Below are 226,401 nucleotides of genomic sequence, written 5' to 3'. Positions count from 1 at the left end.
CTGGCGGCTGGCGGTGCACTCGCCCTACGGCACGGCCGTGCACGCGCCCTGGGCGCTGGCGATCAACGCCCGGCTGCGCGAGCGCTTCGGCATCGACGGCCAGGCGATGGCCTCCGACGACGGCATCGTGATCCGGATCCCCGACACCGACGCCGAGCCGCCCGGCGCCGACCTGATCGCCTTCGAGCCCGACGAGATCGAGGAGGTCGTCACCCGCGAGGTCGGCGGCTCGGCCCTCTTCGCCGCCCGGTTCCGCGAGTGCGCCGCCCGCGCCCTGCTGCTCCCCCGGCGCGACCCCGGCCGCCGCTCCCCGCTGTGGCAGCAGCGCCAGCGGGCCGCGGCCCTGCTCGAGGTCGCGAGTCGCTACCCGTCGTTCCCGATCGTGCTGGAGACGGTCCGCGAGGTGCTCAACGACGTCTACGACCTGCCCGGGCTGACCACCCTGCTGCGCCGCGTGGAGCAGCGCGACGTCACGGTCACCGAGGTCGAGACGACCCAGCCCTCGCCGTACGCCCGGACGCTGATGTTCGGCTACGTCGCCCAGTTCGTCTACGAGGGCGACTCCCCGCTCGCCGAGCGGCGGGCGGCCGCGCTCACCCTCGACCAGGGACTGCTCGCCGAGCTGCTCGGGCGCGCCGAGCTGCGCGAGCTGCTCGACCCCGACGTGCTCGCCGAGGTCGAGGCCGAGCTGCAGCGCACCATCCCCGACCGACGGGCCCGCGACGCCGAGGGCGTGGCCGACCTGCTCCGCCTGCTCGGACCGCTCACCGAGGCCGAGGTCGCGGCGCGCTCCCGCGAGGAGGCGCCGGTCGCCGAGTGGCTGGCCGACCTGGCGAGCGCACGCCGGGTGGTCCCGGTCCGGATGGCCTACGGCGACGCGTGGGCCGCCGTCGAGGACGTCGCCCGGCTGCGGGACGGTCTCGGGGTGCCGGTCCCGCCGGGCACGCCAGCCGCCTTCGCCGAGCCCGTCGACGACCCGCTCTCGGACCTGGTGGGCCGCTACGCCCGCACCCACGGACCCTTCACCCCCGACCAGGTCGCGACCCGGCTGGGGCTGGGCATCGCCGTCGTCCGGCACACCCTCCAGCGGCTGGAGGGGCAGGGCCGGGTGCTGTCGGGCGAGTTCCGGCCGGTCGGTGCCGGCGAGGAGTGGTGCGACGTCGAGGTGCTGCGCCGCCTGCGGCGTCGTTCGCTGGCCAAGCTGCGCCACGAGATCGAGCCGGTGGAGCCGACCACGTTGGCCCGGTTCACCGCGGCCTGGCACGAGATCACCACCGCCCGCGGGCCGCGCGGGGCCGACGGGCTGCTGCGCACCGTCGAGCAGCTGGCGGGCGCGCCGGTGCCGGCCAGCGGCCTGGAGTCGCTGGTGCTGCCGGCACGGGTGCGTGACTACGAGCCGGCGCTGCTCGACGAGCTGACCGCGACGGGTGAGGTGCTCTGGGCCGGCCACGGCGCGCTGCCGGGCAGCGACGGCTGGATCTCGCTGCACCTGGCCGACCAGGCCCACCTGACCCTGCCCGAGCCGGGCCCGGTGGAGGACCCGCTCCAGCAGCGAGTGCTCGACGTGCTCAGCCCCGGCGGCGCCTGGTTCTTCCGGCAGGTCGCCGACCAGGTGGCGCGGGCGAGCCTCGACGCCGGCGACCAGGCTCCGCTCGACGACGCGCTCAGCGCGGCGCTGTGGGGCCTGGTCTGGTCCGGCCACCTCACCAACGACACGCTCACCCCGATCCGGGCGCTGACCCGCGGTGGCCGGGGCACCCACCGCACGCGCCACCGCGCCCCGGCCCGGCCGGGCCGCGTCGCTCGCACCGGTCCCCCGGAGACCGCGGGGCGGTGGGCGTTGCTGCCGGCGATCGATCGCGACCCGACCCGCCGGGCGCACGCCTTCGCCGAGCAGCTGCTGGAGCGTCACGGTGTGGTGACCCGCGGGGCGGTCGTCAACGAGCGCGTGCCGGGCGGCTTCGCCGCGGTCTACAAGGTGCTCAGCGCCTTCGAGGAGTCCGGCCGGTGCCGCCGGGGCTACTTCGTCGAGGGCCTCGGCGCTGCTCAGTTCGGCACGGCCGGCGCCATCGACCGGCTGCGCACCTTCGTGCCGACCGGCCTGGAGGACAAGCCGGTCGCGGTCGCCGTGGCGGCCACCGACCCGGCCAACCCCTACGGCGCCGCCCTGCCCTGGCCCCAGGCCGCCCGCGGGGAGGATGAGAGCGCCGGGCACCGACCAGGGCGCAAGGCCGGGGCGCTGGTCGTCCTGGTCGACGGCGCCCTGGTGCTCTACGTCGAGCGCGGGGGCCGCACCCTGCTCACCTGGACCGACGAGCCGGCCCGGCTGGAGCCGGCGGCCGAGGCGCTGTCGACCGCCGTACGACGCGGCACGCTCGGCCAGCTCACCGTCGAGAAGGCCGACGGCGCGGCCCTGCTCGGCAGCGGCAGCCCGCTGCGCGAGGCCCTGGCCGCGGCCGGGTTCGTCGCGACGCCCCGGGGGCTGCGGATCCGTGCCTGAGGGAGACGCCGTCCGTCGTACCGGCGACCGGCTGGACCACGCCCTGGCCGGGCAGATCCTGGTGCGCTCGGACTTCCGGGTGCCCCAGCTCGCGACGACCGACCTGGCCGGGGCGACGGTCCAGCACACCGCGACCCACGGCAAGCACCTGCTGACGCGGCTGGTCACCGCCGACGGGGCACCGTTGACCCTGCACACCCACCTGAAGATGGAGGGCAGCTGGCGGACCGTGGCGCCCGGCGAGCGCTGGCCGGGTCCGGCGGCGGACGCCCGGGTCGTCCTGACGACCGACCGGGTGGTCGCCGTGGGGCTGCGGCTCGGCCTGGTCGAGCTGTTCCCCACCGCGGAGGAGCCGGCCGTGATCGGCCACCTGGGCCCCGACCTGCTCGGGCCCTGGACCGACGGCGACCGGGACGAGGCGGTCGCGCGACTGGCCGCGCGACCCGACCGGGTGCTCGGCGAGGCGCTGCTCGACCAGACCGTGGTCGCGGGCATCGGCACGATCTGGCTCGCCGAGAGCTGCTTCGTGCACGGCGTGTGCCCGGTCGGGCCGGTGTCCCAGGTCCGCGACCCCGCCCGGTTCCTCAGCCGGGCCCGGCAGATGCTGCAGTCGGCGATGCGGACCGGACGCCCGGTGACCACCGGCGACCGGCGCAACCCGGTGTGGGTCTACCGCAGGCAGCGCCAGCCCTGCCGGCGCTGCGGCACCACGATCCTCGCCGGCGAGGTGGGCGAGGCCGGGAGGGAGCGGACCACCTACTGGTGTCCCCGCTGCCAGCCCGGCCCCACCGCGGCCAGCTAGTCGTCGGCGCGCAGCTCCAGCGTCGTGCCGTGCGGCAGCGCCTGCACCAGCCGCAGCCGCGCGAGCGCTGGATTGTCGGCCAGCAGCTTCGCGCCGTTGGCGAGCGAACGGAGCGCGGCAGTCTCGGCACGCGCCTCCTCCAGCTTCACCTGCGCCCGGTGCCGGCCCACGACCAGCTCCGCGCGCGCCTGGCGCAGCTCGAACGGCAGCAGCACGTCCTTGACGTCCACGGCCAGCACCTCGATGCCGACCCGCGCCGCCTCGGCGCGCACCGCGGCCACCAGCCCGGCCGCTGCCTCGGCCCGCACGGCCGTTGCGACGTCCTCGGCGGCGAGACCGGCCGCCAGCTCGCGCAGGGCGACCTGGACGGAGAGGTAGACCACCGCGAGCGCGTCCGTGGCGACCTCGGCGTAGGCCACCGGGTCGGTGACCCGCCAGCGCACCGCGGCGGAGATCTTCACGGTCAGGCCGTCGTCGGTCGGCACCTCCTGCGGCGAGAGCGCGGTGAGCTGCTCGCGCAGGTCCACGACCTCGTACGACGCCCGCGGGCGCGCGGCGTGCCGGCCCGCCGGGAGCACCACGGTCGGCTGGCCGTCGAGGCGCTCCAGCACGACAGTCCAGGGGTGGACGACCAGGGGGAGTCGGAACAGCTTCATCGGCGGCCTCCTTCCGTTGCGGTGCCGATGGGTGGGTGGGTGGCGCGAGGACGACGGGCGACGACCGCCCGGGCCGCGCGGGGCCGGACCCGTCGTACGGACCGGGACCGCCGCAGGGCGCGGCCCGGGGTGGTGGTCGTCGCCCGCCGCCGTGCGGAGACGGGAGTCGAACCCGGGTGCTTGCAGGCACGGCCAACAGAGCGGGACAACACGCGGGACCGCCGCCGGTACGCCGGGGTGGCCGCTGACCTCGCGCCGAGAACGGTAGACGCCGCTCCCCCGCCGGCGCACCTCATTTTCGTGACCTGGCTCTCGTCCGGCGCCCGGAACGCGCCGGCCCGTCCCGTTCGTTGACGTGGCATGCACCGCCACCACAACGGCCTCAAGACCGCCGGTCTCTTCGGCGTCATCTTCGCCCTGCTGCTCGCCGTCGGCGGGCTGATCGCGGCCTCGACCGGCAGCTCGGCGTTCATCTGGGTCTTCGCCCTGATCGGTGTCGGCACGACGGCGTACGGCTACTGGAACTCCGACAAGCTGGCGATCAAGGCGATGCACGCCTACCCGGTGAGCGAGGCGCAGCAGCCGGCGATGCACCGGATCGTCCGCGAGCTCTCGACCGCCGCGGGCCAGCCGATGCCGGCCCTGTTCGTCTCACCGACCCAGGCACCGAACGCGTTCGCGACCGGTCGCAACCCGCAGCACGCCGCCGTGTGCTGCACCGAGGGCATCCTCGGCCTCCTCGACGAGCGCGAGCTGCGCGGCGTGCTCGGCCACGAGCTCATGCACGTCTACAACCGCGACATCCTCACCGGCTCGATCGCCGCGGCGGTCGCCGGGGTGATCAGCTCGGTGGCGCAGTTCTTGGCGTTCACGTCCTTCTTCGGCGGCGGCAACGACGAGGACCGCCCCAACCCGCTGGCGATGATCGCCACCGCGCTGCTGGCGCCGTTCGCCGCCGCGGTGATCCAGATGGCGATCAGCCGCACCCGGGAGTACGACGCCGACGAGGACGGCGCCCGCCTGACCAACGACCCGCTGGCGCTCGCCTCCGCGCTGCGCAAGCTCGAGTCCGGCACCGCTCGGGCGCCGCTGGCGCCCACGCCCCAGCTGCAGAACGCCAGCCACATGATGATCGCCAACCCGTTCCGGGCCGCGGACGTGCAGAAGATGTTCTCGACGCACCCGCCGATGGCGGAGCGCATCGCCCGCCTGGAGGCGATGGCCGGGCGCCGCTGACTCCCGGTCAGGCGGCGGAGGCGACGACCTCGCCGGTGCGGCGGGTCGTGATCGGCGTCGGTGCGGCGGCCACCAGCGCGGCCTCCTCCAGCGCCACCGCGTCTGCGACCTCGCGGAGCACGTCGGACAGCGGCATCTCCAGGGCGTCGCACAGCGAGGAGAGCAGCTCGGAGGAGGCTTCCTTCTGTCCGCGCTCGATCTCGGAGATGTAGCCGAGGCTCACCCGGGCGGCGCCGGAGACCTCGCGCAGGGTGAGACCGAGCTCGGCGCGGCGGTTGCGCAGGATGTCACCGAGTGAACGGCGGAACAGCACCATCTCGATCTCCTCTCCCTGGACGTCTGCGAGCCCCGGGCGACCGGGTCCTGTGCCCAACGCTACCCGAGGCCTGGATCTTCCGCGGGCTGACTGTCCGAGGCGATCATGTCAGCCAGCGCCGACAACGCGGCGTCGACACTCGCTTCCTGGACGGTCGGGCGGTCGCCGTCGAGGGCCAGCTCGACCGCGCGGACGTCGTGCGGGCCGGCCACCCCGACGAACACCGTGCCCACGGGCTTGCCCTCCTGGCGCTCGGGTCCGGCGACACCGGTGGTGCTGACGGCGTACGTCGTCCCGAGCAGCCGGCGCACGCCGGCGGCCATCTCCTGGGCGCACTGCGCGGAGACCACCCCGTGCTCGTCGACGGTCGCCTGCGCGACCCCGAGCACGTCGACCTTCACCTCGGTGTGGTAGCTCACCACGCCCCCGGCGAAGACCGCGGAGGAGCCGGGCACGCCGGTCAGGCGGGAGGCGAGCCGGCCGCCCGTCAGCGACTCGGCCGTGGCGACGGTGGCGTCCTGCTCGCGCAGGTGGTCAACGAGGTCGGCCGGCGATCCCATGGCACCGATCGTGCCACGGGACCGCCGGCCGGCGTACCTCAGGTCAGGGTCAGCGGACCACCGTGAAGGTGGACGTCACCCGCTTGACCTCGAGGAAGGCGTTGCCGTTGTAGACCAGCGCCAGGGTCTTCGTGCCCGTGGTCGGGAAGACCGGGAGCTTGGCCGAGGCCCGCCCGTCGACGAGGGTGACCGTGACCGATCCGACGCCCGTCGCCGAGACCGTCACGGTCCCGGTGGCCGGGACCCCGTCGGCGTTGGCGACCCGGACGTTGACCACCGCGCGGGTCGACTTCACCTTGACCGGCGAGGTCATCGCCATCTTGGTGACCGTGACCGTGCCCTTGCGGACCACGATCACGCCCGTGTCCGACCCGGCGCCCAGGCTCGCGTTGCCGCTGTAGGTCGCCAGGAAGGTGAACGGGGACAGGCCGGGCACCAGCGAGCGGGCCGCGACGACGACATTGGCCCGGCCGGTGGCGTCGACGGTGGCCGTACCGAGCACCTTGGTGCCGATCCGGAGGGTGACCGTGCCGCCGGCGGTCGAGGCACCGGTCGCGGTCACGAAGACCGGGACGGTGACCGACTTGCCGTAGGTCATGGTCGCGTTGCCGGCCGTGACGACCGGGGTCCCCTTCGCGACCGCCGCGGTGGCCTCCGAGGTCGCGTCCTTCGCCTCGAACCCGGCCGCGGTGGCCGTCGCGACGACGGTGATCGTCGTGCCCAGCTCGGCCGCCGTCAGCGTGTACGACGCGTCGGTGGCGCCGCTGATGGCGACCTCGTCGGCGTACCACTGGTAGGTGACCTCGTCGGGTGCCGGGTCCCAGCCGCCCGAGGACGCGGACAGCTTCTGGCCCACGGCCGGCGTGCCGGAGATGGTCGGCGCGGCGGTGTTGGCGAAGGTGCCCTGGGCGACCTCGGCCGTCGGCTCGGAGGTGGCCGTGCCGTCGTTCCAGCCGTCGAGCGAGGCGGTCACCCGCAGGGTGATCACCTTGCCCTCCTGGTCCGCGCCCGGGGTGAACGTGGACGCGGTGGCGCCGGAGATCTCGGCGCCGTCGGCCAGCCACTGGTAGGCGTAGGACGTCGGGGTGGGCTCCCAGCCGCCGTTGGTGCTGGTCAGCTCCTCGCCCACCTTCGGCGTGCCGCTGATGGTCGGCTTGCCCGTGCTGGCCAGCGTCGCCTTGACCGTCACGGGGACGATCGCGGTGGTGCCGGTCGTGGGTCCGACCAGCGTCAGCTGGATCGCACCGGAGGGCAGTCCGGCCGGCAGGGTGACGTCGACCGACGCCTTGCCGTAGGGGTCGTAGACCTCGGCGCCGATGGTGTTGTCGACCGGGAAGCTGCCGAGCACCTCGTCACCGAGCTTGACCTGCAGCGTGGCGTCCTTCGCGTCCGCGGCGGTGGACATCGCCCACGACCCGACGGAGAAGGTCACGTGGCTGCCGGGCGCGTACGACGCGGGAGCGTCGGCCGGGAAGTCCACCTGGACCGCGTGCTGGGTCTTGTCGACCGGGAGCGGGGTCTGCGCGGCCTTGGCGGCCATGTAGTCGACCATCGCCTGCAGGTCGGCCTTCCCGGTGTCGACCTTGCCGGTCCCGTTGGCGAACTCGCGGAAGTTGTCACCGCCGGTGGCGAGGAACGAGTTGACCGTGACCGAGTAGCTCTTGGTCAGGTCGATCGGCTCGCCGTCGAGCCACATCCCGGTCACCGTGCCCTGGAAGGTCGCGACGCCGCTGATGGTCACCGGCTTCTCGCTGTAGGTGTAGGTGAAGCCGTCGGACACACCGAGCCGCAGGAACGGCCGGGTGGGCACCGTGCCGTTGGCGGCGCGCTGCCACTGCTGCTCCAGCACCGTCTTGAGCTGGGCACCAGTGAGCTTGACGTTGTTCAGCGTGTTGGCGAAGGGCTGGACGACCGCGGCCTGCTTGTAGGTCAGGATCCGGTCGCCGATCTTCGCCGTGGAGTCCGGGTGGGCGTCCAGGTAGGCCTGGTCCACCACGGTGCCGCCCATGTCCTGGCGGAGGCCGCCGGGGTTCATGAAGGCGATCTGGGCGTCCGTCGCCCAGCGCTGCACCTCGGCCACCTTGTTGCCGAGCGTCGACTCGCCACCGCGGTTCTCGGTGGTGCCGCCGCTCAGCTTGGCCCGGTTGAAGACACCCTGCAGCGTGCCGAGCTCCTTCGCACCGAGCACGTCGGCCTGTGCCGAGGCGGCGTTGACGATCGAGGTGACCGCCGGGTCCGTCGGCCAGGTGCCGGTGGTCAGGCTCAGGACCTCCTGGGTCTTGGCGGTGACCTTGCCGTCGCTGCCGACGGTGAAGACCAGCTTGTTGAGGTTGGTGCCGTACTGGCCGGCCGAGACCACCGGGCGCTCGGTCACCGCGCGGCCCTCGGTCTGCCACTGGGCGACCGGGAACGAGCAGTTGTAGGCCAGGTGGGTGTGGCCGGAGACGATCGCGTCCACGTCGGGCGAGACGTTCTGGGTGATGTTGCCCCAGACCGTGGTCGGGTCGGTGAACTGCGACGAGGTGCAGGTCGTCGAGGCCGAGCCCTCGTGCACCAGCAGCACGACGAGGTCCGCGCCCCCGGCCTTGAGCCGAGCGGCCGCCGCGTTCGTCGCGTCGACGATGTCGGTGACCGTCAGGCCCTCGATGCCCGAGGGGCTGACCAGGGTGGGCAGGTCCTCGGTGACCGCGCCGACGAAGCCGACCTTGACGCCGTCGATGTCCTTGACCCAGGTGTCCGCCAGGTCGTCGCGGCCGTCCGGCTCGTTGACGTTGGCGGCGATGTAGGTCCAGTCGGCCCGGTCCTTGACCCGGCCCACGAGGTCTTCGTAGCCCTGGTCGAACTCGTGGTTGCCCGCGGCCGAGACCTCCAGGCCCGCCTCGTTGAGCGCGTCGATCGTCGGCGCGTCCTTCTGGATGAAGGACTCGAAGGTCGAGGCACCGATCAGGTCACCCGCGGCCACGAAGACCGTGTCGGGGTTCTCCGAGCGCAGCTTCTTCACCGCACCCGACAGGACCGAGGCACCGGCGGCGTTGGCGCCGTCGGCGAGCAGCCGGCCGTGGAAGTCGTTCGTGCCGATGATCTGCACGTCGGTGCTCGTGGGCGCGGCCTTCTTGATGCCGATGACCTCCGGGTTGTGGTCGGAGGCGCTGTAGGTGCCGGTGGTGTAGAGGTTCGTGCCGGCGTAGTTGTAGCGGGAGTAGAGGTTGAACACCGTCTCGTTGGCGTTGATCTCCCAGATGTCGACCCCGGTCACGAGCGCCTTGGCGGCGTCGTTGGCGAGCACGTGGTCGAGCGAGCCGGACTGGCCGTCGAAGCTGTAGGAGTGCTTGCCCTCCGCCTCGAGCTGGCTGAAGCCCTTGCCGTAGAGGACCTGCATCGGGTCCTCCTGGGAGTAGGAGTTGAAGTCGCCGGTCAGGAAGACCGCGCTCACTCCCCGCGCCGCGGCGAAGTCGTCGGCGTACTTCGCCAACCGGGTGGCCTGGTTGATCCGGTCCGGGTTGGCGTTGCCCTGGCCGGTGCCGTCGTTGGCGCCGGAGCCCTTGGACTTGAAGTGGTTGACGATGACCGCGAAGCGGCTGGCGTCCGTCGCGCCCTTCGGCTTGAAGACCGAGGCGAAGGGCTCACGGGCGTTGTCGAACTCGGTCGTGCCGAACAGCATGTCGGCGTCACCGACGACCTCCACCGCGGCCGGCTTGTAGATGAAGCCGGTCCGGATCACGTCCTGCAGGGCGACGTTGGTGTCGGTCGACGCGCTCGCCGGCGAGCGGACGTAGTCCCAGGTGCCGGCACCGGCGGCCGCGTTGAGCGCGGTCACCAGGGCAGCCAGCGCCTCGTCGCGGTCCGCACCGGCACCGTCGACGACGCGGCTGTTCTCGATCTCCTCGACCGAGATGATGTCGGCGTCGATCTTGTTGATCGCACCGACGATCTTGGCCTGCTGACGCTGGAAGTTGGTCTCGTCCCAGGCGCCACGCGGGCCCGTTCCGGGGCAGGTGTTGACCGCGATCGGGTTGCCGGCGCGGTCCTTGTACGACGTGCAGCCGGCGTAGTCCTTGCCGAGGGTGGTGAAGTAGTTGAGCACGTTGAAGGTGCCCAGCTTGATGTCACCACCGACCGGCGCGGGCGCGGCCGGACGGTTCTGCTCGAAGGTCAGCTTGCCCGTCGGGGCGCCGACGACCTGGCCGGTCGGCTGCACCTTCCAGCCGAAGCGGTAGTCGAGGATCACCGGCTGGTCGAAGGTCACCTTCGCGCCCACCCGGACCTGGTGGTCCGCGGTGAACCACGGCAGCGGCGAGTCCTTGCCCGCGGCGGTGTTGCCGGTGTTCCAGTACGTCGTGCTGGAGCCGTCGTCGAGGATCACCCGGTGCGCGTCGTTCCAGCGGGTGCGGGCCGCGATCGCCGCGGTGTCCTGCGCGTCGATGATGTCGGTCGGCGTGATGAGCGGCTGGTCGGACTGGGCCGCGAGGCCGATCTCACCGAAGTTGCTGCTCGAGGGCGTGGCGCCGGAGACGAACGCCGAGCCGTCGTAGGCGTCGGTGACGGTGTACGGCGCGGTGGGCTTGAACGCCTCGCCCTCGACCGCCTCACGGGCGGCCTCCAGGGCGGCGCCCTCCAGGCAGTCGGTGCCCGGGAGCGCGCAGTCGGTGCCGGGCAGGACGGTCTTCGGGACCACCGTGCCGAGCGCCGCGATGGTGGTGACCGAGCCGGTGGCGACGTCGATCTCGGTGAGGCCGTTGAACTCCTTCACCGTGCCCGAGACGCGGACCGAGTCGCCGACGGCGAGCCCGGCCGGCACGGAGCCGAAGACGAAGATGCCGTCGGACCTGCCCGGCGTGGTGTCGGGGCCCGGGGTCTGGATGTAGAAGCCGTTGAAGCCACCGGTCGGGTACGCCGCGGTGACGACACCCTGGGTGGTCACGGCGGTGTTCACGACCGGGCTGGTCGCGCCGCTGCCCTGGATGTCGGCGATCGTCGTCGTGGCGGCCGGGTCGTTCACCGTGATGGTGAACTCGGTGGTCGCGGTGACGGCGGTCGGCGAGGTGGCGTCGGTGACGGTCGCGGTGACGGTCGTCGTACCGGTCGCCGAGGGCGTGCCCTCGATGGTGCTGCCGTTGAGGTCCAGCCCCGCCGGCAGTGCCGTCGTCGACCACGTGTAGGGCGCGGTGCCGCCGGTCGCGCTCAGCGTGATCGGGGAGATCGCCGCGTCCTTGACGAAGGTCTTGTCACCGGGGTCGGTCGCGGCCAGGTCGTCGCTGACGACGACGGATGCGTTGGTGGGCGTCGGGTCGGCCAGGACGAAGTCGGCGGCGTTGCTGTCGGAGTCGGCGCCGTTGGTGCGGTTGAGCGACTTCGCCGCGGTCGCGGCCGAGGTGGTCGCGGCGGTCTCGAAGCTGGTGGAGCCGCTGGCGCCGACGAAGTCGACGAAGCTGGCGTTGCCGCTGGTGTTGCCGGAGGTCGCGATGACCGCCGTGCCCTGCTGGAGGGCGACCTGGCCGCCGGCGGCGGCCATGCTGAAGGAGCCCGGAGCGGCGTCCGGCGTCGGCAGCGCCGCGCCGGTGGTGCCGACGGCACCCATCCGGATCAGGTAGTGGCCCTTGGCGGGCACGCTGCCGGACAGGGCCACGGGGGCGCCGCCCGAGCCGCCGGAGGCGGAGCGGTAGTGGATGGCCAGCCCGGAGAGGGACAACGCACCGTTGGTCGGGTTGTAGAGCTCGACGAAGTCGGCGTTGTAGGCGGCGCCACCGTTGCCGCCGGCGCCGTACACCTCCGAGATCACGAGGCCGGTGCCGCCGGTGTTGGCCTGGGCGGACGGGGTCGGAGCGAGCGCGGTCAGGCCCGAGAGTGCGAGGGCGGTACCGAGCGAGCCGAGCATGAGCTGCTTCGCAGATCGCATTGACTACTTCCAGGGGTCGGCAAAAACGGAATGCAGCAGCACACCGAGCCCGAGAAGGAGGCTGCCCTGTGGGGGAGGGAAGAGCCCTGACCCTAGGACGAAAGACCCGGCCCTTGGCAAGGGGTAGGGCAAAACCCGAGCAACGTTTTGATGAAGAAACGGTGTCGCTTGTCAGATCTGGCCGAAAGCAGCACGGCCGGCAGGCTCAGGCCGCGGACGACTTGCGGATCGTGTGCCGCTGCTTCCACACGTCGCGGAAGAACTCGTAGCCCGACCACAGGGTCAGCACGAAGGCGACGAGCAGCAGCGCGATCGCGACGACGTAGGTCGCCTCGCCGGGGACGTCGAGCCAACCGTCGACCTCGAGCAGCGGCAGCGTCAGCAGACCCAGCGCCAGCGCCTGGGCCACGGTCTTCCACTTGCCGCTCTGCGCGGCGGCGATGACCACCGACTTGAGCACCGACAGGCGCAGCAGGGTGACCGCCCACTCGCGGACCAGGACCACGACCGTGATCGCCCACATCCACCAGGTGTCCATGATGATCGACAGCCCGATGAAGGCCATCCCGGTGATCGCCTTGTCGGCGATCGGGTCGGCGATCTTGCCGAAGTCGGTCACCAGGTTGCGGGACCGGGCGATGTCGCCGTCGACCTTGTCGGTGACCATGGCGACGAAGAAGATGGCCCACGCGACGGTGCGCCAGGTGATCGAGTCGCCGCCGTCGTAGAGCAGCGCCCAGCCGTAGAACGGCACCAGCACGATGCGCAGCGTGGTGAGGGCGTTGGGGAGGTTCCAGTTGCTCGGCTTGGCCGGGGCGGTGCTGGTCTCGCTCATGAGTTCCCTCCTGCGGGCTCGGCGATCAGGTCGACACCGTCGGAGGCGACGACGACGGCGCGGACGAGGTCGCCCACCCGCGCGTCCGGAACGCCGAGGACCCGGGTGCTCCCGTCGACCTCGGGGCCCTGCTGGGCCGCGCGGCCCTCGACGGTGCCGTCACCGGTGTCGTCGGGGTCGAGCTCCTCGACGAGCACCTCGACGGTGCTCCCGATCCGCTCCTCGGCGCGCTCGGCGGTCAGCTCCGAGACCAGGTCGTTGAGGTGCTGGACCCGGGCGTGGATCTCGTCCTCGTCGAGCTTGCCGTCGAAGGACTCCGCCTCCGTGCCGTCCTCGTCGGAGTAGCCGAACACGCCGGTCACGTCCATCCGCGCGGCGACCAGGAAGTCGCACAGCGTCTGGAACTCCTCCTCGGTCTCCCCCGGGAAGCCGACGATCACGTTCGAGCGGACGCCGGCCTCCGGCGCGAGCGCGCGGACCTGGTCGAGCAGTCCGAGGAAGCTCTCCGGGTCGCCGAAGCGCCGCATCCGGCGCAGCACCGTGGCGCTGGCGTGCTGGAAGGACAGGTCGAAGTACGGCGCCACGCCGGGCGTGGTCGCGATCGCGCGGACCAGGCCCGGGCGGGTCTCGGCGGGCTGCAGGTAGGACACCCGCACCCGCTCCACGCCCTCGATCGCCGCCAGCTCGGGCAGCAGGGTCTCCAGCAGGCCCAGGTCGCCCAGGTCCTTGCCGTAGGACGTGGAGTTCTCCGAGACCAGGAAGAGCTCCCGCGCGCCCTGCTCGGCGAGCCAGGCCGCCTCCTGGAGCACGTCGGAGGGCCGCCGGCTGATGAAGGATCCGCGGAACATCGGGATCGCGCAGAAGGTGCACCGGCGGTCACAGCCGCTGGCCAGCTTGAGCGGGGCCATCGGGCCGCCGTCGAGGCGCTTGCGCAGCGCGGCGCGGCCGGGGATCGCGACCTCCGGGCCGTCGGCCGGCGCGGCCACGGCCTGGCGCTCGGCCGGGCTGATCGGCAGCAGCAACCGCCGGTCGCGCGGGGTGTGCGGGTGCGGCTTCTCCCCCGCCAGGATCGAGCGCAGCCGACCGGAGATGTCCTGGTAGTCGTCGAAGCCGAGCACCGCGTCCGCCTCGGGCAGCGACGTGGCCAGCTCCTCGCCGTAGCGCTCGGCGAGGCAGCCCACCGCCACGACGGCCTGCGGCCGGCCGGACTCCTTCAGGTCGGCGGCTGCCAGCAGGGTGTCGATCGAGTCCTTCTTGGCCGCGTCGACGAACCCGCAGGTGTTGACCACCACGGTGTCGGCGTCCTCGGGGTCGTCGACCAGGGCGAACCCGTCGGCGGCGAGGCGTCCGGCGAGCTCCTCGGAGTCGACGTCGTTGCGGGCGCAGCCGAGGGTGAGCAGGGCGACCGAGACGGGGGCAGGAGTGCTGGTCATGACCGGTCGAGCCTACCGTTCGGGCAGGCTCGGCCGGGATTCCTCAGGACCCGGCCTTGCGGGCCACGACGGTCTTGTTCGCCTCGACGCCGGTGTCGCCCAGGGGCTGGGCCTTGGCGCCGCCGACGGCGTAGAGCACCGATCCGTCGGTGCTGTAGATCCGGATCGGCGGGACCACCTTGAGCACGGAGGTCTGGCCGAACGCGAGGTTGCCGTCGAAGACGATCTTGCCGCCGCCGTCGCGGATGTTGAGCGTGGCTCCCCCGCCCGCGGCGGTGAGGGTCAGCCGGACCGGGTCGCCCTGGGTGGCCGCGGTGTCGGAGACCCCGCCGCTCATGTTGAGCACCGGGTCCTTGCCGACCGGCTCCGGCCCGCCCATCACCAGCCGGGCGACCGACCAGATCAGGACCGCGCCCATCACGGCGGCGATCATGACCGACCAGTTGCGGCCGCCGCGGGTGCTGCGGATCGCACCACCCGTGCCGGTCGCGAGCTCCGACTGGAAGACCCGGCGCGGGTCGACCGGCTCGTGGGCGTAGCGCTCGTCGTACGACGCCACGAGGGGCCCGGCGTCCACGCCGAGCACCCGCGCGATGGTCCGCAGGTGGCCGCGGGCGTAGAAGTCGCCGCCGCAGGGGCTGAAGTCGTCGACCTCGATGGCCTCGATGACGTGCGGGCGGATCCGGGTGCGCTCGGAGACCTGGTCGATGCTGAGCCGGAGCCGGTCGCGGGCGGCCTGGATCTCCGGGCCGATCACCGGGTCGACGGCCGGGCGCACGGCCAGGTCGTCGAGCACGACGGTGACGGACTCCTCGGCCGCGGCCAGCGGCTCGACCGGGGCGGTGACCTGGACCCGCGCGGTGGCGGGCATCTCGACGCGCGCCGACAGCACGGTGTCGCGGCCGGGCGCCGGCGGCTCCTCCTTCGGCTCGTCGTCCTCGACGACGGCGGCGATCTCGCCGGTCTCGGCCTCGTCGGCCTCGTCCTCGTAGCGCTCGACGTCAGCCAGCACGATCTCGTCGGTGGTCTCGGCGTCGTCCGCCTCGTCGCCCTGGTCCTCGTCGCTCGGCTCGGCGTCGCGGCCGGTCAGGCCGGCGGCCACGCGGGCCGCGATGCCGCGCCGGGCGCCGGGTGCGGGCTCGTCGTCGGTGTACAGGTCGCTGAGGCTCGGCACGGCGGTGCGGGTCGCCGGCTCGTCGTCGAGCCCCGGCACGACCTCCACCACGTCGGCCCGGCCCTCGGCCAGGTCGGCGAGCACGTCGCTGAGCGAGTCCGGCGCCGCACCGACCAGGCGGGTGGCCAGGGTGAGCGGGACGACGAGCTGCTGGTCGTCGTAGCCGTCGACGAGGAGGTGGCCGTCGTGGAGCAGGCCGCGGCGCGGGAGGTGCTCCAGGCAGTCGATGTCGTCCCAGGCGATGCCGCGCCACTGCGCGCCCTGGCGCAGCCGCACACCGTGCTCGTCGGCGACGAGCAGGGGCGCGCGGGCGTCGGCCAGCGAGGCCAGGTGGGCGACGGTGACCACGGCGAGGATGCCGAAGGTCAGCCAGTCCAGGCCGGTGCCGCCGGTGAAGGCGCGCGCCGCGAAGGCCACCATCATCAGGGCCGCGAAGCCGCCGATGCCGGCGGCGAGCGCGACGTTGCGTCGTACCTCGACCTTCGCGGCGACCGGCGCCGGCTGCTCGTCGGGCTCGATGTGCGTCGGGTTCTCGGTCATCTGGGTCACGCCTCCCCCTGGATGGTCATGATCACGGAGTCGAGCTCGTCGGGCTTGACCAGGACGTCACGTGCCTTGGACCCCTCGCTGGGTCCGACGACGCCCCGGCTCTCGAGGATGTCCATCAGGCGGCCGGCCTTGGCGAAGCCGACCCGGAGCTTGCGCTGCAGCATCGACGTCGAGCCGAACTGCGTGGAGACGATCAGCTCGATCGCCTGGACCACGAGGTCCATGTCGTCACCGATGTCGTCATCGAGCACCTTGCTCGACGCCGCCGGCGCGGTGACGTCCTCACGATAGCTCGGCTCCAGCTGCGTCTTGCAGTGCTTGACGACCTGGTGGATCTCCTGCTCGGTGACCCACGAGCCCTGGACTCTTATCGGCTTCGACGCGCCCATGGGCAGGAAGAGGCCGTCACCCTGGCCGACCAGCTTCTCGGCGCCCGGGGTGTCGAGGATGACGCGGGAGTCGGCGAGGCTGGAGGTCGCGAACGCCAGCCGGGACGGCACGTTCGCCTTGATCAGGCCGGTGACGACGTCGACCGAGGGACGCTGGGTGGCGAGCACCAGGTGGATGCCGGCGGCGCGGGCGAGCTGGGTGATCCGGACGATCGAGCTCTCCACGTCGCGCGGGGCGACCATCATCAGGTCGGCGAGCTCGTCGACGATCACCAGCAGGTACGGGTACGGCGTCAGGGTCCGCTCGCTGCCCGGTGGCACCTCGACCTTGCCCTCGCGCACGGCCTTGTTGAAGTCGTTGATGTGACGGAAGCCGAAGTTGGCCAGGTCGTCGTACCGCATGTCCATCTCGCGGCACACCCACTCCAGGGCCTCGGCGGCCTTCTTGGGGTTCGTGATGATCGGCGTGATCAGGTGCGGGACGCCCTCGTAGGCGTTGAGCTCCACCCGCTTCGGGTCGACCATGATCATCCGCACCTCGTCGGGCGTGGAGCGCATGAGCACCGAGGTGATCATCGAGTTGATGAAGCTCGACTTTCCCGATCCGGTGGCGCCGGCGACCAGCAGGTGCGGCATCTTGGCGAGGTTGGCGACGACGAAGCCGCCCTCGACGTCCTTGCCGAGGCCCGAGACCAGCGGGTGGTGGTCGTTGCGCGCGACGTTGGAGCGGAGCACGTCACCGAGGGAGACGATCTCCTTGTCGGTGTTCGGGATCTCCACACCGACCGCGGACTTGCCGGGGATCGGGCTGAGGATGCGGACGTCCTCGGAGCCGACGGCGTAGGAGATGTTGCGCTGGACGCCGAGGATCTTCTCGACCTTGACGCCCGTGCCGAGCTCGATCTCGTAGCGGGTGACCGTCGGGCCGCGGGTGTAGCCGGTGACCTGGGCGTCGACGTTGAACTCGTCGAGCACGGTCTGCAGCCGCGCCACCACGTCGTCGCTGGCCTTGGAGCGGGCCCGGTGCGGGTCGCCCGGCTTCAGCGCGGTCGGGTCGGGCAGCGTGTAGACGATGTCGCCGGACAGCGCGAGCTGCTCCACGCGCTGGGGCAGGTCGGCGTGCGGCGGCGGCTCGAGCTCGCCGGTCTCCTCGGCGGCCGGGGCCGCGGCGGCCTTGAGCTTGCGACCGATCAGCGCGTTCGAGCCCGCCTCGGGGTCGACCGGCTCGTCGTCGGCGAGCGGGATGTCGATCGGCTCGAGGAGCTCCATCGACTCCTCGACCTCCGGCACCGGCTCGCTCTTCTTGCGGCGCTTCTTCTTCGGCTCCGCGAGCACCGGGCTGTCGTAGGCCGGGTCGCCCATCCGCTCGAAGGTGTCGTCGAAGCGGAAGGCCTGGGTCTCGTCGCCCTCCTGCGCCGGGTGACGCCCGAGCAGCAGGTCGCTGACCTCCCGCAGCCGGTCGGGGATGCGGTAGAGCGGCGTCGCGGTGATCACCAGGACGCCGAAGAACGCGAGCAGCCCGAGCAGCAGCACGACGACCGCCTCGGAGCGGAGCAGGTCGACCAGCAGGGCCGACACGACGTACCCGACGGCGCCACCGCCCTCGCGCAGCGGCGTGGTGTCGCCCTGCACCGGCTCCGGGGAGCCGTTGGCGATGTGCACGATGCCGAGCAGGCCGAAGGCGAAGGCCGACCAGCCGATGACCTGGCGTCCGGCCGGGCCGTTGCCGACCGGGTCGCGCATGACCCGGAAGCCCGCGAGCAGCACGAGCAGCGGGACGAACCAGCCGATCTTGCCGACCGTGCCGGACACGGCCGCGCGGGCGAAGTCCATGACACCGCCCGGCACCTCGAACCAGACCGCGGCGGCGACGACGAGGGCGACCCCGCACAGCAGGAGGCCGAAGCCGTCCCGGCGCTGCTCGGGCTCGATCTCGCGAGCGCTGTGCCCGATGCCGCGGGTGACCGCGCCGATCCCGTGGGCGAAGGCCAGCCAGAGCGCGGCCAGGCCGCGGCCGAGCGCGGTGAAGGCGCGCAGGACCGGCCCGGGGCCGCTGCGGACGGCACGGGGTGCCGGCCGCCGGGCCGCCGCGGACTTCTTGGCCGGTGGCTTGCGCTTGGTGGTCGTACTACGGGATCGCGAGCTGGTCGTCTTCTTGGCGCCGGAACGCGTCGAAGGGGTGGTCCTGCTGCGCGACGCCGTCGGGGAAGACGTACGGGTCGCCATGCTCACAACCTACCCACAAGTCCCATTCGTCACAGGGACAACACGCGGTGCCAAGTTTCACCGGTTGCCCGGTGGAACTTGTCGCGTTCCAAGCGGAGATCCTGCGCCCCCGCCGAGACCGCGACGGAGTTCTTCCCGAGTTTTCCTGGACCACCCGTATCGGTGAGGTCTAACGTGCGGTCCACGTGTCCGGAGCGGGCCCCACTCCGACCTCGCCGACGGCGCGTACCCATCTCGAGGAGAACATTCGTGAGAGTCAACCTTTCCGAGCTCGTGAGGAAGGGCATCGGCCTTTCCCTCGTGGGCGCAGCAGTTTCCGTCGTACCCCTGGCGACACCGGCCGTGGCGGCCCCGAAGGATCCTTCGGCCATCCAGGCGATGCGCACCGAGGCGGACGGCGACGTCACCGTCACCACCTCCCCCGCCACCGACGAGGTCAGCTTCATCAGCGCGACCCGCGACCTCTTCCCGTCCGAGCGGACCGGCAAGACCGCCACCGGAGCGGCCGCCAAGGCCGACGGCTACGTCGCCAAGTTCGCCAAGGCGTTCGGCACGACGCCCGGCCAGCTCGGCAAGGGCAAGGTCACCGCGACCCCGGCGGGGCACACCGTCGACTTCGCGCAGACCTACCAGGGCGTGCCGGTCTTCGCCGCCCAGCTGCGGGCCCACGTCGACAACCAGGGTGACCTGACCTCGGTCTCCGGGTACGTCGCCCCCGACCTGGACCTGGACGTGACCCCGCGCCTGGACCGGGCCGCCGCCGAGGCCAAGGCGGTCAAGCTCGCCAGCCAGGCGCCGGCCGGGCACGACGAGGACACCGCCGACAAGCCGAAGGCGAGCAGCCTCTCGGTGACCAAGGCCGAGCTCGTCGTCTACCGGATGGGCGCCATCCAGGGCGTCGAGGGCCGCAACCTGCTGGCCTGGGTCGTCGAGGTGACCGACGGCAAGCAGGTCCGCGAGACCAGCGTCCTGGACGCGCAGACCGGCAAGCCGGTCAACCGCTACTCGATGATCGCCCACGACCTGAGCCGCGAGCTGCACGAGGAGTCGATCGACGGCACCCCGGTGTGGAAGGAGGGCGACCCGTTCCCGGGCGGCCTCGACAGCGACCAGGAGAGCGAGGTCGCCGGCACCGGTGAGGCGTACTGGTTCTTCAAGAACTCCTTCGGCCGTGACTCCTACGACGGCAAGGGCGCCAAGATGATCACGGTCAACAACGACCCGACCATCCAGTGCCCCAACGCCAACTGGAACGGCAAGTCCACCAACTACTGCTCCGGCGTCTCCTCCGACGACACCGTCGCGCACGAGTGGGGCCACGCCTACACCGAGTACACCTCCGGCCTGCTCTACCAGTGGCAGCCCGGCGCGATGAACGAGGCCTACTCCGACATCTGGGGCGAGACGGTCGACATGCTCAACACGCGGTTCAACTCCCCCGACGAGGAGACCCACCGCACCGACGGCCAGTGCTCGAAGGGCACCCGCGGCGACATCGCCGTCGTCGTGAGCGACCCGGTCGGCTCCTGCACCGGCGTCGCGGCCTCCTTCGGCCCGATCATCAGCCACGTCGACGGCGACCTGGTCGTCGGCAAGGACGCCGTCGAGACCGACGGCACCGACACCGACGGCTGCTCCCCCTTCGACAACGCGGCCTCGCTCTCCGGCAAGTTCGTCTACGTCGACCGCGGGCTGTGCGCCTTCACCACCAAGATCGCCAACGCCGAGGCCGCCGGTGCCAAGGGCATCATCTTCGGCAACAACCGGGACGGCGTCTCGTCGGTGGCGGGTGACTCCGAGCTCTACGGGGCGATGGTCAGCCAGGCCGACGGCACCGAGATCAAGGCGGCCACCACGCCGCTGACGATCAGCCTCGACGACGCCACGACCGACCCGCGCGACGACAGCTACCGCTGGCTCTCGGGCGAGGACGACAGCGCCTTCGGCGGTGCGATCCGCGACATGTGGAACCCCAACTGCTACGGCGACCCGGCCAAGGTCTCCGACGAGGAGTACCACTGCGACACCGACGACTCCGGCGGCGTGCACACCAACTCCGGCGTGGTCAACCACACCTACGCGCTGCTCGTCGACGGTGGCACCTACAACGGCGTGACCGTCCCGGGCATCGGCCTGGACAAGGCGGCCAACGTCTTCTGGCACACCCAGACGTCGTACCTCACCTCGACGTCGGGCTTCGCCGAGCTGGCCGACGGCCTGGAGGCGTCCTGCGCCGACCTGACCGGCAACACCACGCTGAAGAAGCTCGCGGTGGGCGTCAGCCCGACCGGTGGCGGCCAGGCCGACGGCGGAGCGCTGAGCCCGATCACGGCCACCGACTGCGCGGCCGTGGCGAAGGCGGCGCAGGCCACCGAGCTGCGGGTCGAGCCGGTGCAGTGCAACTTCCGGCCGATGTTCGACAAGGGCACGGTCGGCTGCGGCGAGGGCACCGTCACCAAGAACCTCTGGTTCGAGGGCTTCGAGTCCGGCCTGCCGGCCACCTGGACCAAGGACGTCGACGCGCCCAACAGCCACTTCGACCCCACGGTCACCACCGCACTGCCGCTGGTGACCGAGGGCGGCACCGTGCACAAGGGCGGCTCGTCGGTGCTCTACTTCAACGACAAGGGCAAGAACGGCAACTTCGGTGTGTGCGACGGCGGTCCGGAGGACTACTCCTCCCGCGTCGGCGTGGCCACCCCGGACCTGACCGTGCCCGCAGGTGAGCTGCCCCGCCTCTCGTTCGACCACTACGTCGCCTCCGAGGTCAACTTCGACGGTGGCAACGTGAAGGTCAGCGTCAACGGCGGCGCCTTCGCCGTCGTACCGGCCGGTGCGTGGCTCTACAACGCGCCGGAGGGTCAGCTCGACACCGCCGCGGCGGGCAACACCAACCCGATGGCCGGCGAGCCCGCCTTCACCGGCAGCGACGGCGGCCAGCCGACCGGCGCGTGGGGCACCTCGGTGATCGACCTGTCCGCGATCGCGAAGCAGGGCGACAAGGTGAAGTTCCGCTTCGACTTCGGCATGGACGGCTGCAACGGCAACAACGGCTGGTACGTCGACAACGTCGCGCTCGCCATCTGCTCCGTCCCGGTCACCCCGCCGGTCCCGCCGAAGCCGAGCCCGGCGACGGTGGCCAAGAAGTCGATCGCCAAGCACGGCGTCGTCAAGGTCGCGATCAAGGTCAAGAGCGGCGCCACCCCGACCGGCCGGGTCACCATCCGGTTCAAGGGACGCGTCTACACCGGCAAGGTGGTGCGCGGCGTGCTGACGGTCAACGCCAAGCGCCAGCTCGTCCGGCTCTGGCGCCACCACGTCCGCTCCGTGGGCGCGTACGTGAGCTACCCGGGTGACAAGCGGGTCGCGCGCTTCGCCGGCCAGACCACCATCCGGCTGGCCGGGCGGCAGTAGCGCCCGTCGTACGGCGACGCCCCGCTCCTCCTCCGGGAGGGGCGGGGCGTTCGCCTTCGTGGATCCACCGGTCGACCGGTGAATCGACAGCCGACGCCGCTCAGGCCTCGACGACCACCGGGATGATCATCGGCCGGCGCTTGTGGGTGTTGCTCACCCAGCGGCCGATCGTGCGGCGCACGACCTGCTGCAGCTGGTAGGTGTCGGTGCTGCCCTCGGTGAGCGCGCGGTTGACGGCGTCGACGATCGGCTGCTTGATCGCGTTGAAGTCGGAGTCGGCCCAGGCGTGCCCGCGGGCGTGGATCTCGGGGCCGGCGGAGACCTTGCCGGCCACCGAGTCGACGACGACGATGACCGAGACGAAGCCCTCCTCGCCGAGGATGCGGCGGTCCTTGAGCTCGGACTCGGTGACGTCGCCGACGGACTGGCCGTCGACGAAGACGTAGCCGCACTCGACCTTGCCGACGACCTTCGCGACACCGTCGACGAGGTCGACGACGACGCCGTCCTCGGCGTAGACGACGTTCTCCACACCGGTCTGCTTGGCCAGGTCGCCGTTGGCGAGCATGTGCCGGACCTCGCCGTGGACCGGCAGCACGTTGCGCGGCTTGACGATGTTGTAGCAGTAGAGCAGCTCGCCGGCGCTGGCGTGGCCGGAGACGTGGACCAACGCGTTGCCCTTGTGGACGACGCGGGCGCCGAGCCGGGCCAGGCCGTTGATCACCCGGTAGACGGCGTTCTCGTTGCCGGGGATCAGGCTGGAGGCGAGGACGACGGTGTCGCCCTCCTCGAGGTGGACGAAGTTGTGCGTGCGGTGGGCGATCCGGGCCAGCGCGCTCAGCGGCTCGCCCTGGGAGCCGGTGGAGATGAGCACCTGGCGCTCGGGCGGGAGGTCGGCGAGCTCCTTGGCCTCGACCATCACGCCGGGCGGGACCTTGAGGTAGCCCAGGTCGCGGGCGATCGCCATGTTGCGGACCATCGAGCGGCCGACGTAGGCGACCTTGCGGTCGTGCAGCACAGCCGCGTCGAGCACTTGCTGGACGCGGTGCACGTGGGAGGCGAAGCAGGCCACGATGATCCGCTGCTTGGACTCCGAGAAGGCCTGGTTGAGCACCGGGGTGATCCGCTTCTCGGCGGTCGTGAAGCCCGGCACCTCGGCGTTCGTGGAGTCGGTGAGGAACAGGTCGACGCCCTCCTCGCCCAGCCGTGCGAAGGCGCGCAGGTCGGTGATCCGGCCGTCCAGCGGCAGCTGGTCCATCTTGAAGTCACCGGTGTGCAGCACCAGGCCGGCGCCGGTGCGGATGGCGACCGCGAGAGCGTCCGGGATGGAGTGGTTGACCGCGACGAACTCCAGCTCGAAGGGCCCGAAGGAGATCTTGTCGCCCTCCTTGACCGTGTAGAACGGCGTCTGGCGCAGGCGGTGCTCGCGCAGCTTCGAGTTGACCAGCGCGAGGGTCAGCTCCGAGCCGACGAGCGGGATGTCCTGCCGCTCCCGGAGCAGGTACGGCGTCGCGCCGATGTGGTCCTCGTGACCGTGGGTCAGGACCAGCGCCTCGACCTTGTCGAGCCGGTCCCGGATGGCCGCGAAGTCCGGCAGGATCAGGTCGACGCCCGGCTGGTGGTCGTCGGGGAACAGCACACCGCAGTCGACGATGAGCAGCCGGCCGTCGTACTCGAAGACGGTCATGTTGCGGCCGACCTCGCCCAGGCCGCCCAGCGGGATGACCCGCAGGCCGTTCTTCGGCAGCTTCGGCGGGGCGGACAGCTCGGGGTGCGGGTGGCTCATCAGAGCAGCCCCGCCGCCGCCAGACCGGACCGGAGGTCGGCGACCTCCGCCTCGTCGAGCGCCAGCAACGGCGGTCGTACGGCACGGTTGTCCAGCACGCCGAGCAGCTCGAGGGCGGCCTTGGCCGTCGTGGCGCCGTAGTTGGGCACGCCCATGATCGCCTCGAACGCCGGCACCAGGGCGGTGTGGATGCGCACCGCCTCGGCGTGGTCGCCGGCCTGGAAGGCCTCGATCATGGTGCGGAGCTGGTCGCCGGCGACGTGGCCGACGACGGAGACGAGGCCGCTCGCGCCGTAGGCGAGGTAGCCCAGGGTGTTGACGTCGTCGCCGGAGTAGACGGCGAAGCCGAGGTCGACGAGCTGCGCGGTGCGGGCCAGGTCGCCGGTGGCGTCCTTGACCGTGGTGACGTTGCCCCACGTCGCCAGCTCGCGGTAGGTCTCCAGCGCGATCTTGGTGGCGGTGCGGCCGGGCACGTCGTAGGCCATGATCGGCAGGTCGGTGGCGTCGGCGACCAGCCGGAAGTGCTGCAGGACGCCGCGCTGGCTGGGCTTGTTGTAGTAGGGCGTGACGAGCAGCAGCGCGTCGGCGCCGACCTTCTCGGCCTGCTGGGCGAGCTCGACGGAGTGGCGGGTGTCGTTGGTGCCGACGCCGGCCACGATCTTGGCGCGGTCGCCCACGGCGTCGCGGACCGCGGCCAGGGTCTCGCCGTCCTCGGCGCCCGTGGTCGTCGGCGACTCACCGGTGGTGCCGGTCACGACGATCCCGTCGTGCCCGTGGTCGACGAGGTGCTTGGCCACCTTCTGCACTCCGTCCAGGTCGACGGAGCCGTCCTCGTGGAACGGCGTGACCATGGCGGTCAGCAGGGTGCCGAAGGGTGCGGAAGTCATGGCGCCCAGCCTATCGTCACAGGTGGGGCGCGACCTCCGCAGCCACGAGGCGCAGGTGGTCGAGGTCACCCAGGTCGAGCGTCTGGAGGTAGATCCGCTCCGCACCCAGCGCCTGGTAGCGCTGGATCTTCTCGACGACCTCGGCCGGCGTGCCGGCCAGGCCGTTGGTGCGCAGCTCGTCCACCTCGCGCCCGATCGCCGCCGCCCGGCGGGCGATCTCCGCCTCGTCCTCGCCCACGCACAGCACCAGCGCGTTGGACCAGGTGATCTCGTCGGGGTCCCGCCCGATCTGCTCGGCCGCCTGGCGCACCCGCCCGAACTGGGCCGCGGTGGTCTCCTCGTCGACGAACGGCAGGTTGAACTCGTCGGCGTACGCCGCCGCGAGGGCCGGCGTCTTCTTCTTGCCCAGCCCCCCGACCAGCACCGGTACGCCGCCGCGGTGGCCGCCGCCCTGCACCGGCTTCGGCAGCGCCGGGCTGTCGGTGAGCTGGTACTGGTCGCCGGCGAAGGAGTAGCGCTCCCCCACCGGCGTGGACCACAGCCCGGTGATCAGCTCGAGCTGCTCGGCATACCTCTCGAAGCGCTCCTTGGTGTCCGGGAACGGGATCCCGTAGGCCTCGTGCTCCTGGGTGAACCAGCCCGCACCGATCCCGAGCTCCACCCGGCCGCCACTCATCTGGTCGACCTGCGCGACCTGGATCGCGAGCACGCCGGGGTGGCGGAAGGTCGCGCTGGTCATCATCGTGCCGAGCCGGATCGTGTTGGTGTCGCGGGCCAGGCCGGCGAGCGTGGTCCAGGCGTCGCTTGGGCCGGGCAGCCCGTCCCCGCTCATGTGCAGGTAGTGGTCGCTGCGGAAGAAGGCGCCGAAGCCGAGACGCTCGGCCTCCAGCGCGACGGCCAGCAGGTCGTCGTACGTCGCACCCTGCTGCGGTTCGGTGAAGACACGGAGCTCCATGGCCCCACCCTCTCAGGCCTCGCCAATCCGCGACTTGGGGCTTCCCACCCGTCAACCAGCGTTGCAGGCGAAGACCCGCTCCCACCACACGATCGTGAAGCCCCCGCGCGGCTCGCGGCGCACCTCCTGCCAGCGCTTGCGGCTGAACTCCGGGTAGTGGGTGTCGCCCTCGGGGGCGAGCGGGATCTCGGAGATGACCTGCTCGTCGGCGTACGGCAGGGCGGCGGCGTAGACCGCCGCTCCCCCGCCGATCATCACCTGCCGGTCGGCGGGCTGCTCGCGCAGCAGCTCGTCGGCCAGCTCCAGGGCATCGGTGATCGAGTGCGCGACGCGGACGCCCTCGGCGGACCAGTCGGTGTCCCGGGTGAGCACGATCGTGGTGCGTCCGGGCAGGGGCCGCCCGATGCCCTCGTGGGTGGTGCGGCCCATGACCAGCACGTGGCCGAGCGTGGTGGCCTTGAAGTGCGCGAAGTCCTCGGAGATCTTCCACGGGATGTCGGCGTCGGCGCCGATCACGCCGTTCTCGGCGACGGCGGCCACCATGGTGACCCGCCGCCCTGAAGGAGTGGTCATCGAGGAACAACCGCCACGATGCGAACGGGGTCCCCGCGGAGTTGTTCGCTGGAGGAGCGAAGCGGGGGAAGCGAAGAACTTCGTGGGGTGTTCATACGGCGATCGGGGCCTTGATGACCGGGTGCGGGTCGTAGCCCTCGACCGTGATGTCCTCCAGGTCGAAGGCGTCGATCTCGGTGATCGCCGGGTTGAGCACCAGGCGCGGCAGCGGGCGCGGCTCGCGGGTCAGCTGGAGGCGGGCCTGGTCGAGGTGGTTGGAGTAGAGGTGGGCGTCGCCCAGGGTGTGCACGAAGTCGCCGACGCCGAGCCCGGTCACCTGGGCCACCATGTGCGTCAGCAGGGCGTACGACGCGATGTTGAACGGCACGCCGAGGAAGACGTCGCCGGAGCGCTGGTAGAGCTGGCAGCTGAGCCGGCCGTCGGCGACGTAGAACTGGAAGAGGCTGTGGCACGGCGGCAGCGCCATGTCGTCGACCTGGGTCGGGTTCCACGCGGACACGATGTGGCGGCGGCTGTCGGGGCTGTCCGCGATCTGCCGGACCACCTGGGCGAGCTGGTCGATGTGCCCGCCGTCGGGGGTCGGCCACGAGCGCCACTGCGCGCCGTAGACGGGCCCGAGGTCGCCGTTCTCGTCGGCCCACTCGTCCCAGATCGAGATGCCACGGTCCTGCAGCCACTTCACGTTGGTGTCGCCGCGCAGGAACCACAACAGCTCGCCGAACACCGAGCGGGTGTGCACCTTCTTCGTGGTGACCAGCGGGAAGCCCTCGCTCAGGTCGAAGCGCATCTGGTGGCCGAAGACGCTCAGCGTGCCGGTGCCGGTGCGGTCGCTCTTCTCGGTGCCCTCGTCGAGGACGCGCTGGACGAGGTCGAGGTACTGGCGCACGGTCCCAGCCTAGTTCGCCGAAGGGCTCACAGGGTGACCCGTCCGGAGATGGTCGACAGCGTGTCCCCGCCCACCCAGATGGTGCCGTCCTCGGCCGTCTCGACGTAGATCCGTCCCCGGCGCCCGATGGCGGTGCCCTGCGCGGCGACGTACGACGCCGGGAGCACGTCGCCCGCCAGCCACTGCGCGAGGGAGGCGTTGAGCGAGCCGGTCACCGGGTCCTCGGTGATGCCCGCGGCGTGCGGCACGAAGGCGCGCACCTCCACGGCGCACTCCGAGCCCTCCGGGTGGGGGCCGACCACACCGACGTCGACCGGCAGCTCGCCGTACGACGGCTCGAGGGCCAGCACCGCGGCCGCCGACTCCATCCGCAGGCCCACCCAGCCGGGACCGTTGTCGGCCCAGGCGATGTCGAGCACGTCGTCGCGCGCGATCCCGAGCGCGGAGACGATCCGCTGGACCAGGCCCTCCTCGACCGGGCCGGAGCGGATCAGGTCGGGCGCGGCGAACGCCAGCCGGCCGCGCTCGCGGCGCAGCTCGACGAGGCCGACGCCGCACTCCTGGACCAGCCGGTCGCCCGCGGGCACGCCGCCCGCCTCCAGCCACGCGTGCGCCGACCCGAGCGTCGGGTGGCCGGCGAAGGGCAGCTCGGTCGTGGGGGTGAAGATCCGCAGCCGGTAGTCCGCCGCGGGGTCCTGCGGGGCGAGCAGGAAGGTGGTCTCGCTGAGGTTGGTCCAGCGCGCGAAGGCCTGCATCTGCTCGTCGTTCAGCCCGTCGGCCTCGTGGACGACCGCGACCGGGTTGCCGAGCAGCGGCTCGGCGGTGAAGACGTCGACCTGCCGGAAGGCGCGGGCCTCCCCGACGCCGCTCATGCGCTGAGCGACATCGGGCCGTAGACCTCGCGGTCGGCCTCGAAGAGGGTCACCTGGGCGACCCCGGCGTCGGCGAGCTCCTGCCAGATCTCACCGACCCACGACTCGGCGTCACCCTGGCTGGGGAAGGTCTGGCCGGCGAGCTCGCCGGTGACCGCCACCTCGGCGCCGGAGGCGTCCTCGAGGCGCCAGCGCCACGGCTGCTCGCTGGGCGCGCGGAAGGGGGTCGGGGTGGGCTGCTCGGGAAGGTTCACGGCTCAAGCCTCCCGCACCGACGGCTGGACGAACGGCGGCTTGGTCACCTGGAACACCTCGGGCCGGCCGCGCACGTCGACGGTCACCTCGCCGTCGTCGGCCACGGTGGCCGCGACGAGCGCGAGCGCGATGCCCTTCTTCAGCGTGGGCGAGAAGGTGCCGGAGGTGACCTCGCCGAGCGGTACGTCGCGCAGCAGCCGCACGCTCATGTGCGGGCGCGGGATCGCTCGACCGGTGGAGACCAGGCCGACCAGCTTGCGCCGGGCCCCGGCCTCCTTCTCGGCGAGCAGCTTGTCGCGGCCCCAGAAGGCGTCCTTCTTCCAGCCGACGGCCCACCCGAGGCGGGCCTCGACCGGGCTGACCTCCGGGCCGATGTCCTGGCCGTGCAGCGGGTAGCCCATCTCGGTGCGCAGCGTGTCGCGCGCCCCCAGGCCGGCCGGCACCAGGCCGTGCGGCTCGCCCGCGGCCATCAGCGCGTCCCACAGCGCCGGAGCCAGGCCGCTCGGCGCGATCAGCTCGTAGCCGCGCTCGCCGGTGTAGCCGGTGCGGCACACGATGATCGTGGCGTCCGGGTCCGGGTCGCCGTCGCCGGCCTCCCAGGGCGCCTCGACGAAGGTGAGGTAGTCGTGGCCGACCGGCAGGCCCACCCCGGCGAGGACCTCGTCCGACCTCGTGCCCTGGACCGCCAGCACGACGTAGTCGCGGTGGTGGTCGACGACCTCGACGCCCGCGGGGGCGGCGGCGACCAGGCGGCGTCGTACCTCCTCGTTGTTGGAGGCGTTCGGGACGACCAGCACGTGCTCGTCGTCGCGGTAGTAGGTGAAGACGTCGTCGACGATCCCACCGGTCGCGTCGTCGACGACGAGGCTGTACTGCGCCTTGCCCGGGCCGATCCGGTGCAGGTCGTTGGTGAGCGTGGCGTTGAGGAAGTCGACCGCGCCGGGGCCACGCACGACCAGCTTGCCGAGGTGGCTGACGTCGAAGATGCCCACGCCCTCACGCACGGCGGTGTGCTCCTTGACCACGCCGGTCGGGTACTCCAGCGGCATCAGCCAGCCGCCGAACTCGGAGAACTTGGCGCCGAGGGCCTCGTGCCGGTCGTGGAGCGGGGACTGCAGTGGGGTCGCGTCGGCCATGGTCGGCAATCTATCCCCCGATATGGTCTCTCCGGTGACGACCTTCGCGCTCCGCACCGCCAGCCCCGCCAAGACCAAGGCCGAGGCCGTCGTCGTGGGTGTGCTGACCGACGGCACGCTCGCCCCGGGCGGCGAGGCGGTGGGCGAGGCCTACGGTCGCAAGCTGTCCGGCCTGCTCGCCACGCTGGGCCTCAAGGGCCGCCCGGGCGAGGTCGCCAAGGTGCCGACCGCCAAGGTGATCGCCTCCCCGCTGCTGGTCCTGGTCGGGCTCGGCGACGAGGCCACCCCGGACGCCGTACGACGCGCCGCCGGCAACGCCGCCCGGGCCGTCACCAACGCCGCCTCCGTCGCGCTCGCCCTGCCCGCCGACTCCCCCGCCCTGGTGCGCGCCGTCGTGGAGGGCTGGCGGCTCGGCGGCTACACGTTCACGTCGTACAAGTCGAAGCCGGGCACGCCCACCACCCCCGCCGAGGTCGTGCTGCTCACCCCGGCCGCGCGCCGGGCGGACGTCGCCGCCGCGGTCGAGCCGGCCCAGGTCGTGGTCGACGGTGTCGTCGGCACGCGTGACTGGGTCAACACCCCGCCCGCCGACCTGACCCCGCCCGCCTTCGCCGACGCCATCGGAGCCGCGGTCAAGGCCGCCAACAAGGACCTGCCCGCCGGCGGCCGGATCAAGGTCGACGTCCTGGACGAGCAGCGTCTCGACGAGCTGGGCTGCGGCGGACTGCTCGCCGTCGGCTCGGGCTCGGCCGCCCCGCCGCGCCTGGTCGAGCTGACCTACGCCCCCAAGGGCGCGGTGGCGCACGTCGCGCTCGTCGGCAAGGGCATCACCTTCGACTCCGGCGGCCTGTGGATCAAGCCCGCCGCCAGCATGGCGACCATGAAGGAGGACATGGCCGGTGCCGCCGCGGTCGTCCAGGCCACGATCGCCGTCGCGCGGCTCGGGCTCCCGGTCCGGGTCTCCGCCTTCGCCGCGCTCGCCGAGAACATGGTCGGCGCGGCCTCGATGCGCCCCGGCGACGTGCTCACGACCTACGCCGGCACCACCGTCGAGGTCACCAACACCGACGCCGAGGGCCGCCTGGTCCTCGCCGACGCGCTGGGCCGCGCGGTCGAGCGCGAGCCCGACGTCCTCGTCGACATCGCCACCCTGACCGGCCACATGGTGCTCGCCCTCGGCGACAAGATGGCCGGCGTGCTCGGGGACGACGACGTCGTCGCCGAGGTGCTCGCCGCCGGCGAGGCCGCCGGGGAGGACGCCTGGCCGATGCCGATCCCGGAGTTCTACGACGAGCGGATCCGCAGCAGCAAGGTGGCCGACCTGGCGCAGTACGACGGCATCCGCTGGGGCGGCGGGATCTTCGCCGCGGCCTTCCTGCGCGAGTTCACCGGCGGGCTGCCGTGGGCGCACCTCGACATCGCGGGGCCGACCTTCAACAAGGGCGGCGCCAACGGGCACGTCGCGCCCGGGGCGACCGGCTACGGGGTCGGCACCCTGGTGGAGCTGGTCAGGGCTCGCGCCGCAGCTGCTCCTTCTGTGCCTTCCTGACCCGGGAGTTGTAGTCGCGCATCCGCTGCGGAACGCCGACCACCGCGGCGTCGTACGACGGGACCTGGTGGCGGTTGCAGAAGTCGTGGGCCCACTTCACCGACGGGACCCGGCGCCGGGTCCACTCGCCGTCGTGGGCGACGAGGAGCAGCGTGATCTCGCTGACCGCCGTCCGCGGCTCGACGAAACCCTCCACCCCACGGCGCTCCTGGACCCACGTGCGCAGGTGCTGCTCGTCGCCCCGGTCCGAGGCGCGCACGCGCGTGGAACCGGTGCGGGCAGCATCCTTCGCGGGGTTACTGGTGCGTACCCTCGAGCCGCCTCGGAACCGGTCGAACAAACCCATGGGAACAGTTTGCCCGATCTCTGGGTGACCTGTTGCGACTTGGTTCACCCGTGGTGCAAGGATGGCTCCCATGGCGACCGAAGTCACTCTTCCCGCCCTCGGTGAATCCGTCACCGAAGGCACTGTCACCCGCTGGCTCAAGCAGGTCGGCGACCAGATCGCGATCGACGAGCCGTTGCTCGAGGTCAGCACCGACAAGGTGGACACGGAGATCCCGTCTCCCGTTGCCGGCACGCTGATCGAGATCCGCGCCAACGAGGACGACACCGTCGAGATCGGCGCCGTGCTCGCCGTCGTCGGCGAGGCCGGCGAGGGCGGCGGCGACGCCCCCGCGCCCGCCGCCGAGGAGGCTCCCACCCAGGAGGCTCCGGCTGCCGAGGAGGCCCCCGCGCAGGAGGCGCCCGCCGCCGAGGCTGAGCCTGCCCCGGCCGCTCCCGAGACCCCGTCCGCCCCCGAGGCGCCGGCCCCCGCCGCCGCGTCCGGCGGCTCCGCCAGCGGCACGGCAGTGACACTGCCCGCGCTGGGCGAGTCCGTCACCGAGGGCACCGTCACCCGCTGGCTCAAGCAGGTCGGTGACGAGGTCGCCGTCGACGAGCCGCTGCTCGAGGTGAGCACCGACAAGGTCGACACCGAGATCCCCTCGCCGGTCGCCGGCACGCTCCTGGAGATCAAGGCCGCCGAGGACGAGACCGTGGAGATCGGCGCCGAGCTCGCCATCGTCGGCTCCGGCAGCCCGGCCGCCGCGGCGCCCGCCGAGCCGGCGGCCCCGGCCCCCGAGCCCGCTCCCGCCGAGCCCGAGCCGGCCGCGGTCGACAACGCCCCGGCCCCCGCGCAGCCCGAGCCGGCCGCGCCGGCCCCGGCCGCCGCCCCTCCGGCGGCCACGACCTCCGCCCCGACCCCGTCGCCGGCCGTCGCCGAGGCCGCCGCTGCCAGCGTCGCCGACGAGGGCCCGGGCTACGTCACTCCCCTGGTCCGCAAGCTCGCCGCCCAGCACGGCGTCGACCTCGGCCAGGTCAAGGGCTCCGGCGTCGGTGGCCGGATCCGCAAGCAGGACGTGCTCGACGCCGCGGCGGCGGCCAAGTCCGCCGCGCCCGCGGCCACCCCTGCCGCCGCGTCCGCGCCGGCCGCCTCGGCTCCCGCCGCCTCCGGTGGCGCGGCCTCCGGTGGCGCCCCGTCGCCGCTGCGCGGCCAGACCGTCAAGGTCACCCGGCTGCGCAAGATCATCGCTGAGCGGATGGTCGAGTCGTTGCACGTCTCGGCCCAGCTCACCCAGGTGGTCGAGGTCGACGTCACGAACATCGCCCGCCTGCGCGAGAGCGTGAAGGAGGAGTTCCTGGCGCGCGAGGGCGTCAAGCTGTCGTACCTGCCCTTCTTCACCAAGGCCGCCATCGACACCCTCAAGCACCACCCGGCGCTCAACGCGACGCTGGACCTCGAGGCCGGCGAGATCACCTACTACGACCGCGAGAACGTCGCGTTCGCCGTCGACACCGAGAAGGGCCTGCTCACGCCGGTCGTCAAGGACGCCGGTGACCTCGCCATCTCCGGCCTCGCCAAGAAGATCGCCGACGTGGCCGAGCGGACCCGGACCAACAAGATCGGGCCCGACGAGCTGTCCGGCGGCACCTTCACGATCACCAACCTGGGCAGCTTCGGTGCGCTCTGGGACACCCCGATCATCAACCAGCCGCAGGTCGCCATCCTCGGTCCCGGTGCGGTGGTCAAGCGGGCCGTGGTGATCGACGACGACGACCTGGGCGAGACCATCGCGGTGCGCCACATGGTCTACCTGGCGCTCACCTACGACCACCGTGTGGTCGACGGTGCCGACGCCGGCCGCTTCCTGCGCGACCTCAAGAAGCGCCTGGAGTCCGGCCAGTTCGAGGTCTGATCCACCCGTCGCCACGCACGAAGGCCCCTGCCGCCCCGGCAGGGGCCTTCGTCGTGCGTGGGTCGTCGGGCTCAGCGGGTGGTGAGGTCCATCCGTGCGCCGAAGGCGGTGCGCACCTTCTGGCCGCCGACCTCGACGACCGACGACCCGTCGACGTCGGAGACCGCCTCGACCGGCATGACGAAGCCGTCGCGCCCGGTGATCGTCCCGGTGCCCGTCGAGGAGCCCTTGACGATGGAGGCACCGCCGGCGACCGCGCCCGGGTGGGTGCGCTGGGCGATCGCGAGCGTCAGGGCGTAGCCGTCGTCGCGCAGCTCCGTGAGCCGGTACGTCGCGCTGACGGTCACCGTCGTCCCGGACAGCCGCACCGTGCTCACGGTGCGCCACCGGGCGCCGACGCCGACCTCCTCGTCCGGGAAGGGCACCGCCAGCCCGTTGGCCTGGCTGGAGAAGCTGTCCATCATCCGCGCCACCACGTCGGGCACGCCGTCGGGGACCTCGACCGTCGAGGACGTCACCGCACCGTTGGGGCCGAACCCGACGTGCATCGAGGTGCCCTCGATCAGGGCGAGGGTCTGCTGGAGCGTGGGCCCCAGACCGCCGGCGATCTTCGCGGCGTCCACGACCGGCTTGCCGACGACCGACGTCACCGCATACCCCTCGTCGCTCGCCTCGGTCACGGTCGTCGCGAGCGGCATCGAGTAGGGCACCTCGACGGACCCGGACGGACCCAGCTCCATCCGCATCACGAGCCGCATCGAGCTGGTCTCGCGGTGGCCCTCCTCCAGGTCCAGCGTGAGCCGTCGCTTCGGCCCGGAGCCGGCACCGAGCAGCTCGATCCGCGGGGCGCCCGTGGCGGACCCGCTCGCGCCCGGCGAGCCCTGCGTCGCGGAGGCCGAGGCTCCTGCCGTGGTGGTGGCGCTCGGGCTGGGCTCGACGGGCCGCGATCCCTGCTGGGGCTCCGCGTCGTCGTTGCAGCCGGCCAGGACCAGGACCGCGACGGCGGCGAGGGCCACCGCGGCGGCGCGGCGCGGGCCGGGACGTGCGTCGTTCATGGATCTCCCTCCAGAGGCTGCGCACAGGGTGCCATGCGCGACCGCCCCAGTGGCAGTCTGTCGGTGTGAGCTCCTCCCCCCGCCTGTCCGTGGTCGTCGCCGGCTCCTCCGGCTTCCTGGGTCGTCACCTGGTCGGCGCGCTGCGCGATCGCGGCCACGAGGTGACCACCCTGGTCCGCCGCGAGGCCGGCCCCGGCGAGTCCCGTTGGAGCCCGCAGGACGGCGAGGTCGACGCCGCCGTCGTGCACGCCGCCGACGTGGTGGTCAACCTCGCCGGTGCCCCCTTGATCGGCAACCCGCACTCCTCGACCTGGGCCCGCGAGGTCCGCACCAGCCGGATCGCCACCACGAGCCTGCTCGCCCGCACGATCGCCGCCGCCGAGCAGCCACCGGCGCTGGTCAACGCCTCCGGCATCAGCTGGTACGGCGACCACGGCTCCGCCCCGCTCACCGAGTCCTCCGACACCCGCGGCCACGCCCTGCTCACCCGGGTGTGCCGGGAGTGGGAGGCGGCGGCTCAGCCCGCGCAGGACGCCGGCGCCCGGGTCGTGCTGCTGCGCACCGCGCCCGTGCAGGACCGCGGCAACCCGCCGCTGCAGGCCCAGCGGCTGCAGTTCCTCGCCGGGCTCGGCGGCCGGATCGGCTCCGGACGGCAGCACGCGCCACTGATCTCGCTGCGCGACTGGGTGGGCGGCGTGACCTTCCTCGTCGAGCACCCGACCGCGGCCGGACCCGCCAACCTGTGCGCGCCGCACACCCCGACCAACGCCGAGTTCACCCGCGCGCTGGCCCGCCGGGTGCACCGGCCCGCGCTGCTGCTCGCACCCTCGCCGGTCATCCGGCTCGCCGCCGGACCGCTCGCCGACGAGCTGCTCGGCTCGCTCAACGTCGCCCCCCGGACGCTGCTCGACCTCGGCTACGCCTTCGCCGACACCGACGTGGACGCCGTCCTCGCCACCGGCCTCAGCTGCGGCTGAGCGGCACCGCACCGGCCAGCAGCCACCGGCCACCGACCCGGCGCAGCTCGAGCCGCCGGGTGGTCGGCTGGTCCCGCGGCAGGGGCAGCGCGCCCGGCACCGCGACCGCGCCGACCAGCCGGTCGGTGACCACCAGCACGACCCGGTCGGGGCCGCGCGCCCGCACCGCGACGGCCAGCACCTGCATCCGCATCCCGCGCACCCGCAGCCCGCGCTCCTGCCAGCGACGCAGCATCGCGACGTCGGCACGCCCGGCCCGCGAGCCCGGGACGTAGAGGGAGCGCAGCGCGACCGGATCACCCCGCTCCCAGGCCGCCGCCCGGGCCCGGTCCCACTCACGCAGGACGGCGAGCGCCGCCGCGGCCGGGGCCTCGCCGACCCGCGCCGCGACAGGCGGCCGGGCCGCGGGTGGAGCGGCGGGCGTCGTACCGCCGGGTGGATGGGGACGCAGCGCTGCCCAGCCCGCGAGCAGGCCGACGGCCAGCACGAGCAGCGCCGTGCCGGCGAGGACGATGCGTGATCCCGAGAGACGCATGCGAGCGATCATGCGCCGATTCCGGAGCCTCCGCGCGGTTCTCCACAGGCGATCACCGTAATCGGGCCCGCAAGTGGACGTTCCGGAGAAATTCGACCGCGCCGGGGGCTCCGGACGCCGCGGAGTACCGTTGCCGACGTGACGCTCGACTTCACCGACGCCGGCCTCGGAGCCGACGCGATCGACTACCTCGCGGCCTGGGACCTGCAGCGCGAGGTGCACGCACAGGTCGTCGAGGGCACCCGCCCGGACACCGTCCTGCTGCTCGAGCACCCGCCCGTCTTCACCGCCGGCAAGCGCACCAAGCCGGCGGACCGCCCGCTCGACCCCGGCGGCGCGGCGGTGATCGACGTCGACCGCGGCGGCCAGATCACCTTCCACGGCCCGGGCCAGCTCGTGGGCTACCCCATCGTGCGCCTGCCCGACCACGTCAAGGTCGTCGACTACGTCCGTCGCGTGGAGGAGGCGCTGATCGCGGTCTGCGCCGACCTCGGCGTCACCACCGCCCGCGTGCCGGGTCGCAGCGGCGTGTGGCTCAAGGCCGACGACCGTGGTCCGGAGCGCAAGATCGCCGCGCTCGGCATCCGGGTCAGCAAGGGCGTGACCATGCACGGCTTCTCGCTCAACTGCGACGTCGACTTGGGGTGGTACGACCGCTTCGTGCCCTGCGGGATCTCCGACGCCGGGGTGACCTCGCTGAGCGCCGAGCTCGGCCGCGACGTACCGGTCACCGAGGTGCTCGACGCGGTGCGCCACCACGTCAGCGACCTGCTCTCCTGGCGTCCGTACGACGCGACCCCCGACTACGAGCCGCGACCCGACCCCGCCAGGTCCGGCGTGGCGCTGCTGACCTACCCCGCGCGCTGACGCATACTCCGTATCCACCGGCCGACCCCCGCGGCCGCGGACACCCAGGGGTGGGGATGAGCGACCTCGTCATCGAGACCAGCGGGCTGCGCAAGGAGTTCCGCACGCTGCGGGGCGACCTGCGCGTCGCCGTGCAGGGCCTGGACCTCGCGGTCCCAGGGGGCGGCGTGCACGGCTTCCTGGGGCCGAACGGATCGGGCAAGACGACCACGATCCGGATGCTGCTCGGCCTCACCCGGCCCACGCGCGGCACGATGCAGCTCTTCGGTGAGCAGGTGCCCGACCGGCTGCCGCAGGTCATCGGACGGGTCGGCGCCGTCGTGGAGTCGCCGAAGTTCTCCCCGGGCTTCAGCGGCGTGCTCAACCTGCGGCTGCTCGCCGACGCGATCGGCGCACCGCGCAGCCGGGTGGACCAGGCGATCGCCACGGTGCAGCTCGACGGGCGGGAGAAGGACCGCTACAAGTCCTACTCCCTCGGCATGAAGCAGCGCCTCGCCATCGCCGCCACCCTGCTCAAGGACCCCGCCCTGCTGATCCTCGACGAGCCGACCAACGGCCTCGACCCGGCCGGCATCCGGGAGATCCGCGAGACCGTCCGCGGGCTCGGCGAGGCCGGGGTGACGGTGCTGCTCAGCTCGCACATCCTGGCCGAGGTCCAGCAGGTCTGCACGGCGGCCACGATCATCGGCAACGGGCGGCTGCTCGCCTCCGGCCGGGTCGAGGACCTGCTCGGCTCCAGCACGCTGCACCGGGTCGTCGTGCCCGACCCGGCACGCGCCGCGGAGGCGCTCGGACGGGCCGGGCTGACGGCAACCGTCGACGGGGACGCCGTCCGGGTGGAGGCGGACGATCCCGCCCGGATCACCCAGGTCCTCGGTGACACCGGCATCTGGCTCAGCGAGCTGACCCCGCTCCGCCCCGACCTGGAGACGGTGTTCCTCGACCTCACCCGCTCCGAGCAGCTGGGAGGCCGGCCGTGAACGCCTTCGCCCGCCTGCTCCGCGTCGAGCTGCACCGCTACCTGCGCCGCCGGGCCGTCCAGGTGCTGATGCTCGCCTGCGTCGCCGTACCCGCCGTGATCGGGCTGATCGTCGTCCTCGACAGCCGGCCGCCGTCCGGCGCCGAGGTCGCGCAGTCGAAGGAGACCGCGGAGGCCAACCGGCAGGAGGAGCTGAGCTACTGCCTCGACAACCCCGACGAGTGGGGCATCGACGGCGCCGACGTCGCGACGGCATGCGCGCAGCAGATCCCGAGCGTGGAGGAGGCCTACCAGGACTACGCCTACTACGACTCCCTGGACCTGGACCGGCAGCAGAGCGACTCCGGCGTCGCGGTCGCCTCCTTCCTGGCGATCCTGCTCCTGCTCGCCGGGACCACCTTCACCGGCCACGACTGGAACAGCGGCTCGGTCAGCAACCAGCTCCTCTTCGAGCCGCGCCGGGCCCGGGTGTGGGGTGCGAAGGCGCTCGTCGTGACGGGGGCCGCGCTGCTCGCGGCGGCGGTCGTGATGACGGCGTACTGGTCCGTGCTCGGCCTCGTCGCCAGCTCTCGAGGCACCCTCGGCGACGGCGACCTGCTCGGCGCCTTCCAGATGGGCTGGCGCTCGGCCGGGGTCGCCGCCGCGGCGTCCCTGCTCGGCTTCGTGCTCACCATGCTGTTCCGCAGCACGGTCGCCACGATCGGCATCCTGCTGGGCGCGGCCGTCGCCGGCAGCCTGCTGCTGGCGGCCATCGGCGTGAGCGAGCGGTGGAACCCCGCCGTCAACCTGCTCGCGCTGATCGACAACGGCACCACCTACTACGCCGGCGACAGCTGCTTCGACGACGGCTCCTACGACGACTCCTACGACGACTGCGAGGACGAGCTCACCTTCGCCGATGCCTCCCTCTACGTCGGCTCGTTCCTGCTGATCAGCGGCGCGGCGTCGTTCGTGTCCTTCCGCCGGCGCGACGTGCCGTAGGAGGCTACTGACGAGTCGTCCCGGGATGCCGGGGGCGCATGGCCCGCGGAGTACGCTGACGGAGTGACTGCAGCACCCGAGGGACGCAAGCTTCTCCGCCTGGAAGTGCGCAACGCGGAGACCCCGATCGAGCGCAAACCCTCGTGGATCAAGACCAAGGCGAAGATGGGCCCGGAGTACACGGCGCTGCAGAAGCTGGTGAAGTCCGAGGGCCTGCACACGGTCTGCCAGGAAGCCGGCTGCCCCAACATCTTCGAGTGCTGGGAGGACCGCGAGGCGACCTTCCTCATCGGCGGCGACCAGTGCACCCGGCGGTGCGACTTCTGCCAGATCGACACCGGCAAGCCGCAGCCGCTCGATCGCGACGAGCCGCGCCGGGTGGCCGAGTCCGTGCAGCAGATGGAGCTGAAGTACGCCACCATCACCGGCGTCGCGCGTGACGACCTGGCCGACGGCGGTGCCTGGCTGTACGCCGAGACGGTGCGCGCCATCCACGAGCTCAACCCCGGCACCGGCGTGGAGAACCTGATCCCCGACTTCAACGGGCGCCCCGAGCTGCTCGCCGAGGTCTTCGAGTCCCGCCCCGAGGTGCTCGCCCACAACGTCGAGACCGTGCCGCGGATCTTCAAGCGGATCCGGCCCGCGTTCCGCTACGACCGCTCGCTCGACGTGCTGACCCAGGCCCGGGCGTTCGGCCTGGTCACCAAGTCGAACCTCATCCTCGGCATGGGCGAGACCCGCGAGGAGGTCTCCCAGGCCCTGCGCGACCTGCACGAGGCGGGTTGCGAGCTGGTCACCATCACCCAGTACCTGCGCCCCTCGCCCCGTCACCACCCCGTGGAGCGGTGGGTGAAGCCGGAGGAGTTCGTCGAGCTCGCGGCCGAGGCGGAGGAGATCGGGTTCGCCGGCGTGCTGTCCGGACCGCTGGTCCGTTCGTCGTACCGGGCCGGTCGTCTGTATCGTCAGGCGATGGCCGCGCGGGAGTCGCGCGCCGAAGTCACCGCTTGATGGCCTGAGGAGAACGCAGCACCCCATGTCGAACACGCCCCTCGACCCGTCGACCATGAGTCGACGCCGCCAGATCCTCGAGACGTACAAGATGACCCGCGAGGTCGACCCGGCCGCGCGCTGGTGGATGCTCGGCGCCTTCCTCCTGTTCGGTGGCCTCGGCTTCGTCCTCTTCGAGTTCGTGCTGCCCGGCGACGGCACCTTCAAGCTGGTGCTCAGCATCATCGGCACCCTGCTGCTCGGCCTGCTCGGCGTGATGATCGTCTTCGGCCGCCGCGCCCAGCGCGCTGCCTTCCGTCGCCTCGACGGCCAGCTCGGTGCCGCCGCGCGGGCGCTCGGCATGCTGCGCCGTGGCTGGGTGGTCGAGGAGGTCGTCGGCTTCACCAAGCAGCAGGACATGGTCCACCGGGTCGTCGGCCCGCCAGGCATCGTCCTGGTCGCCGAGGGCAACGCCGCGCGGGTCAAGCAGCTGCTGATCAGCGAGCACAAGAAGCACGAGCGGGTCGCCGGCGAGTACCCCGTGCACGAGGTCGTCGTCGGCAAGGACGAGGGCCAGGTGCCGCTGACCAAGCTGGTCCGCCACGTGCAGAAGCTCGGCCGCCAGGTGAAGCCCGCCGAGATCACCGAGATCCGCCAGCGGCTGCGGGCCCTCGACGCCCAGCGCCCCAAGGCCCCGATCCCGCGCGGCCCCGTGCCCACCTCGATGAAGGGCCAGCGCGGCAACCTCCGCGGCCGCTGATTGTCAGGACTTTCCACAACTGGTTGTCTGCCTGTAGCCACCTCGCCCGGATCGGGTTAGCGTCCTCGTACGCCCCGGTCCGGGCGGTGTCGTTCTCGGGAGGAACCATGGGGTGGTCGCGGGCTGTTGCCGCGGTGGTCGGCGCCGGCGCGCTGGCCGCCGGAGTCGTCGGGTGCACCGGCGACGATCCCGGGGCGGGGCCCTCGCCCTCCCCCTCGGCGTCGGTCAGTACGTCGGTCTCGCCCACGCCGGAGCCGACGGCAGCGCCGGTCGCGCCGGTGCTGCCGGCCGCGGCGAGGAAGGCGACGGAGGCCGGGGCGCGGGCGTTCATCGCCTACTACTGGGCGTTGATCAACTACGCCCAGGTCACGGGGGATGTGAAGGGGCTGGAGAAGGTCTCGGGGCCGAGTTGCGATGGATGCAAAGCGGGCATCGATGGCATCGTCAAGATCTATCGTGGCGGCGGCCAAGTCTCCGGGAGTCTAGAGAGAATCTCTGTTGACGATCTAAAAAGCTTGACCTCGAAGTCGAGCAACGCGGTCGCGTTTCACGGCGTCGTCACTGCATCGCACGGCAGTCAGACAGTTACGGACGGCGACGGGGCCAAGGAGACACGCGGGCCAGGCTCCGACACCTTCGATGTCTACTTACTTTGGGTAGCTAAGTCGTGGCGACTCGACGTGATGGCTATCCGGTGACCATGCGTACGGCAGCGATCTGTTTGATGGCAGCGGTTCTTACGGGCCCCGCGGTGGCACACGCCGACGATGGCAACGGCGTTCACGGAGGCACGGGCGACAGCTCAATCTGGGCCGGCAGCGTCGAAGACGATCAAGCACGGCACCACCACGGCCAGCAGCCCACGCACCCCGAGCAGGTTGCCGGTGGTCCGCGGATTCTTCTAGGCAGTCAGGCGTGCCAAGGCGCCGAGGAGATGCGAGAGGGTGCGACCCCCACTGGCGTCGCATTCTGCGACCCTCCCGAAGGACAACCCCAGCCCGTCCTCACCCTCGGCCTCATCCGCTCCGCCTTCGCCGAGCTCCGCCTCCCGGCTGGCGCCCTCGTCATCCAGCCACCCGACGGCACCACGCTGGTCAACTTCGACACCAACTTCTACACGTCCGCCACCGCTCCCCTCACCCGCACGGTGACCCTCCTCGGCCAGCGAGTGACCCTGGAGGCGACGCCGAGCCGTTACCGCTGGGAGTTCGGTGACGGGACGGTCCGGACCACGAGCGAGCCCGGCTCGCCGTACCCGCGCCTGGACGTCACGCACAACTACTTGCGCACGGGCACGTACCGACCACGGCTCGCGACGACGTACACCGGCCGCTACCGCGTGGCCGGTGGCGGCTGGCGCCCGATCCCGGGGACGGTGACGGTCCAGGGCGCGCCGCGGCCGCTGCGGGCGATCGAGGCGCGGCCGACGCTGGTGCCCTACGAGTGAGTCACTTCACCAGCGAGCGCAGGGTGGCGAAGGTGACGGTGGAGGTCCCGGCGAAGAGGTCGTGCAGGCCGCGCCCGTCGGGGCGGAAGACGAGCGGCGGGATGACGAGGGCGACGAGGACCTGACGGCCGAGGGCCTTGACCGGGTTGAGCTTGCGCAGCTTCCCGTCCGCCGGTACGACGCACAGCCCGGTCAGCAGCTTGCCGATCGAACCCCCGGCGAGCCAGGTCAGCACACCGGACTCCACGACGAAGACGGGGAGCACCATGAGCGAGGCGACGGAGCCGGTCGTGGTGTAGTCGTCGAGCCCGTAGATCGCGATCACGGCCAGCGTGCAGATCAGCCAGTCGACGACCAGGGCGAGGATCCGGCGACCCCACGAAGCGTTCTCGATCACCCCTCAACGCTACCGGCCGGCCGGACGCCGTCCGCCCGGGCCGGCCCCGGACAACCTGTTACATGCCCGAAACAATCGAGCAACCCTGCGAAACCTGCGCCCCCTAGCGTTCGTCAGCGAGTCGCCCGTGCGACACGTCTGCCACGAACACCAGGAGTTTCCATGACTGCGAACCCGACCCGCCTGGGCGCGATCCGCGACATCGAGGCCAACGAGGCCCCGGCCGCGTTCTTCGACGTCGAGGAGAAGACCGGGGCCATCTTCGGCGAGAACGTCTTCTCCCTCGCGGTGATGCAGAAGCGCCTGCCGAAGTCGGTGTTCAAGTCCGTCGCCGCGACCATCCAGAAGGGCGAGAAGCTCGACCCCGCGGTCGCCGACATCGTCGCCTCGGCGATGAAGGACTGGGCGATGGAGAAGGGCGTGACGCACTACGCGCACGTGTTCTACCCGCTGACCGGCCTCACCGCGGAGAAGCACGACTCCTTCATGGAGCCCGTCGGTGACGGTACGGCGGTGTGGGAGTTCTCCGGCAAGACGCTGGTCCAGGGCGAGCCGGACGCCAGCTCCTTCCCCAACGGCGGGATCCGGGCGACCTTCGAGGCGCGGGGCTACACCGGTTGGGACGTCCAGTCGCCGGCGTACATCCTGGAGAACCCGAACGGCAACACCCTGTGCATCCCGACGATCTTCGTCTCGATGACCGGTGAGGCGCTCGACCACAAGACCCCGCTGCTGCGCTCGCAGAACGCCATGGCGGAGCAGGCGCAGCGGGTGCTGGCGCTGTTCGGGCACAAGGACATCGACAACGTGGTGTCCTACTGCGGTCCCGAGCAGGAGTACTTCCTGGTCGACACCTCCTTCGTGAACTCCCGCCCCGACCTGCTCAACGCCGGCCGCACGCTGTTCGGCGCGAAGCCGCCGAAGGGCCAGGAGTTCGACGACCACTACTTCGGGGCCATCCCCGAGCGGGTGCTCGGCTTCATGCACGACACCGAGCGCGCGCTGTTCAAGCTCGGCGTCCCGGCGAAGACCCGCCACAACGAGGTCGCGCCCGGCCAGTTCGAGATCGCGCCGGTCTTCGAGCGGGCCAACCTGGCCTCCGACCACCAGCAGCTGATCATGTCGACGTTCAAGTCGATCGCGAAGACCCACGGGTTCGAGTGCCTGTTCCACGAGAAGCCGTTCGCCGGCGTCAACGGCTCCGGCAAGCACGTGAACTTCTCCTTCGGCAACGGCAACCAGGGCAACTTCCTCAACCCCGGCGACAACCCGCACGACAACGCGCAGTTCCTGGTGTTCTGCGCCGCGGTCATCCGCGCCGTGCACCTGTACGGCGGCCTGCTGCGTCTGTCCATCGCGAGCGCCGGCAACGACCACCGCCTGGGCGCCAACGAGGCCCCGCCGGCGATCATCTCGATCTTCCTCGGCGACCAGCTGCAGGACGTCTTCGAGCAGATCGCCGCGGGCGGCGCGACCTCTTCGAAGCAGAAGGGCGTGCTGTCCGTGGGCGTCGACACCCTGCCCGACCTGACCAAGGACGCCGGCGACCGCAACCGCACCTCGCCGATGGCCTTCACCGGCAACCGCTTCGAGTTCCGGGCCGCTGGCTCCAACCAGACCGTCGCGGCGCCGATGGTCGTCATCAACACGATCATGGCCGAGGCGCTCGACTACCTCGCGACCGAGCTGGAGGCGGCGGTCTCCGGCGGCGCGGAGTTCAACGACGCCGTCCAGTCGGTGCTCGCGAAGGTCATGGAGCAGCACGGCGCGGTCGTCTTCAACGGCAACGGGTACGCCGAGGAGTGGCACGTCGAGGCGGAGAAGCGCGGCCTGAAGAACCTGCGCACGACCGTCGACGCGCTGCCGGAGTACCTCTCCCCCGAGGCGAAGAAGCTGTTCTCGTCGTACGGCGTGTTCAGCGAGACCGAGCTGGAGTCCCGCTTCGAGGTCGGCGTCGAGCAGTACGTGATGACGATCAACGTCGAGGCCAACCTCACCGAGGAGATCGCCAAGACCACGATCCTGCCGGCCGCGGTGCGCTACCAGACCGAGCTCGCCTCCAACGTGGCCGCGCTCAAGTCCGCTGGCGTCGAGGCCGACACCACCGACCTGCTGGCCGTCACCGAGCTCGTGAAGGCGCTGCGCACCGGGCTCGCCGGCCTGGTCGAGGCGCTCGCCGGTGCCCACGCCCACGAGGGCCTCGCCGAGGCGGCCTACCACCGCGACAGCGTGCTGCCCGCGATGCTCGCCGTGCGTGAGGCGGCCGACGCGCTGGAGGCCGTGGTGGCCGACGACCTGTGGTCGCTGCCGACCTACCAGGAGATGCTCTTCATCCGCTGACCTCAGCCGATCCGTCAGGCCGGGCCGCCCGCATCGCGAGCGCCCGGCCTGGTGGCGTTGGGGATCTTGTTACATGGGCGAAACAAACCGGTGACGGCCGGGAAACTGCCGGTTCGGTAGGTTGCTCGGCAGGAAGTACGGCGCATCGCCGCGTCGTACCCCCAGACCGTCACCGGACTGACCGATGGCTGGCTCCGGAGGCCAGCCAAGGAGGAACGAATGTTCAACAACAGCGAAGAGCTGCTCAAGTTCATCAAGGACGAGGGCGTCGAGATGGTCGACGTCCGCTTCTGCGACCTGCCCGGCGTCATGCAGCACTTCACCGTGCCGGTCTCGTCCTTCGACCAGTCCGTCTTCGACGACGGCCTGGGCTTCGACGGCTCCTCGATCCGGGGCTTCCAGGCCATCAACGAGTCCGACATGCAGCTCTACCCGGACCCGACGACGGCGTACCTCGACCCGTTCCGCAAGGCCAAGACGCTCAACGTCAACTTCTTCATCCACGACCCGATCACCGGTGAGGCGTACTCGCGCGACCCGCGCAACATCGCCAAGAAGGCGCTGGCCTACCTGTCGTCGACGGGCATCGCGGACACCGCGTTCTTCGCCCCCGAGGCCGAGTTCTACATCTTCGACAACGTCCGCTACTCCACCGGCGTCAACGAGGGCTACTACCACATCGACTCCGTCGAGGGCTGGTGGAACTCCGGCAAGGAGGGCGAGGACAACCTCGGCTACAAGACCCGTCTCAAGGGCGGCTACTTCCCCGTCGAGCCCTACGACCACTACTCCGACCTCCGCGCGGACATGGTCAAGAACCTCGAACTGTGCGGCCTCCAGGTCGAGCGCGCGCACCACGAGGTCGGCACCGCCGGCCAGGCCGAGATCAACTACCGCTTCGACACGCTGCTCAAGGCCGCGGACGACGTGATGAAGTTCAAGTACCTCATCAAGAACACCGCCTGGGAGCAGGGCAAGTCGGTCACCTTCATGCCGAAGCCGATCTTCGGCGACAACGGCTCGGGCATGCACGTGCACCAGTCGCTGTGGAAGGACGGCTCGCCGCTGTTCTACGACGAGACCGGCTACGGCGGCCTCTCGGACCTCGCCCGCTGGTACATCGGCGGCATCCTGCAGCACGCCCCCGCGCTGCTCGCCTTCACCAACCCGACGGTGAACTCCTTCCACCGCCTGGTCCCCGGCTACGAGGCCCCGATCTCGCTGGTCTACTCCTCGCGCAACCGCTCCGCCTCGGTCCGGATCCCGATCACCGGCACCAACCCGAAGGCCAAGCGCGTCGAGACCCGCTTCCCCGACCCGTCGGCGAACCCGTACCTCGCGTTCTCGGCCCTGATGCTCGCCGGCCTCGACGGCATCCAGAACAAGACCGAGCCCGCCGCCCCGATCGACAAGGACATCTACGAGCTCCCGCCGGACGAGATGGCCGAGATCGCCCAGGTGCCGACCTCGCTCGGCGCCGTGCTCGACGCGCTGGAGGAGGACCACGACTTCCTCACCGTCGGCAACGTCTTCACGCCCGACCTGATCGAGACGTGGGTGGACTTCAAGCGGACCAACGAGATCGCGCCGGTGCAGCTGCGGCCGCACCCGCACGAGTTCGAGCTCTACTACGACATCTGAGTGGAGCAAGCCTCTCACCTGTTGACTTGTGAGGTGAGAGGGTCAACCCGGGCCCACGCCTGGGCCACATCTCGTCCTGGACGAGCGCTCGACCACCTGCCTACCTCCACCAGCAGGCAGCCGGACGATGTCGGCGAACGGCCCACCACGGTTCGGCGTGCGTGGTCGACAACGGGATGCATCTGGTGCTGAGACCGTGCGACGACGTCAACGGCTGCGGACGACGCCCTTCCGCGCCCTGCGCCTGCTGCCGTTGAGCATGTCGTTGAGGCGGTCGACCGCCCACACCGTGCGCAGGCCGAGCGGCCCGACGAAAGCGAAGGGAGGGAACTTGGGTTCCTTCGCCCAGATGTCGTCGAGGTCCTCGTGCCGGGTTCCGTCGACGATCAGGTCGGCGATGAGCGATCCCACGTACGGCGCCTGCGCCAGTCCATGGCCGTTGCACGCGATCGAGTAGTAGACGTTGTCCCCGAGCTTTCCTGCGATGGAGAGCCAGGACGAGGTGATCGCGATCCAGCCGCCCCACGCGCGTTCGACGGCCACGTCGGCCAGTGATGGGAACCGGCTCCGGAACGCCGCCGCGAGCTCCTCGACCATCGCGGGGTCGGGCGCCTTGTTCGCGAGGGGGTACTTCTTGCCCCGCTCCACTCGGCGGACGCCGAACACCATGGAGTTGCGGGCGGTGAGTCGGTAGTTCTCCATGATCTGGTGCTGAGTGATCAGTCCCGACCGGCTCGTCCATCCCAACGCATCGATGCGCTCCTGGGCGATGGGCTCCGTTTCGACCTCCAGCAGCCACAGCGGCACCGACAGCCGCTTGGGCGTGATGTCCCACTCCCCCGAGTAGGAGTTGGTGGCGAGGACGACCTGCTTCGCCGTCAGGGTGCCGCCCGCCGTCGTGATGACGACCTTGCCGCCGCGCCGGGAGACGTCGGAGACCCGCGTCTTCTCGTACACCTGCGCCGAAGATGCGAGCAGCGCACGACGCACGCCCCGGCACAGCTTTCCAGGATTCAGTGCTCCGCCCACCGCCTCGCGCATGCCACCCACGAACCCGCGCGGCAGGCCGAGCTCCTCGCTCGTACCCACGGTCCCGTGACCACCGGCCCGGTGGAGGATCTTGGCGATCGTTCGCACCCGGAGCATCTGCACCGGTGACACCGCGGCAAAGGCGAGCCCATTGGCCACGTAGTCGCACTCGATGTCGTGGCGCTCCATGAGGTCCTCGACGAAGCGCGCGGAGTTCTCCGCCATGCGCACCATCCCGCGGACCTTCTTCGGGTAGAAAACGCTCAGCAGGCGCAGGTCCCCTCCAGGGACACTCGCGATCTGGCCTCCGTTGCGGGAGCTCGCGCCGTAGCCACAGAACTCGGCCTCGAGGAGCACGACGTCCTGACCCCGTTCGGCGAGCCTGAGGGCCGTGACCATGCCCCCCATGCCACCTCCGACGACCGCCACGTCGCAGCTCAGGTCGCGGTCCAGGGCCGGACGGATGTCGGTCGGCGGCTCGATCCAGCCGGTGAAGGTCGTGTACTCCACGCTTCCGATGGTCATGTCGCCTCACTCGCGCTCCGGAACTCGGCATCTCTCGACGCCTGGACGCGCCACCTACGACGAGATCGAGATTCCTGGGGGCAGGTGACGTGCCGCCCACTCTCGTCCGCACGCAGGTGAGCGACAACGACACGCGGCACCCGCCTCGAGGGCGCTCGGTGCACGGTGCACAGGCTCTCTCGCAGGCCGAGGCCTATCTCGTGACAACGCCCTGGAGCACCTGGAAGGCGACGGCCACGACGAGCGCGTTGTAGAAGAAGGCGACGACCGTGTGGAGCAGGACCAACCGCCGCATCCGCACGCTCACGATCTCGACGTCACTGGTGGCGAAGGACGTGCCCAGGGTGAAGGCGAAGTAGTGATAGCTCAGGACCGACAGCGTTGATCCATCCGGAAAGCGGAGGTCCTCGCCTGCGCCGGTGAGGTCGCGGACCAGGTACATCTGTGCGAAGCCGACCTGCAGGAGCATCCACGAAAGGATCACCCCGAGCGAGGCAGCCACGACGAGGCCGAGGTTGTCCGAGGTTCCCGAGCCGGAGCTTCCCGCGCGGAGCGCTGTGACCGCCGAGACCACACCGATCGACGCGGCCAGGACCGGAGGGACCCACGACCAGGGGGCGACGGACGGCATCGCCGCCACGTCCTCCGGATCGATCGGTCCGCCTCTCCAGACGGCAACGGCACCACCGACGAGGTAGAGCGTGCCGATGACGAGCCATACGGTCAGAGTCCAGGCGTCGACCGCGAACAGGACCGCCACGCTGGCGCGGAAGATGCAGACCTCCGCCGCGGTGGCGACCCATCGAGCTGTCTTCACGCTTCCCCGATCCTGTTGCCGGCCATCCCGTCGCGCCGGAAGACACCGTACGCGTCCGGGCGGCTGGCGACCTCAGGCGCGGTGGAGCGTCTCGGTCGCGCCGGCCTCCGACGGCCCGCCGTTGGCTCCGGACGTCGAGCCGGGTCCAGCCTCCCCGGCCGCGATGCGCCCGCGCAGGACGAGGAGCCACCAGGCGAGCGCCGCAGCGAGCAGGACCGCGAGGGGGCGCAGGTTGGGCCGGAAGTCGGGCAGGAGCACGAGCGCAGCCATGACGACCGCGAAGCTCGCGAGACCGGCGAGGTGGACGGGACGCCGCAACCGGCCGAGGTCGAAGAAGCCCGGATCCGAGCGGGGAAAGGTGCCGCGGACGTCGGCGATCAGCATGCCGGCCGTCGTGAGGATGTAGACGCCGACGTAGCCGATCGTCGCCATCCCGAGGATGTAGGCGAAGGCGGTCTCGCTGAACAGGGCGGTGACGAGGAAGAATGCCGAGATCACCGTCGCGCCCACCACCGCCGCGTTGGGCACCTTGTGCCGAACCGACACGGCGCTGAGGACGCGCGAGAACGGTGTCATCTTGTCGCGCGACATGGCGTAGAGGAGCCGGGTCGCGACCAGCATGTTTGCGAGCACGCACACGAGGATGTTGGTGAGGGCGATCGCGACCACGAGGTCCGAGAACAGCGGCGACACCTGCGAGTCCAGGATCTGCTGGATGGGCGTCGCGCTCGCACTGACCTCTTCGGGGTCGCCCGTCGCCAGCAGGAAGGTGACGTACATGAAGAACTCGATCACCGCGGCCGTTCCCAGGGCCATGAACATCGTGCGCGGGATCACCCGCCGCGCTTCGCGGGTCTCCTCGGCGATGTCCGCCGGCGCCTCTACGCCGAGGAGGCCGAACATCGCACCCAGGCTGGCGACCATCCAGGCGAACACGTAGGGCGACGTAGCGATGTCGCCATGGGAGGACAGGTAGCTGAGCGGTTGGCCGTCGCGGTTGACGAGCACGACGAGGATCAGCACGAACGCCGTGATGCCGACCGTCAGGAAGATCTCGAGGACGACGCCGACGTTGTTCACCGCGGTCGCCAGGCGAACCCCGTAGATGTTGATCAGTGCGCAGACGACGAGCACGACAGCGGTGATGCCGACCAGCTCGGGTGTGCTCGCCTCCCAGCCGAGGAGTCCCGCGAAGTACGCCGAGAAGGTGTACGCGACGCCGGTGAACCCGGAGATGAACCCGATCAGGCCCAGGTAGCCGGTGAACCAGCCGAGGCTGGGATGGACCAGGCGGCTCGTCCACTGGTACGCGTAGCCGGCGAGGGGGAGCTTCACCGCCAGGTCGGCTGCGATCACGGCCCACAGCGCGAACACGACGACGACGACGGGGACGGTCCAGACGAACGCCGGGCCGGCCGTGCTCAGCCCGAAGCCGAAGCCCGCGAAGACCGCGGTGGTCGCGCTGATGACGGCGAAGCCCACGCAGAACGAGGCGAAGGGAGTGACCACGCGGTCCAGCTGTTGCGAGTACCCGAACTGTTCGAGGTCGCAGTCTTCGGAGGTCATCGGAACCTGCCTAACTGGGCCGGCACTACGCACGGCGCCTTCATGTCGCGGAGTGGGTGTACGGCGCGCCGGCGCCGCTGGATGAGCCCGAGACTCGGAAGGGGTCAGCCGCCGCTCAGCACCTGCTCGAGCGCGGCAGCCGTGGCCTCGACGTCGGACAGCGAGTGGGCTGTGCTGAGGAAGACCTTGCCGGACGGCATGAACAGGAACCCCTGGCGGAGCATGCCTTCGAGGATCACGCCCCACTTTCCGCCGGTGCCGTGCAGTCCGGTGGCGCCGCCGGCCGGGACGTACTGGAGGAGCGAGCCCACGCGGTGGAAGCTCCCTCCGTCCGGGACGGTGGCGAGCGCACCCCCGACGAGCTTCTCGAAGGAGGCGGAGCTCTCCTCGAGCGTCTCGTAGACGGCCGGGCTCGCCAGAGCCCGCATCGTCGCCTCGACCGCTGCCAGCGCGATCGGGTTGCCGTTGAACGTTCCGGCGTGGACGACGCCGTCCGTCACCTGGTCGACGAGATCGGCTCGTCCGACGACAGCACTCTGCGTGTAGCCGCCGGCCATCGCCTTCCCGAAGACCGACAGGTCCGGGTGGACGCCGTACCGCTCGGCGGCTCCTCCGCGCGCGATCCGGAAGCCCGCGATGACCTCGTCGAAGATCAGCACGACGCCGTGCCGGTCGCAGGAGGCGCGCAAGGTCGCGAGGAACTCCGGCGTGGGCGCCTCCACCCCCGCGTTGCTCATGATGGGGTCCACGAGGACCGCCGCGATGTCGCGCTCGGCGGCCTCGCCGATGAGGCGCTCGGCGAGGAAGACGTCGTTGAACCGCCCGACGACGAGGTCGTCGAGGACGCTGGTCGACTGACCCCTGCCGCCAGGAGCAGCTTGGCGATCGGACTCCTCGCCCGACATGCCGGCGTACACGGTGTCGTGCCAGCCGTGATAGCTCTTCGCGAGCTTCAGGACACGGCGTCGTCCGGTCGCGGCTCGGGCGAGGCGGAGCGCGACCTGGACCGCCTCGGTGCCGGTGTTGCTCCACAGCAGGCGCTCGCCGTGCGGCACTGCCTCCAGGACCGCCTCAGCAGCCAGGTACTCCAGGGCGTGGCCGGTGCCCACGACCTGCATCGACTCGGCCATCCGCGAGACCGCGGAGAGCACGCGCGGGTCGCCGTGGCCCAGGACGAGGGGACCCCAGGCCATCACGTAGTCGACGTACTTGTCGCCGTCGAGGTCCCACAAGTGTGCCCCATGCGCTTTCCTGACGAAGAGCGGATGAGGGCGCATGGCGGCACGTAGGCCCGATCCCACTCCCCCGCCGACGCTGCGCCGGGCGCGCTCGAAGGCCTGACGTGAAGATTCGAGAGCCATCCGACTGACGCTGCCTCTCAGTACTTGATCACGGAGCGGATGCCGTGGCCCCGCTTCATCTCGTCGAAGCCCTCGTTGATGCCCTCCAGCCGGATCACGTCCGTCACGAGGGAGTCGAGGTCGATCCGGCCCTGCATGTAGTGATCCACCAGCAGCGGGAAGTCGGTGTCGGGCCTGCTCGACCCGTAGTTGGAACCGATGAGCGAGAGCTCCTGGTCCGACATCACGAACGGGTCGATCGAGACCTTGACGCCGTCGGCGACCTGCCCCGCCACGACGGCGGTGCCACCGCGGGCAAGGGCGCCGTACGCCGCCTCGATGGTGCGCGGGAGACCGATCGCCTCGATGGCGATCTCCACGCCGCGCCCGTCCGTCAGCTCCGCGACCCTGTCCTCGAGGCTCTCGCGGCCGCTGTTGACGACGTCCGTCGCCCCGAAGGTCCGGGCTTGCTCGAGCTTGTCGTCGGAGAGGTCGACGGCGATGATCCGGCGGGCCCCCACCAGGCGGGCACCCTGGATCGCGTTGAGTCCCACACCGCCGCAGCCGAGGACGAGGACCGTGTCGCTCGGACGCACCTCGGCGGTGTTGACGGCGGCACCGACACCGGTCGTGACCGCGCAACCGACGAGGGCTGACTGCTCGAAGGGCGCGTCCTTGCGGACGGCGATGGCTGCGGACTCCGGGACCATCGTGAGCTCTCCGAACGTACCCAGGCCCGCGAAGCTGAGCACGTCCTCTCCGGTCGCCGAGATGACGCGGGAGCGTCCGTCGAAGGACAGGTGGTTCGCCGAGTGCTGGCTGACCATGTCGCACAGGACGGGCCGCCCGCTGATGCAGTAGCGACAGCGGCGACACGAAGGGGTCCAGGACAGCACCACGTGGTCGCCCTTCTCGAGGGTCGTCACGCCCTCCCCGACGCTCTCGACGACGCCGGCTCCCTCGTGCCCGAGGATCATCGGCGCGGGTGCTTCCCACTCGCCGACCAGCACGTGGAGGTCGCTGTGGCACAGCCCGCTCGCCTCGAGCCGGACGAGCACGTCGCCCGGTGGCGGGGTCGACGGGAGCGACACCTTCTCGATGCTCAGGGGGGTGTTCGGCGCGCGGAAGACGGCAGCCTCGAATTCGATGGTCATGGAGCTTTCCTCTCGGAGGATCGGGCGTGTTCAGGCGAGCGCGTTGCGGATGAGCTTCTTGTTGGCGAACTCCTCGATGCCGAAGCGGCCCAGCTCGCGGCCGAACCCGGATCGCTTCACCCCGCCGAACGGCAGCTCCACTCCGTCGAGGCCGACCCCGTTGACGAAGACCATGCCGGCGTCGATCCGGTCGGCGACCCGCATCGCCTGCTCGGGGTCCGTCGAGAACACGTAGGAGCCGAGCCCGTACGACGTCGCGTTCGCCAGCGCGATCGCCTCGTCCTCGGTGGAGGCGCGATGGACGATCGCGACCGGCCCGAACAGCTCCTCCGCAGCCGACGGCGCTGTCGGGGAGAGACCGGTCAGCACGCCGGGCGGGAAGTACGCCCCCTCGCGTCGGCCCTCGGACACCAGCGTCGCCCCCTCCTCGATGGCGCGGGCGACCTGTGCCTCCAGTCGCTCGGCGGCTTCGAGCGACGACAGCGGAGCCAGGTCGTCGGCCTGCGCGATGACGCGCTGGGTGAACCTGGCGAGGAAGTCGTCGTACAGCTCGTCTGCCACGATGAACCGCTTGCCGGCGTTGCACGCCTGGCCGGTGTTCTCGAGCCGCGCGTCGACCGCCGCCTGGACGGTGGCGTCGAGATCGTCGGTCGACAGCACGACGAACGGGTCCGAGCCGCCCAGCTCGAGCACCACCTTCTTCAAGCTGCGGCCGGCCTGCTCGGCGACCGCGGCGCCCGCTCGCTCGGAGCCGGTGAAGGAGACTCCCTGGATCCTCGGGTCCGCGATGGCCCGGGCTGCCTGCTCGTTGGTGGCGTACACGTTGACGTAGCAGCCCTCGGGATAGCCCGCATCGACGAACAGCTGCTGCAGCGCGGCGGCGGAATCGGGGCACTGCGGCGCGTGCTTGAGCACGATGGTGTTGCCGAGAGCCAGGTTGGGAGCCGCGAACCGGGCGACCTGGTAGTAGGGATAGTTCCACGGCATGATCCCCAGCAGTGCGCCGATCGCCTGACGACGGATGATGGCCGAACCCTCGCCGGCGAGCAGGCTGATCGGCTCGTCGGCCAGGAACGAGGCGGCGTTGTCGGCGTAGTAGCGGTAGATCGCAGCGCAGAACTCCACCTCGCCGACAGCCTGGTCGAGCGGCTTGCCCATCTCGCGCTGGATGATCGCGGCGAGCTCCTCGCTGCGCGCCTCGTGGAGGTCGGCGACGTTGCGCAGCAGCTCGGCGCGGTGCGCGACCGTGCTGCTCTCCGACCAGGTGGCGAACGCCGCCGCGGCTGCGGCGAGCGCGACGTCGACCTCCTGGTCCGTGGCGGTGGCGTACTCCTTGAAGGGTTCGCCGGTGGCCGGGTCGAGCACCGCGTAGCGCTGGGACATCGTCGTCATGAGTGGGCTCCTGTCGGCCGGGTCGGCTGGGTCGGCTGGGTCGGCTGGTCTCGGGTCGATCCCTGGTGGGCGTCGAGAGCCCGGTAGGCGCGGAAGTAGACGACGCCCTGCGTGCCCCACGTCGCCAGTGCAGCGGTGTAGAAGAAAGTGCGGTCGGCGTCGTCGAAGGAGAAGGGGAAGAAGTCGTAGGTGATCGCGATGACCGAGGCGGCCATCGTGACGAGCGCGGTCCACGCTGCATGCTGTTGGAGACCGGCGTCCCACAGGCGCTTGGCGAAGTACGCCAGGAAGGCCGCGGTGAGGAGATTGATCGCCACGTAGTAGGTCGCGACGGCGAAGGCTCCGCGGTCGGCATCGAGGTCTTCGCCGTGGAATTGCCGCAGGAACAATCCGGCAACGGTCGCGAGGGCGAAGAGGCCGACGTCGACGGGCACGCTCGGCTTGTAGCGATGGGTGACCCGCATCATGCCGAGCACGAGGATCAGCGTGATCCCCACCGAGCGCGAGAACGCATCGAAGAAGTAGGCCAGGTTGTAGAAGGGGCTGTCCTCGCTACCGCTGACCAGCGACCAGACCAGGAAGTTGGTCCCCGAGGTGGCGACGACCATCCACTCGAGGCCGAGGAGATAGTTGCCGTACTGGCGGATGAACCGCCAGCCGTACCGGTAGCCGACGAAGATCATCCACAGGTCTGCGGCGAGGAAGAGGATCACCTTCATCGCGAGGCTCCTTCCGGGGTCCTGATCGGGAGGAGCTCGTTGACGCGCTCGGCGACGCGCTGTCCGGTGAGGACGGCGCCGTTCATGCAGCCGGCCCATTCCCCGGCGGTCTCGGTGCCCGCCCAGTGCACCCGACTGTGCGGCTCGGCCAGTGCCATGCCGTACGTCGTGGTAGCCCGGGGTGCGACGGCGGGGTTGGGACCACCGGGCGCGAACGGCTCGGCTCCCCACCGGTGGTCGACGTAGTCGATGGGGCTGCTCGCCTGCTCGCCGTACAGGTCGACGAGCTGCTTGATCACCTGGCTGCGCCGGGTCTCCTGGTCGAAGTCGTCGAACACCCGGGGATCACAGAACGCCATGAGGATGCCGGGACCGGTGGGCTCCGGGGAGACGTCGAACGTGATGAACACGGTGCCGGTGTCCGTCACCGCCTCGCCGGAGAGGCCGTTGGTCCTCCAGAATGGCTTGTCGTAGGCGACGAACGCCTTGCTCAGGACGCCCATGCGCCACGACCGCGCCAGTCCCGCTGCCGCCTCGGGCAGAGGTGGCTCGAACACGATGTCAGCACGGTGCGCGGGCGCGGCCGTGACGATCGCGTACGACGCGGAGATCACCTCGGTGTCCGTGTGGACGGTGACGCCTTCGTCGTCCTGCGTGACCCGCCGTACCGGTGCGCCGAGGAGCACGCTGTCGCCCAGCTGATCGGCGAGCCGCTTGGCGATCTCCTGCGTCGTCTGCAGGTAGCGCTCCTGCTGCTGGCCACCCTCGACGTCGAGCATGTGATCGACGCCTCCGGCTGCGCGGATGTAGCGCAAGGCGTGCAGCAGGGAGACGTCACCCGGGGTGCACCCCCACTGGACCTTGCTGACCACCGTCATCAGCGCGCGCGTGGCCGACAGCGCGTGCTTCTGGTCCAGCCACTCGCCGAAGGAGATGGTGTCGAGCCGGTCCGCTTCGGGTGACTCCCATGCCTGGTCCACGTCGATGGTCGCGACCAGCTTCTCCAGCGCGAGCTGGACACGTGCCATGTCCACGAGGGCCACAGGAGACACCTTGGGAATGGTGCTGGCGTAGGTGCGACGCTTGCCGGCCATCCACAGGACGTTCCGGCCTTCGGCGAACTGATCGGTCGTGGTGCATCCGACACGCTCCGCGAGCCCGCGGATGGCCGTGTGGCGCGGCGACACCCAGGTCGCCCCGAAGTCGACCTCGACGCCGGCGACCTGACCGGTGAGCGATCGACCGCCGACGCGGTCGCGTCCCTCCACGACACGCACGGACTTGCCGAGGCTGACCAGCCGGTCCGCAGCACTGAGGCCGGCGAAGCCCGCGCCGATGATGACGACGTCGACGGACGTCACCGACAAGGTCGGCTCAAGAGATCTCGACATGGGATCCTCCTTCGCTCACGCGGTCTGCGTGCTGGACGATGTACTCGGTGATGGGAGCGACCAGCGGCTCCGGGATGTGGTGGCCCATACCGGGGATGACCACGTGCTGGGCGGCAGAGATCGCCGCGGCGGTCGCCTCCCCACCGTCGGGCCCGACCAGCAGGTCTCGGTCGCCGTTGATGACGAGGGTGGGCGCGGTGATCCGCCGCACCTGGGCAGTCCGATCCCCGGAGCGCTGGATCGCCTGGATCTGCCGCGCCACGCCGGCCGCCACGTCACCCGAGCTCCGGTCCCAGCCCTGCGCGGCGACAGCGGCTTCCGCCGCGTCGTCGATGGGGTACGCCGTGCCTGCGACGTGCCGGGTCAGCCGGAGGTGGGCGCGCACGGCTGCCGTCCGGTTCCTGGCCGCGGGAGCGACCAGGATCGCCATCGTGGAGAGGGCCGGCTGGCCGACCTTCTTCGCTCCGGTCGTGGAGAAGATCGACGTCAGGGAGAGGACACGCGCGGGCTCGGTCGCGGCGATCGTCTGCGCGATCATGCCGCCCATCGAGCGCCCCACGAGGTGCACACGCTCGAGGCCCAGGTGGTCGAGGACCCCGACGGCGTCGGCCGCCATGTCCGCGAGCGAGTAGGCGTCGCTCCGGGGCCGGGCGAGAACCTGTCGCCACAGGCTCGGCGGTGGGGCGGTCGCGAAGGACGACTGCCCGACGTCGCGGTTGTCGATGACCACGACCCGGAATCCCCGCGCGACCAACGAGATGACGAACGAGTCCGGCCAGAACGTCAGGTCCTCGCCGAGGCCCGCGATCAGCAGGATCGCCGGATCTGCCGGGTTGCCGTGGTCACGGAAGCAGATGGTGGCCCCGGACCGGACGGTCGCGAACAGGTCGTCCTGAGAGAGGGAATGGCTATCGGACACGGGAGGACCGCCTCTCCGCGTCACGGACGTCGGCCGTCCGGCTGTGACCGAGCCGGAGGTGCTCGTCGGCGACCGGCCCACGCAACGCCTTGGCATCCTCGGGATAGGACATCGCCATCTGCCAGGGAGCGCTCTCGCCCTGCTTCGGCACGAAAGGCTGGCCGCGCTTGGCGTAACCGGCCTGCAGGTCCATGACCGGCTTCCGCACCATGCCGGGGACCGCTACCGGGACGGCATGGTCGTACCCGTTCGCGTCCATGTGCTTGACCAGGTCGACGAAGTAGCGACACATCAGGCTGACCTTGAGCGTCCACGAGGAGGTGGTGTAGCCGATCGCCATGGCCCAGTTCGGGATGCCGCTGAGCAGCATGCCGCGGTAGGCGACCGCGTCCGCGACGTCGATCTTCTCGCCGTCGACGACGATCGGCATCCCGTCGAACAGGCGCATGTTCAGGCCCGTGGCCGTGACGATGATGTCGGCGGGGATCTCCTCTCCCGACTCGAGCACGATCCCCCGCCTGCTGAACCGCTTGATCCGGTCCGTGACGACGGAGGCGGTGCCCGCATTGATGGCGTCGAAGAAGTCACCGTCGGGGGCCAGGCAGAGTCGCTGGTCCCACGGGTCGTACGGCGGGTTGAAGTGCTTGTCGACGTCGAAGCCCTTCGGCAACCGCTTGACGTTCTCGTGCCGGATCAACGCCCGGCCGGCCTTCGGGAAGGTGCGGAGGCCCTTGACCACGGCACGGTCGATCCAGATGTTCTTGAACCTCGTCGCGGCGTAGCCGCGCTCTTCCCCCAGCAGCCTGGTGAGGGCGAGTGCGATCTTGTCGGTGCGCGGCAGCGCCATGACATAGGTCGGGGTGCGCTGCAGCATCGTGACGTGGGCGGCGGCACCCGGTCCCTTGGCCATCGACGGGACGAGCGTGATGGCGGTCGCTCCGCTGCCGATCACCACGACCCTCTTGCCGCCGTGGTCGAGCGACTCCGGCCAGTGCTGCGGGTGGACCACGAGACCCTCGAAGTCGTCGCGGCCAGGGAACTCCGGGGAGTACCCCTCGTCGTACCGGTAGTAGCCGGTGGCGGCGAAGACCCATCCGGCGCGGACGGTCTTGGTGGTGACCTTCCCCGTCTCGTCCGCGGCCTCGACGGTGAGGGCCCAGCGGGCGTCGACCGAAGACCACTCGGCGCTCACCACGCGGTGGCGCAGGCGGATCAGCGTGGTCAGCTGGTGCTCGTCGACCGTCTCGTGGAGGTACTCCAGGATGAGCGGCGCGTCCGCGATCGCGGCTTCGTGCCGCCACGGCTTGAACTCGTAGCCGAAGGTGTGCAGGTCGGAGTCCGAGCGGATGCCGGGGTACCGGAAGAGGTCCCAGGTCCCGCCGATGTCGTCACGGCCCTCCAGCACGACCAGCGACTTGCCGGGGAGGTCTCGCCGGAAGGACGCCGCAGCACCGATGCCCGAGATCCCCGCTCCGATGATGACGACGTCGAACTCCTCGACGGCCTCCAGCACTCCCGTTGTCATGATCGGCAACTCCTCGCATCGTGTGGGTGAGGTCTCACTGTCGCCAAGCCATGACGCGGGTCACAACGACAGCGGGCACCGGGATCGGCAACGACCGGTGCACGATGCACTGCCACGAATCGAGCAGTGGAAGGCGAAACAGGGGCAGACTGGGCGGCATGGACGAGCTGTGGCCCGCACCCTCCGCCGAGGTGGCTGACGCGATCAGGTCTCTGTGCCAGCGACTGCTGCTGGAGACCGACGCGCTGGTGGACGCCTTCCACGGAGCCGCGCTCATGGCGCAGAACGAATCGGCCCTCCTCGCCGATGCCTCGCTGGTGGAGGAGGACCGTCATCTGGACCGCTCCGACCTCGTGCAGTGGCTGACGTCGAACGTGCAGCGGCCGGGACGGCGGGTGGAACCCTACGTCGGGCCGCGGATCACGACCTACATCTCCGACCTCGTCTCGCGAGGCATCGCGCCGGACTTCTCGAGCGGGTGGCGAGCAGCCCTGACGATTGGTTGGCGGAACTGGCTGAAGGAGTGCATCGCTCATTGCGACGATCGGGAGCTGCTGGTGGGTGTGCTCGACGTGTCGGGGATGTCGTTGGTGCAGTACGCACTCGACTCCATCGCAGCGTTGCGCGAGGCGAGCCTCGCGGCCGCGATGGGCAATGCCGATGCCGAGGCGATCTCCCTGATCCAGATGATCGCCAACGGAGCACCCCTGGCCGAGGACTTCGCCGAAGGTCGGCTGAACTACAAGATGGCCCGCTGGCACTTGGGCCTCGTGCTCTGGGTGGACGACCCCGGTCAGGTCGACGCCCTCGAGCGCACGACCGCAGCCCTTCGATCAGCTGTCTCCAACCGCAGTGCCCTGGTCGCCCGGGCGAGCGCGACCTCGCGCTGGATCTGGCTCTCCGGGGCCGAGGCACCCGACGTCCACCACGTCGAGAAGCTCCTCGCCCCGGAGAGAGCGGTACGAGCGGCCGCGGGTCGGGCCGGGCACGGACTCGCCGGCTTCCGGTCGAGCCACCTGGACGCCCTCGCCGGGCAGGCGTTGATCGCCCGGATCGGCGCCGAGCGCCGGTTCACGGCGTACGCGGACGTGGAGCTGATCGACAGCCTCACCAAGGACCGTGCCAGCGCCCAGAGATTCGTCCGTCACACGCTGGGGCCGCTGGCCGAAGCCGACGAGGAGCTGCGTCGGACCCTTCTGACGTACGTGCAGTGTGGGTTCAACACCACGCGCGCCGCCGCCAGGCTCTACGCCCACCGCAACACCGTCGAGCGGCGCGTCTCACGCGCCAACGACCTCTCGGTGGTCAAGGTCGAGGACAATCCCACCCATGTCGCAGCCGCACTGCTGGTCCTCGACGTCGCACCCGGCCTCATCGGGGCCTGAGGAGCCTGCTGGCCACGGTGCTCAGGCGGCGGCCCCTGATCGGTCCAGTGCTGCGAACCAGCGCAGTGCGGGCAGCGCCCCGAGGGTCGCGATCGCCAGGGCGACGAACGCGAGGCCCGGTGAAGCGACGAGCAAGCCCACCACGGTCGCGAGGAGGACGCCGCCCAGGTTGCCGGCCAACCAGATCAGTCCCGCCGCGGTGCTCTCCGAGTCGGGAGCGTGCCGCTCGCTCAACGACAACACGATGGGCAGTGCGGGCAGCAGCACGAACCCGATCCCGAGCAGCGTCACGACAGCCATCGGCGTGCTCGGAACGAGCGCCAGGTGCAGGCAGGCCACGGAGGTGAACGCGATCCCGGCACCCATCAGCTGGACCTCTCGACGACGCCGCTCCGCCCAGACCGGGACGATGGCGCAGCCGAGGACACCCGCGATCATCGTGAGCGCAAGGACGATCCCCGCGATGGACTCCCCGACACCGGCCGGTTCGAGCAGTGGCTGGACGAAGGTCGCGAGCGCGATGAAGGTGCCCATCGGGATCGTGACGACGGCGCAGAGCCGCCGCAGGTAGCGGTTGTCGAAGGCGGCGCGGAAAGCCCGGAGACCGCCCACCGGCGGAACCCCGTCCGGGCTTCCGGTCGGTGATGCGAAGTGGAGCGCGGCGACCAGGCACAGTCCCGCGTCCATGGCGATCAGCGCGGTGACCATGGTCAGGGTCTCGATGTGGTCCTCCCCCGGCAGGAACGCGCCGAGTAGGTACCCCACGACCATCCCGGCGAAGGTCGCTGACGACGCAGCGGCGATGCCGGTCGCTCGATGGCGGTCGGCGAGGTAGCGCACCGCCAGCCCTGGAATGGCGTTGAGCACGAACGGCTGGCCGACCGCGGCGACGACCTGGCCGACCAAGGCCCACTGGTAGTCGTCGCCGACCATCCGTAGAAAGGCACCGGAGGCGGTCAGGACCGCGCCAGCGATGAGTGCGACATGGAAGAAGCGGTCGAGCAGCAGACCTGCCGGGATGGCGAGCAGCACGTAGACCAGTGGGAAGACCTGGGACAGCCACCCGATCGCCGTCACCGAGACCCCGAAGTGGCGCGCCGCGTCGTTCGTCACGGGCGCGTAGTTCACGAGGAGTGCCTGCGTTGCAGCTGCCAGGAGGCCGTAGGCGAGAAAGACCGTCCACTGGCTCCGAGCAGGTCGGTGGTCGGTGCCGGCCGTCTCGCTGCACGTCTGGTCGAGCGTGGCCACGCGGAGGCGAGCGGGCGGCGCCGCCGAGGCGGAGAGCCCGAAGGTCTCGTTGCGCCTGTGGGCAGACCTCTTCACGACGATGGTCGCCACGGCACCAGCGGCGAGGGCGCCGCGTGCACGTCTCTGTGTGGGAGTGACGAGCCGTGGCGTCACCGGGCCCTCCCGTCTGACGCGGACAGTCCCAGGCCGCGCACCTCTTGGCGCCGGAGCTTGCCGGTCGCGGTCTTGGGGAGCTCGTCGAGAAGGTGGACCCGACGAGGCCGCTTGTAGGCCGCCAGGCGCTCGCCGGCGAAGGTCATGAGCTCGTCGGTGGTCACGGTGGCCCCAGTCTTCAGGGACACATAGGCGACGACGGTTTCACCTCGGTACTCATCGGGCTCGCCCACCACGGCCGCCTCGAAGACGGCGGAGTGCTCGTAGAGGACGTCCTCGACCTCGCGCGGCCAGACCTTGTAGCCGGAGGTGTTGATCTGGTCCTTGAGGCGGTCGACGAGGTAGATCCATCCGTCGTCGTCGACGACCGCCACGTCCCCTGTGCGCAACCTGCCCCCCGGCAGCGCCGCTGCGGTTGCCTCGGGCTTCTGCCAGTAGCCGGAGATGACCTGCGGCGCAGCGAACTCGAGCTCGCCAGGTGTGTCCGCGGGGACCGCGTTGCCGTCGAGACCGACGACACGGACCACCGCGCCCGGAGTGGGGATGCCGACCGACAGCGTGCCGCTGGCGGCATGCACCCGTGCCTGCTGCCCTGGGGGTACGGCGATGCCGCCGGCCGTGGTCTCGGTCATGCCCCACACGTTGTGGATGTAGTGGCCGAAACGCTCCTGGAAGGCCTCCACCGTGGCGGGCGGAATGGGAGCGCCGCCGGAGTACAGCAACCGGATGCTCTGGAAGTGGTCGGCGCTTGCGTGCGGGAGCGACATGAGCGCGTTGAAGGCAGTGATGGATCCGATGGTGAAGGTGACTCCATGCTCAGCGAATGCCTGCAGCACGAGCTCGGGCTGGTAGCGCCCGACCAGTACGAGGGCGGCGTCGTTGAAGACCGCCGTCGCCGCGTTCAGGATCACCCCCGAGATGTGGAACAGCGGAGCGATGCCGAGGACGACGTCGGCGTCGCCGATATCGGCCCAAGCCCCGAAGTTCACGGCGGAGTGCAGCACGTTGCCGTGGCTGTTCATCGCGCCCTTCGCGGGTCCGGTGGTTCCCGACGTGTAGCAGAGCAGCGCCAGGTCGTCCGGACCGACCGTTGCGCGGCGAGGCCGGCGGCCATCGTACCGGGTGACCAGCTCCGCCAGGTCGGTGAGCACGCTGGCGCTCTCTCCCCAGTCGACACGCGGGTCGTTACGGGTCTGGAAGTCGGCTGCATCGACGCCGATGAGCCACGAGGTGGAGCTGCTCGCCAGGGTCGTCTCGGTCTCGGCGGCGTCGGCGTGCGCGACGAACAGGCCCTTGGGCGCACAGTCGTCGACCAGTCGGCGCAGCTCGGCACCGCGGTACATCGGGTTGAGCGGGACCGCGACCGCGCCCAGCTTCCACAGCGCGAGGAGGATCACGACGTAGTGCGGGACGCTCTGCAGGTACACCCCGATCCGGTCACCCTTGGCAGCTCCCATGTCCTGCAGCGCGCTGGCGAGCGCGTCCGAAGCCATGTCGACCTGGGCCGTGGACAGCTCCCCGTCGAAGTACCGGATGAGAACGCTGTGCGGAAGTCGCGCCACCCGGTCGTCCCAGGCCTCGACGAGGCTTGCGTGCCGCAACACCGGCTCGGGATCGATGCCCTCCGGATAGCTGTCCAGCCAAGGGTGTTCAGCGGGCTTCTGCTGGCTTTGCAACGTCACTCCTCAATGCCTGGCGCCGGCACGCCGGTGCCGGAGCTGTCGAACTGCAGTGAACCGGTGGTGCGGCGATGACTCCCGATGAGATCTGCACCTGATCCGGGCAGCGGTGGTGCCGGTTGTCGTACACGTTGACCGTCCCGGGCCGGCAGCGGCTGACCGCCGAAGCCCGCCCGGGACGATCCGGTGCTCATTCGGGACGGCCTTGGAGGGCAGCAAGCTCGGCCGCGACGCGACGGTCGTGCTCGGCGGCGTGCTTGCGGGCCCTGCGGGGGTCCCAGTAGCCAGCCATCAGGAAGATGAACGGGATGAAGAGCAGCTCGCCGACGACGGCCATCCAGAAGTACTTCCGCCACTGCCCCGGGGCGTCGTCGACGGCCTGCTGCACCGCCGGCCCGCGCTCCTGCAGGTAGGTGAGGTCGTCAGCCGGGACCTCGCCCAACGCCTGCAGCGCAGTGCCCGCGTCCTGGACCGCCCCACCGTTCTCGTCGAGGAAGGCCAGATCGGCTGGCGGGACGGCGGCGAGGCTCATGAGCCGCCCGGTGGCGCGGGCGGCCGAGATGCCGAAGCCCTTCGCGATCTCCTCCACGGCAGTGACCTGAGCCTGCTGGTCGTTCGGGTCTCCCAGGAGCGCCGTCTGCGTCTTCGGGTCGATCGCTGCCAAGGTGGCCAGCTGCGCGTCGTACTTCTGTCCCAACGTGATCACCTTGCCGACCACGTCGACGCTCTTGCCCGAGATCTCGCTGACCGCCTGAGCCTGGGCCATCGGGTCGTCCGGCGAGGCGGTCAACGCAGCCGTCGTCGCGGGCGTCAGGAGGGCGGCCGTCGCGAGCTCGCTGCTGTACGTCGAAGCGAGCCCCTGCACGCGAGGACCGTCGTTGACCAGGGTGTTCACCGTGGTGACGACGGTCGGGCCGAGGATGATCGCGGCCGCTGCGATGGAGCGGATCGTGAGACCCCACAGCGACAGCCCAGTGGCGACGAGTGCTGGGTTACGGTCCTCGACGGTCTCGGTGTAGCTGGCCATCCAGGGTGCGAAGCCCATGCCGAGGGAGATCGCCATCACCGACAGCCAGACAGCGAAGGTCGTGTAGCTGGTGTCGGCGCTCGCGGTGACCCGGATGAACCCGATCGTGCCGATGGCGGCCCCGATGGCGCCCACCAGCATGAAGGGCTTCCGCACGCGGAGCCGGTCGGACAGCACACCGACGACCACGAGGGAGACTGCCTGCGCGGCCCACATCCAGCTCATCAGGGAGTTGGCCCGGGACTCTGTGTACCCGAGCACCACCTGGAAGAACAACGGGAAGAACGACACTGCCACGTAGTAGATGAAGAAGAACAGGCTGATCCCGACGGCCGAGCCGAGGATGTCGAGACGCATCATCTGCCGCAGCGGATTCGTCGTGGCCGCCTCGACATCGATGCCGCGGGCCCGCGCCTCGACGATCGCAAGGTCCTTCTCGCTGACGAGGACCTGGTCGCGAAGCTGGGGGGAGAGCTCACGCAACCACAGCAGCGCGATGACGAACACGACCAGCCCGGCCAGCCCGCAGATCCAGTACTGGTCCTGCCACGCGTCGAGGTGCGGGGTGGAGCTCACGACGACGGTCGAGACCAGCGAGCCGAGCACGGGCCCGAGCGTCCAGAACCCCATGGCCGATGCCCTGCCCAGCTGTGGGCTGAAGTCCCGTACCAGCGCCGGCGTGGCCACGAGCACGACGCCCTCCAGTGCGCCCAGGACCGCGAACCAGAAGCCGACCGCGAAGGTGCTGTGTGCGTTCGTGAGCCCGAAGAGGCACACGAGTGAGCAGCCGAGCACGCCCGCGGTGACCAGGTTGGCACGGCCGTACCGGTCGGTGATGCCCGCGGCTAGCGAGGCCAGTGCGCTCGCCGCGACGGAGATCACGTTGATCCACACGAAGTCCATGAAGGACATGCCCGTGGTGGTCAGGACGTTCTCGCTGACGCTGTTGACCACGTAGTACTGGTAGTAGAAGAGCACCGTGGCGAGCACGACGATCGACAGGCACACGATGCGCGTGCGGACCGCCGGGTAGTGGTGGAGCTCGCGCCTCCAAAGGCGCGTCACCCCCGTCACGGGCGTCGCGGCGACCGCATCCGCGCTCACGGTCGTGCCCCTGGCGCCGCCTCGTCGAACTGCGCGAAGGAGTTGGTCACCTCGGCACCTTCACCCTGGAGGAGGAAGTTCGGGTCGGCCATCACTCCCTGGTGGTCGACGAAGCCGGTTCCGGGCGGACAGACGGACCAGCCCAGGATGCGCTGGATGTCCTCGTCGAGCTCCTTCACCACCTCGATCGGATAGGTAAGGTAAGCGTTCTCCTCCTGCCGGAGGAACCCGAGGTCCAGGCCGATGGTCAACCCGATCCGGTTGCTGTCGGAGGAGTTGGTGCCGCCGCCGTGGAAGGTGCCGCCGAGCCAGATCAGCGCCGAACCCGCGGTCATCTCGGTCGGGACCGCCTCCTCGACCTTCGGCCCGCGGTCGTCGTCCCACAGGTGGCTGCCCGGCACCACCATCGTGCCGCCGTTGTCGGCGGTGAAGTCGGTGACAGCCACCATGATCTGGACCCGTGCCTGGCGATAACCCTCGGGGTGACGCCACTGCCAGACCCCGTCGTCACGGTGGAGCGGCTGCGCCCCCTCGCCGGGATGGATGTCGATGATGGAGGTCACGCCGACCTGGTAGGTCGGAGCAAGCTCCAGCCGGTCCTCGCCGAAGTACCCGCTCTGCGGGATCTCGAGGAAGTGGCTGGCGATGCCGGCGTACAGCGGGTGCCGCACGGTGGTGGCGGCGTGCCGGATGTGCTGGAAGATGCCGTACAGCCGCTTGGTGCGGTGGCCTGAGAAGTCGTCCTGACCCCAGGGAGTGCTCGGCATCGCGCGATCGATCTCCGCGCGGAGCTCAGCGAGAGTGGAGCTGTCGAAGAAGTCCTTGATGACGACCCCGCCGTCCCTCTCGATGACCGCGATGACCTCGTCGAGCGGTGTGTCGGCGACGAGGGTGGTGAGTGCTGCCATGACGCTGCCTTCCTTCACGTTTCCGTGTCCTGATCGTTGGAGTGACCGAGAGCGCGAGGAGTCCGTGGGGCGGCGTCGGCCCACCCCAGGAGTGGCCCTACCTTCGGTGGCGGCAACACCTCGAGCGTGATCACGATCACGCGAGACGCTCACCGGCACTACGACAATGCGCACCGCGATTCAGCCGATGATGTGCACCGTGGCGTTGCCGGGGACGAACGTCCTCAGCAGGCGACGACTGTCGAGGTTCGCCCAGCTCAGATGATGCTTCGGCGTCCGCGCCCGTGCGCAACACCGTCCCAGGACCGCGGTCCCCGTTCCGCATGAGTTGTCGGATCCGAGACTGCTTGTCACGTTCGGTCACGCCGAGGCGGGATCGTCGTTAGTGTCCGCGCCATGATGAACATCCGTCGCCTCGTCGCGACTCTCGGACTCAGCTCCGCACTGGTCCTCTCCTCCGCCGGCATCGCCTCCGCCCAGCGCTGGGTCCACGCCGACCCCAGCGGCGACGCCGTCACGTTCACCGACGACGAGACCGCACCGACGGTGGCGCCCGACCAGAAGCAGGGCGACGTCGTCCAGACCACCATCAGCCACACCCGCACCAAGGTCGTGATCCGGGTCCGGATGCGCGCCATCCCCCGCGACGACTGGATGGCCTTCGGCGTCATCCGGACCCCGCGTGCGTCGTTCGACCTCATCCAGATGAAGCTCGCCGGCGGCCGTCACTTCGGGATCTCGAAGGGCGACAGCGAGCGCGACGTGCGGTGTGCGGCCAAGTCCTCACGGATCGACCGCACCGCGCTGGTGTTCACGGTGGCGCGCAGCTGCCTCGGCAACCCGCGGTGGATCCGCGCCGGTGTCGGCATCGCCACGTTCGACGGGAGCTTCCTGGAGGAGGACGAGGACGACCTCGCCACCTACGCCGACGACGCGCTGCGCCGCTCGATCGGCGAGGACATCCGCCTCTCCCCGCGGCTGCGCCGCGGCTGACCGACCGACCCGTTACCGACGTACCGCCCCGTCCGCCTTCCGGCGGACGGGGCGGTGTCGCGTCCGAGCGATGAATTCCGGCGCCGCGTCGTGTCGTACCTGCGTCGACGTACGAGAGGAGACCTGGTGAGCGAGATCAAGGTGCTGGTGTCGGGGGCGAGCATCGCGGGGCCGGCGCTCGCGCACTGGCTGAGCCGGCGCGGTGCGAGCGTGACCATCGTGGAGCAAGCCCCGGGCCTGCGGCCGGGCGGGCAGGCGGTGGACGCGCGCGGGGTGGCCAAGGAGGTCATCCGGCGGATGGGCCTGGAGGCGGAGGTCCGCGCGGCCTGCACGGACACCCGGGGCGCCTACTCGGTGGACGCGGACGGCAACGTGCTGGAGACCCACCGTGCCGAGGACAACGACGGCGACGGGTACGTCTCCGAGATCGAGATCCTGCGCGGCGACCTCTCCCAGCTCCTGTACGACGCGACCCGGGCCGACGTCGAGTACGTGTTCGGCGACCGGGTCACCGGGCTCGCCCAGGACGCGGACGGCGTCGACGTGGACCTCGCGAGCGGTGGGCGACGGCGCTTCGACCTCGTCGTCGGCGCCGAGGGGCTGCACTCGGCGCTGCGGGCGTCGGTGTTCGGGCCGCGCGAGCAATTCGTGCGCCACCTCGGGCTGGGGCTGGCGTTCTTCACCGTGCCGAACGAGTTCGGCATCGACGGCTGGCTGATCGACCACCAGCACGCGGGACGGTGGGCCGGGCTGCGGCCGAGCGGCGACCCCGCGACGGCGATCGCGATGATGTCCTTCCCGGCGTCCGAGGTCGCCATCGACCACCGCGACGTCGCCGCGCAGAAGCAGCTCCTGCGCGAGCAGATGGCCGGCTTCGGGTGGGAGACGGAGCGGATCCTCACCCACCTCGACGCCAGCCCGGACTTCTATCTCGACCAGGTCGCGCAGGTGGTCATGGAGCGCTGGTCGAACGGACGGGTCGGCCTGCTCGGGGACGCCGCCTTCTGCGCCTCCCCCATGTCGGGCGCCGGGACCGGGATGGCCCTGGTCGGTGCCTACCTGCTCGCCGGGGAGCTGGCGGCGGCCGGCTGGGACCCCGCGGTCGGGTTCGCGCGCTACCAGGAGCGGATGCAGGCCTGCGTCGAGGCGAACCAGGAGCTCGGCCGGATGCACGTGGACATGCTCACCGCGCCTGCTCCCGACCCGGACGCCGGCCCGCCGCCGGAGCCCGACATGGAGGCCATCGGGGCGCTCATCGAGACCGCGATCAACGGACCCGAGCTGCCCGACTACGCCGGCGTGCCGCTCAGTTGATGATCTCGCCGCGCTCCTCGTGCAGGATCGCGGCGAGCCGGTCCCGCCAGCCCTGCAGCGCCTCCGGCGTCAGCCGCTCCCAGTCGGTGACCTCGCCGACCACCCGGATCGGCGCGGTGCTGCGGTAGGAGCGGGTCGGGTTGCCGGGGAACTTCTTGTCGGTGACGTTGGGGTCGTTCTCGAAGTCGCCGGTCGGCTCGACCTCATAGACCCGCGGCTCCCCGTCGCCGGCGGCCAGCTCGGCCGCGAGGCCGGCGCCGTTGACCAGCGCGGTGAAGTAGATGTGGTTCATCACCACCTCGGGCCGGTAGTTCGACCGGAAGCCCGCGGTCAGCAGGTCGCCGACCGCCAGGTCCGCCTTGGTGCCGTGGAAGAACGGTCCGTCGTCGACTACGTCGCTCACGGCGCCAGGCTACTGCGAGCCGGTCTCCCGCAGCCGCGCCGCGACCGGCTCCAGCAGGGCGACCAGCTCGGCGAGCCGAGCCTTCCCCAGCCCGTCGTACGGCGCCTGGGCCAGGTCGTCCGTGCGCGCCTCGATCCGGTCCTTGACCGCCCGTCCGGCCGGGGTGAACCGCCCCTCGGCGTCGACCAGGCCACGCGCGCGCAACCCGGCCATCAGCTCCGCGAGCACGCGCCTCGGCAGGTGGTGGATCCGGCCGAAGGACTCGGCGGGGAAGATGCCGGCGTCGAGCGCGGAGAGCACGTGCGCCTCCAGCCCGCCGACCTGCTCGGTGACGAGGGCGGCGATGTGGCCGTCGCCGCGGTGCTCGCGGAGCATGTTGGCGGCGTGCCAGAGCCGGGCCACCGGGTCGGTGGGCAGCGGGAGGGCGCGCAGGGCGGCGTACATGACCCGGCCCTCGGTGGGCGCGCTCGTCGCGGCGGCGGCCAGCAGGTCGGCGGCCCGGGCGACATCCGCACCGGAGGCCAGCGGGCCCAGGATCCGGCGCAGCGCGGCGACGCACCCGCGCTCGCGCGCCGCGTGGGCGGCCTCCGGAGTCGTGGTCGCCCAGACCTTCGGCAGGTGACGGGCAACCTCGCCGTCGGCGAAGTTGTAGAAGGCGGCGTGCACGACCTCGGCGGGAGCCTGGCCGAGCGGGGCGGACCGGCCGGCGAAGTAGCCGTCCCAGTAGCTCGTGAACCCGAGAGCGGCCATCTCCTCGTTCGGCTCCTCGGAGAAGAAGTTGACCAGGCAGATCGGCTCGGTGAGGTCGTACATCCGGCGGGCGACGGGCTGGGACATCGCGGTGGGCTCCTGTGCTCGTGACGGCGCCCCGGGCGGGGCGCCGTTCACGAACACCACGAACGGCTCACCCGAGACACGACAGCATCACGGCTGGAAGACCACCTTGACCATCCCCTCCTCCTTCTTCTGGAAGTGCTCGTAGGCGTTCGGCGCCTCGTCGAGCCGGAGGTGGTGGGTGGCGAAGGCGTCGACGCCGAAGGGGTCGTCCTCGACCAGCATCGCGAGCAGCTCGTCGGTCCAGCGGCGGACGTTCGCCTGGCCCATCCGCACCTGCACCTGCTTGTCGAAGAGCTGCATCATCGGCATCGGGTCGGCGGCGCCGCCGTAGACGCCGGAGATGGAGATCGTCCCGCCGCGGCGCACGGCGTCGACGGCCGAGTGCAGCGCGGCGAGCCGGTCGATGCCGGCCTTCTTGATCATCGGCTCGGCGACCGCGTCGGGCAGCATCCCGGTGACCTTCTGGACGAGGCTCGCGCCCGGTGAGCCGTGGGCCTCCATGCCGACCGCGTCGATCACCGAGTCCGGGCCACGCCCGCCCGTCAGGTCGCGGACGGCGTCGCCGACTCCCCCGGCCTGCTCGGCCTCGTCGAGGTGCACGGTCTCGGCGCCGAACGCCTCGACCCGGGCCAGCCGCTCGGGGACCCGGTCGACGGAGATCACCCGGTAGCCCTGGCGCACGCCCATCCGGGCGGCCATGTCGCCGATCGGCCCGGCGCCGAGGACGAGCAGCGTCCCGCCGTCGGGTACGTCGGCGTACTGCACTCCCTGCCAGGCGGTCGGGAGCACGTCGGAGAGGAACAGGAAGCGGTCGTCGGCGTGCTCGTGGGGCACCTTCACCGGCAGGAAGTCGGCGAAGGGCACCCGGAGGTACTCCGCCTGCCCGCCCGGCACCTGCCCGTAGAGCTTGCTGTAGCCGAAGAAGCTGGCTCCGGTGCCGTGCTCGTGGTTCTGCGTCGTCTCGCACTGGCTGTAGAGCTGCCGCTCGCACATCCAGCAGGAGCCGCAGGAGACGTTGAACGGTACGACGACGCGGTCGCCCGGCCGCAGCGAGGTGACCGCGGGGCCGACCTCCTCCACGATGCCCATCGGCTCGTGGCCGACGACGTCACCGGCCTCCATGAACGGCGCCAGCGTCTCGTACAGGTGCAGGTCGGAGCCGCACAGCCCGGTCGAGGTGATCTTGATGATCGCGTCGGTGGGCTCCTGGAGCACCGGGTCGGGGACCTCGGTGACCCTCATGTCGTGGACGCCCTGCCAGGTCACTGCCTTCATCGGATGCTCCTCGGGGTGGGGGTTCGGGAGCCTCGCGGTACCCCTGCTCACATCCGGTGATCCGCGCGGGTAGGGGCCACGCCACCGGGTACCGACCCGGACGGCATCCACCGTCAACGAAGGGAACCGCATGAACCCGATCGGCAAGATCAAGGACGTCGCCGTCGAGAAGCTCAAGCTCCCGGCCGCCGTGGCCGGGTCCGCGGTAGGCCTGGCGAAGGAGGCGACCGAGCGCGCCGCCGGCGCGGTGACCTCCCTGGTCGGGCATGGCAACGAGCAGGGAAGGTCGGCGCAGGAGCCCCCCGCTCCGCCGGTGCCCACGGACGTCGAGCCCGCGCCGGAGCCCGAGCCGGAGCCCGAGCAGCCGCACGTCGACATCGACCCCGACGAGCCGGTCAACGTGACCGAGGAGCTCGGTCTCGACCCGTCGCCCGTCGCGAAGCCGAAGCCGCGCAAGAAGGCCGCGCCGAAGCCGGTGACGAAGATCGACGCCGAGGCCGACCCGGGCGATGTCGACGTGACGCCGGCCGACATCGCCGAGCGGGCCGGCGAGAACGGTCCAGCCTAGGAGGCCAGCCGCCCGGCGACCTCGACCACCCGCGTCGCGAGGTGGTCGAGGGCGCTGGTCGCGGTGTCGTCCAGGACCTCGTCGCCCCCGGTGACCACGCCGACGCCGTACGGGTTGCCGTCGTCGAACTTCACCTGGTCGGTGTAGCCCGGCGGCACGATGATCCCGCCGAAGTGGCAGAAGGTCGTGTGCAGCGCCAGGATCGTCGACTCCTGGCCGCCGTGCCGGGTGGAGCTGGAGGTGAAGGCGGCGTACGCCTTGTCGGCGAGGCCGCCCTCCTGCCACAGCGGGCCCAGGGTGTCGATGAAGGCCTGCAGCTGGCTGGTGACGTGGCCGTAGCGGGTGCCCGAGCCCATGATCACCGCGTCCGCCCAGGCCAGGTCGTCCGGCTCGGCGACGGGCTGGTCCGCGACCGAGGCGGCGTGCTCGGCCCAGGCGTCGACGCTCTGCACCACCTCGTCGGGCGCGGTCTCCCGCACCCGTCGCAGCCGTACCTCGGCACCGGCCTTCTCCGCGGTCTCGGCCAGGCGCGAGGCCATGGCGTGGGCGGTGCCGTAGCTGGAGTAGTAGACGATCGCGAGCTTCACCATGTCCTCGACGCTGCTCGATCGCGGCGATTTCATACCGGTCAGCCGCGGCGGACGAGCACCCCGTTCCCCGCCGGTACGACGACGCGCGAACCGACCGCGGCCACCTGCTCGTTCGTGGCGAACAGCAGCTCTCCCGCCGCGACCTCCCACGGCTGGTCCCCCAGGTTGACGTGCACGCTCAACGTCCCGCGGTCGAGGGTCAGCCGCCGGGTGTCCTCCTCGGCGGTGGCCCGGCCGAAGGACGGGTCGGTCAGCTCGGGGTGCTCGCGGCGCAGCTCCGCGAGCCGCCGGTAGCCCGCGAGCACCCGCGCGTGCCGGCCCGAGGCCGGCTCGGACCAGACGAGGCGGCTGCGCTCGAAGGTCGCGGGGTCCTGCGGGTCCAGCACTTCGTCGGGGTCCCAGCCCATCCGCTCGAACTCCGCGAGCCGGCCCTCGGCGGTGGCCTTCGCGAGCTCGGGCTCGGGGTGGGAGGTGAAGAACGCGAACGGCGTGCTCGCTGCCCACTCCTCGCCCTGGAAGAGCATCGGCGTGAACGGCGCGGTCAGCGTCAGCAGGGCGGCGCACAGCAGCCGCTCGTCGTCGAGGTGCTCGGCGGTGCGGTCGCCCCGGGCGCGGTTGCCGACCTGGTCGTGGTTCTGCGCGCACACGACGAGGCGCCAGGCGGGCATGTGCCCGGTGTCGACGGGCCGCCCGTGATCACGCTCGCGGAAGCTCGACCACGTGCCGTCGTGGAAGAAGCCGCGGTCGAGCACCTTCGCCAGCGCACCGAGCGGCGCGAAGTCGGCGTAGTAGCCGGTGGTCTCCCCCGTCAGCGCCACGTGCACCGCGTGGTGGAAGTCGTCGCTCCACTGCGCGTCCAGGCCGCGGCCGCCGCCCTCCCGTGGGGTCACCATGCGGGTGTCGTTGAGGTCGGACTCGGCGATCAGCGTCAACGGCCGGTTCTGGTGGGCCGACAGTGCCGCCACCTCGATCGCCATCTCCTCCAGCAGGTGCACCTCGGAGTCGTCGGCGAGCGCGTGCACGGCGTCCAGGCGCAGCCCGTCGACGTGGAAGTCGCGGAGCCACATCAGCGCGTTGTCGAGGATGTAGCGGCGCACCTGGTCCGCGCCGGGACCGTCGAGGTTGACCAGGTCGCCCCAGGTGTTGCGGCCGTCCTTGAGGTATGGCCCGAAGCGGGGCAGGTAGTTGCCGGAGGGGCCGAGGTGGTTGTAGACGACGTCCTGGATCACGCCGATGCCCGCCTGGTGGCAGGCGTCGACCAGCCGCTGGTACGCCGCCGGGCCGCCGTAGGGCTCGTGGACCGCTGACCACAGGACGCCGTCGTAGCCCCAGTTGTGGACGCCGTTGAAGGCGTTGACGGGCATCAGCTCGACGAAGCCGACGCCGAGGCTCGCCAGGTGGTCGAGCCGGGAGACGACCGCGTCGAGCGTCCCCTCGGGGGTGAAGGTGCCGACGTGCAGCTCGTAGATCGTGGCGCCGGCGAGCTGGCGGCCGGTCCAGGCGGCGTCGCCCCAGGCGTGCGCGGTGGGGTCGAAGGTCGCGGAGAACCCGTGCACGCCGTCGGGCTGGCGGCGCGAACGCGGGTCCGGCAGCGGGGTCTCGTCGTCGTCGAGCAGGTAGCCGTAGCGGGTGCCGTCGGGCACCGCGCCGGTCTCGGCCGCCCACCAGCCGCCGGTGGTCGCGTGCATCGTCAGCACGTCGTCGTCCAGCGCCAGCCGGACCCGCTGGGCGCGCGGCGCCCACACGTCGAAGCTCATGCGTCCTCCCGGACGAGCAGCGCGACCGGCAGGTCGCCGAGCAGGGCGGCCACCTCGGGCGAGGCGGGCCGGTCGGTCAGCAGGTCACGCCACCGCCCCGGCGGCAGGTCCAGCCGGGTGTCGCGCCAACCGCCCGCGCGCTGCAGCCCCACCGGGAGCCGGGTGACGACGGTGACCGCTCCGCCGCGGTCGAAGGCGAGGACGTGCCCGGCAGCCGCGCCGGTGGCACCCACCGGGTCGTAGCGGACGAACAGGTCGGGCCGGTCACGGCGCAGGCGCAGCGCGGTCCGTACGACGTGCAGCTTGGCGCGGCCGTCGTCGGACGGCCCGTCCGGGCGCACCGGCCCGGCCTCGGCGAGCAGCCGCCGGCGCCGCGCGAAGTCGACCGGGCGGCGGTTGTCGGGGTCGACGAGGCTCTGCTCCCACAGCTCGCTGCCCTGGTAGACGTCCGGGACACCGGGCACGGTGAGGCTGAGCAGCTTGGCCGCGAGCGCGTTGCTCCAGCCCGGGCCGGCCAGCCGCGCGGCGGCGTCCTCGACCAGCCCGGCGACCGCCGGGGCGTCGTACGCCGCGTCGACGAGGGCGTGCACCGCCTTCTCGTACGACGCGTCGGGCTCGGTCCACGTGGTCCGGTCGCCGGCCTCGCGCATCGCCTTCTCGGCGTACCCGTGCAGGCGGTCGCGCTCGATCGGCCAAGCGCCGACGGCCGCCTGCCACAGCAGGTTCGCGAAGCCCGGGTCGGGCGCGGGAGCCGCGTCGAGCAGGGCGTCCATCGTCTCGGCCCATCCCGCGGGGTCCTCGGCGAGCACGCTGATCCGCGCCCGGACGTCCTCCCCGCGCTTGGTGTCGTGGGTGCTCAGCGTGGTCATCGCCTCGGGGGCGACGGCCTGTCGCCGGGACATCGCGTCGTGGAAGGCGTCGGCGGTCAGCGAGAACTCCGAGGGGTCGGCGCCGACCTCGTTGAGCGAGGTCAGCCGCGACCAGCGGTAGAAGGCGCGGTCCTCCACGCCCTTGGCCATGATCATCCCGCTGGTCTGCTGGAAGCGCAGCGACGGCAGGCGGACCCGGTCCTCCAGTAGTGGCAGCACCTGGTCGAGCGCCTCGGCGAGGTCGGGCCGGTCCGTGCGGACGAGGTCGGCCGCCTGGTGCAGGTGCTCACGTCCGGTCGGCAAGTAGGAGCGGTAGACGGGGAAGGCGGCGAGCAGCTCGACCAGCACCTCGTCAACCTGGGCGCGCCAGGTGCGGTCCGGCACGAGCTCCAGCTCCGCCGCGAGCTCACGGGCGATCCGTCGTACCTCCGCGTGGAGGATGGTGTCGGCGACGTGCCGCTTGTTGGTGCGGACCAGCTCCGGCCAGGGCGGTACGCCGCCGCGCAGCCGCTCGTCGAGGGCACCGAGCGCGGACTCCCCCGCCGGGTCGACGAGCACCCGGTCGATGGTGGCGAGCACCTCGTAGCCGGTGGTGCCGGCGGTGGCCCACCGCGGCGGCAGGTCCTCGCCGGGCTCGAGGATCTTCTCCACCACGACCCAGGCGCCGCCGGTGAGGTCGGCCAGGTCGTCGAGGTACGCCGCGGGGTGGCGCAGCCCGTCCGGGTGGTCCACGCGCAGTCCGTCGACCAGCCGCTCGCGGAACCAGCGCGCGATCTCGACGTGGCTGGCCTCGAAGACGTCGCGGTCCTCGACGCGCACGCCGGCCAGCGTGTTGACCGCGAAGAAGCGGCGGTAGTCCATGTCGTCGTCCGCTGCCCGCCAGGAGACCAGCCGATAGTGCTGGCGCTCGTGCACCGCCTGCGGGTCGTCGGTGTCGTCGGCGGTGCCGGGGCAGATCGGGAAGCGGTGGTCGTGGTAGCCCAGCATCCCGTCGACCAGGTGCAGGTGGCCGATCGGGCCGCCCGCGTCCGGCTGGTCGTCGTCGCCGACCACGGGCAGCAGCACCTTGCCGCCGCCGGCGGACCAGTCGATGTCGAAGAAGCGGCCGAACCGCGAGTCGCGGCCGTGCTTGAGCACGTCCCACCACCAGCCGTTGGTGGCCGGGCTCTCCACCCCGACGTGGTTCGGCACGACGTCCACGAGCACGCCCATCCCCCGCCGGTGCGCCTCGGCGGACAGTCGGGCCAGGGCGTCCGGCCCGCCCCGGGCCGGGTCGACGCGGGTCGGGTCGACGACGTCGTACCCGTGGTCGCTGCCGGGGTGCGCCTCGAGGATCGGCGAGAGGTAGACCCAGCCGACGCCGAGGTCGTCGAGGTAGTCCAGCAGCGCGCGGGTCGCGTCGAGGTCGAAGGACTCCCGGACCTGGACGCGGTAGGTGCTGCTCGGGACCCGGCTCACTGCTCGCCCGCCATGGAGGCGACCGAGGCGGCCGGGCTGACGTCGGCCTCCGGCTCGGGCTCCTGCCACTGCCTCAGCACCACGACGCAGCGGTGCGGCAGCGCGAACACACCGCCCGCGGCGACCTTCTGGTCCGGGTCACAGCTCCCGCTGGTGTCGAGGACGACCTGCCAGGCAGCGGCGTACTCCTCGTCGGGCAGGGTCACCTCCTGGTCCCCGTCGCCGTTGAGCAGGATCAGGAAGTGGTCGTCGCGGATCGGCTGGCCCTGGCGGTCGCGGCCGGCGATCCCGTCGCCGTTGAGGTACATCCCCAGCGTGCGCAGGCCGTCCCAGTCACCGTCCTCCATCGGGCGGCCCGCGGGGTGCAGCCAGACGATGTCGTTGAGCCGCTCGCCCTCGCCGGTGCGCACCGTCGTACCGGTGAAGAAGCGCTGGCGGCGCAGCGACGGGTGCTCCCGGCGCAGCCGGGTCAGCTCGCTGACGAACTCGCTGAGCGGGCGGTCGGTGCGCTCCCAGTCGATCCAGCTGATCGCCGAGTCCTGGGCGTAGGTGTTGTTGTTGCCGTGCTGGGTGCGGCCGAGCTCGTCGCCGTGCAGGATCATCGGCACGCCCTGGCTGAGCAGCAGGGTGGCGAGCAGGTTGCGCTGGTCGCGGGCACGCGCCTCGTTGACGCCGCCGTCGTCGGTGGGTCCCTCGACACCGTGGTTCCACGAACGGTTGTCGTCGGCGCCGTCGCGGCCGTCCTCGCCGTTGGCCTCGTTGTGCTTGGCCTCGTAGGACACCAGGTCGCGCAGGGTGAACCCGTCGTGCGCGGTGACGAAGTTGATGCTCGCCACCGGACGGCGGCCGGTGTGCTCGTAGAGGTCGGCGGAGCCCGCGAGCCGGCTGGCCAGGGCCCCGAGGTTGTGGTCGCCGCGCCAGAAGTCGCGCACGGTGTCGCGGTAGGCGCCGTTCCACTCCGTCCACTGCGGCGGGAAGTTGCCCACCTGGTAGCCGCCCGGACCGACGTCCCAGGGCTCGGCGATCAGCTTGACCTGGCTGACGACCGGGTCCTGCTGCACGAGCTCGAAGAAGGTCGCGAGCCGGTCGACGTCGTAGAACTCCCGGGCCAGGGCGGAGGCCAGGTCGAAGCGGAAGCCGTCGACGTGCATCTCGGTCACCCAGTAGCGCAGCGAGTCCATGATCAGCTGCAGCGAGTGCGGGTTGCCGGCGTTGAGGGAGTTCCCGGTTCCGGTGTAGTCCATGTAGTACTGCTTGTCGTCGTCGACGAGGCGGTAGTAGGCCGGGTTGTCGATGCCCTTGAGGCTGAGCGTCGGGCCGAGGTGGTTGCCCTCCGCGGTGTGGTTGTAGACCACGTCGAGGATCACCTCGATCCCCGCGTCGTGCAGCTCCTTGACCATCGCCTTGAACTCCTGGACCTGCCCGCCGGGGACCGACCCGGCGGCGTACCCGGCGTGCGGCGCGAAGAAGCCGAGGGTGTTGTAGCCCCAGTAGTTGCGCAGGCCGCGCTGGACCAGCACGTCGTCGTGGACGAACTGGTGCACCGGCATCAGCTCGATCGCGGTGACGCCCAGGCCCTGCAGGTGCTCGACCACGGAGCGGTGGGCCAGGCCGGCGTAGGTGCCGCGCAGGCTCTCCGGCACGTCGGGGTGGGTCGCTGTGAGGCCCTTCACGTGCGCCTCGTAGATCACCGTCTCGGCGTACGGCGTGCGCGGGTGGCGGTCGCCCTCCCAGTCGAACCACGGGTTGGTGACGACGCCGAGCGTCATCCGGTCGAGCGAGTCCTCGTCGTTGCGGGTATCGGGGTCGTCGAAGTCGTAGCCGAACAGGCTCTGTCCCCAGTCGATGTCGCCGACCGTGGCCTTGGCGTAGGGGTCGAGCAGCAGCTTCGAGGGGTTGCAGCGCAGCCCGTTCGCGGGGTCCCACGGACCGTGCACGCGATAGCCGTAGCACTGGCCGGGCTGGATCGCGGGCAGGTAGGCGTGCCAGACGTAGCCGTCGACCTCGGTCAGCTCGACCCTGGTCTCCGTGCGGCTCCCGTCGTCGGCGACGTCGACCAGGCACAGCTCCACCCGCTCGGCCACCTCGCTGAACAACGCGAAATTCGTCCCGCTGCCGTCGAACGTCGCGCCCAGCGGGTACGCCGCTCCAGGCCAGGTCTCCACCACGTGCACTCCCTCTCCGTCGGACTCCTCCGAGGACAGGTGTACCCGTCGACCGGTGCTTCACCCAGGCCGTGCGGCGACCGTCACAGTCGGGAGTTGGGCACGAAGCGCGGCTCCGGGTCGGGGTCCTCGCCGCCCGGCCGGACGAACTCGAAGCCGCCGGTGCGCACCAGCACCAGGTCCGGCTCCCGCTCGTGCAGCTCGACCGCGCAGGACGCGTGCAGCGGTGGACGGTGGAAGGCGTTGCGGGCGTCCTCCTCGGCGTCGCCGAGGAAGACGATCGGCCGGCCCAGGCTCTGCCCGCAGTGCCCGCACACGCGCGCCAGCGCGCACCGCACGACGGTACGACGGTCCGGAGCCCCCACGCTCACGCGCTGGCCTGGTCCGAGCGGGACCACCCACCCAGCTCGCGACGGCGCTGCTGACGCGCCTCCTGCTGGCGCCGCCCGTGCTCCACGGTGACGTTCACGCCCGTCGGCGGCTTGTCGTCGGTGGTGAACCGGTTGGGCAGGGAGAGCTTCATGATCACGCGCAGCACCTGGCCGTACTGACGGTGCAGCGGACCGGTCGTGTAGGGGATGTCGTACTTCTCGCACAGCGCGCGCACGCGGGGCGCGATCTCGGCGTACCTGTTGCTGGGGAGGTCGGGGTAGAGGTGGTGCTCGATCTGGTAGCCCAGGTTGCCGCTCATCACGTGCAGCAGCTTGCTGCCCTCGAAGTTCGCCGTGCCGAGGACCTGTCGCAGGTACCACTGCGCGCGGGTCTCGTCGTCGAGCTCGTCCTCGGTGAAGTGCAGCGCACCGTCGGGGAAGTGGCCGCAGAAGATGATCAGGTAGGCCCACACGTTGCGCATCAGGTTGGCGCTCGCGTTGGCCTTGAGCGTCTCCTTCCAGCGCTTGCCGGTGAGCGCCGGGTAGAGGACGTAGTCCTTGATGATCTGGTTGCGGCCCTTCTTGGCGATCTGGCGCAGCTGGCGCTTCATCTCCTTGGGGTTCTTCTCCCCCTTGCGGATCGCCTCCAGGTCGAGGTCGTGCAGCGCGACGCCCCACTGGAAGAGCCCCGCCAGCAGCGCGTTGTAGACCGGCTGGCCGAGGTTGGCCGGGTGCCACTTCTGCTCCCGGGCCATCCGCAGGATGCCGTAGCCGATGTCGTTGTCGTAGCCCAGCACGTTGGTGAACTGGTGGTGGATGTAGTTGTGGCTGTGCTTCCACTGCTCGGCCGGCTGGCCGGTGTCCCACTCCCACGTGGAGGAGTGGATCTCGGGGTCGTTCATCCAGTCCCACTGGCCGTGCATGACGTTGTGGCCGATCTCCATGTTCTCCAGGATCTTGGCCAGGCCGAGGCTGACCGCGCTGGCGGCGACGACCGGTCGTCGTACCTTGGCGGGCAGGGGGGCGCTGGCGATCATCCCGATCCGCGCGGCGGCCGCCATCCAGCGCTGGATGGTGATGACGCGGTTGATGTACGCCGCGTCGCTCGCCCCGCGTGACTCCTCGATCTCGGCGCGGATGGCGTCCAGCTCGCGGCCGATCTGCTCCACCTCCTCGGGGGTGAGGTGGGCGTACTCGGCGACGTCGGCGATGGCCATGGGAGCTCCTTGGTTGTCGTCTGGGGTCGGTGGGTCAGATGTCGAGCACGCAGGCGCCGACCGGGACGGTGACGCAGGTCTGCACCTGCTCGTTGGGCTGGTCGAAGTCGTGGCCGTTGCGCAGGTCGCGCACGGTCCCGGAGATCTTGGTGACGGTGCAGGTGTGGCAGATGCCGACGCGGCAGCCGTACGGCATGCCCACGCCGGCCTGCTCCCCCGCGTCGAGCACCGTGGTGGCGCCGTCGACCTCGGCGGTCTTGCCGGAGTTCTGGAAGGTGATCTCCCCGCCCTCGCCGCCGTCACCGGAGACCTGCAGCGAGAACCGCTCCAGGTGCAGCAGGTCCTCCAGGTCCGCCTTCGCCCAGTGCTCCTCGACCGCGTCGAGCATCGGCGCCGGGCCACAGGCCCAGGTCTCCCGCTCGCGCCAGTCGGGGGCGATCTCGCCGAGGGTGGCGAGGTCGAGCATCCCCTCGGTGTCGGTGTGCCGCTGGACCACTGTCAGGCTCGGGTGCTTCTCGTGCAGGGCCTCCAGCTCCTCGCGGAAGATCATCCGCTCCGGCGAGGTCGAGGAGTAGTGCAGGACGACGTCCGACATCGTGCCGCGCCGGTCCAGCGTGCGCAGCATCGACATCACCGGCGTGATCCCGCTGCCGCCCACCAGGAACAGCGAACGGGCCGGCGGCGGGTCGGGCAGCACGAAGTCGCCGCTCGGCGTCGCCAGCCGCACGATCGTCCCCGGCTCCAGGCCGTTGACGAGGTGCTCGGACAGGAATCCCTCCGGCATCGCGCGGACCGTGATCGCCAGGGTGCGTCCCTCGCGCACGGGCGGCGAGCTCACGGAGTACGAGCGCCAGTGGTACTTCCCGCCCACCTGGACGCCGATCCCGACGAACTGCCCGGGCCGGTGCAGGTAGCGCCAGCCCCAACCCGGCCGGATGACGAGCGTCGCCGCGTCGTCCGTCTCCGGGATCACCCGCTCCACCCGTCCGCGCAGCTCACGCGAGCTCCACAGCGGGTTGATCAGGGTCAGGTAGTCGTCCGGCAGGAGCGGCGTGGTGAGCTTGTCCGCGGCCTTGCGGACCCGCTCCCAGGACGGGCCGGGACGATCGGCGGTGGTCTCCGTCATGAGTTTCAGTGAACCGTTGTGCACTGAATCCCGTCAAGACGTCTGTTGCGCGGGTGGACGGGTATCGCGCGATGGCATGCTCGGCGCATGAAGCTGCCGTCCCAGCGCGACCTCTTCCTCGCCACGCTCCGCGCCCACCAGCGCCTCTACCAGGCCTCGGGCGGGCTCGTCGGGCGCCGGTTGCTGCTCGGCATGCCCACCCTGCTGCTTCGTACGACGGGCCGGAAGTCCGGGCAGACCCGCACCGCCGCCCTCGTCTACGCCGACGACGGCGACACCCGCCTCGTCGTGGGCTCCAACGGCGGCGCGCGCCGTGATCCCGCGTGGATCCTCAACCTCGAGGCCGACCCGGCCGTGGAGTACCAGGTCGGGCGGCGCACGGTGCCGGCGACCGCGCGCGTCGTACGGACCGACGACGCGGACTACGAGCGGCTCTTCGCGCTGTGCAACAAGGCCAACCGGGGCACCTACGCGAAGTACCGCGAGCGGACCACCCGGCCGCTGCCGATCGTGGTGCTCAGCCGGCGCTGAGTGCCGTCAGCGCGACCGGCGCACCGAGGAACCGGCGCGCCCGCGCGGCCAGGTCCACGGGTCCGAGCGCGGCGAGCTCCTCGGCGAGCACCGCCCCGACAGCGCGGCAGAACGTGGCCGGGTCGGTGTCCTCGGGCACGATCCGGTCGACGATGCCGGCGTCGCGCAACGCGAAGACGCCCACCCGCTGGGCGCGGGCCATCGCGGCGGCGTACGACGTGTCGCCGTGGCGGATCACGCTGGCGCCCTCGGGCGGCAGCGGGGAGAGCCAGGCGTGCTCGGTGGCGAGGACGCGGTCGGCGGGCAGAAGGGCCAGTGCTCCCCCACCGGTGCCCTCGCCGAGCAGCAGGCACAGGGTGGGCGTGGGCAGGGTGACCAGGTCGGTGATCGAGCGGGCGATGTGGCCGGCGAGGGCACCCTCCTCGGCCTCGACCGACAACGCGGCGCCGCGGGTGTCGACCACGGTGACCAGCGGGAGCCGGAGCTCGGCCGCCAGGCGCATCCCCCGGGCGGCGACCCGCAGCGCCTCGGGGCCCGAAGCCTCGGCGTACGACCGGTCGTGGCCCACCACGACGCAGGGCGCGCCCGCGAGCACCGTCAGGGCGAGCACCAGGCCGGGCGCGGTCTCCCCGACGCCGCTGCCGTGCAGGGCGACGACCTCGCTCGCGGCGTGCTCCAGGAGCTCGCGTACGCCGGGCCGGCCGGCCTGCCGGGTGCGGGTGATCGCGTCCCAGGCGTCCGGCGCGACCGGCTCCGGCAGGGCGGGACCGGCCCCGGGCCGGGGCGCGGCGCGCAGCACCCCCAGCACCCGTCGTACGACGTCGCGGAAGTCATCGACCGTCCCGACCGCGTCCACGATCCCGTGCCGGTGCAGGTTCTCCGAGGTCTGTACGTCCGCCGGGAAGTCCTCCCCCTCCAGCGCCCGGTAGACCTTCGGCCCGAGGAAGCCCACCAGGGCGCCGGGCTCGGCGATCGTGACGTGGCCGAGCGAGGCCCACGACGCCATCACCCCGCCCGTGGTGGGGTGACGCAGGAACACCAGGTAGGGCAGGCCGGCCGCCCGGTGCGCGGCGGCTGCGGCGGCGATGCCGGCCATCCGGACGAAGGCGGGCGTGCCCTCCTGCATGCGGGTGCCGCCCGAGGCGGGCAGGCCCAGCAGCGGCAGGCCAGCGGCGGTGGCACGCTCGACGGCGGCCACGATCCGGTCCGCGGTGGCGCGACCGATGGAGCCGGCGAGGAAGCCGAACTCGGAGACGACGAGCGCGACCCGGTGCCCACCGACGGTGGCCTCGCCCGTGAGCACGGCCTCGTCGGCACCGGACTTCTCGGCGGCGGCGGTCAGCTCGGCGGCGTACGGCTCCTCGATCGGACCGTGCTTCGGCACCGCGTCCCAGGACACGAAGGAGCCGGGGTCGGTGAGCCGCTCGATGAGCTGCCGGGCAGAGGGCCGGGAGGTGGTCATGGGCCCGGACACTAGGTCCAATCCGGCGCGGCCCGCGTTGGCAATTGCTGCCATGGCCCGGGCGCCGGACCGTCAATAGCGTCCAGGTCATGGTTGCCCCGCTCGACGATGTCCTGGTCCTCGACCTGACCCGCGCGCTCGCCGGTCCGCACGCCGCGATGATGCTCGGCGACCTCGGCGCCCGGGTGATCAAGGTCGAGAGCCCGAGCGGCGACGACACCCGCACCTGGGGACCGCCGTTCGTGGACCCCGAGGAGGGTGAGCGGGAGTCGACGTACTTCCTCTCCGCCAACCGCAACAAGGAGTCGATCACCCTCGACCTCAAGGACCCTGCCGACCAGGACGTGCTCGCGCGCCTCGTCGAGCGGGCCGACGTGCTGATGGAGAACTTCCGGGTCGGCGTCCTCGACCGCCTCGGCTTCCCCGTCGAGCGGCTGCACCAGCTCAACCCGCGCCTCGTCGTCCTGCAGATCACCGGCTTCGGCCACGACGGCCCCGAGGCGAAGCGCTCCGGCTTCGACCAGATCGCGCAGGGCGAGGGCGGGCTGATGTCGCTGACCGGGCTGAGCGAGCCGACCAAGGTCGGCGTACCGATCGCGGACCTGCTGGCCGGCATGAACGGCGCGTACGGCGTGGTGGCCGCCCTCTTCGAGCGCGAGCGCACCGGCAAGGGCCGGGTCGTGCACACCTCGCTGCTCGCCGGCATGGTCGGCGTGCACGCCTTCCAGGGCACCAAGTGGACGGTGGCCGGCGAGGTCCCGGGGCTCGCCGGAGGCCACCACCCCTCGATCGCGCCGTACGGCATGTTCCGCACGGCCGACGGCCCCGTGCAGATCGCCTGTGGCTCCGAGCGGCTGTGGCAGGACTTCTGCCGTGAGTTCGGGGTGGACCCCGCCCGCGAGGGCATGGCCACCAACCCCGAGCGGGTCGCGCACCGCGACGACGTCATCGAGCTCGTCGAGAGCCTGCTCGCCGACATCCCCGCAGCGGAGGCGCTGGACCGGCTGGACCGGGCCGGCGTACCGGCCGGGAAGGTGCGCACCCTCGACGAGGTCTACGACTGGGAGCAGACCCGCTCCCAAGGCCTGCTCATCGACGTCGACCACGCCACCCTCGGCAACGTCCAGCTGCCCGGCCCGGCGCTGCGCTTCGACGACAACGCCTACGCCGGGGGACGGGCCACCCACGTCGCTCCCCCGACCCTGGGCCAGCACAACGCCGCGATCCGGGAGTGGCTCGACTCCGACGCCTGAGCACGCTTGTAACTACGTGTTCAGGCCTCTACCAGGGCGGTAGACCACCCTGGTAGAGGCCACAACACCCGGGTAGATGTCCCCGCGCGGGCTTAGCCTGCGGGAGTGAACCGGACCGACCGCCTCTACGCGCTCGTCGAGGAGCTGCGCGCGGCGGGTCCGCGCGGGTTGAGCGCCAGCCGGCTCGCCCAGCGCTTCGAGGTGAGCGTGCGCACGATCGAGCGCGACCTGAGCGCGCTCGGGCAGGCCGGCGTGCCGCTGGCGACGAAGCAGGGCCGCACCGGCGGCTACAGCCTCGACCCGTCGATGAGCCTGCCGCCGCTGAACTTCACCCCCCGCGAGGCGACCGCGGTCGCGATCGCACTGAGCAGCGGGACCGGCGACGCCGTCTTCGCCCGCGACGCCCGCAGCGCGCTGCAGAAGATCGCGGCGGCCATGCCGGCACGCGCCCTCGCCGAGGCGTACGCCGCCGCGGCCAAGGTCCGCGTCATCGTCCGACCCGGCGCCGTCCCCGATGCCGAGGTCGCCGAGACGATCTGGCGGGCCGTGCACGGTGGCCACGTGCTGCGGATCGGGTACGTCGACGTCGCCGGCGTCGAGAGCGACCGGGACGTCGAGCCGCAGCACGTCGTGGTCGCGCCCGGCGGCTCCTACCTGACCGCCTGGTGCCGGCTGCGCGAGGACGACCGGATCTTCCGGATGGACCGGATCTCGCGGGCCGAGCGCCTCGCCGACGTACCACGGGGGCCGCACCGCGTGATCGAGCCGGAGGCCGTCGGCCACGAGGTGCGCACCCCGGAGAGCGCGTTCGGGAAGGTCACCGGAACTCCGACATAAGGCTGTCGCCAACCACTGCGACGGTGGGCTCCGACCCACTGATCCGCACGAAGGAGCACCCCATGAGCGAGACCGCAGCACCCACGCCCGGCACCGTCCCCTGGTTCGAGGTCGCCACCGACGACCCTGCCGCGGCCGAGCACTTCTACGGCGGCCTGTTCGCCTGGACGTTCAGCACCGACGAGGCCTCGCAGGCCGGCGGCCTGGATTACCGGCTCGTGACCGGCCCCGGAGGAGGCGCCCCGATCGGAGGCCTGTTCGGCACCGGCGGACGGTTCCCGTCGCACGCGGTCTTCAGCGTGATGGTCGCCGACGTCGCGGCCGCCTGCCGCCGGGCGGAGGAGCTCGGCGGGACGGTGGTCAGCCAGCACCTCGACGTGGGCCCGGGCGTCCCCGCGTTCGCCTACCTGCGCGACCCGGCTGGGCAGCAGATCAGCGTCTTCTCCCCGGCCGCTCCCTGAGGACGGCGAAGGGCCCGGCCGCAGTCGCGGCCGGGCCCTTCGTGTCCCCGATCAGCTCACCGGTCAGCCCAGGTCGACGATGGCGGCCACCGGGCCACCACCCTCCGGGCCCTGGTGAGCGGCCGAGACCGACACGAAGACGGCCGGGTCACCGGTGACGGCGGCGGTCACGCCACCGACGCAGGACTTGATCTGGCGGTGCCAGTGCACGTCGGAGTCGTCGAGCATCGCGTTGCGGCGTCCGCGGACCTCGCCGTTCTGCGAGGCCTCGCACTTGAGGAAGACGTTGACGAGCTTGCCGTCGAGGTCGGCGGTGCGCGGGCGCTCGGGCAGGTCCAGACCGGCCGAGGCGATGGCCTCCCAGATGCCGTCCTGGTCGAGCGCGTCCTTCATCACCGAGTGGCCGATCCGGTAGCGGCCGCCGACGCCCTTGGCGTTGCCGACCACGACGATCTGCGCCACGTCGAGCTCGACGCCCGAGGAGCAGGAGGCCACCGAGGAGTAGAGGTCGCGGTTGTTCATCACGTCCGCGTCGGTGGGCATCTCGATCTCACCGAGGGCCACGGCGATGCCGAGCCCGGTGACGCCGTTGGAGAGGTCCATCGACTCGTGGGTGTGCTCGGTCCAGACCTCCTTGCCGCGGCTGTGCGCGTCGCGGATGGTGTGGATGGTGAGCAGGGGGGTCTTGGTCTGCACGTAGTGCACGTCTGCGACGTCGGTGATGCCGGCGCGCTCCATGGCGACCTTCACGCCCGCGGCGACCTTCTCGATCATCGCGGTGTAGCCGATCTCCTCGGGCAGGATCGGCTCGCTCATCGCGAAGCCGACGGTGAGCCGCTGCTCCTCGCGGCTCGGGTCGTCCTCTGGTACGTCGACCGTGGCGAAGATCGTGGCGTGGGGGCTGATCACGCCGTCGGTGCCGCCGGACCACACGATCGGGACCTGCTTGACCTGGTCCTCGGGGGCGCCCTTGGCGACCAGCACCTCGCGGAAGGCACGGTCGGCGATGATCCGCGTGTAGTCGTTCACCCCGCCGTTGCCCTCGGTCTTGCCGATGATCGCGATCACGCGGTCGGCGGCGAAGACGCCCTCGTCGATGAGCTTGGCCAGCTCGGATGCGTCGGCCACGGAGTGGATCGGCACCTTGCGGACCTCGATGGCTGCGGGCATGTCAGGCTTCCTTTCGGTTGGGCTGTCAGTTGGGGTGGACGATCGTTCCGGCTCGTCCGGAGACGGCCGCGACGATGCTGCTGAGGTCGGTGATCACGCCGGTCCGGCCGGACTGCTCGACGAAGCGGCAGATGGCGTCCACCTTGGGGCCCATCGAGCCGCCGGCGAAGTGGCCCTCCTCGGCGTACCCGTGCATCTCGGCGAGGCTCACCTCGCCGATGTCGCGGGCCTCCGGCGTACCGAAGCCGAGCACGGCGTGCGTCACGTCGGTGGCGATGACGAGCTGGTCCACCTCGATGCTGCGGGCCAGGAGGGCCGCGCCGAGGTCCTTGTCGATGACCGCCTCGACGCCCGCGAGCGTGGCGTCGGCACGACGGACGGTCGGGATGCCGCCACCGCCGTTGGCGATGACCACGAAGCCGGCCTCGACGAGGGCGACGACCGCGGGGGCGTCGAGCACCTCGAGCGGCTCGGGCGAGGCGACGACCCGCCGCCAGCCCCGCTCGCCGCGGTCCTCCCACGTCTCGCCGTGGTCGATCATGGTGGCGGCCTCGTCGGCGGAGAGATAGCGCCCGACCGGCTTGCTGGGCTTGGCGAACGCCGGGTCGGCCGCGTCCACGCGGGTCCGGGTGACCAGCGCCGCGGTGGGCCGGCTGAGACCGCGGGCGGCGAGCGCGCCGTCGAGGGCGTTCATCAAGATGTCGCCGAGCGTGCCCTGGGTCTGGGCACCGCACCAGTCGAGCGGGACGGGCGGGACGACCGCGGCGGCGATCTCGTTCTTGACGAGCAGGTTGCCGACCTGGGGGCCGTTGCCGTGGGTGATGACGACGTCGACGCCTTCGGCCACCAGGTCCGCGACCGCCTCCATGGCGGCCGTGGCGGCGGCGATCTGGTCCTCGGGACGCGCCTTGCCGTCGGGTGACGTCATCGCGTTGCCACCCAGGGCCAGAAGGATCCTCATGCAGCGAACGTAGTGAGCCGGGTCACCCGCGTTCATCGTGAGGATCAGCCAATGCCGGGCCTCAACGCTGGCAACTCCTGCCAGCCGAGCTCACGCCCCAGCACCTCGGCCACGTCGGTGGGCGTCCGGCCGAGCAGAGCGGCCAGCGGGAGCGGCCCGGTGGGCAGCCCGTGGTCGTCGTAGTAGTCGAACATCGCCCGCAGCCACGGGTGCGTGTCCGGCTCGGCATCGACCCGGCGCGCGGGCACGCCCGCGGCCCTCGCCACGTCGGCCGTGGTGACGAGCGCCGGTCCCCCGAGCTCGTACGTCGCGCCGACGTGCCCCGGCGTCGTCAGCACCACGGCGGTCGCCTCGCCGACGTCGTCGAGGTCGACCAGGCCGAACGGCTTGTCGATCGCGTAGGGCACCGCCAGCTCGCCGGAGCGCAGTGCGGGCAGCAGGTTCTGCACGTAGGCGCAGGGCTGGAGGATCGTCCAGTCCAGGCCGGAACGGCGGACCAGGTCCTCCGAGACCGCCTTGCCCAGGTGGTGCGGCATCGACGGCACGTACGGCGAGGCGACCGAGTGGTAGACCACCCGCCCGATCCCCGCTGCTCCCGCGGCGTCCAGCACCGTGCGCACGTACGACGGCTCGTCGGGGTGCAGGTTCGGTGCCACCAGGTGCACCGCGTCCGAGCCCTCCAGGGCGTCGGCCAGAGCGGCGAAGGCCGCCCTGCCGAGCGAGCGTGTCTCCACGCCCGCCGCGGTCAGGGCGGCCTCCACGGCACGGCCGGTCTTGCCGGTTCCACCGACGAGCGCGACCTCCATCACCGGCCTCCTCAGAGGGTGTCCACGGCGGCGTACGCGGCGCCGTCGGCGAGCCGCCCGTAGCCCGGACCCCGGTCGAAGAACGCGTCGTCCTCGGCCGGCACCGGACGGGAGGCGCGCTCGGCGGCGGTCGCCTCCGCGTCGTAGCCGAGGGTGTCGTCGTCGAGCGAGCCGGTCAGCACCACGCCGTAGTCGGCGAGCGCGGCCTCCTCGGACACCTTCTGCCACACCACGTCGCGCACGACCGTCGCCGGGTCGCGCTCGAGCGGGTTGCCCCAGCCGCCGCCACCGGTGGTGCGGATCCGGATGGTCTCCCCGGCCTTGACGGGCTCGGCGTCGGCGAGGGCGTCGACCTCGCGCTCGTTCGGGCCGCCCGGGTCGATGACGACCTCGAACGGCTTGCCCGCCTTGCCGCCCTTCACGCCCCAGCAGGCGAGGATCGAGCGGTCCGCGATGGACATGAAGTGCGCGTCCTTGAGCATCCGGATGTGCTTCTCGTAGCCCAGCCCGCCGCGGTACTGCCCGGCACCGCCGGAGTCCTTGGCCAGCGCCAGCGACTCCACGACGAACGGGAAGCGCGACTCGGTGAACTCGGTCGGCAGGTTCCGCGAGTCCGGGACGACGTGGATGGTGTCCTCGCCGTCGGCGTAGTAGCGACCGCCGGAGCCACCGCCGAGCACCTCGCGCATGAGGTACGAGCGGCCGTCGAGGTCCTCGCCGTAGACGCCGGTGTAGCGGATCGTCTCCTGGTCCGCGGGCATCCGGCCCTCGACCGCCTTGGCGAGCACGCCCGCCAGCACGCCGAGCAGCCGCAGGATCACGAAGGTGCGGGCGTTGGTCGGCGCCGGGAAGACCGGCGTGAGCAGCGTGCCCGGCGGCGGGAACCGCATGTCGATGAGCGGGACGACGCCCTCGTTGACGTCGAGCTCGGCCATCCGCTCGGGGGTGTCGGCGAGGTTGCGCAGGATCGGCGCGAGCCACTTCTTGAGGAAGACCCCGTCGGAGTAGTCACCGCAGTGGTTGATCGGCCCCTTGGCCTGCGGGCTGGTGCCGCCGAAGTCGAGCACCAGGCGCTCGCCCTCGGGGTCGTCGGCCGGCGTACGGGTCAGGGTGATCCGCTGGGTGTGCAGCTGCGGCTCGTCGACGCCGTCGTGCTCGGCGTAGTCCTCCCAGGTCCAGGTGCCGACCGGGATCTTGGCGAGGATCTCGCGCCGGTAGGTCTCCGTGGACCGGTCGATGATGGCGTCGAAGCAGGCCTCCACGGTCTCGATGCCGTAGCGGTCGAACAGCTCGCCCAGGCGCCGCGCGCCCATCAGGCAGGCCGAGCACTCGGCGTCGAGGTCGGCGGCCAGCGACTCGGGCATCCGCGAGTTGCGGGTCATGATCGTCAGCGCCGCGCGGTTGGGCGTGCCGGCGTCCCACAGCTTGATGGGCGGTACGGCGAGGCCCTCCTCGAACACCGAGGTGGCGTGCGAGGGCATCGAGCCCGGCACCGCGCCGCCGATGTCGTCGTGGTGGCCGAAGGCCTGGATGAAGGCGACCACGCGTCGCTCCCCCTCCGGCCCCGCGAACACCGGGACGGTGACGCACAGGTCGGGCAGGTGGCCGATGCCGCCCTCGGAGAGGTAGACGTCGTTGTGGAAGAAGACGTCGCCCTCCTGCATCTCCTCGATCGGGAAGTCCCGGGCGACCGGGTGCACGAGCGCGGAGTACGAGCGACCGGTCAGCTTGCGCAGCAGGCGGTCGTGGATGCCGGCGCGGAAGTCGTGCGCGTCGCGGATCATCGGGCTGCGCGAGGTGCGCGCGATCGCGGTCTCCACCTCGTGCTCGACGGCGGCGAGCGAGCCCTGGACGATCTCGACGAGCACCGGGTCGGCGCTCTTGCCGGCGTCGGCGGTCAGCGTCCCGAACGGGAACTGGGTGGGGGCACGGCGCGAGGTGGTGTCACCCTCGTGGTGGTGCAGTGCGGGGGCACCCTGGACGGCGGCGGTCTGGCAGCTCAGGCACATGTCAGCTCTCCTCCGAGCGCGTCACGATGATGTTGGCGAAGTCGTCGACCCGGGCGGTGAAGCCGGGGTGGATGGGCACGGTGGAGCCGAACTCCTCGATGATCACCGGACCGGTGAGCACCTGCCCGGCGGGCAGGTCGGTGCGCCAGAAGACCGGCGTCTCGACGTACCCGTCCTCGGCGTCGAAGCAGATCGAGCGCGAGCCCGTCTGCTGCGGCTCGGGCTTGGCGGCGTCGGCGCGCAGGATCTCGGGACGCTTGATCGGGCCGACCCCGGAGACCCGGAGGTTGACCAGCTCGACCTGCTGCGAGGGGTCGCCGGAGAAGTCGTAGCCGTAGAGCACCCGGTGCTCGGCGTGGAACCGGTCGGCGACCGCGTTCATCGTCTCGGCCGTGACCGGCCCGTCGGGGACGCCGACGCGCACCTCGAACGCCTGCCCGAAGTAGCGCACGTCGGCGGTCCGGACGAAGACGTGGTCGGCCTCGGCGAAGCCCTCCTTGGCCAGGGCCGCGGCGGCGCGCTCGCTCAGCACGTCGTACTCGTGCTGGAGGACGGCGGGGTCGAGGTTCTCCTGCAGGGCGACGTGGGTCTGCACGTAGTCGTTCTTCACGTCCACGGTGAGCAGGCCGAAGGCCGAGACGTTGCCCGGGTTCGGCGGGACCAGCACGGTCGGGATCCCGAGGATGTCCATCAGCCGGCACAGCAGCAGCGAGCCGGAGCCGCCGAAGGTGGTCAGCGTGAAGTCGCGGACGTCGAGGCCCCGCTTGACGGTGACCTGTCGCAGCGCGTTCGCCTGGTTCCACGCCGAGATCTCCAGGATGCCGTTGGCGCACGCCTCCGGGGAGATGCCGAGCTTGCCGGCGAGCTGCTGGATCGCGGCGGTCGCGGCGTCCACGTCGAGCGGGATCTCACCACCGAGCAGGTGCGGGGGGATCCGCCCCAGGAAGACGTGGGCGTCGGTGATGGTGACGTCCACGCCACCCTTGCGGTAGCAGATCGGGCCCGGGTCCGCGCCTGCCGAGTGCGGGCCGACCTTGAGCGTGCCCTCGGGCGAGAGCCAGGCGATCGAGCCGCCGCCCGCGCCGACCGTGACGACGTCGATCATCGGGATCTTCGAGGGATACACCCCGACGCTGCCCTCGGTGGTCAGCGTGGGCTCGCCGTCGATGACGACCGAGACGTCGGTCGACGTACCGCCGCCGTCGGAGGTGAGCACCTTGTCGAAGCCGGCGACCTTGGCGATCAGCGCGGCACCGAGGGCGCCCGCGGCCGGGCCGGACAGCACGGTGGTGATCGGCTGGTGGACGACCTCGTCGGCCGACAGCACGCCGCCGTTGGACTTCATGACGTAGAACGGGACGGCGCGACCGCCCTGCGCGGCGAGCCGGTCCTTGATGTTGTTGACGTAGCGGCTGAGCTTGGGCTTCACCGCGGCGTCGACGAGGGTGGTCATCGAGCGCTCGTACTCGCGGTACTCGCGCAGCACCTCGCTGGAGATGGAGACGACCGCGTCGGGGTGCTCCTCGGCGATGATCTCCCGCATCCGCTCCTCGTGAGCCGGGTTGGCGTAGGCGTGCAGGAAGCACACGCCGAGGGTGTCGATGCCCTTGGCCTTGAACCAGCGGGCGGTCTCGCGGGCCTGCTCCTCGTCGAAGGGGCGGATCTCCGCGCCGGTGAAGTCGAGCCGGCCGCCGACACCCTTGACGAGGTCGCGCGGGACGATCCGGTCCGGCTTCACCCAGAAGTAGGAGTTGCCGTAGCCGTCGGGCACCGACTGGCGGGCGATCTCCAGCATCGCCTCGTAGCCCGCGGTGGTGACGAACCCCAGCGCGTCCACCTTGCCCTCGAGGAGCTGGTTGGTCGCGACCGTGGTGCCGTGGCTGACCGCCACCACGTCGCCGAACTCCGCCCCCGCGATCCCGAGCACCTTGTCGATGCCCGCGAGGAACCCGTCGGCCGGGTTCGCCGGCGTGCTCGGGGTCTTCGTGGTGACCACGGTGCCGCTGTCCTCGTCGAAGGCCACGACGTCGGTGAACGTGCCGCCGGTGTCGATGCCGATCCTGATCCGCCTCGCTGTCATGGCCCTTATTCAAGTGACCTGCGTCGCGCGGGACGACGGCATCTTCTGCCGACTGATCGGCCGATCGCGGGCAGATCTTGCCCGCTGTGGTCCGCTCGAGTTTCACCACCTAGGTGGTGAAACCCACGGACGGGCCGAGTCGATCAGGAGCTGCGCAGCCACTCGAAGGCGCGGGCGACCTGCAGGAGGCGGAGGTCGGCGCCGTGGGGGGCGACGATCTGGACGCCGACGGGGAGCCCGTCGGGCGTCGTACCGGCGGGGACGGAGATGGCCGGGCAGCCGGTGACGGTGATGAAGTACGCCGAGCGCATCCAGTCCAGGTACGACGCCATCGGCTCGCCGTTGATCTCGGTCGGGAACTCCTGCTCCACCGGGAACGGCGGCACCTGGGAGACCGGCAGCACGAGCACGTCGTGCTCGGTGAAGAACTGCCGCATCGTCTCGGCGAGCGCGGTGCGCTGGGTGTAGGCGCGGGCGACGTCGGCACCGGTGAGCGGTGCACCGGCCCGGATGTTGTCCGCGAGCGAGGCCTTGAACGCGTCCGGGTGCTGATCGAAGAGGCCGCCGAGCTTGGCGTGCAGGTGCCAAGCGCGCAGGGTGCGGAAGGTGTCGTCCGCCAACCCCAGGTCCGGGTGCGACGACGCGACCCGCGCACCCGCTGCGGCGAAGGTGCGTCCCGCCTCGGACACCACCGCGGCCACGTCGTGGTCGACCGCGAAGGCGCCACCGAGGTCGGTGCTGACCGCGACCCGCAGCGCGCGCAGGTCGGCGGGTGCCGGGCCCGCGAAGGTCGCGCCCGGGTCCCCGAGGGCAAGCGGCACCCGGGGGTCGGGGCCGGCGAGCACGGAGAGCAGCAGCGCCAGGTCGCCGACGTTGCGTGCCATCGGGCCGCCGACCGACGTGGTCTCCCACTGGTTGTAGAGCGGCCACTCGGGGACCCGGCCCAGGCTGGGCCGCATCCCGACGACGCCGCAGAAGGACGCGGGGTTGCGCAGCGAGCCGCCCATGTCGGAGCCGTCGGCCAGCGGCACCATGCCCGAGGCGAGGGCGCAGGCCGCTCCCCCGCTGGACCCGCCCGCGGAACGGGACGGGTCGACCGGGTTGCGGGTGGTGCCGAAGACCTTGTTGAAGGTGTGCGAGCCGGCCGCGAACTCCGGCACGTTGGTCTTGCCGATGGTCACCGCACCGGCGGCGCGGACCCGCTCGACGAGCAGCTCGTCGCGCTCGGGCACGTGGTCGGCGAACAACGTCGAGCCGAAGGTGGTCCGCCAGCCGCCCACGGTGTGGGTGTCCTTGAACGCGAACGGCAGCCCGTGCAGCGGACCCACCGGGCGGCCCGACGCGAGCGCCTCGTCGGCGGCCAGGGCGCCGGCCCGGGCGCGCTCCTCGTCGAGGGAGACGATCGCGTTGAGCTCGGGGTTGCGCTCGGCGATCCGGTCCAGGTGCAGCTCCAGCAGCTCGCGGGCGGAGATCTCCCGCTCCCGGATCGCGCGGGCCTGCTCCCGGGCGGTCGCCTCGACGGTGAGGCCGCTCATCGGCGACGGCCCAGCAGCCCGCCCACGATGACGCCGGCCAGGGCCAGCGCACCACCGACGGCGACGCCGGTGAGGAAGGACTGGCTGTCGCCACCGACGCCGCCGGCGGCGACGGCCTTGGGTGCGGCGGCGGTGAAGACCGGCGCCTCGCCCGGGGCGCTCGGCTCGACGGCGGTGACCGCGGCGGGCAGGCCGTTGGCGATGACCTTCTCCACGTTGCCGAAGAACTCCGCCGCCATCCGGCGCGAGACGCTGGTGAGCATCCGCTGGCCGACGCCGCCGATCATGCCGCCGACGACCGCGTCGGCGTCGTACGTCAGCTCGGTCTGGTCACCGGTGCCGGAGAAGCCGACGAGCACGGTGGCGTCGATGGTGCCGGGCGCACCGGCGCCCTTCAGCTTCATCGTCAGGCCCTCGCCCGGGCGCAGGTCCTGCAGCGTGCAGGAGCCGGAGTAGGTGCCACGGATCGCGGCGACCCCGGCGCTGACGGTCATCGCGTAGGCGTTCTCGCCGGTCGCCTCCAGCTGCTCGCAGCCCGGGATCGTCGCCACCAGCACGCGCGGGTCGAGGATCGCCTCCCAGACCTTGTCGACGGGGGCGGCGAGCGTGTTCTGACCGGTGATCTTCATCGGGTCTCCTCGGACCTGGCGGCCGCCCGGAGCGCGAAGAGCTCCGACGGCGAGATGGGCATGGCGGTGATGGTGATCCCCTCGGCGTCCTCGATCGCCGCGGCGAGCGCGGCCGATCCGGGGATGACCCCCGCCTCGCCGGCACCCTTGATGCCGAGCGGGTTGAGCGGGGACGGGGTCTCCAGGTGGTCGATGTCGATGTGCTCGGGGACCTCGGTGACATAGGGCATCAGGAAGTCCATGAACGAGGCGTTGAGCAGCTGGCCGGACTCGTCGTAGGCCATCCGCTCGTAGAGCGCTCCCCCGACGCCCTGCGCGACGCCGCCGTGGATCTGGCCCTCGACGATCATCGGGTTCACCACGTTGCCGCAGTCGTGGACGACGGCGTACTTCACGATCCGGATCTCCGCGGTGTCCGGGTCGGTCTCCACGATGACGGCGTGCATGCCGGAGGCGAAGGTCGCCCGCGGCGGGGAGTAGAAGTCCTTGCCCTCCAGGCCCGGCTCGTCGCCCTCGGCGACCGGCGGCTTGCCGGGGTCGCCGACGCTGAACTGGGTGGCGGCCTTGGACGCCTCGTCGAAGGCGTAGCGCAGCGGGTTGGAGAGCACCGCGACCGTGCCGAGCGCGATGCTCGACTCCGGGGCGCCCTTGACGCTGACGACGCCGTCGACGATCTCCAGGTCCTCGACCGCGGCCTCCAGCGCGTCCGCGGCGATCCGCAGCGCCTTCTCCCGCGCACGCAGCGCGGCGAGGTGGATCGCGGAGCCGCTCATCACGGCCGCGCGCGAGGCGAAGGTGCCCACGCCGTAGCCCATCCGGCGGGTGTCGCCGGTGGTGATCTCCACGTCCTCGAAAGGTACGCCGAGCGCGTCGGCCACGATCTGCGCGAAGGCCGTCTGGTGACCCTGGCCCTGCGAGGTCAGGCCGGTCGCGACCTTCACCTTGCCGGACGTCTCGATGTGCACGTGCGCACCCTCGTAGGGGCCCACGCCCGTGCCCTCGACGTAGCACGCCAGGCCGATGCCCAGCGTGCGGCCGGCAGCGGCGGCCTCCTCACGCAGCGCGGGGAACTCGTCCCAGCCGACCAGCGCCTTCACCTTCTCCAGCATCTGCGGGTAGTCGCCGGAGTCGTACTCCAGCGCGCGCCCGTCCTGGAAGATCAGGCCGTGGTCGTAGGGGAACTCGTCGGGCTGGATGAAGTTCGCCGCCCGCACCTCCGCGCGGTCCTTGCCGAGCGCCGCCGCGATCGCGTCCATCGTCCGCTCCATGACGAAACAGCCCTGCGGACGGCCCGCGCCGCGGTAGGGCGTGACGATGACGGTGTTGGTGTAGAGCGAGTCGAACCGCACCCGGTAGGCACCCGGCTTGTAGGGGCCGAGCAGCTGGGTGGAGGTGATGATCGGGACGATCAGGCCGTACGGGGTGTACGCACCGTGGTCGTGCCAGAAGCGCACGTCCAGGCCGAGGATCCGGCCCTCGTCGTCGTAGCCGACGTCGACGTGGTGCACCTGCGCGCGCTCGTGCGCGGAGGAGATGAAGTGCTCACGGCGGTCCTCGGTGAACTTCACCGGCCGACCCAGGGTCTTGGCGGCCAGCGGCACCAACAGCTCCTCGGGCCACGGGTGCACGATCTTGACACCGAAGCCGCCGCCCACGTCCGGCGTGATCACGTCGACCTGGCCCAGGTCCAGACCGAGCTTCGCGGCGATCGCCGCGCGCACGCCGGTCGAGGTCTGCGTGGAGGTCCACACCTGCAGGCGGTTCTGGTCGGGGTCCCACCGCGCGGCGGTGCCGCGGCCCTCCATCGGCATGCAGGCGCTGCGCTCGATGTCGAGGTCCAGTCTCAGCGTGTGCGGGGCCGCGGCGATGGCCGCGGGCGCGTCGCCGTTGGACTGCTCGGTGGTCGCCGCCACGTTGCCCGGCACGTCGTCGTGGACCAGGTGCTCGGCGGTGCGAGCGGCCTCGATGCCGACGACGGCGGGCAGCAGCTCGTAGTCGACGACGATCCGCGCGAGGGCGTCCTCCGCGACGTACCGGTCCTCGGCGACGACCACGGCGACCGCCTCGCCGACGTAGTTGACCTCGTCCTTGGCCAGCGCGTACTGCGTGCGGCCCTCGGTCAGCGTCGGGTGCGGGATGAGCAGCGGCAGCGGCTCTGCCATCGCGCCGGTGAGGTCCTCGTGGGTCCAGACCAGGTGCACGCCCTCGACGTCGAGCACGGCGTCGACGTCGATGGACAGGATGCGGGCGTGCGCGTGCGGGCTGCGCAGGACGGCGACGTGAAGGGCGTCGAGGGCGACGTCGTCGACGTAGCGGCCGGTGCCGCGCACCAGCCGGTCGTCCTCGACCCGCTGGACCTTCGCGCCGAACATCTTGGTGGTCATGCGGACTCCTCGTCGCGGGCCAGCTCGGCGGCGCGGCCGACGGCCTTGACGATGTTCTGGTAGCCGGTGCACCGGCAGAGGTTGCCGGCGACCATGTCGCGCGCCTCGTCCTCGGTGGGGTCGGGATTCGCGGCGATGCCGGCGGTGATCGTGGTGAGGAAGCCCGGTGTGCAGAAGCCGCACTGCAGGCCGTGGCACTCGCGGAAGGCCTGCTGGACCGGGCCGAGCGTGCCGTCGGGACGGGCCAGGCCCTCCACGGTGGTGATCTCGTGCCCCTGCGCGGAGACCGCGAACATCAGGCAGGCCCGGGTCGGGGCGCCGTCGACGAGGATCGTGCACGCGCCGCAGACGCCGTGCTCGCAGCCGACGTGGGTGCCGGTGAGCCCGAGGTCGTGGCGCAGCGCGTCGGACAGCAGCCGGCGGGCCGGGACGGCCACGTCGTGGCGCACCCCGTTGACGGTCAGCTGGATCTCGTGGACCTGTTCGGTGCTCACGCCTGGCGCTCCTTCGCGTTCTCGTGGGCCGCGGTCACGACCCGCGCGGTCAGCACCCTCGCGAGGTGCGCGCGGTAGTCGGCCGTGGCGTGGATGTCGGTCTCCGGCTCCAGCACGGCGAGCGCCGCGTCCGCCGCACGGTCCAGGGACGCCGCGGTGACCTCGCCGCCGAGGGCGTCGGTCAGGTCCACCACGGCGGGGACGTCGGAGACCGAGAGGTAGCCGACCCGGAGGCCGGTCACCCGGTGACCCTCGACCGCGACCACCGCGGCGACGCCGCACATGGCGTAGTCGCCGTGGCGCCGGGCGATCTCCTCGAAGGCCACGCCGCTGCCGCCGGCGAGCGCCGGGAAGAACGCCTCCACCGCGATCTCGTCGTGGTGCAGGCTCGACTCGAGCGGTCCGACGTACAGGTCCTCGGCGGCGATGGTGCGCCGTCCCTCGGGCCCGACGACGTCCACCGAGCCTCCGAGCAGGCGCAGCACCATCGGCATCTCGGCCGCGGCGTCGGCGTGCACCAGCGAGCCCACCGTGGTGCCGCGGTTGCGGATCGTCGCGTGCGCGACGTTCGCCAGCGCCAGGGGCACCAGCGGCTGGACGCGCTCGACGTCGGCGTCCGCCAGCACGTGGGCGTGCCGGGCCAGTGCGCCGACGCGCACGCCGGTGGCGTCCACGGTGACGTGGTCGAGGTCCGGCAGCGCGTTGATGTCGACGAGCACGGCCGGGGCCGCCAGCCGCATCGACAGCAGCGGCACCAGGCTCTGCCCACCGGCGAGCACCTTGGCCTCCGGGTGCCCGGCCAGGGCCTGGAGGGCTTCCTCCAGGGTCCCCGGCCGGACGTAGTCGAACGGTGCGGGCTTCACAGCCTCTTCGTCACCTCTCCCGATGTCGCGTCGGCCGTGCGGCCCTTGACCATGTGGAAGAACACGATGACCAGGATCGTGCCGAGGGCGATGCCGCTCAGCTCGAAGTCGTCGCTGAACTTCAGGGAGACCCCACCGATGCCGGCGATGAGACCGGCGGCGAGACCCACCATGTTGACGGGGTTGCCGAAGTCGACCCGGTTCTCCACCCAGATCTTCGCGCCCACCAGGCCGATCATCCCGTACAGGACGACGGTGATGCCGCCCAGGACCCCACCCGGGGTCGCGTTGACGATCGCACCGAACTTCGGGCACAGGCCGAGCAGGATCGCGACGATGCCCGCGACGTAGTAGGCCGCCGTCGAGTAGACCTTGGTGGCACCCATGACGCCGATGTTCTCGGCGTACGTCGTGGTGGGCGAGCCGCCGAACGCGCTGGCGAAGGCGGTGGCGAGGCCGTCGGCCCCGATCGCGCGACCCATGTAGGGGTCGAGGTTCTCGCCGGTCATCTCGGCGACCGCCTTGACGTGGCCGGTGTTCTCGGCGATGAGGGCGATGACACCGGGCAGGACGAGCAGGATGAAGGTGACCGAGAAGCTCGGGCCGTGGATGACCGAGACGCCGTCGGCGAGCTTGCCGCTCGGGAAGCCGACCCAGTCGGCGGCCTTCACGCCGGCCCACGACACGCGGTCGTGCTCGACGAGCTCACCGTTGCTGCTGCCGGTGATCGAGTTGATGCTGCCGAAGACCTTGTCGGCGAAGACCGAGGCCAGGTAGCCGAAGACGAGGGCGAGGAAGACCGCGATCCGCGACCAGAACCCGGGCAGCAGCACGGCGGCGGCGACCATGAAGGCGGCGGTCAGCAGCGCGATCCACTGGTCCTGGGGCCAGTACACACCGGCCACGACGGGCGCGAGGTTGAAGCCGATCAGCATGACGACCGCGCCGGTGACGGCGGGCGGCAGGATGGCGTGGATCAACCGGGCGCCGGCGAAGTGCACCACGACGCCGATGGCGGCGAGCACCAGGCCCGCGACCAGGATCGCGCCGGTGACGTCGGCGGAGTCGCCGCCCTGCGTGCGGATCGCGGCGACAGCGGCCACGAAGGACGCGCTGGTGCCGAGGTAGCTGGGGATCTTGTTGTTGCAGATCAGCAGGAAGCCGATCGTGCAGACACCCGAGAGCATGATGGCGAGGTTGGCGTCCAGGCCCATGACGAGCGGGAACACGAACGTGGCGCCGAACATCGCGACCACGTGCTGGGCACCGAGCCCGACGGTGCGGCCCCACGGGAGCCGCTGGTGCGGTCCGACCGCCTCACCGGGGGCCGGATTCACGACCTCCCACTTGAACATCGACATGGCTGTCCCTCCTTGTCCGGGCGGCCCGGGCGGGCTGCATCAGGGGCTCCCGAGAGGACCCAACCTATTGAGGCCCAGGTCACACCTCATTGGCCAGATTCGCCCGAAAGTGACCCGGTGAGATGTGGGAACTTGCCCCCTGGGGTGCTTGCACGGCCGATCGGGCCGTCGGCGAAACGCAGGTGTAGCCCGGCGGACATCGCGACGCGCCGGCGACGCTGCTAGCGCGCCGTCAACGGCGGACGACCTCGAGCACCTTCAGCGCGACGGCGACGTCGAGCCGGAGGTTCTGGTCGGAGGCGACCGGGCCGAGCAGCCGCTCGAGCTTCGCGACCCGGTAGCGCATCGTGTTGTAGTGGAAGAACTGCGTGCGCGCGGCCTCGGCCACGTTGAAGTTCGTGTTGAGGAGCACCTGCAGGGTCTCGCGCAGGGTGGCCGCCTCCTCGGTCGCGTCGGCGAGCTCGCCGAGCACGTCGTGGGCGAAGGCCCGCAGCTCCTCGCTGTCCGGCACCATCGCGATCAGCCGGTGCAGGCCGAGGGTGTCGAACCACGTCGTACCGCCGCCCCCGCCGACGCGGCGGCCGACCTCGACCGCGCGCCGGGCCTGGCCGTAGCTCTCCGGCAGGCCCCCGGCGCCGTCGGCGACCCGGCCCACCCCCGAGGAGAAGGGCCGGCGGCCACCGCCCTTGTCACCGGCGACGGCACGGACCAGCCGGCGGACCAGCGCGGCGGCGTCCTCCGGCTTCTCCGCCGGCAGGACCGCGACCACCTCGGAGCCGAAGTCCGCCACCGGGATGCTGCGGTCGGCGGCACCGGCGACCTGGCGCCAGGCGTTGGCGAAGCGCTGCTGCCACTGGCGCTGGTCCTCGACGGTCACGTGCCCGGGCGCGGGGTCGAGCTGCGCGACGACCACGACCATCGGCCCGCTCAGCTCCCAGCCGAAGCCGACGACGTGCTCGCGGACGAACTCCTCCGAGCCCGCGCGGCGCAGGAAGATGTCGCGCAGGAAGTCGCCGCGGTACTTGTTCTCGACCGCGGACACCGCCTGCTCGCGGGTGATCGACAGCGCGACCGCCGTCGCGGCGCGCTGCAGCGCCAGCTGCTCGACCGGCTCCAGGTCGCGCTCGACGACCGCCACCAGGTGGCCCAGCGCCTGGGTCGGGGTGGCGACCGCGAGCCGGTGGATGCGTACGTCGCCCAGCGGCGGGTTCTCGTCCCCCAGCTCGTCGAGCCACTCCACCCGCAGCCGGCCGGTCTCGTCGGTGAGCTTCGCCTCCGCGATCCGCTCGCGGGTGGCGTCGTCGAGCCGCGCGGCTCGCTCACGCCCGTCGGTCGTGGTCACCGCGACCTGCGCGCGCAGCACCTCGCCGATGGTGCCGACGAGCTCGTCCAGGTCGGCGCCCGCGAGCACCAGCTGGGCGAGGGACTCGGCAAGGTCGTCGACGTGCATGAAGCCATCGTCCGCGATGAGAGCGGGCATCGCGGCTATCAACTGTTGCCCGTCTTCGGGGCTGACGTTGGCAATGCTCACCATTCGATCCACGATAGCCCAGCGCTAGCGTCCCAGGAGTGCCGCCTCCGACGACCTCCGCCGCCCTGCCCGCGGCTCGGGTGGCAGGTGCCGGGAGCCCGGCCCTGCGCGCGCTCCTCGAGGGGCCCTCGGCGACCGGGACGGTCGTCCACGCCGGGGCGCACGCGGTCTATGCCCGCTTCCCCGGCGGCGTCGTCGGTGTGCTCGCCCGCAGCGCGGTGCACGTGCCCGCCGCGATCAGCACCACGCTGCTCCGGCTGCCCGCCGTCGCGGTCGGCGCCCCCGCCCGGATCGACGACGGCACGCTCGAGGTCGGCCCGCTCCGCGTCGGCGTGGACCGCCTCGTCGCCACCGGCGTGCCGCCGCTGCCGGACCCGCTCGCCGCGGCCGCCCGGCTCGCCGCGGCCGCCCGGCTCGCCGCGGCGCTTCCCGACCTGGCCGTCGTACGACGCCAGCTGCCCGCCGCCGCGCTCGACGCCCTCGCCACCGGCGACCCGGCCGCGGTCGCCGCGCTGGTGGGCCGCGGCGACGGGTTGACCCCGGTCGGTGACGACGTGCTGGCCGGCTGGCTGGTCGCCGGCCGTGCCGCCGGTCGTGGGACCGCGACGGTCGCTGCCGCGGCGTCCGCTGCCGCGCACCGCACCACCGACCTCTCCGCGAGCCTGCTGGCGCACGCCGCCGAGGGTGCCGCGATCCCGCCCTTCCGGGACCTGCTGCTCGCCCTCGCGGCGGCCACCGACCCCACCGCGGCCGTCGAGCGCCTCGTCGCCGTCGGCCACACCTCCGGCGCCGGGATGCTCCTCGGCGCCACCCTCGCACTGCCCTCCGTCCCCCGACCCCATGAAAGGAGTCCTCGATGACGCATCAGCACGTCGAGATCCGCTCCGGCGCCTACGCCGACAGCGTCGCACTGCTCCAGGTGAGCCGTGACGTCGCCGCGACACCCGGTGTCGCCGCCGCCCAGGTGGCGATGGCCACCGAGCTCAACGTGGAGGTGCTGCAGGGCATGGGCTTCACCCTGCCCGCCGCCTCGGCCAACGACATGGTGGTCGCGCTGCGCCTCGACGACGCCGACGCCCTGCCGGCCGCGCTCGCGGCGGTCGACGCCGCGCTGGCCGCGGTCCGCGGGGGCTCCTCGGGTGGCGGCGAGGTCGCCGCACCGGCGCGGACGACGGCGTCCGCCCTGCGTCGTACCGGTGGTGGTCTGGCGCTCGTCTCCGTCCCGGGCGCGTCCGCGCTGGTCGAGGCGATGGACGCCCTCGACGCCGGGGTCGACGTGATGATCTTCAGCGACAACGTGCCGGTCGAGCAGGAGCTCGCCCTCAAGCGGATCGCCCGCGACCGCGGCCTGCTCGTGATGGGCCCCGACTGTGGCACCGCCGTCGTCGGCGGCGTCGGCCTCGGCTTCGCCAACACGGTCTCCCCCGGCAAGGTCGGCATCGTCGCCGCGTCCGGCACCGGCTGCCAGCAGGTGCTCGCGCTGCTCGACGCCGCGGGCGTCGGGGTCGCCGCGGCCCTCGGCGTCGGCGGGCGCGACCTGTCCAGCGCGATCGGCGGGATCTCCACCATGACCGCGCTGGAGCGCCTCGACGCCGACCCCACGGTCGAGCACGTCGTCGTGGTCTCCAAGCCACCGGCACCGGAGGTCGCCGCCGCCGTGGAGCAGTACGCCGAGGGCCTGGCCACGCCCGTGCGGTTCGCCCTGCTCGGCGAGGGCCAGCCCGACCTCACCACCCAGGTGGAGGCACTCCTCGGCGACCTCGGCGTCGACGTGCCGGAGTGGCCGACCTGGGGCACCGCGGCGGAGCCCGCCGACGGTGGCGCGCTGCGCGGGCTCTTCGTGGGTGGCACCCTGTGCGACGAGGCGATGCTGCTGGCCGCCGCCGACCTGGGCGGGATCCGCAGCAACATCCCCCTCTCCGAGGACCTGGCGCTCGACAGCAGCCTGCTCAGCCCGGGCCACCTGATGATCGACTTCGGCGACGACGGGCTCACCCGCGGCCGGGCGCACCCGATGATCGACCCGACCCTGCGCCTGGAGCACCTCGCCAAGGTCGCCGCCGACGCCGACACCGCGGTGGTCCTGCTCGACGTGGTGCTCGGCCACGGCGCCGAGGCCGACCCGGCCGCCGGCCTGGCGCCGGCGATCGCCGCGGCGAAGGCCGTGCGCGACGTGCCCGTCGTCGTGGCGTGCGTCGGCACGTCCACCGACCAGCAGGACCTGACCCGTCAGGCCGAGGCGCTGGCCGCCGCCGGAGCCGAGGTCCACCTGTCCAACGCCGCCGCCGCCCGCCGGGCGGTCGCCCTCGCCACCGGAGCCGCCCGATGAACCCCAGCCAGTCCCCCGCCGGTGTCGCCACCGCCGGAGCCGACATGTTCGCCGACGCCATCGCCGCGCAGGCCGTCCCGGTCGAGCGGGTCGCCTGGCAGCCGCCGATGGACGGCACCACCGACGACCTCGCGACGGTCGCCGCCGACCCGCTGCGCCGCGACGCCAACGCGCTCGCGGTCTCCCGGATGCTCGACGTCCAGGCGACGCTCGTCGGCGTCGCGCCGGCCTCCGAGCTCCTCGGGCTGGAGAAGGGCCAGTTCCTGCACGCCGGCCCGCCCATCGAGTGGGCCCGTGCCTCGGGGCCGATGCGCGGCGCGCTGATGGGCGCCGCCGCCTTCGAGGGCCTCGTCGAGGACCCGGAGGACGCCGAGCAGCTCTTCGCCGACGGCGGCGAGGTCTCCCTCGAGCCGTGCCACCACCGCAGCGCGGTCGGCCCGATGGCGGGCGTGGTCTCGCCGTCGATGTGGATGTTCGTGCTGGAGGACCCGGCGACCGGCAAGCGCACCTACTGCTCCCTGAACGAGGGCCTCGGCAAGGTGCTGCGCTACGGCGCCTACGGGCCCGAGGTGCTGGAGCGGCTGCGCTGGATGCGCGACGTGCTCGGCCCGCTGCTGGGCGAGGCGGTCACCGCCGCCGGACCGGTCGACGCGACCGCGATCCTCGGCCAGATGCTCCAGATGGGCGACGAGGCGCACAACCGCAACCGCGCCGGCACGCTGATGCTGCTGCGCGACCTGGCGCCCTCGCTGGTGCGCTCCTCGCGCAGTGCGGACGAGGTCGCCGAGGCGTTCGCGTTCATGGGCGGCAACGACCACTTCTTCCTCAACATCGCCATGCCCGCCTGCAAGCTGGCGCTCGACGCGGCGCGCGACGTACCGGGGTCGACCATGGTCGTCGCGATGGCCCGCAACGGCACGGACTTCGGGATCCAGGTCTCCGGAACCGGCGACCAGTGGTTCACCGGACCGGCCCAGCTGGCCGACGGGCTCTTCCTCGGCAGCTACGGCCCCGACGACGCCAACCCCGACATCGGCGACTCGGCGATCACCGAGACCGCCGGCATCGGCGGCTTCGCGATGGCCGCCGCGCCCGCGATCGTGCGCTTCGTCGGCGGCACCGTGCCCGACGCACTCGCCACGAGCCGCCGGATGCGGGAGATCACCATCGGCGAGAACGACCGCTGGCCGATCCCGGTGCTCGACTTCGCCGGTGCCGCGACCGGCATCGACGTCACCTCGGTGTGCCGGACCGGGATCCTGCCGCAGATCAACACCGGCATGGCCGGCAAGGTCGCCGGCGTGGGCCAGGTCGGTGCCGGGCTGGTGACGCCGCCGGCGTCGATCTTCCCGGCCGCGCTGGCGGAGCTGGCGCGGAGGACCCGCGAGCGGGGCGAGGGCTAGGTCAGGCCTTCTTGGCCGCGCGCACGAAGAGCGTGAGCAGGGTCGTCACGACGGCCTTGAGCGCGGCCTGCTCGACGAGCGGCACGCGCTGGTCGGCGGTGAGCGTCCAGGTGACCCGGGTGCCGTCGCCGGCCGGCGCGAGCAGCACCTCACCGCTGTAGTTGCGGAACGGCACACCGCTGAGCGCCTTGTAGCCGAGCGCCCGGTCGGCGTCGAAGCGGGTGACCTCCTCGACGATGGCCGGCGCCGGGCCGGGGGCCTTGATCGAGCGCACCGCGCCCACGCCGTTGCGCTCGGCGGTGCCCTCGCGGGTGATCGTGACCTTCATGCCCGGGCCCCAGGAGGCCATCGCCTCGTGGTCGGCGAGCGCCGCCCAGGCCTGGTCGATCGGAAGTGGGAGCGTGGACGTGGCGGTTGCCTGCATGGCGCGATCGTAGGCGCGATCAGCGCTGATGCGCCGTGACGGCGCTCACCCCTGAGCGCTCGGTCACCCCTGGCGCATCTTCGCCAGCCGGGAGCGCAGCGCGCCCACCCGGTCGGCGTTGGCCCTCAGGTCGACGTAGGTCTCGCCGTAGGTCCACAGCAGCGCGTCGTCCAGCCGTCGTACGGCGCCCGGCGGGTAGCGGTAGTCCATCCGCTCCGCCAGCAGGTCGGCGTCGACCCCACGGAGCACGTCGCCCAGCGCCGCGAGCGAGGTGATCCCGAGCTCCAGCACCAGGGCGGCGATCCACTCGTAGTGGTCGGTGCGCGAGGGCGGCGCGTCGGCGTACTGCCCGGCGAGGAACGCGGCGAGCTCGCGCGGCGGGATCCGCGGGTCGTCGTCGGCGACCGTGGCCCCCGCCGCCGTGGCGCCCTGCTGGATCCGCTGCCGGATCGTGGAGAACTCCCGGTCGGCGAGCTCCAGCAGCCCGGCCGCCAGCGTGAAGCGGCGGTCGAAGTCGGGGACGTGCTCGTCGGGGATGGTGCCCTTGTAGCGGATGTCGTGCTCGAACTCGGCCCACGCGTGCTGCAGCACGGTGCGGATCTGGATCTGGGCGATCCGGTCCATCCCCTCGACGTCGATGAGCAGGTGGCGGCTGGAGTAGCCGAAGCGTCCCTCGCTCGCGGTCTCCTGGCCCATGTCGCGGTCGTCGATGACGGTCGCCTCGTCGGCGAGCAGGTCGGCGACCGCCTGGACGTCGGCGTGCACGTAGGTGATCACCCGCACGCCCACCTGGTCGGTGATCTCGCGCAGCGGGTCGGTGAACACCGGCAGCCCGGCGACGGTGCGCGCGGCCTTGGCGGCGAAGGAGTTGACCGACTTCGCGCGGCCGGTGACGGTGAGGTAGTTGATGCCGGCCTCGTCGAGCACGCGGGTGACCAGGTCGACGTACTGGTCGGTGGCGGTGCGCAGCGCGGGCCAGCCCTCGGCGTACTCCCGCACGGCCGCACCCAGGTCGAGGCCCGCGGGTGCGCTGCCCCGCGGGGTCGGCGCGAGGTCGGCCGGCAGCGTGGGCGTGACGATGTAGCCCGTCTCCAGGTCGCCGTACGTCGTGGTGTCCTGGGGCCGGCGGTCGGCGAAGAGGCCGATGTAGGCGCAGACGACGGCGTCGACCTGGTCCTCCACGACGCGCAGCTCGCTCTTGCGGGTGGCGCCCTCGACCGCGCTGCGCAGGGCACGCCACGGAGGGCCGTCGACGTGCAGGGCCGGGTCCGCGTCGGCCATCCCCTCGACGAGGTGGACCAGCGCGAGCAGCTCGGCCCGCAGCCGCTCCAGGTCGCGGCCGGGCTTGTTCTTGTACTTCAGCGTCCGGCCGAGCCGGAACAGCGCGACCGTCGCGGGGTGCGGGTAGACCTCGATCGCGCGCCGGGCGCGCCCCGAGCGCGGGTTGACGTCGAGTCCCAGCCGGGCCGCGACCCGGGCCGCGCGCGGCTGGTCGCGGAACTCCGGCTTGCCGGTGTTGGAGGGGTGCGCGCCGGCGTCGAAGCGCGCGAAGTCCTTGTTGAGCGCGGCCTCCGCCGGCCGGTTGCCGGTGGGGTTGCGGACGATCAGCGGGGCGTCCAGCGCGACCAGGCAGTCCCCCTCGACGTACGACGCCAGGAGGCCGACGATCTCGTCGTCACCCCGGGCGGCGCCAACCGCCACCAGGCGGCCGTCGGCGTCGAGCACCGCCACCCCCGTGGGCTGACGCTCGCCCCAGGCCAGGTCGACGCCGACGTAGTACATGCCGCGACCCTATGCTGTCGCCATGCCCGGCCGCCCGGACCCGCCGTCGCCGGAGGAGCCCAGCTGGGCCCTGTACGACGAGCCCGCCCCGGCCCGGCGCCGCACCGGCGCCCTCCTCGGAGGTGCCGTCGTGCTGCTGCTCGCCGGTGGCGCGACCTGGTCGCTGGCGACCCGCGACCCCGACCCTCCCAGCACGACCTCGCGCACGGTCACCGAGGTCGACTCCGAGACCCGCTCCGACGTGCAGCGGTTCACCACCGCCGGCACCGACCGGCTGGTCGCGGCGCTGCGCGCGGAGACGGGGTCCACGCGGGTGCTGGAGGCGGTCCTGTTCCCCGCCTCGGCCGTCCTGGTCGTGCCCGGTCCGGACGGGCCGCAGCGCTGGGAGTGGGACGGCGCACGGCTGCGGCACGCCGGCCCGGGCGCGTCCTTCCGGGCGCCCTTCGACCTCGCCGGTGTCGACGGCGACCTGCTCGGCCGCTTGTGCGGCGACCCGGCCCGGGCCTGCACCGTGGTCGCGGGCCGGCCCCTCGCCGGTGACGACGGGGCCTGGCTCACCGTCCCGGGCGGGGACGGCGTGCGTCGTACCGACCTGCGGGGCAGGGCGGTCTGAGCCTCAGCGCACGCCCCAGGAGTAGGTCTGCTTGCGCAGCCGCAGGTAGACCAGGGTCTCGGTCGAGATCACGCCCGGGATGCTGCGGATCCCGCGGGAGATGATCTCCAGCAGGTGGTCGTCGCTCTCGCACACGACCTCGGCGAGCACGTCGAAGGAGCCGGCCGTGATCACGACGTAGTCGACCTCGTCGAGCGCGGCGAGCGCGTCGGCGATCGGCTCCAGCTCACCGGTGGCCTTGATGCCGATCATGGCCTGGCGGGCGAAGCCCATCTCGACCGGGTCGGTGACGGCGACGACCTGCATCACACCGCCGTCGACGAGGCGCTGCACGCGCTGGCGCACGGCGGCCTCGGAGAGGCCGACCGCCTTGCCGATCGCGGCGTACGAGCGCCGGCCGTCCTCCTGCAGCTCGGCGATGATCGCCTTGGAGACGTCGTCCAGCGGAGCGGGCTTGGGCTTGGTCACCCCGGGATCCTCACAGGTTCCCCTGCCCTCACGCAACGTGCATGTTCGGATTCCGTTGCGATCACGTCAACTGTCGACGGAATCCCTTGTCATGTGACCCACCTCATGCCACGATGCGCAGACCCGATGCAGGAGGTGGGAGCTTGGTGGGACCGGGCATCAGCCGGCGGGCCGCGTTGCGCGGCGGTGCCGGAGCCGCGCTGGGGGCCGTGAGCCTGGCCGCGCTGCCGTTGTTCCGCACGCCGGACCGCAAGCAGGATCCGGCGCTCTGCACGACGCGCGACCTGTCGGGCTCCGAGAAGCGGCTCGTCGTGTCCAACTGGCCGGGCTACATGGACGAGGACGACGACGGCTACGTCTCGACGCTGACCGAGTTCCGGCGGCGTACGGGCATCGAGGTGGACTACACCGCCGACGTGAACGACAACCTGGAGTTCTTCGCCAAGGTCGTCAATCAGCTCGGCTCCTGCGAGACGTCCAAGCGCGACCTGTTCATGCTGACCGACTGGATGGCCGCGAGGATGATCCAGGTCGGCTGGATCCAGCCGCTGGACAAGGCGAAGGTGCCCAACCTGCACGCCAACCTGATCGACTCGCTGGCCAACGTCGGCTGGGACCCGGACCGGACCTACTCCGCGCCCTGGCAGAGCGGCCTGACCGGGATCGCCTACAACAAGAAGAAGGTCAAGGAGGTGCGCTCCTTCGAGGAGCTGCTCTCCCGCAAGGACCTCAAGGGCCGGGTCACCCTGCTCAGCGAGATGCGCGACACGATGGGGCTGACCCTGCTCTCGCAGGGCAAGGACCCGGCGGACTTCACCGACGGAGACTGGCAGGACGCGGTCGACCGGGTGACCAAGGCCCGCAAGGACGGCCAGATCCGGGCGTTCACCGGCAACGAGTACATCCAGGACCTCGCCGCCGGCAACGTGCTCGCCTGCGAGGCGTGGTCCGGCGACGTCGCCGCGGCCGAGGACCCGAACCTGGTCTTCGTCGCGCCCGAGGAGGGCCAGATGATCTGGGCCGACAACATGCTCGTGCCCAACCTGGCGACCCACCAGGGCAACGCGGAGAAGTGGATCGACTACTACTACGAGCCCGAGGTGGCGGCGAAGCTCGCGGCGTACGTCTGGTACATCTGCCCGGTCAAGGGCGCCCAGGAAGCCATGGAGAAGGTCGACCCCGAGCTCGTCGACAACGAGCTGATCTTCCCGACCGCCGAGTCGCTGGCCACCACCCACTCGTTCAGGGCCCTCGAGGAATTCCAGGTCCGCGCCTACGAAGGAGATTTCGCCGATGTCACTGGCGGCTGACCACCCTGCCCGCAACCTGCGGATCACGGCGCTGACGAAGGAGTTCGCGACCTTCACCGCCGTCCGCTCGCTCGACCTGGAGGTCCCGGCGGGCACCTTCTTCGCGCTGCTCGGCCCGTCGGGCTGCGGCAAGACGACCACGCTGCGGATGGTCGCCGGCCTGGAGACACCGACGTCCGGCTCGATCCACCTGGGCGAGGACGACATCACCTGGGAGAAGCCCTACCGGCGCCCGGTGAACACCGTCTTCCAGAACTACGCGCTCTTCCCCCACCTCGACATCCACGAGAACGTCGCCTTCGGCCTGCGCCGGCGCAAGGCCAAGGACGTCGACCGGCAGGTCCGCGAGATGCTCGAGCTGGTCGAGCTGGAGGCGCAGGCGAGGAAGAAGCCGCCCCAGATGTCCGGCGGCCAGCAGCAGCGGGTCGCGCTGGCACGCGCCCTGATCAACCGCCCCGAGGTGCTGCTGCTCGACGAGCCGCTGGGCGCGCTCGACCTCAAGCTGCGCCGGGCGATGCAGATCGAGATCAAGCGGATCCAGACCGAGGTCGGCCTCACCTTCGTGCACGTCACGCACGACCAGGAGGAGGCGATGACGATGGCCGACACGATCGCGGTGATGAACGGCGGCGTCATCGAGCAGATGGGCTCCCCCACCGAGCTCTACGAGAACCCGCGCACCACCTTCGTCGCCAACTTCCTCGGTCAGTCCAACCTGATCCCGGGCACGGTGACGAGCGCGGAGCCTGACGTCGTACGGGTGGACATGCACGGCACCCAGGTCTCCATCCCCGCCGACCGGGCGCACGTGCGCGCGGGCAGCGGCTGGATCGGCATCCGCCCGGAGAAGGTGCTGGTGGCGCCCGAGGGCGAGCCCATCGACGCGCCCGGCAACCACCTGCCCGGCGGCGTGATCACCGACGTGAGCTTCGTGGGCGTGAGCACGCAGTACCTGGTCCGGATGCCGTGGGGCCAGGAGATGATGTCCTTCGAGCAGAACACCGGCCGGCGCGGGATCCTCGCCCACGGCACCAAGGTCGACGTGTCCTGGCGCCCCGAGTTCGCCTTCCTGCTCCCGGCCGACCAGGACGTCAACGCGGGCGTGCTGGAGGAGGTCTGATGCGCCGGGGGAAGTACACCGGCTACTGGCTGATGCTGCCGGCCGCGCTGTGGCTCGGCGTCTTCTTCGTCATTCCGTTCTACTCCCTGCTCGCGACCAGCCTCTACGACCCCGAGGGCTCCGTGCTGACCGGGTACGACGTGACGTACCACGTCGCGAACTTCTGGGACGCCTTCGCGGAGCACTGGGACGAGCTGTGGCGCTCGCTGTGGTACGCCGGCGTCGCGACCATGATCTGCGCGGTGCTGGGCTACGTCCTCGCCTACGCGATCGCCTTCAAGGCCGGGCGGTGGCGCACCCTGCTGCTGGTGCTGGTGATCGCGCCCTTCTTCACCAGCTTCCTGGTCCGCACGCTGTCGTGGAAGCTGATCCTCGCCGACGACGGCTTCATCGTGGACACCCTGCAGACCCTGCACCTGATGGGCGAGGACGGCCGGCTGCTCGCGACGCCGGTGGCCGTGATCGCCGGCCTGGTCTACAACTTCCTGCCGTTCATGGTGCTGCCGCTCTACGCCAGCCTGGAGAAGATCGACGGGCGCCTGGTCGAGGCGGCCAGCGACCTCTACGCCTCCCCGGCGCGGGGCTTCCTCAAGGTCACCCTGCCGCTGTCGATGCCCGGCGTGGTGGCCGGCACCCTGCTCACCTTCATCCCGGCGGCCGGCGACTACATCAACGCCCAGCTGCTCGGCAGCACCAACCAGCGGATGGTCGGCAACGTCATCCAGGACCTGTTCACCGACACCGGCGACTACGCCGCCGCGGGCGCCCTCTCGGTGACCCTGATGGCGATCATCGTGGCGATGGTCGTGGTCTACATCCGCAAGGCGGGCACGGAGGAGCTGCTGTGAGCCACCAGGGGAACGTCCTGCAGCGCAGCGGCCGGTGGGTCGCCGACCACGTCGTCCTCGGTCTCGGCGTGCTGGTGCTCGTCTACATGTTCGTGCCGATCGCGGTCGTCATGCTGATGAGCTTCAACGACAACAGCGGCTCGCGGAACGTCTACGCCTTCCAGGGCTTCACCTTGGACAACTGGTCGAACATGTGCGGTCCCGACGGGATGTGCGAGGCCGTGCTGCGCAGCATCGGCATCGGCCTGGCCGCGACCCTGGTGGCCACGATCATCGGCACGCTCGCCTCCTTCGCGCTGGTCCGGCACGACTTCCACGGCCGCGCGGCGATGAACACCATCATCTTCCTGCCGATGGCCTCCCCCGAGATCGTGATGGGCTCCTCGCTGCTCGCCCTCTTCGTCGCCGGCGGCTTCGGCGGCAAGCTCGGCCTGGTCACGATCCTCATCGCGCACGTGATGTTCTGCCTGTCCTTCGTCATCGTGACGGTGAAGGCCCGGCTCGCCGGCCTCGACGCCAACCTCGAGCAGGCCGCGATGGACCTCTACGCCAGCGAGTCGACCACCTTCTGGCGGATCACCTTCCCGCTGGTCTTCCCCGGCATCGCCGCCGCGGCGCTGCTCAGCTTCTCGCTGTCCTTCGACGACTTCATCATCACCAACCTGAACGCCGGGCAGACGGTCACCTTCCCGATGTACGTGTGGGGCGTGAGCCAGCGCGGCGTACCGATGCAGGTCAACGTGATCGGCACGATCATGTTCCTGGTGTCCCTGCTGATCGTGGTCGGCAACATGCTGGCGACGCGGAGGAAGACCGCCTGACCCCACCCGTCGAGTTGGGAGTTCCCACCCGCGAGCCGCGGGTGTCGACTCACACCTGAACGGTGGGATCCCCCAGCTGAACGGTGGGAGGAGGTACGACGAGAGCCGGCCCGGTCCGCCTGGACCCGGCCGGCTCTCGCCGTGTTCCCCGTCTAGAGGAGGCCTGCGGCCTCGGTGAGCACCGCGCGCAGCTTCTGCTCGATCTCGTCGAAGTGCGACTGGTCGCAGATCAGCGGCGGCGAGAGCTGGACGACCGGGTCGCCGCGGTCGTCGGCGCGGCAGTAGAGCCCGGCGTCGTAGAGCGCCTTGGAGAGGAAGCCGCGCAGCAGGCGCTCGGACTCGGCCTCGTCGAAGGTCTCCTTGGTGGTCTTGTCCTTGACGAGCTCGATGCCGTAGAAGAAGCCGTCGCCGCGGACGTCGCCGACGATCGGCAGGTCGAGCAGCTTCTCCAGGGTGCCGCGGAAGGCGCCCTCGCGCTCCAGCACGCCCTCGTTGATCTTCTCGTTCTCGAAGATCTCGAAGTTCTTCAGCGCGACCGCGGTGGAGACCGGGTGGCCACCGAAGGTGTAGCCGTGCAGGAAGGTCTCGGTGCCGTGCGCGAAGGGCTCGTAGAGCCGGTCGCTGGCGATCATCGCGCCGAGCGGGGCGTAGCCGGAGGTGATGCCCTTGGCGGAGGTGATGATGTCGGGCTGGTAGCCGTAGCGCTCGGCACCGAACATGTGCCCGAGCCGGCCGTAGGCGCAGATGACCTCGTCGGAGACCAGCAGCACGTCGTACTCGTCGCAGATCTCGCGGACCCGCTGGAAGTAGCCGGGCGGCGGCGGGAAGCAGCCGCCGGCATTCTGGACGGGCTCGAGGAAGACGGCGGCGACCGTGTCGGGGCCCTCGTTCTCGATGGCGACCGCGATCTGGTCGGCGGCCCAGCGGCCGAACGCCTCGGGATCGTCACCGTGGACCGGGGCCCGGTAGATGTTGGTGTTCGGCACCCGGAAGGTCGAGGGCACCAGCGGCTCGAACTGCTGCTTGAGCCCGGGCAGGCCGGTGATCGAGAGCGCGCCGTGGGTGGTGCCGTGGTAGGCGATGGCCCGGCTGATCACCTTGTGCTTCATCGGCTTGCCGGTGATCTTGAAGTAGTTCTTCGCCAGCTTCCACGCCGACTCGACGGCCTCGCCGCCGCCGGAGGTGAAGAAGACCCGGTTCAGGTCGCCGGGCGCGTGGCCCGCGATCTTCTCCGCGAGCTCGATCGCGGTCGGGTGCGCGTAGGACCACAGCGGGAAGAACGCGAGCTCGGCGGCCTGCTTCGCGGCGGCCTCGGCGAGGTCGGTGCGGCCGTGGCCGAGCTGGCTGACGAAGAGCCCGCCGAGGGCGTCGAGGTACTTGCGGCCCTGCGCGTCCCAGACGTAGGCGCCCTCACCGCGCACGATGACGGGCACGTCGGCGGCGTCGTAGGACGACATCCGGGTGAAGTGCATCCACAGGTGGTCACGTGCGGACTGCTGGAGCGCGGCGTTCGAGTTCTCGTCGTACACGTGCTCATCCTCGCGCCCCGACGGACTTTGTTCAAGTGATTTCGTGGCGGTTACGCGAAATCGCTACGGATTTCGTTGCGCAGAGCCTTCCGTGGCACGGGGATGCTGGCTACGCTCCCGGGCATGACCACGCTGCGCAACTTCATCGACGGCGCCTCGGCCGATGCCGCCTCCGGAGCGACGTACGACGTCGTGGACCCCGCCACCGGGCGGGCCTACGCCACGGCGCCGGCCAGCGGGGCCGAGGACGTCGACCGGGCGATGCAGGCCGCGGAGCGGGCTTTCGAGACGTGGGGCGAGACCACGCCGAAGGAGCGGCAGGAAGCGCTGCTGAGGATCGCGCAGGCACTGGAGGACCGGGCCGAGGAGTTCGTGCGCGCCGAGTGCGAGAACACCGGCAAGCCGGTCGGGCTGACCGCCGAGGAGGAGCTGCCGCCGAGCGTGGACGAGCTGCGCTTCTTCGCCGGCGCCGCGCGGGTGCTGGAGGGCAGCAGCGCGGGTGAGTACCTCAAGGACCACACCTCGTGGGTGCGCCGCGAGCCGATCGGCGTGGTGGCGCAGGTGACGCCGTGGAACTACCCGCTGATGATGGCGATCTGGAAGGTCGCGCCCGCCCTGGCCGCCGGCAACACGATCGTGCTCAAGCCGAGCGACACCACGCCGGCCACCACCGTGCTGCTGGCCGAGCTGGCCGCCGAGTTCCTGCCGCCGGGCGTGCTCAACGTCGTGTGCGGCGACCGTGACACCGGCCGCGCCCTGGTCGAGCACCCGACCCCGCAGCTGGTCGCCATCACCGGCTCGGTGCGGGCCGGCACCGAGGTCGCGACCTCGGCCGCGGCGGGCCTCAAGCGGGTGCACCTGGAGCTCGGCGGCAAGGCGCCGGTCGTGGTCTTCGACGACGCCGACGTCGCCGCGGCCGCCGAGGCGATCGCGACCGCGGGCTACTTCAACGCCGGCCAGGACTGCACCGCCGCGACCCGCGTGCTCGCGGCCGAGGGCATCCACGACGACCTGGTCGCCGCCCTCGCCGAGCAGGCGCGCGGCACCCGCACGGGGTTGCCCGACGACCCCGACATCCTCTACGGCGCCCTCAACAACCCTGACCAGCTGGCCCGGGTGTCGGGGATGGTCGAGCGGCTCCCCGACCACGCCCGGATCGAGGCCGGCGGCGGCCGCCCCACCGTCGCCGGCGGCGAGGGCGGCTACTACTTCGAGCCCACCGTCGTCTCCGGGCTGCGCCAGGACGACGAGGCGGTGCAGCAGGAGATCTTCGGCCCCGTGATCACCGTGCAGCGCTTCTCCGACGAGGCGGAGGCGCTGCGCTTCGCCAACGGCGTGGACTACGGCCTGTCCTCCAGCGTGTGGACCAAGGACCACGGCCGGGCGCTGCGGATGTCGAAGCGCCTCGACTTCGGCGTGGTGTGGATCAACACCCACATCCCGTTCGTCTCCGAGATGCCGCACGGCGGCTTCAAGCGATCGGGCTACGGCAAGGACCTGTCGATGCACGGCCTGGAGGACTACACGCGCATCAAGCACGTGATGTCCTACAGCGGGGAGTGAGCATGCGCATCCTGCTGGTCGGCGCCGGCGGCGTGGGTGGCGCCTTCGCCGCGATCGCCGCACGCCGCGACTTCTTCGAGCGGATCGTGGTCGCCGACTACGACCTCGCCAAGGCCGAGGCCGCCGCCGCGACCGACGCGCGGTACGTCGCCGCGCGGATCGACGCCTCCTCCGCGGAGTCCGTCACCGCGCTGTGCCACGAGCACGCCGTCACGCACGTGATGAACGCCGTCGACCCGGTCTTCAACATGAGCGTCTTCGAGGGCGCCTACGCCGCCGGGGCGGACTACCTCGACATGGCGATGTCGCTCTCGACGCCCCACCCCACCGCGCCGTACGCCGAGACCGGGGTCAAGCTCGGCGACGACCAGTTCGCCGTCGCCGGCGACTGGGAGGCCGCCGGCCGGCTGGCGCTCGTCGGCATCGGCGTGGAGCCCGGCCTGTCCGACGTGTTCGCGCGCTACGCCGCCGACCACCTGTTCAGCGAGATCGACGAGCTCGGCACCCGCGACGGCGCCAACCTGGTCGTGACCGACGACGACGGCAACGAGGTCTTCGCGCCGTCGTTCTCGATGTGGACCACCATCGAGGAGTGCCTCAACCCGCCGGTGGTGTGGGAGAAGGAGCGCGGCTGGTTCACCACTCCCCCGTTCAGCGAGCCGGAGGTCTTCGACTTCCCCGAGGGCATCGGGCCGGTCGAGTGCGTCAACGTCGAGCACGAGGAGGTGCTCCTGATGCCACGCTGGGTGGACTGCCGGCGGGCGACCTTCAAGTACGGCCTGGGCGAGGAGCTCATCACCATCCTCAAGGTGCTGAACACGCTCGGCCTCGACCGCACCGACCCCGTGCGGGTGAAGGGGGTCGAGGTCTCCCCGCGCGACGTCGTCGCCGCGGTGCTCCCCGACCCGGCGACGATCGGCCCGCGGATGACCGGCAAGACCTGCGCCGGGCTGTGGGTCACCGGCACCGGCAAGGACGGCGCGCCGCGCTCGACGTACCTCTACCACGTGGTCGACAACGCCTGGTCGATGCGCGAGTACGGCCACCAGTGCGTGGTCTGGCAGACCGCGGTCAACCCGGTCGTCGCGCTCGAGCTGCTCGCCACCGGGGTCTGGCAGGGCGCGGGCGTGCTCGGCCCCGAGGCCTTCGACGCGGTGCCCTTCCTCGACCTGCTGACGGCGTACGGCGCCCCGTGGGGTCAGCGCGAGCAGTGAGCCTTCCCGTCGACCTGGCTCACGAGCGCGCCGACGCCGCCGCACCGGAGGTGCTGTGGCTGGACACCCCCGACCGTCCCGAGCCGCGCCCGCCGATCGGCGACGCGACGGCCGACCTGGTCGTCGTCGGCGGCGGCTTCACCGGACTGTGGACCGCGCTGCTGGCCAAGGAGCGCGAACCCGAGCGCACCGTGGTCCTGCTGGAGCGCGACCGCGTCGCCGAGCACGCGACCGGTCGCAACGGCGGGTTCTGCGAGGCCAGCCTCACCCACGGCGAGGCCAACGGCCGCGACCGCTGGCCCGACGAGTACGACGAGCTGGAGCGCCTCGGCCTGGCCAACCTCGACGCGATCGCGGCCACGGTGGAGCGCTACGGGATCGACTGCGACCTCCGCCGCACCGGCCAGCTCTCCGTCGCGACCCGGCCGCACGAGGTGGACCTGCTGGAGCCCGGCACCCCGGGCTTCCTGGACGCCTCGGCCGTGCGCGCGCTCGTCGACTCCCCCACCTACCTCGCCGGCCGGCTGGACGCCGAGGGCTGCGCGATGCTCGACCCGGCCCGGCTCGCCTGGGGCCTGGCTGCCGCCGCGGAGGGCCTGGGCGTCCGGATCGGCGAGGGCACCGGGGTGCGCGCGGTCCGCCGCGACGACCGGGGCGTCGAGCTGCACACCACCCACGGCGTCGTCCGCGCCCGCCAGGCCGTGCTGGCCACCAACGTGTTCACCTCGCTGCTGCGGACGATGCGGCGGCGCGTCGTACCGGTCTATGACCACGTGCTCGCCACCGAGCCGCTCACCGCCGAGCAGCTGGCGTCGATCGGGTGGGCGGCGCGGTGCGGGGTCGCGGACTCCGGCAACCTCTTCCACTACTACCGGCTGACCGCGGACGACCGCATCCTGTGGGGCGGGTACGACGCCGTCTACCACTTCGGCCGCTCCATCTCGCCCGCGCACGAGCAGCGCGCCGCGACCCACCGGGTGCTGGCCGAGCACTTCTACGAGACCTTCCCGCAGCTCGCCGACGTCGCCTTCAGCCACCGCTGGGGCGGCGTGATCGACACCTGCTCGCGCTTCTGCGCGTTCTTCGGCACCGCGCGGGGCGGCCGGGTCGCCTACGCCACCGGCTTCACCGGGCTCGGTGTCGGAGCCTCCCGCTTCGCCGCCGACGTCGCGCTCGACCTCCTCGCCGGCGAGGAGACCGAGCGGACCCGGCTGCGGATGGTGCGCGAGCGGCCGCTCCCCTTCCCGCCCGAGCCGTTCGCGTGGACCGGCATCCAGCTCACCCGCTGGGCCTCCGCGCGCGCCGACCGGACCGGCCGGCGCAACCTGTGGCTGCGCTCGCTGGACCGGATGGGGATGGGCTTCGACTCCTGACCCCTCGCCGAGTGGGGGTTTCCTCCCGCCGAGTGGGGGTTTCCGGCCTTCCGAGTGGGGGTTCCGGCCTTCTGAGTCGGCACTTGCGCACACGGATGAGCTTCGCCCCCACTCGACGGGCGGGAAGTCCCCACTCGACGGGCGGGAAGTCCCCACTCGACGGGCGGGAAGTCCCCACTCGACGGGGCGGAAACCCCCACTCGGGCCGTGGGTCAGGTGGTGCAGTAGCCGTCCGCCACGTCGAGCGCCGCGTCCAGCACGGCGATCCCGGCGAGGGCGTCCTCGTCGCTGATCGTGCAGGGCGGTACGACGTGCGTGCGGTTGAAGTGCACGAACGGCCACACACCCTCGGCCTTGCAGGTCGCCGCGAAGGCCGCCATCGGGGCCGCGTCGGCGCCGGAGGCGTTGTAGGGGACGAGCGGCTCGCGCGTCGTACGGTCCTTGACGAGCTCGAGCGCCCAGAAGGCGCCCAGGCCACGGACCTCGCCGACGCTCGGGTGCTTCTCGGCGAGCGCGCGCAGGGCCGGGCCGAGCACGTCGTCGCCGAGGCGGCGCGCGTTCTCGACGACCTTCTCCTCGCGCATGGCGGTGATCGCGCCGACGGCGGAGGCGCAGGCGAGCGGGTGCCCGGAGTAGGTCAGCCCGCCAGGGAAGGGCCGGTCGTCGAAGGTCGCGGCGATGGCGTCGGAGATGAGCACGCCGCCGAGCGGGACGTAGCCGGAGTTGACGCCCTTGGCGAAGGTGATCAGGTCCGGTACGACGCCCCACCGGTCCACCGCGAACCACTCGCCGCACCGGGCGAAGCCGGCCATCACCTCGTCGGCGACGAGCACGATGCCGTGCTCGTCGCAGATCTCCCGGACCCCCGCGAGGTAGCCGTCCGGCGGCACCAGGATGCCGTTGGTGCCGACCACCGTCTCCAGCACGATGGCGGCGATGGTGGCCGCGCCCTCGACCATCACCAGGTCGCGCAGGTGGGCGAGCGCCCGCTCGCACTCCTCGGCCTCGGTGGTGGCGTGGAAGGCGGAGCGGTAGAGGTAGGGCCCCCAGTAGCGCACCACGCCGGGCATCCCCGGCTCGGAGGCCCAGCGCCGCGGGTCGCCGGTCAGCGCGATCGCGCCGGCGGTGGCGCCGTGGTAGCTGCGGTAGGCCGCGAGCACCTTGTGCCGGCCGGTGTGCAGGCGGGCCATCCGCACGGCGTTCTCGTTGGCGTCGGCGCCACCGTTGGTGAAGAAGACCTTGTTCATGCCCTCGGGCGCGACCTCGGCGATCAGCCGCGCAGCCTCGGCCCGTACGTCGTTGGCGAAGCCCGGTGCGAGGGTCGACAGCTTGCCGGCCTGCTCCTGGATCGCGGCGACGACGGCCGGGTGCTGGTGGCCGATGTTGACGTTGACCAGCTGGGAGGAGAAGTCGAGGTAGCGGTTGCCGTCGGCGTCCCAGAACCAGCTGCCCTCGGCGCCCACGACCGGCAGTGGCGCGATCTGCGCCTGGGCCGACCAGGAGTGGAAGACGTGGGCCTTGTCGAGCGCGCGGATGGTGTCGGCGTCGTGGTCCATGGCGGTCACCGGGTCCGCGGGAAGCCGAGGTCGACGCTCGACGTGGCCGGGTCGGGCCAGCGCGAGGTGACGACCTTGCCGCGGGTGTAGAAGTCGATGCCCTCCGGGCCGTACATGTGGGTGTCGCCGAAGAGCGAGTCCTTCCAGCCGCCGAAGGAGTAGTAGGCCACCGGCACCGGGATCGGCACGTTGATGCCGACCATGCCGACCTCGACGTCGAACTGGAAGCGCCGCGCGGCGCCGCCGTCGCGGGTGAAGATCGCGGTCCCGTTGGCGTACTGGTTGGCGTTGATGAGCGCCAGGCCCTCGTCGTAGCTGTCGACACGGACCACGCCGAGCACCGGCCCGAAGATCTCGTCGCGGTAGACGGTCATCTCCGGGGTCACGTGGTCGAGCAGCGTGGTGCCGAGGAAGAAGCCCTCGCTCGGCACGTCGGCCCTGCGCCCGTCCACGACGACGCTCGCACCCTGCTGCTCCCCCGCGTCGACGTACGACGCGACCTTGTCGCGGTGCTCGCGGGTGATGAGCGGACCCATGTCGGTGCCCTCCGCGGCGCCGTCGCCGACGACGAGCTTGGGCAGGCGCAGGGCGATCGCCTCGACCAGCGGGTCGGCGATGTCGCCGACCGCGACCGCGACCGACAGCGCCATGCAGCGCTCGCCCGCGGCGCCGTAGGCGGCCGAGACGATGGCGTCCGCGGCGACGTCGAGGTCGGCGTCGGGCAGCACGAGGGCGTGGTTCTTGGCGCCGCCGAGCGCCTGCACCCGCTTGCCGTGGGCGGTGCCGGTCTCGTAGATGTAGCGCGCGATCGGGGTGCTCCCGACGAAGCTCACCGCCGCGACGTCGGGGTGCGTGAGCAGCGTGTCGACCGCCTCCTTGTCACCGTGGACGACGGTGAAGACGCCGTCGGGCAGGCCGGCCTCCTGCCAGAGCCGGGCGAGGAAGAGCGCCGCCGACGGGTCCTTCTCGCTCGGCTTGAGGACGAACGCGTTGCCGGTCGCGATCGCGTTGGCGCACATCCACAGCGGCACCATCGCGGGGAAGTTGAAGGGCGTGATGCCGGCGACCACGCCGAGCGGCTGGCGGATGTCGTAGACGTCGACGCCGGAGGCGGCCTGCTCGGAGTAGCCGCCCTTGAGCAGCTGCGGGACGCCGGTCGCGAACTCGACGTTCTCCAGGCCGCGGGCGATCTCGCCGAGGGCGTCGGCGTGCACCTTGCCGTGCTCGGCGGTGACGATCCGCGCCAGGTCCTCGGAGCGCTCGTGCAGCAGCTGGCGGAAGGCGAAGAGCACGGCCGCACGCTGCGACAGCGAGGACGCACGCCAGGTGCGGGCGGCGGTGACCGCGGTCGCGACGGCGGCGGCGACCTCGTCGGCGGAGGCCAGGTCGACCTCGCCGGTGACGACGCCGGTGGCGGGGTTGTGCACGGGGGCGGTGCGGCCGGAGGTGCCGGCGACGACCCGGCCCTCGATCCAGTGGGAGATGCGCTCGGTCATGGCTCCGAGGTTATGTGTCACCTACAGCCCCAGCAAAGAGCGTTTTGCTATGTTGCAAACGTGCGCGACCTGCTCTCCGCTCTCGAGAACCGCCTCGACGAGCCCACCGCCAAGGGCCTGGCCAGCGCGGTCGGCCGGGCGGTCCGCGACGGGGTGATCGGTCCCGGCGACCGGCTTCCGCCGATCCGCGAGCTGGCCCACCAGCTCGCGCTCTCCCCCACCACCGTCAGCGCCGCCTGGGGACTGCTGACCCGCGCCGGCACGATCCGCACCGCGGGCCGGCGCGGCACGGTCGTCGCCGACACCTCGGCTCCCCGGGCCGGCCGCTACCGGCAGGCGCTCGAGCACCCGGCGGCCTTCCCGCTCGACCTCGCGACCGGCGTACCGGACGAGGAGCTGCTGCCCAGCCTCACCGGCCCGCTCCAGGCGCTGACCACCGCCGGCACCCCGCACTCCTACCTCGACGACCCCGTCCTGCCCGAGCTGCGGGAGGCACTGCTGGCGTCCTGGCCCTACGACCCGCCCGCGCTCAGCGTGGTCGACGGCGCGATGGACGGGCTGGAGCTGGTGCTCCGCTCCCGGATCCAGTACGGCGACCGGGTGGTCGTCGAGCACCCCGGCTTCCCGCCGCTGCTGGACCTGCTGGAGGCGCTGGGTGCGGAGGTGGTCGGCGTACCCCTCGACGGGGCGGGCTTGCTGCCCTCCGCGCTTGCCGACGCGCTCACCATCCCGGTCCTCGCCGTCGTGCTCCAGCCCCGCGCGCAGAACCCGACCGGCGTGTCGATGACCGCCGCCCGGGCGCGCGAGCTCGCCGACCTGCTGCGTGGACGCGACGTCCTCGTGATCGAGGACGACTCCGCCTCCGCGCTCGGCGGCGTGCAGCCGGCCACCCTCGCCACCCACCTGCCCGACCAGACCGTGCACCTGCGCAGCTACTCCAAGTCGCACGGCCCCGACCTGCGGCTGGCGGCGCTGAGCGGGCCGGTCGCGGTGCTCGACGAGGTCCGGCACGTGCGCCAGCTGGGGCAGGGCTGGAGCAGCCGGCTGCTCCAGCGGATCCTGCTGCACCTGCTCACCGACCCGGGCTCACGGGCCGAGGTCGACGCGGCGCGGGAGACGTACGCCGCTCGTCGTACCGGCTTCGTCACGGCGCTCGCCGCCGAGGGCATCGAGGTCGGCGGCGGGGAGGGCCTGAACGTGTGGGTGCCGGTCCACGACGAGGCCGCCGCGCTGGTCCGGCTCGCCGGTCAGGGCATCGGCGTCGCCGCCGGCTCGCCCTTCCAGGTGCTGCCGGACGCCGCGCACGTGCGGGTCACCTGCGGACTGGTCCGCGACGACCTGCCGGAGGTCGCGGTCGCGGTGGCCGCCGCCGCGCGGACGGGCGGCTGGGGCAGCCGGGCCCGCTGACCCGCGGGTCGCCGGTGACGAACCCCCACTCGACGCCGGGGAACCCCTACTCGACGGCGGGAAACCCCCACTCGACCTAGGCGCGGTTGAGGGCGACGGCCTCGCGCACCAGCGCCACGAAGGCGTCCTCGTCGAGCTCCTCGCCCTCGAAGGTGTCGACCGCGCGCCGGGTGCCGGCGTCCAGGCTGGCGTTGAAGATCCCGGTCGGGTCCTCCAGCGAGGCGCCCTTGGCGAAGGTCACCTTCACCTTGTCCTTGTAGGTCTCCACGGTGCAGACCAGCCCGTCGGCGGAGAAGGTGGGTACGCCGTCGGGGTTGGAGGCCTTCTTCCACTTGGCCTCCTCGACGACCGCGGGCTCGGCCCGGTTGATCAGGTCCCGCAGCCTCTCGACCCGCTCCGTACGCCATTCCGTGCTCATGCCGTGACCCTACTGTGACCGTTCCTCCTTCATCTCTGTGCAACGCACGAATCGGAGCCGTCTGCCGCGTTGTCCGGCCCTGCTCCGGCGGGAACACTCGATGCATGCTCGACTTCGGCACGGTCTCGACGGCGTACGGCGTGCACAACCGCAGCCTGCGCGGCCAGGTCCGCCACGACCTGGTCAGCCGCCAGCTCGACGAGCACCTCGCCCCCGGCTCCCTCGTCCTCGACGTCGGCTGCGGCGACGGCCAGGTCACCACCCGGCTCGCGGCCCGCGGGCACAGCGTCATCGCGGTCGACCCCTCCGAGACCATGCTGCAGCGGCTGCGCGCGCGGCTCGACGCGCTGCCCCGCGACGTCGCGCGCCAGGTCACCCTCCACCGCGCCCACCTGGAGGACCTGCGCCCTGCCGACGTCGGCCCGGTGGACGCCGTCGCGTGCCACGGGGTGCTGATGTACCTGCCCGACTCCGGGGCCGCGATCACCGCGCTGGCCCGGCTGCTGCCCGAGGGCGGGTTGCTCAGCGTGCTCACCAAGAACAGCGACGCCCTCGCCGTCCAGGCCGGCCTGCGCGGCGACTGGACCACCGCCCACGCCGTGCTCACCGAGCGCCGCGACCGCACCCTCGGCAACCTCGGCCTCACCACGCGCGGCGACACGCTCGCCGACCTCCGCCGGGCCTACGACGCCGCCGGCGTCGACCTCACCGCCTGGTTCGGCGTGCGGGTGTTCAGCGACCACCTGGACGACGAGCCGCTGCTGCCCGCGCGCTACGAGGAGCTGCTCGACCTGGAGGAGGTCGCGGCCCGCACCTCGCCGTACCGGGAGCTGGGGCGGCTGCTGCACCTGCTGGGACGCCGCTAGAGATAGGCCGCCAGCAGGTCCGCCGCCGCGCGCAGCTCGTCGGCCCGCTCCGGCGGCACGACGGCGGCCGCGGCGAGCAGCTCGTCGCGGTCGCCCGCGACGAGCGCGCGGACGTCGTCCTCGGACAGGTCGCGGCGCGGCGCCTCGGCGGCACCCAGCCCGCTCACCGCACCGGCGACGGGTCCCTCGCCGGTCACGCGGACGTCCTCGACCGGGACCGCCTCGGCGTTCGCGATCGTCGCGAGCACCGAGCGCAGCGTGCTCACCGCCGGCCGGTCGCGCCGGCGCAGCGCCGCGGTGAGGTCGGCGCGCAGGCGCTCGGTCAGGCGGGTCTGCTCGGGCACGCTCAGCCCGCGACAGCGTCGGAGATGGGGGTGATCCAGGACTGGTGGGTCTGGGCGTTCTTGGTGATCGCCAGCAGCTCGTCCATGTGCGGCTCCAAGCCGGTCACCTTGTCGAGCGGGACGCCGATGATCAGCTGGAAGCCGAGCCCCTTCCACGCCTGCACGGCGCGGCCGGCGAACTCCGAGTCGGCCTTGACGAAGCCCTCGTCGAGGAAGACCGGCGCGAAGCGCGGCCGCGAGCGCATCTCGTCGCCGAGCCGGAAGCGCAGCGCCGACCCGACGATGAAGGCCACCAGCTCCTGGCTCTCGCCACCGGACTTCTCCCCCAGCGTGCGGTAGGTCGCCGCGACCTCGCCGGTGAGGAAGTCGTAGCGCTCCGCGCTGATCTCCACGTGGCGTCGTACGTCGAGCAGGCGGTCACGATCGGTCGGCCCGGTCGTGCCGTCGGCCCCCGGCGCGGACTTGCGGAGCTGGCGCATGAACCGGCTCAGGTCGGTGAAGCGCTTCTCCAGCTCCTCCTCGGCGAGCTCGCCGCTCGTGCCGGACGAGAGCGCACGGAGGTCCTTGAGGAAGACCTGCACGTGCGCGGGCTGCAACCGGCGCAACCGGATCCGCAGCCGGTCGCCGGACGCGCCGAACTCCAGCCGGCGCAGGATCGCGTTGATCGGCTCCAGCCGGTCCTCGATCTCCTCGATGGAGGCAGCCATCGCGCCGACCAGCGGCACCAGGTCCTGCCCGCTCCACTCGGTGAGCCGGCGGCGCCACTCGGCCCGGCGGTCGGCGAGGCCCTTGCCGCGGATCTCGTCGAGGATCCGGGCGTAGTCGGCGTACGACTCCGCGGTGGCACCGAGGTTGGGCGAGTCCCACTGGAACTTGTAGTGCCGGAACACCAGCGCCAGCTCGTCGTCGACCCGCTTGATCTCGGTGTCGGCGTCGGCCACGGCGGTGCGCAGCCGCTCGCCGAGGCGGTGGGAGTTCTCGGTGAAGCGGTGCAGGTCGTCGGGGTCGGCGGGTGCGGCCGCGGCGGCGAAGTCGGCCACCAGCGCGGCGTCCTGCTCCTCGCTCAGCGCGACGGCACCGTCCTCCATCGCCTCCAGCCGGTCCTTGACGAGGTCCTCGGAGTCGACCAGCTCGCCGTGCGCGGCGTTGAGCTCCTTGCGCCGCTGCTCCAGCCGGAAGCGTTCCTCGCGTGCCTCGTCGAGACCGGTGACGAAGGCGTCGATCTGCTCCTGCAGCACCTGGAGCTGGTCGTCGGAGGACAGGATGTCGGTGCGCCGGGCCTGGAGCTCCTCGATCCGCCGGTCGCTGCCCGCCACGTCGACGTCGTCGAAGCGCACCATCGCGATGGCGTCGTAGGCCTTGCGCTGCTGGGCGAGCAGCCCGGACTGCCGGTCGAGGTCGGCGATCCGGGCGTCGACGCCCTCCATCCGCCGCTCGATGTCGGCGAGCTGGGCGTCGATCTCGGCGATCGCCTCCTCGTTGGAGAAGCCGATGATGTTGCGCTGGTCGCTGCGCCCGTGGGCGCCGCGGCGGCCGTTGCGCGTCTGCCCGGACTCGGTGACCCGGAAGCCGGGGCCGTCGAGCTCGTCGGCGGAGCCCACGCACAGGGCGTTGCGGGAGGGCTCCTCGACGTGCTCCTGGACCCAGCCGGAGAAGGGCGAGTCCTTGAAGAGCAGCTTGCCCGCGATCCGCTCCGGGTCGGCCGGGCCGGTGCCGGGCAGGTCGAGCTCGACGCCCTGGAACGTCAGCCGCGAGCGCAGCCGCATCCCGTCGATGGCCGCGGAGAAGTCCTGCAGCCGGTCGAGCGGGACCAGCATCATCCGGGCCGTGCCGCCCAGGACGGTCTCGATCGCCGTCCGCCAGCGCGACTCCTCGGGCGCGACGTCGACCAGCTCGGCCACGAACGGCAGCTCGTCCTCACCGAGCCCGCTCGCCCGGGCCACCTCGGCCCGGAGCTCGTGCAGGTGCGCGGGGACGCGGCCGGCGCGGCTCTCCAGGGAGGCCCGCTCGCGGCGCAGCGCGGCCTGCTCGGTCTTCAGCGGGACCAGGCCGTCGCGGACCCGGTCGCGCTCGGCGCGCAGCCGCTCCTGCTCGGCCTCGCCGCTCGCCAGCCGCTTGCGGGCCAGCAGCTGGAGGTCGGCGAAGGCCGCCGGCGAGTCCAGCGCGGACTCCAGGTCCGGGGCGTCGGCGTCGGTGAGACCGACGAGCGGGTAGACCCGCTCCTCCAGCTCGGCCAGCCGGTTGCCGCGCTCCTCACGGATCACCTGCTCGTGCTCGACCTGCGCGGCGAGGGCCTGGAGGTCACCGCCGCCCGCGGCCCGGTGCGCCTCCTTGGCGGCCTCCAGGTCGCCGGCGAGCGTCGTCTCGGCGGAGCGGGTCGCGCTGAGCTGGTCGACGGTCGTCGTCCGCTCGTCCCGGTTGGCGACGAGCGCGGCCTCGATCAGCCGCAGGTGGGTGCGCAGCAACCACAGCCGCAGCGGGGTGTCGCCCGCCTGGGTGACGCCGTAGGAGTCCAGCTCGGCCAGCCGCTGGGCCGCGGCCACCTTGCGCTCGTGGAGCTCGGCGATCGGCTCCAGCAGCACGAGCTTCTGCTCCTCGGTGCGCATGGCGGCGTACGCCGCGTCGAGGTCGTCGAAGTGCTCGATGGCCCGGTCCGCGGCGGCGTACGTCGCCGGGCGCTCCAGCACCATGTCCTTGTAGAGCTCGTCGACGCTGCGCACCTGGTTGCCGGCCTGGATCCGGGCGAGCAGGCGCAGCGCCTTGGCCCCGTCGCCGTTGGCGCCGATGCCGAGCCGGGCGTGCAGCACGGCGGCGAACTCGGCGTACGTGCGGTGCACCCGCACGCCCGGGAAGAGCTTCTTCAGCGTGGTCGCGTGGAAGCGCTCGGGCACGGCGACCTCGAGCGCGTCCAGGGCCAGGGCGCCCTCGTGGGTCGCGAGCTGCATCTGCACGTCGCCGGAGCGGGCCGCGCGGCGCGGGACGTAGTAGGTGCGCAGCGCGGTGAAGCGGCCGCCCTGGTCGTTGACGAAGGTCATCGCCACCGCGCCCCAGGTGTCGGCACCCTTGCCGCGCAGCAGCTGCTCGACCGGCCGGCCGGTCCTCGGGTCGTCGACCACGTCGACGGCACCGCGCAGGTAGGACAGCAGGTTGCGCTGGCCGGCACTCCGCGCCCGGCCCGCGACGGCGTCGTTGGAGGCGCCGTTGAACTTGGTGTCGGACGGCATCATCAACGCGGTGTAGGCGTCGAGGATGGTGCTCTTGCCGACGCCGGAGGCACCCGAGATCATCGTCGCGTCGCCGCCCAGCGGGACGGTGGTGAGGCCACCGAAGCCGCCCCAGTTGACGAGCTGCAGCAGCGACGCCCGCCACTGGACGGTGTCGTCGCCCGGGGTGGCGACCACCTGCTTCTCGAAGAGCCCGGTCTCGTCGACCTGCTCGGCCTCGTCGATGCTCACTCGGCGTCCTCCTCGAACAGGTCGCTCTCCTCGGCCGGCTCCTCGGGCTCGGCACGGTTGGCCTTCTGCAGCGCCTCCAGCAGCTCCTGCAGCAGCTCCAGCGGGAGCAGCGGCTCGACCGCCTCGCTCACCTCGAAGCGGTCCTCGGAGCCGGTGGCGATGAGCAGCCCGGCCTTGACGACGCTGGTCACCGCGTTGCGGGCCCGCTTCTCGTCGCCGGCCTCGTCGGTGGCGTGCGGGGGGCGATAGCTGGCGACGTAGTCGAGGACGTCGTCGCGGTCGACGAACACCCGGGCGTCGCCGCCGGCCAGGCCGGCGCGGAGCCGGTCGCGCAGGTGGACCAGGACGAGGGTCTCCTCGCGGGTCCACGCCGTGTCGTGCAGCAGGGTCGGGAACCGGCTCGCGGTCTCCGACACGGCCTGCCGCTTCCAGGCGACCTCACGAGCGGGGTCGACGGCGAGGTCGAGGAAGAGGTCGTTGAGCCGGGAGCGCAGCACCCGCTCGTGCTCGACGAGCACCTGCCAGTCGCGCGGGTGCGTGCGGGCGCTGATGAAGCGCTGCTTGAGCAGGGTGACGAGCGCGTGCCGCTGGGCGTACTCCAGGCCGCCCTCGTCGCCCTCGAACAGCGAGACCGAGGTCTCGTCGTCCATCAGGTCGAGGTCGTCGACGGTCATGCGCTGGTCTCCTCCAGGTCGGGGTCGGGCAGCGGGGTCCGCGGGACGGCGAAGGTGCGCCGCGACCCGTCCGGGCGTACGGCGGCGTAGGACTCCGTCGCCTGCTCGGTCTCCCAGGCGCGGTCCGCCGCCAGGTGCAGCAGGCCGAAGATCTCCACCGGCCGGCGCAGCGAGGGCTCCAGGCCCTCGAAGAGCTCGCCGAGCGAGCCCGCCGGCAGCAGGTCGGCCAGCGCGTCCTCGAGCCGCTGGCGCAGGCTGCCGAGCTGGGGACCGCCCTGGGCCATCAGCTCCGACAGCGAGACCTGCGGCGCGTCGGCCGGGTCGGCGGCGCTGATCCGGTCGGGCAGCACGTCGTCGGCGGGGTCGTGGAAGCGCTCGCGCAGGTGGTCGACGCCGACCCGGCGCGGCAGCAGGCCCACGTCGTGGGTGGCCCGCGGGCCGGTGGCGGCCATCCAGGTCATCAGCTCGGACTCGACCTGGCGCAGGGTCTGCTCCAGCTCGCGGTCGCGGGCGGCGTCGTGGGAGACGATGTACTCCTTCAGCGTCGCCGTCACCCGGCTGCGCTGGGCCAGCACCCGGTCGAGGCCGTCGCGCACGAGGCGGACCGTGCCGCGCAGCTCGGCGCGCTCGGCGTCGGCGAGGATGCCGTCGGACAGCGGGTGGTCGAGCAGCGCGCCGAGGTCCTCGCGCAGCTGGGTGACCAGGGCGTCGTCGCGCAGCAGCGCGAACGCCCCCTCGAACGCACGGCCCTCGTGGGTCGCGGTCATCAGCGCATCGGCGCGCGCGAGGTAGTCGTCGATCACCTCGCCCGCCGGGCGGTCCTCGGCGCGGAAGGCGGCCAGGATCTCGCTGCGGATGGTCGCGAAGCGCTCCTCCACCCGTGCGAAGTCGCTCGGCAGCGCGGAGATCAGCGAGAGCAGCTCGGTGAAGCCCTCCGACATGTAGTCCTCGGTCGCGCTCACCAGCTCGGCGCCGTCGACGAGCCGGTCCCGCTCGGCCTTGAGCCGGGCGATCTCCTCGTTGAGCAGGGTGACCCGGGCGCCCCGGTCGGGGTTCGCCTCGGCGTTGAAGCGTCGTACGGTGCCCAGGATGGTGGCGATCCGGTGCTCGCTGAGGGTGGCCCGGTCGCGAGCGAGGTTCTTCACCAGCTCCAGCGCCTGCTGGGCGTGCGAGGTCAGCGTGTAGACCTCGTTGCCCTGCTCGTCGAGCGCCCGCACCAACCACTGCCCGCGCATCCAGCGCTGGCAGATGTCCTTGCCGCTGCCGGCCGGCACGTCCGGCTCGCCGGCCGCGCGCATCACCTCGAGGTGCTCCTCGACCTGGGTGTGCAGCCGCGCGGTCGGGATCGGCTTGTTGTTGCGCCCGAACGCCGCCCGGAAGATCGTGATCACGACCGGTGCCTGGCGCTGGTGCAGCAGCGTGAGGGTCGGCTGGTCGAAGGCGCCCTTGACGCGCGCCAGCTCCCCGGCGATCTCGCTCACTGCTGCTCCTCACCCTTCGGGTCGGCGGTCATGGGTCTGCAAGGGGAAGGGCCAGCATTCCAGAGGGGCCCGGCGCCAGGGCGACCGGCTCGCGCTCGGCGCGTCGGGGGTGCCGACCTAGGGTGGGGACATGAACCTGACGCACGCTCCCCTGCGCGCCGCCACGGGCGCCTTCATCCTCAACTCCGGGCTCACCAAGCTGGGCGCCGACGCGGCGACGGCCCAGCAGCTGCACGGGTTCGCCTCGGCGGCGTACCCGCAGGTCCAGAAGGTGCAGCCGGGCCAGTTCACCAAGGCGCTGGCGATCGGCGAGATCGCCCTCGGCGGTGCGCTGCTGACGCCGAAGGTGCCCTCCGCGCTCGCGGGTGCGGCGCTGACCGGCTTCGGTGTCGGGCTGTTGGGGCTCTACGCCAAGGTCCCCGGGCTGCGGCAGCCGGGCAGCGTGCGGCCGACCCAGGACGGCGTGCCGATCGCCAAGGACGTGTGGCTGGTCGGCGCGGGCGCGACGCTGGGCCTGCAGGGCTTCTTCAACGGCGCCAAGCGGGCCGGGCGCAAGGCGGCGAAGAAGGCGAGCCACGCCGCCGGGGCCGCGCGCGAGTCGCTGCCGGTGTGAGCGGGCGCTGATGCCGGCGTACACCGAGGAGGGCAAGGCCTTCGACCGGGACATGACCTACATCCCGGACCGGATCACCCGGGAGCCCGGCCGCACCCAGGACGGGTACGGCGGCCACGAGCTCGCGGTGCCGACCTGGCCGGTCCAGCCGGGCCGCTACCGCCTGGTCGCGGCGCGGGCGTGCCCGTGGGCGCACCGCTCGATCATCGTGCGCGGCCTGCTCGGTCTCGAGGACGCGATCTCGCTGGGCCTCGCCGGGCCGACGCACGACGAGCGCAGCTGGACCTTCGACCTCGACCCGGACGGGCGGGACCCGGTGCTCGGCTACGAGCGGCTGCAGGAGGCCTACCTGGCGCGCTACCCCGACTACCCGCGCGGCATCACCGTGCCGGCGGTCGTCGACGTGCCGACCCGGGCGGTGGTGACCAACGACTTCCCGTGGATCACCCACGACCTCTTCTTCGAGTGGCGCGACCACCACCGCCCGGGCGCGCCCGACCTGTGGCCCGACGCGGTGCGCGCGGAGATGGAGGAGGTGATGCAGTGGGTCTTCACCGAGGTCAACAACGGCGTCTACCGCTGCGGCTTCGCCGGCTCCCAGGAGGCCTACGACGCGGCGTACGACCGCCTGTGGAGCGCGCTCGACCGGCTCGAGGAGCGGCTGACCGACCGCCGCTACCTGATGGGTGAGGCGATCACCGAGGCCGACGTCCGGCTGTTCACCACGCTGGTGCGCTTCGACGCGGTCTACCACGGGCACTTCAAGTGCAACCGCAACAAGCTGACCGAGATGCCGGCCCTGTGGGGATATGCGCGGGACCTGTTCCAGACCCCCGGCTTCGGCGACACCGTCGACTTCGAGCAGGTCAAGCGGCACTACTACGTCGTGCACGAGGACATCAACCCGACCGGGATCGTCCCGCGCGGGCCGGAGCTGGAGAGCTGGCACGGCGCGCACGGTCGGGAGCGGCTCTAGCCGCCCGGCAGCGGCGGCTCGGCCGTGGTGACGACCCCGACCACGTCCCAGGTGGGGCCGAGCCACATCCCGCCGCGGTCCCAGCGCAGCACGGGGCGGCCGAACCGGACGTCGTAGACGCCGACGACGGCCTGCTCCCCTGCACGCGCCAGGACCAGGTCGCCGCGGACGGGGCGGCGGCCGCCCTCGCGGACGGTGACCTCGGTGCCGGCGGGCAGGTCGCGGGAGGCGAGCCGGTCGCCGGCGAGCCGGTGGCGGAAGCGGTCGGGGCCGGGGCGCTCGCGGCGGGCCGGGCGCACGGCCGGCGCCGGGTCCGGCAGCTCCAGGGGAAGGCACTCGTCCCCGGACGTCCTAGAACGCATGTTCGAGAGCCTAGGCCATTCCCTCGTAAAAGATGCCTGGGACCGGCCACAGGACGCCGCCGCCACGACTAGGTTCGCTGACGATGAGGCTGCTCCCCCGCGTCCTTGCGCTCGCCCTGCTGCTGACGGCGCTGGTCCACGCGCGCCCGGCGGAGGCGGCGACCCGGCCGTCCGCGCCCCGTGCCGTCGCGGCGGCGCCGCTCGACCGGGCCGTGAAGGTGACCTGGCGGCCGCCGTCCTCGACGGGCGGCAGCCGGATCACCGGGTACGCCGTCCAGCGGCGCAACAGCACCACGGCCCCCTGGACCACCGTCCGGTACGCCGGCGCGGGCGCCCGCTCCTGGACCGAGACCGGCCTTGTCAACGGTCGCCGGTTCTACTACCGGGTGCAGGCGCGCAACGCCCGCGGCACCGGTCGCCCGAGCGCACAGGTGAGCGCGGTGCCGCGCACGGTGCCGGGCGCGGTGCGCTTCTTCGAGGCCGACAACCACGACCGGGCGCTCGGCGCCTACTGGCCCGCCGCGGCGGCCAACGGGGCCGCCATCGACTTCTACCGGGTGGAGATCTCCACCGACGGCGCCACCTGGGCGACCGCTCGCACCAGCACGGTCGCGGCCCCGCGCGCGAAGCCGCTGCTCTTCCCCGGACTGCCGCCGGGTGCCCGCTACTGGATGCGGATCCGGGCGCACAACGCCGCGGGGTACGGGCCGCCGTCGGGCATCGGGCCCTATCGCGTCTACGCCGTGCCCGGCGCGGTCGGCGGCCTGCTCGCGACGCCGGGCGACGCGACGGTGACGCTGTCGTGGACCGCGCCGGCGGCCGTCGTGACGGCCGGGATCCCCGCCGCCGCGTCGTACGACGTCGAGGTGTCCGGCGACGGCGGCGCGACCTGGAGCACCGACAGCACCGTGAGCGAGGGTCCGGTCGTGGTCGACGGGCTCGTCAACGGCACGGCGTACCTCTTCCGGGTCCGCGCCCGCTCGGCGTTCGCCGCGATCGGCCCGGGCCCGGCGGTCACCAGTGAGCCCGCGACGCCGACCGGGGCGCCGACCGTGCCGCGCGAGCTGAGCCTGGCCCGGGACGAGGAGTCGAGCGCCTACCGGCTGACCTGGGCGCCGCCGGAGAACGACGGCGGCTTCCCGCTCGACCACTACGAGGTGGAGTGGTGGGACGAGGCGACCGTGCCCCCGCGCCCCGGCACGACGTACGCCGCGGACGCCACCGCCGCGCTGGTCGGGGACCTCCCGCTCGACCACCAGCTCCGGCTGCGGGCCTGCAGCGCCACGCTGTGCGGGCCGTGGACGGACGCGGTCGGGCCGGTCGGGCCGGTCGGGCCCTAGCGCTGGCGCCGCCGCCAGCCGAGCCAGGCGCCGAGGCCGAGCGCCGCGAGGCCCGCCGCGACGACGCCGGGGCGGTTCTGCCACCGGGTGTACTCCTCGCTGACCTGCGGCCAGGCCGCGCCGATCGCCGTCGCGGCGTCCTCCGGCGTGGCCGCCAGCCCCTCGACCGAGACCGGCGTGCCGAAGACGATCCGGACCCGGCGCGGCAGCGGCCAGCGCCGCTTCTCCGTGCCGGTGATGGTCGCCGGGACGAGCGGCGCACCGGCCTCGATGGCGAGCCGGGCCGCGCCGCGCTTGGGCGTGCCGAGCCCCTCCTCGCGGACCCGGGTGCCCTCGGGGAAGAGCGCGAGCGCGTCGCCGCGGCGCAGGATCGCCCGGGCGGTCTCCATCGCCTCGGCGTCGGACGCGCCGCGTCGTACCGGGAAGGCGCCCAGGCGCAGGAAGACCTTCGCCAGCGGGCCCTCGAAGTGCTCGGCCTTGCCCATGAAGTGCACCGGCCGGCGCAGCACGATGGCCACGAAGAACGGATCCCAGAAGCTCTTGTGGTTGGGGACGATCACGACCGGGCCAGTCGCCGGGACGTGCTCACGGCCGGTCGCGGTGAAGCCGCAGAGCAGCCGGATGACGAGGGTCGCGACCAGCTTGACGACCCGGTAGAGCGGGCCGCTGACGCCCTGCTCGCGCGCGATCCGGTGGGCTTCCTCGTTGCTCGTCGCCATGGCGCCATGGTGCACCCGTGCAAGGCCGCGCCGCGCACGACGCGACGACCTGGCGACGACCCGTTTCCCGATCAGACTAGATCGATAGATTTGCTGCACTATCCCTGACCGAGGAGCAGCAGATGACCACCACCGCCAGCAGCCGGCTCAACGACGTCGACATCGAGGCCGTCGGCGGCCTCGTCCAGGCGATCACCGAGGACCCCGCGAAGGCGCAGACCACCTGGGCCGCGCACGTGACCTGGCAGGGGGGCTTCGCCTCGGAGTCGCGGGTGCGCTCCTTCGCGCCGACCCCGTCCGACGAGCCCGCGGGCCTCGGCGGCGGCGACACCGCGGCCAACCCGGTCGAGCAGCTGCTCGGCGCGCTGGGCAACTGCCTCGCCGTCGGGTACGCCGCCAACGCCACCGTCGCGGGGATCGCCCTCGACGACGTGCGCATCGACCTCGAGGGCGACGTCGACCTGCACGTCTTCCTCGGGCTCGCCGAGGGCCACGCCGGCTTCAGCGCGATCGAGGCCACCGTCACCATCGACTCCCCCGCACCGCGCGCGGACCTCGAGGCGCTGCACGCCAAGGTGCTGTCCTCCTCGCCGGTCGGCCACACCCTGCGCAGCGCGGTCCCGGTGGAGGTCACCCTGGCCTGAGCCGACCGCTCAGTGGATCAGCTCGCGCCAGTTGAGCGGTACGGCGCCGCGCGGCCCCGGCGCGGGCTGGTCGTCGGGGTGCGCGGTCGGCGCCGCGAGCTCCGGGCCGTCGTACGGCGCCTCGGAGCCGTAGTCCCAGAACCAGTCCTCCCCCGGCTCGAAGGACTGCACGACCCGGTGCCCGGTCGCGTGGAAGTGCGCGGTCGCGTGCTGCTCGGGCGAGGAGTCGCAGCAGCCGACGTGCCCGCACGCGGCGCAGCGCCGCAGGTGCACCCACCAGCCGCCGGCCGCCGAGCACTCCGCGCAGCCGGTGCCGCTGGGCGGGACGTCCACGTCGATGTCGCTCATGCGCCCGACGCTAGTCCTCGTCCGGGCTCAGCACCATGCCCGTACGCCGTGCGGCGAGAGCGCCCGGTCCCGGAGCACGATCCCGAGCCGCGGACCCCAGCGCGCGCAGGCGCGGCGGAAGTCGGCGCGGCGGTACTCGATCACCAGCACCCGCCTCCCGTACAACGCCACGTAGTCCCCGCACTCGTCGTAGCGTCCGCACTCCTCGGCCACCGCGAAGTCGAAGCCCAGCGTGGTGCCGTCGAGCTCGGACCAGTTCTTCTGGCCCACGGCGAGACCGCGCAGGTGGGCCCGCCGCACGAGCGTGCGCGCGAAGGCCTTGGCCTGCGCTCGGGTGACCAGGCCGGAGCTGCGCGACCACGAGTCGAGGTTGTCGAGCTCGACCGCGTCGTAGCCGGACCGGGCGCAGCCGTCGATCCACGGCCCGACGATCCGGGCCAGCGCGGCGCGCTTCGGCGAGGTGCGGATGTCCAGCAGCCACTCGCCCCACGCCTCGTCGGCGACCGGCCGGCCGCCCCGCTTCAGGACCAACGACCAGTGCCGGCGCCAGAAGGGGGCGGCGTCCGGCTGGGTCTGGAAGGCGTTGACGTAGCAGACGTTGTAGCGACCGGCCGCCGGCCGCGCGGTCCGGTCGCGGACCACGACGTCGACGCCCCGGGTGGGCGTCACCGCGCCACCGAGCTGGTAGTCCACGTCGCCGCCCGGGGGCGGCGGGGTGACCGCCGGCGTGAACGCGAGGGCGAGGGTCAGGGCGAGCGCGGCGAGCACCGGACCAGTCTGCACCTACCCTCGTGGTCGTGGAGCCCCTCGGCCAGTACCCCGACCCGACGCACGTGGTCGCGCACCTCAGCGACCCGCACCTGCTCGCCGACACGCTGCAGCACGGCGTCGTCGACACCGTCGCGCACCTGGAGGCCGCGCTGGCCCGGCTCGGCCGGCTGCCCACCCCGCCGCAGGCCCTGGTCTTCACCGGCGACCTTGCGGACAAGGCCGAGCCCGCGGCGTACCGGCGCCTGCGCGAGGTGGTCGAGCCGGCCGCCGCCGCGATCGGCGCCGAGGTGGTCTGGGTGATGGGCAACCACGACGAGCGCGCGACGTACGCCGAGACGCTCTACGGCGCCACGAGCGACGATCCGCAGGACCGGGTCCACGACGTCGCGGGCCTGCGGATCGTCGCCCTCGACTCGACCATGCCGGGCTGGCACCACGGCGCGTTCAGCGACGACCAGCTTGCCTGGCTCGCGGACGTGCTCGCCGAGCCCGCGCCGCACGGCACGCTGCTGGCGATGCACCACCCGCCGATCCCGGTGCCGATGCTGCGCCTGGGTGAGCTGATCGAGCTGCACGACCAACCCCGCCTGGCCGAGGTCGTCGAGGGCACCGACGTGCGCGGGATCCTCGGCGGGCACTTCCACTTCACCTCGTGGAGCACCTTCGCCGGCGTACCGGTCTCGGTGGCGTCGGCCACCTGCTACACCCTGGAGCCGGCGCCGAACCGCCGTCTGCTCTCCGGCGTCGACGCGCACCAGGCCTTCACGATGCTGCACCTGTACGACGACCGGGTGGTCCACTCGGTCGTGCCGGCCGTCGAGGCCGAGGAGGTCAGCGGCTACGGCTTGGAGCTGCTGGAGCCGCTCGCCGCGCTGTCCCGCGAGGAGCTCTTCGACCTGGTCTCCCGCAAGGACTCCCCCTTCAACCAGCCGGGCTGAGCCCTGGCGCTATTGGTAACTGATGTGTTACCAATAGCGCATGGACGCGTTCGAGGCGCTCGCCGACCCGGTCCGCCGGGGCCTGCTCCGCCGGTTGGCGGCCGGCCCGGCGCGCGTCGTCGACCTCGCCGCCGAGCAGCCGGTCAGCCGTCCCGCGGTGAGCAAGCACCTGCGCCTGCTCACCGAGGCCGGCCTGGTCGGCGCCGAGGACCACGGCCGGGAGCGGCACTACCGGCTGCTCCGCGACGGCCTGGCCCCGGTGAGCCACTGTCTCGACGGCTTGCTCGACCGGTCCTCCCCGGCCCGTCCGCCCATCCCCGAGACCGCGCTCGACGGGCTGGACCTGGAGGTCCGCCGCACGACCCGCGAGCGCCGGGGCACCCCGACCCGCAGCACCCAGCACGAGGAGACCGCATGAGCACGCCCACCGGACGCCGCGTCGACCGCGACGGCACCACCTACGTCGAACTGGTGCGCACCTTCCGCGCCCCGGTCGCCGACGTGTGGGCCGCCGTCACCGAGTCCGACCGGCTGGCCCGGTGGATCGGCACCTGGACCGGAGACCCGACGTCCGGAGAGGTGCTCTTCCAGATGGCCTACGAGGGCGACGAGGTGTCCGGGGAGACCTTCCGGATCGACGAGTGCGTCCCGCCGTACCGGCTGCGGATCACCACCACGATGCCCCGGGACGACGGCACCGAGGACCACTGGCGACTGCGGGTCGACCTCGGCGAGGAGGACGGTGTCACCACGCTGACCTTCGCCCAGGACCTGCCCGACCCGACGATCGCGGAGAACGTCGGACCCGGCTGGGAGTACTACCTCGACCGGATGGTCGCGGCCGAGACCGGCGCCGATCCCGCCGCCCTGGTGTGGGACGACTACTACCCCGCGATGAGCGACCACTACCGGCGCGCGTTCGGCTGAGTCAGCCCTCATCGACGCCCCGGCATTGTGTCGGGGGTGCATGGCAGCCTGAGCACAACGGCACAGGCTGAAGGAGAACGCACATGATCACACCCGAAATGGCAGCCCTCGGAACTCGCCTAGCTGAGGCGATCGCCCGGAACGCTGCTAGTGCGATCGGCAGCAAGGTCAACGCGATTCGAGCCCGCAAGTTGGATCAGGCTGCGATGAACGAACTCATCGAACTCGTCAACGACCTGATCAGCGACAAGAACGAGCTCATCGGCATCGCTCAGGGATACGAGCAAGAGCTCGTCGCGCAGCGGATCTCGGACAACGACATCACCTACATCACGACGCAGCTGCTGCCCCTGGTGGAACAGCTTTCGGGCTTCGCCGACGACCGTGAGGGGGCTGAGGCCGTGAAGGCGATCAAGAGCTTGGTAACAGCCGAAACACTAACGATCATGCAGCTGGTCGGATTCAACTTTCGGCGAGCAATCGGCGAGCCGCTCACCACCCTGGTCGAGCGCCTGATTCTCAGCCAGGTGCCCGCTCCCGACAGCGCAGCCGAGCAGAAGATTCTCGAGCTTCGGCGCGAGGCCGCGTACTTGGAGGCGGTCACGGACCCGGAGGCACGTCCCTTGATCTCCTAGAAGGGTCGCCCAGGTCATCAGATCTAGGAGTCCTACCATCGACGGGCCATGAACCCCGTCCCCGAGCGTCCACGCAAGCTGCTGCTGGCCGTCGACGCGCCGTCGTTGCTGCACCGCAACCACCACGCGCGGGCGCACACCCGGCACCGCGACCGCGGCGGGCGGCCGGCGTGGGCGCTGCACGGGATGCTGCGCCAGATCATCGAGTCGATCGACGTGTTCGCCCCGGACGCGGTGATCTTCGGGCTCGACGACCGGACCACGTCGTACCGCCGCGACATGTACCCCGACTACAAGGCCGGGCGGGCCGAGAAGGACCCCGACCTCGTCGACCAGCTCGACCGCGCGGGCGCGCTGCTCGACGCCCTCGGGATGGCCACGCTGACGCCCCCGGGGCTGGAGGCCGACGACGTCAACGCCTCCGCGGCCACCTGGGCCGGTGAGAACGGCTGGGACTGCGTGATCATCACCTCCGACCGCGACTCCTTCGCCCACATCAGCGAGCACACCCAGGTGCTGCGGCTCATCGACGGCGGCATCAACGGCTCGCCACTGCTGACGCCCCGCCGCCTCCTGCTGATGTACGGCGTGCCGGCCGATCGCTACCTCGACTTCGCCGCCGTGCGGGGCGACGCCAGCGACAACCTGCCCGGGGTCCGCGGCATCGGCGAGAAGACCGCGGCCGTGCTGCTCGCCCACATGGGCTCGATGCAGGCCGTGTGGGCCGACATCGAGCACGACGACGGCGCCACCCTGGTCGCGGCGCTCGACTCGTGGAGCGAGGAGACCGGCAACCGGCGGATCGGCGCGTCCACGCTGGCCAAGCTGCGGGTGCCGGAGGCGCGCGAGCGCTACGAGTTCAACCTGCGCCTGATGTCAGGGCGCACCGACCTCGACCTCGGGCTCACCCCGGACGTGCCCGGCACGCCAGGTCTGCTGCCCCTCGACATCGAGCGCGTGGAGCGGGTGGTCGGGCACCTGAACTTCGACGCCACCACCGCGCTGGCGCTGCGGGTGCTCACCGGGGAGCCGGCCTCCGCGGGTCGCGACTGAGCCGACCACGAGGGGTGCGTCATGATGGCGCGGTGACCGAGGACGCACCTGCCCAGGGACTCACCGAGGTGCTCGCGCGGCGCTTCCTGACCACCGACGCCGCCCGGCCCGAGAAGGTCGCCCGGTGGCACGCCAAGGGCCGTCGTACGGCGCGGGAGAACATCGCCGACCTCGTCGACGCGGGCTCCTTCGTGGAGTACGGACGCTTCGTCACCGCCGCCCAGGAGCAGCGCCGGCCGCTGGCCGAGCTGGTGGTCGAGGCGCCCGCGGACGGCATCATCGGCGGCACCGCGACGGTCGACGGCCTCGCCTGCGCGGTGCTGTCCTACGACTACCTGGTGATGGCCGGCACCCAGGGCATGCGCGGGCACCGCAAGTCGGACCGGCTGATCGAGCTGGCCGCGCGGGTGAGCCTGCCCGCGGTCTTCTTCACCGAGGGGGGCGGCGGGCGGCCCGGCGACGTCGACCTCCCGCTGGTGTCCGCGCTCGACGTCGGGTCCTTCGCCCTGTGGGGTGAGCTGACCGCGCCGCGGATCGCCGTCGTCTCGGGCAGGTGCTTCGCCGGCAACGCCGTCATCGCCGGCTGCGCGGACCTGCGGATCGCGACCCCGGACGCCAACCTCGGCATGGCCGGGCCGGCCATGATCGCCGGCGGTGGGCTCGGGCAGTTCGCGGCCGAGGAGGTCGGTCCGGTCTCCGACCAGGCCGCCAACGGCGTGCTCGACGTGGTCGTCGAGGACGAGGAGGCCGCCGTCGAGGTCGTACGACGCCTGCTCGGCCTGCTGGCCCGGCCCGACCTCGGGGCGGGCGACGCCGAGGACCCGGAGGCGCTGCGGGGCCTGCTGCCGGAGAACGAGCGCGAGGCGTTCGACGTCCGGCCGGTGGTCGAGGCGCTCGCGGACACCGACTCGGTGCAGTGGCTGCGGGAGGGCTGGGCGCCCGAGCTGGTCACCGCGCTGGCCCGGATCGACGGGGTCGCGGTCGGCGTCGTGGCCAACCAGTCGACGGACCTCGCGGGGGCGCTGACGGCCGACGCCTCCACCAAGGCCGCGGACTTCCTCGGCCTGTGCGAGCGCTGGGGCCTGCCGGTCGTCTCGCTCGTGGACACCCCCGGCTTCATGGTCGGCCCGGAGGCCGAGCGGACCGGGCTGGTGCGCGAGGCCTCGCGGATGGTGACCGCGGGGGCACGGCTCACCGTGCCCCTGGTGGGCGTGGTGCTGCGCCGGGGCTACGGCCTCGGCGCGCAGGCGATGCTCGGCGGCAGCACGCGCCGCCCCCTGCTGACGCTGGCGTGGCCGGACGCGCACCTGGGGCCGATGGGCCTGGAGGGCGCGGTGCGACTGGCGATGGCGCACGAGCTGGCCGCGATGCCGGAGGCCGAGCGGGAGGCGGCAGTCGTCGAGCACACCGCCGCACTGCGCGAGCACGCCAAGGCGCTCAACGCCGCCCGGGTCTTCGAGATCGACGACGTGGTCGACCCGGCCGAGACCCGGACGCTGGTCGCGGCGACGATCCGTCGCGCGCTCCAGGGCTAGAGGTAGAGCCCGTCGCCGGCCGCCGGCTCGGCGGTCGGGTCGGCGGCCTGCTCCGGTGCCGGCTCGTCCTCGAAGGTGAGCGAGCCGCCGAACTTCTCCTTCAGCTGAGGCCCGAAGAAGCTGCTCGCCTCCGCGACGTCGGTCAGCGAGGACTCCAGGGTGCCCTTGTTGAGCGCGAGCCCGGCGACGGCGTCCTCGAACACCACGGAGCTCTCCGCCCAGTAGACCCGTGCGTGGAGCAGCCGCTGGTTGATCTCGTTGAGCATGCCGAGCAGCTCCGGGGTCTGCTCGACGTCGTGCAGCGCGACCGACCAGACCCGCACGGCCGGGCGCTCGTCGGTGCCGACCACGCGCACCGTGTAGCCGCTCCTGCCGAAGCGGAACGGGTAGCCGCCCTGGTCGTCCTTGCTCAGGTCCTCGTTGCCGGTGAACTGCTCGAGCAGGCGCTCGACGTACGCATCGACCATGTCGCGGCTCATGGCGAGCACCCTACGCGCGGGTCACCACGGCGAGGGCTGGTAGTCCTTGAGGAAGCAGCCGTAGACGTCCTCGCCGGCCTCGCCGCGCACGATCGGGTCGCAGACCCGGGCCGCGCCGTCGACCAGGTCCAGCGGCGCGTGCCAGCCCTCGGCGGCGATCCGCAGCTTCTCGTGGTGCGGGCGCTCGTCGGTGATCCAGCCGGTGTCGACGGCCGTCATCAGGATCTTGTCGGTCTCGAACATCTCCCCCGACGAGGTGCGGGTCATCATGTTGAGCGCGGCCTTGGCCATGTTGGTGTGCGGGTGTCCGGCGCCCTTGTAGCGGCGGGAGAACTGGCCCTCCATCGCCGAGACGTTGACGACGTACGCACGGCGGGCGCCGTTCTGCACGGCGGCACGCAGCGCCGGGCGCAGGCGTGAGTTGATGAGGAAGGGCGCGATCGAGTTGCAGAACTGCACCTCCAGCAGCTCCAGCGGGTCCACCTCGTCGAGCACCTGGGTCCAGGAGTTGTTGTCCTGGATGTCCGGGATCAGGCCGCCGGCGTCGACGGCCGTGCCGGCGAGGTGGGCCTCCAGCGAGGCACCGCCGGCCTTGAGCGCGAGCGCGGTCATGGTGGCCGCGTTGTGGGCCGCGATCGCCGACTCCGCCGACTCGCCGTCGTGGTGGGCCACGGCGTGCGCCTCCAGCGCGCCCGCGATGGCCGCCGGGTGCGCCTCGGAGATCCGGTCGAAGGTGACCATCTCGGGCAGCTCGACGTGCTCCGGCAGCGGGGCGAGCTCGCCCTCGGTGAGGTGGGAGTAGGCCCCCGGGAGGCGGCGCACGGTCTGGCAGGCGTTGTTGATGATGATGTCGAGCGGGCCGTCGGCGGCGACGTCGTCGGTCAGCGCGATCACCTGGGTGGGGTCGCGCAGGTCGATGCCGACCACCTTGAGCCGGTGCAGCCAGTCGGCGGAGTCCTCCATCGCGGCGAACCGGCGCACCGCGTCCTTCGGGAAGCGGGTGGTGATCGTGGTGTGCGCGCCGTCGCGGAGCAGGCGCAGCGCGATGTACATCCCGATCTTGGCGCGGCCGCCGGTCAGCAGCGCGCGCTTGCCGGTCAGGTCGGTGCGCTGGTCCCGCTTGGCGTGGCTCATCGCGGCGCAGCGCGGGCACAGCCAGTGGTAGAACGCGTCGACGAGGGTGAAGTCCTCCTTGCAGATGTAGCACCCGCGCGCGGTGATCAGCTCGCCGGCGAAGGCGCCCTGCGCCGTCGAGACCAGCGGGATGCCTGCGGTCTCGTCGTCGATCCGCATCCGCGAGCCGGTCGCCGTCTTCTCGATGATCTCCTGGTCGTGGCGCTGCCGCTCCTGGCGGATCTCGGCACGTCGCGTCTTCTTGATCAGCTTGTACATGTACGACGCCGCGCGCTTCATCGTGCGCACGTCGTCGTGGTCGGGGTGGAGCTCCGGGATCTGGCGCAGCACCTTGATCGCGATCGCCAGCTCGTCGGGATCGATGCGGGTGAGCGGCTCCGTGGTCGGCTCGGGAGTCGGCTCGGGCTCGGGGTGGGGCACCGGTGGATCGTACGCGGCCGACACGCTCGGCCGGCGACCGGCGTTGACCGACCGGTCGGCGCTGCCTAGGCTCGGCGCCACAACTGCAGATCGCGCTGTCGACACCCAGCGGGAGAGACCCGGCCACCGAGCCGGGCGCCGAAGGAGCAAATCTCCCCACGAATCTCTCAGGCACCCTGACCGCTGGGACGAGGCGAACTCTGGAAAGACGGGACGCCCGACGTCCCGCACCCACGGTGCAAGCCGCCCCTCGGCGGCGAAGCTCTCAGGTACCGATGACAGAGCGGGGAGGCCATCCGACCTCGACCCCGGCTGCTGCCGTGGTCACCTCTAGGAGCCTCCCGCATGACATCGACGACCTCGACGACCCTGTCCCGACCCACCCCGCTGGACGACGTCCACCGCGCCCTCGGCGCTTCCTTCACCGACTTCGCCGGCTGGCGGATGCCGGTGCGCTACGGCTCCGAGCTGGCCGAGCACCACGCGGTCCGCACGGCCGCCGGTCTCTTCGACCTCACCCACATGGGCGAGATCGAGGTGACCGGCCCGGGGGCCGGGGCCGCGCTCGACCACGCGCTCACCGGCCGGCCCTCCGCGATCGGCGTGGGCCGGGCGCGCTACACGATGATCTGCGCCGAGGACGGCGGCATCGTCGACGACCTCGTCGTCTATCGCCTCGCCGAGGAGCACTACCTCGTCGTCGCCAACGCCAGCAACGTCGCCGTCGTCGCGCCGGAGATCGCCACCCGCGCCCACGGGTACGACGCCGAGGTCCGCGACACGTCGGCGGACTGGGCGTTGCTGGCGGTCCAGGGGCCGCTCGCCCCCGGCATCGTGGCGGGGCTGACCGAGCTCGACGTGCCGTCGCTGAAGTACTACGCCATCACCGCCGGCGCGCTCGCCGGCGTGGACGTCCTGCTCGCCCGCACCGGCTACACCGGTGAGGACGGCTTCGAGGTCTACTGCCGCCCGGCCGACGCCGCCGCGGTGTGGCTGGCCCTGTGGACGGCCGGCGAGCCGCAGGGCATGGTCCCCGCCGGCCTCGCCTGCCGCGACACGCTCCGCCTCGAGGCCGGGATGCCGCTCTACGGGCAGGAGCTGAGCCGCGCGAGCACGCCCGACGAGGCACGGCTGGGCCGGGTCGTGGACCTCGACAAGCCCGCCGGGTTCGTCGGCGACGCCGCGCTGCGCGAGCGCCGCGAGTCCGGGCCACGACACCTGCTCGTGGGCCTGGTCGCCACCGGCCGCCGCGCCCCGCGCGCGGGCTACCCGGTGCTCGACCCGGCGAGCGGCGAGCAGGTCGGCACCGTCACCAGCGGTGCGCCCTCCCCCACGCTCGGCGGGCCCATCGCCCTCGCCGCCGTCCGTCCCGACCTGGCCGAGCCCGGCACCCGGCTGGCCGTGTCCCTGCGCGGCACCGCCGTGGACGCCGAGGTCGTCGCCCTGCCCTTCTACACCCGCACCCGCTGAGGAGCCCCCGAGATGAGCAACCCCACCGAGCTGAAGTACACCGCCGAGCACGAGTGGCTGGCCGTCGACGGCGACACCGCCCGGGTCGGCGTCACCGCCTTCGCCGCCGACGCCCTCGGCGACGTCGTGTACGTCGACCTGCCCACCCCCGGCGACACCGTCACCGCCGGCGAGGCGTGCGGCGAGCTGGAGTCCACCAAGTCCGTCAGCGACCTCTACGCGCCGGTCACCGGCGAGGTGGTCGCGGTCAACGAGGCCGTCGACGCCGACCCGAGCCTGGTCAACAGCGACCCGTTCGGCGAGGGCTGGCTGTTCGTGGTCCGCTTCACCGAGCCCGGCGACCTGCTCGACGCCGCGGCCTACGACGCCCTCGTGGCGGGCTGAGCGATGGGCAGCACGCTCGACGAGCCCCTGGCGTCGTACGACCCGGAGGTGCACGCCGCGATCGGTGCCGAGCTGGCCCGCCAGCAGGACACCCTGGAGCTGATCGCCTCGGAGAACTCCGCCCCGGTCGCGGTGATGGAGGCGCAGGGCTCGGTCCTCACCAACAAGTACGCCGAGGGCTACCCCGGCCGCCGCTACTACGGCGGCTGCGAGCACGTCGACGTGGTCGAACAGCTCGCCATCGACCGGGTGAAGGCGCTCTTCGGCGCCGAGGCCGCCAACGTGCAACCGCACTCGGGCGCGCAGGCCAACGCCGCCGCGATGTTCGCGCTGCTCCAGCCCGGCGACACGATCCTCGGTCTCGACCTGGCGCACGGCGGGCACCTCACCCACGGGATGCGCATCAACTTCTCCGGCCGGCTCTACCACGTGGTGGCCTACCACGTGGACGAGACCGACTTCCGCGTCGACATGGCCGAGGTCGAGCGGCTCGCCCTGGAGCATCGGCCCTCGCTGATCGTGGCCGGCTGGTCGGCGTACTCCCGCCACCTGGACTTCGCGGAGTTCCGCCGGATCGCCGACCTGGTCGGTGCCTACCTGATGGTCGACATGGCCCACTTCGCCGGACTGGTCGCCGCGGGCCTGCACCCGAGCCCGGTGCCGCACGCCGACGTGGTCACCACGACCACCCACAAGACCCTCGGCGGCCCGCGCGGCGGGGTGATCCTCAGTCGTGCGGACCTCGCGAAGCGGATCAACAGCGCGGTCTTCCCCGGCCAGCAGGGCGGCCCGCTGGAGCACGTCGTCGCCGCCAAGGCGGTGGCCTTCAAGATGGCGGCCTCCGAGGAGTTCGCCGAGCGTCAGCAGCGCACCCTGGAGGGCGCCCGGATCCTCGCGGCCAAGCTCGGCTCCGAGAAGATGCGCGCGGCGGGGATCAGCGTGCTGACCGGCGGCACCGACGTCCACCTCGTCCTCGTCGACCTGCGCGACTCCGAGCTCGACGGGCAGCAGGCCGAGGACCGGCTGCACTCGATCGGGCTGACGGTCAACCGCAACGCGGTGCCCTTCGACCCCCGGCCGCCGATGGTGACCTCGGGGCTGCGGATCGGCACGCCCGCGCTGGCCACCCGCGGCTTCGGCGCGGAGGAGTTCGCGGCCGTGGGCGACATCATCGCCACCGCGCTGAGCCGCACCCCGTCGGCCGACCTCACCGCGGCGCTGGCCGGCCGGGTCTCCGCGCTCGCCAAGCGCTTCCCGCTCTACCCGGGGCTGACCGGATGGCGCTGAGCACGTTCGACCTCTACTCGATCGGCATCGGGCCGTCGTCCTCGCACACGGTCGGCCCGATGCGGGCGGCCGCCCTCTTCGCGCACGGCCTGGCCGGCGAGCCCGAGGTCGCCCGGGTGCGGGCGGAGCTGTTCGGCTCGCTCGGCGCCACCGGCCACGGCCACGGCTCGGTCAAGGCCGTCGTCCTCGGCCTGCAGGGCGACGACCCAGCCACCACCGACACCGGCACGTACGACGAGCGGGTGGCCGCCGTCCACGAGCGGCGGAGGCTGACGCTCCCCGACGGCCGGGCCATCGGCTTCACCGCCGACGACGTCGTCATGCACCGGCGCCGATCGCTGCCGGCCCACCCCAACGGCATGGTCTTCACCGCCTACGACGCCGCCGGGACCGAGCTGCGCAGCCGCACCTACTACTCGGTCGGCGGCGGCTTCGTCGTCGACGACGACCGGATCGGCGCGGACCGGGTGGTCGAGGACGAGACCGTGCTCCCCCACCCGTTCACGACCGGCGCCGAGCTGCTGGAGGTCTGCGAGCGCACCGGCCTGCGGATCTCCGACGTGATGCTGGCCAACGAGCTGACCTGGCACACCGAGGCCGAGGTGCGCGCCGGCCTGCTCGACATCTGGCGGGTCATGGAGGACTGCGTCGAGGAGGGCTGCCGCCGCGAGGGCGTGCTCCCCGGCGGGCTCAAGGTGCCCCGCCGGGCACCCCGGCTGCGTGCGGACCTCACCGCACGCGGCGGGAGCGACCCGCTCGACGTGCTGGACTGGGTGAACCTGTTCGCGCTCGCGGTCAACGAGCAGAACGCCTCCGGTGGCCGGGTCGTCACCGCGCCGACCAACGGCGCGGCCGGCATCGTGCCGGCGGTCCTGCACTACTGGGTGCGCTTCGTCGCCCCCGGGCTGAGCGCGGCGGAGCGGGACGACGGCATCGTCCGGTTCCTGCTCACCGGCGCGGCGATCGGCATCCTCGCCAAGACCAACGCCTCGATCTCCGGCGCCGAGGTGGGCTGCCAGGGCGAGGTCGGCTCGGCCTGCGCGATGGCCGCAGGCGCCCTCTGCGAGCTGATCGGCGGCACCCCCGAGCAGGTCGAGAACGCCGCCGAGGTCGGCATCGAGCACAACCTGGGCCTGACCTGCGACCCGATCGGCGGGCTGGTGCAGATCCCCTGCATCGAGCGCAACGCGATCGCGTCGGTGAAGGCGATCAACGCCGCCCGGCTCGCCTGCCACGGCAACGGCTCGCACAAGGTCAGCCTCGACAAGGCGCTGAGGACGATGCGCGACACCGGTCGCGACATGCACACCAAGTACAAGGAGACCTCGCGCGGCGGCCTCGCCGTCAACGTGATCGAGTGCTGACCCCGGCTCAGCCCATCGCCGCCTCGCCGGTGCGCACCGCCTCGCGGATCCGCGAGTAGGTCCCGCACCGGCAGACGTTGCGGATCGAGTCGAGGTCGTCCTCGCTGATCGCCCGGCCCTCGGCACGGACCTTGTTGACCAGCGCCACCGCGGCCATGATCTGGCCCGGTTGGCAGTAGCCGCACTGGGCGACGTCGTGCTCCAGCCAGGCGTCCTGCATCGGGTGCAGGCCGTCGCCGGGGACGGTGTCGGCGAGCCCCTCGATGGTGGTGATCTCGTCGTCGGCGCCGATCGCGTCGACCCGCACCGAGCAGGGGTTGAACGCCTTGCCGTTGATGTGCGACGTACAGGCCTTGCAGACGTTGATCCCGCAGCCGTACTTCGGGCCGGTCACGCCGAGGACGTCGCGCAGCACCCACAGGATGCGGACGTCGTCCTCGACGTCGACGGTCACGGTCTCGCCGTTGAGCTGGAAGGTGTGCTTCGGCATGGCGACCTCAGAACGTGTGGCGGAGGCCGTCGGTCGGCGACTCCGGGACGGGCGGGACGAAGGACTTGGGCTCGAAGTGCAGCGGGGCCCGGAAGTTGATCGGGAACTCGGTGGGCAACGTCCCGGTCGCGCGGGCGTAGGCGCACGCGACGGCCGCCATCGACGCCGCCACCCCGGCCTCGCCGACGCCGCCGGGCTCCCGGCTCTCGGAGTCCAGCACCTCGCAGTGGAACTCGAAGGGGACGTTCCACTGCCGGGTGTAGGCCGAGTTGTCCCAGCTGGCCTCGAGGAAGTGCCCGTCCACGAGGTGGTTGGAGTAGGTCAGCGCCTGGGCCAGCCCGTCGGAGAAGCCACCCATCATCTGCGCCTTCACCCCCTCGGGGTTGATCACCACACCGGCGTCGACGACGACCGTCGCGCGGGTGACCCGCGGCCCGGTGACGGCGTCGCGGACCTTGCGGTCCACCGTCTCGGGTCGGCAGTCGATCTCGACCAGGACGGCGGTGGCGCCCTTGTACTCCTTGTGGATCGCGATCCCCTGCGCCGTACCGGCCGGCATCGCCTTGCCCCACTCCCCCAGCTCCGCCGCGCGGTTCAGGACCCGCTTCACGACCCGGCTCTTGAGGTAGGCGCGCCGGAAGGCCACCGGGTCCTGCTTGAGCCGGGCCGCGACCTGGTCGACCATCAGCTCGTTGGCCGTGGCGACGTCGGGTGAGTAGATGTTGCGCACCGAGCTGGTGTTGAACCGGTCCGGCGCGGGGTCCGGCTCGTTGAGCAGCTGGGTGATCACCCCGAAGTTGTAGGGCAGCTCCTGGGTGAGCAGGAAGATCGTCTCCGAGAAGCCGAGGTTGGCCAGCCCGGTCGGCAGCGCCGCCACCTCCGCGGTCAGCCGCTCCCCCAGGCCGTGGGTGAAGTCGGTGGGCACGCTGGTGTGCCGCTGCTCGAAGCTGATCACGCTGCCGGCCAGCACCGTCGCGCGGATCCGCGACGTCGCCATCGGGTGCACGCGGCCCTGCCGCGGCTCGTCGGCCCGGTGCCACATCAGCTTCACCGGCACGCCGAACGCCTTCGAGGCGTGCGCGGCCTCGATCGCGGCGTCGCTGAACAGCTTGCGCCCGAAGGAACCGCCGCCCTGCACCACGTTGACCGTCACCCGGTCCTGCGGCAGCCCGAGTGCCTTGGCGACCTTGGACTGGGCGTCGATCGGCGACTTCAGCCCGCCCCAGATCGTCGCCCGCCCGGCCCGTACGTCGGCCACGGCACAGTTGGGCTCCAGCGCCGACCCGCTGCGGAAGTGGAAGGTGAACGCACCGTCGACCGAGGTGGTCCCCAGCTTGGGCACGACGAGCGGCAGCTCCGCGCGGCGCAGCTCCCGGTGGATGTCGTCGGCGTTCTTGCCGGGCACGGTGCCGGCGGTCCACTCGACGTCGAGCGCGCGGACCGCGTCGATGCACTGCCCGAAGGTCCGGGCCCGCACGGCCACCCCGGTCGGGATGACCGCGACGTGGGTGACGCCCGGCATCGCCGTCACCGCCGCCTGGTTGCGCACCGATCGGGCGGTGCCGTTGAGCCCGGGCGCGCGGCACACCATCGTGGGCAGCGCGTCGGGGACGTCGAGGTCCATCGCGAACTGCTTGCGCCCGGTGACCGCGTCGAGGGCGTCGATCCGGCGCTGCGGCGTACCGACCAGGGTGCGCTCGGAGGCCGTCTTGAGCCGGACCCGCACCTTCTTGGTCGCCGGCGCCGCGGCGGCGCTCGCCACGTCGGCGTAGGACACCGAGGCGCCGCCGGGTGCCAGGATCACGCCGGCCTTGGTGACCAGCGTGTCCACGAGCGCACCGAGCTGGATGGCCGCCGCGTCGAGCAGGGCCTTGCGGGCGACCGCGGCGGCGACCCGGACCGGGGTGTAGAGCGAGACGATCGTGTTCGAGCCGCCCGTGAGCTGGTTGAAGAGCAGCTCCCTGCGAGCCGGGGCGAGCGTCACGTGCACCCGCTCGATCGGCAGGTCCAGCTCGTCGGCGACCAGCATCGCCATCGCGGTGGTGATGCCCTGGCCGACCTCCATCCGCGGCAGCGCGAAGTGCGCGTCGCCCTGGGCGTCGAGGGTGATCCCGACCAGGCCCGACGTCGGCAGCGCGCAGTGCGTCAGGAAGTCGTTGAGGTCGTAGAGCTCCGGCACCTGCGGCACCGACGGGATCGGCAGTGCCTGGGCCGGGTCGACCCCGAGGGTCAGGTCGGCGGCCACCATGAGCGTGGTGCCTCCGACGACGTACCCGACGAACGAGCGCCGGCTGAGCTTTGCGGCAGGCTCGCGCCGCGATGTCTTCCCCATGTGCGAACTCCCGAGAGCAGTGAAGGTCGTCACACGACCATGGCACGCCGAGATTGGTCGAAGGTTGGTCCGGACTCCTCCGATGGGGCTCGGCACAGCCGATGGACAGGTACCCGAGCCGCCGACGGAAGTGGAGTGGAACCGTGACGGGACGTGCCGTCCGGGCCGTGCTGCCCGCTCTGGGCCTGGGCGCGGCGTACTCGATCGCGATCCTGGTCGGACGGTCCACGCGCGTCGACGGCGGCGAGATCTCGCTCGCCTGGCCGGCTGCTGCGGTCGCGGTGCTCTGGGGGCTCTACGCCAGCAGCCTTCCTCGCCGGGCCGGGACGACGCACTGGGTCCTGCTCGGCGTGCTGACCTGCGGGGTCAACCTGACCACCGGCGCCAGCATGTCGCTCGCCGTGTGGTTCGTCGGCGTGAACCTCGCCATGGCCGCCGTCGTCACCGTCGTGCTGCGGTACGGCGAGCGTCCGGTCGCGCTGCGCGACCCGGCCGACCTGGGCCGGCTGGTCGTGGCGGTCGCCGCCGGCACGCTGGTCGCGGCCGGCCTCGCGGTCGTCTTCTTCGCCGCCACCGGGCACGAGGACCTGCGCGAGACCTTCGCCCTCTTCGCCGTCCGCAACGCGATGGCGGTGCTGGCCGGGGTCGCCGTGGCGCTGCGCCTGCGGCACGCGACCTGGCGCCGGCCCGAGCCGACCGGCGCCCGGGTGCTGGAGAGCGTCGCCTGCCTCGCGGTGGTCGTCTGGGTCTTCGCGCGGGTGTTCTGGTTCAACCCCGGCCTGCCGCTGGCCTTCGCGGTGATGGTGCCCGCGATGTGGGTCTCCCTGCGCTTCTCCACCACGGTGGCCACGCTCTTCCTGCTCGCCGCCGGCATCTCGATCGTGTGGGCGACCCTGCTCGACCGGGGCGCGCTGCGCGGCATCTCCATCCGCGAGCAGGCCCTCCTCGCGCAGGGCATGGTCGCCTGCCTGACCCTGGTGGTGCTGACCCTGGCCCTCTTCCGCGACTCCCGCAACGACCTGATCGGGCAGCTGCGCCACCTCGCCCTGCACGACCCGCTCACCGGCCTCGCCAACCGCACCCTGCTGACCGAGCGGCTGGAGCGCGCGCTCGCGACCGGCGGCGCCGGCACGGTCGGGGTCGTGGTGCTCGACCTCGACGGCTTCAAGGTCGTCAACGACGCCTGGGGGCACGACGAGGGCGACCTGCTCCTCGTCGAGATCGCCCGGCGCCTGGTCGCGGTGACCGGGCCGGGCGACACCGTGGCCCGGTTCGGCGGCGACGAGTTCGTCGTGCTGCACCGCGGGCTCACCGACCCCCGCGAGCTGGAGCTGTGCGCCGAGCGGATCCGCCGGGCGGTGGGTCAGCCCTACGGCCAGGCCTCGGACGCGCCGTACGACCGGATCACGGCGAGCATCGGCACCGCCGTCTCCGAGCCCGGCTGCACGCCCCGCAGCCTGGTCAACCGCGCCGACCAGGCGATGTACGACGCCAAGCGGGCCGCGCGGCGCGACCTCAGAGCCCCGGCAGCACGCGCTGCACGATCGTCAGCAGGGACTCGCGCAGCAGCAGGTGGGCCTGCTCGCGGGTGAGCGTCCCGGCCCGGGACCACTCCCGGATCGCCCCGCGGGCCAGCTCGCCGAACGCCCGGACCGCCGCCCGTGCGGCGGCGTCCGCGGGGTCGCCGCCGACGAGCTCGAGCACCCGCCCGGCGGCCAGGTCGTGGGCGCCGTCGAGGATCGCGCGCACCTCCGCGTCGTCGCCGATCCCCTCGGCCGCGCCGACGGTGAGGTAGGTCGCCCGCTCCGGGGTGATCGAGCCGAGGAACCAGTGCACGGCCGCGTCGACGCGCTCGGCGAGCGAGCCGGCCGGCAGGGCGACGTCCCCGATCTCCGGCAGCAGCGCGGCGCGTCGTACGACCTCCAGGTAGAGGGCGCGCTTGTCGCCGAAGTAGTGGTTGAGCAGGCCCCGCGCGACGCCGGCCGCGGCGGCGAGCTCGGTGGTGGACACCTCGACGTACGGCCGCTCGGCGAAGAGTCGCTCGGCCGCGAGCAGGATCTGCTCGCGGCGCTGGTCCGGGGAGAGCCGCTGGCGGCGGGCGACCTCGCTCATGGGAGGAGCCTAGCCTATTGGCAGGCTGCCAATAAGGGTCTAGCCTGGGTGCCGTGACCCGCTCCGCCACCACCTCCCGCAGCGCGAAGGTGCGCGACCTGCCCGTCCCCGACGGGTTCGACATGCGCGACCACGTGTCCGGGCTCGGCGCCCACCTCGCCGGACCCGCCAACGTGATCATGCAGCTCAGCTGGCCCGGTGTCGGGCACGGCGTGATGAACAGCCGGGTCGAGGACGGCTCGGCGATGAAGCGGCCCTTCAAGCGCGGGCGGACCACCTTCACCTACCTCGCCGTCGCGCTGCTCGGCAGCGATGCCGACCGGACCGCCTTCCGCAAGGAGGTCAACCGCCAGCACGCGCAGGTCTACTCGCGGCCGGGCGAGAAGGTGCAGTACAAGGCGATGGACCCGCGGCTGCAGACCTGGGTCGCGGCCTGCCTCTACTACGGCACGATCGACATGATCGAGAAGATGCACGGCCCGCTGCCGGAGGCCGAGGCGGACGCGCTCTACGCCCACTGCGCCCGCTTCGGCACCACCCTGCAGATGCCGGCCGAGGCCTGGCCCGCCGACCGTGCCGCCTTCGACCGTTACTGGGAGGACTCGCTCGCCGAGGTCGACATCGACCCGGACGTGGCGGAGTACCTCATGCAGCTGACCACCCTGCAGAACTTCCCCGCGCCGTTCCGGCTGATGGCGCCGTTCCTGGTCTTCGTCACGACCGGCTTCCTGCCGCCGCTCTTCCGTGACGCGATGGGCCTGTCGTGGACCCGGCGCCAGCAGCGCCGCTTCGACCGGATGCTGCGCGCCCTCGGCCGGCTCGAGCGGGTGCTCCCCCGCGTGCTGCGGATCTTCCCGTTCAACCTCTGGCTCGCCGACATGCGCCTGCGCCGCCGCCTCGGCCGTCCCCTCGTCTGACCGCCCGCTCGCCCCGAGGAGCCCCATGGACTTCGACCTGCCCGACACCGCCCTCGCCGTCCGGGAGGGCGTGGCCGCCGTCGCCGCCAAGTACGAACACGCCTACTGGTCGCGCTGCGAGGAGGAGCACCGCTTCCCACAGGAGGTCTTCGACGACCTCGGCGCCGGCGGCTGGTTCGGCCTCTGCGTCCCCGAGGAGTACGGCGGCGGCGGGCAGGGCCTGCTCGAGCTGGCCGTCGCGAACATGACCCTGTGCGCCTCCGGCGGCGTCGCGGGCACCTTCTTCTACGTCACCACCCCCGGCTTCGGCGCGATGACGTTGACCCGCCACGGGACCGAGGAGCAGAAGCAGCGGATCCTCCCCGGTCTGGCCGACGGCAGCCTGCAGTTCTGCCTCGCGCTGACCGAGCCCGACGCCGGCAGCAACGCGATCGAGATCAAGACCCAGGCACGCCGTGACCCGTCGACAGGCTCAGGGGACGCGGCAGACTTCCTCATCAAGGGCCAGAAGGTCTGGATCTCCAACGTCGAGAACGCCGACTGGATGGTCGCCGTCACCCGCACCATCCCCGCGGCGGAGACCAAGGAGCACGGCCTGCCGCGCACCGCCGGGTTCACCCTCTTCCTCGTCGACGTGAAGGAGGCGCTCGCCGCCGGCACGCTGTCCTACACGCCGATCCCGAAGATGGGCAGCAACATCCTGCACTCCAGCCAGGTCTTCCTCGACGACGTACGGGTGCCGGCGGAGAACGTGATCGGCGAGGTCGACGCCGGCTTCGCCGTGCTGTGGGACGTGCTCAACCCCGAGCGGATCCTGGCCGCCTCCGGCGGGGTCGGTACGGCGGACGCCGCGCTCCGCATCGCCAGCGACTACGCCCGCGAGCGGGTCGTCTTCGGCCGCCCGATCGGCGCCAACCAGGGCCTGCAGTTCCCCCTGGCCCAGATCAAGGCGAAGACCGAGCTCGGCCGGCTGATGACCTACCAGGCGGCCTGGCTCTTCGACCAGGGCCGCCCCTGCGGCAACGAGGCGAACGTCGCGAAGCTCACCGGCGCCCAGGTCGGCTGGGAGGCCGCCAACCAGGCCTTCCAGACCCTCGGCGGGATGGCCTACTCCAAGGAGTACCCCGTCGAGCGGATCTTCCGCGACGCCCGGATCGCCAAGAACATCCCGGTCGCCGAGGAGCTCGTGCTCGCCCACATCGGCACGGCGATGCTCGGGCTCCCCAAGTCCTACTGAGCTTGATGGCGCGAGCGCGTCGCTCGTCCCTCGCGCCGCGCTGCCGCGCCGCTGTCGCGTCCGCCGAGTGTCGCAGTCCGTCGGGCGGCAAGCCGGCCGGCGCAGGGAACGTCGCATCCCTGCGCCTCCGGTTGCTCCTTCGTCGCGCCCTCCGGCTTCGGGCCTGCGTCGTCCCCTGCCACCGACGTTCGGGCTCAGCCGACGGGCGTGAGCCCCTGGGCGACGGTGACCAGGTCGGCAGCGGGGACGCCGGGGCTGTAGCGGTAGCCCTGCACCTCGTCGCAGCCGCGCTCGCGCAGGTACTGCTCCTGGACCTCGGTCTCCACGCCCTCCGCGACGACGGTCATGCCGAGCGCGTGCGCCATCACGATGATGGCGTCCACGATCGCGGCGTCGGTGTCCAGGCTGGTGATCTCGGAGATGAAGGAGCGGTCGATCTTGATCTTGTCGATGGGGAACTTCGTCAGGTACGCCAGGCTGCTGTAGCCGCGGCCGAAGTCGTCGACCACGATCGTCACGCCGAGGTCGCGCAGCGACTGGAGCATGTCGACGACGTCGCCGTGGTCCTCGATCAGGATGCCCTCGGTGAGCTCGACCTCCAGCTGCGAGGGCGCGATCCCGGAGCTGGTGATCGCGTCGGCGATCTCCGCGAGCCAGGTCTCCCCACGCAGCTGGCGCGGCGAGACGTTGACCGCCAGGCGCAGCCGGCGGCCGAGCTCCTCCTGCATGTTCGCCAGCGACCGGCAGGCCGAGCGCAGCACCCAGCCGCCCAGCTCGGTGATCATGCCGCCGTCCTCCGCGACCGGGATGAAACGGTCCGGCGCCACCGGGCCGAGCAGCGGGCTCGACCAGCGGGCCAGCGCCTCCACACCGATCACCTCGCCGGAGCCGAGCTCGATCTGCGGCTGGAAGACCAGGGACAGCTCGTCGAGCTCGATGGCCTGGCGCAGCGCCGCCGAGAGCGAGAGCTTGTCGTTGTTGTCGGCGAGCATCCCGTGCTCGAACCAGCGGACCGTGTTGCGGCCGGCGGCCTTCGCCTCGTACATCGCGATGTCGGCGTGCTTGAGGAGGGTGACCGGGTCGTCACCGTCGGCGGGGTACAGCGCGCCGCCGATGCTCGCGGTCACCGCCAGCTCGTAGCCGTGCACGACGATCGGCGCCAGCACCGTCGTCAGCAGCCCGTCGAGCCGGGCCTCCAGGTCGACCGCGGGGTCGAGGTCGTCGAAGACGATGACGAACTCGTCGCCGCCGAGCCGGGCCACCACGTCACCCTGGCGCACCCAGGACAGCAGCCGCTCGGCGACCACGACCAGCAGCTCGTCGCCGATGTGGTGCCCGAGCGAGTCGTTGATCCGCTTGAAGTGGTCGAGGTCGAGCAGCAGCAGCGCCACCTGGCGCCGCGAGCGGTCCACGCAGTCGAAGGCGCGGTCGAGGTGGCGCACCAGCAGCGAGCGGTTCGGCAGGTTGGTCAGGCCGTCGTGGGTGGCCAGGTGCTCCACCCGCTCCCGGGCCTCGATCCGGTGCGCGATGTCGTAGGCGACGACGATGAAGCCCGGCTCCTCCCCCAGCGCGAGCGGCACGATCGCCTCGTTGACCGGTACGGCGTACCCGTCGCGGTGCAGGTAGGTCCACTCGGCCTCGTCGGCACCCACCCGGCTCAGCGCCGGCGTGCCGTCGGCGTAGCGGGCCCGCTCGACCGCGTCGATGTCGGTGATCCAGCGCCCGATCAGCTCGTCCTGGCCGTAGCCCAGCAGCGACTCGGCCGCGGGGTTGGCGGTGACGATCCGGCCGGCGCCGTCGGTGACCAGGACGCAGAAGGGGATCGTGTCCAGGATCGTACGACGCAGCAGGTTCTCGTCCGCGGCCTTCTCCGCCGCCTGCCCGCGCAGCCGCTCGGTGATGTCGATGACGGAGGCCAGCACGAAGCGCTCGCCGCCGATGGTGATCGGGTTCAGCCCGATCTCGACCCGCATCTCGGTGCCGTCCTTGCGCACGGCGTACAGCTCGCGACCCACGCCCATGCCGCGGCGGGACGGGTGGGCGACGTACTCCTCCCGGGTGCGGTCGTGGTGCTGCCGGAAGCGCTGGGGCACCAGGTCCTCCACGCGCAGCTCCAGCAGCTCCTCGCGGGTGTAGCCGAAGGAGCGCTCCGCCTCGGTGTTGGCCAGGACCACCCGTCCGTCGCCGGCGACGAGGAGCATGGCGCTGGGCGAGGCCTCGACGACCAGGCGCAGGTGGTCGTCGCCGGCCGCGGCGCAGTGCGCCACGGCGGTGTCCGCTCGCGACCCCATGGCTTCTCCGTCCTGGCCCTTGTGCTCCCCCGCGTCCGTGCGGGATCTCGCCCGTTCAGATCGGCGGGCCGCGCGCCGATCGGAGGAGTGTCGCCGGATGGTTTCCGTCCCGGCGATGTCCTAGGGTCGAGGAGGGGCTGGAGTGCAGGATCTCTCGGAGGGAACGGCCATGCGCGGTCTGCAGCGTGCGGTGGGACTTGTGATCATCGGTACGGCGGCCCTGGGCGCCGCGCTCCTGTGGTGGGCGGTCTCCGACACCCGCAGCGGGCAGGCCGAGCCGTCCGACGGCATCGTCTTCGGGGTCTGGCACCTGCTCTACGACACCGAGGCGCCGACCCTGCCGACCCTCGCCTTCGCCGCCGGGCTGGCCCTGCTCTTCGCCGCCGGCGTCGCGGTGCTCGAGCGCCGGATCGCCAACCGGGCCCGCCGCAGCGAGGACGGAGACAGCCTGCCGCTGTCACCCAAGCGGGTGATGGCGGAGACCCGCGGGGTCTTCCACGGCCCGGTCACGCTCACCGTGCTGGTGCCCGCGCACAACGAGGAGGCCGCGATCCGCGGCACCCTGGAGTCGCTGCTCGCGCAGTCGCACCCGCCCGAGCGGATCATCGTGGTCGCCGACAACTGCACCGACGACACCCCGGCCATCGCGCGCTCGATGGGCGTGGAGGTGTTCGAGACGGTCGCCAACAAGCACAAGAAGGCCGGTGGCCTCAACCAGTGCCTCAAGCAGGTGCTGCCCGGCCAGGGCGAGAACGACCTGGTCATGGTGATGGACGCCGACACCTCCCTCGACCCGGGTTTCCTGGCCGCCGTCGTACGACGGATGACCGACGACCGTGCGCTGATGGCCGTCGGCGGGCTCTTCTACGGCGAGGAGGGCAAGGGCCTGATCGGGCAGTTCCAGCGCAACGAGTACACCCGCTACGGCCGCGACCTGCGCCGCCGCCGGGGCCGGGTGTTCGTGCTCACCGGCACCGCGACCGCCTTCCGCCCGCGGGCGCTGCGGGCGGTCGCCGAGCAGCGCGGCAAGATCCTGCCCGGTGTGCCCGGCGACGTCTACGACACCCTCGTGCTCACCGAGGACAACGAGATCACGCTGGCCCTGAAGACCCTCGGCGGGCTGATCGTCTCCCCCTCCGACTGCACCGTCGTCACCGAGGTGATGCCGACCTGGCGGGCGCTGTGGGCCCAGCGGCTGCGCTGGCAGCGCGGTGCCCTGGAGAACCTCGGGGAGTACGGCATGCGGCCCGCGACCTTCCGCTACTGGGCCCAGCAGCTCGGCATCGGCTACGGCGTGATCGCGCTCTTCGCCTACCTGTTGCTGATGTTCTTGATGATGACCTCGTTCGACCAGTGGGTGTGGTTCCCGTTCTGGGTCGGCACCGGGCTGATCTTCACCGCCGAGCGGATCATCACCGTGTGGCGCGGCGGTTGGAAGGCCCGCCTGCTCGCGGCCACGCTCTTCCCCGAGCTGACCTACGCGCTCTTCCTCGACATCGTCTACCTCAAGGGGATCATCGACATGTCCGTCGGGCGCCAAGCGGCCTGGAAGCACGTCGTGCAGACCCCGAGCGGCAACCGGGTGGAGGCATGAGCGCGCTGCTGGTGCCGCTCGGCATCCTCTTCCCCGAGTCGCTCGTCCGCTCGCACGCGTTCGCGATCCTGGCGGCCTTCGTGGCGATCAACACCGTCGTCTACGTCGCGCTGTCGATCGCCAAGGCGCTGCCCAAGATCTACCTCTCCGACCATCTCCCCCGGCGCTACGCCCGCTCCGAGACCCGCAGCATCCACCCCGACGGGCCCCGCTGAGCGTCGTACCGGGACAGCCGAGCCCCCCGCCCCGGGGAGGGCGAGGGGCTCGGACCGGCGAGGCTCCCGAGAACCGTCCGGCTACTTCTGCACGGCCTCCGAGAGCAGCTTCACCAGCTCCGGCATGCCGCCGGACCAGTCGAAGCTGAGCGCGGTCGGCGGGGAGACCGCGGAGATCCGCTCCCGGCCGACGACCTGCGCGACGTGACCGTCCTTGACGGCCGGGATCGCGAGCGCCTTCTGGTCCTTGAGGAAGGCCGCGGCCTGCTGGTCGTCGTCGAAGTAGGTGACGACGGCGTCGGCGTCGATCGCGTCGACCTTCTCGTAGCTCATGTCGAAGTAGAACCCGCCCTTGGACGTGTCGAGCTTGGCCACGCTCGGCGCGACCTTGAAGCCGAGCTTGGTGAGGATCGACAGGCGCGGGTCCAGCTCGGTGTAGAGCGAGATCGTCGAGGGCGCCGGGTAGAGCGCGGCGATCGTCTTGTCCTTGAACTCCGGGTGCGCCGCCGCCTGGTCGGCCAGCGACTTGTCGATGTCGGAGAGGATCTTGGCACCGTGCTCGCTGCGGCCCAGGGCCTTGGCGGTGATCGTGATGGTGTCCTGCCAGGTCGTCGTCCACGGCGCCTCGGGGTAGGCCACGGTGGGGGCGATCTCGCTGAGCTTCTTGTACTGCTCCTCGGTGATGCCGGAGTACGGCGCGAGGATCAGGTCCGGCTTGGCGGCGATGAACTCGTCGTAGGGCACCGTCGAGCCGGAGCCGTCGTCGGGGAGCAGGGTCGGGTGCTCGACCTTCTCCTTGTCGTAGGCCTCCTCGACCCACGGCAGCAGGTTGCCCTTGCCGACGGTCCACAGCTGCTCGGCGATCGCGACCGGGTAGACGCCGGAGGCGATGGCGGCCTCGGTGGAGCCCCAGCCCCACGTGGCGACGCGCTTCGGCTCCTCCTTGATCTCCGTCGAGCCGAACGCGTGCTCGATGGTGATCGGGAACGTGTCGGTGACGCCGAGCGTGGTCTCGCCGGCGTCCTTGTCGGTGTCTTCGGTGCCACAGGCCGCCAGGGCCAGGACGGTGGCCAGGCCGGCGACGAGCGCCGTGCTCCGGCGGAAGGCGCGCGTGATCCGCACGTCTCCTCCTCGGTTGTCTCGGGATTAGGTGAGGCTAGCCTAATGGGTCGCGTCGGCCAGCCCGCGCCGGGTCCGGCCCTTGGGCACCACGAGCGGTCCCCCGGTGACCGGGTCCGGGACCACCTCGGCCTCCAGGCCGAAGGCGTCACGCACCGACTCCACGGTCAGCACGTCGCCCGGCGCGCCCTCGGCGGCGATCCGGCCGCCGGACATGACGACCATGTGGTCGGCGTAGCGCGCGGCGTAGTTGAGCTCGTGCAGGACCATCACGACCGTCGTGCCGCGCTCCTCGTTGAGGTCGCTGAGCAGGTCGAGCAGCTCCAGCTGGTGCGTCACGTCGAGGTACGTCGTGGGCTCGTCCAGCAGCACCGCGTCGGTCTCCTGGGCCAGCACCATCGCGATCCAGACCCGCTGCCGCTGCCCGCCGGAGAGCTCCTCCAGGCGCCGCTCGGCCAGGTCGGCGACGCCGGTCGCCTCCAGCGAGCGCATCACGACCCGGTCGTCGGAGCTGGTGTGCCGGCCGAACCAGCCCTGGTGCGGGAACCGGCCGCGGCCCACCAGCTCGGCGACCCGCACCCCGTCCGGCGCGATCGAGGACTGTGGCAGGACGCCGACCAGCCGGGCCAGCTCGCGCCGCGAGAGCGAGCCCGCGTCCTGGCCGTCGATGCGCACCGTGCCGGCGGAGAGCGGGTGCAACCGGGCGAGCCCGCGCAGCAGGGTCGACTTGCCGCAGGCGTTGGGACCGACGATCGCGGTCACCTTGCCGGGCGGCAGCGCGATGTCGAGGTTCTCGATGACGGCGTGGCCGCGGTAGCCGAGCGAGATCCCCTCGGCCGTGATCGAGGTGCTCATGAGATGGCCTTTCGGTCGCTGCGAGCGAGGAGCAGGAGGAGGTACGGCGCGCCGATCAGGCCGGTCACGATGCCGACCTGCGCGGTGATCCCGCCGGGGAGGGCGTACTGGCCGATCACGTCGGCAGCCATGGTGAGCGCGGCACCCACGACGGCCGAGGGCAGCAGCGCCGGGCCGCCGTCGTCGACGAGCCGGCGGGCGATGGCCGGCGAGACCAGCGCGACGAAGGCGATCGGGCCGGCGACCGCCGTGGCGAGCGCGACCAGGGCGACGCCGATCAGCAGTGCCAGCACCCGCGAGCGGGTCGGCGCCAGGCCGAGGCCCTGGGCGTGCTCGTCGCCGAGCGCGAGGGCCCGCTGCTCGCGGGCGATCGGCAGGGTGAGCAGCACCAGCACGGCCACGCCGAGCGCGAGCAGGCCGAGGGTGCCGTCGCGGACGTCGGACACGCTGCCGACCGTCCACAGCAGCACGGTGCCCGCGTCGCGCAGCTCGGTCTCCGCCAGCCGCCAGGAGATCAGCGAGCCGCAGAGGTAAGCGATGCCGACACCCACCAGCACGAACCGGATGCCGTGCAGTCCGTTGCGCCAGGCCAGCACCCAGATCGCGAAGGCCGTGGCGAGGGCACCGGCGAAGGCGGCGAGGTTGACGGTGGCACCCGACGCGCCGTAGCCGACGATGGCGGTGACCGCACCCAGCGAGGCGCCTCCGGAGATGCCCAGGATGTCGGGGCTGGCGAGGTTGTTGCGCAGCGTGGACTGGAAGAGCGCACCGGCGAGGCCGAACGCGATCCCGGCCAGCACCGCGGCCGCCGCCCGCGGCAGCCGCAGCTCGCGGACCACGAGCAGGTCGAAGCGGTCGCCCACACCGAAGAGCGCGGGGAACGACCGGCCCGGGGGTACGCCGGCCGCGCCCAGCCCGAAGGTGACGAGCAGCAGCCCGAGGCAGATGACGGCGCCGACGACGACCACGGTGAGTGCGCGCACCCGGTGGCGGCGCCGGATCCGCGTGATCGGCGTGGTGCCGAGGGGGGTGCTCACAGGCCCGCCACCCGTCGGCCGCGGGCGACGGCGATCAGCACCGGTGCGCCGATGATGGCGGCGACCACGCCCGCCTCGAGCTCGTCGGACTTCACCAGCCGGCCGACGATGTCGGCGGCCATCAGCATCACCGGGCCGAGCAGCGCGCACAGCGGCACCACCCAGCGGTAGTCGGTGCCGACCAGGCGACGCGCGGCGTGCGGGACGGCCAGGCCGACCAGCGCGATCGGGCCGGCGAGGGCGGTCGCGGCGCCGGCGAGGCAGACGATGGTGAGGCCGCCGAGCGCGCGCGTCGTACCGACGCTCTGGCCCAGGGCCGCCGCGACGTCGTCGCCGAGAGCAAGGCCGTTGAGGCGGTGGGCGACGAAGAAGGCCAGCGCGGCGCCGACCGCGATGAAGGGCCACAGCACGGCGACCGCGTCGAGGTCGCGGCCGTTGAGGGCGCCGACCTGCCAGTAGCGCAGGTCGTTGAGCGCGTCGACGTCGCGGAACAGCACCAGCGTGGACAACGGCATCAGCAGCGCGGTGACCGTCGCGCCGGCCAGCGCGAGCTGCACCGGACGTCCGTTGCCGACCGCGAAGACGACCACGGCCGCGACGGCGGCGCCGAGGAAGGCGAACCAGACCGAGGCGATCGGCGCCATCACGCCGAAGGCGGTGGCGGCGACGACGATGCCGAGCGCGGCACCGGCGTTGAGCCCGAGCAGGCCGGGGTCGGCCAGCGGGTTGCGGGTGATGCCCTGGCTGACCACCCCCGCGAGCCCGAGCGCGGTGCCGGCGAGCAGCGCGATCAGCGTGCGTGGGACGCGCTGGCCGCGGATGACCGAGTGGTCGACGTTCCCGACGACCGGGTCGGTCAGCGCGCGCCAGGCCTCACCGAAGGCGACCTCCCGCACGCCGAGCGCCAGGCTGAGGACCACCCCGGCCAGCACCAGGACGACCGCGCCCCCCAGGATCGCGACCCGGCCCCGGCGTCCCGAGGGCGCCACCGGCGCGTGCTCGGGCGCCAGCGCCGCCGCGGCTTCCAAGGTTTGCATAACCTAACAATCCCACAGCAGGCCTCACCCTGCGCGACCGGTGCGGGATTCGGCCGGGCTACGGCGCGGGTGCCGCCTCGTTGCGTGCGACGACCCCGCTCGCCCCCGCGGCCGCAGCGAACAGCCAACCGTAGAAGGCCAGCAGCACCAGCCACGAGGCGATCACCACGCCGTACATGGTCGTCCACAGCCACACCGGTACGTCGGGCTTGCGCTCGCGCTGCAGCATGAACGGCTCGTGGACGAACGCCGCGTCGGTGCCGTCGTCGACCTGCACCAGGCCCGAGGCCGGCCCGTCGATCGCGGTGTCGGCCGGCATGTGCACCGGGATCGACACCATCGTCGTGGGCGCCAGGTGCAGGCGGACCAGCACCTTCCAGTTGCCGTAGACGGGCAGCGGCTCTCCGCTGCGGAACTCCCCGTCACGGCCGGTCGGCTCCATCGGCACGCTCAGCATCCCGTTGCCGGGGACCTCGCCCGAGGTGCGGTGCCGGCCCTGGTAGGCCAGCGCGGAGATCCACACCGCGTCGTCGGCCGCGTCGACCGGGTCGGTGCGCACGGTCACCCGCGTCATGCAGCCGTCGGTGCCGATGCAGTCCTCGTCGTAGGAGACGTGGCCCATGATCACGTCCGTCCCCTCCACCGGCTCGTAGGTCGTGCGGCACTCGTCGCCGTCGCAGTCCTTGGCGACCTGGACCTCGCCGGCGCTGGAGGGCGGGGCGAAGAAGGCCATCAGCACGACGAAGACGACGGTGCCCGCCGTACCGAGCCAGCGGCCGGGCACGGCCATCCCGTCGCGCACCGGCGCGGACGCGGCCGGCAGGTCGGCGATCCGCTCGACGTGCCGGGCGAAGGACCACCCGAGCAGGCCGCCGCCCGCGGCGGCGAGACCGCCGACACCGAGCATGAGCGGCATCTGCGCGGTGCCCGGCGGCAGCGGGTAGGGCATGAAGAGGTCCATCCACCACCACTCGGTGGCCAGGCCCAGGGTGCCCGCGAGCAGTCCGGCCACGGCAGCGAAGGCCGGGCCACGGTTGCGCCAGAGCAGGCCGAGCAGCTCGATGCACAGCGCCGGGCCGAGGAAGAGCAGCCAGTGCGCACGGTGGATGTCGGGCACGGGCAGGGTGATCGTGAAGATCAGCAGCCGCACGATCGTGTACGTCGCCCACGCGACCAGTGCACCGCCAGGACCGAAGAACAGCCGGCCCGCGGTGAAGATCCAGCCGGTGAGGAAGCCGGAGATGATGAACATCGTCGCGGCCGGGAACTGCGGCACCCCGAGGTCGAACTCCATGAGGAACGCGATCGGGATGATGCACATGCTCATCACGACGGTGAGGAAGACCCGGCTCGACCACGCGGCGCGGTCGGCGATCGCGGCCTCGGGGGCCTCACGTCGTACGGGCGGGAGGATCCGGCCGAACAGCCGCAGGCCACCGGTGGCGAGACCGCCCATCCAGGTCCAGCGCGCGGCGGGCGGACGGCCCACCTGGGCGGACTCGGCGAGCAGCAGCGGCACGGCGAGGATGCAGGTGACGGCGCCGCCGATCATCATCACATGGGTCGGTCCCCACTCGGTGACGTCCTGGCCGAACAGCCGGTGCCACACGTCGTCGGCCGGGAAGCCGGCGGCGGCGATCATGCCGGCGCCGAGCAGCACCAGGGTGCCCATCGGGACCCGCCACTTCGGCGTCAGCCGGACGGTACGACGCGGGAGCGGGTCGCGCGCGAGCCCCGCCGAGATCACGCCCGCGGCGAGGAAGAAGAAGATCCCGAACATGATCGGGAAGTGCGACGGGTTGGCCAGCGGCCCCTCGTCGCGGCCGTTCTGCATGTGGATCGGGACGTCCCAGTAGACGCCGAAGGCGCACGCGATCAGGGAGAGGGTCGCGAGGTAGCTCGGCAGGCCGGCCCACCGGGGCAGGCCGTCGAAGGCGGAGACACGGTCGGCCAGACGGCCGATGAGGGTCGGCTTCCCGTCGCGCTCGCGGAGCAGGAAGATCCCGAGCGGGACGTAGATCGCGGCGAAGGCCCCGAAGGCGATCAGGACCTGGTCGAGCGCCGCGCCACCGGCCGGTGGCGCCTGTTCGGCGGCAAGCATCATCGGAGCACCTCGCATTCCTCGAAGAGGACGCTACTCGCGGTCACAGGTACGTGAACAGGCCTTCGTCCAACCGGCGGGCGGGACGAGGGTCACACGAGAACCGGTCCGTGAGGTGTCACCAAAAACAGGCGTCGGGCCGCGACCTCTGGGGGGGTCGGTCGCGGCCCGACGAAAGCCATCATGACACATCGAGGGTTCTCACGGGACACGAGGGCCTGGAGTTTCCACGATGGACGCACGCCTGCAACGCGGCCGGGCGCTCACTCCCAGAAGACCCGGTCCACCACCGTGCGCGCGTGCCGGGTGACCCGCAGGTAGTCGTCGAGCAGCCGGTCCGTCTCGTCGGTCTGGTAGCCCAGGATGCCGGCCACCGAACGCCGTTCGAGGGTGGCCCGGGGGAACTGGTCGCCGGGCCGGCCGCGGGCCAGCAACAGCGCGTTGCGCACCCGTGAGGCCATCCGCCACGACGTCCCGAGGGTCTCCGCGTCGTCGCGGGTCAGCAGGTCGGCCTCGGCGGCGGCGGCCAGGGCGGCGAGGGTCTGCGCCGTCCGCAGCCCGGGTACGTCGGCGCCGAAGCGCAGCTGCAGGAGCTGGACCGTCCACTCGATGTCCGCCAGTCCCCCACGGCCGAGCTTGAGGTGCAGCGTCGGGTCGGCCCCGCGCGGCAGCCGCTCCTTGTCGACGCGGCCCTTGATCCGGCGCACCTCCAGGACGTCGTCCTCGGTGAGCCCGTCCGCGGGATAGCGCAGCGGGTCGATCATCGCGGTGAACCGCTCTCGCAGGCCGGCGTCACCGACCACCGCGTCGGCACGGAGCAGCGCCTGGGCCTCCCAGACGTGCGACCACTTGGCGTAGTAGGCGGCGTAGGCGTCCAGGGTGCGCACCAGCGGCCCCTGGCGGCCCTCGGGGCGCAGGTCGGCGTCGACCACCAACGCCGGGTCCGGGCCGGGGGCGGCGAGCACCCGGCGCAGCTCCTCGGCGACGATCCGGGCGAAGGTCGCCGCGTCGTGGGCGTCGACGCCGGGCAGCGGCTCGTGGACGAAGAGCACGTCGGCGTCGCTGCCGTAGGAGAGCTCGAAGCCGCCGTACCGGCCCATCGCGACGAGCGCGATCCGGGTCGGCGCCTCGTCGAGCCCGCGTTGACGGCAGGTCGCGCGGATCGTGACATCCAGCGCCGCCTCCAAGGTGGCGTCCGTCAGCCGGGTCAGCGCGAAGCCGACGTCGGCGACGTCGGTCAGCCCGAGCACGTCACCGGAGGCGATGCGCAGCAGCTCCCGGCGCCTTACTGCGCGCACGGCCCGGATCGCCTTCTCCGGGTCCTCCTGTCGGCGTCCGCTGGCGAGCATCTCCTCGGTCAGTGCCGCCGAGCCGAGCGGCTCCAGGGTGCCGCTCAGCAGCCGGACGCCGGCGGGCTCGCGCTCCAGCAGGTCGGTGCAGTAGCGCGAGGTGGCCAGCAGGTGCGAGAGCCGCTCGGCGACCTCGCCCTCGTCGCGCAGGGTGGAGAGGTACCAGGGCGTGCTGCCCAGGGCCTCGCTGATCCGGCGGAAGCCGAACAGCCCGCCGTCGGGGTCGGGACACTCGGCGAACCACTGCAGCATCGCCGGGAGCAGCGTGCGCTGGATGGCGGCCGTGCGGCTGACGCCGGCGGTCAGCGCCTCCAGGTTGCGCAGCGCGGCCTCCGGGTCGGCGTACCCGAGGGCGGCGAGGCGGGCCCCGGCGGCCTCCGACGACAGCCGGACCTCGTCGGCGCCCATCTTCGCCACGGCGGTCAGCAGCGGACGGTAGAAGATCTTCTGGTGCAGCCGGCTGACCTCGCGGCGATGGTCCTGCCAGGTCTCGACGAGCCGCTTCTCCGCCTCCTTGAAGAAGCCGAGGCTGCGCCCCAGGCGGCGCAGCGACGCCTCGTCGGCCGGTACGACGTGGGTGCGCTGCAGGCGGTGGAGCTGGATCCGGTGCTCGAGGGTCCGCAGGAAGGCATAGGCCCGGTGCAGCGACTCGCCGTCCTCGCGTCCGACGTAGCCACCCTCGGTGAGGCGCGCCAGCGCACTCAGCGTCGTGGGCGGGCGGATCCGCTCGTCGCCGCGGCCGTGCACGAGCTGGAGCAGCTGGACCGCGAACTCCACGTCGCGCAGCCCACCCGCCCCGAGCTTGAGCTGCCGGTCCGCCTCCTTGGCCGGGATGTGGTCGAGCACCCGGCGGCGCATCGCGCGGGCAGCCTCGACGAAGCCCTCGCGGTCCGCGGCGGACCAGACCATCGGCTCGACCATCGCCACGAACTCCCGGCCCAGGTCCAGGTCACCCGCGACCGGACGCGCCTTGAGCAGCGCCTGGAACTCCCACGCCTCGGCCCAGCGCTCGTAGTAGGCCTCGTGGCTGGCCAGGGTCCGGCTCAGCGGACCGGCCTTGCCCTCGGGCCGCAGCGCGGCGTCGACCGGCCAGATCGTGCCCTCGCCGGTGTGGTCGGAGCAGACCTGCATCATCTGCGCGGCCAGGCGGGCGGCCACCCGCTCGTCGCCGTCGTGCACGAAGATCACGTCCACGTCGGAGACGTAGTTGAGCTCGTGCCCACCACACTTGCCCATCGCGATGACCGCCAGCCGGGTCCGGTCCGCGTCCTCGCCGATCCGGGCGCGGGCCACGTCCAGCGCGGCCTCCAAGGTGCCGGCCGCGAGGTCGGAGAGCTCGGCCGCGGCGTCGTCGACGCCGAGGTGGTGGGTCAGGTCGCGCGCGGCCAGGCGCAGCAGCAGCCGGCGGTACTCGACCCGCAGCGCGTCCACCGCCTCCGCGTCCGGCTTGCCCGCCACCGCCGCGCGCAGCGCGTCGCGCATCGCCCACGCCGCCGGCCGGGTGGAGCCGAGCGCGGGGTCGGTCAGCTCGTGCCAGTGCGCCGGGTGGTTGACCAGGTGGTCGGCCAGTGCCGAGCTCGCGCCGAGCACGGAGAGCAGGCGCATCGCCGTGCCCTCGTCGTCGCGCACCGCCTCCAGCAGCGTGTCGCGGTCCTCGGCCACGTCCGCGAGCCGGCACAGCCCGCGCAGCGCGGCGTCCGGGTCGGCGGTGCGGCCCACGTAGGCGAGCAGGTCCACCGAGCCCGGCAGCTCGTCCAGGTCCGCAAGTGCGCGGTCGAGGTCGACGAAGCCGAGCCGGAGCAGCTCGGTGCGCTGGGTGGCCCGGTTCATCGGTCAGCGGTCCCGGGAGGCAGGCCCGTGGGTCACAACACCGGGAGCATGCGGTCGCGCTCGAAGACCGAGACCTGGCCGCGGTACTCGTCCCACTCGGCGCGCTTGTTGCGCAGGAAGAAGTCGAAGACCTGCTCCCCCAGCGTCTCGGCGAGCAGCTCGGAGTGCTCGGCGATGGTGATCGCCTCGTTGAGGTTCTTAGGGAGCGGCTCGATGCCGAGGCTGCGGCGTTCCCGCTCGGTCAGCGCCCACACGTCGTCCTCGGCCTCCCGCGGCAGCTCGTAGCCGTTCTCGATGCCCTTGAGGCCGGCGGCCAGCACCGCGGCGTACGCGAGGTAGGGGTTGCACGCCGAGTCGATGGTGCGCAGCTCGATCCGGGTCGACTGGCCCTTCATCGGCTTGTACATCGGCACCCGGATCATGGCGGAGCGGTTGTTGTGCCCCCAGCAGACGTACGACGGGGCCTCGCCCCCGAACATCATCCGCTTGTAGGAGTTGACCCACTGGTTGGTGACGACGCTGATCTCGCCCGCGTGCTTGAGCACCCCGGCGATGAACTGGCGGCCGGTCTTGGAGAGCTGGTACTCCGCGCCCGCCTCGTAGAAGGCGTTCTGGTCGCCCTCGAAGAGCGAGACGTGGGTGTGCATCCCGGAGCCGGGGTGCGTGGTGAACGGCTTGGGCATGAAAGTCGCCCAGATGCCCTGGCTCAGCGCGACCTCGCGGATGACCGTGCGGAAGGTCATGATGTTGTCGGCGGTGGTGAGCGCGTCGGCGTAGCGCAGGTCGATCTCCTGCTGCCCCGGTCCGGCCTCGTGGTGGCTGAACTCCACCGAGATGCCCATCGCCTCGAGCATCGTGATCGCCTCGCGGCGGAAGTCCGAGCCGTGGCTGTGCGCGGCGTGGTCGAAGTAGCCGCTGCGGTCGACCGGCACCGGCTCCTCCCCCGCGTGCGGCTCGTCCTTGAAGAGGTAGAACTCGATCTCGGGGTGGGTGTAGAACGTGAACCCCTGGTCGGCGGCCTTGCCGAGGGTGCGCTTGAGGACGTTGCGCGGGTCGGCGTACGACGCCGAGCCGTCGGGCATCACGATGTCGCAGAACATCCGGGCCGTCGCCGGACCCTCGCTGCTGCGCCACGGGAGGATCTGGAAGGTGGTCGGGTCGGGCAGGGCGAGCATGTCCGCCTCGTAGACGCGGGCGAAGCCCTCGATCGCCGAGCCGTCGAAGCCGATGCCCTCGGAGAACGCACCCTCCAGCTCCGCCGGCGCGACCGCGACGGACTTGAGGAACCCGAGCACGTCGGTGAACCACAGCCGCACGAACCGGACGTCACGCTCCTCGAGAGCGCGGAGTACGAAGTCCTCTTGCTTGCCCATGGCGTCAGCCTAGGGGGTCGGCCGGTGGCCCGCCGCAGGTGTCACGGAGCGCCGCTCACGCACCACCCGGGCTAGGTCGTCGGGACGTTCTCCAGCTCGGCCAGCCAGGCGGCCGGGCTCGCGTCGGACGGCATCCGCCAGTCGCCGCGCGGCGACATCGTGCCGCCCGGGCTCACCTTCGGGCCGTTCGGCAGCGCGGAGCGCTTGAACTGGCTGCTGAAGAAGCGCCGGACGAAGACCTCCAGCCAGCCGCGGACCACCGCCAGGTCGTACGACGTGCGCCGCTCCTCCGGGAAGCCCGGCGGCCACTCGCCGGCCGCCTGGTCGCGCCAGGCGTGCCAGGCGAGGAAGGCGATCTTGCTGGGCCGGTAGCCGCGCCGGATCACGTGGTAGAGCGTGAAGTCCTGCAGCGCGTACGGACCCACCGAGTCCTCGGTCGCCTGCGGCTTCTCGCCCTCCTCGGTCGGGATCAGCTCGGGGGTGATCTCCTGCTCGAGGATCTCGCGGAGCACCTCGTCGGCCGCGTCGTCGTAGTCGCCGCCGTGGAGCTGGTTGCTGTCGATGACCCAGCGAATGAGGTGCTGGATGAGGGTCTTCGGGACGCCGGCGTTGACGTTGTAGTGGGACATCTGGTCGCCCACGCCGTAGGTGCACCAGCCCAGCGCCAGCTCGGACAGGTCTCCGGTGCCGAGCACGATCCCGCCGCGGTGGTTGGCGAGGCGGAACAGGTAGTCGGTGCGCAACCCGGCCTGCACGTTCTCGAAGGTGATGTCGTAGACCGGCTCGCCGTTCGCGAAGGGGTGCTTGAGCCCCTCCAGCATGGTGCGCGCGGCCGGCTTGATGTCGAGCTCCTCGAAGGTGCAGCCCAGGGCCTGCGAGAGCCGGGTCGCGTACGACTTGGTGGTGTCGCCGGTCGCGAAGCCCGGCATCGTGAACGCGTGGATGTCGCTGCGCGGGCGGCCCAGCCGGTCCATCGCGCGGGCCGCCACGATCAGGGCGTGCGTGGAGTCGAGGCCACCGCTGACCCCGATCACGATCTTCGGCTGGCCGATCGCCTTCAGCCGCTGCTCCAGCCCGGAGACCTGGATGTTGTAGGCCTCGTAGCAGTCCAGCGCCAGTCGCGCCGGGTCGTCGGGCACGAAGGGGTAGCGGTCGACCTTGCGGCGCAGGCCGATGTCGCCGGTCGGCGGGTCGAGGGTGAAGTCGATCCACCGGAAGGCGTCGGCGTCCAGGCCGGTCCCCCGGCGGTTGTCGTCGAAGGTGCCCTGGCGCAGCCGCTCGGTGTGCAACCGGTCGAGGTCGACGTCCACGACGGTACGACGCGGCCCGTCCGGGAACCGCTCGCTCTCCCCCAGCAGGTCGCCCACCTCGTAGACCATCGTCTGGCCGTCCCAGGACAGGTCGGTGGTCGACTCGCCCTGGCCGGCGGCGGCGTAGACGTACGCCGCGCTGCACCGTGCGCTCGCGCTGCGTGCCAGCAGGTGCCGGTCCTCGGCGCGGGCGATGGTGATCGGGCTGCCCGACAGGTTGGCCAGGACGGTCGCCCCCGCGAGCGCGGCCTGGGCGCTCGGCGGCACCGGCACCCACATGTCCTCGCACACCTCGACGTGGAGGTTGAGGTGCGGCACGTCGCTCGCCCGGAAGATCAGGTCGGCGCCGATCGGCACGGTCGCACCGGCGACGGTGATCTCGCCGACGACGTCGTCGCCGGGGGCGAACCAACGGCGCTCGTAGAACTCCCGGTACGTCGGCAGGTACGACTTCGGCGCCACCCCGAGGACCTCGCCCCGGTGCACCACCACCGCGCAGTTGAGCACCCGGGTGCCGTGCACGAGCGGCGCTCCCACCACGATCACCGGCCGCAGGTCGCGGCTCGCCTCGACGATCGCGGCGATGCCGGCGTGCACCGCCTCCAGGAGCGTGTCCTGCAGGAAGAGGTCGTCGACGGCGTACCCGGTCAGGCCGAGCTCGGGGAACACCGCCACCCCCACGCCCTCCTCGTGGCAGGCGCGGGCCTCCTCGATCGTGCGTGCGGCGTTGGTCGCCGGGTCGGCGACGGCGACCGGCAGGGTCACCGCCGCGACCCGGGCGAACCCGTGGGCGTAGGCCGAGTAGAAGTCCACGGGGTGAGTCTAGGGAGCCGACGGCTCAGGGGCGGTTGCGCCCGAGGTCGTCGTGCGCCTGCACCCACTCCTCCGCAACGACGGCCGAGCCGAGGGAGAGCTCGCCGGCCAGGACCGTCGCGGCGATGATCTCGGCGAGCTTGTAGACGTTGCCGGCCCCGTAGCAGCCGAGCAGCTCCAGGCACTCGCGCTGGGTGGCGAGGCCGGTGCCGCCGCCGTAGGTCGCCACGATCAGCGAGGGCAGGGTCACCGAGGCGTAGAAGTCGCCGTTGGGCAGCAGCTCGGAGAAGCCGTAGAGCGCGGAGCTCTCCGCGACGTTGGCGACGTCCTGGCCGGTGGCGATGAACATTGCCGTGATGCCGTTGGCGGAGTGGTTGCCGTTGTTGTTGGTCACCGACATGATCGAGCCGAGCTGGCCGCGCATGCGGGCGGCGTACAGCTTGTCGGTGCTGACGTGCATCTGCTCCTCGACCAGCGCGGCCGGCAGCGTGATCTCGGCGACGACCCGCTTGCCGCGGGTGTGCAGCATGTTGACGATGGAGGTCTTCTTGTCGGTGGCGAACTGGCCCTCCAGCAGAAAGTGCACCTCGCCGGGGTAGTTCTGCTTGATCCACGCGCACGCGGCGAAGGTCGCCTTGCCGGTCATGTTCTGCCCGGCCGCGTCGCCGGTCGTGTAGTTGAAGCGGGTGTAGAGCAGCTTCGAGACCGGGAACTGCTGGATGTCGACGAGCCGGCCGGAGCTGGTCGTCGTGCCGGCCGCCGCGGCGACGTCGTCGAAGTGCTCGCTCAGCCACTCCCCGAAGGCCCGTGCCTGGCGCGCGTCGTCGAAGGAGAACACGGGCGCGCGCTGCATCCGGTCACCGATGACCGTGGTCGTGATGCCGCCGGCGTCGCGGCACAGCTTCATGCCCCGGCTGTACGACGCCACGAGGGTCCCCTCGGTGGTCGCCAACGGCACGAAGAACTCCCCCTGGGCGTGCTCGCCGTTGACCAGCAGCGGGCCGGCGAGCCCGATCGGCACCTGGGCCACGCCGAGGAAGCCCTCGACGTTGCCGGGCAGCGTCCCCGGGTCGAGGGAGTACGACGCGACGTGGTCCAGCGCGCTGCCGGTGTGCTCGCGGGCGAACGCCTGACGGGCCTGGATGATCTCGTCGGCGTAGTCGTCGGCACGGTCGCGGGGGATCTTGCGGTCGGTCACGCTGGGAGTCTCACCCGGCCCTCGGGGCGGTGTCGCGATGAGTCCGCGCCTCGGACGCGGTCTGCCCTGCATGCCCCTGACGAGCAGCCACATCCAGCCGTGCCTGTGGTTCGACGACTCCCTGGCGGACGCGGCCCGGTTCTACACCGCGATCTTCCCGAACTCCTCGATCGGCCACCTGACGTCGATGGCCGGGGAGTTCACGCTCGACGGGATCACGTTCCGGGGCATCAACGGCGGGCCGGCGCTGCCGTTCACCGAGGCGGTGTCGTTCGCAGTGACCTGTCGCGACCAGAGCGAGGTCGACTACTACTGGGACTCGTTGTCCGACGGGGGCGAGGAGTCGGTGTGCGGGTGGCTCAAGGACCGGTTCGGGCTGTCCTGGCAGATCGTCCCGGAGCGGCTCTACGAGCTGGTGACCCATCCCGACCCGGCCCGTGCCGAGGCGGTCACCCGGGCGATGCTCGGGATGCGCCGGATCGTGGTCGCCGAGCTGGAGGAGGCCGCGGCGGGGTGACCGAGCACACAGCGCGGACCGGGGCCGGTCGGGACTAGCCTCGGAGGTGCCCTTTCACGAACGTGGACCCACACCGGTGGGCCGCGAGTCACCAGAGTGGAGCAACGATGAGCACCCCTGAAGAGACCGCGCCGTACGGCGGCGCCCCGGCGGACTCCCCCAAGCCGATCAAGCGGATCCGCACCCACCACCTGCGCGAGCTCAAGGAGCGCGGCGAGCGCTTCTCGATGCTCACCAGCTACGACCAGCTGACAGCGCAGGTCTTCGACGAGGCCGGCATCGAGGTCCTCCTCGTCGGCGACAGCGCCTCCAACAACGTCCTCGGCAACAGCACCTCGATCCCGGTCACCGTGGACGAGCTGCTCCCGCTCACCCGGGCGGTGAGCCGCTCGGTCTCCCGGGCGATGGTGGTCGGCGACCTGCCGTTCGGCAGCTACCAGGCCTCGCCGGAGCAGGGCTACCTCACCGCCGTCCGGTTCATGAAGGAAGGCGGCGCCCACGCGATCAAGCTCGAGGGCGGCGTCGAGATGGCCCCGCAGATCGAGCGGATGACCCAGGGCGGCATCCCGGTGATGGCCCACATCGGCTTCACGCCCCAGTCCGAGCACACGCTCGGCGGCTACCGGGTCCAGGGCCGCGGCGCCGCCGCCGACCGCGTGCTGCGCGACGCGCTGGCCGTCCAGGAGGCCGGTGCCTTCGCCGTCGTCATGGAGATGGTGCCCGGCGACGTGGCCGCCGAGGTCACCGCGAAGCTCGACATCCCGACCATCGGCATCGGCGCCGGCGCCCAGTGCGACGGCCAGGTGCTCGTGTGGCAGGACGCCTTCGGGCTGCGCACCGGCAGGCTTCCGCGCTTCGTCAAGCAGTACGCCGACCTGCGCACCACGCTGCTCGACGCCGCCCGTGCCTACGACGCCGAGGTCAAGGACGGCAGCTTCCCCGCCCCCGAGCACACGTTCTGAGGCGTACCGTCGGACCATGAGGGTCCGACTCCCGGTGCTGCCCGTCCTGACCGTCCTCCTGCTCGTCGGGTCGCTGCTCGGTGCCGCCTGTGCCGGCGGCACCGAGCCGGCGCCGGAGCGGGTCGTGCCGCGGCTCTCCGTCCGGGTGATCGCCTCCGGGCTCGACCACCCGTGGGAGGTGCAGCCGCTGCCGTCCGGGCACCTGCTGGTGACCCAGCGGACGCGTCGTACCCTCACCCTGGTCGGGGCGGGCGGCGCGAAGCGGAACATCGCCTTCCCCAGCGCGAAGGTGTGGGCCAACGGCGAGACCGGCCTGCTGGGGCTCGCGGTCGACCCGTCGTTCCGCAGCAACCGCCGGATCTACACGTGCTCGGGCTGGAAGGTCGGCTCCAGCCACGACGTCCGGGTGATCGCGTGGCGGCTGGACGCCAAGCTCCGCACCGCGACCCTGGTCCGCACCCTCCGCGCCGGCCTGCCCTCCAACAGCACCGGCCGGCACGGTGGTTGCCGCCTGCTGGTCCTCCGCTACGGCGCGCTGGTGGTCGGCACCGGCGACGCCGCCCGCGGCACGAACCCGCAGAGCCTCGCCTCGCTCGGCGGCAAGGTGCTCCGGATGAACCGCTTCACCGGGGCGCCGTGGCCCTCCAACCCGTGGGCCAAGGGCACCGGCAACCGGCGCTGGGTGCTCAGCTACGGCCACCGCAACGTGCAGGGGCTCGCGCAGCGCGCCGACGGCACGCTGTGGGCGGTCGAGCACGGCAGCTATCGCGACGACGAGATCAACCTGATCGGCACCGGGCGCAACTACGGCTGGAACCCGGTGCCCGGCTACGACGAGAGCGTGCCGATGACCGACGGCCGCCTGCCCGGGACGCAGTACGGCGCCCGCTGGCGCTCCGGCAATCCGACCATCGCCCCCTCTGGCGCGGCGTTCGTCAGCGGCTCCGCCTGGGGCGACCTCGCCGGCAGCCTCGCGGTCGCCGTGCTCAAGGACGAGCGGCTGATGTTCGTCCGCTTCGACAGCGCCGGCCGGCTGGTGACGACCCGCTCCCCCGCCGAGCTGCGCACCCGCGGCCGGCTGCGCGACGTCACGGCGCTCAGCAACGGCTCGCTGCTCGTCACCACCGACAACGGCGACGGGCGGGACGTGGTCCTGCAGGTGCGCCCGGTCTCCTGAGGCGCCGAGACGGTCAGCCGAGCCCGCGGCGCTCCAGCAACGGCTCGATCGGCGCGGGCCGGCCCCGCCACTCGACGTACGACGCCAGCGGGTCCCGGGTGCCGCCGATGCCGATGACGTGCTCGCGGTAGGCCTCGCCGTTGGCGCGGGTGAGCCCGCCGTTCGCGCGGAACCAGGCGACGGTGTCGGCGTCGAGGACCTCGCTCCAGATGTAGGAGTAGTAGGCCGCGGCGTAGCCGGAGCTCAGGCTGTGCGCGAAGTACGGGGTGGAGTAGCGCGGCGGGACCGCGGGCAGGTCGAGGCCGACCGCGGCGAGGGCGCGCTGCTCGAAGGCCGCGACGTCGGCGGGGTCGGTCGGCACGTCCTCGGGGGCCAGCTCGTGCCAGGCGAGGTCGACCAGCGCCGCGGCGAGGTACTCGCTCGTCGCGAAACCCTCGTTGAAGGTCTCCGCCGCGCGCAGCCGCTCGACCACGTCGGCGGGGATCGGCTCGCCGGTCTCGTGGTGCACGGCGTAGCTGCTCAGCACCTCCGGCCACAGCACCCACATCTCGTTGACCTGCGAGGGGTACTCCACGAAGTCGCGGTAGACCTCGGTCCCCGCCAGCTTGGGGTACGTCGCCCGGGCCAGCAGCCCGTGCAGGGCGTGCCCGAACTCGTGGAACAGGGTGCGGGTCTCGTCCCAGGTGAGCAGGGTCGCCTCCCCCGCGGCCGGCTTCGGCACGTTGAGGTTGTTGACGACGACCGCGGTCTCCGAGCCGAGCAGCGTGGCCTGGTCGACGAAGCTGCTCATCCAGGCGCCGCCGCGCTTGGTGTCGCGGGTGTAGAGGTCGAGCAGGTAGAGACCGATCGGGGTGCCGTCCCGGCTCACCTCGAAGACCCGTACGTCGGGGTGGTAGCCCTCCAGGTCCGTGCGCTCGGCGAAGGTCAGGCCGTAGAGCCGGCCGGCGGCGAGGAAGACACCGTCGCGCAGCACCCGCTCCGCCTCGAACCACGGGCGCAGCGCGGCCAGGTCGACGTCGTAGGCGGCCGTGCGGACCCGTCCGGCGTAGAACGGCCAGTCCCACGGCTCGATCGCGTGGCCCGCCTGCGCGGCCAGCGCCTCCTGCTCGCGGCGCGCGTTGCGGGCGGCGGGGGCGGCGAGGCGTTCGAGCAGGGTGCGCACCGCGCCCGGCGTACGGGCGGTGTTGTCGGCGGTGACCACCTCGGCGTGGTTGGCGAAGCCGAGCAGCCGGGCCCGCTCCGCGCGCAGGCGGAGCACCTCGAGCGCCGGGGCGCGAGTGTCGTGCTCGCCGCCGCGGCTGCCGCGGGAGCGCTGTGCCTCGGCCAGGCGGCGTCGTACGTCGCGGTCGGTGAGGGCGGCGAGGTGCGGGTGCGCGGTCGGCAGGACGAGGGTGAGCAGGTACTTCCCCGCCAGCCCGCGCGACTGCGCCGCGGCGGCCGCCGCCGAGATCTCCCCCGGGGTGAGCCCGTCGAGCTCGGCGACGTCGTCGACGACCACCGCCAGGTCCTTGCTGTCGGCCTGCAGCGCGAGCTCGAAGGCCGTCTCCCCGCTGGAGATCCGCTCGTTCAGCGTCCGCAGACGGGCCTTGTCCTCGTCCGCGAGCGCCGCGCCGGCGAGACGGAGCTCGGTGACGTACCGCTCGACCAGGTACGCCGACTCAGGGTCCAACGCGCTGGTGTCCGCCGCGACGGCCTCGATCCGCGCCCACAGCGCCGGGTCGAGGGTGATCGCGTCGCTGTGCGCGGCGAGCCGCGGCGCGAACTCCGCCCGCACCGCGTCGACCGTCGGGGTGGCGTCCGCACTGGCCTTGTTGCCGAAGATGCCGAGCACCCGGCGCAGCGCGGTGCCGCTGCGCTCCAGCGGGACCAGGGTGTTGGCGAAGGTGGGTGGCTCCGGGTCGGCGGTGATCGCGGCGACCGCCGCCAGCTGCTCGGCCATCGCGGCCTCGATCGCCGGGCCGTAGTCGTCGTCGGTGATCTCCGCGAAGCGCGGCAGGCCGTGGGGCAGGTCGCTCGTCCCGAGCAGGGCGTCCGTCGTCACTCCTGCACTGTAGTGAGCGGCTGCTCCGTCGCGTCCGGCACGGCCTCTGGCGCGGGCGTCGGGTCGGGGGTGGTCTCGGGGCCGGGCTCGGGCTCCGGGGTCGGCTCCGGCTCCGGGGTCGGCTCCGGCTCCGGGCTCGGCTCCGGCTCCGGGGTCGGCTCGGGCTCCGGGGTCGGCTCGGGCTCCGGCGTCGGCTTCGGCTCTGGCGCCGGGGTCGGCTTCGGCTTGGTCGTCGAGAACGCCGCGGCGGTCGGGGTGCGGGTCGTGCGGACCCCGCTCCCGGAGCGTCCTACGGCCGACTTCACGTGGCGCAGCCGGGTGCTCACCTCGTCGGTGCAGTCGCACAGCCCGACCAGGTCCTCCGGCGGGATGTTCGCCATCGGCACCACCATCGGCACGTCCGTCAGCTCGGTGTCGTAGCGCGCGACCAGCGCGAGCACGGCGGCGGCGAAGCCCTTCGTCGGGTGGTACGACGCCAGCACCTTCCGCAGCACCGCCGGCTTGCCGAGGTCGTGCCCCCCGGCGCACAGCAGCACGCTGGCGGCCAGGCTCGCGTCGTCGAGGTCCTGCGGGTCGCGGACCCCGTCGCCGTCGGCGTCGACCGCGACCGAGGCCCAGGTCGCCGGCAGCAGGCCGAGCGGGCCGACCGCGGCGTCCCAGCGGCGGTTCCGGTCGAGCGCGCCGCCGTCGGTGTCGTCGACCCGGCTCCGTCCGCCGCGCCCGTCCTGCGGTGCGCCGACGAGCGCTGGCCGGACCAGGCCCTGCTCTCCGACCCGGTGGGTGCCGTCGGTCCCCCGGCCGTGGTCGGACTCGATCCGGCCGATCGCGGCGAGCACGAGCCAGTCGAGGTGGCACTCGGCGGCGGAGTCGATGATGGTGGCCGCCCGCTGGTAGGCGATCATCGCGGCCGGCGGGGCCTCCAGGAGCGGGCCGGGATAGGCGCCGACGACCGGCGCGCGTCGTACGGCGGCGGGCTGCACGGTCACCGGCGCCGGTACGGCGGCCGGGACCGGTGCCGCCACCACCGGCGGCGCCGCGGCCGGAGGCACCTCGGTGGGCGCCGCGCCGGCGCTGGTCGGTGCGGGCGACGCCTGGCCGCCCTGGTCCAGGATCCCGGTCGTGGCCAGGACGACGGCGAGGACGGCTCCGAGGACGACGAGGCCGAGCGCTCGCCGTACCCACCGTGCTGCCGGGTTGGTGGTGACCCCCACGCCAGCCCACCTCTTCCCCGTGAGTTTGCGGACGTGTCCAGTGTTCGCCCTCGACCGGCCCGCCCGCAGGCGAATGGGGGATCACCCAGCGGAAACGAGGGTGGCCGGGCGATGAGAGGATGCAGCCCGTGGCCGAGCTGACCTTCCGTACCGGGACCATGGACGCCGGGAAGTCCACCCTCGCCCTGCAGACCAACCACAACCACGCCGCCCGCGGCCGCGCGGGCCGGTTGTTCACCTCCCACGACCGGGCCGGCGTCGCCCAGGTCTCCTCGCGGCTCGGGCTGACCGCGACCGCGCTGGAGGTCGCCCCGGACTTCGACTTCTGGCGCTACACCGTCGACGCCCTCACCCAGGGCGGCCGGATCGACTACCTGATCTGCGACGAGGCCCAGTTCTACACGCCCGCCCAGGTCGACCAGCTCGCCAAGATCGTCGACGAGCTGCAGATCGACGTGTTCTGCTTCGGCATCCTCACCGACTTCCGCACCCGGCTCTTCCCCGGCTCCGCGCGGCTGGTCGAGCTCGCCGACCGCACCGAGGTGCTCCAGGTCGAGGCGCTGTGCTGGTGCGGCAAGCGGGCCACCCACAACGCCCGGACCGAGGACGGCGTCATGGTCACCGAGGGCGAGGTGATCGTGGTCGGCGACGTCGAGGGCGAGCCCGCCGTCGCGACCCCGGCCGACGAGCCGGAGGTCGCCTACGAGGTGCTCTGCCGCCAGCACCACCGCCGCGGGCTGACCGCCGCACGAGCGCGGGCCGTCAGCCTGTCGGCGGAGCCGCTGCCGTTCGACTGACGGGGGTCGGGCACTCAGAAGTCGAAGGACAGACCGGTCGCGAGGTGCAGCGGAGACTTTCCCTCCGCGTACCTCCCGATGGAGGCGACCACGGCGCACTCCCCACTTCGCACCTCGCAGGCCATCAGCTCGACTGGACTGTTGCCCTCGTCCCGGGCCATCACGAGCGCCGTGTCGTCATCGAGCCAGTGGACACCGCGGCCGATGCCGTGGCCCTGGATGTCGAGGCGGACCCGCCGGCCCGTCGCGATCTCGACCGCCACGGGCATGCCCAACACGATCTGGAACCCGTCCTCTCCCAGGTCCTTGCTCGTCGGCGGTGTCGAACCGAGGTACCAGCGACCGTCGGAGGAGAGCCCGGCGCTACCTGTGCTGGTCTTGGCGAGCGGACGGGCCGTGGTGGTCTCGCTGCCCACCGAGATCGAGGTGTCCGAGGTCCTGACGAAGGCGATCTGACCGCCCGCCGCGTCGTCGACGACCTGTTCGTCGTTCCCATCCACCCTGACCACCCGGACGGCGCCGGAGTCCAGTTGTACGGCCACCTCGCCGCGGCTGTCGACGACGAAAGCGGTGCGGCCGTCGACTGCCCGGAACACCGCGATCTCCTCCGGTGTGTCGAGGGAGTCGTCGCCGGACCTCACTGCACGAACGTCGCCGAAGGTCCAGTGCTGGCCGGTGGCCAGGTCGTGCGCCACGAAGCGGTTCCGGCCGCTGCGTCCGACCCAGCCGACGATGCTGGTGCCTTCACCGGTCACCAGCGTCGGCAGCCCGTCCTCCGTCGCCGTCTCACCGATTCGCTCGACCTTGCCCCCGACATAGGAGTAGACGCGGCCCTCGGTGTCGAGGAACGCGTAGCCCGCGGTCGTGCGCACGTAGCCCGCTACCTCGTGCCCGAGCTCGTACGACGCCGTCGGGGTATGCAGCTTCGATCCCCGCACCCAGGTCGGTGCCCCGAGCGGCGCACCGGTCGGGTCCTGCGCGACGTGCTCGCGATCGTCGCCGCGCCCGCTCACCGCGACGGCGGCTCCGGCGGCGAGGACCAGCGCGAGCGCGCCGGCGCCCAGAGCGAGCCGGCGGCGCCGTACCGTCCGATCACCGGCGGCGGTGATCGTGTCCAGGTCGACCGGCGCGAAGTCGATCGCGGCGGTCCGGTCCATCAGGTCCTTCAGCTTCTCGCTCATGCCAGCGCCCCTTCCGAGGTCAGCAGGTCGTCGATGTCGAGCTCGTCCCCCAGCAGCTCGCGGAGACGGCGGAGCCCGGTCGAGGCCTGGCTCTTCACGGTGCCGACCGCGCAGCCGAGGGCCTCGGCGGTCTGGCGCTCGGTCAGGTCGTCGTAGAAGCGCAGCACGATCACGGCCCGTTGCCGCGGCGGCAGCTCCGCCAATGCACCGAGCAGGTGCTGGCGGGTGAGGAGGGCATCGGCGTGCCCGTCGGTGCGGCCCTCGGGCAAGGTGCCGGTGACCCGTTCGGCGTTCCAGCTCTTCTTGCGGAACCAGGTGATCGCCGTGGTGGTGATCGCCTTGCGCGTGTAGGCCTCGGCGGCCTCGGTGTGCCGCAGCCGAGGCCACGCGACGTAGGTCTTGGTCAGCGCCTCCTGGACGAGGTCCTGGGCCAGGCCCACGTCCCCCACCAGCAGGTACGCCGCCCGGTGCAGTGCCCCCGAGCGCGTTGCCGCGAACTCGGCGAACGCCGCGCGGTCGGGTCCTGGCATGGTCCCTCCGATGGTCGGGAGCCCCTCCGGCCCCAGTCACCTCCCCAGACGACGCCAGGGGCGCAAAAGGTTCAGTCGAGCAGGACCGGGATCAGCATCTCGTCCGGCGTCAGCGAGCCGTGCATGCCGATCAGCTGCGCCTCGTAGGGGAAGCCGTCGGTCGAGAGCACGGCGAAGTCGCCGTGGCAGGCGACCACCACGTCGCCGATGCGCGGCAGCACCGCGGGGTCGACCGTGCCGAACCAGCCGCGACCGATCGCCTCGGCGCGGGTGAGCACGTCGGCCCGTCCGTCGATGACCTCGCGCCAGGTGGCGACGACGTCCGGCACGGCGCCGCCGGTGCAGTAGAGGTGGCGGAAGCGGGCCTCGCCGCCGACGATCGCGACGCCGTCGCGCAGCGCGTCGTGGGCGGAGACGTCGAGGCGCGCGTCATCGGGTACGTCGACCATGCCGTGGTCCGCCACGACCACGAGCCGCCGGTCGGCCGGCAGCGCCTCGCGCAGCTGCTCGGCCTCGTGGTCGATCATCGCCAGCTGCTGGAGCCACTGGCTCGACGCGACGCCCCAGCGGTGGCCGGTCCAGTCGAGGTCGCCGTCGTAGACGTAGGTGAGCGTGGGCTGGCGCGGGTCCGGCCGGGAGGCCGCGACGACGGCGGCGATCCGCTCGCCGACCCGGTCCACGCCGACGTAGTCGGCACCGCGGTGTGCGGCGACGGTCAGCCCGCTGCCGTTGAACTCCCGCTTGTTGACCACCGTCACCCGCACCCCCGCCGCCTGCAGCGAGGAGAACGCCGTGGTGTGCGGCTGCCACTGGGTCGGCTCGACGTCGTGGTCCCACAGCAGGGCGTTGAGCAGGTCGCCGGTGCCGGGGATCCGGGTGGTGAAGCCGACCAGCCCGTGCGCGCCCGGCGCCAGCCCGGTGCCGAGCGAGGTCAGCGAGGTCGAGGTCGTCGAGGGGACACCGGCCGTGGCGGGCGTGGACCCCGCCAGCAACGAGGAGAGGTACGGCGCCGCGTGAGCGTGCCGCTCCAGCAGCCGCGCGCCGAGCCCGTCGATGAGGAAGACCACGTACGACTGGGCATCGGGCAGGGTGAGCCCGGTCGGCGCGGGGCCGAGCGGGCTGCCGAGGGCGTGCGCGGCGGCGGGGACGAGGTCGCCGAGCGACCGGACGCCGTACGCCGGCTCGCAGAACTCCTCAGCCACGGGTCAGCGCGGACAGGGAAGCGGCGAAGGACAGCAGCCCGCCCACCGCGTCGGTGCCGTCGGCGGCGGCCGAGACCCGGAGCGAGAAGTCGTCGGAGGAGGCGGTGCCGGTGTAGCCGTGGTCGGCCTCGCACTGGGGGTCCTCGCAGGCCGCGGGCTCGAGGTCGATCCGGCTGACGGCACCCCAGCCGATCGTGAGCACGGCCTCCGCGGGCGGGCGCGGGCCCGACGTGGGGTTGGTGACCATCCGGGTGACCACGACGTTGGCGACCGCGCTGAGGCTGACCGCCTCGGTGGAGGTCGAGGTGTACGGCTCCGGCAGCAGGTCGTCGCCCGCGTGCTCGTCGGTGTGGGCGAGGATCAGCCGCGAGGGCGTCAGCACGATGACGGTCTGGTGGCGTCGGACCTCGTCGCGCTCGAAGGTCGGCTCGTGGTGCACGTAGTAGGACACGATGGGCTCGCCGCCGCTCGCGTCGGTGACGGCGTCGGCCACGACCTCCGGGTAGTAGCCGGTGCGGTTGATCGCGGCGAGCAGGTCGGCGCGCCGGTCCCGGTCAGTCATAGGCGGCATCCTGTCACGCCGCTGACTCCGGCCGCGCGGCAGCGTGGCGGGAGCCGCGCGCCTAGCAGCTTGCTGCCGATCGCCGCGGCGAATGCGAAGCAGGCGGGGAGCGAAGCGACCGACGCCCGACACGCTCGCGCCAGACAATCAGTCCGGGATGGTGGTGATGAGGTCGGGCATCCGGCGCACCAGCGAGTCGGGGCGCGGGTCCTTGATCGCAGCCACCCGCGCGGAGGCGGTGAGCACCCGCGCGCCGTCCACCCCGGCGAGCACGAGCGACAGCTCGATGGAGCTGACCTGCGGCAGGTCGTTCTGCAGCTCGGCCACCCGGGTGATCAGCTCCTCGATGGCGGCGACGTCCACGGCCTCGGCGCCCCGGTAGCCGAACAGCAGCGGCGCGCTCTTCACCTCGCGCACCATCGCGGAGACGTCGTGCTCGCCGAGCGGCGGGATCCGGTAGGACCAGTCGCCGAGCAGCTCGATCACCGGACCGGAGATCCCGAAGGAGACGACCGGCCCGAACAACGGGTCCTCGAAGGAGCGCACGGCGATCGGTACGCCGGTCGGCGCGTTGCGCTGCACCACGAACCGCCCGGCCGCCGGCTCCACCAGCCGGCTGAGGTCGCCCCAGGCGTCCTCCATCTCCACCGGTCCGTTGATGTTGCGCCACACGTGCACCTGGTCGGGCCGCTCACGCACCGAGGCGAGCGTCGACTTGAGCACCACGTCCCAGCCGAGCCGCTCGGCGGCGGCGCTCGCCTCCTCCAGGCTCGTCACCGGGATCGTCGGCCAGAGCTCGATGCCGTAGGCCGCCAGCAGCGCGGTCACCTGGTCCTGGTCGAGCTCCACCTCGCGGTCGGCGGCGATCACGGCGGGCTCGGCGAGGATGCCCTCCACCAACCGGCGGGCGCCGCGGACGTCGACCTCGCCGGCCTCGGCGGCCGGGCCGTCGGGGGCGTGCAGCCACACGGCGTACTCCACCACCCGGGCCAGGGAGCGCACCGCCGCCTCCACCGCGGGGTACGACGGCACCGAGCCGCGTCCGGCCGAGGAGCCCGCGACGTCGGGCACCCGCAGCAGCTCGGGGATGCCCTCGGCGCCGAGGAAGGAGGAGACCAGCGGCTTGTCGGACTGCTCCCCCACGGCCGCCAGCACGTTGGCGACCTCCTCGCCGGAGACGTCGAGCGGCGGGATGTAGACGGCGATGACCGAGTCCACGTCGGGGTCGTCGATGGCGTCGTCGAGCGCGTCCTCGAAGTCCTCGGCGGTGGCGTCCGCGCCGAGCGCGACCGAGCGGTTGACGACCAGCCCGACCGCCGAGGCGGCATCGGCGGCGAGCAGGCCGAGGGCGTCGGAGTTGCCGACGATCGCGACCCGGCGCCCGCGCGGCAGCGGCTGGTGGGCGAGCAGCTGGGCGACGTCGAACATGTCGTCGAGGGTGTCCACCTGGATCACCCCGGCCTGGCGGAACATCGCGTCCACGGCGGCCTGCGGGGCGCCGATGCGGCGGACGGTGTGGCCCATCGGGACGCCTTGCGTCGTACGCCCGGACCGGACGGCGACGATCGGCTTGCGCTGCGAGACACGGCGGGCGATCCGGGAGAACTTGCGCGGGTTCCCGATCGACTCCAGGTACATCATGACGACCTCGGTCGCGTCGTCCTCCTCCCAGTACTGCAGGAGGTCGTTGCCCGAGACGTCGGCGCGGTTGCCCGCGCTGACGAAGGTGGACAGGCCCAGGCCACGGTTCTTGACCTTCTCCAGGATCGCGGAGCCGAGCGCACCGGACTGGCAGAAGAAGCCCGCGCGACCACGGGCCGGCATGACCGAGGACAGCGAGGCGTTGACCTGCACGCTCGGGTCGGTGTTGATCACGCCGAGGCAGTTGGGCCCGATCAGGCGCAGCCCGTAGGAGCGGCACAGCCCGGCCAGGTGCCGCTGGCGGCGCCGCCCCTCCTCGCCGGTCTCGGCGAAGCCCGAGGAGATGACGATCAGCCCGTGCACGCCCTTGTTGGCGCAGTCGAGCACCACGTCGGTGACCGCGTCGGCGGGCACCGCGACGATCGCCACGTCCACGTCGTCGGGGATGTCGTTGACGTTCTTGTACGCCGGCATGCCCGACACCGCGGGTGCGCTGGGGTTGACGACGTAGACCCGGCCGGTGAAGTCGGCGGTCACCAGGTTGCGCACCAGCACCTGGCCGATCGTGTCCTGCCGGCGGCTGGCGCCGATGATCGCGACCGAGCGGGGCTGGAAGAAGCGGTGGATCGACTGCGCCTCCGCGGCGTGCTCGCGGTCGCGCATCACCCCGATCGCGGTGTCCGTGGGGTCGATCGGGAACTCCAGCGTGATCACGCCGTCGTGGTAGCCGCTGGCCACCCGGTAGCCCGCGTCGCGGAAGGTCTGGATCATCCGGCTGTTGTCGGGCAGCACCTCGGCCGTGAACCGCTCCACGCCGCGCTCCCGCCCGGCCTGGGCGAGGTGCTCCAGCAGGATCTGCGCGATGCCGCGCCCCTGGTGGCCGTCCTCCACGAGGAAGGCGACCTCGGCCTCGTTGTCGCCCACCACGTCGTAGCGGCCGACGGCGATCATCTGCTGCTGCACGAGCAGGATCAGCGCCACCCGGTCCACGTGGTCGACGTGGGTGAAGCGTCGTACGTCGCGCTCGGAGAGGACCGGCATCGGGGAGAAGAACCGGTAGTACTTCGACTCGTCGGAGACCCGTGCGTAGAACTCGACGAGCAGCTCGTCGTCCTCGGGCCGGATCGGCCGGATGTGCGCCGTGCGGCCGTCGCGCAGCAGCACGTCACCCTCCCAGTGCGCGGGCGGCGCCTCGATCTCGTCGGTGGGGGTCGCGTCGCCGGCGGTCACGAGGAGAAATCTACCGGCTCAGGCGGCGTTCCCAGTCCTCGCTTCCCCCGAAGACGGCCAGGACATGGATGTCACCGCCTTCGAGCTCGAGGAAGCAGATGACCCGCCTCCTCTCGAAGGTGCGTGTCATCAGGCCCGGCAGCAGGTCGTCCCGGCGTCGTCCGACCACCGGTTCGACAGCGATCTCGTCACAGAAAGCGAGCAGCCGGTCCAGGTAGGCCCCGGCGACCGCCGGACCCGCGCGGTCGAGGACGTGCTTCTCCAGCGCCTCGAGCTGGGCGACTGCCTCGGGCGAGTAGAGGAGCCGGCGGATCACCCGCGGCGGGCGCGCCTGTCGGCGAGCCGGCCGCGCACCTCGTCAGCGGGCAGCGAGCGGCCGGGGTCGGCGGCGGTCGCCCTTGCGATCGGGATGGCCACCGTGCGCAACCACTGCTCCACCTCGGAGTCGTGCACGACCTCGTCCTCCTCGGCGAGCAGGCGCAGGCCGCTCATGACGACGGCGCCCTGGCTGGGGTACTCGCCCGAGTCGACCCGCGCCGCGAGGGCAGCGGCGACCTCCGCCGGCACCTCGATGGCGACCAGATCGGGGTCGTGGTGAGCCGCGCTCATGGGGAGATCCTACGTCGTCGCGCCCCGCCCGGACTGGTTCTCCACAGGCGACCGTCTAGCGGCGTACCCGATAGCTGAGGTGCAGCACCCGGTCCCCCTGGACCACGACGTCGGGGTCCTCCAGCAGGTGCTGGCCCGCGAGGTCGCCGAAGTAGCGCTTGCCCCGCCCGAACACCACCGGTACGACGTCCATCGCCACCACGTCGACCAGGCCGGCCGCGAGCGCCTGTCCGCCGATGTCCCCGGCGCAGATGGCGAGCACCTTCTCGCCCGCGCGCCGCTTGCCCTCCTCGACCGCCGCGGCGACGTCGTCGAAGAAGGGCACGTCCGCCTCCGGGTGCCAGCCCTCGGGCTTGGGCCGGTGCGAGACCACCAGCAGGTGCTCCCCCGCCGGCGGGGTCGCCTCCCAGCCGTTGGTGAGGTCGAAGAGGTGGCGGCCCTGGATGATCGCGCCGATCGAGGCCCACATCGGCTTCACGTACGCCGCGGAGGCGGCCGAGACCGCGAACGGGCCGTGGTCCTCGCCGTCGGTCAGCGGCCGGTCGCCGTTGAAGTACCAGTCGAAGAGGGGTCCGACCTCGTCGTCCTCGTCCGCGATGAACCCGTCCGCGGAGACCACTGCGTGCATCATCACCGTCGCCATGTCCGGACAGACCGGACCTCCTCCCCGGATTCATCGGGGGTACCCGGAAGAATGCGGCCCATGGCACGGCGTACGAAGCAAGAACCCCTTCCGGAGGACTTCGAGGAGCACATCCTCGACACCGACATCCGCGACGAGATGCAGTCGTCCTTCCTGGAGTACGCCTACTCGGTCATCTACTCCCGCGCGCTGCCCGACGCGCGCGACGGGCTGAAGCCGGTGCAGCGCCGCATCCTCTACACGATGAACGACATGAGCCTGCGGCCCGACCGGGGGCACGTGAAGTCCGCCCGCGTCGTCGGCGAGGTGATGGGTCGCCTGCACCCGCACGGTGACGGCGCGATCTACGACGCCCTGGTCCGCACGGCGCAGTCGTGGTCGCTGCGGCTGCCGTTCATCGACGGGCACGGCAACTTCGGCTCGCCCGACGACCCGCCGGCGGCGATGCGCTACACCGAGTGCCGGATGGCGCCGCCCGCGCTGGCCATGACGGACTCGATCGACGAGGACACCGTCGACTTCAAGCCCAACTACGACAGCCGGGAGTACGAGCCGACGGTGCTGCCGTCGGCGATCCCCAACCTGGTCGTCAACGGCACGACCGGCATCGCGGTCGGCATGGCGACCAACATGGCCCCGCACAACCTGGTGGAGGTCGTCCAGGCGCTGCGCCACCTGATCCAGCACCCGAAGACCGACGTCGAGGGGCTGATGCGCTTCATCCCCGGCCCGGACCTGCCCACCGGCGGCAAGATCGTCGGCCTCGACGGCATCCGCGACGCCTACGAGTCGGGCCGCGGCGTCTTCAAGATGCGCGCCACCGCCCGGGTCGAGACGATCGGGCGGCGCAAGGGCATCGTGGTGACCGAGCTCCCCTACGGCATCGGCACCGAGAAGGTGATGGAGCGGATCAAGACCCTGGTCCAGACCAAGAAGATCCAGGGCATCGCGGACATGAAGGACCTCACCGACCGCGAGCACGGCCTGCGCCTGGTCATCGAGGTCAAGAACGGCTTCGTGCCCGAGGCGCTGCTGGAGCAGCTCTACAAGCTCACGCCGATGGAGGACTCCTTCGGCATCAACAACGTCGCCCTGGTCGACGGCCAGCCGCGCACGCTCGGCCTCAAGGAGATGCTGGAGGTCTTCCTCCAGCACCGCTACGACGTCGTCCGCCGCCGCTCGCAGTTCCGCCGCAACAAGAAGGCCGCCCGCCTCCACCTCGTCGACGGCCTGCTGATCGCGCTGCTCGACATCGACGAGGTCATCCAGGTCATCCGCACCAGTGACAACTCCGCGGCCGCCAAGGAGCGGCTGATGAGCGTCTTCGACCTCTCCGAGGCGCAGGCGGAGTACATCCTGGAGATGCAGCTGCGCCGGCTCACCCGCTTCTCCCGGCTGGAGCTGGAGAAGGAGCAGGAGGAGCTGCGCAAGGAGATCGAGGAGCTCGACGCGATCCTGGGCGACGACGCGCTGCTCAAGAAGGTCGTCTCCACCGAGCTGGCCGAGGTCGCGAAGACGTTCGGCACGCCGCGTCGTACCGTCCTGCTGGAGTCGGCCGGCAGCACCGCCGTCGCCGCCGCGGCCGCCCCGCTGGAGGTCGCCGACGACCCGTGCTTCGCGCTGCTCTCCTCCTCCGGCCTGCTGGCCCGCACGACCACCGACGAGCCGGTCGGCAGCGGCGGCGGCCGGGCCAACCACGACGTGGTCGTCTCCGCGGTCCGTACGACGGCGCGCGCCGACATCGGCATCATCACCTCCGCCGGACGCCTGCTCCGGCTCGCGGTGCTGGACCTGCCGGCGATGCCGCCGTCGGCCAACGAGCCCAACCTGCAGGGCGGCCTGCCGCTCAGCGAGGTCCTGGAGCTGGCCAAGGGCGAGCGCGCGCTCGGGCTGACGACGCTCACCAGCGAGGGTCCGGGCCTCGCGCTCGGCACGAAGCAGGGTGTCGTCAAGCGGGTCAACCCCGAGGTCCTCAACAAGGACGAGTGGGAGGTGATCGGGCTCAAGGACGGCGACGAGGTCGTCGGCGCGGTCCAGCTGACCTCCGGCACCGAGGAGCTGTGCTTCGTCACCTCCGACGCCCAGCTGCTCCACTACGGCGCCGACGGGGTCCGGCCGCAGGGCCGCTCCGGCGGCGGCATGGCCGGCGTCCGGGTCGCCGACGGCGAGCGGGTGGTCTGGTTCGGGGTGCTCGACCTCAACGCGCCCGGCGGCGTCGTGCTGGTCACCGCCTCCGGCTCCTCGACCGCGCTGCCCGGCACCGAGCCCGGGTCGGTGAAGGTGACCGACTTCTGGGAGTACCCCGCCAAGGGTCGCGCCACCGGCGGCGTGCGCTGCCATCGCTTCCTCAAGGGCGAGGACACGCTGGTGTTCGCCTGGGCCGGCCCGGCGCCGGCCCGCGCGGCGGCGGCGAGCGGCGCCCCGGTCGACCTGCCCGACGCGGGCGGGCGGCGCGACGGCTCCGGCGTGCCCGCCAGTCAGCCGATCGCGGCTGCGGCGGGCCCGCTCTCCGCGGGCTCGACGTTTGCGGCCCCCACGAATGTGTCAGGGTGAGTGTCATGACGACCTCCACCCGCGTGGCCGCGGGCCTGCTCACCGGACTGTTCGCCGTCTCCGGCCTGACCGCCTGCTCGGGCGACGGCGGAGGCAAGGGCGGCGGTGACGACGTCGCCTCCTGGAGCGACGCGAGCGCCGAGGCGAAGAAGCTGCTCGACGGCACCAGCGGTGTCGAGCTCTCGATCTCGACCAAGGACGACCCGGGCGGCAACTTCCTCAAGGAGGCCACCGGCACGATCGTCGCCGACCCCGCCACCTTCGAGGGCAAGGTCAGCGGCTCGGTCTCCGGCCTGCCGGTCAACGACGTGCCGGTCATCTCCGCCGACGGCACGCTGTGGATCAACCACGCCCTGCTCGGCGGCTGGAGCGACAAGTACCAGCCCAAGGAGCTGTGCGCCCCCGACCCGGCGACCCTGCTCGACCCGGAGACCGGCGTCTCGACGGTGCTCACCTCCAGCAAGGACGTCGAGGCCGGCAAGGCCGAGCGCGGTGGTGAGGACAACAAGGAGATCTTCACGACGTACTCCGGCACGGCCACCGGGGACGCGATCCGCGCGATCCTGCCGTGCGCGGAGGGCGACGAGTTCGACGCGACCTACCGCGTGGACGACAAGGGCTACCTCCGCAGCGCCCGGCTGACCGGGGTCTTCTTCCCCGACTCCGACGCGGTGACCTACACGATCGACGTCACGAAGTACGACGTCACCAAGGACATCACCGCACCGAAATGAGCGAGATGGCCGGGGCGACCGGTCCCGACGTGCGACCGGCGGCGCGTGACCGCCTGCTGCTGACCCTCTGCGCCATCGCGGTGGCCTTCGCCGCCGTCGACACCTACGTCGTCGTGCTGGCGCTGCCGGACATGATGGCCGGCGCCGGCATCCCGGTCGACGAGCTCCAGCGGGCGGCGCCGATCGTGTCCGGCTTCCTGCTCGGGTACGTCGCGATGCTGCCCCTCATCGGGCGCATCGCCGACCTGCGGGGGCAGGTGCCGGTGCTGGCGATGTCGCTCGTGCTGTTCGCGATCGGCTCCTTCGTCACGGCGGTGTCCTACGACCTGCCCAGCATGGTCGCCGGGCGCTTCCTCCAGGGCGTCGGCGGCGGCGGGCTGGTCCCGGCCACGATGTCGCTCGTCGCGGCGCTCTACCCGGTCGAGCGCCGTGGGCTGCCGCTCGGCCTGGTCAGCGCGGTGCAGGAGTTCGGCAGCGTGCTCGGGCCGCTGTTCGGTGCGCTGGTGCTGTCGTTCACCACCTGGCGGGGGATCTTCGCGATCAACCTCGCCGGTGGGGCCGCGCTGCTGGTCGCGGTGAGCCTGCTGGCCCGCACCTCCGTCGTGCCCGCCGCGCGGGCACCGCGCGCCCGGGTGTGGCCCGCGCGCACCGTGGCACTGCTGCTCCTCGCCGCGCTCGTGGTGACCGGCCTGGTCACGTTCCTGCAGCCCTCGGACCTCCAGCGCGACCTGACCTGGGGCCAGCTCTTCATCCCCTACGTCGACGGTGGCAGCCGTTGGGTCACCCCGATCGGCGTCGCGACGATCGGGGCCTTCCTCGCCCTGCTGTTGTGGTGCTGGTTCCTACCGCGGGCGCTGGTCGACCTGCGCGGCTGGCTCGGTCACCTGGTGGCCGCGGACCTGCTGGGCGCGGTGCTGCTGGCCGCGGTGCTCGGTGGCATCGTGCTCGCCTTCGCGACCGCGGACCCGGAGGTGGCGGTGTTCTCGCCGCAGGGACCGTGGTTCCTCGCCGGCTCCGCGCTCGCGCTGGTCCTGCTGCTGCTCCACCTACGCCGGGCCGCGGACCCGATCGTGCCGCGCGGAGCGCTGCGCGCGACCCCGGCCTGGGGGGCACTGGTCGTCAGCTTCCTGGTCGGCTGGGCGCTGATCGCCGCGCTCGTCGACATCCCGCTCTTCGCCCGCACCACCACCCAGCCGGACTCGCAGCTCGGCGCGGCGCTGGTCCTGCTCCGCTTCCTGGTGGCGCTGCCGATCGGCGCGCTGGTGGGCGGCTGGCTGCTGCGCCGCGTCAACGCCGGCGTGCTGACCGCGGTGGGGATGGCCGCCGCGGGCGCGTCCTTCCTGGCCATGGCGCAGTGGGACAGGACCAGCCTCGACGGCTTCGCCTCGAACCTGCCGCTCGTGCTCGGCGGCCTCGGCTTCGGCCTCGCCCTGGCCCCGGTCAACGCGGCGATCCTGGCCTCCACCGACGACGACGCGCACGGCCTCGCCAGTGCCCTGGTCGTGGTCGCCCGGATGGTCGGCATGCTGGTCGGCATCTCGGCGCTGACGACGATCGGCCTGCGCAGGCTGTACGCCGCGCAGGAGTCCGACCCCGGCCTCGACCTGCGCGAGCTGGGCATCGTCCAGGAGCACGCGGTGTTCGTCGGTGCCGCCGTCGCGGCCTTCGCCGCGGGGGCGCTGGCCCTGGCCCTCTTCGCCCGGGCGAAGACCCGCGGCGTGGACACCGCGGAGGTGCTGCGCGCCGGCGGATGAGTTTCCAAACCTTGTTACATAACGACGTTTGGATTACCGTCGGGCCATGGCGCGTCCCCGCACCCACACCCTCGAGCTCCGCGCGGAGATCATGGCCTGTGCCCTCGCCACGGTCGCCGAGCACGGGATCGCGGCCCTGGCCCTGCGCGACGTCGCCGAGCGCGCCGGCACCTCGACGGCGGCGGTCTACTCGCTCTTCGGCAACAAGGAGGCGCTGCACCAGGCGGTGCTGATCAGCGCCTTCACCGCCTTCGCCGACGCGCAGGCCACCGACCCGCCGACCGACGACCCGGTCACCGACATCGCCGGCCTGGGCCTGCGCTACGTCGGCTGGGCCACCGAGCACCCCCGGCTCTACGAGGCGATGTTCACCGACGCCGCAGCCGGGCTGACCCGGTCCCCCGAGCTCGACACCGCGCGGCTGCGCGCGATCGAGCGGATCACCGACGCCGTACGACGCGCGCTGGACGCCGGGCGCTTCCGCCCCGCGCCGGTGGACACCGTCGTCACCTCGCTGTGGGCGCAGGTCCACGGCCTGTCCGTGCTCACCATCGCCGGCCAGATCCCCGAGGAGGTCGACGTGATGAGTGCTGCGTGGGCCGTCATCGAGGGCTGGCTCGCACCCGCCTCCCCCGCCTGAGAAGGAGCCCACCATGCCCGAGCCCACCGACCTCGGCCCCACCCGCCGCCGCCTGTTCTCCGGCCTCAACGCCAGCGTCGTCCCGGTCTGGGCGGCGATGATCCTCGCCCCCCGCTCCCGGCTGACCCGGCGTCTGGTCCGCCGGGCCGTGCCCGTGCACGCCGGCCTGTCCGTCGCCTACACCGGCCTGCTCGGCAGCGGCATCGTCCGCAACCGCGCACCCCTGGACTTCCGTGACCCCGACGTGCTGCGCCAGCAGCTCGGCCAGGGCGACGTCTTCCTCGCCGCCTGGTCGCACTACCTCACCTTCGACCTGCTCGTCGGGCAGTGGATCTGGCAGGACGCCCTCGACCGCGGCCGGACCGCGCGAGTGGCGCTGCTGCTGACCTTCGTCGCCGGCCCGCTCGGGCACGGCGTCTACCTCGCCCAGCGGCGACTCTCGTGACCCTCTCGCTGCACCTGGTCGAGCACCGGGTGCGCGAGCTGCCGGCGTTCTGGCGGCACCGCCCGCGGCTGGCGGCGGAGATCGAGCGGGTCCCCGGCGTCGCGCACGCACGTCTCGGCGCGGACATCGCCCTGACGGCTCGCACCGGCGGGCGGCCCCGCGTCCGTCGTACGGCGCTGCTGGTGGCCTGGCACGACCGCGCCGCCCGCGACGCCTGCCTCGGCGCGGGCTGGCCGGCGGCCTACGTCGGCGACGCGCGGGAGTCGTGGTCGCTCGCCCTGGACGCGGCGACCGTCGTGCGCGGCGCCTGGCGCGGCTGGCAGCCCGACACCTCGGGCGTCGAGCGGCTCCGTCCCGAGGAGCCCGTCGTCGTGGTCACCTACGCCGCCGCCCCGCCGCGCGGCGTGCCCGCCTTCTTCCGCGGCAACCGCGAGGTCTGCCGCGCGCTCGACGCGAACGCCGCGGAGACCTTCCGACTCGGCTTCCTCGACGGCCGGCTGGGCTTCGGCACGGTCACGATGTGGCGCTCGCAGAAGGCGATGACCCAATTCACCTACCGGGGTCCGGTCCACGAGCCGGCCCGACGGCGCGTCGAGGAGAAGGTCGAGCTGCGTGACCACTTCTTCGCCCGCTTCCGCCCCGTCGCGTCGTACGGCACCTGGCACGGCGGGGACCCGCTCGCCGACCTGCGCCGGGAGGTGGACACCGCGACCGACGGCTCCGGCGCGGCCACTAATCTGTAGGCCATGGGTGACTTCGACGACCTGCTCCAGGCCAACCGTGACTACGCCGCCGATTTCGGCCAGGGCGGCTTCGACGGCATCGCCCGCGCCGGCATCGGCCTGGTCACCTGCATGGACTCGCGGATCGACCCGCTCGGCCTGACCGGGCTGAAGGCGGGCGACGCGAAGATCCTGCGCAATCCCGGCGGACGGGTCGACGACCTCACCCTCGACGCCCTCGTGATCTCGGTCCACATGCTCAACGTCGACCGGATCATGATCATCCCGCACACCCGCTGCGCCGTCGCGAGCAACAGCGAGGCCGCGCTGCGCGAGCGCCTCGACAGCGCCACCGGCCAGGACACCTCCTGGCTGACCCTGCCCGTCACCGACGGCCAGGCGGCAGCGCTCGTCGGCGACGTCCAGCGCGTGCGGGCGCACCCGCTCATCCCCGACAGCGTCCGGGTCGGCGGCTTCATCTACGACGTCGACACGGGCCTGCTCTCCCAGGAGGTCTGAGGCCAGCGCGGGCGTCAGACCCAGCGCTCGCGCAGCACCTTGTCCACCAGCGCCCCCGACAGCTCGTCGAGGCGCTGGCCCAGGGTGGGCAGGTCGCCGATCCCGGTGACGAGGTCGAGCAGGTGGGTGGTGTCCGCGACCACGTCGCGCAGCGGGACGTCGAACAGCAGCGGGCAGTCCACCGCGCCCCCGTCCGGCTCCGGCGAGACCTCCGGCGCCCAGCAGCCGACCTCCAGCAACAGGTGCGCGTGACGGCCCACGCCCTCGGCCCGCGGGTCGACGTACCAGAACAGGTCGCCGACCGGGATCCGCAGGTGCCCCCGTCGTGCCTTCGCCCCCCGTGCCTTGAGCAGCTTGACCACTGCCGCGCGGCTCTCGTTCACCACGGGGACAGCATCATGCCTGCGGAGGTCCCTGTCGACCTCACACGCCCGGTCTCACCCGGCGAACAACCGGGCGACGAAGGGCACGGAGTCCTGGAGCGCGGCCGTCATCGTGCCGCGGTGGTCGGTGGGATAGGTCCGGAACGTGACCGGTTGCCCGGTGAGCGTGAGCGTGGCGACGTACGCCGCGGTAGCGGGGACCGGGACGTCCACGTCCAGCAGGCCGTGACCGAGGAAGAGCGGCCGGTCGAAGCCGGTGACCGGCATGCCGAGGTAGTCCACGACGGTCGCCGCGAACCCGGGGACCGCCACGAGCGGCCGGGTCAGCCACTCCCCGATGCCGTGCCCGTGCACCGCGGCAGCGAGGTCGTCGAGGCACAGCGTGCGTGCCTTCGCGAGCGCGTCGCGTCCACGCGCGGTGAGGAAGGTGTCGAGCCGGAGCGCGGGCCGGGCGGTGTCGAGACTGGCCAGGAGGTAGGCGAGGTACGCCGTCATCTTGTCCGGCAGGACCGGCACCGGCGGCAGCCCCGGCCCGAACGCGAGCAGCAGCCGGTCGATGTACGCCGGGGTGCCGGTCCCGACCGCGCCGAGGTACGACAGCGTCGGGCCACCGAGCGCGGTCGCCTGTCGGGCGGTCGCGATCGCCGCACCGGCTCCCTGCGACTGGCCCAGGGCGACCCACCGGTTCGACAGCCGCTGCCCCGGCGGCAGCCCGGCCCCGAAGGCGTGCCCAGCGCGGACCATGTCGACGACGTTGTGCGCCGCCGCCTCGGCGTCGAGGTAGGCGTGCGGTCCGGGGGTGCCGAGCCCGGCGTAGTCGCTGGCCACCACGGCGTAGCCCTGCTCCATCCAGGTGCGCAGGTAGGCCCGGCTGGTCGGGGTGAACATGGCCGGGGACGCCGAGGGGGCGCACGTGTCGGCGAGGCCGGTCGTGCCGTGCGCCCACGCCAGGACCGGCCAGCCACCGGCGGGGACCGTGCCCTGCGGGACGAAGACGGCGCCGGTCGAGGTCGCCGGCCGGCCGAAGGTGTCGGTGGTGACGTAGGTCAGCCGATAGGCCGCGGCAGTGACGCCCGGCACCCACGACGCCTCCGGCAGGGACTCCACGCGGACCACGTCGCCGGCGGCGGGCAGGTGGTCCGGCGCCTCCGCGTGGGCGCCGCCCCCGGCGAGTCCCGCCAGGAGGCCCACGGCGATCAGCAACGGCAGGAGGACGCGTCGACGCCCGAGAGAGCTCACGCCGGCATCATGGACCGCCGGAGACGCCACGTGGCGTCATGCTGCGCGAATTGACGCGTCCCGCCACACGGCCGGGCACCACGGCCTCCGCCGGGCGGCGGCCGTCATGCGTCGAGCGTCTCCATGTCGACCTCGTAGGCGCCCTGGATGATGAACTCCTTGCGCGGCGCGACGTCGCTGCCCATCAGCAGCTCGAAGATCCCCGCGGCCATCTCCAGCTCGTCGACCGTCAGCCGCCGCAAGGTACGACGGCGCGGGTCCATCGTGGTCTCGGCCAGCTGGTCGGCGTCCATCTCGCCGAGCCCCTTGTAGCGCTGGACCGGGTCCTTCCACTTCACGTTCTTCTTCTTCAGCTCGGCGAGCTTGCGCTGCAGCTCGTCGTCGGAATAGGTGTAGACGTACTTCTCCTGGCCCTTCTTGGGGTTGGAGATCTCGATCCGGTGCAGCGGCGGCACGGCGGAGAAGACCCGGCCGGCCTTGACCAGCTCGGGCATGTACTTGAAGAAGAGGGTGGCCAGGAGCGTGCGGATGTGGGCGCCGTCGGAGTCGGCGTCGGCCATGAAGATGATCCGGCCGTAGCGCCGCGCGTCGAGGTCGAAGGTGCGCCCGGAGCCGGCGCCGACGACCTGGATGATCGAGGCGCACTCGGCGTTCTTGAGCATGTCGCCGACCGAGGCCTTCTGCACGTTCAGGATCTTGCCGCGGATCGGCAGCAGCGCCTGGAACTCGGCGTTGCGCGCGAGCTTGGCGGTGCCGAGCGCGGAGTCACCCTCGACGATGAACAGCTCGGTGCGCTCGTTGTCGGAGGCGCGGCAGTCGGCGAGCTTGGCGGGCAGCGAGGAGGACTCCAGCGCGTTCTTCCGGCGCTGGGTCTCCTTGTGCTGGCGTGCGGCGATCCGGGTCTTGGACGCGCCCACGACCTTCTCCATGAGGAGCTTGGCCTGCGCCTTCTCGGCCCGCTTGGTGGAGGTGAGGAACTCCTTGAGCTCGGCCGCCACCACCTTCCGTACGACGGTGCGGGCCGCCGGGGTGCCGAGGATCTCCTTGGTCTGCCCCTCGAACTGCGGCTCGGCGAGGCGCACCGTCACGACCGCGGTCATCCCCTCGAGGATGTCGTCCTTGATGACGTCGTCGTCGTTGACCTTGAGCGCCTTGGTGGCCCGCATGGCGTCGTTGAAGGTCTTGGTCAGCGCGCTCTCGAAGCCGGAGACGTGGGTGCCGCCCTTGGGGGTGGCGATCACGTTGACGAACGAGCGCAGCTCGGTGTCGTACGTCGTGCCCCACCGGACCGCGACGTCCACGGTGAGCTCACGCTCGACGTCCTGCGGGGTCATGTGCCCCTTGTCGTCGAGCAGCGGGACGGTCTCGGTGAAGGTGTCGCTGCCCTGGAGGCGGAGCACCTCGGTGACCGGGTCACCGGTGGCGAGGAAGTCGCAGAACTCGCCGATGCCGCCGTCGTGGCGGAAGCGCTCCTCGGTCCACTCGGCCTTGTCCGCGGCGCGCTGGTCGCGGATGACCAGCTCGAGGCCGGGGACGATGAAGGAGGTCTGCCGGGCGCGGCCGATCAGCCCGTCGAGGACGAAGCCGGCGTCCTTGGTGAAGATCTGGCGGTCCGGCCAGAACCGGATCCGGGTGCCGCTCCTGCCCTTGGCCACGCGGCCGCCCTTGCGGCTCAGCCCCGACCCGGGCGTGAACGACGCGCCGGGTCCCTCGCCGTCGAAGACCCCGGGGACACCGCGCTGGAAGCTGATGCCCTGGGTGGCCGGTGAGCGGTCCACGTCGATGTCCATCCGCGACGAGAGCGCGTTGACGACCGACAGTCCGACGCCGTGGAGGCCACCGGTGGCGACGTACGAGCCGCCGCCGAACTTGCCGCCGGCGTGCAGCTTGGTCGCGACCACCTCGACGCCGGTGAGCCCGGTCTTGGGCTCCTTGTCGATCGGGATGCCGCGGCCGTCGTCGTGGACCTCGACCGAGCCGTCGGCGTGCAGGACGACGTCGACGGTCTTGGCGAAGCCGCCGAGCGCCTCGTCGACGCCGTTGTCGATGATCTCCCACAGGCAGTGCATCAGCCCCCGGGTGTCGGTGGAGCCGATGTACATCCCGGGACGCTTCCGCACGGCGTCGAGGCCCTCGAGGACCAGGAGGTGGGCTGCGTTGTAGGTGTTGTCGGCGATGACCGGCTCCTTTTCGGGACGGGTGGTACTGGAGTGCTGCAGGGTCCGAATCTACCGGCGACACGCCGCGCACCGGTGCAGGCGCACGGCGGAGGGCGGAGGGACGATGAGCGGCACCAGCAGCCGGATGATCACATCCGGGTTTCGGGTACTGGAAAATCGAGAAACCTACCGGGACGAGGTGATGGGATGAACGCAGCAAGGACGTGCCGTGGACCACAACCCGACGGGAATCTTTGCGCAAGTCGCTACGTTGATCCCCACGTCACCCGATAAGGGTTGACGTACGAGCGAAAGAGAGGCCCGAGATGACGACTGCTGTTGCTCCCAGCGCGCCGCTGACCGCGGAGGACCGCTGTGACCGTTGTGGCGCCCAGGCCTACCTCCGTGTCGAGCTCGCCACGGGCGGAGAGCTTCTCTTCTGTGCGCACCACGCACGCGAGCACGGCGACAAGCTGCGCGAGATCGCGTCCGCCGTGCACGACGAGACCCACAAGCTGACCGACAAGCCGGTGCCCGCCGCCGACTGACGTCGCGCAGACCGCAGCGCGAGGCCCCGAGGAGACTCGGGGCCTCGCGGCGTTTTCGGACGCCCCGGGAGTCGTACGACCGAGTTAGGTTAGCCTTTCCTCATGATTCGTCGCCTGGCCCTCGTCGCGGCCACCAGCCTGACCCTCGCGCTCTCCGCCTGCGCCTCCGACGTCGACGACAGCGCCGGCGACCGGCCCGGCTCGGACGCGTCCGGCGCGCCCGCCGGGCCCTGGTCCTTCACCGACGGCTCCGGTGAGGTCGTGAAGCTCGACAAGACCCCGACCCGGATCATCGCGCACGCCGCGGAGGCCGCGGCGCTGATGTCCTACGGCATCACACCGGTCGGCATCTACGGCGACGAGTCGGTCAAGACCGACCCCAACCTGCAGGGCCTGGACCTCAGCGGGATCACCATCCTCGGCGAGGAGTGGGGCGCGATCGACGTCGCGAAGGCCTCCACCCTCTCCCCCGACCTGATCGTCGCCGACTGGTGGCCGGCCGAGAAGGCGCACTCCGGCTTCGAGGACGGCGTGAAGGCCAAGAGCAAGAAGCTCGCCGACCTCGCTCCGGTGGTCGGCGCCTCCCAGGGCGACTCGATCCTCGACCTCGCCGAGGGATACGAGAAGCTCGCGAAGAGCCTCGGCGCGGACGTCGAGAGCTCCCAGGGCGCGAAGGACAAGGCGGCCTTCGAGAAGGCCCGCGACGCCTTCGTCGCGGCGATGAAGGAGAAGGACTTCACCGCCCTGGCGGTCTCCCCCGCCAGCGACCTGCTCTACGTCGCCAACCCGGAGTTCGCTCCCGAGCTGCAGGACTTCGACCGCTGGGGCCTCGACATCATCGAGCCGGACTCCCCCGACAAGGGCTTCCCGTACTGGGAGAACCTGAGCTGGGAGAACGCCGACAAGTACCAGCCCGACGTGCTGATGTTCGACAACCGCAGCATGGCCGCCGACCGCAAGACGGTGAAGTCGCAGCCCACCTGGACCTCGATCCGTGCCGCGAAGGCCGGGCAGATCGTGGAGTGGCCCGGCTTCTGGCTGCACACCTACGGCCACTTCGCGACCGCGCTCGACAAGCTGCGCGGCGAGCTGTCCGGCCTCGACGACTCCATCGGTGACTGAGCGGCGGCGCCGCGGTGGACGCGCGGGAGGACTGGTCGGCCTCCTCGTCCTGCTCCTGGCGCTGGTGTTCCTCAGCATCACCCAGGGCTCGCGCGAGATCGGCCTGGCCGACGTGCTCGACGCACTGGGCCACCTCGCCGCGGTCACGACCGACGACACCGTCACCGTCCGGCTGCGGGTGCCGCGCACGATCCTCGGCGTCCTGGTCGGCGCGGCGCTCGGCGTCTCCGGGGCGATCCTGCAGGGGCTGACCCGCAACCCGCTCGCCGATCCGTCGATCATGGGCATCGAGGCCGGCGCCGCGCTCGCCGTCGTCCTCGGCATCACCGTCCTCGGCATCACCGGGATCGGGCCGCACGTCGTGCTCGCCTTCGTCGGCGCGCTCGCCGCCACCGCCCTGGTGTACGGCGTGGGCTCGCTCGGCCGCGACGGCGCGACCCCGGTGAAGATGGCCCTCGCCGGTGCCGCGATCACCGCCGGGCTGGGCGCGATCACGATCGGGCTGCTGCTCACCGACATCCGGGCGCAGGACGAGTTCCGGTTCTGGCAGGTCGGCTCGCTGGCCGGGCGGTACGCCCCCGTCGTGACCGGGGTCGCCCCGGTCATCGTGCTCGGCCTGGTGCTCGGCCTGCTCTGCGGACGCCCGCTGAACGCGCTGGCGCTCGGCGACGACGCCGCCCGGGGCCTCGGCATCCGGCTCACCCGCACCCGGGTCGGGCTGTTCGCCGTGGTCGCCGTGCTCTGCGGCGCGGCGACCGCCGCCTGCGGGCCGATCGTCTTCGTCGGGCTGGTCGTGCCGCACGTGGCCCGTGCGATCTGCGGGCCCGACTACCGGTGGATCCTGCCCTACTCGCTGCTGCTCGGGCCGGTGCTGCTGCTGGTCGCCGACGTGCTCGGCCGGGTCGTCGGCGGCTCGGGCGAGCTCCAGGTCGGGGTGGTCCTCGGCGTGCTCGGCGCGCCGTTCTTCATCGGGCTGGTCCGCTACTCCCGGCTGGCGGAGCTGTGAGCACCGCGGTCGGGGCGCTGCGGCAGGTCCGCCGGCGACGGGCGCGGCGGGCGGTCGTCGTACCGCTCGTGCTGCTGGCGGTGGCCCTCCTGCTCGGCCTGCTCGCGCTCTGCTTCGGCTCGGTCCGCCTGAGCATCGACCAGGTGCTCGGCTCGCTGCTCGGCACCCGCGAGAGCACCTCGGTCGACTTCATCGTCCAGGACCTGCTGCTCCCCCAGGTGCGCGCCGCGATCGGGGTCGGCATCGCGCTCGGCGCGGCCGGCACGATCTTCCAGCAGCTGCTGCGCAACCCGCTCGCCTCACCGGACTTCGTCGGCATCTCCGCGGGCGCCAGCGTCTTCGCCGTCGCCGGGATCGCCGTGCCGGCCCTCGCCGGGCTGAGCATCCCGGTGCTGGCACTGGCCGGGGCCCTGCTGTTCGCCGCGGCGATGTACCTGCTCGCCTGGCGCGACGGGATCACCGGCTACCGCTTCATCCTGATCGGGATCGGGATGTCCGCCTTCGCGGCCGGCATCACCGGCTACCTGCTCACCCGCACCTCGCTCACCGAGGCGCGCGAGGCCCTGCACTGGCTGACCGGATCGATCGGCCAGGCCGGCGACGCCGAGAACGACGTGCTGCTGTGGAGCCTGCTCGCGCTCTCCCCGCTCGTCCCGGTGCTCCAGCGGATGCTGCGGACCCTCGAGCTCGGCGACGAGACCGCTCGCGGCCTCGGAGCCCGCCTGGAGCCGAGCCGGCTGCTGCTGATCGGCGTGGCCGTGCTGCTCACGGCGCTCGCCACCGCCGTCGCGGGACCGATCGCGTTCGTCGCGCTCGTCGCCGGGCCGGTCGCCGACCGGCTGCTCGGCCCGGCGCGCGGCAGCATCCTCGCCGCGGGCGCCGTGGGCGCCATCCTGTGCCTGCTCGCCGACTACGTCGCGGTCAACGTCCTGCCCGTCGAGATGCCCACGGGCGTCGTCACCGGTGCCGTCGGGGCGCCGTACCTGCTGTGGCTGATCGCCACCACCAACCGGAGAGGGCTCGGCGGATGAGCACACGACTGGCGGCACGCTCCCTCACCCTCGGCTACGACGGCCGGACGGTCGTCGAGCACCTCGACCTCGACGTGCTGGACGGCCGGGTGACCGCGATCGTCGGTGCCAACGCCTGTGGCAAGTCGACCCTGCTGCGCGGGCTGGCCCGGTTGCTGCGCCCGAGCGCCGGGGAGGTGCTGCTCGACGGCACCCCGATCCTCGACCAGGGCACCCGCGAGGTGGCCCGGGTGCTCGGGCTGCTGCCGCAGACCCCGGTGGCCCCGGACGGGATCACCGTCGCCGACCTGGTCTCCCGCGGCCGGCACCCGCACCAGGGCTGGTTCCGGCACTGGTCGGCCACCGACGAGGCCGCCGTGGCCGCCGCCCTGGAGGCCACCGACACCGCCGAGCTCGTCGACCGCCCGCTGCACGCGCTGTCGGGCGGGCAGCGGCAGCGGGTGTGGATCGCGATGGCGCTGGCCCAGGAGACCGACCTGCTGCTGCTGGACGAGCCCACGACGTACCTCGACATCAGCCACCAGGTGGACCTGCTCCGGCTGCTGCGCTCGCTGAACCGCAGCACGGGGCGCACCGTCGTCACCGTGCTGCACGACCTCAACCTGGCCTGCCGCTACAGCGACCACCTCGTGGTGATGGCCGCGGGCAGCATCCTCGCCGAGGGCGAGCCCGCCGAGGTGGTGACCGCGGAGCTGGTCGAGAAGGCGTTCGGGCTGCCCTGCGTCGTCGTACCGGACCCGGTGGCGGGGACCCCGCTGATCGTGCCCGCCGCCGACTGAGCGCGACCCGGCGCCGTCGTACCACCTGTTCACGGGACGGCCACGCGACAGCCACGCCCTGCTGGGCTGCCTTCCGCCCGGCCGGGCTGGCATGGCCGGGTGAGACGTCTGCTGATCGGTGCAGCCCTCGTCGTCGCCGTCCTCGTGGGCGGCCTGACCGCGGTCGAGGCGCGCGAGGTCCCGCCGCCCGCGCCCGTCGCCGCACCGGCCGGGCCGGTCGCCACCCGGGCGGCGGCGCTGCCGGCGCCCGCTGTCCGGTACGACGCCACCGTGCTCCGCGTCGAGGACGGCGACACGATCATCGTCCGGCTCCGCGACGGCCGCCGCTGGCACGTCCGGGTGCTCGGGATCGACACCCACGAGGTGCTGTTCGGGCGGCACGAGTGCGGCGGGCTCGCCGGCTCACGCGCGATGCACCGCCTGCTCCCCCGCGGGTCGCGGGTGCGCCTCGCGGCCGATCCGGCGCAGGTCCGGGTGGACCGCTACCACCGCCTGCTGCGCTACGTGCAGCGCGCCGACGACGGGCTCGACGTGGGCCGGGCGCAGCTCGCCGCCGGGCTCGCCGAGGTGTACGTCTACGGCGACGGGCCCTACGCCCGGCGCGCGTCGTACACCGCGGTGGAGCGGGACGCGCAGCGCCGGCGCGTGGGGATCTGGCGTTGGTGCTGACTCAGTCGAGGTAGTCGCGCAGGACCTGCGAGCGCGACGGGTGACGCAGCTTGGACATCGTCTTGGACTCGATCTGGCGGATCCGCTCGCGGGTCACGCCGTAGACCTTGCCGATCTCGTCCAGCGTCTTCGGCTGGCCGTCGGTGAGGCCGAAGCGCATGCTGACCACGCCCGCCTCGCGCTCGGAGAGGGTGTCGAGGACGGCGTGCAGCTGCTCCTGCAGGAGCGTGAAGCTCACCGCGTCGGCCGGCACGATCGCCTCGGAGTCCTCGATGAGGTCACCGAACTCGGAGTCGCCGTCCTCACCGAGCGGGGTGTGCAGGGAGATCGGCTCGCGGCCGTACTTCTGCACCTCGACGACCTTCTCCGGCGTCATGTCGAGCTCCTTGGCGAGCTCCTCCGGGGTGGGCTCGCGGCCCAGGTCCTGCAGCATCTGGCGCTGCACGCGGGCGAGCTTGTTGATGACCTCGACCATGTGCACCGGGATGCGGATGGTGCGGGCCTGGTCGGCCATCGCGCGGGTGATCGCCTGACGGATCCACCAGGTGGCGTACGTCGAGAACTTGTAGCCCTTGGTGTAGTCGAACTTCTCCACCGCGCGGATCAGGCCGAGGTTGCCCTCCTGGATGAGGTCCAGGAAGAGCATGCCGCGACCGGTGTAGCGCTTGGCGAGGGAGACGACGAGACGCAGGTTGGCCTCGAGCAGGTGGTTCTTGGCCCGGCGGCCGTCCTCGGCGATCCACTCCAGCTCCTCCTGGAGCTTCGCGGAGACCTTGCCGCCGCGGGCGAGCTTCTCGTCGGAGAACAGGCCGGCCTCGATCCGCTTCGCGAGCGAGACCTCCATCTCGGCGTTGAGGAGCGGGACCTTGCCGATCTGCTTCAGGTAGTCCTTGACCGGGTCGGCCGTCGCGCCGGCCACCATGACCTGCTGGGCCGGCTCGTCGGTGTCGTCGGCCGTGGAGACCACGAACGAGGACGTGGCGCTGGCCTCCTCCTCGTCCTCCTTGATGGTCGAGTCGGCGGCGACGTCCTTCTCGAACTGCTCGTCGGAGATGTCCGGCAGCACCTTCTTGCCGTCGGGGCCGACCGCGGGCGCCTCGGCGACGGCCGTGGCCGTGTCGGCCTTCTTGGCGGCCGCGGCCTTCTTCGCCGGCGCGGCGGCCTTCTTGGCGGCGGGCGCGGCGGCGGCCTTCTTGGCGGCCGGCGCGGCCTTCTTGGCCGTGCTGGCCGTCGAGGTCGCCGTCTTGCGCGCCGCGGCGGCGACCGCGCGCTGGTCGGCGGGCGCGCCCAGCTCGACGGAGATCCCGAGTCCGGCGAGGTGGGCCATCAACGACTTCAGGTGGGCCGGCGCGACATCAGCGGCGCCGAACGCCTGGCGTACCTCCTCGGCGGTCACGCTTCCCGCAGGTGCGCCGCGCTCGAGGAGCGCGACGATGGACGGGTGGCTGAGCACGGCGGGCGGGACCGAACGGTTCGAGGACACGAACACCTCTCGATACTGGCGGGTCTAGGGCGCGGCGAAGCCCGGAGGCGTCAAGACCGCTTTTGCCATTCTGCCACGGGGTTCGCAAGGCCCCGGCATCTGGGGGGTCGTGCGGCCTGTCGTCAGGCCTTGGCGGCGGCCTTCTTCTGCTTCTTGTCGTCGCGGACCTACTGCAGCGAGACCGGGTCCACGACGTCGGCCACCGAGCGGTACCCCTCCAGCGCGTAGTCACCCGCGGCCCTCTCCCACCCGTCCGGGCGCACATCGAGCCGATTGAATGTTTGTGCGGTACGCCGCCAGAACGCGCTGGTGACCCTGAGTAAAGACTGCGCCGATGGACTGCCGCGGAGGCTTGCGCGCTTGTACCCTCCGCTTCCATGAGGAAGTTGATCGTCGGCGTGTGCCTCGCAGTGTTCGTCGCGGTCTGCTTGGTGGCGGCTACATCTCCGTCCGCGTCAGCCACCACGACGCGAACCATCAGCGGCAAGATCACCTGCGCGAAAGGCAACCTGTCGTATGGCAGTCGCGTCGTCGGCGTGTGGGTGCAGTCGAGCGCTGGCGGGTCGAAGTGGTCCGACAGCCTCTCGCGGAGTTCGACGTACGGGAACATCGCGACGTTCTCCGCGAAGGTGAAGACCAACTCTAGTTCGACGACCATCCGCCTCGACATCGGTTGCGGCGGCACGAAGACCACCTGGGCGTCGAACAACTCCACCCCGTCGATCACGGTCAAGGGCGACAAGACCGGCTTGCGGATCAAGTGCAGCGAAGCAACGGGCTCGCGCGCCCAGCGCTGCTCCTACATCAGTTCGAGCACCTGCTCGTCGGCCTACGGCATCAAGTACCCGATCTCCGCGACCAGCGTGAAGATGCGCTTCAAGGACGTGCCGATCTACCGCAACTACAACGGCACCAGTTCCAAGATCGCCATGCGGGTCGAGGGGACCAACTCCGGCAGCGTGTCGTACTCGGTGAGCGCAGGGGTGTCAGCGGAGGTCAAGGCCGTCCTGGTCAAGGCTCAGGCATCGGTGTCGTCCAGCCTCACCACGACGAACAGTTCCGGGTGGACGAACGAGGTCACGATCTCGGTTCCTGCCAAGCAGTACGGCTATGCGATGTATGTGAGTTACGGCAAGAAGGTGAAGTGGGCCAAGCAACGGGTCAACTCGACGTGTAGTTCGACCTCGACCCTCTCGTCGGGTGTCTACAACTTCCCCAGCAACGGCGACACGGGCGAGGGTTGGTACGTCTGGACCTCCACGTCCTGACTTCGGGAGCCTGCCGCCGTTCGAGCCGACGTCTGGTGACGACTTCGCAGACGACGCGGCGCTTCTCGAACACCTACGAAGCGCACCCAAAGGCTCTGCTATCCGAGGACAGGACATCCCGACCGTCCCCGCTCGGCGCCTGACTACTCGGAGCGAGCCTCGGCCTTCTTCGCCTTCTTGAAGTCACGGACCTTCTGCAGCGAGACCGGGTCCACGACATCGGCCACCGAGCGGTACCCCTCCAGCGCGTAGTCACCCGCGGCCCTCTCCCACCCGTCCGGGCGGACGTCAAGCTGCTTGGCCACCAGCGCCACGAAGATCTTCGCCTTCTGCGCCCCGAACCCCGGCAGCGCCTGCAGCCGCTTGGCCAGGTCCTTGCCGTCGCTGGCCTCGGTCCAGATCCGGGAGGCGTCGCCGTCGTACTCCTCGACGACGATGCGGGCCACCTCCTGCAGCCGCGCCGCCATCGACCCGGGGAACCGGTGGATCGCCGGCGTGGTCGCGCACAGCGCGGCGAACTCCTCCGGGTCGGCCGAGGCGATCGCCGCCGGGTCGAAGCTGCCGAGGCGGCCGATCACCTTGTGCGGGCCGAGGAAGGCGTGCTCCATGGGGTACTGCTGGTCCAGCATCATCCCGATGAGCAGCGCGAAGGGGTTGCTCGTCAGCAGCTCGTCGGCGTCCGGGTTGTCGGTGATGTGGATGGCCATGTGCCCATCCTGCCCGAGCCCGGTCCGCGCGGCTCCGGGTGACTCGTCGTACCGGACATCTGGGTCGTCATCCGGGCCGATCCACGACAGGAATGTCCGGTACGACGGAGACGGAGCCCGGCGCGAGGGGTTCACCACGGCACGTAGGTCACTGTGAAGTCCGGCCCGAGCTCCTCGCGCACCCGTTCCACCAGCGTCCGCGCCCGCCGGTCGAGCTCGGCGTAGGCCTGGTCGGTGCGCATGCCTGGATTGGCATCGAGCATCTCCATCGCCTCGCCCGACGCCCGCAGGTCGCTGACCAGGGGGTAGCGCAGGCCGAGCGCTCGGCGCAGCCACTCCTTGTCGTCCGGCACGAGGCCCTGCCCACTCACCCACAGCGGTACGACGACGCCGTAGTCCCACATGAAGCGCAGGTCGTGGCTCTCGAGCGTGAAGTCCTCCTCGCTCTCGACCCCCTCGAACCCCTCCGGCAGCTCGGCGAACCACTCCCCCGTGCGCTCGCGACGCGGTCGCCGGGCACTCACGCGTTGCGCTCCGCGACCCGCTCCAGCCCGGTCCACAGCGCGTCCATCATCCGCTCGACCATGTCCTCGGCGCTCACGTCCGGGTGGCGGCGCCACCACTTGGCGGCCTGCTCGGCGGCACCCGAGATCGCATGGGCGTACGACGACGCGAGCTCCGCGTCGAGCCGGGGCACGGCCGAGCGGATCAGTCCGCCGATCACCTCGGCGGTGTCGTAACGGTGGTGCGCCGCGGAGTCGGCGACCCGGCCGGCGACGGCGGCACCGCCGCCGAAGAGCACGTCCCAGGCGGTGCCGGAGTCGCGGACGAAGCGGAAGTAGGCGCCGAAGCCGGCGCGCAGCTGGTCCTCCGGGGTGGTCATCGTGCCCGCGGCGGAGACGACGGCCTCGTCGAGCTCGGTGCGCGCGGCGCGCAGGCACTCGAGGTAGATCTCGTCCTTGTCGGCGAAGTACTTGTAGATCAGCGTCCGGGTGACGCCGGCCGCGGCGGCGATGTCCTCGACGGCGGCGCCCTGGTAGCCGTGCTCGACGAAGACGTCGCGGGCGACCGCGATCAGCTGGGCGCGGCGCACCTCGGGGGCGAGCCGGCGGCGGGGCTGCTCCGCCACCTCAGGCGGTCCAGTCCAGGAGCACGCCGCCCGCGGTGATGGCGACGAACCACCACACCCAGGCGAGCACCCCGAGCGCGACCACCCAGCGCGGACGGGAGTTCCACCACACGAAGCACAGCACCAGCAGGACCAGCCAGGTGGCGAGCAGCGCCACCACGGCCCAGGCCGGGGCGAGGAGCCCGGAGGCGGCGTACAGGAAGAACGACGCGACGACCAGGACCAGGCCGATGAAGGGCAGCGGGGAGACCCGCTCCCCCGTGCTGCGGTCGATCGTGACCGGACGGATCCGGCGGCGGCGCGCGAGCGGCACGGACTAGGCGTCCGGCTCGGCGTCGTCGTTCCAGTCCGGGTCGTTGTCCCACGCCGCGGTGCGCTCGGCCGCGTGCTCGACGGCACGGGCGGCCTCGGCCTCGGTCGGGTAGGGACCGAGCCGGTCCTTGTTGGGGCACCCCTCCACGCCCTCGACGGTGTGGTGCTTGAGGCAGAACCAGAACTCGCCTTCACTCGCCATGCTCCGAACCTACTCCAGTCGGCGCCCCGCCGCGTCGTGCAACATCCGCGTCACAGGACCTGAGTAGGGTCCGTTCATGAGCACGATGTTCGAGGGCTACGGGACCGGCGGACCCGCCTACGACGAGATGTTCGACGGTGCCCAGCTGCGGCCGCCGTACCGGCGGATGAGCGACTCGCTCGCCAAGATGAGCACACCCGAGCTGATCAGCCGGGTGGAGGCGCTGCAGGCGAGCTATCTCGACCAGGGCATCACCTTCGACATCGGCGGCGAGGAGCGGGCGATGCCGCTCGACATCCTGCCGCGGGTGATCGAGATGGACACCTGGTCCACCATCGAGAAGGGCCTCCAGCAGCGGGTCAAGGCGCTGGAGATGCTGCTCGCCGACGTGTACGACGCGGGCCACGTCTTCGAGGACGGCGTGCTCCCCCGCCGGGTCATCACCACCAGCTCCCACTTCCACCGGCAGGCGGCGACCATCCGCCCCGCCAACGGGGTGCGGGTGCACGTGTCGGGCATCGACCTGATCCGCGACGACAACGGCGAGTTCCGGGTGCTGGAGGACAACGTCCGGGTCCCTTCCGGGGTGTCGTACGTGATGACCAGCCGCCGCGCGATCTCCGCCGCACTCCCGGAGGCCATCGCCCAGCACCGGATCCGTCCGGTCGCGAGCTATCCCCAGCGGCTCCTGGCGGCGCTGCGGGCAGCGGCGCCCGCGGGCGTGGCGGACCCGACGGTCGTCGTGCTGACGCCGGGGGTCTACAACGGCGCCTACTTCGAGCACACCCTGCTCGCCCGGACCATGGGCGTGGAGCTCGTCGAGGGCCGCGACCTCGTCTGCCGGCGCGGTGAGGTCATGATGCGCACGACCAAGGGCCTGGCGCCGGTGCACGTGATCTACCGGCGCATCGACGACGAGTTCCTCGACCCGGTGCACTTCCGCGCCGACTCGATGCTCGGCTGCCCCGGCCTGATCGACGCGGCGCGGGCCGGCAACGTGACCCTGGCGAACGCGGTCGGCAACGGGGTCGCCGACGACAAGCTCGTCTACACCTACATGCCCGACGTGATCCGCTACTACCTGGGCGAGGATCCGGTCATCCGCAACGTCGACACCTGGCGCTGCGGCGAGCCCGACCACCTCACCGAGGTGCTCGACCGCCTCGACGAGCTGGTGCTCAAGCCGGTGGACGGCTCCGGTGGCAAGGGCATCGTGATCGGACCGCGCGCCTCCCGCGATGAGCTCGACGAGCTGCGCGGCAAGGTGCTGGAGGACCCGCGCTCGTGGATCGCCCAGCCCGTCGTCCAGCTCTCGACCGTGCCGACGTTCGTCGACGGCGAGCTCGGTCCGCGCCACGTCGACCTGCGCCCGTTCGCGGTGAACGACGGCAACCGGGTCTGGGTGCTGCCCGGCGGCCTGACCCGGGTGGCGCTCGGCAAGGGCGAGCTGATCGTGAACTCCTCGCGCGGCGGCGGCACCAAGGACACCTGGGTGCTCGCCGGGCCGACCGCCCCGGAGCAGCAGCAACAACAGCAGCAACAGACACAGACGCAGGCACAGGCGCAGTCGGGAGGTGGTCTCTGATGCTCAGCCGGATCGCCGAGTCCCTGTTCTGGATCGGGCGCTACATCGAGCGGGCCGACGACACCGCGCGGATCCTCGACGTGCAGACCCAGCTCCTGCTGGAGGACGGCACCGTCGACGAGACCCAGACCTGCCGCGACCTGCTCTCGTGCATGGGCGTCGAGCCGTCGGAGGCCGCCGAGCACGGCGTCGACCTGTTCGGCGCGGTCTCCATCGAGCAGGTGCTGCGGCTGCTCGCCTACGACCAGCGCTCCCCCAGCTCGATCGCCGCGGTGCTCGGCTCGGCGCGCGAGTCCGCCCGCGGTGCCCGGGAGACCCTGACCGTCCCGCTCTGGGAGGCGATCAACACCACCTGGCGGCCGATCCCGTCGGGCCACTTCGAGGCCCTGCGGCCGCCGTACATCTTCTCCTGGGTGCGCGAGCGCGCCGCCCTCATCAACGGCACCGCCGACGCCACCATGACCCGCGACGAGGGCTGGCAGTTCATCATGCTCGGGCGCAACATCGAGCGCGCCGACATGACCTCGCGGCTGGTCGCCACCACCGCGCTCTCCGGCGGCGCCGGGCAGTGGACCTCGGCCCTGCGGGCGTCCGGGGCCTACGACGCCTTCCTGCGCACCTACCGCGGCATCGAGACCGACCGGGCGGCGGCGGAGTTCCTGCTGCTCGACCGGCTGTTCCCGCGCTCGGTCGTCTTCGCGCTCGACCGGGCCGAGCAGTCGCTGGTGAACCTCTCCGGCGACCCGCGGCGGGCCGGCTTCCAGGACGAGGCCCAGCGCTTGATCGGGCGGACCCGGGCCGAGCTCGAGTACCGCTCGCTCTCCGACCTCGTCGAGGACCTGCCCGACGAGATGGAGCGCCTGCAACGCACCTGCGCGGCGGCGACCGACGCGATCTCCCGGCGTTACTTCGCCGGGTCCGAGGCACTGGCGTGGAAGGGCGTGGGAGCGTGAACATGCAGCTGCGGATCGTGCACACCTCGGAGTACACCTACGACGGCGGCGCCATGGCGTCGTACAACCAGGCCCGGATGACGCCGGTCACCACACCCGAGCAGATCGTCGTGCACCACCGCCTCGACGTCAGCCCGAAGCCGTGGACCTACTCCTCCACCGACTACTTCGGCACCGCGGTGACCGCGTTCGAGGTCGTCGACCCGCACGAGCAGATGACGGTCACCGCCACCTCGACCGTGCAGGTCCACCGGACCGGCGCCGAGCCCGAGGCCCGCTCGTCGTGGTCGGCGTACGGCGAGCGCGAGGTGCGCGACCGGTGGACGGAGTTCCTCGTCGTCTCCGACCTCGTGGCCCCGACGCCGGACTTCGAGGAGCTCGTCAAGGACATCGGCGCCGGCGCCGACCTGCCCGGCGACGCCGCACGCGCGGTGTGCCGGCTGGTCACCGCCCAGATCGACTTCCTGCCGGGCGCGACGGACGTCGAGTCGACCGCTGCCGACGCCTGGGACCAGCGCGCCGGGGTCGCCCAGGACATGGTGCACCTCGCCATCGGGGGCCTGCGCTCCCTCGGCATCCCCGCCCGCTACGTCTCCGGCTACGTCCACCCGGTCGACTCCCCCGTCGTCGGGGAGACCGTGGCCGGCGACCCGTTCGCCTGGCTGGAGTGGTGGGACGACGGCTGGCAGGCCTTCGACCCGACGACCGACACCGCTCCCGGCGAGCGGTACGTCGCCATCGGCCACGGTCGTGACTACGGCGACGTACCGCCCCTGCGCGGGATCTACACCGGCGCGCAGACCGCCCGGCTCGACGTGAGCGTGGAGGTCACCCGGCTGGCGTGATCTTGCCGGCGAGACGCTCGACCCGCAGCACGTCGTACTCGTGCTCGGGGTCGCCGGTCATCGCCGCCGCCAGGCGCAGGTGCGGGAGCGCGTCGTCGTACCTGGCCTGGCGCTCCAGCGCCCTCCCCAGGGCGTGGCGGGTCCAGGCGTCGGACGGGTCCTCCGCGACCAGCGCCTCCAGCTCGTCGTGGGCCTTCTGCAGCTGGGCGCGCATCAGGTACGCCCAGGCCCGCAGCGACCGGAGGCCCCGGTTGGTGGGCTCCTCGGCCAGGGCCGGCTCGATGACCTCCAGCGCCTCGCGCGGCGCGCGGCGGACGAGCAGGTCGTGCGCGGTGCGGTAGGCGTTGGCGTGGTGCGACGTGGCGCCCGGGAAGACGATCGCGGGCGCCTGGATGCGGACCTCGGGCTGCGTCGTCTCGTTCATGCGACCCTCAACTGTCCGCGGGGGCGCGTTGTTCCCTAGGGTGTACAGCGGACGGGCTGGCCGGGCGACCGCGTGACCCATCGCCGCGAGGCGTCGGGTCCCGAGGAAAGTCCGGGCTCCACAGAGCAGGGTGGTGGGTAACACCCACCCGGGGTGACCCGCGGGAAAGTGCCACAGAGAACAGACCGCCTCCGGCTCGCCGGCGGCAAGGGTGAAACGGTGGGGCAAGAGCCCACCAGTGCACCGGGTGACCGGTGCAGCTCGGCAAACCCCACCCGGAGCAAGACCAGACAGCACACGTCCGAGGGCGGCTCGTCCGAGTGTGCGGGTAGGTCGCTCGAGGCTGTCGGCGACGGCAGCCCTAGATGGATGGTCGCCCCCTCGGCAACGAGGGACAGAACCCGGCTTACAGGCCAGCCCGTCCCCATCCGCCCACCTCAGGCAGTGTCGTCGTCCGTCCGGGCGGGGTCGGGCCCGTCGGCGTTCTCCTCGGTGATGTTGAGGTCGTCCTCGACCGGAGGGTGCGGCGCGGCCGCCGCGTCCGGTGTGCCCTTGGCGTCGCGCGGCGCCCGGGCGGCGAGCTCGGTGCTGATGTCGGTGTCGTGCTCGTCGGTCACGGCGTGCCCTTCGGTGGTGGTGGAGCGGACGTCACCTGGTGCTACCCGTTGGCGTCCGGCCGATCCGGCCGGCCGCTCCTCGCTTCGTGAAGGCGACGTGAAACCGGTGTGAAACCGGTGCTCCCTAGCGTTCCCGACGAACGCCGCCGAAGGGAGACCACCATGTCCAGCACCACGATCGCGACCTCGAGTCCGTCGCGCACCTATCCGTCGCTGCGTGCGGCGTGGATCCCGATGGCCGCGCTGTGCCTGGCCTTCTTCGTCGAGATGGTCGACAACACGTTGCTGTCCATCGCGCTGCCGACCATCGGCCGCGACCTCGGCAGCGGTACGACGGCGCTGCAGTGGGTCACCGGCGCCTACTCGCTCACCTTCGGCGGGTTGCTCCTCACGGCCGGCTCCATCGCCGACCGGTTCGGCCGGCGCCGCGTGCTGCAGGTCGGCCTGGCGGCGTTCGGCACGCTCAGCCTGCTGGTGGTCTTCGTCAGCACGGCCGACGAGCTGATCGCGCTGCGCGCCGCGCTCGGCGTGGCCGCCGCGGCGATGGCGCCGATCACGAACTCGCTGGTCTTCCGGCTCTTCGACGACAAGACGCTGCGGATGCGCGCGATGACCGTGATGATCCTCGTCGGCATGTCCGGCTTCATCCTCGGCCCGCTGCTCGGCGGCACGGCGCTGGCCCACGTGCGGTGGGAGTGGCTGCTGCTCGTCAACGCACCCATCGCGCTGATCGCCTTCGTCGGCGTCCGCCTGGGCGTGCCGGCCGACGACCCGGCGGGCCTGACCGAGGACCGGCTCGACCTCCCCGGTGCCCTGCTCAGCATCACCACGATCGGCCTGGCCTGCTGGTCGCTGACCAGCGGCGTCGAGCACGGCTGGCTCTCCGCGCTCACCCTCGCCTCGGTGGCCGGCGCCGTCCTGGCCGGCGTCGGGTTCGTGCGGCACGAGCGTCGTACCGACTCCCCGATGCTGGACCTCGGCCTGTTCTCGAACGGAACGGTCCGCGGCGCGGCCATCGCGCAGGTCGGTACGGCGATCGCGATGGCCAGCGTGATGTTCGGGCTGATCCTGCACTTCCAGTTCGCCTACGGCTGGAGCCCCGTGCGGGCCGGCCTCGCGAACCTGCCGATCATCGTCACGATGATCGTCGCGACCCCCCTGTCCGAGGGCCTCGCCGCCCGCTTCGGCCACCGGATCGCCTGCCTGGTCGGCGCGCTCGCCCTGGCCGGCTCCCTGGTCGGGCTGGCGTGGGGCGTCGAGCACGGCTACCCCGCGATCGCCGCCGCCATGGTCGTGATGACCATCGGCCTGCGGACCGTGATGACCATCTGCGCGATCGCTCTCGTCGACGCGATGCCCGCCAACCGGACCTCGATGGGCGCCTCCCTCAACGACACCGCCCAGGAGGTCGGGACCAGCGTCGGCACGGCCGTCGTCGGCACCATGATCGCCGCGCTGGTCACCGCCCAGCTCCCGGCAGGCCGGTGGAGCGACGCGCTCGTGCAGTCGTTCTTCCACGGCGAGCGGATCACCTACGCCGTCCTGGCGGTCGTCGTCGGCGTGGTCGCCGTCGCGGGGGCGCTCACCCTCACCGACTCGCACTCGACGGAGGAGCACCCCGCCGAGCCCGAGTGACGCGCGGAGCCGGTCCGCCCGCGGCGTTCTCACATGCGAGAAGGATCACGGGATGGTGCGCCCGGCGCGGGGGTACAACCCGGCCAGGTCCGCGTGGCCAGGCCCCGGCGGACGGTGGGCTATCGGACCGCCGGGGCCGCCCGGACCAGCCGGTCTAGGAGGCGCCCGCCACGGCGACCGCGGGGTCCCCGCTGGCCGGTACGGCGCCCGCGGCGATCCAGTCCGCCGCCGTGCCCCACACCGGCAGGATGCGCACGCCCATCGGGCTGCGGTGGCCGGCCGCGCGCCAATGCTCCAGCACCCGCTCGGCCTCCTCGCGGCTGGCGAACGCGCCGGCACGGACCTCGCCGACGTCGTCGCCGTCGAGCACGAGGCGGATGGGCACGTGGATCTCGAGCTGGTCGCTCATCGGGATCTCTCCCTCGGTGGTCCGGGTCGGCGCCAAGGACCCGGGACGTCTCCCCCCGTTGTCTCAAGGGGCGTCTGCGACGTTACGCCGCAGGACCGCCCCTGTCGACCTCGGCGGAATGGTCAGGCGGGGACCGGGGTTGCCCGGTCATGGATCTCGAGGTCGTCCTGCCCGACGAGTCACCGTCGATGCCGCCGTCCACGCTCGTCGACCTGGCCCAAGCGGCGGAGGCCCTCGGCTACACGACGGCCTGGCTCCCCGACCACGTGCTCCCGCCCGGTGAGTATGGCCCCACCTTCGGCGGGGTCTACGAGCCGCTCGTGACGATCGGGCACCTGAGCGCGGTCACCGAGCGGCTGCGGCTGGGCACGTCCGTGCTGGTCGCTCCGCTGCGCAACCCCTTCGTGCTCGCCAAGCAGGTCGCCACCCTGCACCGGCTCTCGGCAGCACGGGTCGTCCTGGGCCTGGGGGCCGGCTGGAACGAGCCGGAGTTCGAGGCACTCGGCGCCGACTTCCGGCGGCGCGGGGCGGTCACCGACGACGTCCTCGACCTGCTGGGCCACCTGCTCGGCGGCGGCGCGGCGCCATATCGTGGCCGCCGGTTCTCCTACGACGAGGGCGTGTTCGCACCGGTGCCGGAGACGCCCGTCCCGATCATGGTGGGCGGCAACAGCGACGCCGCGCTGCGGCGGGCGGCACGCCACGCCGACCTGTGGCAGGGCCTGCCCACCAGCCCGGCGGAGTTCGCGGAGCGGGCCGGCCGGCTGGCCGAGCTCGCCGGGGAGCGGTCCGTGGTGCCGGGGCTGCGGATCGGGTGGGACGACGGCACGAGCGCCGAGCGCGTCGCGGACCAGGTCGCGGCCTACCGCGACGCCGGTGCGCAGCGGGTCGCGGTCCACTTCGGCGAGCACGAGGGCACCTTGGCGCGGATGGAGGCGTTGGCCGCCGCCGTGGGCAGCCGCTGACGGATCAGGCCCGGCGCCCGGCCCGGGTCGCGAACGCGTCGAGCGCGGCGATGACGTCCGGCGCGACCCACACCCGGTGCCGTCGCCCACCTCCGCTGCGGACGAGGATCCCCGCGGCGTCGAGCTGCTCGACGGCGCGCTGGGCGGCGGAGAGGGCGACGCCCGTGGCCTCGACGACGTACGCGACGTTGACGGCGGGCTGGTTGAGCAGCAGCGGCAACAGCCGTCGGGCCGCCGAGCCCTGGCGCGAGGGCAGGGCCTCGGACCAGTCGTGGTGGATGCGTTCGAGGTCGGCGACGAGGTGGCGGCCGTTGTCGACGGCCCGGAACGAGGCACCCACGAACTGGCGCACGATCGGCTCGATGTCGCCGTCGCGGTAGGCGGTGAGCGCGTCGAAGTACGCCGCCGTGTCGGTCAGCAGCCCGGCCGAGACGGGGACGGTGAGGCGGCGGGTGACGTCGGCACGGCGCAGCAGCGCGTGGACGAGGGTGCGCCCGACCCGGCCGTTGCCGTCGTTGAAGGGGTGGATGGTCTCGAACTGGGCGTGGGCGACGGCGGCATGGACGAGGACCGGCAGGTCGGCGCGTCGTACGAACGCCACGAGGTCGACCATCGCGGCGGCGACCCGGTCGTGGTGCGGGGGGACGAAGGACGCCGTGTGCGGGCTGATGGCGTCGCTGCCGATCCAGACCTGTGCGGAGCGCAGGCGGCCGGGGTCGGCGTAGGCATGGCCCGTCAGCAGCGCGCGGTGGGCGGCCAGGATCGTGTCGACGCTGAGGTCGTCGGCGAGCTCGACGGCACGGCGCATCGCGGTGACGTTCGCGGCGACCAGGCGGGCGTTGGGTCCGCTGCTCTGCTCGATCGCGGCGAGCGCGAGGGCGCGCGCCCCCGCGGTGACGCCCTCGATCTGGGAGGACGAGGCCGACTCGGTGCGCAGCAGGACGGCCGCCAGCGGGGCGAGCTCCTCGACCGCGGTCACCTCGGCGTCGAAGCGGGTGATGGCACGCACGGCGTCCTCCGCCTCCGCCTGGAGCGCCGGCGCGAGCGGCAGCGTGGCCGTGGCGATCTCGGCCGGGACCGCCGCACGGTAGGGCCCGCGCGCGCCCAGCTGCTGGCGCCGCGAGGCGGAGCGGTCGACGGGCTGCTCCCACGACCGTGTCTCCCAGCCGACCGCGGGCGGACGGGGCGATGCGGGGTGCATGGTGCGATCTTACACCACTTTATTGAGTTAAAGTGGTGAACGGATCGGCACGGCACCACCCGGCCCAGGCGTCGGACCGGTGGCCCAGAATGAGGCCATGGACGAGAACCGGTACGGCACCACCCCCCGCTGGAAGATCCTCGCGTTCGGGCTGCCGGTCGCGATCCTCCTGGTGGCGGCAGGCGTCTACCTGAGCCTCGTCTCGTGGGGCGTCATCGGCGACGAGGAGTCCAAGGGGCTGAGCGTGCTCGGCCCGCTGGTGGCGGGCTTCGGCGTGGCGCTCGGCTGGGTCGTCGTACGGCCACGTCCGTAGGATCGGGGCACAGCCCCAGCGAGGCTGCCGGACGAGGGAGCCGTACCCGGACTGCGACAAGACGGCCACGGAGGTGGCGGTCATGGCGTGGTTGGCGCTGGTGGTGTCCGGTGGGCTCGAGGCGGTGTGGGCGACCGCGCTCAGCCGCAGCGAAGGCTTCTCCAAGCTCGGTCCGAGCATCCTCTTCGTGGTCGCCGTGGTGGCGAGCATGGTCGGCCTGGGCTACGCGATGCGCACCCTCCCGGTCGGTACGGCGTACGCGGTCTGGGTGGGCATCGGGGCAGCACTCACGGTGCTGATCGCCATGGTGTCCGGCGAGGAGCCGGTGAGCGTGCTGCGGATCGCCCTGATCCTCGGGCTCGTCGGGTGCGTGGTCGGCCTCAAGCTCGCCCACTGAGCGGTCCGCCGAGCGGCCAGCGCGCGAGCACCCGGCAGTCCCCCTCGTCGTACCGGTGCAGCTCCAGGCGCTCGGCCCGGCAGGTGGCAGGCAGCAGCGTCCCCAGCGAGGCCCGCACCGAGGCGGCCGACACCGCCGCCGAGGCCTGGTCGAGGGTGAGGTGGGGCACCGGGTCCGGGAAGGCGCCGGCGTAGGGCGGGTGCTCGGGGAAGCGCGCCCAGAGGGCCGCGGTGAGCGCCGCGAAGGGTGCGGCGGGCGCCGGGACCAGGTGCAGCAAGCCGTCGGCGAAGGCCTCGACCGTCGAGAGCATGAACTCGAACGGCGCGGCCGCGGCGGCGATCTTCGCGACCGCCGCGAGGTCGTCGGCGCTGGGCTCCGCCGCCCACGGCGCGAGCACCGTGACGTGGGCGTGGGTGAAGGACGGGTCGCGGGAGACCCAGGTGGGCGCGTAGTGCTCCCACCGCTCCCGCACCCACGGCTCCAGCAGCGGCACCGGGACGAGCAGGACGGTGTGCACGGCTCAGCCGGGGTCGAGGATCCGGCGCAGGAACTGGCGGGCCCGGTCGGTCTCGGGTGCGTCGATGACCTGCTCCGGGCGCCCGGACTCGGCGATCACTCCCCCGTCGAGGAAGAGCACCTGGTCGGCGACCTTGCGGGCGAACGGGATCTCGTGGGTGACGATCACCATCGTCCAGCCCTGTCCGGCGAGGTCGCGGACCACCGCGAGCACCTCGCCGACGAGCTCGGGGTCGAGCGAGGAGGTGGGCTCGTCGAGCAGCACCACCTCCGGCTTCAGGGCGAGCGCGCGGGCGATGCCGACCCGCTGCTGCTGACCGCCGGAGAGCTCGAACGGGTGGGCGTCGGCGCGGTCGGCGAGGCCGACCTGCTCCAGCAGGACACGGGCGTCGGCGACCGCCTCCTCGCGCGGGCGTCGCTGGGCGACGACCGGACCCTCGACCAGGTTCTCCAGCACGGTCTTGTGCGGGAACAGCTCGTGGGACTGGAAGACGAAGCCGCTCTGCGCGCGCAGTCGGACGACGTCGCGCTGGCCGGCCTTGCCGGGCGGGAGCGCGGCGAAGTCGACCTCGACGTCGCCGATCCCGACCACACCGGCGTCCGGCCGGTCCAGCACCGCGAGCGAGCGCAGCACCGTGGTCTTGCCGGAGCCCGAGGGACCGAGCAGCACGGTCGTCGTACCGCTCGCGGCCTCGAAGCCGATGTCGCGCAGCACCTCGCGCTCGCCGAAGGACTTGGCGAGCCCGCGGACGCGGATGTCGCTGGTCGTCATGAAACGTACCTGTCGAGTCGGGTCTCGAGCCGGTTCTGCGCGGCCGAGAGCAAGGTGCAGATGATCCAGTAGTACAGGCCCGCGAAGGCGTAGAGCAGCAGGAACTCGTTGGTCCGCCCGGCCGCCACCTGGGTCACCCGGAACAGGTCGGTGAGCAGCAGCACCGAGGCCAGCGAGGTGTCCTTGGTCAACGAGAGCAGCGAGTTCGACAGCGGCGGTACGGCGGTGCGCAGCGCCTGCGGGAACACGATCCGGCGCAGCGTCTGCCGGTAGTCCAGCCCGATCGTGAGCGCGGCCTCGAACTGGCCCTTGGGCACGGCGAGGATGGCGGCACGGACGGTCTCGGCGGCGTACCCGGCGACGTTGAGGCTGAACGCCGCGACGGCCGCGGGGAACTTGTCGAAGGTGAGCCCGATCTCGGGCAGCCCGTAGAACACGATGAACAGCTGCAGCAGCAGAGGCGTGCCGCGGATGACGGAGATGAACACCCGCGCCGGGACCGACAGCAGCCGGCTGGCGGAGATCCTGGCGAGCGCCACGACGACGGCGAGCGCCAGCCCGATCGCGAAGCTGATCAGGGTGAGCGGGATGGTGATCCGGACCAGTCCCTTGAAGATCGGCCAGGCCTCGTCGCGCAGGGTGTCCCACTTCGAGGAGCGCTCGCGGCTGCCGGTGAGGTCGGTGACCTGGTCGGCGCCGCCCTCGACGGAGACGTCGGCCTTGAAGTACTTCTCGGAGATCTTCCTCAGCGTGCCGTCGGCCTTCAGCGCGGCGAGCGCGTCGTTGGCCTCGGCGAGCAGCGCCGGGTCGCTCTGCCGGAACGCCAGCACCTGCCGGTTGGACTGGCCCTCGGCGACGCCGGCGATCTTGACGTCCTTCGAGCCGGTGCTGGCGAGGTAGTCGAGCGCGGCGATGTTGTCGTTGACGATGGCGTCCACCCGGCCCTGCGCGACCAGCGCCGCGGCCTGGGCGAAGCCCTCGACGGCCTCGATCCTGGCGCCGGCGCCGCGGGCGACCTCGGCCCAGTTGCTCGTGGAGGACTGCGCGGTGGTCTTGCCCTTCAGGTCCGCGAGCGTGGTGATGTCGTCCTCGTCGCTGCGGGTGACGATGACGCCCTCGGAGTAGGTGTACGGCGAGGAGAGGCCGTACTTCGCCGCCCGCTCCTCGTTCCACGACACCTGGTTGGCGATCACGTCGATCCGGCCGGAGTCGAGCGCGGGGAAGATCGCGTCCCACTGCGTCTCGACGAACTCCAGCTGCCAGCCGGCCTTCTCCGCCACGGCCTTGACGACCTCGATGTCGTAGCCGGTGACGTCCGGCGAGCCGGACTCGTGGAAGGAGAACGGCGGGTAGGTGCCCTCGGTGCCGACCTTGACGACCCGGCCGTCGTCCTCGGCCCCCGCCGGGGCCGGGAGCAGCGTCAGGCAGCACAGCACCAGACCCAGCAGCACGGGCAGTCCCCTGGTCCACCGCCGCTGTCGTGACCCTCGTCGTCGCATGTGCCCTCTCCTCGGCTCGTCCGGACGACCAGCGACCTTATATGAGTCGTTCGGTGGACTTTGGTTCGCGGTAGCGTGCGGCCCCATGAACGCCATCGTCGCGCCCGATCCCGCCGTACGGAACGCCGCCGCCGAGCGACTCGCCGGGCTGGCGACGCCCGCCGGTGCGCTGGGCCGGCTCGGCGAGCTCGGCGTGTGGGTCGCGGCCACCCAGGGGCAGTGCCCGCCCGCGCCGCTGGAAGACGTGCGGCTGGTGATCTTCGCCGGTGACCACGGCGTCGCCCAGCACGGCGTCTCGGCCTATCCCCCGGCGATCACGCCGGCCATGGTGCGCACCTTCGTGCTCGGCAAGGCCGGGGTCTCGGCGCTCGCCGCGGCCCACGGCGTCAGCGTGCGGGTGCTCGACATCGGCGTGGACGACGACCTCGAGGGCGTGCCGGCCGACGTCACCGCCCACAAGGTACGACGCGGCTCCGGCGCCCTGCACCTGGAGGACGCGCTCACCGCCGAGGAGACGGCGCGGGCCCTGGAGACCGGCCGCGCGGTGGCCCGCGAGGAGATCACCGCGGGCGCCCAGCTCCTGCTCTCGGGCGACATGGGCATCGGCAACACCACCCCGGCCTCGGCACTGGTCGCCGCCGCGCTCGGCCTCCCGGCCGTCGAGGTGACCGGCCGCGGCACCGGTGTCGACGACACCGCCCTGCTGCACAAGCAGGCCCTCGTCCAGCAGGCGCTCGACCGGGCCGGCGCGCGTCTCGACGACCCGTTCGAGACCCTGCAGGCGGTGGGCAGCGCGGACCTGGCGGCCACCGTCGGCTACCTCGTCGAGGCGGCCGAGCAGGGCGTCCCGGTGCTGCTCGACGGGCTGATGTCGGTGGCCTGCGCCCTGACCGCCGAGCGGATGGCGCCGGGCGCCTCCGCCTGGTTCGCGGCCGGCCACCGCTCGACCGAGCCGGCCCAGTCCCTGGCGCTGGAGAAGCTCGGCCTGGAGCCGGTCCTGGACCTCGGGCTGCGCCTGGGCGAGGGCTCGGGCGCGGTCGCCGCCGTACCGGTGCTGCGCTCGGCGGTCGCCCTCCTGCGCGACGTCGCGCTGCTCGCCGACCTGATGCCGCCGCAGTGAACGTCGCCGTCGGGGGCCGCAGCCTGCGGCTCGCGATCGGGATGCTGACGGCGCTGCGCGTGCCGCCCGTGCTGACGGTGACACCGGGGGTCGCCACGGGGGCGCTGCTCCTCGCGCCCCTGGCGGTGCTCCCCCTGGGCGCCCTGGTGGCCGGAGTGGTGTGGGGTGGCCAGGAGCTGGACCTGCCACCGCTCGCCGTCGCCTTCGCCGCGCTCGCCCTGCTCGCCGTCGGCAGCCGGGCGCTGCACCTCGACGGGCTCTCCGACGTCGCGGACGGGCTGACGTCGTCGTACGACCGGGAGCGCTCGCTCACCGTGATGAAGTCCGGCACGGCGGGTCCGGCGGGCGCGGCAGCCCTGGTCCTCGTGCTCGGCGCCCAGGCCGCGGGCCTGGCGGGAACGGAGCCCTGGGTGGCCGGTGCCGCGGTGTGCGCCTCGCGGGCGGCGCTGTGGATCACCTGCTGCAGGCTCGCGCCGCCGGCCCGCGAGGACGGGCTGGGCGTGACCTTCACCCGGCGGGTCCCGGTCCTGGTCGCGCTGCTCGGCTGGGCCGCGCTCGCCGGGCTGGCCGTCCTCGTCGACCCGGTCCGGGGGCCGGTGACGGTGGCGGTCACGGGGTCACTCGTGGCGGCGCTGACCTGGCACACCGTCCGGCGCTTCGGGGGCGTCACCGGCGACGTGTTCGGCGCCGCGATCGAGATCGCCCTCGCGGCTCTGCTCGTCGGTGCCGCGGGCCTCTAGAGACGCAGCACGCGGCCGGCGACGACCAGGTGCACCTCGTCGCACGCCTCGGCGACCCGCTGGTTGACCGTGCCGAGCAGGTCGCGGAACAGCCGCCCCGACCGCTCGACCGGTACGACGCCGAGCCCCACCTCGTTCGTCACCAGCACCACCGGCACGGTGGCGCCCGCGAGGGCCGCGGCGATCGCGTCCACCTGGGCGAGGACGTGCCCCTCGACCTCGCCGACCGGCGCCTCCCACATCCCGGCCGCGTCGACCACCGCGGTCAGCCAGGTGCCGAGGCAGTCGACGAGCACCGGGCCGTTCGCCGCGGCGAGCACGCCGGCCACGTCCTGGGTCTCCGCCGTGCGCCAGGTGGTGGGCCGGCGGGCCTGGTGGGCGGCGATCCGCGCCGCCCAGTCGGCGTCGTCGTAGCGGGGGCCGGCGGCGACGTAGGTGACGTCGGGCGAGTCGGCGAGCAGCGACTCGGCGTGGCGGGACTTGCCGGAGCGGACGCCGCCGGTGACCAGGACCTTCACGCGACCTCGAAGGCGACCTTGCGGGCGGTGACGTCGGCGCTGACCAGGCGGGCGGTGACGTCCTCGCCGAGCGGCAGCGGCTTGGCCGAGCGGACCGGCGCCTCGACGCCGACCTCGGCCAGCATGACCACGCCCTCGCCGGGCGCGTCCTCACGGACGCTGGTGACGACGCCCGCGAAGTCCTGGCCGACCCGGTCGGCGAGGATCGCGGCCTCCAGCAGGTCGAGCACCGCGCGCTCGTAGGAGCCGGCGCGCCGTCCGGACTCCTGCAGCTCCTTCGGCAGGCCCGGCAGCGCGGCCTTCACCCAGTCCGGCACGGGGGTGCCGGCGCAGATCGCGACGCACACCTCGCCGGCGTACCGGTCGCCGAGGCGGCGCAACGGAGCGGTGACGTGGGCGTACTCCGCGGCGATCGCGGAGTGCCGGGTCTGCTCGGGGAGCTCGCCGTCGAAGGCTGCGTAGCCGCTGCCGCGCAGCAGCCGGGTGCAGGCCACGACCATCGCCTGGTGGGCGGGCTTCGAGGGGTCGAGCGAGCGGATGAACGCCGGGTAGTCGAGGTCGTCGGGCCAGGAGATCCGCAGGCCCTTGGCGACCCGGCGCAGGCGGGCGACGTCGCGTGGGTCGGCGGGCGGCAGCGTCCGGAGCAGGCCGATCTTCGCGCCGACCATCAGCGAGGCGGCGCCGATGCCGGTGAGCAGCGAGATCTGCGCGTTCCACTGCTCCACCGGGAGCTGCTGGCGGAACACCAGGCGGAAGCCGCCGTCGGCCTCGTCGACCTCCTGCTCCGGCAGCGGGAGCGAGACACCGCCGCGGTCGACCTCCTGCTGCTCGCGCAGCCTGCCCACCTCCCGCAGCAGCACCAGCACGTCGCCGGCGGTGCCGTCGTCGAGCGCCTCCTGCGCCTCGACGTAGGACCAGCGAGCGGTGGAGCGGACCTTGGCCCGCTCGACCGAGACCTTGCCCAGGGCGCCGGCGGCGTCGACCTCGATGGTCCACAGCAGCGCCGGGCGGACCTGCTCGGGCAGCAGCGAGGCGGCGTCCTCGGACAGCGCCGGCGGGTGCAGCGGGATGCGGGTGCCGGCGCCGTAGAGCGTCTCCCCGCGCCGATGCGCCTCCTCGTCGACCGGGTCGCCGGGACGGACGAAGGCGGCGACGTCGGCGATGGCGTAGTGGACGACGTACCCGTCGCCCGCCTTCTCGATGTGCACGGCCTGGTCCAGGTCCATCGAGCCCTCGGGGTCGATCGTGATGAACGGCAGGTCGGTCCGGTCGAGGTCCGGGAGCACCGCACCGGCGGCGGCACGCTCGGCGGCGGCCTCGACCTCGGCGGGGAAGCCGTCGGGGAGCTCGAGCTCGCGGGCGATCGCCCGCAGCCCCTCCTGCACCTCCGGAGAGCTCGCCTTGACCCGGACCACGACGTTGCTGGGCATGACCTCGACCCTATCCTTGCCCGGTGCTGATCCTGCTGCCGCCGAGCGAGGGCAAGTCCGTTCCGTCGCGGGGCAAGTCGCTCGATCTCGCCGCGCTCTCCTCCCCCGCGCTGACCGCCGCGCGCACCGAGGTGCTCGACGCGCTGGTCACCCTGTGCCGCGAGGACCCCGACAAGGCGGCCGCCGTGCTCGGCCTGTCCGCCGGGCAGCGCGACCTCGTCGAGCGCAACGCCGACCTGCCGGACGCGCCCACCGCGCGGGCCGACCGCATCTACACCGGCGTCCTGTACGACGCGCTCGACGTCGAGACCCTCTCCGCGGCGGCCAAGCGTCGCGCGACCTCCCGGCTCGGCGTGGCGTCCAGCCTGTTCGGCCTGGTCCGGCTCGGGGACCGCATCCCGTCGTACCGGCTCTCGGGGGACGTCAGCCTGCCCGCCCTCGGCCCGGTGGCCGGGGTCTGGCGCGAGGCGCTGGCGCCGGTGATGGGCGAGGCGATCGGCAAGGGACTGTTCGTGGACCTGCGCTCGGGGATGTACGCCGCCTTCTGGCGGCCCGGGCCCGACCTGGCGAAGCGGACCGCCACGGTCCGGGTGCTGCACGAGCACCAGGGCACCCGCAAGGTGGTCAGCCACTTCAACAAGGCGACCAAGGGCCGGATCGTGCGCGCCCTGCTGGAGGACGGCGCCGACCCGCGCACGCCCGCCGCGCTCGCGAGCACGCTGGAGCGGCTCGGCTGGACCGTCGAGGTGGGCGCGCCGACGAGGACCGGCACCCAGCTCGACGTGGTCGTCAGCGAGCTCTGAGCGCCGTCGTACCGGACGGAATGGTCGTGAGATCGCCTGATCCACGACCATTTCGTCCGGTACGACGGGCGAGAGTCACCAGCGTCCGGTGTCGCGCAACGTGCGGCGGCCGGGCGCGAGCGCGTTGAAGAAGCGCAGCGAGCCACGCCGCTCCCCGGTGCGCGGGTCGGGGTAGAACGCGATCACCGAGACCGCCGCGGGCGCGAGCTCCATCCGGAAGAGCGCGTCGAGCGGCGCCTCCATCACGTGCGCGACGAGGGTCTTGATCGGGGTCACGTGGCTGACCACCACCACCGTCCGGCCGGCGTGCTCGTCGAGCAGCCGGTCGAGCCCGGCGAGCACCCGCTCGCGGACCTCGAGGAAGGACTCACCGCCCGGCGGCGCGACGGCCATGTCGGCGAACCACGCCTCCATCCGCTCCTGGTCGCGCTCGGCGACCTCGGTGAAGGTCATCCCGTCCCACTCGCCGAACTCCATCTCGGCGAAGCCCGGCTCCTCGGTGAGCGGCAGGCCGAGCGCGCTCGCGACCGCCTCCGCCGTCTCGCGGGTACGACGGACCGGGGAGGTCACCACCGCGTCGATGCTCTCCTTCAGCTCGACCAGCCACGCGGCCACCTCGGCCGCCTGCTCGCGGCCCTCCTCCGACAGGGCGGGGTTGTCGCCGCCGAGCCCGCCCGAGAAGCGACGCCCGGTGGTGTGCGGGGTGACGCCGTGGCGGACCAGCACGATCGTGGTCGGCTCCCCCGGACCGGTCGCGGGCGAGGACGCCTCCTCCGCGGCGGACTCCGGAGCGTCGGCGACGCCGTCGCCGGGCAGGCTGACGCCGTCTCGGACGCCGTCGAGCGCCTCGTTCGCCAGCCGGTCGGCGTGGGCGTTCTCGGCGCGCGGGACCCAGGTGTAGGTCGTGCCCTCCGGCGCGATCGCGGCCGCCTCGGCCGCCAGGACCTTCATGTCGGCGTGCTTGATCTTCCAGCGCCCCGACATCTGCTCGACGACGAGCTTGGAGTCCATCCGCACCTCGACGACCGCACCCGGCGCGTGCTCGACGGCGAGCGCGAGGCCGGCGACGAGGCCGGAGTACTCCGCCACGTTGTTGGTCGCCACCCCGATCGTCCGGGCGTCCTCGGCGAGCACGGCGCCGCTCGCGGCGTCACGCAGCACGGCGCCGTACGACGCCGGGCCGGGGTTGCCGCGCGAGCCGCCGTCGGCCTCGACGACGACCCGGCGCGTCACAGCCCGCTCTCGGGCGTGCGGACCAGGATCCGCTGGCACTCCTCGTGCCGGACCACCGTGTCCGCGGACAGCGCCCGGATCTCGGCGAGCTCACCGGCGTCGAGGGCCAACTGGCAGCCGCCGCACTGGCGGGCGCGCAGGGCACCGACGGCGACCCCGCCCTTGCTGGCGCGCAGCCGGTCGTAGAGCGCGAGGAGGTCGGCCGGGATGTCGGCGACGATCGGGTCGCGGCGGGTGCTGACGGCGAGGATCTCGGCGTCCAGCTCTCCGGCCTTCTCGTCGCGCGCGGTGGTCAGCGCGCCCAGCTCGGTGTCGATCTCCTCGAGGGCCGCGGTCA

At 72.1% G+C, this 226,401-nt stretch carries 201 protein-coding genes, 1 other RNA gene and 3 riboswitches (2 of these 205 cut by a window edge); of the genes, 85 read left to right on the top strand and 117 right to left on the bottom strand.

Going from position 1 to position 226,401, the window contains the following annotated elements; all coding sequences use genetic code 11:
• Positions 1–2,500 carry the 3' portion of an ATP-dependent helicase gene (locus MRBLML1_RS12305; RefSeq protein ID WP_364516187.1) on the top strand. 2,033 nt of this gene lie to the left of the window's left edge, so only the last 2,500 of its 4,533 coding nucleotides appear in the window; the start codon falls outside the window, past its left edge; it ends in the stop codon at positions 2,498–2,500.
• Positions 2,493–3,302, top strand: coding sequence for a DNA-formamidopyrimidine glycosylase family protein (locus tag MRBLML1_RS12300; protein WP_364516185.1), 810 nt, complete (start codon positions 2,493–2,495; stop codon positions 3,300–3,302). The genes MRBLML1_RS12305 and MRBLML1_RS12300 overlap by 8 nt, the downstream gene beginning before the upstream one ends.
• Here the strand turns inward: MRBLML1_RS12300 and MRBLML1_RS12295 are convergent.
• Positions 3,299–3,958 (bottom strand): SPFH domain-containing protein, encoded by a 660-nt coding sequence (locus MRBLML1_RS12295; protein WP_364516183.1) that lies wholly within the window; start codon positions 3,956–3,958, stop codon positions 3,299–3,301. The two genes, MRBLML1_RS12300 and MRBLML1_RS12295, sit on opposite strands and share 4 nt — an antisense overlap.
• Positions 3,959–4,318: 360 nt before the next feature.
• On the opposite strand from MRBLML1_RS12295, the gene htpX reads away from it, so the two are divergent.
• Entirely contained in the window at positions 4,319–5,194 is an 876-nt protein-coding gene (gene htpX, locus MRBLML1_RS12290; protein WP_364516181.1) for a zinc metalloprotease HtpX, read from the top strand.
• A gap of 7 nt (positions 5,195–5,201) precedes the next feature.
• On the opposite strand, the gene MRBLML1_RS12285 is transcribed toward htpX, so the two are convergent.
• The 7 genes from MRBLML1_RS12285 to MRBLML1_RS12255 all read right to left on the bottom strand — a co-directional run bounded on the left by MRBLML1_RS12285 (position 5,202) and on the right by MRBLML1_RS12255 (position 18,572).
• Positions 5,202–5,510: a helix-turn-helix domain-containing protein gene (locus MRBLML1_RS12285; RefSeq protein ID WP_364516179.1), complete on the bottom strand. Its 309-nt coding sequence runs from the start codon at positions 5,508–5,510 to the stop codon at positions 5,202–5,204.
• Between the two features lie 59 nt (positions 5,511–5,569).
• On the bottom strand, positions 5,570–6,070 hold the full coding sequence (locus tag MRBLML1_RS12280) for a CinA family protein (protein ID WP_364516177.1): 501 nt from the start codon (positions 6,068–6,070) through the stop codon (positions 5,570–5,572).
• A gap of 49 nt (positions 6,071–6,119) precedes the next feature.
• Complete coding sequence (locus MRBLML1_RS12275; RefSeq protein ID WP_364516175.1) at positions 6,120–11,966, bottom strand: ExeM/NucH family extracellular endonuclease; 5,847 nt, start codon at positions 11,964–11,966, stop codon at positions 6,120–6,122.
• A gap of 205 nt (positions 11,967–12,171) precedes the next feature.
• Complete coding sequence (gene pgsA, locus MRBLML1_RS12270) at positions 12,172–12,801, bottom strand: CDP-diacylglycerol--glycerol-3-phosphate 3-phosphatidyltransferase (protein WP_364516173.1); 630 nt, start codon at positions 12,799–12,801, stop codon at positions 12,172–12,174.
• The gene (gene rimO / locus MRBLML1_RS12265) at positions 12,798–14,234 is read right to left on the bottom strand and encodes a 30S ribosomal protein S12 methylthiotransferase RimO (RefSeq protein ID WP_364516171.1); all 1,437 of its coding nucleotides are present in this window, start codon (positions 14,232–14,234) and stop codon (positions 12,798–12,800) included. Before rimO ends, pgsA begins: the two co-directional genes overlap by 4 nt.
• Positions 14,235–14,277: 43 nt before the next feature.
• Positions 14,278–15,948, bottom strand: coding sequence for a helix-turn-helix domain-containing protein (locus MRBLML1_RS12260; RefSeq protein ID WP_364517295.1), 1,671 nt, complete (start codon positions 15,946–15,948; stop codon positions 14,278–14,280).
• A gap of 5 nt (positions 15,949–15,953) precedes the next feature.
• A complete protein-coding gene (locus tag MRBLML1_RS12255) occupies positions 15,954–18,572 on the bottom strand; it encodes a DNA translocase FtsK (protein ID WP_364516169.1) in 2,619 nt (872 codons plus the stop codon).
• Between the two features lie 378 nt (positions 18,573–18,950).
• On the opposite strand from MRBLML1_RS12255, the gene MRBLML1_RS12250 reads away from it, so the two are divergent.
• The gene (locus MRBLML1_RS12250; protein WP_364516167.1) at positions 18,951–21,986 is read left to right on the top strand and encodes a M4 family metallopeptidase; all 3,036 of its coding nucleotides are present in this window, start codon (positions 18,951–18,953) and stop codon (positions 21,984–21,986) included.
• Positions 21,987–22,086: 100 nt separating this feature from the next.
• Here the strand turns inward: MRBLML1_RS12250 and MRBLML1_RS12245 are convergent, their stop codons facing one another.
• The 8 genes from MRBLML1_RS12245 to gcvT (MRBLML1_RS12210) all read right to left on the bottom strand — a co-directional run bounded on the left by MRBLML1_RS12245 (position 22,087) and on the right by gcvT (MRBLML1_RS12210) (position 29,336).
• Positions 22,087–23,772, bottom strand: coding sequence for a ribonuclease J (locus tag MRBLML1_RS12245; protein ID WP_364516165.1), 1,686 nt, complete (start codon positions 23,770–23,772; stop codon positions 22,087–22,089).
• On the bottom strand, positions 23,772–24,659 hold the full coding sequence (dapA, locus tag MRBLML1_RS12240) for a 4-hydroxy-tetrahydrodipicolinate synthase (protein WP_364516163.1): 888 nt from the start codon (positions 24,657–24,659) through the stop codon (positions 23,772–23,774). Before dapA ends, MRBLML1_RS12245 begins: the two co-directional genes overlap by 1 nt.
• Before the next feature lie 16 nt (positions 24,660–24,675).
• On the bottom strand, positions 24,676–25,614 hold the full coding sequence (locus tag MRBLML1_RS12235; RefSeq protein WP_364516161.1) for an LLM class F420-dependent oxidoreductase: 939 nt from the start codon (positions 25,612–25,614) through the stop codon (positions 24,676–24,678).
• A 51-nt stretch (positions 25,615–25,665) separates the two neighbouring features.
• A complete protein-coding gene (locus tag MRBLML1_RS12230) occupies positions 25,666–26,187 on the bottom strand; it encodes a dihydrofolate reductase (RefSeq protein ID WP_364516159.1) in 522 nt (173 codons plus the stop codon).
• Between the two features lie 91 nt (positions 26,188–26,278).
• Positions 26,279–27,073 carry a thymidylate synthase gene (locus MRBLML1_RS12225; RefSeq protein ID WP_364516157.1) on the bottom strand — a complete coding sequence of 265 codons (795 nt, stop codon included), beginning with the start codon at positions 27,071–27,073 and terminating at the stop codon, positions 26,279–26,281.
• A gap of 26 nt (positions 27,074–27,099) precedes the next feature.
• Positions 27,100–27,945: a PhzF family phenazine biosynthesis protein gene (locus MRBLML1_RS12220; protein WP_364516155.1), complete on the bottom strand. Its 846-nt coding sequence runs from the start codon at positions 27,943–27,945 to the stop codon at positions 27,100–27,102.
• On the bottom strand, positions 27,942–28,199 hold the full coding sequence (locus MRBLML1_RS12215) for a hypothetical protein (RefSeq protein WP_364516153.1): 258 nt from the start codon (positions 28,197–28,199) through the stop codon (positions 27,942–27,944). Before MRBLML1_RS12215 ends, MRBLML1_RS12220 begins: the two co-directional genes overlap by 4 nt.
• A gap of 3 nt (positions 28,200–28,202) precedes the next feature.
• Positions 28,203–29,336, bottom strand: coding sequence for a glycine cleavage system aminomethyltransferase GcvT (gcvT, locus tag MRBLML1_RS12210; RefSeq protein WP_364516151.1), 1,134 nt, complete (start codon positions 29,334–29,336; stop codon positions 28,203–28,205).
• A gap of 34 nt (positions 29,337–29,370) precedes the next feature.
• On the opposite strand from gcvT (MRBLML1_RS12210), the gene MRBLML1_RS12205 reads away from it, so the two are divergent.
• The gene (locus MRBLML1_RS12205) at positions 29,371–30,885 is read left to right on the top strand and encodes a leucyl aminopeptidase (protein WP_364516149.1); all 1,515 of its coding nucleotides are present in this window, start codon (positions 29,371–29,373) and stop codon (positions 30,883–30,885) included.
• Here MRBLML1_RS12205 and MRBLML1_RS12200 read toward each other — a convergent pair.
• Positions 30,845–31,144, bottom strand: a complete 300-nt coding sequence (locus tag MRBLML1_RS12200; protein WP_364516147.1) for a hypothetical protein — start codon at positions 31,142–31,144, stop codon at positions 30,845–30,847. The genes MRBLML1_RS12205 and MRBLML1_RS12200 overlap by 41 nt on opposite strands.
• Before the next feature lie 157 nt (positions 31,145–31,301).
• Between MRBLML1_RS12200 and sucB the strand changes: the two genes are divergently transcribed.
• Entirely contained in the window at positions 31,302–33,122 is a 1,821-nt protein-coding gene (gene sucB / locus MRBLML1_RS12195) for a 2-oxoglutarate dehydrogenase, E2 component, dihydrolipoamide succinyltransferase (RefSeq protein WP_364516145.1), read from the top strand.
• Positions 33,123–33,193: 71 nt separating this feature from the next.
• Here the strand turns inward: sucB and MRBLML1_RS12190 are convergent, their stop codons facing one another.
• Positions 33,194–34,177 carry a hypothetical protein gene (locus MRBLML1_RS12190; protein WP_364516143.1) on the bottom strand — a complete coding sequence of 328 codons (984 nt, stop codon included), beginning with the start codon at positions 34,175–34,177 and terminating at the stop codon, positions 33,194–33,196.
• Positions 34,178–34,242: 65 nt separating this feature from the next.
• Between MRBLML1_RS12190 and MRBLML1_RS12185 the strand changes: the two genes are divergently transcribed.
• Complete coding sequence (locus MRBLML1_RS12185; protein WP_364516141.1) at positions 34,243–35,154, top strand: TIGR01777 family oxidoreductase; 912 nt, start codon at positions 34,243–34,245, stop codon at positions 35,152–35,154.
• Here the strand turns inward: MRBLML1_RS12185 and MRBLML1_RS12180 are convergent.
• On the bottom strand, positions 35,141–35,689 hold the full coding sequence (locus MRBLML1_RS12180) for a hypothetical protein (RefSeq protein ID WP_364516139.1): 549 nt from the start codon (positions 35,687–35,689) through the stop codon (positions 35,141–35,143). The two genes, MRBLML1_RS12185 and MRBLML1_RS12180, sit on opposite strands and share 14 nt — an antisense overlap.
• Before the next feature lie 138 nt (positions 35,690–35,827).
• Between MRBLML1_RS12180 and lipB the strand changes: the two genes are divergently transcribed.
• The 7 genes from lipB (at position 35,828) to MRBLML1_RS12145 (ending at position 41,710) form a co-directional block, all read left to right on the top strand.
• A complete protein-coding gene (gene lipB / locus MRBLML1_RS12175; RefSeq protein WP_364516137.1) occupies positions 35,828–36,556 on the top strand; it encodes a lipoyl(octanoyl) transferase LipB in 729 nt (242 codons plus the stop codon).
• A 56-nt stretch (positions 36,557–36,612) separates the two neighbouring features.
• On the top strand, positions 36,613–37,536 hold the full coding sequence (locus MRBLML1_RS12170; protein ID WP_364516135.1) for an ABC transporter ATP-binding protein: 924 nt from the start codon (positions 36,613–36,615) through the stop codon (positions 37,534–37,536).
• Positions 37,533–38,516 (top strand): hypothetical protein, encoded by a 984-nt coding sequence (locus MRBLML1_RS12165; protein WP_364516134.1) that lies wholly within the window; start codon positions 37,533–37,535, stop codon positions 38,514–38,516. The genes MRBLML1_RS12170 and MRBLML1_RS12165 overlap by 4 nt, the downstream gene beginning before the upstream one ends.
• A 63-nt stretch (positions 38,517–38,579) precedes the next feature.
• On the top strand, positions 38,580–39,524 hold the full coding sequence (gene lipA, locus MRBLML1_RS12160) for a lipoyl synthase (RefSeq protein WP_364516132.1): 945 nt from the start codon (positions 38,580–38,582) through the stop codon (positions 39,522–39,524).
• A 25-nt stretch (positions 39,525–39,549) separates the two neighbouring features.
• The gene (locus MRBLML1_RS12155; protein WP_364516130.1) at positions 39,550–40,263 is read left to right on the top strand and encodes a DUF4191 domain-containing protein; all 714 of its coding nucleotides are present in this window, start codon (positions 39,550–39,552) and stop codon (positions 40,261–40,263) included.
• 107 nt (positions 40,264–40,370) lie between these two features.
• A complete protein-coding gene (locus tag MRBLML1_RS12150) occupies positions 40,371–40,961 on the top strand; it encodes a DUF6318 family protein (protein ID WP_364516128.1) in 591 nt (196 codons plus the stop codon).
• 236 nt (positions 40,962–41,197) lie between these two features.
• Entirely contained in the window at positions 41,198–41,710 is a 513-nt protein-coding gene (locus tag MRBLML1_RS12145; RefSeq protein ID WP_364516126.1) for a PKD domain-containing protein, read from the top strand.
• A gap of 1 nt (position 41,711) precedes the next feature.
• Here the strand turns inward: MRBLML1_RS12145 and MRBLML1_RS12140 are convergent, their stop codons facing one another.
• On the bottom strand, positions 41,712–42,107 hold the full coding sequence (locus MRBLML1_RS12140; protein WP_364516124.1) for an RDD family protein: 396 nt from the start codon (positions 42,105–42,107) through the stop codon (positions 41,712–41,714).
• A 162-nt stretch (positions 42,108–42,269) separates the two neighbouring features.
• Between MRBLML1_RS12140 and MRBLML1_RS12135 the strand changes: the two genes are divergently transcribed.
• The gene (locus MRBLML1_RS12135) at positions 42,270–44,447 is read left to right on the top strand and encodes a glutamine synthetase III (protein ID WP_364516122.1); all 2,178 of its coding nucleotides are present in this window, start codon (positions 42,270–42,272) and stop codon (positions 44,445–44,447) included.
• A gap of 219 nt (positions 44,448–44,666) precedes the next feature.
• Entirely contained in the window at positions 44,667–46,088 is a 1,422-nt protein-coding gene (gene glnA, locus MRBLML1_RS12130; protein ID WP_364516120.1) for a type I glutamate--ammonia ligase, read from the top strand.
• Positions 46,089–46,295: 207 nt separating this feature from the next.
• On the opposite strand, the gene MRBLML1_RS12125 is transcribed toward glnA (MRBLML1_RS12130), so the two are convergent.
• From MRBLML1_RS12125 to MRBLML1_RS12080, 10 genes are all read right to left on the bottom strand, one after another.
• Positions 46,296–47,642, bottom strand: coding sequence for an NAD(P)/FAD-dependent oxidoreductase (locus MRBLML1_RS12125; protein ID WP_364516118.1), 1,347 nt, complete (start codon positions 47,640–47,642; stop codon positions 46,296–46,298).
• Between the two features lie 193 nt (positions 47,643–47,835).
• Entirely contained in the window at positions 47,836–48,402 is a 567-nt protein-coding gene (locus MRBLML1_RS12120; protein WP_364516116.1) for a DUF1345 domain-containing protein, read from the bottom strand.
• Positions 48,403–48,531: 129 nt separating this feature from the next.
• Entirely contained in the window at positions 48,532–50,025 is a 1,494-nt protein-coding gene (locus tag MRBLML1_RS12115) for an amino acid permease (protein WP_364516114.1), read from the bottom strand.
• A 104-nt stretch (positions 50,026–50,129) separates the two neighbouring features.
• Positions 50,130–51,302: an aspartate aminotransferase family protein gene (locus MRBLML1_RS12110; RefSeq protein ID WP_364516112.1), complete on the bottom strand. Its 1,173-nt coding sequence runs from the start codon at positions 51,300–51,302 to the stop codon at positions 50,130–50,132.
• A gap of 101 nt (positions 51,303–51,403) precedes the next feature.
• On the bottom strand, positions 51,404–52,519 hold the full coding sequence (locus MRBLML1_RS12105) for a Zn-dependent alcohol dehydrogenase (protein WP_364516110.1): 1,116 nt from the start codon (positions 52,517–52,519) through the stop codon (positions 51,404–51,406).
• Between the two features lie 30 nt (positions 52,520–52,549).
• Complete coding sequence (locus MRBLML1_RS12100) at positions 52,550–53,911, bottom strand: NAD-dependent succinate-semialdehyde dehydrogenase (RefSeq protein WP_364516108.1); 1,362 nt, start codon at positions 53,909–53,911, stop codon at positions 52,550–52,552.
• A complete protein-coding gene (locus MRBLML1_RS12095; protein WP_364516106.1) occupies positions 53,908–54,630 on the bottom strand; it encodes a hypothetical protein in 723 nt (240 codons plus the stop codon). The genes MRBLML1_RS12100 and MRBLML1_RS12095 overlap by 4 nt, the downstream gene beginning before the upstream one ends.
• On the bottom strand, positions 54,627–56,021 hold the full coding sequence (locus MRBLML1_RS12090) for a flavin monoamine oxidase family protein (RefSeq protein ID WP_364516104.1): 1,395 nt from the start codon (positions 56,019–56,021) through the stop codon (positions 54,627–54,629). Before MRBLML1_RS12090 ends, MRBLML1_RS12095 begins: the two co-directional genes overlap by 4 nt.
• Entirely contained in the window at positions 56,005–56,940 is a 936-nt protein-coding gene (locus MRBLML1_RS12085) for an alpha/beta fold hydrolase (protein WP_364516102.1), read from the bottom strand. Before MRBLML1_RS12085 ends, MRBLML1_RS12090 begins: the two co-directional genes overlap by 17 nt.
• Positions 56,930–58,465: a flavin-containing monooxygenase gene (locus MRBLML1_RS12080; protein WP_364516100.1), complete on the bottom strand. Its 1,536-nt coding sequence runs from the start codon at positions 58,463–58,465 to the stop codon at positions 56,930–56,932. Before MRBLML1_RS12080 ends, MRBLML1_RS12085 begins: the two co-directional genes overlap by 11 nt.
• A gap of 158 nt (positions 58,466–58,623) precedes the next feature.
• Here MRBLML1_RS12080 and MRBLML1_RS12075 point away from each other — a divergent pair, with 158 nt between their 5' ends.
• On the top strand, positions 58,624–59,850 hold the full coding sequence (locus tag MRBLML1_RS12075; protein ID WP_364516098.1) for a helix-turn-helix domain-containing protein: 1,227 nt from the start codon (positions 58,624–58,626) through the stop codon (positions 59,848–59,850).
• A gap of 21 nt (positions 59,851–59,871) precedes the next feature.
• On the opposite strand, the gene MRBLML1_RS12070 is transcribed toward MRBLML1_RS12075, so the two are convergent.
• From MRBLML1_RS12070 to MRBLML1_RS12055, 4 genes are all read right to left on the bottom strand, one after another.
• Entirely contained in the window at positions 59,872–61,098 is a 1,227-nt protein-coding gene (locus tag MRBLML1_RS12070) for an MFS transporter (protein ID WP_364517293.1), read from the bottom strand.
• Positions 61,099–61,247: 149 nt separating this feature from the next.
• Positions 61,248–62,933 (bottom strand): class I adenylate-forming enzyme family protein, encoded by a 1,686-nt coding sequence (locus tag MRBLML1_RS12065; RefSeq protein WP_364516096.1) that lies wholly within the window; start codon positions 62,931–62,933, stop codon positions 61,248–61,250.
• Positions 62,934–63,120: 187 nt separating this feature from the next.
• Positions 63,121–65,061 carry an MFS transporter gene (locus MRBLML1_RS12060; protein WP_364516094.1) on the bottom strand — a complete coding sequence of 647 codons (1,941 nt, stop codon included), beginning with the start codon at positions 65,059–65,061 and terminating at the stop codon, positions 63,121–63,123.
• The gene (locus tag MRBLML1_RS12055; RefSeq protein ID WP_364516092.1) at positions 65,058–65,969 is read right to left on the bottom strand and encodes a phytanoyl-CoA dioxygenase family protein; all 912 of its coding nucleotides are present in this window, start codon (positions 65,967–65,969) and stop codon (positions 65,058–65,060) included. Before MRBLML1_RS12055 ends, MRBLML1_RS12060 begins: the two co-directional genes overlap by 4 nt.
• A 396-nt stretch (positions 65,970–66,365) precedes the next feature.
• Between MRBLML1_RS12055 and MRBLML1_RS12050 the strand changes: the two genes are divergently transcribed.
• Entirely contained in the window at positions 66,366–66,962 is a 597-nt protein-coding gene (locus MRBLML1_RS12050) for a hypothetical protein (protein ID WP_364516090.1), read from the top strand.
• Between the two features lie 126 nt (positions 66,963–67,088).
• Positions 67,089–68,276, top strand: a complete 1,188-nt coding sequence (locus MRBLML1_RS12045; protein ID WP_364516088.1) for an FAD-dependent monooxygenase — start codon at positions 67,089–67,091, stop codon at positions 68,274–68,276.
• Here MRBLML1_RS12045 and arr read toward each other — a convergent pair.
• The 3 genes from arr to MRBLML1_RS12030 form a co-directional block, all read right to left on the bottom strand.
• Positions 68,269–68,679, bottom strand: coding sequence for an NAD(+)--rifampin ADP-ribosyltransferase (gene arr / locus MRBLML1_RS12040; protein WP_364516085.1), 411 nt, complete (start codon positions 68,677–68,679; stop codon positions 68,269–68,271). The two genes, MRBLML1_RS12045 and arr, sit on opposite strands and share 8 nt — an antisense overlap.
• 9 nt (positions 68,680–68,688) lie before the next feature.
• Positions 68,689–69,516, bottom strand: coding sequence for an SCO6745 family protein (locus tag MRBLML1_RS12035; protein WP_364516083.1), 828 nt, complete (start codon positions 69,514–69,516; stop codon positions 68,689–68,691).
• Between the two features lie 87 nt (positions 69,517–69,603).
• Positions 69,604–70,791, bottom strand: coding sequence for a zinc-dependent alcohol dehydrogenase (locus tag MRBLML1_RS12030; RefSeq protein WP_364516081.1), 1,188 nt, complete (start codon positions 70,789–70,791; stop codon positions 69,604–69,606).
• A 130-nt stretch (positions 70,792–70,921) separates the two neighbouring features.
• Here MRBLML1_RS12030 and MRBLML1_RS12025 point away from each other — a divergent pair, with 130 nt between their 5' ends.
• On the top strand, positions 70,922–71,359 hold the full coding sequence (locus MRBLML1_RS12025; RefSeq protein WP_364516079.1) for a hypothetical protein: 438 nt from the start codon (positions 70,922–70,924) through the stop codon (positions 71,357–71,359).
• Here MRBLML1_RS12025 and wrbA read toward each other — a convergent pair.
• From wrbA to MRBLML1_RS11990, 7 genes are all read right to left on the bottom strand, one after another.
• On the bottom strand, positions 71,356–71,949 hold the full coding sequence (wrbA, locus tag MRBLML1_RS12020; protein WP_364516077.1) for an NAD(P)H:quinone oxidoreductase: 594 nt from the start codon (positions 71,947–71,949) through the stop codon (positions 71,356–71,358). The genes MRBLML1_RS12025 and wrbA overlap by 4 nt on opposite strands.
• 38 nt (positions 71,950–71,987) lie before the next feature.
• Entirely contained in the window at positions 71,988–73,706 is a 1,719-nt protein-coding gene (treZ, locus tag MRBLML1_RS12015; protein ID WP_364516075.1) for a malto-oligosyltrehalose trehalohydrolase, read from the bottom strand.
• Positions 73,703–76,033: a malto-oligosyltrehalose synthase gene (gene treY / locus MRBLML1_RS12010; protein WP_364516073.1), complete on the bottom strand. Its 2,331-nt coding sequence runs from the start codon at positions 76,031–76,033 to the stop codon at positions 73,703–73,705. Before treY ends, treZ begins: the two co-directional genes overlap by 4 nt.
• Positions 76,030–78,198: a glycogen debranching protein GlgX gene (gene glgX, locus MRBLML1_RS12005; protein ID WP_364517291.1), complete on the bottom strand. Its 2,169-nt coding sequence runs from the start codon at positions 78,196–78,198 to the stop codon at positions 76,030–76,032. The genes treY and glgX overlap by 4 nt, the downstream gene beginning before the upstream one ends.
• Positions 78,199–78,281: 83 nt before the next feature.
• Entirely contained in the window at positions 78,282–78,569 is a 288-nt protein-coding gene (locus MRBLML1_RS12000; protein ID WP_364516071.1) for a hypothetical protein, read from the bottom strand.
• The gene (locus MRBLML1_RS11995) at positions 78,566–79,786 is read right to left on the bottom strand and encodes a fatty acid desaturase family protein (protein WP_364516069.1); all 1,221 of its coding nucleotides are present in this window, start codon (positions 79,784–79,786) and stop codon (positions 78,566–78,568) included. Before MRBLML1_RS11995 ends, MRBLML1_RS12000 begins: the two co-directional genes overlap by 4 nt.
• A gap of 34 nt (positions 79,787–79,820) precedes the next feature.
• A complete protein-coding gene (locus MRBLML1_RS11990) occupies positions 79,821–80,912 on the bottom strand; it encodes a ferredoxin reductase (protein ID WP_364516067.1) in 1,092 nt (363 codons plus the stop codon).
• An 87-nt stretch (positions 80,913–80,999) separates the two neighbouring features.
• Between MRBLML1_RS11990 and MRBLML1_RS11985 the strand changes: the two genes are divergently transcribed.
• Positions 81,000–81,443, top strand: coding sequence for a nitroreductase/quinone reductase family protein (locus MRBLML1_RS11985; protein ID WP_364516065.1), 444 nt, complete (start codon positions 81,000–81,002; stop codon positions 81,441–81,443).
• Here the strand turns inward: MRBLML1_RS11985 and MRBLML1_RS11980 are convergent.
• Complete coding sequence (locus MRBLML1_RS11980; protein ID WP_364516063.1) at positions 81,430–82,905, bottom strand: carboxyl transferase domain-containing protein; 1,476 nt, start codon at positions 82,903–82,905, stop codon at positions 81,430–81,432. The genes MRBLML1_RS11985 and MRBLML1_RS11980 overlap by 14 nt on opposite strands.
• Positions 82,906–82,994: 89 nt before the next feature.
• Between MRBLML1_RS11980 and MRBLML1_RS11975 the strand changes: the two genes are divergently transcribed.
• From MRBLML1_RS11975 to MRBLML1_RS11965, 3 genes are all read left to right on the top strand, one after another.
• A complete protein-coding gene (locus MRBLML1_RS11975) occupies positions 82,995–84,158 on the top strand; it encodes a CaiB/BaiF CoA transferase family protein (protein WP_364516061.1) in 1,164 nt (387 codons plus the stop codon).
• Positions 84,159–84,263: 105 nt separating this feature from the next.
• Positions 84,264–84,995, top strand: coding sequence for a helix-turn-helix transcriptional regulator (locus MRBLML1_RS11970; protein WP_364516059.1), 732 nt, complete (start codon positions 84,264–84,266; stop codon positions 84,993–84,995).
• 62 nt (positions 84,996–85,057) lie between these two features.
• Positions 85,058–85,456: a VOC family protein gene (locus MRBLML1_RS11965; protein ID WP_364516057.1), complete on the top strand. Its 399-nt coding sequence runs from the start codon at positions 85,058–85,060 to the stop codon at positions 85,454–85,456.
• A 63-nt stretch (positions 85,457–85,519) separates the two neighbouring features.
• Here MRBLML1_RS11965 and MRBLML1_RS11960 read toward each other — a convergent pair whose 3' ends face one another.
• The 12 genes from MRBLML1_RS11960 to MRBLML1_RS11905 all read right to left on the bottom strand — a co-directional run bounded on the left by MRBLML1_RS11960 (position 85,520) and on the right by MRBLML1_RS11905 (position 101,198).
• Positions 85,520–86,626: a ring-opening amidohydrolase gene (locus MRBLML1_RS11960; protein WP_364516055.1), complete on the bottom strand. Its 1,107-nt coding sequence runs from the start codon at positions 86,624–86,626 to the stop codon at positions 85,520–85,522.
• Positions 86,627–86,651: 25 nt separating this feature from the next.
• A complete protein-coding gene (locus MRBLML1_RS11955; protein WP_364516053.1) occupies positions 86,652–87,587 on the bottom strand; it encodes a carbamate kinase in 936 nt (311 codons plus the stop codon).
• Between the two features lie 44 nt (positions 87,588–87,631).
• Positions 87,632–88,393 carry an SDR family oxidoreductase gene (locus MRBLML1_RS11950; RefSeq protein ID WP_364516050.1) on the bottom strand — a complete coding sequence of 254 codons (762 nt, stop codon included), beginning with the start codon at positions 88,391–88,393 and terminating at the stop codon, positions 87,632–87,634.
• A gap of 11 nt (positions 88,394–88,404) precedes the next feature.
• Positions 88,405–90,402, bottom strand: a complete 1,998-nt coding sequence (locus tag MRBLML1_RS11945; RefSeq protein WP_364516048.1) for a hydantoinase B/oxoprolinase family protein — start codon at positions 90,400–90,402, stop codon at positions 88,405–88,407.
• 1 nt (position 90,403) lies between these two features.
• A complete protein-coding gene (locus MRBLML1_RS11940; protein WP_364516046.1) occupies positions 90,404–92,482 on the bottom strand; it encodes a hydantoinase/oxoprolinase family protein in 2,079 nt (692 codons plus the stop codon).
• A gap of 143 nt (positions 92,483–92,625) precedes the next feature.
• Entirely contained in the window at positions 92,626–94,017 is a 1,392-nt protein-coding gene (locus MRBLML1_RS11935; RefSeq protein WP_364516044.1) for an amidase, read from the bottom strand.
• Positions 94,014–94,646, bottom strand: a complete 633-nt coding sequence (locus MRBLML1_RS11930) for an SRPBCC family protein (protein WP_364516042.1) — start codon at positions 94,644–94,646, stop codon at positions 94,014–94,016. The genes MRBLML1_RS11935 and MRBLML1_RS11930 overlap by 4 nt, the downstream gene beginning before the upstream one ends.
• Entirely contained in the window at positions 94,643–97,030 is a 2,388-nt protein-coding gene (gene cutA / locus MRBLML1_RS11925; RefSeq protein ID WP_364516040.1) for an aerobic carbon-monoxide dehydrogenase large subunit, read from the bottom strand. Before cutA ends, MRBLML1_RS11930 begins: the two co-directional genes overlap by 4 nt.
• The gene (locus MRBLML1_RS11920) at positions 97,027–97,524 is read right to left on the bottom strand and encodes a (2Fe-2S)-binding protein (RefSeq protein ID WP_364516038.1); all 498 of its coding nucleotides are present in this window, start codon (positions 97,522–97,524) and stop codon (positions 97,027–97,029) included. The genes cutA and MRBLML1_RS11920 overlap by 4 nt, the downstream gene beginning before the upstream one ends.
• Entirely contained in the window at positions 97,521–98,387 is an 867-nt protein-coding gene (locus tag MRBLML1_RS11915) for an FAD binding domain-containing protein (RefSeq protein WP_364516036.1), read from the bottom strand. The genes MRBLML1_RS11920 and MRBLML1_RS11915 overlap by 4 nt, the downstream gene beginning before the upstream one ends.
• Positions 98,384–99,748 (bottom strand): uracil-xanthine permease family protein, encoded by a 1,365-nt coding sequence (locus MRBLML1_RS11910; RefSeq protein ID WP_364516034.1) that lies wholly within the window; start codon positions 99,746–99,748, stop codon positions 98,384–98,386. Before MRBLML1_RS11910 ends, MRBLML1_RS11915 begins: the two co-directional genes overlap by 4 nt.
• Positions 99,749–99,980: 232 nt before the next feature.
• On the bottom strand, positions 99,981–101,198 hold the full coding sequence (locus tag MRBLML1_RS11905) for a PucR family transcriptional regulator (protein WP_364516032.1): 1,218 nt from the start codon (positions 101,196–101,198) through the stop codon (positions 99,981–99,983).
• A gap of 119 nt (positions 101,199–101,317) precedes the next feature.
• On the opposite strand from MRBLML1_RS11905, the gene MRBLML1_RS11900 reads away from it, so the two are divergent.
• From MRBLML1_RS11900 to MRBLML1_RS11890, 3 genes are read left to right on the top strand one after another with little or no spacing between them, the layout of a single operon-like run.
• Positions 101,318–102,139, top strand: coding sequence for a DUF2877 domain-containing protein (locus MRBLML1_RS11900; protein ID WP_364516030.1), 822 nt, complete (start codon positions 101,318–101,320; stop codon positions 102,137–102,139).
• The gene (locus MRBLML1_RS11895; RefSeq protein ID WP_364516028.1) at positions 102,136–103,608 is read left to right on the top strand and encodes an FdrA family protein; all 1,473 of its coding nucleotides are present in this window, start codon (positions 102,136–102,138) and stop codon (positions 103,606–103,608) included. The genes MRBLML1_RS11900 and MRBLML1_RS11895 overlap by 4 nt, the downstream gene beginning before the upstream one ends.
• Positions 103,605–105,011, top strand: coding sequence for a DUF1116 domain-containing protein (locus tag MRBLML1_RS11890; RefSeq protein ID WP_364516026.1), 1,407 nt, complete (start codon positions 103,605–103,607; stop codon positions 105,009–105,011). The genes MRBLML1_RS11895 and MRBLML1_RS11890 overlap by 4 nt, the downstream gene beginning before the upstream one ends.
• A 1-nt stretch (position 105,012) precedes the next feature.
• On the opposite strand, the gene MRBLML1_RS11885 is transcribed toward MRBLML1_RS11890, so the two are convergent.
• A complete protein-coding gene (locus MRBLML1_RS11885) occupies positions 105,013–105,435 on the bottom strand; it encodes an SRPBCC family protein (protein WP_364516024.1) in 423 nt (140 codons plus the stop codon).
• Positions 105,436–105,498: 63 nt separating this feature from the next.
• Positions 105,499–107,217 (bottom strand): DUF429 domain-containing protein, encoded by a 1,719-nt coding sequence (locus tag MRBLML1_RS11880; protein ID WP_364516022.1) that lies wholly within the window; start codon positions 107,215–107,217, stop codon positions 105,499–105,501.
• A gap of 22 nt (positions 107,218–107,239) precedes the next feature.
• Here MRBLML1_RS11880 and MRBLML1_RS11875 point away from each other — a divergent pair, with 22 nt between their 5' ends.
• Positions 107,240–107,830 carry a hypothetical protein gene (locus MRBLML1_RS11875; RefSeq protein WP_364516020.1) on the top strand — a complete coding sequence of 197 codons (591 nt, stop codon included), beginning with the start codon at positions 107,240–107,242 and terminating at the stop codon, positions 107,828–107,830.
• 3 nt (positions 107,831–107,833) lie between these two features.
• Here MRBLML1_RS11875 and MRBLML1_RS11870 read toward each other — a convergent pair whose 3' ends face one another.
• Positions 107,834–108,274 carry an Lrp/AsnC family transcriptional regulator gene (locus MRBLML1_RS11870; protein ID WP_414691251.1) on the bottom strand — a complete coding sequence of 147 codons (441 nt, stop codon included), beginning with the start codon at positions 108,272–108,274 and terminating at the stop codon, positions 107,834–107,836.
• A gap of 170 nt (positions 108,275–108,444) precedes the next feature.
• Here MRBLML1_RS11870 and MRBLML1_RS11865 point away from each other — a divergent pair, with 170 nt between their 5' ends.
• The 4 genes from MRBLML1_RS11865 to MRBLML1_RS11850 are packed head-to-tail and all read left to right on the top strand — an operon-like array spanning position 108,445 to position 112,397.
• Positions 108,445–109,608, top strand: coding sequence for a polyamine ABC transporter substrate-binding protein (locus tag MRBLML1_RS11865; RefSeq protein WP_364516016.1), 1,164 nt, complete (start codon positions 108,445–108,447; stop codon positions 109,606–109,608).
• On the top strand, positions 109,592–110,728 hold the full coding sequence (locus tag MRBLML1_RS11860) for an ABC transporter ATP-binding protein (RefSeq protein ID WP_364516014.1): 1,137 nt from the start codon (positions 109,592–109,594) through the stop codon (positions 110,726–110,728). Before MRBLML1_RS11865 ends, MRBLML1_RS11860 begins: the two co-directional genes overlap by 17 nt.
• On the top strand, positions 110,728–111,576 hold the full coding sequence (locus MRBLML1_RS11855) for an ABC transporter permease (protein ID WP_364516012.1): 849 nt from the start codon (positions 110,728–110,730) through the stop codon (positions 111,574–111,576). The genes MRBLML1_RS11860 and MRBLML1_RS11855 overlap by 1 nt, the downstream gene beginning before the upstream one ends.
• Entirely contained in the window at positions 111,573–112,397 is an 825-nt protein-coding gene (locus MRBLML1_RS11850; protein WP_364516009.1) for an ABC transporter permease, read from the top strand. Before MRBLML1_RS11855 ends, MRBLML1_RS11850 begins: the two co-directional genes overlap by 4 nt.
• Before the next feature lie 152 nt (positions 112,398–112,549).
• Here the strand turns inward: MRBLML1_RS11850 and MRBLML1_RS11845 are convergent, their stop codons facing one another.
• A complete protein-coding gene (locus tag MRBLML1_RS11845) occupies positions 112,550–113,926 on the bottom strand; it encodes an aspartate aminotransferase family protein (protein WP_364516007.1) in 1,377 nt (458 codons plus the stop codon).
• A gap of 123 nt (positions 113,927–114,049) precedes the next feature.
• Here MRBLML1_RS11845 and MRBLML1_RS11840 point away from each other — a divergent pair, with 123 nt between their 5' ends.
• Genes MRBLML1_RS11840 through MRBLML1_RS11830 form a run of 3 tightly spaced genes read left to right on the top strand, consistent with a single transcriptional unit; the run spans position 114,050 to position 118,076 of the window.
• Positions 114,050–115,489, top strand: a complete 1,440-nt coding sequence (locus MRBLML1_RS11840) for a gamma-aminobutyraldehyde dehydrogenase (RefSeq protein ID WP_364516005.1) — start codon at positions 114,050–114,052, stop codon at positions 115,487–115,489.
• A gap of 2 nt (positions 115,490–115,491) precedes the next feature.
• Entirely contained in the window at positions 115,492–116,703 is a 1,212-nt protein-coding gene (locus MRBLML1_RS11835) for a saccharopine dehydrogenase family protein (RefSeq protein ID WP_364516003.1), read from the top strand.
• Complete coding sequence (locus MRBLML1_RS11830; protein WP_364516001.1) at positions 116,700–118,076, top strand: NAD(P)/FAD-dependent oxidoreductase; 1,377 nt, start codon at positions 116,700–116,702, stop codon at positions 118,074–118,076. Before MRBLML1_RS11835 ends, MRBLML1_RS11830 begins: the two co-directional genes overlap by 4 nt.
• A gap of 212 nt (positions 118,077–118,288) precedes the next feature.
• Here the strand turns inward: MRBLML1_RS11830 and MRBLML1_RS11825 are convergent, their stop codons facing one another.
• Positions 118,289–119,632 (bottom strand): aspartate aminotransferase family protein, encoded by a 1,344-nt coding sequence (locus tag MRBLML1_RS11825; RefSeq protein WP_364515999.1) that lies wholly within the window; start codon positions 119,630–119,632, stop codon positions 118,289–118,291.
• A gap of 5 nt (positions 119,633–119,637) precedes the next feature.
• Positions 119,638–121,128: a CoA-acylating methylmalonate-semialdehyde dehydrogenase gene (locus tag MRBLML1_RS11820; RefSeq protein WP_364515996.1), complete on the bottom strand. Its 1,491-nt coding sequence runs from the start codon at positions 121,126–121,128 to the stop codon at positions 119,638–119,640.
• Positions 121,129–121,188: 60 nt separating this feature from the next.
• On the opposite strand from MRBLML1_RS11820, the gene MRBLML1_RS11815 reads away from it, so the two are divergent.
• Entirely contained in the window at positions 121,189–122,535 is a 1,347-nt protein-coding gene (locus tag MRBLML1_RS11815; protein WP_364515993.1) for a PLP-dependent aminotransferase family protein, read from the top strand.
• Positions 122,536–122,611: 76 nt separating this feature from the next.
• On the opposite strand, the gene MRBLML1_RS11810 is transcribed toward MRBLML1_RS11815, so the two are convergent.
• Positions 122,612–122,953: a DUF1801 domain-containing protein gene (locus MRBLML1_RS11810; protein WP_364515991.1), complete on the bottom strand. Its 342-nt coding sequence runs from the start codon at positions 122,951–122,953 to the stop codon at positions 122,612–122,614.
• A 104-nt stretch (positions 122,954–123,057) separates the two neighbouring features.
• Between MRBLML1_RS11810 and MRBLML1_RS11805 the strand changes: the two genes are divergently transcribed.
• Entirely contained in the window at positions 123,058–123,819 is a 762-nt protein-coding gene (locus MRBLML1_RS11805; protein ID WP_364515989.1) for a methyltransferase domain-containing protein, read from the top strand.
• On the opposite strand, the gene MRBLML1_RS11800 is transcribed toward MRBLML1_RS11805, so the two are convergent.
• From MRBLML1_RS11800 to MRBLML1_RS11785, 4 genes are read right to left on the bottom strand one after another with little or no spacing between them, the layout of a single operon-like run.
• Positions 123,816–124,163: a hypothetical protein gene (locus MRBLML1_RS11800; RefSeq protein ID WP_364515987.1), complete on the bottom strand. Its 348-nt coding sequence runs from the start codon at positions 124,161–124,163 to the stop codon at positions 123,816–123,818. The two genes, MRBLML1_RS11805 and MRBLML1_RS11800, sit on opposite strands and share 4 nt — an antisense overlap.
• 2 nt (positions 124,164–124,165) lie before the next feature.
• Positions 124,166–127,618: an ATP-binding protein gene (locus MRBLML1_RS11795; RefSeq protein WP_364515985.1), complete on the bottom strand. Its 3,453-nt coding sequence runs from the start codon at positions 127,616–127,618 to the stop codon at positions 124,166–124,168.
• Positions 127,615–128,292 carry a DUF4194 domain-containing protein gene (locus MRBLML1_RS11790; protein ID WP_364515983.1) on the bottom strand — a complete coding sequence of 226 codons (678 nt, stop codon included), beginning with the start codon at positions 128,290–128,292 and terminating at the stop codon, positions 127,615–127,617. Before MRBLML1_RS11790 ends, MRBLML1_RS11795 begins: the two co-directional genes overlap by 4 nt.
• On the bottom strand, positions 128,289–129,773 hold the full coding sequence (locus MRBLML1_RS11785; protein ID WP_364515981.1) for a DUF3375 domain-containing protein: 1,485 nt from the start codon (positions 129,771–129,773) through the stop codon (positions 128,289–128,291). Before MRBLML1_RS11785 ends, MRBLML1_RS11790 begins: the two co-directional genes overlap by 4 nt.
• A 130-nt stretch (positions 129,774–129,903) precedes the next feature.
• Between MRBLML1_RS11785 and MRBLML1_RS11780 the strand changes: the two genes are divergently transcribed.
• Both MRBLML1_RS11780 and MRBLML1_RS11775 read left to right on the top strand, forming a co-directional pair.
• A complete protein-coding gene (locus MRBLML1_RS11780) occupies positions 129,904–130,386 on the top strand; it encodes a hypothetical protein (RefSeq protein ID WP_364515979.1) in 483 nt (160 codons plus the stop codon).
• A 10-nt stretch (positions 130,387–130,396) separates the two neighbouring features.
• Positions 130,397–131,362, top strand: a complete 966-nt coding sequence (locus MRBLML1_RS11775; RefSeq protein ID WP_364515977.1) for a glutathione S-transferase family protein — start codon at positions 130,397–130,399, stop codon at positions 131,360–131,362.
• Here the strand turns inward: MRBLML1_RS11775 and MRBLML1_RS11770 are convergent.
• Positions 131,359–131,724: a hypothetical protein gene (locus MRBLML1_RS11770; RefSeq protein WP_364515975.1), complete on the bottom strand. Its 366-nt coding sequence runs from the start codon at positions 131,722–131,724 to the stop codon at positions 131,359–131,361. The two genes, MRBLML1_RS11775 and MRBLML1_RS11770, sit on opposite strands and share 4 nt — an antisense overlap.
• An 83-nt stretch (positions 131,725–131,807) precedes the next feature.
• On the opposite strand from MRBLML1_RS11770, the gene MRBLML1_RS11765 reads away from it, so the two are divergent.
• Positions 131,808–133,064, top strand: a complete 1,257-nt coding sequence (locus tag MRBLML1_RS11765) for a fibronectin type III domain-containing protein (RefSeq protein WP_364515973.1) — start codon at positions 131,808–131,810, stop codon at positions 133,062–133,064.
• Here the strand turns inward: MRBLML1_RS11765 and MRBLML1_RS11760 are convergent.
• The gene (locus MRBLML1_RS11760; protein WP_364515971.1) at positions 133,061–133,783 is read right to left on the bottom strand and encodes a lysophospholipid acyltransferase family protein; all 723 of its coding nucleotides are present in this window, start codon (positions 133,781–133,783) and stop codon (positions 133,061–133,063) included. The two genes, MRBLML1_RS11765 and MRBLML1_RS11760, sit on opposite strands and share 4 nt — an antisense overlap.
• Before the next feature lie 122 nt (positions 133,784–133,905).
• Between MRBLML1_RS11760 and MRBLML1_RS11755 the strand changes: the two genes are divergently transcribed.
• Positions 133,906–134,427, top strand: coding sequence for an OsmC family protein (locus MRBLML1_RS11755; RefSeq protein ID WP_364515969.1), 522 nt, complete (start codon positions 133,906–133,908; stop codon positions 134,425–134,427).
• Positions 134,428–134,436: 9 nt separating this feature from the next.
• On the opposite strand, the gene MRBLML1_RS11750 is transcribed toward MRBLML1_RS11755, so the two are convergent.
• On the bottom strand, positions 134,437–134,775 hold the full coding sequence (locus MRBLML1_RS11750) for a UBP-type zinc finger domain-containing protein (protein WP_364515967.1): 339 nt from the start codon (positions 134,773–134,775) through the stop codon (positions 134,437–134,439).
• 27 nt (positions 134,776–134,802) lie between these two features.
• Positions 134,803–135,558: an endo alpha-1,4 polygalactosaminidase gene (locus MRBLML1_RS11745; RefSeq protein WP_364515965.1), complete on the bottom strand. Its 756-nt coding sequence runs from the start codon at positions 135,556–135,558 to the stop codon at positions 134,803–134,805.
• 14 nt (positions 135,559–135,572) lie between these two features.
• Here MRBLML1_RS11745 and MRBLML1_RS11740 point away from each other — a divergent pair, with 14 nt between their 5' ends.
• From MRBLML1_RS11740 to MRBLML1_RS11715, 6 genes are all read left to right on the top strand, one after another.
• Positions 135,573–136,484: a metallophosphoesterase gene (locus MRBLML1_RS11740; RefSeq protein WP_364515962.1), complete on the top strand. Its 912-nt coding sequence runs from the start codon at positions 135,573–135,575 to the stop codon at positions 136,482–136,484.
• A gap of 40 nt (positions 136,485–136,524) precedes the next feature.
• Positions 136,525–136,902 carry an ArsR/SmtB family transcription factor gene (locus MRBLML1_RS11735; protein WP_364515960.1) on the top strand — a complete coding sequence of 126 codons (378 nt, stop codon included), beginning with the start codon at positions 136,525–136,527 and terminating at the stop codon, positions 136,900–136,902.
• Entirely contained in the window at positions 136,899–137,411 is a 513-nt protein-coding gene (locus tag MRBLML1_RS11730; RefSeq protein ID WP_364515958.1) for an SRPBCC family protein, read from the top strand. Before MRBLML1_RS11735 ends, MRBLML1_RS11730 begins: the two co-directional genes overlap by 4 nt.
• Positions 137,412–137,494: 83 nt before the next feature.
• Entirely contained in the window at positions 137,495–138,046 is a 552-nt protein-coding gene (locus MRBLML1_RS11725; RefSeq protein ID WP_364515956.1) for a hypothetical protein, read from the top strand.
• 48 nt (positions 138,047–138,094) lie between these two features.
• Positions 138,095–139,099: a 5'-3' exonuclease gene (locus MRBLML1_RS11720; protein WP_364515954.1), complete on the top strand. Its 1,005-nt coding sequence runs from the start codon at positions 138,095–138,097 to the stop codon at positions 139,097–139,099.
• 32 nt (positions 139,100–139,131) lie between these two features.
• On the top strand, positions 139,132–140,634 hold the full coding sequence (locus MRBLML1_RS11715) for an acyl-CoA carboxylase subunit beta (protein ID WP_364515952.1): 1,503 nt from the start codon (positions 139,132–139,134) through the stop codon (positions 140,632–140,634).
• Here the strand turns inward: MRBLML1_RS11715 and MRBLML1_RS11710 are convergent.
• Together MRBLML1_RS11710 and MRBLML1_RS11705 are read right to left on the bottom strand one after the other, a co-directional pair.
• Positions 140,631–141,113, bottom strand: a complete 483-nt coding sequence (locus tag MRBLML1_RS11710) for a T3SS (YopN, CesT) and YbjN peptide-binding chaperone 1 (RefSeq protein WP_364515950.1) — start codon at positions 141,111–141,113, stop codon at positions 140,631–140,633. The two genes, MRBLML1_RS11715 and MRBLML1_RS11710, sit on opposite strands and share 4 nt — an antisense overlap.
• Before the next feature lie 21 nt (positions 141,114–141,134).
• Positions 141,135–142,667, bottom strand: coding sequence for an SDR family NAD(P)-dependent oxidoreductase (locus tag MRBLML1_RS11705; protein ID WP_364515948.1), 1,533 nt, complete (start codon positions 142,665–142,667; stop codon positions 141,135–141,137).
• Between the two features lie 99 nt (positions 142,668–142,766).
• A riboswitch (glycine riboswitch) is annotated at positions 142,767–142,860 on the top strand.
• Positions 142,861–142,959, top strand: a riboswitch (glycine riboswitch). It begins immediately after the preceding riboswitch.
• Between the two features lie 53 nt (positions 142,960–143,012).
• On the opposite strand from MRBLML1_RS11705, the gene gcvT (MRBLML1_RS11700) reads away from it, so the two are divergent.
• Genes gcvT (MRBLML1_RS11700) through MRBLML1_RS11685 form a run of 4 tightly spaced genes read left to right on the top strand, consistent with a single transcriptional unit; the run spans position 143,013 to position 147,172 of the window.
• Positions 143,013–144,137, top strand: coding sequence for a glycine cleavage system aminomethyltransferase GcvT (gene gcvT, locus MRBLML1_RS11700; protein ID WP_364515946.1), 1,125 nt, complete (start codon positions 143,013–143,015; stop codon positions 144,135–144,137).
• Between the two features lie 12 nt (positions 144,138–144,149).
• Positions 144,150–144,521: a glycine cleavage system protein GcvH gene (gcvH, locus tag MRBLML1_RS11695; RefSeq protein WP_364515944.1), complete on the top strand. Its 372-nt coding sequence runs from the start codon at positions 144,150–144,152 to the stop codon at positions 144,519–144,521.
• Positions 144,522–144,524: 3 nt separating this feature from the next.
• Positions 144,525–145,808 (top strand): serine hydroxymethyltransferase, encoded by a 1,284-nt coding sequence (glyA, locus tag MRBLML1_RS11690; protein WP_364515942.1) that lies wholly within the window; start codon positions 144,525–144,527, stop codon positions 145,806–145,808.
• Positions 145,799–147,172, top strand: coding sequence for an L-serine ammonia-lyase (locus MRBLML1_RS11685; RefSeq protein ID WP_364515940.1), 1,374 nt, complete (start codon positions 145,799–145,801; stop codon positions 147,170–147,172). The genes glyA and MRBLML1_RS11685 overlap by 10 nt, the downstream gene beginning before the upstream one ends.
• Positions 147,173–147,179: 7 nt before the next feature.
• Here the strand turns inward: MRBLML1_RS11685 and MRBLML1_RS11680 are convergent, their stop codons facing one another.
• A complete protein-coding gene (locus tag MRBLML1_RS11680) occupies positions 147,180–147,662 on the bottom strand; it encodes a (2Fe-2S)-binding protein (protein WP_364515938.1) in 483 nt (160 codons plus the stop codon).
• A gap of 7 nt (positions 147,663–147,669) precedes the next feature.
• A complete protein-coding gene (locus MRBLML1_RS11675) occupies positions 147,670–149,994 on the bottom strand; it encodes a molybdopterin cofactor-binding domain-containing protein (protein WP_364515936.1) in 2,325 nt (774 codons plus the stop codon).
• A gap of 143 nt (positions 149,995–150,137) precedes the next feature.
• Here MRBLML1_RS11675 and MRBLML1_RS11670 point away from each other — a divergent pair, with 143 nt between their 5' ends.
• On the top strand, positions 150,138–151,586 hold the full coding sequence (locus MRBLML1_RS11670) for a diguanylate cyclase domain-containing protein (RefSeq protein WP_364515933.1): 1,449 nt from the start codon (positions 150,138–150,140) through the stop codon (positions 151,584–151,586).
• Here the strand turns inward: MRBLML1_RS11670 and MRBLML1_RS11665 are convergent.
• Positions 151,510–152,106, bottom strand: a complete 597-nt coding sequence (locus MRBLML1_RS11665; RefSeq protein ID WP_364515931.1) for a TetR/AcrR family transcriptional regulator — start codon at positions 152,104–152,106, stop codon at positions 151,510–151,512. The genes MRBLML1_RS11670 and MRBLML1_RS11665 overlap by 77 nt on opposite strands.
• Positions 152,107–152,159: 53 nt before the next feature.
• Between MRBLML1_RS11665 and MRBLML1_RS11660 the strand changes: the two genes are divergently transcribed.
• A complete protein-coding gene (locus MRBLML1_RS11660; protein ID WP_364515929.1) occupies positions 152,160–153,023 on the top strand; it encodes an oxygenase MpaB family protein in 864 nt (287 codons plus the stop codon).
• A 25-nt stretch (positions 153,024–153,048) separates the two neighbouring features.
• Positions 153,049–154,260: an acyl-CoA dehydrogenase family protein gene (locus MRBLML1_RS11655; RefSeq protein ID WP_364515927.1), complete on the top strand. Its 1,212-nt coding sequence runs from the start codon at positions 153,049–153,051 to the stop codon at positions 154,258–154,260.
• 194 nt (positions 154,261–154,454) lie between these two features.
• On the opposite strand, the gene MRBLML1_RS11650 is transcribed toward MRBLML1_RS11655, so the two are convergent.
• On the bottom strand, positions 154,455–156,551 hold the full coding sequence (locus MRBLML1_RS11650) for a putative bifunctional diguanylate cyclase/phosphodiesterase (RefSeq protein WP_364515925.1): 2,097 nt from the start codon (positions 156,549–156,551) through the stop codon (positions 154,455–154,457).
• Positions 156,552–156,720: 169 nt separating this feature from the next.
• On the opposite strand from MRBLML1_RS11650, the gene MRBLML1_RS11645 reads away from it, so the two are divergent.
• The gene (locus MRBLML1_RS11645) at positions 156,721–158,145 is read left to right on the top strand and encodes a glycosyltransferase (RefSeq protein WP_364515923.1); all 1,425 of its coding nucleotides are present in this window, start codon (positions 156,721–156,723) and stop codon (positions 158,143–158,145) included.
• Positions 158,142–158,360 (top strand): hypothetical protein, encoded by a 219-nt coding sequence (locus MRBLML1_RS11640; RefSeq protein ID WP_364515921.1) that lies wholly within the window; start codon positions 158,142–158,144, stop codon positions 158,358–158,360. Before MRBLML1_RS11645 ends, MRBLML1_RS11640 begins: the two co-directional genes overlap by 4 nt.
• Before the next feature lie 81 nt (positions 158,361–158,441).
• Here MRBLML1_RS11640 and MRBLML1_RS11635 read toward each other — a convergent pair whose 3' ends face one another.
• The 9 genes from MRBLML1_RS11635 to MRBLML1_RS11595 all read right to left on the bottom strand — a co-directional run bounded on the left by MRBLML1_RS11635 (position 158,442) and on the right by MRBLML1_RS11595 (position 172,382).
• The gene (locus MRBLML1_RS11635) at positions 158,442–159,482 is read right to left on the bottom strand and encodes an iron-siderophore ABC transporter substrate-binding protein (RefSeq protein WP_364515919.1); all 1,041 of its coding nucleotides are present in this window, start codon (positions 159,480–159,482) and stop codon (positions 158,442–158,444) included.
• Between the two features lie 39 nt (positions 159,483–159,521).
• Positions 159,522–160,334 carry an ABC transporter ATP-binding protein gene (locus tag MRBLML1_RS11630; RefSeq protein ID WP_364515917.1) on the bottom strand — a complete coding sequence of 271 codons (813 nt, stop codon included), beginning with the start codon at positions 160,332–160,334 and terminating at the stop codon, positions 159,522–159,524.
• Positions 160,331–161,371, bottom strand: a complete 1,041-nt coding sequence (locus MRBLML1_RS11625) for a FecCD family ABC transporter permease (RefSeq protein WP_364515915.1) — start codon at positions 161,369–161,371, stop codon at positions 160,331–160,333. Before MRBLML1_RS11625 ends, MRBLML1_RS11630 begins: the two co-directional genes overlap by 4 nt.
• Positions 161,368–162,408 (bottom strand): FecCD family ABC transporter permease, encoded by a 1,041-nt coding sequence (locus tag MRBLML1_RS11620; RefSeq protein WP_364515913.1) that lies wholly within the window; start codon positions 162,406–162,408, stop codon positions 161,368–161,370. The genes MRBLML1_RS11625 and MRBLML1_RS11620 overlap by 4 nt, the downstream gene beginning before the upstream one ends.
• Positions 162,409–162,466: 58 nt before the next feature.
• Positions 162,467–164,512 carry a hypothetical protein gene (locus tag MRBLML1_RS11615; RefSeq protein ID WP_364515911.1) on the bottom strand — a complete coding sequence of 682 codons (2,046 nt, stop codon included), beginning with the start codon at positions 164,510–164,512 and terminating at the stop codon, positions 162,467–162,469.
• A gap of 260 nt (positions 164,513–164,772) precedes the next feature.
• Positions 164,773–167,688 (bottom strand): bifunctional [glutamine synthetase] adenylyltransferase/[glutamine synthetase]-adenylyl-L-tyrosine phosphorylase, encoded by a 2,916-nt coding sequence (locus MRBLML1_RS11610; protein WP_364515909.1) that lies wholly within the window; start codon positions 167,686–167,688, stop codon positions 164,773–164,775.
• Positions 167,689–167,720: 32 nt separating this feature from the next.
• The gene (gene glnA, locus MRBLML1_RS11605; RefSeq protein ID WP_364515907.1) at positions 167,721–169,061 is read right to left on the bottom strand and encodes a type I glutamate--ammonia ligase; all 1,341 of its coding nucleotides are present in this window, start codon (positions 169,059–169,061) and stop codon (positions 167,721–167,723) included.
• A gap of 71 nt (positions 169,062–169,132) precedes the next feature.
• Positions 169,133–171,184, bottom strand: coding sequence for an NAD(+) synthase (locus MRBLML1_RS11600; RefSeq protein ID WP_364515905.1), 2,052 nt, complete (start codon positions 171,182–171,184; stop codon positions 169,133–169,135).
• Between the two features lie 25 nt (positions 171,185–171,209).
• On the bottom strand, positions 171,210–172,382 hold the full coding sequence (locus MRBLML1_RS11595) for a hydroxymethylglutaryl-CoA reductase (RefSeq protein WP_364515903.1): 1,173 nt from the start codon (positions 172,380–172,382) through the stop codon (positions 171,210–171,212).
• Between the two features lie 70 nt (positions 172,383–172,452).
• On the opposite strand from MRBLML1_RS11595, the gene MRBLML1_RS11590 reads away from it, so the two are divergent.
• The 3 genes from MRBLML1_RS11590 to MRBLML1_RS11580 all read left to right on the top strand — a co-directional run bounded on the left by MRBLML1_RS11590 (position 172,453) and on the right by MRBLML1_RS11580 (position 175,038).
• A complete protein-coding gene (locus MRBLML1_RS11590; RefSeq protein WP_364515901.1) occupies positions 172,453–172,899 on the top strand; it encodes a VOC family protein in 447 nt (148 codons plus the stop codon).
• 107 nt (positions 172,900–173,006) lie between these two features.
• Entirely contained in the window at positions 173,007–173,861 is an 855-nt protein-coding gene (gene panB / locus MRBLML1_RS11585) for a 3-methyl-2-oxobutanoate hydroxymethyltransferase (protein ID WP_364515899.1), read from the top strand.
• Between the two features lie 16 nt (positions 173,862–173,877).
• On the top strand, positions 173,878–175,038 hold the full coding sequence (locus MRBLML1_RS11580) for a PQQ-dependent sugar dehydrogenase (RefSeq protein WP_364515897.1): 1,161 nt from the start codon (positions 173,878–173,880) through the stop codon (positions 175,036–175,038).
• Between the two features lie 13 nt (positions 175,039–175,051).
• Here the strand turns inward: MRBLML1_RS11580 and MRBLML1_RS11575 are convergent, their stop codons facing one another.
• Together MRBLML1_RS11575 and MRBLML1_RS11570 are read right to left on the bottom strand one after the other, a co-directional pair.
• Positions 175,052–177,079, bottom strand: coding sequence for a M3 family metallopeptidase (locus MRBLML1_RS11575; protein WP_364515894.1), 2,028 nt, complete (start codon positions 177,077–177,079; stop codon positions 175,052–175,054).
• A complete protein-coding gene (locus MRBLML1_RS11570; RefSeq protein WP_364515892.1) occupies positions 177,076–178,290 on the bottom strand; it encodes a hypothetical protein in 1,215 nt (404 codons plus the stop codon). The genes MRBLML1_RS11575 and MRBLML1_RS11570 overlap by 4 nt, the downstream gene beginning before the upstream one ends.
• 128 nt (positions 178,291–178,418) lie before the next feature.
• On the opposite strand from MRBLML1_RS11570, the gene MRBLML1_RS11565 reads away from it, so the two are divergent.
• Entirely contained in the window at positions 178,419–179,087 is a 669-nt protein-coding gene (locus MRBLML1_RS11565) for a thymidine kinase (protein WP_364515890.1), read from the top strand.
• 14 nt (positions 179,088–179,101) lie between these two features.
• Here MRBLML1_RS11565 and MRBLML1_RS11560 read toward each other — a convergent pair whose 3' ends face one another.
• The 8 genes from MRBLML1_RS11560 to MRBLML1_RS11525 all read right to left on the bottom strand — a co-directional run bounded on the left by MRBLML1_RS11560 (position 179,102) and on the right by MRBLML1_RS11525 (position 186,673).
• Positions 179,102–180,268, bottom strand: a complete 1,167-nt coding sequence (locus tag MRBLML1_RS11560) for a hypothetical protein (protein ID WP_364515888.1) — start codon at positions 180,266–180,268, stop codon at positions 179,102–179,104.
• Positions 180,265–180,798, bottom strand: a complete 534-nt coding sequence (locus MRBLML1_RS11555; protein ID WP_364515886.1) for a SigE family RNA polymerase sigma factor — start codon at positions 180,796–180,798, stop codon at positions 180,265–180,267. The genes MRBLML1_RS11560 and MRBLML1_RS11555 overlap by 4 nt, the downstream gene beginning before the upstream one ends.
• A gap of 71 nt (positions 180,799–180,869) precedes the next feature.
• Complete coding sequence (locus tag MRBLML1_RS11550; protein ID WP_364515884.1) at positions 180,870–182,000, bottom strand: alkaline phosphatase family protein; 1,131 nt, start codon at positions 181,998–182,000, stop codon at positions 180,870–180,872.
• Entirely contained in the window at positions 181,993–182,562 is a 570-nt protein-coding gene (locus MRBLML1_RS11545) for a DUF5998 family protein (protein ID WP_414691244.1), read from the bottom strand. Before MRBLML1_RS11545 ends, MRBLML1_RS11550 begins: the two co-directional genes overlap by 8 nt.
• 147 nt (positions 182,563–182,709) lie before the next feature.
• Positions 182,710–185,433, bottom strand: a complete 2,724-nt coding sequence (locus MRBLML1_RS11540) for a GNAT family N-acetyltransferase (RefSeq protein WP_364515880.1) — start codon at positions 185,431–185,433, stop codon at positions 182,710–182,712.
• A gap of 10 nt (positions 185,434–185,443) precedes the next feature.
• On the bottom strand, positions 185,444–185,749 hold the full coding sequence (locus tag MRBLML1_RS11535) for a type II toxin-antitoxin system RelE/ParE family toxin (RefSeq protein ID WP_364515877.1): 306 nt from the start codon (positions 185,747–185,749) through the stop codon (positions 185,444–185,446).
• Positions 185,746–186,042, bottom strand: coding sequence for a type II toxin-antitoxin system ParD family antitoxin (locus MRBLML1_RS11530; RefSeq protein WP_364515875.1), 297 nt, complete (start codon positions 186,040–186,042; stop codon positions 185,746–185,748). Before MRBLML1_RS11530 ends, MRBLML1_RS11535 begins: the two co-directional genes overlap by 4 nt.
• Positions 186,043–186,097: 55 nt before the next feature.
• Positions 186,098–186,673, bottom strand: coding sequence for a dihydrofolate reductase family protein (locus MRBLML1_RS11525; protein ID WP_364515873.1), 576 nt, complete (start codon positions 186,671–186,673; stop codon positions 186,098–186,100).
• Positions 186,674–186,745: 72 nt separating this feature from the next.
• On the opposite strand from MRBLML1_RS11525, the gene MRBLML1_RS11520 reads away from it, so the two are divergent.
• The 7 genes from MRBLML1_RS11520 to MRBLML1_RS11490 are packed head-to-tail and all read left to right on the top strand — an operon-like array spanning position 186,746 to position 194,052.
• A complete protein-coding gene (locus MRBLML1_RS11520; RefSeq protein WP_364515871.1) occupies positions 186,746–189,238 on the top strand; it encodes a DNA gyrase/topoisomerase IV subunit A in 2,493 nt (830 codons plus the stop codon).
• 5 nt (positions 189,239–189,243) lie between these two features.
• The gene (locus tag MRBLML1_RS11515; protein ID WP_364515869.1) at positions 189,244–189,972 is read left to right on the top strand and encodes an LppX_LprAFG lipoprotein; all 729 of its coding nucleotides are present in this window, start codon (positions 189,244–189,246) and stop codon (positions 189,970–189,972) included.
• Positions 189,969–191,726, top strand: coding sequence for an MFS transporter (locus MRBLML1_RS11510; protein ID WP_364515867.1), 1,758 nt, complete (start codon positions 189,969–189,971; stop codon positions 191,724–191,726). The genes MRBLML1_RS11515 and MRBLML1_RS11510 overlap by 4 nt, the downstream gene beginning before the upstream one ends.
• A 46-nt stretch (positions 191,727–191,772) precedes the next feature.
• Positions 191,773–192,366, top strand: coding sequence for a TetR/AcrR family transcriptional regulator (locus MRBLML1_RS11505; protein WP_364515865.1), 594 nt, complete (start codon positions 191,773–191,775; stop codon positions 192,364–192,366).
• Positions 192,367–192,379: 13 nt separating this feature from the next.
• Positions 192,380–192,811: an ABA4-like family protein gene (locus tag MRBLML1_RS11500; protein ID WP_364515863.1), complete on the top strand. Its 432-nt coding sequence runs from the start codon at positions 192,380–192,382 to the stop codon at positions 192,809–192,811.
• A complete protein-coding gene (locus tag MRBLML1_RS11495; protein WP_364515861.1) occupies positions 192,808–193,554 on the top strand; it encodes a hypothetical protein in 747 nt (248 codons plus the stop codon). The genes MRBLML1_RS11500 and MRBLML1_RS11495 overlap by 4 nt, the downstream gene beginning before the upstream one ends.
• A gap of 3 nt (positions 193,555–193,557) precedes the next feature.
• On the top strand, positions 193,558–194,052 hold the full coding sequence (locus MRBLML1_RS11490) for a beta-class carbonic anhydrase (protein WP_364515859.1): 495 nt from the start codon (positions 193,558–193,560) through the stop codon (positions 194,050–194,052).
• 14 nt (positions 194,053–194,066) lie between these two features.
• Here the strand turns inward: MRBLML1_RS11490 and MRBLML1_RS11485 are convergent, their stop codons facing one another.
• From MRBLML1_RS11485 to MRBLML1_RS11475, 3 genes are all read right to left on the bottom strand, one after another.
• The gene (locus MRBLML1_RS11485) at positions 194,067–194,438 is read right to left on the bottom strand and encodes a hypothetical protein (protein ID WP_364515857.1); all 372 of its coding nucleotides are present in this window, start codon (positions 194,436–194,438) and stop codon (positions 194,067–194,069) included.
• Between the two features lie 51 nt (positions 194,439–194,489).
• Entirely contained in the window at positions 194,490–195,674 is a 1,185-nt protein-coding gene (locus MRBLML1_RS11480) for a hypothetical protein (protein WP_364515855.1), read from the bottom strand.
• Positions 195,675–195,778: 104 nt separating this feature from the next.
• Positions 195,779–197,776, bottom strand: a complete 1,998-nt coding sequence (locus MRBLML1_RS11475) for a DNA gyrase/topoisomerase IV subunit B (RefSeq protein ID WP_364517289.1) — start codon at positions 197,774–197,776, stop codon at positions 195,779–195,781.
• Positions 197,777–198,159: 383 nt separating this feature from the next.
• Between MRBLML1_RS11475 and MRBLML1_RS11470 the strand changes: the two genes are divergently transcribed.
• From MRBLML1_RS11470 to MRBLML1_RS11445, 6 genes are all read left to right on the top strand, one after another.
• Positions 198,160–198,381 carry a DUF7455 domain-containing protein gene (locus MRBLML1_RS11470; RefSeq protein WP_364515853.1) on the top strand — a complete coding sequence of 74 codons (222 nt, stop codon included), beginning with the start codon at positions 198,160–198,162 and terminating at the stop codon, positions 198,379–198,381.
• 102 nt (positions 198,382–198,483) lie between these two features.
• On the top strand, positions 198,484–199,503 hold the full coding sequence (locus tag MRBLML1_RS11465; RefSeq protein ID WP_364515851.1) for an ABC transporter substrate-binding protein: 1,020 nt from the start codon (positions 198,484–198,486) through the stop codon (positions 199,501–199,503).
• Positions 199,496–200,509 (top strand): FecCD family ABC transporter permease, encoded by a 1,014-nt coding sequence (locus tag MRBLML1_RS11460; RefSeq protein ID WP_364515849.1) that lies wholly within the window; start codon positions 199,496–199,498, stop codon positions 200,507–200,509. The genes MRBLML1_RS11465 and MRBLML1_RS11460 overlap by 8 nt, the downstream gene beginning before the upstream one ends.
• On the top strand, positions 200,506–201,540 hold the full coding sequence (locus tag MRBLML1_RS11455; RefSeq protein WP_364515847.1) for a FecCD family ABC transporter permease: 1,035 nt from the start codon (positions 200,506–200,508) through the stop codon (positions 201,538–201,540). The genes MRBLML1_RS11460 and MRBLML1_RS11455 overlap by 4 nt, the downstream gene beginning before the upstream one ends.
• On the top strand, positions 201,537–202,319 hold the full coding sequence (locus MRBLML1_RS11450) for an ABC transporter ATP-binding protein (protein WP_364515845.1): 783 nt from the start codon (positions 201,537–201,539) through the stop codon (positions 202,317–202,319). The genes MRBLML1_RS11455 and MRBLML1_RS11450 overlap by 4 nt, the downstream gene beginning before the upstream one ends.
• A gap of 99 nt (positions 202,320–202,418) precedes the next feature.
• Positions 202,419–202,988: a thermonuclease family protein gene (locus MRBLML1_RS11445; RefSeq protein ID WP_364515844.1), complete on the top strand. Its 570-nt coding sequence runs from the start codon at positions 202,419–202,421 to the stop codon at positions 202,986–202,988.
• A 1-nt stretch (position 202,989) separates the two neighbouring features.
• On the opposite strand, the gene MRBLML1_RS11440 is transcribed toward MRBLML1_RS11445, so the two are convergent.
• Positions 202,990–204,477 carry an RNA polymerase sigma factor gene (locus MRBLML1_RS11440; RefSeq protein WP_364515842.1) on the bottom strand — a complete coding sequence of 496 codons (1,488 nt, stop codon included), beginning with the start codon at positions 204,475–204,477 and terminating at the stop codon, positions 202,990–202,992.
• Between the two features lie 371 nt (positions 204,478–204,848).
• Here MRBLML1_RS11440 and MRBLML1_RS11435 point away from each other — a divergent pair, with 371 nt between their 5' ends.
• Entirely contained in the window at positions 204,849–205,739 is an 891-nt protein-coding gene (locus MRBLML1_RS11435; RefSeq protein WP_364515840.1) for a hypothetical protein, read from the top strand.
• 143 nt (positions 205,740–205,882) lie between these two features.
• Here the strand turns inward: MRBLML1_RS11435 and MRBLML1_RS11430 are convergent, their stop codons facing one another.
• From MRBLML1_RS11430 to MRBLML1_RS11410, 5 genes are all read right to left on the bottom strand, one after another.
• Positions 205,883–206,446, bottom strand: a complete 564-nt coding sequence (locus MRBLML1_RS11430; RefSeq protein ID WP_364515838.1) for an HhH-GPD-type base excision DNA repair protein — start codon at positions 206,444–206,446, stop codon at positions 205,883–205,885.
• A 131-nt stretch (positions 206,447–206,577) separates the two neighbouring features.
• Positions 206,578–206,970 (bottom strand): hypothetical protein, encoded by a 393-nt coding sequence (locus MRBLML1_RS11425; RefSeq protein WP_364515836.1) that lies wholly within the window; start codon positions 206,968–206,970, stop codon positions 206,578–206,580.
• Entirely contained in the window at positions 206,967–207,575 is a 609-nt protein-coding gene (locus MRBLML1_RS11420) for a TetR/AcrR family transcriptional regulator (RefSeq protein WP_364515834.1), read from the bottom strand. The genes MRBLML1_RS11425 and MRBLML1_RS11420 overlap by 4 nt, the downstream gene beginning before the upstream one ends.
• A gap of 1 nt (position 207,576) precedes the next feature.
• Positions 207,577–207,888, bottom strand: coding sequence for a hypothetical protein (locus tag MRBLML1_RS11415; protein ID WP_364515832.1), 312 nt, complete (start codon positions 207,886–207,888; stop codon positions 207,577–207,579).
• A gap of 3 nt (positions 207,889–207,891) precedes the next feature.
• Complete coding sequence (locus MRBLML1_RS11410; RefSeq protein WP_364515830.1) at positions 207,892–208,089, bottom strand: hypothetical protein; 198 nt, start codon at positions 208,087–208,089, stop codon at positions 207,892–207,894.
• Positions 208,090–208,165: 76 nt separating this feature from the next.
• Here MRBLML1_RS11410 and MRBLML1_RS11405 point away from each other — a divergent pair, with 76 nt between their 5' ends.
• From MRBLML1_RS11405 to MRBLML1_RS11395, 3 genes are read left to right on the top strand one after another with little or no spacing between them, the layout of a single operon-like run.
• Positions 208,166–209,674, top strand: coding sequence for a circularly permuted type 2 ATP-grasp protein (locus MRBLML1_RS11405; RefSeq protein WP_364515828.1), 1,509 nt, complete (start codon positions 208,166–208,168; stop codon positions 209,672–209,674).
• Positions 209,674–210,627 (top strand): alpha-E domain-containing protein, encoded by a 954-nt coding sequence (locus MRBLML1_RS11400; protein WP_364515826.1) that lies wholly within the window; start codon positions 209,674–209,676, stop codon positions 210,625–210,627. Before MRBLML1_RS11405 ends, MRBLML1_RS11400 begins: the two co-directional genes overlap by 1 nt.
• A gap of 2 nt (positions 210,628–210,629) precedes the next feature.
• Complete coding sequence (locus MRBLML1_RS11395) at positions 210,630–211,472, top strand: transglutaminase family protein (protein WP_364517287.1); 843 nt, start codon at positions 210,630–210,632, stop codon at positions 211,470–211,472.
• Here the strand turns inward: MRBLML1_RS11395 and MRBLML1_RS11390 are convergent.
• Positions 211,456–211,896, bottom strand: coding sequence for a tetratricopeptide repeat protein (locus MRBLML1_RS11390; protein WP_364515824.1), 441 nt, complete (start codon positions 211,894–211,896; stop codon positions 211,456–211,458). The two genes, MRBLML1_RS11395 and MRBLML1_RS11390, sit on opposite strands and share 17 nt — an antisense overlap.
• Positions 211,897–211,948: 52 nt before the next feature.
• On the opposite strand from MRBLML1_RS11390, the gene rnpB reads away from it, so the two are divergent.
• An RNA gene (gene rnpB, locus MRBLML1_RS11385) (RNase P RNA component class A) lies at positions 211,949–212,321 on the top strand.
• 12 nt (positions 212,322–212,333) lie between these two features.
• On the opposite strand, the gene MRBLML1_RS11380 is transcribed toward rnpB, so the two are convergent.
• Positions 212,334–212,513, bottom strand: coding sequence for a hypothetical protein (locus MRBLML1_RS11380; RefSeq protein WP_364515822.1), 180 nt, complete (start codon positions 212,511–212,513; stop codon positions 212,334–212,336).
• A gap of 162 nt (positions 212,514–212,675) precedes the next feature.
• On the opposite strand from MRBLML1_RS11380, the gene MRBLML1_RS11375 reads away from it, so the two are divergent.
• Entirely contained in the window at positions 212,676–214,148 is a 1,473-nt protein-coding gene (locus MRBLML1_RS11375) for an MFS transporter (RefSeq protein ID WP_364515820.1), read from the top strand.
• 154 nt (positions 214,149–214,302) lie between these two features.
• Here MRBLML1_RS11375 and MRBLML1_RS11370 read toward each other — a convergent pair whose 3' ends face one another.
• Positions 214,303–214,557, bottom strand: a complete 255-nt coding sequence (locus MRBLML1_RS11370; protein WP_364515818.1) for a hypothetical protein — start codon at positions 214,555–214,557, stop codon at positions 214,303–214,305.
• Between the two features lie 149 nt (positions 214,558–214,706).
• Here MRBLML1_RS11370 and MRBLML1_RS11365 point away from each other — a divergent pair, with 149 nt between their 5' ends.
• The gene (locus MRBLML1_RS11365) at positions 214,707–215,522 is read left to right on the top strand and encodes a TIGR03619 family F420-dependent LLM class oxidoreductase (protein WP_364515816.1); all 816 of its coding nucleotides are present in this window, start codon (positions 214,707–214,709) and stop codon (positions 215,520–215,522) included.
• Positions 215,523–215,526: 4 nt separating this feature from the next.
• Here the strand turns inward: MRBLML1_RS11365 and MRBLML1_RS11360 are convergent, their stop codons facing one another.
• Positions 215,527–216,723 carry a Fic family protein gene (locus tag MRBLML1_RS11360; protein ID WP_364515814.1) on the bottom strand — a complete coding sequence of 399 codons (1,197 nt, stop codon included), beginning with the start codon at positions 216,721–216,723 and terminating at the stop codon, positions 215,527–215,529.
• A 97-nt stretch (positions 216,724–216,820) separates the two neighbouring features.
• Between MRBLML1_RS11360 and MRBLML1_RS11355 the strand changes: the two genes are divergently transcribed.
• Together MRBLML1_RS11355 and MRBLML1_RS11350 are read left to right on the top strand one after the other, a co-directional pair.
• Positions 216,821–217,036 carry a hypothetical protein gene (locus MRBLML1_RS11355; RefSeq protein ID WP_364515812.1) on the top strand — a complete coding sequence of 72 codons (216 nt, stop codon included), beginning with the start codon at positions 216,821–216,823 and terminating at the stop codon, positions 217,034–217,036.
• A 7-nt stretch (positions 217,037–217,043) separates the two neighbouring features.
• Positions 217,044–217,106: riboswitch (guanidine-III (ykkC-III) riboswitch) on the top strand.
• A 12-nt stretch (positions 217,107–217,118) separates the two neighbouring features.
• Positions 217,119–217,433 carry a DMT family transporter gene (locus MRBLML1_RS11350; protein ID WP_364515810.1) on the top strand — a complete coding sequence of 105 codons (315 nt, stop codon included), beginning with the start codon at positions 217,119–217,121 and terminating at the stop codon, positions 217,431–217,433.
• Here MRBLML1_RS11350 and MRBLML1_RS11345 read toward each other — a convergent pair.
• From MRBLML1_RS11345 to MRBLML1_RS11335, 3 genes are read right to left on the bottom strand one after another with little or no spacing between them, the layout of a single operon-like run.
• A complete protein-coding gene (locus tag MRBLML1_RS11345; protein ID WP_364515808.1) occupies positions 217,417–217,950 on the bottom strand; it encodes a 2'-5' RNA ligase family protein in 534 nt (177 codons plus the stop codon). The two genes, MRBLML1_RS11350 and MRBLML1_RS11345, sit on opposite strands and share 17 nt — an antisense overlap.
• A gap of 3 nt (positions 217,951–217,953) precedes the next feature.
• Complete coding sequence (locus tag MRBLML1_RS11340) at positions 217,954–218,721, bottom strand: amino acid ABC transporter ATP-binding protein (RefSeq protein ID WP_364515806.1); 768 nt, start codon at positions 218,719–218,721, stop codon at positions 217,954–217,956.
• Positions 218,718–220,172, bottom strand: coding sequence for an ABC transporter substrate-binding protein/permease (locus MRBLML1_RS11335; protein ID WP_364515804.1), 1,455 nt, complete (start codon positions 220,170–220,172; stop codon positions 218,718–218,720). The genes MRBLML1_RS11340 and MRBLML1_RS11335 overlap by 4 nt, the downstream gene beginning before the upstream one ends.
• A gap of 133 nt (positions 220,173–220,305) precedes the next feature.
• On the opposite strand from MRBLML1_RS11335, the gene cobT reads away from it, so the two are divergent.
• Both cobT and MRBLML1_RS11325 read left to right on the top strand, forming a co-directional pair.
• Entirely contained in the window at positions 220,306–221,340 is a 1,035-nt protein-coding gene (cobT, locus tag MRBLML1_RS11330) for a nicotinate-nucleotide--dimethylbenzimidazole phosphoribosyltransferase (RefSeq protein ID WP_364515802.1), read from the top strand.
• On the top strand, positions 221,337–222,080 hold the full coding sequence (locus MRBLML1_RS11325) for an adenosylcobinamide-GDP ribazoletransferase (protein ID WP_364515800.1): 744 nt from the start codon (positions 221,337–221,339) through the stop codon (positions 222,078–222,080). The genes cobT and MRBLML1_RS11325 overlap by 4 nt, the downstream gene beginning before the upstream one ends.
• Here the strand turns inward: MRBLML1_RS11325 and cobU are convergent.
• Positions 222,077–222,598 carry a bifunctional adenosylcobinamide kinase/adenosylcobinamide-phosphate guanylyltransferase gene (gene cobU, locus MRBLML1_RS11320; RefSeq protein ID WP_364515798.1) on the bottom strand — a complete coding sequence of 174 codons (522 nt, stop codon included), beginning with the start codon at positions 222,596–222,598 and terminating at the stop codon, positions 222,077–222,079. The two genes, MRBLML1_RS11325 and cobU, sit on opposite strands and share 4 nt — an antisense overlap.
• Complete coding sequence (locus MRBLML1_RS11315; RefSeq protein ID WP_364515796.1) at positions 222,595–224,028, bottom strand: RNB domain-containing ribonuclease; 1,434 nt, start codon at positions 224,026–224,028, stop codon at positions 222,595–222,597. The genes cobU and MRBLML1_RS11315 overlap by 4 nt, the downstream gene beginning before the upstream one ends.
• A gap of 23 nt (positions 224,029–224,051) precedes the next feature.
• Here MRBLML1_RS11315 and yaaA point away from each other — a divergent pair, with 23 nt between their 5' ends.
• Positions 224,052–224,831 carry a peroxide stress protein YaaA gene (gene yaaA / locus MRBLML1_RS11310; RefSeq protein WP_364515794.1) on the top strand — a complete coding sequence of 260 codons (780 nt, stop codon included), beginning with the start codon at positions 224,052–224,054 and terminating at the stop codon, positions 224,829–224,831.
• 75 nt (positions 224,832–224,906) lie between these two features.
• Here yaaA and MRBLML1_RS11305 read toward each other — a convergent pair whose 3' ends face one another.
• Entirely contained in the window at positions 224,907–226,064 is a 1,158-nt protein-coding gene (locus MRBLML1_RS11305; RefSeq protein WP_364515792.1) for a bifunctional RNase H/acid phosphatase, read from the bottom strand.
• Positions 226,061–226,401, bottom strand: the 3' end of a protein-coding gene (locus MRBLML1_RS11300) for a zinc ribbon domain-containing protein (RefSeq protein ID WP_364515790.1). The gene runs 403 nt beyond the window's last position; 341 of the gene's 744 nt are visible here — the last part of the coding sequence; its start codon lies beyond the right edge, outside the window; its stop codon occupies positions 226,061–226,063. The genes MRBLML1_RS11305 and MRBLML1_RS11300 overlap by 4 nt, the downstream gene beginning before the upstream one ends.

The organism is Nocardioides sp. LML1-1-1.1, assembly GCF_040676175.1.
Lineage (GTDB): Bacteria > Actinomycetota > Actinomycetes > Propionibacteriales > Nocardioidaceae > Nocardioides.
The sequence above is the reverse complement of the archived record's forward strand: the minus strand, read 5'-3'. Positions and strand labels throughout refer to the sequence as shown.

What these genes read in the sequence shown, in the direction of transcription:
- MRBLML1_RS12295 (WP_364516183.1), bottom strand. Translation starts at nt 3,958, where the DNA reads ATGAAGCTGTTCCGACTCCCCCTGGTCGTCCACCCCTGGACTGTCGTG.
- htpX (WP_364516181.1), top strand. Translation starts at nt 4,319, where the DNA reads ATGCACCGCCACCACAACGGCCTCAAGACCGCCGGTCTCTTCGGCGTC.
- MRBLML1_RS12285 (WP_364516179.1), bottom strand. Translation starts at nt 5,510, where the DNA reads ATGGTGCTGTTCCGCCGTTCACTCGGTGACATCCTGCGCAACCGCCGC.
- MRBLML1_RS12280 (WP_364516177.1), bottom strand. Translation starts at nt 6,070, where the DNA reads ATGGGATCGCCGGCCGACCTCGTTGACCACCTGCGCGAGCAGGACGCC.
- MRBLML1_RS12275 (WP_364516175.1), bottom strand. Translation starts at nt 11,966, where the DNA reads ATGCGATCTGCGAAGCAGCTCATGCTCGGCTCGCTCGGTACCGCCCTC.
- pgsA (WP_364516173.1), bottom strand. Translation starts at nt 12,801, where the DNA reads ATGAGCGAGACCAGCACCGCCCCGGCCAAGCCGAGCAACTGGAACCTC.
- rimO (WP_364516171.1), bottom strand. Translation starts at nt 14,234, where the DNA reads ATGACCAGCACTCCTGCCCCCGTCTCGGTCGCCCTGCTCACCCTCGGC.
- MRBLML1_RS12260 (WP_364517295.1), bottom strand. Translation starts at nt 15,948, where the DNA reads ATGACCGAGAACCCGACGCACATCGAGCCCGACGAGCAGCCGGCGCCG.
- MRBLML1_RS12255 (WP_364516169.1), bottom strand. Translation starts at nt 18,572, where the DNA reads ATGGCGACCCGTACGTCTTCCCCGACGGCGTCGCGCAGCAGGACCACC.
- MRBLML1_RS12250 (WP_364516167.1), top strand. Translation starts at nt 18,951, where the DNA reads ATGCGCACCGAGGCGGACGGCGACGTCACCGTCACCACCTCCCCCGCC.
- MRBLML1_RS12245 (WP_364516165.1), bottom strand. Translation starts at nt 23,772, where the DNA reads ATGAGCCACCCGCACCCCGAGCTGTCCGCCCCGCCGAAGCTGCCGAAG.
- dapA (WP_364516163.1), bottom strand. Translation starts at nt 24,659, where the DNA reads ATGACTTCCGCACCCTTCGGCACCCTGCTGACCGCCATGGTCACGCCG.
- MRBLML1_RS12235 (WP_364516161.1), bottom strand. Translation starts at nt 25,614, where the DNA reads ATGGAGCTCCGTGTCTTCACCGAACCGCAGCAGGGTGCGACGTACGAC.
- MRBLML1_RS12230 (WP_364516159.1), bottom strand. Translation starts at nt 26,187, where the DNA reads ATGACCACTCCTTCAGGGCGGCGGGTCACCATGGTGGCCGCCGTCGCC.
- MRBLML1_RS12220 (WP_364516155.1), bottom strand. Translation starts at nt 27,945, where the DNA reads ATGAGCGGCGTCGGGGAGGCCCGCGCCTTCCGGCAGGTCGACGTCTTC.
- gcvT (WP_364516151.1), bottom strand. Translation starts at nt 29,336, where the DNA reads ATGGCCGACGCGACCCCACTGCAGTCCCCGCTCCACGACCGGCACGAG.
- sucB (WP_364516145.1), top strand. Translation starts at nt 31,302, where the DNA reads ATGGCGACCGAAGTCACTCTTCCCGCCCTCGGTGAATCCGTCACCGAA.
- MRBLML1_RS12190 (WP_364516143.1), bottom strand. Translation starts at nt 34,177, where the DNA reads ATGAACGACGCACGTCCCGGCCCGCGCCGCGCCGCCGCGGTGGCCCTC.
- MRBLML1_RS12180 (WP_364516139.1), bottom strand. Translation starts at nt 35,689, where the DNA reads ATGCGTCTCTCGGGATCACGCATCGTCCTCGCCGGCACGGCGCTGCTC.
- MRBLML1_RS12170 (WP_364516135.1), top strand. Translation starts at nt 36,613, where the DNA reads ATGAGCGACCTCGTCATCGAGACCAGCGGGCTGCGCAAGGAGTTCCGC.
- MRBLML1_RS12155 (WP_364516130.1), top strand. Translation starts at nt 39,550, where the DNA reads ATGTCGAACACGCCCCTCGACCCGTCGACCATGAGTCGACGCCGCCAG.
- MRBLML1_RS12150 (WP_364516128.1), top strand. Translation starts at nt 40,371, where the DNA reads ATGGGGTGGTCGCGGGCTGTTGCCGCGGTGGTCGGCGCCGGCGCGCTG.
- MRBLML1_RS12145 (WP_364516126.1), top strand. Translation starts at nt 41,198, where the DNA reads ATGCGAGAGGGTGCGACCCCCACTGGCGTCGCATTCTGCGACCCTCCC.
- MRBLML1_RS12135 (WP_364516122.1), top strand. Translation starts at nt 42,270, where the DNA reads ATGACTGCGAACCCGACCCGCCTGGGCGCGATCCGCGACATCGAGGCC.
- glnA (WP_364516120.1), top strand. Translation starts at nt 44,667, where the DNA reads ATGTTCAACAACAGCGAAGAGCTGCTCAAGTTCATCAAGGACGAGGGC.
- MRBLML1_RS12125 (WP_364516118.1), bottom strand. Translation starts at nt 47,642, where the DNA reads ATGACCATCGGAAGCGTGGAGTACACGACCTTCACCGGCTGGATCGAG.
- MRBLML1_RS12115 (WP_364516114.1), bottom strand. Translation starts at nt 50,025, where the DNA reads ATGACCTCCGAAGACTGCGACCTCGAACAGTTCGGGTACTCGCAACAG.
- MRBLML1_RS12110 (WP_364516112.1), bottom strand. Translation starts at nt 51,302, where the DNA reads ATGCGCCCTCATCCGCTCTTCGTCAGGAAAGCGCATGGGGCACACTTG.
- MRBLML1_RS12105 (WP_364516110.1), bottom strand. Translation starts at nt 52,519, where the DNA reads ATGACCATCGAATTCGAGGCTGCCGTCTTCCGCGCGCCGAACACCCCC.
- MRBLML1_RS12100 (WP_364516108.1), bottom strand. Translation starts at nt 53,911, where the DNA reads ATGACGACGATGTCCCAGCGCTACGCGGTGCTCGACCCGGCCACCGGC.
- MRBLML1_RS12095 (WP_364516106.1), bottom strand. Translation starts at nt 54,630, where the DNA reads ATGAAGGTGATCCTCTTCCTCGCCGCAGACCTGTGGATGATCTTCGTC.
- MRBLML1_RS12090 (WP_364516104.1), bottom strand. Translation starts at nt 56,021, where the DNA reads ATGTCGAGATCTCTTGAGCCGACCTTGTCGGTGACGTCCGTCGACGTC.
- MRBLML1_RS12080 (WP_364516100.1), bottom strand. Translation starts at nt 58,465, where the DNA reads ATGACAACGGGAGTGCTGGAGGCCGTCGAGGAGTTCGACGTCGTCATC.
- MRBLML1_RS12075 (WP_364516098.1), top strand. Translation starts at nt 58,624, where the DNA reads ATGGACGAGCTGTGGCCCGCACCCTCCGCCGAGGTGGCTGACGCGATC.
- MRBLML1_RS12055 (WP_364516092.1), bottom strand. Translation starts at nt 65,969, where the DNA reads ATGGCAGCACTCACCACCCTCGTCGCCGACACACCGCTCGACGAGGTC.
- MRBLML1_RS12050 (WP_364516090.1), top strand. Translation starts at nt 66,366, where the DNA reads ATGATGAACATCCGTCGCCTCGTCGCGACTCTCGGACTCAGCTCCGCA.
- MRBLML1_RS12035 (WP_364516083.1), bottom strand. Translation starts at nt 69,516, where the DNA reads ATGTCCCAGCCCGTCGCCCGCCGGATGTACGACCTCACCGAGCCGATC.
- MRBLML1_RS12030 (WP_364516081.1), bottom strand. Translation starts at nt 70,791, where the DNA reads ATGAAGGCAGTGACCTGGCAGGGCGTCCACGACATGAGGGTCACCGAG.
- MRBLML1_RS12025 (WP_364516079.1), top strand. Translation starts at nt 70,922, where the DNA reads ATGAACCCGATCGGCAAGATCAAGGACGTCGCCGTCGAGAAGCTCAAG.
- wrbA (WP_364516077.1), bottom strand. Translation starts at nt 71,949, where the DNA reads ATGGTGAAGCTCGCGATCGTCTACTACTCCAGCTACGGCACCGCCCAC.
- treZ (WP_364516075.1), bottom strand. Translation starts at nt 73,706, where the DNA reads ATGAGCTTCGACGTGTGGGCGCCGCGCGCCCAGCGGGTCCGGCTGGCG.
- MRBLML1_RS11995 (WP_364516069.1), bottom strand. Translation starts at nt 79,786, where the DNA reads ATGGCCATCGCCGACGTCGCCGAGTACGCCCACCTCACCCCCGAGGAG.
- MRBLML1_RS11990 (WP_364516067.1), bottom strand. Translation starts at nt 80,912, where the DNA reads ATGACGGAGACCACCGCCGATCGTCCCGGCCCGTCCTGGGAGCGGGTC.
- MRBLML1_RS11985 (WP_364516065.1), top strand. Translation starts at nt 81,000, where the DNA reads ATGAAGCTGCCGTCCCAGCGCGACCTCTTCCTCGCCACGCTCCGCGCC.
- MRBLML1_RS11980 (WP_364516063.1), bottom strand. Translation starts at nt 82,905, where the DNA reads ATGACCACCTCCCGGCCCTCTGCCCGGCAGCTCATCGAGCGGCTCACC.
- MRBLML1_RS11975 (WP_364516061.1), top strand. Translation starts at nt 82,995, where the DNA reads ATGGTTGCCCCGCTCGACGATGTCCTGGTCCTCGACCTGACCCGCGCG.
- MRBLML1_RS11965 (WP_364516057.1), top strand. Translation starts at nt 85,058, where the DNA reads ATGAGCGAGACCGCAGCACCCACGCCCGGCACCGTCCCCTGGTTCGAG.
- MRBLML1_RS11960 (WP_364516055.1), bottom strand. Translation starts at nt 86,626, where the DNA reads ATGCCCGCAGCCATCGAGGTCCGCAAGGTGCCGATCCACTCCGTGGCC.
- MRBLML1_RS11955 (WP_364516053.1), bottom strand. Translation starts at nt 87,587, where the DNA reads ATGAGGATCCTTCTGGCCCTGGGTGGCAACGCGATGACGTCACCCGAC.
- MRBLML1_RS11950 (WP_364516050.1), bottom strand. Translation starts at nt 88,393, where the DNA reads ATGGAGGTCGCGCTCGTCGGTGGAACCGGCAAGACCGGCCGTGCCGTG.
- MRBLML1_RS11945 (WP_364516048.1), bottom strand. Translation starts at nt 90,402, where the DNA reads ATGTGCCTGAGCTGCCAGACCGCCGCCGTCCAGGGTGCCCCCGCACTG.
- MRBLML1_RS11940 (WP_364516046.1), bottom strand. Translation starts at nt 92,482, where the DNA reads ATGACAGCGAGGCGGATCAGGATCGGCATCGACACCGGCGGCACGTTC.
- MRBLML1_RS11935 (WP_364516044.1), bottom strand. Translation starts at nt 94,017, where the DNA reads ATGAGCGGCCTCACCGTCGAGGCGACCGCCCGGGAGCAGGCCCGCGCG.
- MRBLML1_RS11930 (WP_364516042.1), bottom strand. Translation starts at nt 94,646, where the DNA reads ATGAAGATCACCGGTCAGAACACGCTCGCCGCCCCCGTCGACAAGGTC.
- cutA (WP_364516040.1), bottom strand. Translation starts at nt 97,030, where the DNA reads ATGACCACCAAGATGTTCGGCGCGAAGGTCCAGCGGGTCGAGGACGAC.
- MRBLML1_RS11910 (WP_364516034.1), bottom strand. Translation starts at nt 99,748, where the DNA reads ATGTCGATGTTCAAGTGGGAGGTCGTGAATCCGGCCCCCGGTGAGGCG.
- MRBLML1_RS11905 (WP_364516032.1), bottom strand. Translation starts at nt 101,198, where the DNA reads ATGCACGTCGACGACCTTGCCGAGTCCCTCGCCCAGCTGGTGCTCGCG.
- MRBLML1_RS11895 (WP_364516028.1), top strand. Translation starts at nt 102,136, where the DNA reads ATGACGCATCAGCACGTCGAGATCCGCTCCGGCGCCTACGCCGACAGC.
- MRBLML1_RS11890 (WP_364516026.1), top strand. Translation starts at nt 103,605, where the DNA reads ATGAACCCCAGCCAGTCCCCCGCCGGTGTCGCCACCGCCGGAGCCGAC.
- MRBLML1_RS11885 (WP_364516024.1), bottom strand. Translation starts at nt 105,435, where the DNA reads ATGCAGGCAACCGCCACGTCCACGCTCCCACTTCCGATCGACCAGGCC.
- MRBLML1_RS11880 (WP_364516022.1), bottom strand. Translation starts at nt 107,217, where the DNA reads ATGTACTACGTCGGCGTCGACCTGGCCTGGGGCGAGCGTCAGCCCACG.
- MRBLML1_RS11875 (WP_364516020.1), top strand. Translation starts at nt 107,240, where the DNA reads ATGCCCGGCCGCCCGGACCCGCCGTCGCCGGAGGAGCCCAGCTGGGCC.
- MRBLML1_RS11860 (WP_364516014.1), top strand. Translation starts at nt 109,592, where the DNA reads ATGTCACTGGCGGCTGACCACCCTGCCCGCAACCTGCGGATCACGGCG.
- MRBLML1_RS11855 (WP_364516012.1), top strand. Translation starts at nt 110,728, where the DNA reads ATGCGCCGGGGGAAGTACACCGGCTACTGGCTGATGCTGCCGGCCGCG.
- MRBLML1_RS11840 (WP_364516005.1), top strand. Translation starts at nt 114,050, where the DNA reads ATGACCACGCTGCGCAACTTCATCGACGGCGCCTCGGCCGATGCCGCC.
- MRBLML1_RS11835 (WP_364516003.1), top strand. Translation starts at nt 115,492, where the DNA reads ATGCGCATCCTGCTGGTCGGCGCCGGCGGCGTGGGTGGCGCCTTCGCC.
- MRBLML1_RS11825 (WP_364515999.1), bottom strand. Translation starts at nt 119,632, where the DNA reads ATGGACCACGACGCCGACACCATCCGCGCGCTCGACAAGGCCCACGTC.
- MRBLML1_RS11820 (WP_364515996.1), bottom strand. Translation starts at nt 121,128, where the DNA reads ATGACCGAGCGCATCTCCCACTGGATCGAGGGCCGGGTCGTCGCCGGC.
- MRBLML1_RS11810 (WP_364515991.1), bottom strand. Translation starts at nt 122,953, where the DNA reads ATGAGCACGGAATGGCGTACGGAGCGGGTCGAGAGGCTGCGGGACCTG.
- MRBLML1_RS11805 (WP_364515989.1), top strand. Translation starts at nt 123,058, where the DNA reads ATGCTCGACTTCGGCACGGTCTCGACGGCGTACGGCGTGCACAACCGC.
- MRBLML1_RS11790 (WP_364515983.1), bottom strand. Translation starts at nt 128,292, where the DNA reads ATGACCGTCGACGACCTCGACCTGATGGACGACGAGACCTCGGTCTCG.
- MRBLML1_RS11780 (WP_364515979.1), top strand. Translation starts at nt 129,904, where the DNA reads ATGAACCTGACGCACGCTCCCCTGCGCGCCGCCACGGGCGCCTTCATC.
- MRBLML1_RS11775 (WP_364515977.1), top strand. Translation starts at nt 130,397, where the DNA reads ATGCCGGCGTACACCGAGGAGGGCAAGGCCTTCGACCGGGACATGACC.
- MRBLML1_RS11770 (WP_364515975.1), bottom strand. Translation starts at nt 131,724, where the DNA reads ATGCGTTCTAGGACGTCCGGGGACGAGTGCCTTCCCCTGGAGCTGCCG.
- MRBLML1_RS11765 (WP_364515973.1), top strand. Translation starts at nt 131,808, where the DNA reads ATGAGGCTGCTCCCCCGCGTCCTTGCGCTCGCCCTGCTGCTGACGGCG.
- MRBLML1_RS11760 (WP_364515971.1), bottom strand. Translation starts at nt 133,783, where the DNA reads ATGGCGACGAGCAACGAGGAAGCCCACCGGATCGCGCGCGAGCAGGGC.
- MRBLML1_RS11755 (WP_364515969.1), top strand. Translation starts at nt 133,906, where the DNA reads ATGACCACCACCGCCAGCAGCCGGCTCAACGACGTCGACATCGAGGCC.
- MRBLML1_RS11750 (WP_364515967.1), bottom strand. Translation starts at nt 134,775, where the DNA reads ATGAGCGACATCGACGTGGACGTCCCGCCCAGCGGCACCGGCTGCGCG.
- MRBLML1_RS11735 (WP_364515960.1), top strand. Translation starts at nt 136,525, where the DNA reads ATGGACGCGTTCGAGGCGCTCGCCGACCCGGTCCGCCGGGGCCTGCTC.
- MRBLML1_RS11730 (WP_364515958.1), top strand. Translation starts at nt 136,899, where the DNA reads ATGAGCACGCCCACCGGACGCCGCGTCGACCGCGACGGCACCACCTAC.
- MRBLML1_RS11725 (WP_364515956.1), top strand. Translation starts at nt 137,495, where the DNA reads ATGATCACACCCGAAATGGCAGCCCTCGGAACTCGCCTAGCTGAGGCG.
- MRBLML1_RS11720 (WP_364515954.1), top strand. Translation starts at nt 138,095, where the DNA reads ATGAACCCCGTCCCCGAGCGTCCACGCAAGCTGCTGCTGGCCGTCGAC.
- MRBLML1_RS11710 (WP_364515950.1), bottom strand. Translation starts at nt 141,113, where the DNA reads ATGAGCCGCGACATGGTCGATGCGTACGTCGAGCGCCTGCTCGAGCAG.
- gcvT (WP_364515946.1), top strand. Translation starts at nt 143,013, where the DNA reads ATGACATCGACGACCTCGACGACCCTGTCCCGACCCACCCCGCTGGAC.
- gcvH (WP_364515944.1), top strand. Translation starts at nt 144,150, where the DNA reads ATGAGCAACCCCACCGAGCTGAAGTACACCGCCGAGCACGAGTGGCTG.
- glyA (WP_364515942.1), top strand. Translation starts at nt 144,525, where the DNA reads ATGGGCAGCACGCTCGACGAGCCCCTGGCGTCGTACGACCCGGAGGTG.
- MRBLML1_RS11685 (WP_364515940.1), top strand. Translation starts at nt 145,799, where the DNA reads ATGGCGCTGAGCACGTTCGACCTCTACTCGATCGGCATCGGGCCGTCG.
- MRBLML1_RS11680 (WP_364515938.1), bottom strand. Translation starts at nt 147,662, where the DNA reads ATGCCGAAGCACACCTTCCAGCTCAACGGCGAGACCGTGACCGTCGAC.
- MRBLML1_RS11675 (WP_364515936.1), bottom strand. Translation starts at nt 149,994, where the DNA reads ATGGGGAAGACATCGCGGCGCGAGCCTGCCGCAAAGCTCAGCCGGCGC.
- MRBLML1_RS11665 (WP_364515931.1), bottom strand. Translation starts at nt 152,106, where the DNA reads ATGAGCGAGGTCGCCCGCCGCCAGCGGCTCTCCCCGGACCAGCGCCGC.
- MRBLML1_RS11655 (WP_364515927.1), top strand. Translation starts at nt 153,049, where the DNA reads ATGGACTTCGACCTGCCCGACACCGCCCTCGCCGTCCGGGAGGGCGTG.
- MRBLML1_RS11650 (WP_364515925.1), bottom strand. Translation starts at nt 156,551, where the DNA reads ATGGGGTCGCGAGCGGACACCGCCGTGGCGCACTGCGCCGCGGCCGGC.
- MRBLML1_RS11645 (WP_364515923.1), top strand. Translation starts at nt 156,721, where the DNA reads ATGCGCGGTCTGCAGCGTGCGGTGGGACTTGTGATCATCGGTACGGCG.
- MRBLML1_RS11640 (WP_364515921.1), top strand. Translation starts at nt 158,142, where the DNA reads ATGAGCGCGCTGCTGGTGCCGCTCGGCATCCTCTTCCCCGAGTCGCTC.
- MRBLML1_RS11630 (WP_364515917.1), bottom strand. Translation starts at nt 160,334, where the DNA reads ATGAGCACCTCGATCACGGCCGAGGGGATCTCGCTCGGCTACCGCGGC.
- MRBLML1_RS11620 (WP_364515913.1), bottom strand. Translation starts at nt 162,408, where the DNA reads ATGCAAACCTTGGAAGCCGCGGCGGCGCTGGCGCCCGAGCACGCGCCG.
- MRBLML1_RS11615 (WP_364515911.1), bottom strand. Translation starts at nt 164,512, where the DNA reads ATGATGCTTGCCGCCGAACAGGCGCCACCGGCCGGTGGCGCGGCGCTC.
- MRBLML1_RS11610 (WP_364515909.1), bottom strand. Translation starts at nt 167,688, where the DNA reads ATGAACCGGGCCACCCAGCGCACCGAGCTGCTCCGGCTCGGCTTCGTC.
- glnA (WP_364515907.1), bottom strand. Translation starts at nt 169,061, where the DNA reads ATGGGCAAGCAAGAGGACTTCGTACTCCGCGCTCTCGAGGAGCGTGAC.
- MRBLML1_RS11590 (WP_364515901.1), top strand. Translation starts at nt 172,453, where the DNA reads ATGCCCCTGACGAGCAGCCACATCCAGCCGTGCCTGTGGTTCGACGAC.
- panB (WP_364515899.1), top strand. Translation starts at nt 173,007, where the DNA reads ATGAGCACCCCTGAAGAGACCGCGCCGTACGGCGGCGCCCCGGCGGAC.
- MRBLML1_RS11580 (WP_364515897.1), top strand. Translation starts at nt 173,878, where the DNA reads ATGAGGGTCCGACTCCCGGTGCTGCCCGTCCTGACCGTCCTCCTGCTC.
- MRBLML1_RS11560 (WP_364515888.1), bottom strand. Translation starts at nt 180,268, where the DNA reads ATGAGCGAGAAGCTGAAGGACCTGATGGACCGGACCGCCGCGATCGAC.
- MRBLML1_RS11555 (WP_364515886.1), bottom strand. Translation starts at nt 180,798, where the DNA reads ATGCCAGGACCCGACCGCGCGGCGTTCGCCGAGTTCGCGGCAACGCGC.
- MRBLML1_RS11545 (WP_414691244.1), bottom strand. Translation starts at nt 182,562, where the DNA reads ATGACTGACCGGGACCGGCGCGCCGACCTGCTCGCCGCGATCAACCGC.
- MRBLML1_RS11530 (WP_364515875.1), bottom strand. Translation starts at nt 186,042, where the DNA reads ATGAGCGCGGCTCACCACGACCCCGATCTGGTCGCCATCGAGGTGCCG.
- MRBLML1_RS11525 (WP_364515873.1), bottom strand. Translation starts at nt 186,673, where the DNA reads ATGATGCACGCAGTGGTCTCCGCGGACGGGTTCATCGCGGACGAGGAC.
- MRBLML1_RS11520 (WP_364515871.1), top strand. Translation starts at nt 186,746, where the DNA reads ATGGCACGGCGTACGAAGCAAGAACCCCTTCCGGAGGACTTCGAGGAG.
- MRBLML1_RS11515 (WP_364515869.1), top strand. Translation starts at nt 189,244, where the DNA reads ATGACGACCTCCACCCGCGTGGCCGCGGGCCTGCTCACCGGACTGTTC.
- MRBLML1_RS11510 (WP_364515867.1), top strand. Translation starts at nt 189,969, where the DNA reads ATGAGCGAGATGGCCGGGGCGACCGGTCCCGACGTGCGACCGGCGGCG.
- MRBLML1_RS11505 (WP_364515865.1), top strand. Translation starts at nt 191,773, where the DNA reads ATGGCGCGTCCCCGCACCCACACCCTCGAGCTCCGCGCGGAGATCATG.
- MRBLML1_RS11500 (WP_364515863.1), top strand. Translation starts at nt 192,380, where the DNA reads ATGCCCGAGCCCACCGACCTCGGCCCCACCCGCCGCCGCCTGTTCTCC.
- MRBLML1_RS11490 (WP_364515859.1), top strand. Translation starts at nt 193,558, where the DNA reads ATGGGTGACTTCGACGACCTGCTCCAGGCCAACCGTGACTACGCCGCC.
- MRBLML1_RS11475 (WP_364517289.1), bottom strand. Translation starts at nt 197,776, where the DNA reads ATGTACATCGGCTCCACCGACACCCGGGGGCTGATGCACTGCCTGTGG.
- MRBLML1_RS11470 (WP_364515853.1), top strand. Translation starts at nt 198,160, where the DNA reads ATGACGACTGCTGTTGCTCCCAGCGCGCCGCTGACCGCGGAGGACCGC.
- MRBLML1_RS11465 (WP_364515851.1), top strand. Translation starts at nt 198,484, where the DNA reads ATGATTCGTCGCCTGGCCCTCGTCGCGGCCACCAGCCTGACCCTCGCG.
- MRBLML1_RS11450 (WP_364515845.1), top strand. Translation starts at nt 201,537, where the DNA reads ATGAGCACACGACTGGCGGCACGCTCCCTCACCCTCGGCTACGACGGC.
- MRBLML1_RS11435 (WP_364515840.1), top strand. Translation starts at nt 204,849, where the DNA reads ATGAGGAAGTTGATCGTCGGCGTGTGCCTCGCAGTGTTCGTCGCGGTC.
- MRBLML1_RS11430 (WP_364515838.1), bottom strand. Translation starts at nt 206,446, where the DNA reads ATGGCCATCCACATCACCGACAACCCGGACGCCGACGAGCTGCTGACG.
- MRBLML1_RS11410 (WP_364515830.1), bottom strand. Translation starts at nt 208,089, where the DNA reads ATGGCGAGTGAAGGCGAGTTCTGGTTCTGCCTCAAGCACCACACCGTC.
- MRBLML1_RS11405 (WP_364515828.1), top strand. Translation starts at nt 208,166, where the DNA reads ATGAGCACGATGTTCGAGGGCTACGGGACCGGCGGACCCGCCTACGAC.
- MRBLML1_RS11400 (WP_364515826.1), top strand. Translation starts at nt 209,674, where the DNA reads ATGCTCAGCCGGATCGCCGAGTCCCTGTTCTGGATCGGGCGCTACATC.
- MRBLML1_RS11395 (WP_364517287.1), top strand. Translation starts at nt 210,630, where the DNA reads ATGCAGCTGCGGATCGTGCACACCTCGGAGTACACCTACGACGGCGGC.
- MRBLML1_RS11390 (WP_364515824.1), bottom strand. Translation starts at nt 211,896, where the DNA reads ATGAACGAGACGACGCAGCCCGAGGTCCGCATCCAGGCGCCCGCGATC.
- MRBLML1_RS11375 (WP_364515820.1), top strand. Translation starts at nt 212,676, where the DNA reads ATGTCCAGCACCACGATCGCGACCTCGAGTCCGTCGCGCACCTATCCG.
- MRBLML1_RS11370 (WP_364515818.1), bottom strand. Translation starts at nt 214,557, where the DNA reads ATGAGCGACCAGCTCGAGATCCACGTGCCCATCCGCCTCGTGCTCGAC.
- MRBLML1_RS11365 (WP_364515816.1), top strand. Translation starts at nt 214,707, where the DNA reads ATGGATCTCGAGGTCGTCCTGCCCGACGAGTCACCGTCGATGCCGCCG.
- MRBLML1_RS11360 (WP_364515814.1), bottom strand. Translation starts at nt 216,723, where the DNA reads ATGCACCCCGCATCGCCCCGTCCGCCCGCGGTCGGCTGGGAGACACGG.
- MRBLML1_RS11355 (WP_364515812.1), top strand. Translation starts at nt 216,821, where the DNA reads ATGGACGAGAACCGGTACGGCACCACCCCCCGCTGGAAGATCCTCGCG.
- MRBLML1_RS11350 (WP_364515810.1), top strand. Translation starts at nt 217,119, where the DNA reads ATGGCGTGGTTGGCGCTGGTGGTGTCCGGTGGGCTCGAGGCGGTGTGG.
- MRBLML1_RS11340 (WP_364515806.1), bottom strand. Translation starts at nt 218,721, where the DNA reads ATGACGACCAGCGACATCCGCGTCCGCGGGCTCGCCAAGTCCTTCGGC.
- cobT (WP_364515802.1), top strand. Translation starts at nt 220,306, where the DNA reads ATGAACGCCATCGTCGCGCCCGATCCCGCCGTACGGAACGCCGCCGCC.
- MRBLML1_RS11315 (WP_364515796.1), bottom strand. Translation starts at nt 224,028, where the DNA reads ATGCCCAGCAACGTCGTGGTCCGGGTCAAGGCGAGCTCTCCGGAGGTG.